This window comes from Kitasatospora sp. NPDC088160, from assembly GCF_044741445.1.
Taxonomy (GTDB): Bacteria; Actinomycetota; Actinomycetes; order Streptomycetales; family Streptomycetaceae; genus Kitasatospora.
In genome coordinates this window covers 110,294-338,373 of record NZ_JBIUSS010000005.1, presented here as the reverse complement: position 1 = coordinate 338,373, position 228,080 = coordinate 110,294, and the positions used below count along the sequence as shown (strand labels likewise).

Here is a 228,080-nt window from a genome sequence, read left to right as displayed (position 1 = left end):
CCCACCGGCGGCGGCGACGGGGACGGGCCCGAGGAGGGCGTCGCCGAGGAGCTCCCCGCCGAGCCGCTCTTCGAGTACGAGGAGGGGCCGGCGGGCGGCGGCCCGGTGCGCCGCAGCATCGTCGGCCGGTCGGCCGAGGAGGTGGACCACGCGCCGCCGCGCGGGCGGTACGCCCCGGCGCTGCCGGCCCGTAGTGCCCGGGCCCGGGCGGCGTCCCGCTGGGGCGGCGAGGCCGGCGGGATCGTGGTGCCGGGTTCGGGCGGCCGCAGCGCGGTGCCGTGGGTGATCGGCGGCGGGGTCGCGCTGCTGGGTGGCGCCGTGGTGCTGGTCAGGGCCTTGCGTCGGCGCTGACCGGCGGGAGAGGGCCTAGACTGGACGCTCATGAGCAACGACCGCGACGCCCTGCTGGCACAGATCAAGGACAAGGCCGTCGTACACGGCAAGGTCACCCTTTCCTCCGGCAAGGAGGCCGACTACTACGTCGACCTGCGCCGGATCACGCTGGACGGCCAGGCCGCCCCGCTGGTCGGCCGGGTGATGCTGGACGCGACCTCGCACCTGGAGTACGACGCCGTCGGCGGTCTGACCCTGGGCGCCGACCCGGTGGCCGCCGCGATGCTGCACGCCGCCGCCGCGCGCGGGCGTGAGCTGGACGCCTTCGTGGTCCGCAAGGCGGGCAAGGCGCACGGCCTCCAGCGCCGGATCGAGGGCCCGGAGGTCAAGGGCCGCCGGGTGCTGGCGGTCGAGGACACCTCCACCACCGGTGGCTCGGTGCTGACCGCCGTCGAGGCGCTGCGCGAGGCGGGTGCCGAGGTGGTCGGCGTCGCGGTGATCGTGGAGCGCGGCGGCGCGGCCGCGGTCGAGGCGCAGGGCCTGCCGTACGTGACCGCCTACACCCTGGACGACCTGGGCCTCTGAGCCCGGCCGGACCTGACAGCACGAGGGGCCGGGTCCTGTTTCACGTGAAACGTGAGACGGGACCCGGCCCCTTCGCGTGTCGTGCGCGAAGCCCCGGTGCTCAGCCGCGCCGGTGGCGGCCGCCGCTCTGCACGGCGTCGGCCTCGGCGTTCTCCACGGCGCCGCCGGCCTTCCGCTTCTTGCGCTCGCGCAGGACCTCGATCAGGATCGGCGAGATCGAGAGCAGGACGATCAGCAGCACCGCCGGGATCAGGTACTTGTCGATCACCGGGGCGAGCGCGTCGCCGAAGAAGTAGCCGATCAGCAGCATGGACTCGGTCCAGAGCACGCCGCCGATGACGTTCCACAGGAAGAACGTCCGGGCGGGCATCTCCAGGGTGCCCGCGACCGGGTTGAGGAAGGTCCGGACGATCGGCATGAAGCGGGCCAGCACCACGGCCTTGCCGGGCCCGAACTTGTTGAAGTACTCCTCCGCCTTCATCACGTACTCGCGGCGGAAGATCTTCGACTCGGGCTTGTCGAACATCTTCGGCCCGACCTTGACCCCGATCAGGTGCCCGAGCTGGGCCCCCGCGACCGCGGCCACCGGGGCGCCGACGAGCAGGACGGCGATCGGCAGCTTGGCGCCGTCGCCGAGCACCGACGAGGCGGCGTTCGACGCCGCGACGCCGGCGATGATCAGCAGTGAGTCACCCGGGAAGAAGAAGCCGACCAGCAGGCCGGTCTCCGCGAAGATGATCGCGATCAGCCCGATGGCGCCGAGGGACGAGATCAGTGATTTGGCGTCGAGCAGGTTGACGGCCAGCTGGTTGTAGTCCACGGCCGCAGGATAGCGGGCCGTCCTGTACGGAGGCTTCGCCCGGCAGGTGTATCCGGTGTCCGCCGAACGTCGCAGGAGCGGGCCGTCCGCGTCGGCGGCGGCGACGGTCCGACTGGCGGGCTCCTGCTGACCTGCGGGCACGAGTCTGGGAGGATGGCACGGGCGTCCGGTCCGCAGCGGCACACCACCCTCATTGCCGTACCGCGGAGGTCGCTCGAACCTTGGTGCCGGAGAGCCACACCGCAGCGCCGCGCGTCGGCGGCCGGCACGGAGTCGTACCGAAGGCGTACACAGCGTCGGACAGCACCGTCCGTACGCCGCAACCCGACAGGAGCGGATCGCATGCCCATCGCAACTCCCGAGGTCTACAACGAGATGCTGGACCGGGCCAAGGCGGGCAAGTTCGCCTACCCGGCCATCAACGTCACCTCGTCGCAGACCCTGCACGCCGCACTGCGTGGTTTCGCCGAGGCCGAGAGCGACGGCATCATCCAGATCTCGACCGGTGGCGCGGAGTTCCTGGGCGGCCAGCACAACAAGGACATGGTGACCGGCGCCGTGGCGCTGGCCGAGTTCGCGCACATCGTCGCCGCCAAGTACGACATCACCGTCGCGCTGCACACCGACCACTGCCCGAAGGACAAGCTGGACGGCTACGTCCGCCCGCTGCTGGCGGTCTCCGCCGAGCGCGTGGCCAAGGGCCAGAACCCGCTGTTCCAGTCGCACATGTGGGACGGCTCGGCCGAGACCCTCGCCGACAACCTGGCGATCGCCCAGGAGCTGCTGGCCCAGGCCGCCGCCGCCAAGATCATCCTTGAGGTCGAGATCACCCCGACCGGCGGCGAGGAGGACGGCGTCACCCACGAGATCAACGACGAGCTGTACACCACCGTCAACGACGCCGTGCGCACCGCCGAGGCGCTGGGCCTGGGCGAGAAGGGCCGCTACCTGCTGGCCGCCTCGTTCGGCAACGTGCACGGCGTCTACAAGCCGGGCAACGTCGTGCTGAAGCCGGAGCTGCTGCGCGAGCTGCAGGACGCGATCGGCAAGCAGTACGGCAAGACCGACCCGTTCGACTTCGTCTTCCACGGCGGTTCCGGCTCGACCGCGGCGGAGATCGCCACCGCGCTGGAGAACGGCGTCGTGAAGATGAACCTGGACACCGACACCCAGTACGCCTTCACCCGCCCGGTCGTGGACCACATGTTCCGCAACTACGACGGTGTGCTGAAGGTCGACGGCGAGGTCGGCAAGAAGAACACCTACGACCCGCGCACCTGGGGCAAGCTCGCCGAGGCGGGCATGGCCGCCCGTGTGCTGGAGGCCGCCCAGCAGCTGCGCTCGGCCGGCAACCGTCTGAAGTGAGCCCGGCGGCCGGGCTGAGCCCGGCCACGGCGTGAACGCGGGTGCGCCCCCGGTGGACTTCACCGGGGGCGCATCCGTGTGTGGGTCTGCTGCCTCAGCAGCCGTGCGGGTCTACTGCTTCAGCTCCGCGTACGCCTCCGCGCTGCTGTCCTTCAGGAACTGCCAGCAGCGGGCCTCCTCCTCGGTCTCCTTGATCGCGCCGGCCGCCCGTGCGAGCCCGGCCAGGCAGCGCAGGAAGCCGCGGTTGCCGCGGTGCTCCCACGGCACGGGGCCGTGGCCCTTCCAGCCGTTGCGGCGCAGCGCGTCCAGGCCGCGGTGGTAGCCGGTGCGGGCGTAGGCGTAGGACTCGACGTAGCGGCCGGCCGCGTAGGCGTCGTCGGCGAGCATCGCCCAGGCGAGGCAGAAGGTCGGGAAGTCGGCGGCCACCTGGGTGGGTGAGGCCGATTCCTCCGCCAGCATGCGGTAGGGCTGCTCGTCCTCCGGGAGAAGGGTCGGATCGGGGCCGTCGAGAAGATTCCGGTGAATCGCCATGCAGGCAGTCTGCCATCCGGGACGCCAGGGTCAACCGCCGTCCCGGGATCGGCGGCGGCCGCCGGGCGCCTGCATACCCGGTATGTGGACATTCACCCGTTCGCCATGTCAGGGTGTCGATCATGCCCGCAGCCAGATCCGCCGCCAGGAGCGGCAGTGCCCGCGGCCGCCGACGCCGACGGCCGCCGCGCCGGCTCGGGCCCGGCATGCTCGCGGCGCTGGTCACGGCGGTGGCGGTGCTGGGCGGTACGGCGGTCGTGCTGACCCGCTCCTCCGACGCGCCCGACGGCGGGCCGACCGCCCAGGCGCGGATCGCCCCGCCGACCGATCAGGCTCCCTCGCCCGCCGGCCCGACGCCGACCCCGACGCCGACCGACACCCCGAGCGAGCCCCCCGCCCCGTCCTCGACACCCACCCCCACCACGCCCACCACGCCCGACCCCGGCCCGGCCAAGGGCGCGGGCACCTTCAGCATCGCCGCCGCCACCGCCCAGCCGGTCGGACGCGGCACCGTGCGCCGCTACCGGGTGGAGGTCGAGGACGGCATAGGCATCGACGCCGGCGCCGCCGCCGCCCAGATCCACGGCTTCCTCGGCGACAGGCGCGGCTGGACCAACGACCGCAGGAACGGCTTCCAGCTGGTCGCCGGCGGCGGGTACGACTTCACCGTGAAGATCGCCTCGCCGGCCACCGTGGACCGGATCTGCGGCGCCTCCGGCCTGGACACCCACGGCGAGGTGAACTGCAACGTCGGCAACCAGGTGCTCGTCAACTCCAAGCGCTGGAACACCGGTTCACCGCAGTTCAGCGGCCCGCTCGACGAGTACCGGGCGCTGATCATCAACCACGAGGTCGGCCACCGGATAGGCCACGGGCACGAGACCTGCCCCGGCCCGGGCAAGCCGGCGCCCGCGATGATGCAGCAGATCTACGGACTCAAGGGCTGCGAGCCCAACGCCTGGCCGTACTCGGAGAACGGCACCTACCTCAGCGGGCCGTCGGTGCCGTAGGACGCCCCCCGAAGCGCGGCTACCCGAGCACCGGCAGGTACTCCCGCAGGTCGCTGCGCTCGCCGGAGGCGGAGACCGCCGCCGCGTCCACCGCGGCGGCCCAGTCGGCCCGGCCGGTGGCCAGCCGGATCCAGGTCAGCGGGTCGGTCTCGACCACGTTCGGCGGGGTGCCCCGGGTGTGCCGGGGGCCCTCGACGGCCTGCACGACGGCGTACGGCGGGATCCGCAGCTCGACCGCGCCGCCCGGCGCGCGGTCGGCGAAGGCGTCGGCCAGCAGCCGGGTGACGGCGGCGACGGCCTGGCGGTCGTGCGGGAAGCCGTCGAGGCCGAGCGCGGCGGCCAGGTCGTCGGCGTGCACGACGGTCTCCACCAGCCTGGTCACCAGCATGTCGGCGAGTGTCATCGAGCCCAGCCGGATCTCGAACCGCCGTACCGGGTCGGCGGCTTCGGGCCGGTCCAGCAGACCGGTCAGCGCGTCCGCCGCCCGGCTGAAGGCCTGCGCCACCGAGGCCGCGTCCCCGCCGAAGTCGCCCGCGGCCCTCGCCCGGGCCTGCTCGTCGAGCAGCGGCGCGACCGTGCCGACCGCGGCCACCCACCCCGGCAGGTCCAACGGTGCCCGCCCCTCCAGCGGATCGTCGAGGTGCTCGGGGACGAAGTCGAGCTGGACGGCGAGGTGCGCGATCAGCTCGCGGACCGTCCACTCCCCCAGCCTGGTCGGCCGGGCCAACCACTGCTCGGCGTCCGGGCGTTCACACAGCTGCCGGACGGCGTCGCGCAGCGCGCCGGTCTGCGCCGCGAGCGCGGTGCGCACCTTCTGCGGCTGGTAGGTACGGGGCTTGGGGGGCATGGCCCCCAACATACGCCGAGGGGCGGACAGCCCCGCACACGCCGAGGGGCGGACGGCCCCGTCGGACCGTCCGCCCCTCGAACCGCGCGGGTCAGGCGAGCAGAGCCTCGATGACGCCGGTGTGGGCGTCCTTCAGCTCGGCCAGCGAGACGGTGAACTGGCCCTGGACGTCCAGGGATTCGCCGTCCACGACACCGATGCGGGTGGCCGGCAGGCCGCGCGCGGTGCACATGTCGTTGAACCGGAGCTCCTCGCTGCGCGGCACCGCCACGACAGCGCGGCCGGCCGACTCGGAGAACAGGAACACGAACGGGTCCGCGCCCTCGGGCACGATGATCCGCGCGCCGTGGCCGCCCTTGAGGCAGCTCTCCACGAGCGCCTGGCCGAGGCCGCCGTCGGAGAGGTCGTGCGCGGCGTCGATCATGCCGTCGCGCGAGGCGGCGATCAGGATGTCGCCGAGCAGCCGCTCGCGCTCCAGGTCGACCTTGGGCGGCAGACCGCCGAGGTGGTCGTGGACCACCTGCGACCAGGCCGAGCCGCCGAGCTCGTCCGCGGTGTCGCCGAGCAGGTAGAGCAGCTGCCCCTCCTCGGCGAAGGCGACCGGGGTGCGCCGGGTGACGTCGTCGATGACGCCGAGCACCGCGACCACCGGGGTCGGGTGGATGGCGACCTCGCCGGTCTGGTTGTACAGCGAGACGTTGCCGCCGGTGACCGGGGTGCCGAGCACCAGGCAGGCGTCGGCCAGGCCGCGGGTGGCCTCGGCGAACTGCCACATCACGTCCGGGTCCTCGGGGGAGCCGAAGTTGAGGCAGTCGGAGATCGCGAGCGGCTTGGCGCCGCCGGCCGCGACGTTGCGGTAGGCCTCGGCGAGGGCCAGCTGGGCGCCGGTGTACGGGTCCAGCTTGGTGTAGCGGCCGTTGCCGTCGGTGGCGACCGAGACGCCGAGGTTGGTCTCCTCGTCGATCCGGATCATGCCCGAGTCCTCGCCGACCGAGAGCACGGTGTTGCCGAGCACGTAGCGGTCGTACTGGTCGGTGATCCAGGACTTGGAGGCCTGGTTCGGGGAGCCGGCGACCTTCAGCAGGTCGGCCTTGAGGCCCTCGCCGGTGGTCGGGCGGGCCAGCCGCTCGCCGGTGGGGGCGTCGGCCTGCAGCGCGTCCTGCCAGCTCGGGCGGGCGTACGGGCGCTGGTAGGTCGGGCCCTCGTGGGCGACGGTGCGCGGCGGCACGTCGACGACGAGTTCGCCGTGCCAGAAGATCTCCAGGCGCTCGCCGTCGGTCACCTCACCGATGACGGTGGCGATGACGTCCCACTTCTCGCAGATCTCCAGGAAGCGGTCGACCTTGCCGGGCTCGACGATGGCGCACATGCGCTCCTGCGACTCGCTCATGAGGATCTCCTCGGGCGAGAGCGTGTTGTCGCGCAGCGGCACGGTGTCCAGCTCGACCCGCATGCCGCCGGAGCCGGCGCTCGCCAGCTCCGAGGTCGCGCAGGACAGGCCCGCGCCGCCCAGGTCCTGGATGCCCTTGACGAGCTTCTCCCGGAAGATCTCCAGGGTGCACTCGATCAGGAGCTTCTCCTGGAACGGGTCGCCGACCTGGACGGCCGGACGCTTGGTCGGCTTGGTGTCGTCGAAGGTCTCGGAGGCGAGCACGGAGACGCCGCCGATGCCGTCGCCGCCGGTGCGGGCTCCGTACAGGATGACCTTGTTGCCGGCGCCGGAGGCCTGCGCGAGGTGGATGTCCTCGTGCTTCATGACGCCCACGCACAGCGCGTTGACCAGCGGGTTGCCCTGGTAGCAGGAGTCGAAGACGACCTCGCCGCCGATGTTCGGCAGGCCCAGGCAGTTGCCGTAGCCGCCGATGCCCGCGACGATCCCGGGCAGCACGCGCCGGGTGTCCGGGTGGTCGGCCGCGCCGAACCGCAGCGGGTCCATCACGGCGACCGGGCGGGCGCCCATCGCCAGGATGTCGCGCACGATGCCGCCGATGCCGGTGGCCGCGCCCTGGTAGGGCTCGATGTACGACGGGTGGTTGTGCGACTCGACCTTGAAGGTCACGGCGTAGCCCTGGCCGACGTCGACCACACCGGCGTTCTCGCCGATGCCGACGAGCATCGCGTCCGAGTCGGGCTTCTTGTCGCCGAACTGCTTCAGGTGGACCTTGCTGCTCTTGTACGAACAGTGCTCCGACCACATGACCGAGTACATCGCGAGTTCGGCGCCGGTCGGGCGGCGGCCGAGAATCTCGCGGATGCGCGCGTACTCGTCCTCCTTGAGCCCGAGTTCGGCCCAGGGCTGGGCGACGTCCGGGGTCTGCTCGGCGTTCTTGACGGTGTCGAGGCTCATCAGGCGTTCACCAGCTGCTTCAGGACGGAAGTGAAGAAGCCCAGGCCCTCGACGGTCGGACCGGTGAGCGGCTCCACGGCGTGCTCCGGGTGCGGCATCAGGCCGACGACATTGCCGGCGGCGTTGGTGATGCCGGCGATGTCGCGGTACGAACCGTTCGGGTTACCGCATCCGTCAGCGGCATCGCCGCGGGCCACGTAACGTGCCACCACCCGGCCCTCCGCCTCCAGTTGGTCCAGGACGCGCTCCTCGGCGACGAACCGGCCCTCGCCGTTCTTCAGCGGAACGACGATTTCCTGGCCCGCCGAGTAATCCCGGGTCCAGGCGGTACCGGTGTTCTCGATGCGCAGCTTCTGGTCGCGGCAGACGAAGTGCAGCGAGTCGTTGCGGGTGAGCGCGCCGGGCAGCAGGTGCGATTCGCAGAGCACCTGGAAGCCGTTGCAGATACCGAGGACCGGCATTCCCAGCTTCGCCTGCTCGATGACGGTGTCCATCACGGGCGAGAAGCGGGAGATCGCGCCGCAGCGCAGATAGTCGCCGTAACTGAATCCGCCCGGCAGGACGACGGCGTCGACCTGGTGGAGATCCTTGTCACGGTGCCAGAGCGCGACCGGCTCGGCGCCGGCCAGGCGGACCGCGCGCTGGGCGTCACGGTCGTCGAGGGAGCCGGGGAAAGTGACGACGCCGACGCGGGTGGTCACTTCGCCGCCTCCTCGACGCGGACGGTGAAGTCCTCGATCACGGTGTTGGCGAGAAAGGTCTCGGCGGCTTCGCGGATACGGGCGAGCGCGGCGTCGTCGACCGGGCCCTCCACTTCCAGCTCGAAACGCTTGCCCTGGCGGACGTCGGCGATCCCGGTGAATCCGAGACGGGGCAGTGCACGCTGCACCGCCTGGCCCTGGGGGTCGAGGATCTCCGGCTTGAGCATGACGTCGACTACGACGCGTGCCACTGGCACTCCCGGTGGTGTCTTCGGTGAGGCGGGGGAACTCCAGACTACCGGGGGTTTCGGGCGGGATTGCTGGCCGGGGCAGGCGACGCGCGTAGACTCGAGACCCTTACGCGGCAAGGGATCCAAGCCCGTGAACCCCCGGCGGGGCCGCGCGGTTTCCACGGATTCGACCCCCGGAACGAGAACACCCGAAGAACACCCGAATACGGCACTCCGGGACAGATCGACCCGTCCCGCACTCCGGTATCCGGCACTCCGGCGAAGACACGTGAATATCCGGAAAAGAATGCCGGACTCTTCGATTTCGACCCCCTTCGGGTGCAGAATAGGGCCACCTGTCGCGGCAAGTGCTGCGTATCCGGCGGGCCACCAGGCCTGCCCGTATGCGCTTGCGCGAGTGGGTGCACATCAGGCCCCCGGACGCACCCCGCGGACCGGCGGCCGAATTGCCCGAGAGGATTGACACCCATGGCTCAGCGTGTAGTTGTCACGCTCTCCGACGACCTGGACGGCGGCGCCGCGGCGGAAACCGTCCACTTCGGCGTCGACGGGAAGTCGTACGAGATCGACCTGTCCGTGGACAACGCGGAAAAGCTGCGGGAGGCCCTCGCTCCGTTCGTCGCGGCCGGCCGCCGCCAGAGCCGCACCGGAAAGTCCTTCCGCCGCACCGCGCTCACCCCGGACCCGGCCGCGGTGCGCGCCTGGGCCCTGTCGCGCGGCATGGAGCTGCCGGCCCGCGGACGCATCCCCAAGCACGTGTACGAGCAGTTCGCCGAGGCGAACTGACCGCCCCGGGCACCCCGGTCGCCCCGCCCGCCTGGACCGAAAGGGTGGGGCGACCACCCCGAACGATGCTGTAGAGTAATCCTCGTCGCCGCAACGGAGAGATCCGGAGAGGCGGCGGGTGCCCCACCAGGCACCGTGCGGACGTGGCTCAGTTGGTAGAGCATCACCTTGCCAAGGTGAGGGTCGCGAGTTCGAATCTCGTCGTCCGCTCGCAGTGCGCGAGCACAGCACAACTCCATAGTAAGACCTGCGGACGTGGCTCAGTTGGTAGAGCATCACCTTGCCAAGGTGAGGGTCGCGAGTTCGAATCTCGTCGTCCGCTCCAGAACGAAAGGCTCCCTCGATCGAGGGGGCCTTTCGGCATTCCCGTTCCACGCCGATCCCGGCCCATGACATTTGTCATCGCCGACCCGTGGATCTCCACCGCCGGCTCATGACGGCGCGCACTGCCCGCCCGGCCGGGGAGGCGGAAGGCTTGAGCCATGGAAACGAGCCAGCCCCTCCGCCCCGGCGACAGCGTGATCGAGGTCACCGACCTGCACCGCCACTACGGCACCGGCACCACCGGCTACCACGCCGTCCGCGGCGTCGACCTGACCGTCGGCCGCGGTGAGCTGTTCGCCCTGCTCGGCACCAACGGGGCGGGCAAGACCTCCGCCATGGAGCTCATCGAGGGCCTGGCCGCCCCCACCGGCGGCACCGTCCGGGTGCTCGGCCACGACCCCCACCGGGAGCGCGCCGCCGTCCGCCCGCGGATCGGCATCATGCTCCAGGAGGGCGGCTTCCCCGGCGACCTCACCATCGCCGAGACCGGCCGCAGCTGGGCCGGCATGACCAGCGGCGCCCGCCCGGTCGACGAGGCCCTGGAGCTGGTCGGCCTCGGCCACCGCCGCGACGTCCGGGTCAAGCAGCTGTCCGGCGGCGAGCGGCGCCGGCTCGACCTCGCGATGGCCCTGCTCGGCCGCCCCGAGGTGCTCTTCCTGGACGAGCCCAGCACCGGCCTCGACCCCGAGGCGCGCGCCGCCGTCTGGCGGCTGGTCCGCGAACTGCGCGCCCAGGGCACCACCGTGCTGCTCACCACGCACTACCTGGAGGAGGCCGAGGAGCTCGCCGACCGGCTGGCCATCATGCACGGCGGCCGGGTCGTCACCACCGGAACCGTCGCCGAGGTGATCGCCGGCCGGCCCTCCCGGATCAGCTTCGAACTCCCCGAGTTCACCGGGACGGCGCTGCCGGTCCTCGCCGGGGCCGAGATCACCGTCGACGGCCGCAAGGTCACCGTGCAGACCGGCGGCCTCCAGCGCACCCTCTTCGAACTGCTCGGCTGGGCCCAGCAGCACGGGATCGCGCTCGGCTCCCTGGACGCCCGCAGCGCCTCACTGGAGGAGGCCTTCCTCGCCATCGCCTCCGAGGCCGCCCACCAGGCCCCGCCCCAGTCGCCCGCCGCCCCCACCGCCCGCCGCCGCCTGATCGGATCCGCCCGATGACCACCGCCACCGCCGCCAAGACCGCCGCCGGCCCGCAGAGCACCACCGCCCGCCGGCTGCTCTCCCTCGGCCGCGCCGAGGCCACCCTGCTGCTGCGCAACCGGGCCGCCCTGTTCACCGCGCTGCTGCTGCCGCTGCTGCTGATCGCCGGCCGGCACAACATGCTCAAGCAGCAGGCCGAGTCCCACCCCGGACTGGACGTCGACACGCTGCTGATCACCGGCACCATCGGCGGCGTCCTCGCCTTCGTCGTCTACTACAACCTGACCGCCGCGTACGTCGCCCGCCGCAACGAGCTGGTGCTCAAGCGGCTGCGCACCGGCGAGGCCCGGGACATCGAGATCCTGGCCGGCACGGCGGTGCCCTCGGTGAGCCTCGCCCTGATGATGTGCGCCGTGGTCGGCGTCGGCGCCGCCGTCCTTCTCAAGCTCAGCACGCCGGTGAACCCGCTGCTGCTGGCCGTCGGGCTGGTCCTGAGCATCGCCGTCTTCATCGCACTGGCCGCCGTCTCCAGCGCCTTCACCAAGACCGTCGAGACCGCCGGCATCACCACCCTCCCGGTGCTGCTGGTCTCCCAGTTCGGCTCCGGCCTGCTCATCCCGCTGGAGATCATGCCCCCCGGGCTGGCCGACTTCTGCCGCCTGCTGCCCACCACCCCGGCCTTCCAGCTGATCCGGATCGGCTGGACCGGCAGCGACGGCTCGGCCGCCGCCACCGGCTTCGCCGGCACCTGGTCCACCGCCGCCCCGCACCTGGTGACCGGCGCCGTCTGGCTCGGCCTGGCGGTCTGGGGCGCGGTGCGCTACTTCCGCTGGGAGTCGCGCCGCTGACGCCCCCGGCGGGCACCCTCTCCGGAAGTGCGAAGGTCAGACCCCCGTTCCGCCTCTGATATGAAGGTAGCGACACGATCTTGATCGAAACGGGGAGCGATTCGATGGCCGTCCAGGGGCCGGTCCGCAGATGGAAGGGCTTCGGCAAGCCCCAACGCGCCGAGCTGTACTTCCGCTGGTCGCTCTACATGGTGGCCTGGTGCATCGTTCCGGTGAACCTGGTGCTCAGCGCCTCCTCCGTCACGAACATCGACCGGTCGGTCGACGCCGTCCGGGTCACCGTGGTCGTCTCGCTCGCCTCCACCCTGCTCTGCCTCCGGGCGTTCCGCACCTCGCTCGACCACTACCTGCACCGCCCCACCGAGCACCTGCGCTGGCTGATCGTCAACAGCGCACTCTCGGTCGCCGGTTCCTGGGCCGTCCTGCTGCTGGGCCCGTCCTCCGCCGAACCCGGGCGGCCCGGAGGGACGCCGTTCACCGCGGCGATCGCCATCGCCATGCTGTGCGCCGCCATCGGCCCGATCAGCGTGGGCCTGCCCCTGCGCCAGGTCTTCGCCGCCGGACTCGGCCTGATCCTGCTGATCGCCCCGGCGATGCTGCTGGCCGGGATGAGCCCCGCCACCACGGCCGGACTGGCGGTCGGGGCGGCGATCAGCCTGACCTTCCTCGTCGGCACCTGCCGCAGCTTCGCCTGGGTGACCGCGATCATCTGGGAGCTGGAGACCGCCCGCGAGGCCCAGTCCCGGCTGGCCGTCGCCGAGGAGCGGCTGCGGTTCTCCCGCGACCTGCACGACGTGATGGGCCGCAACCTCACCACCATCGCGCTCAAGAGCGAACTCGCCGTCCAGTTCGCCCGCCGCGGGCGCCCGGAGGCCGCCGACCAGATGGCCGAGGTGCAGCGGATCGCCCAGGAGTCGCAACGCGAGGTCCGGGACGTCATCCGCGGCTACCGCACCGCCGACCTGCACGCCGAGGCGATCGGCGCCCGCGCGGTGCTGCGCAGCGCCGACGTCGCCTGCGAGATCGACCTCGGCGAGAACGCCGACCAACTGCCGCCGCCGATCCAGTCGGTGCTCGGCTGGGTGATCCGCGAGGCCACCACCAACGTGCTGCGGCACAGCGAGGCCGCCCACTGCCTGATCCGGCTGAACCTCCAGGACGGCCGCGCCGTCCTGGAGCTGGAGAATGACGGGGTGCCCGCCGTCCCGCTCCCCTCGCTGGGCGGCGGCACCGGACTGCGCGGCCTGCGCGAACGGCTGGCCGCCCACGACGGCGAGCTGACCATCCCCGAGGCCGCCCAGGGCACCTTCCGGATGCTCGCCGCCGTCCCGCTCTGACCCGCACCCACCGACGGAGGACCGCCCGATGACCGACCCCGCACCCGTGCGCGTCCTGCTCGCCGACGACGAGCACCTGATCCGGGGCGCGCTGGCCGCGCTGCTCTCCCTGGAGGAGGACATCACCGTGGTCGCCGAGGCCGGCTCCGGCCCGGAGGCGCTGGCGATGGCGCAGGCCCACCGCCCGGACGTCGCGGTGCTGGACCTCCAGATGCCCGGCAAGGACGGCATCGAGGTGGCCACCGAACTGCGCCGGCTGCTGCCGGACTGCCGCTGCATGATCGTCACCGGCCACGGCCGCCCCGGCTACCTCAAGCGGGCGCTGGAGGTCGGGGTGCGCGGCTTCCTGCCGAAGACCGTCTCGGCGGCCGACCTGGCCGGCATCATCCGGACCGTCCGGGCCGGCGGCCGGTACGTGGACCCGGAGCTGGCCGCGGACGCGATCAGCGCGGGCGAGACCCCGCTCACCCCGCGCGAGACGGACGTCCTGGAGCTGGCCGCCGACGGCACCTCGATCACCGAGATCGCCGAACGGGCGGCGCTGTCCCCCGGCACCGTCCGCAACTACCTGTCCTCGGCGGCCGGGAAGCTGGGCGCCGAGAACCGGCACGCGGCGGTGCGGATCGCCCGCGAGCACGGCTGGATCTAGGTCCGAACACGGGCACGGCTCGCGGGCGGCCGGGCGTCAGGCCCAGGCGGTGCCGGTCAGCCGCTCGTACACCTCGATGTACTTGGCGCGGGTCTGCTCGACCAGCTCGGCCGGCAGCTCCGGCGGCGGCTGCTCGCTGTAGCGGTCCCAGCCGGAGGCCGGGGAGACCAGCCAGTCGCGGATCAGCTGCTTGTCGAAGGACGGCTGCGAGCGGCCGGGCCGCCACTCGTCGGCCGGCCAGTACCGGGAGGAGTCCGGGGTGAGCACCTCGTCGCCGATCAGCAGCTCGCCGTCCAGCAGGCCGAACTCGAACTTGGTGTCGGCCAGGATGATGCCGCGGTCGCGGGCGATGTCCCGGGCCCGGCCGTAGACGTCCAGGGTGGTGCGGCGCAGCTGGGCGGCCAGGTCGGCGCCGATCCGGCGGGCGGTCTCCTCGTAGGAGACGTTCTCGTCGTGCTCGCCGACCTCGGCCTTGAGCGCCGGGGTGTAGATCGGGGCGGGCAGCTCGGAGCTGTTCTCCAGGCCCTCCGGCAGGGCGATGCCGCAGACCGTGCGGTTCTCCTGGTACTCGGCCAGGCCGGAGCCGGCCAGGTAGCCGCGGGCGACCGCCTCGACCGGGACCATGTCCAGGCTGCGGCAGATCAGCGTGCGGCCCTTCCAGTCGGCGGGGGCGCCGGACGGGACCTCGGTGGAGATCACGTGGTTGGGGACGATGTCGGCGATCCGCTCGAACCACCACAGGGACAGCTGGGTGAGGACGCGACCCTTGTCGGGGATCTCGTTCGGCAGCACCCAGTCGTGGGCGGACATCCGGTCGCTGGCGACCATGACCAGCTCGCCCGACTCGGTCCGGTAGAGGTCGCGCACCTTGCCGGTGTGCAGGTGGACCAGGCCGGGCACCTGGACCGGCTCGGGCTTGGTGACAAATCCGCTCAAGGTGTCTCAGTCCTCAGGGGTCGTTCGCGGGCGTGGGGCGCGCGAAAGGGGAGGTCACTGCCCCCGCAGTCTTTCACGAACCCCCGAGGCCCCGTTTCTGGCCGAGGGCGGCCCCGTTCCGGGTGAGGGAGGCCCGGCCGAAGGAGGCCTCGTTCTTGCCGAGGCGGTCGAGCAGGTTGGCGGTGGCCCGCTGGATCCGCTCGTCGGTGAGGCCGGGGCGGCCCAGTGCGGGCGACCAGGCGAAGGTGCCGGCCGCGAACACGTACGCGCCGCTGGGCGCCCGGTACAGCGAGGTCTCCTGGTAGCGGGTCCGGCCGGCGAGGTCCTGGTACGGCGAGTGTGCGAGCAGCACCCGCTCGGTGTGCTCGGGCAGCGCCACCTTGGGGTAGTAGCGGTCGGCTTCGCCGGCGACCAGGCCGGGCAGTTCGTCGCCCTCCTGCAGGCCGGTGCCGTCCCAGAGCCAGTGCGCGGTGTGCCGGGCGATCAGCGGGACGGGCGCGGCGACCCGGCCCGAGTACTGCAGGCCGAGCACCTGCTGCTCGGGCTCGCCGGCGTCCCGCCACAGCGCGCTGGCCGAACCGGGCACCCCGGCGGCCGGGCTGCCCGGCTGGACCTTCTGCCGTTTGCGGCAGTTGAGCAGCCGGTTGGGTTCGCCGGAGGCGGCGGCGGTCAGCTCGACCCGCCAGTACATGGTGTTGGCGGACAGGAACACCAGCGAGGTGCCGTCGTCCCTGGCCTGCTCGACGGCCCGGCGCATCGGCTCGGACCAGTACTCGTCGTGGCCCGGGAAGATCAGCGCCCGGTGCCGCCCCGGGTCGACCAGGCCCGCGTGCAGGTCGGTGGCGGTGGCGTAGGAGAGGTCGTAGCCGTAGCGCTCGGCCCAGCGGATGAAGTCGTACGCGTGGCCGACGTGCAGCGGCAGCCCGGCGGTGGCGTGCGGGCGGTCGAAGGAGACCGTGACGGCCGCCTCCGGTTCGCCGACCAGGCCGCCCCGGCCGTCCCAGGCGTGGTAGAGGCTGGCGCCGCTGCGGCCGTCCTCGGGGAACAGGTTGTAGGCCTGCCAGGTCACGTCCGGGACCACCAGGAGCAGTTCGGCGGCGTGCTCCCGGTCCTCGAAGTCCCGGACGGTGAACGGGATGTGGCTGCGGTGCAGCATGTCCGCGGTGGTCAGCACGGCGACGTACGCGCCGGGCTTCCAGTGCACCGGGATCTGCAACCGCCAGGAGTGCCACCAGTGGTGGCAGGAGACCGTCCGCTCGACCACCAGCGGGGCGGGCTGGGCCAGCCCGGCGATCAGCGGGCTGGACGTCATGTGGCGGGCGCCGTCGCCGCCGTAGTGGCCGATCCGCCAGACGTCCACGGTGAACTCGCGGGGCGGGTTGACGGTGACCCGGAAGTCCACCGAACCGCCGGGGCGGATCACCCCGGCCGAGGCGAAGCCCTTGATCTGCTGGTCCACGTCGTTGGCGCTCTGCGGGGTACCGACCGGCGGCTTGGGCCGGGCGCCGGCCGCCAGCGGCCGCTGGCCGGGCGCGTCCACCGAGACGTACCAGGGGACAGCGCCCTCGGCGCCGGCCAGGTACTGGTCCGGGCTGCGCAGCCAGGGCAGTGGGCCCTGGCCGAAGGGGTCGGAGACGCTGTAAGCGTGCGTTCCGGACTCCCAGCGGCGGTTGAGTTCCGTGCCCACGCGCCCCTCCCAGGTGCACTTCCGCCCGGTTGGCACGTGCCCCCCGGATGTGCGTGCGGTCTAATACACCACAGAGTGCTGGCGCTCCGTCACCCTGCGGTCGCAATTGGTGCCGGGAATCTCACGCCCTCCCCCGGCCGGGCCTCCGGCCTGCGGAGACGGCCGCCCGCCGGTCGGTTTGGGGGCGCGCGCCGGAGCGCCGAGCGCCGCCTGTCCGGCTCACAACCGGACGGGTTTCTCCAGACGGACGTCGGCGGCGTCCAGCCAGGCCCGCAGCGGGCCGTCCTGGCCCTGTTCGACGGCCTGGGCGACCGGCCCGGCCAGGTCGGTGCGGCGGATCCCGCCCAGCAGCAGCACCGGACCGTCCAGCCAGTCCAGGCCGGGCGCGCCGCCCGCGGTGTCGACGGCGGCGCAGCAGACCATCGCGGTGACGTGGTCGACCAGCAGGTCACGGCCGCTGCGGGCGGTTTCGAGCAGCGGGGCCGGGGCGGTGGTGCGGGCCAGCTGGGCGGCCAGCGCGGCGGCCAGCTGCTCCCCCTCGCCCTCGGCGAGCCGGACCAGCAGCCGGGTGAGCGTCGGGGAGCCGGGGCGGGCCTGGGGGGCGAGCCGGTCCAGGGCGGTCTGGAGGGCGGCGGCGCGGGCCCGCCAGCCGGCGTCCACCACGTCGGCCGGGTAGTCGGTCCACTCCAGCTCGTGCCAGCCTCCGGCGGCCGGGCTGCCGAAGAACAGCTCGGCGGCGAGCCGGGAGACCGCCCGGTCGACGGTGCCGGGCTCCTCCAGCAGGTCGCAGGCGGGACGGTCGCCGAGCCGGGTGCCGTAGCCGTCGGCCAGGCGGTCGCGCCGGGACAGCTCGGTGAGGGCGGAGACGACACCGGCGTTGAGGTGGGCGGGGTGGCGGCCGAGCCGCCAGGCGGGCAGCGCGACCCGGGTGAGCAGCCGGTCCCAGCCCGCGTAGGCCAGGCCGACCTGCTCCTGGGCGGCGATCCGCAGGCCGTAGTCGACCGTCCTGGCCTGCTCGGAGGCCCAGCTCGCCACGGAGCGCTCCAACTCGGCGGCGTGGCCTCGGCAGGCGCCGAGCAGCCGGCGGGTGATCCCGCGGGTGATCCGCTCGGCGAGCGCGGCCGGACCGCGGCGGGGCGGCCGGGGCGGGCCCGCCAGGGTGCCGCCGCCGAGGCCGGGGGCGGCACCCTCGCCGGAGTCCAGGCTGGCGTCCAGGCTGCGCAGGAAGCGGCGGGCGGCGGCGATCTCCGGGTCGGCGGAGGCGGCGGTGCCGGCCACCACGGGGGCGAGCAGGGCGCGCAGTTCGCCGGCCCGCATCCACCACAGGAACGGCGAGCCGATCACCAGGACCGGGCCCGGCGGCTCGGGGTGCGCCCGGAACGGGCGGGCCCGCCGCACCGGGGGCACGTCCTCCAGCCAGCTGTCGCAGTCCGGGGTGAGGGCCACGGTGGAGGGCGCGGGCACGTCCAGCCGGTCGGCGAGTTCGTCGATCAGCCGGTACAGCTCGGGTGCCTCGGCGCGTTTCAGCGGAACGGCCGGGGTCCGGGGCGGGACGGCCCGGTGGTAGGCGCGGGCGGTCAGCCCGGCCACCAGGAGCGTCAGCGCGGCCACCGCGCAGACCACCCAGCGGGCGGCGTCCCACCCGACGGCGTCGGAGGAGCCGGGTGCGCCGATCCGCCCGGTGAACCGGCCCGCGAGCAGGACCACCGCGACGGCGGCGGGCATGGCGGCGGCGGCCAGGGCGAGACCACGGACCCGCAGGACCGCCTGGGCGTGAGCGCGCGCGGTGTCGACTGCGGCCATACGGTGCGGCACCCCCTTCGGAGCCCTCGGGCGCCCGGCGACGGGCCCTGAGCCGACTCGAAACGATCAGTTCCGACCGGGAAGCGGAGGCGTCCGATCCCCGGTAGTGCATGCTGTGTGGCGCTTCTGCCATGTTCGACGCACCGGCCCGAGTGGGTGTTCCGGATCGCCCCGATTTCCACTCGTCCCGGTGACACCGCCCGGATTCCGGACGGTCACGACCGGTCCGGTGCGAAGCACCCGGGCACCCGCCCGGCCGGACGCCGTCCAGCATCCCCCCGTGGGAACACCGCTACCCGGCGGCGACCCCGGCGCACGGCCACGTCGCACTGCGATCCAGCGCACCATAAGGCCGGGCGCCCGGCTACGTCAGCCGGATGCGGGTGCTGTCACCCGATGGGCTGGAATCCGGCCGCCGAACGGTGCGCCGGCCCCCGGAGTCACTCCCGCCCCGGAAACGCCGCAGGGCGCTGCGTCCATGGGGGGAAATCCCACGGCGCGCGGCGCCCTGCGGGCGGAGGCGGGGCAGGCCCTACTCGGTGGCTGCCTTCAGGGCGATGTCGGTGCGGTGCTGGCCGCCCTTGAGGGCGATCCGGTCCACGGCGGCGTACGCGCGGTCGCGCGCCTCCACCAGGTCGGCGCCGGTCGCGGTGACCGACAGGACGCGGCCGCCGGCGCTCAGCACCCGGCCGTCCTCGTCGGCCCTGGTACCGGCGTGCAGGACGAACGCGGTGCCGTCGGCCTCGGCCTCGGCCAGGCCCTCGATCGGGTCACCGGTGCGCGGCGCGGCCGGGTAGCCCTCGGAGGCGACGACCACGGTGACGGCCGCGCCCTCGTCCCAGCGCAGCGGCTCCAGCTGGTCCAGGGTGCCGGTGGCGGCGGCCAGCAGGACGGCGGCCAGCGGGGTGCGCAGCCGGGCCAGCACGACCTGGGTCTCCGGGTCGCCGAAGCGGGCGTTGAACTCGATCACCCGGGTACCGCGCGAGGTGAGCGCGAGGCCCGCGTAGAGCAGGCCGGAGAACTCGGTGCCCCGGCGGCGCAGCTCGTCGACGGTCGGCTGCAGGACGCTCCGCTGGACCTCCTCGACCAGCCCGGCGGGCGCCCACGGCAGCGGCGAGTAGGCACCCATGCCACCGGTGTTGGGGCCCTCGTCGCCGTCCAGCGCGCGCTTGAAGTCCTGCGCGGGCTGGAGCGGGACGACGGTGGTGCCGTCGGTGATCGCGAACAGCGACACCTCGGGGCCGTCCAGGTACTCCTCGATGACCACGCGCTCGCAGGAGGCGGCGTGCGCCAGCGCGGCCGCGCGGTCGGAGGTGACCACCACACCCTTGCCGGCGGCCAGGCCGTCGTCCTTGACCACGTACGGCGCGCCGAAGGCGTCCAGCGCCTCGGCGGCCTCGGCCGGGGTGGTGCAGACGTAGGAGCGGGCGGTGGGCACGCCGGCCCCGGCCATCACGTCCTTGGCGAAGGCCTTGGAGCCTTCCAGTCGGGCGGCTTCGGCGGACGGGCCGAACACCGGGATGCCGGCCGCGCGCACGGCGTCGGAGACGCCCGCGACCAGCGGGGCCTCCGGGCCGACGACGACCAGGGCGGCGCCGAGCCGCACGGCCAGGTCGGCGACCTGCGCGCCGTTCAGCTGGTCGACCGGGTGGACCGTCGCCACCTGTGCGATCCCGGCGTTGCCCGGGGCACAGTGCAGCTCGGAGACGGCGGGATCTTGGGACAGAGAGCGGCACAGGGCGTGTTCGCGGGCGCCGCCGCCGATGACGAGGACCTTCACGCTTGGCAAGGGTAGTCGGTGGCCAGTTCCGGCCGCTCTCCGGTCCCGTCCGATCCTCCAGTCGGGGCGGTCCGTACGCCGAGGATGTCGGAGAAACCTCCAACTCGGACCGGCTCGGTGCGCACCGGGTGCCCGAGTCAGGACGGCGGGTCACCGGCCCCTCCCTCGGACGGGTGAAATCTCGCCGACCCCCGCATCCCTTCCACCCCGGGTTCCGGTGGCCGAATCCGGTAACGATCACCGGGGAAGCGACCCCATGGTCAGCCATTTGGCGGTAAGAAGTGCTGTTGGACAACCAACGGCAGACGTCGCGTCAGCCGATGGACCGCCAGACCCAGCAGTCCGCCCGCCACAGGGAGCCCCACAGGTGAGCCAGCCGGAAATGCAGCCCGAGGAGAGTGCCTGGGGCAAGGAGATCGGCGAGGAGGACCCGCCCGCCGCGACCATCGCCCGCCAGGCGTCCACCCGCCGACGGACCGATCTGAGCACTCGACAGTTCCCGCTCGGGGACTGGGGCGAGCCGGCCGAGCGCCTGGAGGAGCTGTACCGCTGGTCCGAGGAGCGGGCGGTCGAGGCGATCGAGTGGTACCGCAAGGACCGGATCTGGAAGCGCCGCTGGGCGCGCCTGCTGCGGTTCGGCACGGCCGGCTTCGCGGTGGGCGGGGTGACCGCGCCGCTGGTCGACCTGACCGGCGCAGTCTCACACGGCACCAGCTGGGGCTACGTCGGCCTGGCGCTCGCCGCCGCCTGCCACGGCACCGACCGGGTGTTCGGCCTCACCTCCGGCTGGATGCGTGACGTCAGCACCGCGCAGGCGCTGCAACGCCGGCTGGAGGCCTTCCAGTTCGACTGGGCGTCGGAGTGCGTGCGCGAGGTGCTCGGCCCGACCGAGGGCACCGCGGGCGAAGCCGCCGAGCGCTGCCTCGGCGTGCTGCGCCGGTTCTGCGAGGACGTCTCGGACATGGTCCGCACCGAGACCTCGGAGTGGATGCTGGAGTTCCGCGCGTCCATGACCCAGCTGCCCACCCAGGCCCCGGGCACCTGGGGCGGGCGCAGCGAGAGCGGGGTGGGCGCCCAGGTGCGGGTGCTGCCGCCGCCGGGCACCCGGCCCACCATGCCGCGCCAGCGGCCGCCGGAGGGGCCGCTGCGGTAGCGGGCGGGAAGGCGGGCCGCCTGCCGTGGCGGGCGGGCCGGTGCGGCGGGCGGACGCGGCGGGAGGGTACGGCGCCCGGGCAGACGCGGCGCCCGGGCGGATGCGGCGGGCGACGCCTCGGGCAAAAGGCTGCCGGACGCCTCAGGCGAAGACCACCATCGAGCCCTGGGCGAGGCTGCGGGTCGCCGCCGCGTACAGGCCCGCCCAGGCGTGCCGCTCGCGGGCGAAGGGGTGCAGGTCGTCCAGCGGCGGCCCGAACGGCTGCTCCAGGCCGGTCGGGCCGAGCGGCCGGGTCGGGTCCGGCGGGTTGAGCGGGTCGAGGCCCAGCGCCGGGGCGACGGCCTGCAGTTCGCGCAGCAGCCCGTGGCTGGAGCCGAGCGGACCGCCGGAGGCGAGCAGCGCGTCGTCCACCAGCGGCGCCGGGAACTCTATCGGCACGTAGGCGCCCGCGTGGTCGAAGTGCCAGACCAGGTGCGACTGTTCGGCACTGCTCTCGAACATCTCCAGCAGCTGCTCGTAGTCGCCGCCGAGCGAGTCCACCGGCGTGATGTCCAGCCCGGTGAGGCCCAGCAGGTAGGCACGGCGCAGGAAGTGCAGCGAGTCGTAGTCGAAGGCGGCTATCGGCTCGACCGCCCCGCTCAGCCCCGGGACGTACTGGTAGACCGGCACCTCTGGCAGCCCGCGGGAGGCCAACACCGCGTTGTAGAGGGCGAGATCGTCCCTGAAGGGATTGTCGGGGCTGTGGCTCAGCACGTCCACGAGCGGGACGAGCCAGAGGTCGCAGGCCATGGCCGGCAGTTCCTCTCCGGGCGACGGGGTCGCCCGCAGGGCGGGACGACGACGGGGGCGGGGTCGGTACCCGGACGGCCGTTGTGCGGGACGCCCGGTTCGACGACCGCCCACCCTACCGGCCCGGGGCCGGGCGCGGGTCGGGCCGTCCCTGCGGTGCGTCCGGGGGCGGTTCGGGCAGCCGCCGGCCGAACCGGCCGTACGGCACCGAGCGCGGCTGCGGCACCAGGCCGAGGCCCAGCCCGAGTTCGCGGCCGAGCTCCCGGCCGACCTCCTCGCCCGGCCGGCGCCGGCCCCTCCCGACCTGGTCGAACGCCTGGCCAGGGGCCAGTTCGGCCGCCACCGGCGGGGCTTCGGCGGACGGGGCCGGCGGCACGGGCGCGCCGTCCAGGAGCCCGCCGCCACCGGGCTCGCCGTCCAGGGGTTCGCTATTCAGGGGATCGCTATTCAGAGGATCGCCGTCCAGGGGTTCGGTGAGCAGCCCCAGCACCGTCACCGACTCCAGCGGCCGCCCGGCCAGCCCGGCCAGCAGCCGGGCGGTGTACAGGTTGTACTCGCAGATGATCCGGTGCGCGCCGACCAGGTCCCGCGCGCCGATGGCGTCGACCAGGTCGAGGTGGCGGTCCCAGCAGACCTCGGCCAGAACGGGCAGCTCCCGCAGGTAGGGCGCGGCGAACATCCACGACTGCACCCGCAGCCAGTCCAGGTAGTCGCCGATCCGGCGGTTGCCGATCAGCGCGGCGACCTCCTGCCAGAACCGGCGGTCGCAGCCCACCATCACGTCCAGGTTCCCGGCCCGGGCGGCCCGGACCGCCGCGTCGGCCCGGCGGCGCAGCGAGGGCAGCCTGGCGAGGTCCGGCAGCGCCCTGCGTGCGGAGAACTGGCGGTAGTAGCTGTCGGTGACCAGCACCCGGGACTCGAAGATCTCCAGGAAGTCGTCCCAGCCCAGCTCGGGCACGGTGAACCCGCGGTGGTGCTCGGCCCGCAACAGCCCCTGCGCACCGAGGTCGACCAGCGCCTCACGGGCCGGGGTCGCCGAGACGCCGTACAGCTCGGCGATCTCCTTGACGGTGAAGTTGCGGCCGGCCGCCAACCGGCCGGCCATCATCTCCTCGCGCAGCGCACCGGCGATCTGCTCGCGCAGGCTGTTGCGCTGGATGACGGGACGGGTGTCGCCTGCGCCGTTGCCGGGCATGCGCGCAACCTCCTGGGGCGGGCCGATCAGGCCGCCCCTCGGCGGACCGGCCAACGAGCGGCGGGGAACACGACGAGTGCTCATCTTCTCAAACCCGCCCCGAGAAGGTACAAACCAACCCCCCGGAGGCCCCGGCGCCCCCGGACTCCCCCGCCCGGACCGGGCCGGGGCGGGCCAGGATCAGCGCTGGACCGGCGCGGGGATCCCCAGCAGGCGGTCCCGCAGCACCGGGAACTCCTCGCGGGCCTTGCCCACCTCGGCCGGATCGAACTCGACGGTCAGCACCTGCTCCTCCGTGCCGGCCTCGGCCAGCACCCGGCCCCACGGGTCCACCACGATGCTGTGCCCGGCCTGCTCGACCCCGGCGTGCGTCCCGGCCGTGTTGCAGGCCAGCACGAACGCCTGCTCCTCCACCGCGCGCGCCCGCGCCAGCAGCGTCCAGTGCTCGCGCCGCCGGGCCGGCCAGGCCGCCGGAACCACCAGCAGCTGCGCGCCGGCGTCCAGCAGCGCCCGGAACAGCTCCGGGAAGCGCAGGTCGTAGCAGGTGGCCAGGCCCAGGGTGGCGAAGTCGGTGGCCGCGGTGACGATCTCCTGCCCGGCGCCCATCACCACCGCCTCGCCGCTGTCGAAACCGAAGCGGTGGATCTTGCGGTAGGTGTGCACCAGCTCGCCGTCCGGGGCGAACAGCAGCGAGGTGTTGTAGATCGGCCCGTCCGGGTCGCGCTCGACGATCGAACCGGCGTGCAGCCAGACCCCGGCCGCCCGCGCGGCCGCCGCCATCGCGTCCGAAGTGGGACCGTCCAGCGTCTCGGCGCCGTCCGACCACAGGTCGTAGGCGAAGCCGCCGAGCGGCCACAGCTCCGGCAGGACCACCAGGTCCGCGCCCTGCTGTGCCCGGACCAGCGCGGCGGCCCGGGCCCGCCGTTCGGCGGGCGGCTCGGCGTCGGAGACCCCGAGTTGGATCAATGAAGCGCGCACAGTACCACCGTCCACGGCAAGAGACCTACGATCGTCACCCGAAAGCGCTGCCCAGCTGTCTCCCGGCAGCGTAACGTGCGGTTAGCGTGTGCGCCTGGAAGCCGGACCATCCCGGCCGACCGGGGAGGCCGGGCGCAGAGGGCAAGGAAGCTGACGGAGGGCCGGAGATTCCCGTGACGGACAACCAGACCGTGCAGGCTTACACGGAGGCGTGGGCCCAGAGCATCGAGTCCATATCGGAGCTGGTCGCCCCCCTCCCCGAGGGCTCCTGGAACCGGGCCACCGAATGCCCCGGCTGGTCGGTCCGGGACGTCGTCTCGCACATCATCGCGGTCGAGTCCGAACTCCTCGGCGACCCCCGCCCGATCCACTCCCTGCCGCGTGACCTTCGCCACGTCACCACCGACTTCGCCCGCTACATCGAACTGCCGGTCGACAAGCGCCGCTGCCACACCGCTCTGGAGATGACCAGCGAGCTGGAGTACACGATCATCCGCCGCTCCCGGGCACTGCGGAACGCCAAGCAGACACCCCTGGAGCCGGTGCGCTGGCCGGCCGGCCCGAACAGCCGCGACGTGCCGTACCACGAGCTGCTGCGCCTGCGGGCCTTCGACGTCTGGGTGCACGAGCAGGACCTGCGCCGGGCCCTGGACACCCCCGGCAACCTCGACTCCCCGGCCGCCCTGATCGCCCGGGACGTCCTGCTCGGGCTGCTGCCCAAGGCCGTCGCCCACCGGGCCGGCGCCCCGGCCGGAACGGCCATGGTCCTGGACGTCACCGGCCGCGTGGAGTTCCTGCGCACCGTCCGGGTCGACTCGACCGGCCGCGGCACCGTCGACGAGTCGATCAGCCTGGCCCCCGACGTCCAGCTCACCATGGACTGGGAGACCTACCTCCGACTCGCCTGCGGCCGCGGCCGCCCCGGCCCGGTCACCATCGACGGCGACAAGGAACTCGCCGAACGCGTCCTGTCCGCCTTCGCGGTCACCATCTGACCCCAGCCACCCCACAGCGCACGCCACCCGGCGTACACGCACGAGTGCGCGCCGGGTGCCGAGTCATGGGCCGGCGTAATCCGCCCGACGCCGTCAAGAGGTTGGAGACCCACCAGCACCGCACCGTCGACCTGTGGTCGGTAACCATCGCCAAAAGCGATGGTTACGACGTTTCAGCAGGTCAGAAACCCTACGCCCCCGCCGCCTCAACCTTCCGGCACAGGTCCAGGAACTCGCCGACCACGTCCTGCCCGCCTTCGCGGTCACCATCTGACCCCAGCCACCCCGCAGCGCACGCCACCCGGCGTACACGCACGAGTGCGCGCCGGGTCGGCACCACTCGTGCATCCATCCGTCAATCCAGCACCAGCACCTCACCCGTTCGACCTCGTTGTTCTGGGCGCTCCCGCCACCACCCGGAAGAAGGAGGGGCGTCCCCATGGACGACGAACAGCAACAGATGGTCCTGGTCCGGTCGAGCTTCCCGGTCACGGGGCAACCGATCAGAGTCGTGATGATCGACGGACAACCGTGGTTCGTCACGGCGGACGTGTGCCGAGTCCTGGGTCGAGGAAACCCGACAGATACCGTCAAGGTGCTGGAACACCATCAGCACCGTGTCGTCGACCTACGGTCGGTAACCCTTGTTCGGAACAAGGGTTACCGGATTCCTACAGGTCAGAAAGCCTATCGTCGAGGGAATCCACTACTCGGCGTGGTGAGCGAGGCAGGTCTATACGGCCTCCTCATGCGGTCGGACAAAGGCACGGCCCGACCGTTCCGAGAATGGGTTACCGACGAGCTGATCCCCTCCATCCGCCGTGGGGACACCGACATCCCCACCCAACAGCGGCGGATGGCTGAGACCCTGGCAGAGGCGATCGGACAACAGGTACGGATCGTCGCCGAGATCGACCACGAGGACTGGCCCGGCCTGACCGTCCACTCGGACGGAACGGTCCACTGCCAGCACGGCGAGATGGTCCTCCACCTGCCGAGCCGGGAAGAGGACAGCGGACCACCGTTCGGCGCCTACTTCGCCTGCCCGGGCGAAGAACGAGTCGGAATCCGGGCCAGCCGAATCGTCCCCGGCTGCCCCAAACTGAAGCTCGTGGACCTGATCCGCATGCGGCGCGAAGCCGCCGAGCAGCCGACCCGACCAGGGGCACATCCGACTCGCACACCGATGATGCCGCCGGAGGGCACGGTGCTCTGTGTGATCGACCGGGTCCAGCTCTACGGACGGCCGCCAGAGATCACCGAGGTGCTCCGGGGCATCGGGCTGTAGCGGCGGGAAACCATCACCCAAAGCAATAGTTTCGACGCCCTTCGCAGGTCAGAGCCCCTTATCCTCCGCCGCGACCTTGCGGCGCAGGCGCAGGATCATCACGGTGCCGACCGCCAGCGGGACGTACTGCCAGCAGAACGCCCAGCGGAAGGCGTCGGCCGAGTAGGAGTCGGTGCCGGCCGGGGAGAGGCCGTCCAGGAGGACGCCGATGCCGAAGAGGGTGATCATCGTGCCGATGAAGCCGCCCATGTTGACGATCCCGGAGGCGGTGCCGAGGCGCTCCACCGGGTTGCTGGCGCGGGCGTAGTCGAGGCCGACCAGTGAGGCCGGGCCGTTGCTGCCCATCACCACGATGATGGCGGACAGCAGCCAGATCGGCGGGTGTCCGCCGGGCCAGGCCAGGACCAGCGCCCAGCCGAGGGCGGTGGCCGTGATGACGGTGAGGACGATCGGCATCCGGGCCCGCGCCGAGACGGAGAGCACCCGGCCGAACAGGAAGCCGAAGGCCATGTTGCTGAGCACCAGCAGGGTCAGCAGTCCGCCGGCCGCGGCCCGGGAGAGGCCCTGCGCCTCCACCAGGTAGGGCAGGCCCCAGAGCAGGCCGAAGGCGTTGCCGGGGAACTGGGTGGTGAAGTGCACCCAGAGCCCGAGCCGGGTGCCCGGTTCGCGCCAGCACGCGCGGACCTGCCGGCCGACGTTCGGCCGCGGCGCGGGCGGGTGTTCGACCGGCCGTACGGCCGCCGCCGGCGCCTCCTTGAGGAAGAGCGCGACCAGCGCGAAGACCGCGACGCCGAGCAGGGCGATCGCGGTGAAGGTGGGCGTCCAGCCCTCGCGGTGCAGGGCCTGTGCGAGCACCACGGTGGTGATCAGGTTGCCGCCCATTCCGGCGAGGCCGGTCAGCTGGGCCACGAACGGGTTCCGGGCGGCGGGGAACCACCGGGCGGCGAGCCGCAGCACGCTGATGAAGGTCATCGCGTCGCCGCAGCCGAGCACCGCCCGGGAGGCCAGCGCCGGGGCGAAGGAGGAGCTGAACGCGAAGGCCAGTTGGCCGAAGCTCAGCAGGACGACGCCGAGCAGCAGCACCCGGCGCGGCCCGATCCGGTCGACGAGCAGGCCGACCGGTATCTGCATGGCCGCGTAGACCAGCACCTGGAGGATCGAGAAGGTGGAGAGCGCGGAGGCGCCGATGCCGAAGCGGTCGGCGGCGTCCAGTCCGGCCACGCCGAGGCTGGTGCGGTGGATCACCGCGAGGATGTAGACGCTGACGCCGATGGACCAGGCCAGCCAGGCCGCGCGCCCGCCGGGCGGGGACGGTGCGGGGGCGGCGGACGGCGTCGGGGCGACCGGCGGCGTCGGGTCGGCGGTTCGGGGAGCGGGGACGGACAGGGGTGCGGCTGAGCGGGCGGGCTCCACGGTCATAGTGCGACCAGACTAGTCATCCCATGATGGGACGCCCAGTGCGGGGTGCGGTCGATCGTCCACGGACCACGGACTCCACGGACCACGGACTCCACGGGGCGCGGACTCCACGGATTCCGCGGACCGGGCGTCAGCCGGTCACCGTCCAGGACACCGACCGGGTCATGTAGCGGTCCCGGAAGGCCTCGTCCCGCACCCAGTCGGTGGTGTCCCGGACGGTCGCCGTGACGGTGGCCGTCCGGCCCGGGGCCAGGTTCAGCTGGTCGGTGTCCAGCCAGGAGCCGTCGGCGGCCTGCGGCGTCACCGCGACGCCGTCCACCTTCCACTCGACCTTCAGCTGTCGCGGGCCGGTCAGCGGCACCGGCCGGACGTTCAGCCGGGGCCGCCCGCTCACCTCGCCGGGCGGCGGCGACGGGGTGTCGGTGGGCCGGATCCTGCGGTACAGCTCCTCCATGATCGCCTCGCGCGACGGCAGGTTGTAGGCGCTGCCCAGGGTGCGCATCACCGAGTCGGGGGTGGGCCGGTAGAGGCCGTTGGCGCTGCGGTAGGCGCCGACCGTCCCGGCGCCGTCCGGGGACTCCGCGCCCAGCCAGCGCCACCACTTGGTCTGCTTCTTGCGCATGTCGTCGGCGTCGAGGGTGGCGAGGTTCGGGTACTCGGCGTCGTCCGGGGCGCTGTCGTACTCGTCGCCGAGGTCCCCCACGGTGTGGCCGATCTCGTGCTGGATGATCCGCCCGGCGTCCGGGCTGCCGCCGGCCAGGGTGGTCACCCCGGTACCACCGGCGCCGCCGTACTCGGTGGAGTTGGCCAGGGCTATCAGGTACTGCGGCCCGGAGCTGTCGCCCGCGTACCGGGCGGTGGCGGCCTCGTCGGCGCAGAGCAGCCGGGCGGTGCCCTCGCACCAGAAGTGCATGCCGAGCGGGGTGGCGGGGTTGCGGCCGCGGCTCTCGGTCTCGGCTATCCCGGAGACCGGGGAGACCACTTCGACCCGCCGTATGTTGAAGAACCCCTGGTAGGTGCGGAACGGCTCGATGGCCATCAGCGCGTGCCAGGCCCGGTCGACCTGCTGTCGGAACAGGTCCTGTTCGGCGGCCGTGTAGCCGTCGCCGAGCAGGACCAGGGTGATCCGGTTGGCCGGGTCCCCGGTGCGGCGTATGTCGACGGTGGGCGCGGCCGTGACGGGCCGGCGGTCGGCGCGCTGTGCGCTGTGCGGCGGGACCGCCCGGTCGGCGGGGGCGCCCGGCCCGATCACGCCGAACGGCGAGGGGCCGACCAGCTCCAGGGCGGCGGGGAGTACGGCGGTGGACACCAGCACGAGCGCGGCCAGACTCCGAACGAGACGGCCAGGGTTGCCAGGTGGCATGCGGGTGCGTCCTCGGGGTTCCGGTCACCCGGCGTAGCCCGGGTGGTGGAGCGAAGACGTACCCGGACGGGTGTGTCACCCCTACCGCGCGCCGAAAAAGTCACCGACCTGGCCGAATGACCCTCACCACACCAGTCATCCCAATGACTGGAATCTGGCCGATGACAGGCCCCTCGTCAGCGCCTGCGGAGGTTCAGCACCAGGTGGGTGCCGAGGCCGAACAGCAGGCCCCAGAAGGCCGAGCCGATCCCGAACAGGCTCATCCCCGAGGCGCTGGCCAGGAAGGTCACCACCGCCGCGTCCCGCCCCCGCTCGTCCGCCACCGCCGCCGCCAGGCTGCCCTGCAGCGAGGCCAGCAGGGCGACCCCGGCGATCACCGCGATCAGTTCCTTCGGCAGGCCGGTGAACAGGCTCACCAGCACCCCGCCGAAGCTGCCCACCAGCACGTACAGCACGCCCGAGGACATCCCCGCGACGTAGCGGCGGCGCGGGTCGGGGTGGCTCTCCGGGCCGGAGCAGATCGCCGCCGTGATCGCCGCCAGGTTCACCCCCGGCGAGCCGAACGGCGCCAGCAGCAGCGACACCACACCGGTCGACCCGATCAGCAGCCGGTCGTCCGCCCGGTAGCCGAAGGCTCGCATCACCCCGAGGCCCGGTGCGTTCTGCGAGGCCAGCACCACGATCGTGAGTGGCAGCGCCAGCCCCACCGTGGCCGCCCAGGAGAACGCCGGCACGGTGAACACCGGCCGGGTCGGCCCGCCCGAGCCCAGGTGCAGCGGGAGTCCGACGGTCAGCGCCGCCAGCGCCCCGCCCACCAGCAGCGCCACCGGGACGGCGTACCGCGGGGCCAGCCGCTTGGCCAGCAGGAAGGCCGCGAGGCTGCCCACCACCAGCACCGGCGCGCCGTGCACGGCGCCGAAGATCCCGGCGCCGAAGGAGAACAGGATGCCCGCCAGCATCGCGTTGACGATCCCGGTCGGCACCGCCGCGATCAGCCGGCCGAACCAGCCGGTGACCCCGAAGAGCGTCACCACCACCGCGCTCACCAGGAACGCCCCCACCGCCTCCCGGTACGGGTACGCGCCCAGGCTGGTCACCAGCAGCGCGGCGCCCGGGGTGGACCAGGCGGTGATCACCGGGGTCCTGGTCCACCAGCTCAGCGCGAAGCCGCTCAGCCCGCTGCCGATGGCCACCGCCCAGATCCAGGACGCCGTGTGCGCCGCGTCCAGCCGCCCGGCGGACGCCGCCGCGAGCACCACCACCAGCGGACCCGAGAACGACACCGCGATGCAGACCAACCCCGCCAGCAGCGCCGGCCCCGACACGTCCCGCCGCAGCGACCGGCGCTCCCCGCCCCCGCCCGGCACCGTCTCCGGTCGGACCGTCAGCTCTTCAGTCATTCCGGAAGTATCCCGAACGCCGCGCCGGGGGCTCACGGAAAAGTCTTTGAAACCACCTGCAACCCCCGGCGAGGATGCACGTCTGTACGGATGAAGGCACGGGGGCGCGACCGGCGGGGCCGGGGCGCTTCCGCCCCACCCGGAGCGGGCCCGTCGTCCTCGCCCAGCCACGCCGTCAGACCCATGACCCCGGGGAGTCACGTCATGCGCGCGTCCGTCATCGGCTGGTCCTGATCGCCGCCCGCCGGCCTCGCCCCCAGCGACGGCCGACGGGCGGGCAGAAGCGGAGGGGCCTTCCCCCACACGGCGGTGTGGGGGAAGGCCCCTCCGTGGCTTCCCGTTCGTGACGTCCCGGGCCGTCAGCCCCAGGTGATCAGGCGCTTCGGGCGCTCCAGCAGCGCGGCCACGTCGGCCAGCACCTTGGAGCCCAACTCCCCGTCCACCAGGCGGTGGTCGAAGGAGAGCGCCAGCGCGGTCACCTGACGCGGGACGACCTTGCCCTTGTGCACCCACGGCATGTCCCGGATCGCGCCGACGGCGAGGATCGCGGCCTCGCCGGGGTTGAGGATCGGGGTGCCGGTGTCGACGCCGAAGACGCCGACGTTGGTGATGGTGATGGTCCCGCCCTGCATGTCGCCCGGCGAGGTCTTGCCCTGGCGGGCGGTGTCGATCAGCTCGCCCAGCGAGACGGCGAGGCCCGTGAGGGTCTTGCCGCCGGCGTCCTTGATGTTGGGGACGATCAGGCCGCGCGGGGTGGCCGCGGCGATGCCGAGGTTCACCTGGCCCTTGATGACGATCTCCTGGGCCGCCTCGTCCCACTGCGCGTTGATCTCGGGGTGCCGCTTGACCGCGGTGAGCAGCGCCTTGGCGACCAGCAGCAGCGGGCTGATCCGGACGTCCCGGCCCAACTCGCCGCTCTCCTTGAGCCGGCGGACGAACTTCATCGTGCGGGTCACGTCGACCTGGACGAACTCGGTGACGTGCGGGGCGGTGAAGGCCGAGGCCACCATCGCCTGCGCGGTCGCCTTGCGGACGCCCTTGATCGGCACCCGGACGTCGCCCGCCACGGTGACCGGCGCCGGCACCGCCGCCGCGACCGGCCCGGCCTCGACCGGCGCCGCCGGGGCGGCCTGCGCGGTGGCCAGGGCGGACGCGTGGGCGTGCACGTCCTCGCGGGTGATCACGCCGTCCCGGCCGGTCGGGACGACCGCGCGCAGGTCGATGCCGAGGTCCTTGGCCAGTTTGCGCACCGGCGGCTTGGCCAACGGCCGCTCCCCGGCGGGCTGTTCGGCCAGGACGGACGAGGCGGGCGCGGCCGACACGACCGGAGCGGCCGGCACGACGGGCGCGGCCGGCACGACGGGCGCGGCCGGAGCCGGCGTCGCGGTGACGGTCTTCGTGGTCGTGCGCCGGGCCCGGCGCTGGGCGGTGCCGGTGCGCGGGCCGTAGCCGACCAGCACCTCGCGCCGCTCGGGCTCGGCCGGTTCGGCCGGCGCGGCGGCGGCGACGGGTGCAACAGCAGCAGCGGCGACAGGAGCCGCGGCCCCGGCCTCCCCGGCGACCGCGACCGAGATGATCACGGTGCCGACGTCGACCGTCGCGCCCGCGGGGAAGAAGAGCTGATCGACGACCCCGTTGAACGGGATCGGCAGCTCCACCGCCGCCTTGGCGGTCTCCACCTCGCACACGACCTGCCCGTCGGTGACGGTGTCACCCGGCTTGACGTACCAGCTGAGGATTTCGGCCTCGGTCAGGCCCTCGCCCACATCGGGCATCTTGAACTCGCGGAGCGAGCGAACTTCGGTGGTCATCTTCGCTCCCCCGGATCAGTACGCGAGTGCGCGGTCGACGGCGTCGAGCACGCGGTCCAGGTCGGGGAGGAAGGCCTCCTCGACGCGGGACGGCGGATACGGCGCGTGGTAGCCGCCGACCCGCAGGACGGGCGCCTCCAGGTGGTAGAAGCACCGTTCGGTGAGCCGGGCGGCCAGTTCGGCACCCATGCCCAGGAAGACCGGCGCCTCGTGCACCACGACGGCCCGCCCGGTGCGCTTGACCGACTCCTCCAGGGTGGTGAAGTCCACCGGGGAGAGCGAGCGCAGGTCGACGACCTCCAGTCGGCGGCCGTCCTCCTCGGCGGCCGCGGCGGCCTCCAGGCAGACCTTGACCATCGGGCCGTAGGCGAGCAGCGTGGCATCGGTGCCGGAGCGCACGATCCGGGCGTCGTGCAGTCCGAGGTCGGCGGCGTCGCCGACCTCGCCCTTGTCCCAGTACCGGCGCTTGGGCTCCAGGAAGACCACCGGGTCGTCCGAGGCGATGGCCTGCCGCAGCATCCAGTGCGCGTCGTGCGCGTTGGACGGGCTGACCACGCGCAGGCCCGCGGTGTGCGCGAAGTACGCCTCGTGCGACTCGCTGTGGTGCTCGACCGCGCCGATGCCGCCCGCGAAGGGGATGCGGATGGTGACCGGGAGCTTGATGTTCCCGAGCGCGCGGGCGTGCATCTTGGCCAGCTGGGAGACGATCTGGTCGAAGGCCGGGTAGACGAAGCCGTCGAACTGGATCTCCACCACCGGGCGGTAGCCGCGCAGCGCCAGGCCGATCGCGGTGCCGACGATGCCGGACTCGGCGAGCGGGGTGTCGATCACCCGTCCCTCGCCGAAGTCCTTCTGCAGGCCGTCGGTGATCCGGAAGACGCCGCCGAGCTTGCCGATGTCCTCGCCCATCAGGACGGTCTTCGGGTCGCTCTCCAGCGACTTGCGCAGCGCGCCGTTGAGCGCCTTGGCAATGCTGAGCTGACCGGCCATCAGAGGTTCTCCCCCGCCTCGAAGGAGGCCGCGTACTGGACGTACTCGGCCCGTTCCTCATCGACCAGCGCGTGCGGCTCGCTGTACACGTGGTCGAAGATCAGGGTCGGGTCCGGGTCGGGCATGCCGCGCACGCCCTCGCGCACCCGCAGCCCCAGCCGCTCGCTCTCGGCGTCGATCGCGGTGAAGAACTCCTCGTCGGCCAGGCCCTCCTTCTCCAGGAGGGCGCGGAGCCGGGCGATCGGGTCCTTGGCCTTCCAGGCCTCGGTCTCCTCGGTGGGCCGGTAGCGGGTGGGGTCGTCGGAGGTGGTGTGCGCGCCCATCCGGTAGGTGAACGCCTCGATCAGCACCGGGCCGTTGCCGCTGCGGGCGTGGTCGAGCGCCCAGCGGGTGACGGCCAGGCAGGCCAGCACGTCGTTGCCGTCGACCCGGACGCCGGGGAAGCCGAAGCCGGAGGCGCGGCGGTACAGCGGGATCTTGGTCTGGGTGGTGGTGGGCTCTGAGATCGCCCACTGGTTGTTCTGGCAGAAGAACACCACGGGCGCGTTGTAGACCGAGGCGAAGGTGAAGGCCTCGTTGACGTCGCCCTGGCTGGAGGCGCCGTCGCCGAAGTAGGCGATGACCGCGTCGTCGGTGCCGTCCTTGCTGATGCCCATCGCGTAGCCGGTGGCGTGCAGGGCCTGCGCGCCGATCACGATGGTGTACAGGTGGAAGTTCTTCTCGTTCGGGTCCCAGCCGCCGTGGTTCACGCCCCGGAACATGCCGAGCAGGTTGAGCGGGTCGACGTCGCGGCACCAGGCGACACCGTGCTCGCGGTAGGTGGGGAAGGCGTAGTCGCCGGTGCGCATGGCACGGCCGGAGCCGACCTGGGCGGCCTCCTGGCCGAGCAGCGAGGCCCACAGGCCCAGCTCGCCCTGGCGCTGGAGTGCGGTGGCCTCGCCGTCGAACCGGCGGACCAGCACCAGGTCGCGGTAGAGGGCGCGCAGCTCCTCCGGGGTGGTGGTGAGCGGGTAGTCCGGGTGCTCGACCCGTTCGCCTTCCGGGGTGAGCAGCTGTACGAGCTCCGGCTGGGCGTCCTTCCCCGTGGCGCGGAGGGTGTCAGGGACGCCGGGGGCCGCCTTCTTGCGGGCCCTCGCCGTGCTTTTGACGGTCACGTTCACTCCTCGGTCTGTCCGGCCGCCCGGGGTCGCCGGTGACCGGTCCGGTCACCGCCTCGCGGGGCGCGCGTGGGTGTGCGCTCCTACTGCGGGGCAGGTGGTGATCCTGTTCCGACGGCGTCCCTCACGAGAACGTTACCCAGCGTCCGCCCTTGGCGCGCTTGCGCTAGGACGTCCTACTTGTTCAGGGCTTACAACCCCGAGGGTGCCGCGGGCAGCGCGCCGTCGGAAGGGTGGGGGTGACGGACCGCGTGACGCAGCTCTCAATTCGGGCGCCTTCAGGACACCAGCGCACGTTATCCGGGCGCGAGCCCGTACGTAAGGGGGTTCTCGGTATCGGTTTCGGACCGCCCCGGCCGGACCGCCTGACTGCGGCACCAGGGACGATAGGTCTTCCGTACGGTGATATGGGAGGCTTTGGACGTGACTGATAACGGACAAATCAGGGTTTTCCTGCTCGACGATCACGAGGTTGTCCGGCGGGGCGTGCACGACCTGCTCTCGGTCGAGGACGACATCGAGGTGGTCGGCGAGGCCGGCACCGCCGCCGAGGCGCTCACCCGGATCCCGGCGGTCCACCCCGACGTCGCGGTGCTCGACGTCCGGCTGCCGGACGGCAACGGGGTCGAGGTCTGCCGGGAGATCCGGTCCCGGCTGCCGGAGATCAAGTGCCTGATGCTGACCTCGTTCTCGGACGACGAGGCGCTGTTCGACTCGATCATGGCGGGCGCGTCCGGCTACGTCCTGAAGGCGATCCGCGGCACCGACCTGATCACCGCCGTCCGGGACGTCGCGGCCGGCAAGTCGCTGCTCGACCAGGTCGCCACCAGCCGGGTGCTGGCCCGGCTGCGCGACGGCGGCGAGAAGGAGGACGAGCGGCTGGCGCAACTCACCAAGCAGGAGCGCCGGATCCTCGATCTGATCGGCGAGGGGATGACCAACCGTCAGATCGGCAACGAGTTGCATCTGGCCGAGAAGACGGTGAAGAACTACGTCTCCAGTCTGCTCGCCAAGATGGGAATGGAGCGACGCACCCAGGCGGCGGCCTTCGTGGCGCGGCACCAGGCGGACCAGCAGCACTGATCAGAACAGCAATCACAGAACTGACGACTTGTCAAGGGCCCCCGCACGGGGGCCCTAACCTCTGGCTGTGACTTTCAGCCAGACCCTCTCCTGTTCCCCGGCCCGCCCCGACCTCTCCGCGCCGCCGATAGGGACCCTCAGTCCGCCCGTCCCGCGCGCCGCACTCGCCGAGGTCCTGGGCCGCTATCGGGTGGGGGGACTGCTGACCGCCGAACCGGTCGCCGAAGGCCTGCTGAACCGCGGGTACCGGGTCACCACCGAGACCGGCGCGTACTTCCTGAAGTGCTACGTCGACGCCGCCACCGCCAGCCGCCCGAAGATCGTCGCCCACCACCGGGCGATGGCCGGGCTCCAGGCCCTCGGACTGCCCGTCGCACCCCCGCTGACCTGCGCCGAACGAGCCGGCACGGTGGCCGGCTACGGCGGCCGGCTGTTCGCGCTGTTCCCCTGGGTGGATGGCCGACACCGGCACGGTACCGACCTCTCCCCGCCGCAGTGCGACGCGCTCGGCGCGCTGCTCGGCCGACTGCACGGCGCGCTCGACGACGTGTGCGCCCCCTTCGAACAGCCCCCCGGCTACCGCACCGCCGACCCCCTCGACAGCGCCGACCTCGCCCGCGACCTGCGGCGCCACGCCCGCGCCCACCGCCCGTACGGCGACCTGGACGCGCTGGTCGAACGGAGGCTCACCGAAAGGCTGGAACTGCTCGCCGAACACGCCCACCGCCGCCCCGCCCCGCAGACCGCCCCGCCCACCGGCTGGACCCACGGCGACTTCCACGGACTCAACCTGCTGTACGGCGACGGCCCCGACGGCGGCCCGGTCGCGGCCGTCCTGGACTGGGACAAGCTCGGCCCACAGCCGCGCGCCGAGGAGGCCGTCCGCGCCGCCACGTTGCTCTTCAACGACCGGGCGTCCGGCACCCTCGACCTGGTGCGGGTCCGCCACTACTCGCAGTCCTACCGGGCCACCGGAGCCGCCACCGCCGAACACCTGGCCGCCGCCGTCCACCGGGTCTGGTGGGAGCGGCTGAACGACTTCTGGATGCTCCAGTGGCGCTACCAGCGGGCCGACCACCGGGCCGACCCGCTCTACCCCGCCTCGGCCGGCCAGTTGACGTGGTGGTGCCAGGAGTACGAACAGGTCCTGGACGCCTTCGCCAACTGACCGGTGTCAGCGCGGCCCGATCAGGGCGTCGCCGGCGGCTGGGTCGCGGGCGGCTGGGTCGCCGGCGGGTTCGACTTGGTCGCCGGCGGCTGCGTGGCCGCCCCCGTGCTGCCGCCGCTTCCCGTGCTCGGGGTGGTCGGCGCCGTGCTGGGCGTGCCGGGCGCCGTGGTGGGCGGCTGCGTGTGGCTGGGGGTCTGGCTGGGCGACGCGGGCGTCGAGTGCTTGCCCGAACCCGGCGACGGCGACATGTTGTTGTTGCCGTTGTTGTTGCCGTTGTTGTTGCCGCCGCTGCCGCCGTTGTTGTAGCCGCCGCCGTTGCTGCCGTTCTCGGTCGGCTGCGTCGGGCGCCGGCTGCCGGTGTTGGACGCGGGCGGGCTCTGCGAGCCGCTCTGGGGCGGCGTGCTGGGCTCGGTCGTGCTGACCGCCGGGAGCGGCGTCGGCGGCACGGTGTGCGAGTTCCCGGGTTCGTTGCCGCTGAACGCGAACGCCATGCCGACCCCGGCCGCGAGCAGCACGGCCGCGGCGCCGGCCACCCAGGCCCACGGCCCGCGCCGGCGGCCGGAGCCGCCGTCGTCGTCGCCGCCACCGCCGCCGTAGGGGCCGCCGGCCCCCGGGTAGGGCGTCGACGGGGTGTGCGGGCCGCCCGGGCCCCCCATCCCCTGGTAGGGCAGCACCGAGGTCTGGTCGCCGGGGCCGATCGCGCCGAAGGCCGCGGTGGCCGCGGTCTGGTCGGGCCGGATCACCTGGGTGGCGTCGGTGTTCCCCTGCCCCGCAGCGGCCAGCCCGGCCGTGGTGCCGGCCCAGCCCGCGCCGCCCGCGCCGTGCATCTCGCGCAGCGCGTGCTGGACGTGCGCGCGGAACTCGTCGGCGTCCTGGAAGCGGTCGTCCGGGTTCTTGGCCAGCGAGCGCAGCACCAGCTGGTCCAGCCCGACCGGCACCCGGCCGTTGGCCTGCGAGGGCGGCACCGGCATGTCCTGGACGTGCTGGTAGACCACCGAGAGCGGGGTGTCGCCGGTGAACGGCGGGCGCAGCGCCAGCAGTTCGTACAGCATGCAGCCGGCCGCGTACAGGTCGGAGCGGTGGTCGACGGGCTTGCCGAGGGCCTGCTCGGGCGAGAGGTACTGCGGGGTGCCCATGACCATGCCGGTCTGGGTCATGGTGCTGGCCGTGCCGGTCAGCGCCCGGGCGATACCGAAGTCCATCACCTTGACGGCGCCCGCGGTCGTGATGATCACGTTGGCGGGCTTGATGTCCCGGTGGACGATGCCGTTGCGGTGGCTGTACGCCAGCGCCTCCAGCACCCCGGCGATGATGATCAGTGCCTGGTCGACCGGCGGCGCGTCCTCGTCCACCAGCAGCTCGCGGACGGTCCGGCCCTCGACCAGCTCCATCACGATGTACGGCGTGGACTCGTCCCCGGCGTACTCCTCGCCGGTGTCGTAGACCGCGACGATCGAGTGGTGGTTGAGCCCCGCGACGGCGTGTGCCTCGCGGGTGAACCGCAGCCGGGCGATGTCGTCCTGGGCCAGCTCGCCGCGGAGCAGCTTGACCGCGACCGTCCGTCCCAGCCGTACGTCCTCGGCCGCGAACACCTCGGCCATGCCGCCGCGGCCGAGCCGGTAGGTCAGCCGGTAGCGGCCGTCGCCGACCGTGCCCAGCGGCGCGGCCGTACCGCGGCCGGGGGTCTGCGGGCCGCCGGGCCCGACCGGGGGAAACGCGCTGGTCGCGGCGTCGCTGCCGGGTCCGGGCATCCTCGGCGTCCCGCCGGTCCGGCCGTCAGCTCCGGCACCCGTTCCGTCATCCGGCTGCTGCGTCTGTGCCATCGCTCCTCGCCCCGGGCGTTCGCTCGGATCGCGGTGCCCTGTCGCTTCGTATCCCCGAACGCTACCGCCTCCGGCGCGGGCCCGTGGCACGCCCGAACCGGCCGGAAAGCGTCAGAGCAGGCCATTCCGGTCGACCGGAAGGTCAACCACCAGCACCACTGCGGGCCGCTCACCGGTGGTGTGCCCGGTCTTGGTCTTCGACTTGTTGTCCTGCGCCTTGTTGACCACGATCGCGATGATGATGCCGGCCAGCACGAGCACGCCGACGATGATCACGATGACGACCGCGGCCGTCGAGCAGCCGCCGCCGCTGGGCGCCTTCGGCTGCTGGTACGGCGGCATCGGCTGCGGCGGCGGGGTGTGCGCCCGCTGCGGCGGGGCCTGCTGGAGGTACTGGGGGTGCGGCGTGTGCGGCCCTTGTGGACGCGGCGGCTGGAAGGCCGGCGGCGGGGTCCGGTACTGCGGCTGCTGCGGCGGCGGAGGCTGCTGGAGGTACTGGGGGTGCGGGGTCTGCGGCCCCTGTGGACGCGGCGGCTGGAAGGCCGGCGGCGGGGTCCGGTACTGCGGCTGCTGCGGCGGCGGAGGCTGCTGCGGAGACTGCTGGAGGTACTGGGGGTGCGGGGTCTGCGGGGTCTGCGGCGCCGCGTGCACCGAGCGCGGGCCCTCGTTGATCACCAGCGGCGTACTGGCCTGCAACGGGTGCCCGCTGCCGCCGCCCTTCGCGGCCGCGATCAGCCGCTCCGCCTCGTCCCGCATCGCCGCCGCGCTCTGGAACCGGTGCGCCGGGTCCTTGCGCAGCGCCTGGGCGACGAAGGCGTCCACCGCCGGGGTGACCGACCGGTTGAGGGTGGACGGCGCCGGCGGCTCCTCCTGGACGTGCTTGTAGGCGATCGAGAACGCCGAGTCGCCGTCGAAGACCAGCTGCCCGGTGAGCATCTCGAAGAGCATCACGCCGACCGAGTAGAGGTCGGAGCGGGCGTCCACCGGCTTGCCGAGCGCCTGCTCGGGCGACAGGTACTGCGGGGTGCCGACCACCATGCCGGTCTGCGTCATCGACGTGGCGCCCGGTTCCAGCGCCCGGGCGATGCCGAAGTCCATGACCTTGACGTTGCCCTTGCGATCGAACATGACGTTGCCGGGCTTGATGTCGCGGTGCACCAGGGACATGTCGTGCGAGGCCTCCAGCGCGTTCAGCACGCCGACGACGACCCGCAGGGCCTCCTCGGTCGGCATCGCGCCGTACTGGGCGACCGCCTCGTTGATCGCCTCGCGCAGGCCCTTGCCGTCGACCAGCTGCATGACGATGTACGGGGTGCTGGAGCCGTCCGGCGCGACGTCCTCGCCGCTGTCGTACACCGTGACGATGTTCGGGTGCTCCAGCCGGGCCACCGCCTGCGCCTCGCGGCGGAACCGCTCCTTGAACGAGGCGTCCCGGCCCAGCTCGTTGTGCATGCTCTTCAGCGCGACCTGCCGGTCCAGCACGCTGTCGTACGCGAGGTGCACCGAGGCCATGCCGCCCTCGCCCAGCAGCCGCTGCAGCACATAGCGGCCGTTGCCCAGGGAGGAGCCCCCGACCGCCGCGTTGCCGTGCTCGCTCATGGTCCTCTGCTCCCCCTCGGCGCGGCCGTGGCGCCGCGACCGTGACGTTCGGTCTCGTCCGTGCGTGGTGGGCCGGGCCCGCGGGCCTGGCGGACCCCTGCCGCGGCGGTGCGACCGGCCTGCGACAGGGGTCAGGGTACCGGCTGACGCCGACGGTGATCGGTCCAGGGCCGGTCCTGCCCCCGGACCGCCGGGGCGCCCTCCGGCGGCGCCCCGGCCCGGGGCGGACCGTCGTGGTACGTCCGGTGTCGGCGGCCCGTTACAGGTACGGGCCGGAGCGGATGCCGCGGCCCTGGCCCGGCTCGTCCTCGTCCGGCTCGCCGCCGTGCAGACCGGGCGGCAGCGCCCGCCGCATCTGCTCCAGCTGGGCCCGCGCCGCCATCTGCTGGGCGAACAGCGCGGTCTGGATCCCGTGGAACAGGCCCTCCAGCCAGCCGACCAGCTGGGCCTGGGCGATCCGCAGCTCCGCCTCGGTCGGAATGCTGTCCTCGGTGAAGGGCAGCGACAGCCGTTCCAGCTCGGCGACCAGCTCGGGGGCCAGACCGAGCTCCAGCTCCTTGATCGAGCTGGCGTGGATGTCCTTCAGCCGGGCCCGGCTGGCCTCGTCGAGGGGCGCCGCCCGGACCTCCTCCAGCAGCTGCTTGATCATGCTGCCGATGCGCATGACCTTCGCGGGCTGCTCGACCATCTCGGTCACCGGGAGCTCCCGCGGCAGGTCGCCCTCGTCCTCGTCCCCCGCCGAGCCGGCGAACCCCTGGCCCACGGGCAGCCCGTCCGGTCCGACGATCAGCACCTTCTGGCCGTCCTGCGACTGCCCGCCCGCGGCCTGGAATGGCTGCTGAAACGAGCGCTCGTTCATCGGATTCGTCATGAACAACATTCTCTCTCACTGGGGTTGGTCGGGCGGAAGCCCCCGTACAACCGCCGTCCTGAGCCACCGCTGACGACGGTACGCCCCCGGGCGCCGCCCCGGAATCCGTACGGATACTCAGCTCCCGGCCCGCCCCGGCCCCCCTGGGGCGTGCACACACCCCTCACGGAACCTACCCCGCCGCCGCCCCCACCCCGCGGCTCACCCCCGGCGCAGCCGCAACCCGATCAACCCCAGGCCGCAGCCGATCAACCCCAGCCCCGCGCCCAGCGGGAACTGGACGGTCGAGGCGTCCCGCCAGCGGGCGGGCAGGACGGCGGGGACGGCGGCGGCGACGGCTTGGGCGGCCGCGGTGGCGGCGTCCGGTGCGGCGTCGGCGCCGGGAGCCGCCGCGTCCGGGGTGCCCTGGTCGGCCTCGGGCTGGTCCCCCGCACCGGCCTGCCCGGTGCTCCGGTCAGGAACCTGGTCGGGGTTCTGCTCGGGAACCTGCGCAGGGTTCTGCTCGGGGTTCTGCTCGGGAGCCCGCTCCGGCGCCCGCTCCGGGGCGCTGTCGGCGCGCTCGGGCGCCCACACCGCCCAGCGCCGGTAGACCCCGTCGCCCCGGCCGGGGCGCGGGTGCCGCGGCGGCCCGACCGCCGGAACGGCCGCTGGCTCCGGCCTGCCCACGGCGGCGGGCTCAGCGGTGAACGGGGACGGCGACGCCGCCGCCGGCCCGACGGCGGCGGCCGCCGAAGCGGCGGCCAGCGGGAGCGTGAGCCCGAGCACGGCCGCCGCGATCAGTCGCTGGGCCCGGCCCGGGCCGGTACGGCGGGTACGGCGGGTACGACGGTGGTGCGGCGCGGCGGGCAGCGGCCCGAGGAGGTGCGTTGGTGCGGCCACGGTCGGAGGTCCTTCCGACGGCCGACCGCGCGCGGCGGGGTCGGCGGCGGGACAGCTCCGAACCAGCCTCACACAATCCGACGATCAGGGCATTTCGGACGTCCCGCCTCGGGCCGCAGGCCCTCGGACCAGGATCAGGCCCGCAGCACGACCTTGCCGACCTGCTCCCCCGCCTCCAGCACCCGGTGCCCGTCGCCGGCGTCGGTCAGCGGCAGCACCCGGTCGATCACCGGCTTCACCACCCCGGACTCCACCAGCGGCCACACGTGCTCGCGCACCGCCGCCACGATCGCCGCCTTCTCCGCCAACGGGCGCCCGCGCAGATTGGTGGCGATCACCGCGGCGCGCTTGCGCAGCAGCGCGTTGAGGTCGAGCTCGCCCTTCACGCCGCCCTGCAGCCCGATGATCACCAGCCGCCCGTTGACGGCCAGCGCGTCCACGTTCCGCTGCAGGTACTTGGCGCCCATGATGTCCAGGATCACGTCCACCCCGGCCCCGCCGGTGGCCTCCTTGAGCACCTCGACGAAGTCCTGCTCGCGGTAGTCGATCGCGATGTCGGCACCGAGTTCGACGCACCGGGCCAGCTTCCCGGCGCTGCCCGCGGTCACCGCGACCCGCGCGCCCACCGCCTTGGCCAGCTGGATCGCCATGGTCCCGATGCCGCTCGCGCCGCCGTGCAGCAGCACCGTCTCGCCGGGCCGCAGGTGGGCGGTGAGGAACACGTTGGACCACACCGTGCAGGCGACCTCGGGCAGCGCGGCGGCCTCCTCGAAGCCCAGGCCCTTGGGCAGCGGCAGCAGCTGCCCGGTCGGCACCGCGACGAGCTGCGCGTACCCGCCGCCGGACAGCAGCGCGCACACCTCGTCGCCGACCGCCCAGCCGGACACGCCCGGGCCGAGGGCGACGATCCGCCCGGCGCACTCCAGCCCGGGGTAGGGCGAGGCGCCGGGCGGCGGGTTGTAGTTGCCCTGCCGCTGGAGCAGGTCGGCGCGGTTGACGGCGGTGGCCGCCACCTCGACCAGGACCTCGCCCTCGCCGGGCACCGGGTCGGGCACCTCCGCCCACACGAGTGCCTCGGGACCACCGGGTACGGGAATCGTCATCGCATGCATGCCCCGAACCTACTGCGCGTCATGGCGAGGAGCGGGCAAGGCCCGCGTCAGCCGGTCGACTTGATCACGATCACCCGGTCGGTGAGCTGGAGCACGGCGGCCTCGGGCTCGGTGTAGTTGAGCACCCGCCGGCCGCGGACCACCGCGACCACCAGGTCCTCGCACGCGCGCGGGCTGTGCCCGGCCTCGGCCCGGGTGACGGGGCGCTCGACCACGTCCAGGCCGTTGCCGTAGGTGAGCAGGTCCTCCATCACCGCGCCGGCGTGCGGGCTGAGCATCGACAGGCCGAGCAGCCGCCCGGCCGAACTGGAGCTGGTCACGACGACGTCGGCGCCGCTCTGCCGCAGCAGCGGGGCGTTCTCGTCCTCCCGGACGGCCGCGACCACGGTGGCGCCCTTGTTCAGCTGGCGCGCCGTCAGCGTGACCAGGACGGCGGTGTCGTCCCGTTCCGGCGCGACCACGACCCGGGCGGCGGTGGGCACCTCGGCCCGCAGCAGCGTGTCGGTGCGGGTGGCGTCGCCGACCACGCCGACCAGCCCGTGCCGGGCGGCCTGGTCGATCACCTTGCGCTGCGGGTCGACGACGACGATCTCGTCCTTCTTCACGCCCTGCCCGAGCAGGGTGTCGACGGCGCTGCGGCCCTTGGTGCCGTACCCGATGACGACGGTGTGCTCGCGCACGGTGGACCTCCAGCGGTTCAACCGCCACTGCTGGCGGGTTCGTTCGGTGAGCACCTCCAGCGTGGTCCCGACCAGGATGATCAGGAACACCACGCGCAGCGGGGTGATCACGAAGATGTTGGTGAGCCGGGCGCCGTCGCTGTACGGGGTGATGTCGCCGTACCCGGTGGTGGACAGCGTCACGGTGGCGTAGTACGCCGCGTCCAGGAAGCTGACCCCGTCGCCCGCGTTGTCGTTGTAACCGTCCCGGTCGACGTAGACGATCAGCGTCGTGGCGACCAGGACGGCGAGCGCCAGCAGCAGCCGGGAGCCGACCTGCCGGAGGGCCGGCGCGCTCCGCCGGGCGGGCAGCACGATCCCGGCGTCCGACCACGGCTCGGTCCCCGGGGCGGGCGCACCCCGCAGCCTGCTCATGCGGCCACCTCCCCGCTGTCGTGGGGCGCGCACGCCCCGGTGGGCCCGTTCACGGCGCCTCCAGCAGTTCGACGGGTTCGCCGGCCGCCGCGCCGCCGGGCGGGACCACGGCCAGCGCCTCGGCCCGGGCGAGGCCGCGCAGCATCGCGGGCCCGTCGAAGGCGAGCGGGACGACGCCGTCGGCGGTGTGCCGGACGGGCAGCAGCCGGGTGTCCACCGGGTGCCCGGGCAGGCCGACGGCGGTGGGTGCGAGGGCCGGGGTGACGGCGGACCGCCCGCTGCGGGCGTGCAGCAGCGGCAGGGCGAGGGTGACCGTCCCGGCGACGGCGGCCAGCGGGTTGCCGGGCAGGCCCACCAGGTGCCGCCCGCCCGGAAGCCCACCCGGAAGCCCACCCGGAAGCCCGGCTGGGTCCCCGCCCGGAAGCCCGCTCCGGGCGGGGCCGGCCGACGGGCATGCGGCCGACGGGAGTTCGGCCAGCAGCATCGGGTGTCCGGGGCGGACGGCCACGCCGTCCACCAGCAGCCGGGCCCCGGCCTCGGCGAGGGCCCGGTGCAGGAAGTCGACCGGGCCGGCCGCCGTTCCGCCGGTGGTGACCACGATGTCGGCGGTGGAGTGCCGCAGCGCGTCCCGGAGCAGCCCGAAGTCGTCCCGGACGGACCGCACTTCGGCCACCTCGGCACCGGCCGCCCGCAGCCAGGGCGGCAGCAGCGGCCCGAGCGCGTCCCGGACCAGGCCCGGACCTGGGACGCCCGAGGCGAGCAACTCATCGCCGAGGACGAGCAGTTCGACCACGGGGCGACGGCGCACGGCGAGCCGGTCGTGACCGCAGGCGGCGGCCAGGCCGAGCACGGCCGGGCCGACCAGGGCGCCACCGGGCAGCAACGCCTCGCCGCGGCGGCACTCCTGGCCGCGCGGACGGACGTCCTGACCGGTGGTCAGCGATTGGTGGCCGCAGTCGTACAGCAGCGTGCCGTCCGCGCGGCCGTGCTCACGGCGCAGGACGGCGGTGGCGCCGGGCGGCAGTTGGGCGCCGGTGGCGATCTCGACGGCGGCGCCGTCGGCCAGCGGCGCGGACGCGGCCCGGCCGGCCAGCACCCGCCCGGCGACCCGCCAGGGGCCCGGCCCGGCGACCGCCCAGCCGTCCATCGCGGAGGTGTCGAAGGCGGGCAGGTCGGTCAGCGCGGTGAGCGGCTCGGCGAGGGTGCGGCCGAGCGCCTCGGCGAGCGGCAGCCCGACCGCCGGCAGCGGACGCAGCCCGGCCCGGCGGGCGGCCTCGCGGGCCTGCGCCCAGCTCAGCACGCCGGGGCCGGTCGGCGGGGCGGCCACGGTGGTCTGGCCGACGGCGCTCACGGCTCGCCCGGCCCGGCGTCGGCGCTCCAGCGCTCGGCGAGCGCGGCGGTCCGCCGGGCGGCCTCGGCCACGGCCTCCGGCCCGCCGCCCTGCTGGGCGGCCGCGTAGCCGATCAGAAAGGCGGTCAGCGGCGCGGCCGGGCGGGCCACCCCGTGCGCCACCACCCGGGCGAGGTCGAGCAGTCCCCGGACGTCGACGTCCAGGTCGATGCCCAGGTCGGCCCTGACCTCGGCGATCCAGTCTTCCAGCGTGCGCTCCATGCGCCCATGCTGCCTGATCGGCGGTTTCCCCGGAGTGTTCGCCCCGTGTGCGGCGCGCGTCGTTTCCCGCACGGACACCCGCGCGGGCCGTGAACACGGACCCGGAGGGCGCCCCTACGACCGGTCGCGCTCCCGGGCCTGTTCGAGGTCCTCCCAGGTGTCGCAGTCGTAGGCGACGTTGTCGGTGTCGGCCACCAACTGCCGGGCGAGACCGCCGGTGAGGCGGCGCAGCGGGAGACCGGCCGGATCGCCGAGGGCGGCCAGCGCGGTGCGCAGCGGGGCGGTGCGGTAGGCGGCGGCGAGCGGCTGGTCGCGCCCGCCGGCGTCGACCAGGACGGCGGCGTCGACGGCCGGGCCTGCCTCGGCGAGGGCGGTGACCAGCCGGTCGACGGTCCGCCGGTCCAGGAACGGCAGGTCGGCGGCGAGCAGCAGCACGGTCGGCGCGGTGACCAGGTCGAGTCCGGCGGCGACGGCGGCGACCGGCCCACCGCCCGGCGGCTGCTCCCTGGTCCAGCGGACGCCGGTGCGCGCGGTCGGCCGGCCGGGGCCGACCACGACGGTGGTGCGGGCGCCCGCGCAGGCCGCGAGCACCCGGTCGAGCAGGGTGGTCTCGCCCACGGTCAGCCCGGGTTTGTCGGCCCCGCCGAGGCGACGGGCGCCCCCGCCGGCCGGGACGATCACGTCGTAGGGCGTCATGCGGCCAGTATCCGCCCTACTCGGCTCCGCCCGTCCCGCGCTCCGGGGACTCCGTGGACTCCTCGGGCTCCTCGACGAGCTCGTCCTCGACGATCTCCGCCTCGATGATGTCGTCCTCGACGATCTCCGCCTCGACGATCTCGCCCCCTCGCGCCGCCCGGGCGGTGTTGGCGGCGGCACCCAGTTCCAGGATGGCCGGCAGCGTCAGCTCCCCGTACCGCTCGTTCATCGCGGTGACCAGTGCCTCCGGGTCGTGCGGGTGCTCGGCCAGCAGCCGGTCGAAGTCCTGGAGGTACTCGCCGGTGAAGGCGAGCACCCGGGCGGCGTCGTCGCCCTGGTCGGGGGCGCGGTGGCCGGCGATGACCCGGTCCACGCCGAGGTCGGCGATCCGGCCGAGGTTGTGGCCCCAGGTGGTGCGCTGGGCCGGGGTGGTGTCGGCGGTCCAGACGTGGGTGCCGTTGTAGGCGAAGTCCCCGGCGATCACCGTCCGGATGCTCGGCACGTGGACGACCGTCGAGTCGCCGCAGTCGGCCTGGCCGAGCAGCAGCACGGGGATGACCTGGCGGTCGAGCATGAGCGGCTGCGGCAGCAGCGGGGCGGGGATCAGCGGGTGGTCCGGGATGTCGTCGCCGTAGACCGGCTTCCACTGGGCGACCTTGGCGGCGGCGGTGCGCCGGATGCCGTCGACCACGGCGGGCGCGGCCAGCAGCCGGGCGTCGGGGAAGAGCCTCAGCACCTCCTCGGCGCCGAAGTAGTGGTCGGGGTGGTGGTGGGTGACGACGATGGCGAGCAGTCGGCGGCCCTTGCCGGCGACCCATTCGGCGAGTTCGCGGCCGGCGCTGCGGGTGAGCTGGGCGTCGACCAGGATCGCGGTCCGCTCGCCGAGGATCAGGGTGGAGGTGGCGAAGAAGGCCGATTCGGGGCCGGTGAAGACGGCGATCTCCAGCGGGCGGGCGGGCCGCTCGGGGTCCGGGGCGGCGGCCTCGGCGGCCGTGCGCTCCGCGCCGGCGCCCTCCTCGGGCGGGGACGACGTCACTGGCTGCTCCCTCTGGTCGGCGGTCGGACTTCCTGCGCCCTACAGCATGGGAGTACCGGTGTCGGATTGCGCGGAAGGCGCGCCCGGCGGGGCGCGCCTTCCGGCTCAGGTCACACCGCGGTTCAAACGGCCGGCGCCTCGGCGTTGTGGGCGGCCTGCCCCAGGGCACGTAACCGCCCGGGGCCCGTCCGTCGTGACGACGGACGGGCCCCGGGCGGTTACGTCGTGGAGGTCAGCGCTTGACCGCGCCGCGCAGGCGGGCCAGCCGGTCGGAGACGCCCCAGGCGGTCACCCGCCACAGCGCCTCGACCACGATGTTGCGGCTCATCTTGGACGCGCCCAGCTCGCGCTCGACGAAGGTGATCGGCACCTCGGCCACCTTGAACCCGGCCTTCACCGTGCGCCAGGCCAGGTCGACCTGGAAGCAGTACCCGGCCGAGGCCACCTCGTCCATGCCCAGACCCAGCAGGGTCTCCTTGCGGAACGCCCGGTAGCCGCCGGTGACGTCCCGGATCGGCACGCCCAGCGCCAGCCGCGAGTAGGTCGAGCCACCGCGGGAGAGCAGCAGGCGCGACTTCGGCCAGTTCACCACCCGGCCGCCCGGCACCCAGCGCGAGCCCAGCACCAGGTCGGCGCCGCGCAGCGCGCCCAGCAGCCGGTCCAGCTCCTCGGGCTGGTGCGAGCCGTCCGCGTCCATCTCGACCAGGACGTCGTAGCCGTGGTCGATGCCCCAGCGGAAGCCCGCGAGGTAGGCGGCGCCCAGGCCCTCCTTGCCCTTGCGGTGCATGACGTGCACGTTCGGGTCCTCGGCGGACAGCTTGTCGGCCAGTTCGCCGGTGCCGTCGGGGCTGTTGTCGTCGGCGACCAGCACGTGGGCCTCGGGGACCGCCGCCCGCACCCGGCCGACGATCCGCTCGACGTTCTCCGCCTCGTTGTAGGTCGGAATGATCACCAGGACCCTGCCGAGATCAGCAAAACTCTGCTGGTTCACGGTCACGTACAAACCTCTCGGCCGATGGCGGGGAGTGTCAGAACACCATCGCCCGCACTCTGGAACGCGGCTCCGCCGGCAGCCCGCCGACGGGGTGACCACGGTGGAAACTGCTGTGCAGGGCGGAGACTACTGCGTCCTGGCATCCTACTACCGCGCCCGGGAACCACCGGTCCGGCCAGGGCACTCCCCTCCGGTACCCGTCGTTTCCTCGCGGGCGACACCGGTCGGCTAGGGTCGATGACCTTGCCCGTGCCCGGCCCCCCGCACCGCCGGGCCCGTTGCCCCGACGATCCGGCACACCCGCCACCCAGCGAAGGAGTAGGACCGCGCGCATGGACAGGCTCATCAACACCGTCCGCCCGTACGCCTGGGGGTCGCTGACCGCCCTGCCCGAACTGCTCGGGCAGGAGCCGACCGGCGAACCGCAGGCCGAGCTGTGGATGGGCGCCCACCCCGGCGACCCTTCCCGGGCCGACCGGGGCGAGGGGCCCCGCCGGCTGGACGAGCTGATCGCGGCCGACCCCGAGGGCGAGCTCGGCGCCGCGACCGTCGCCAGGTTCGGTCCGACCCTGCCGTTCCTGTTCAAGATCCTGACCGCGGGCATCCCGCTGTCCATCCAGGCCCACCCCACGATCGCGCAGGCCCGCGCCGGGTTCGCCGCCGAGAACGCCCTCGGCGTCCCGCTGGACGCCCCCGAGCGGAGCTACCGCGACGCCAACCACAAGCCCGAGATGGTCTGCGCGCTGGGCGCCTTCGAGGGGCTCTGCGGCTTCCGGCGGCCCGCCGAGGCGGCCGGGCTGATGGCCGGGCTCGCGGTGCCCGGGCTCGGCCCGCTGATCGACCTGCTGGCCGTCGAGGACGAGGCCGAGGCGCTGCGCGGCACGCTGGCCGCCATCCTCACCATGGACGGGAAGGCCGCCGAGGAGACCGTCCGGGAGACGGCCGAGGCCCTGGCCCGCACCGACCCGGCCGGCGACTACGGGCCGTACGCCCGGATCGCCGAGGACTTCCCGGAGGACCGCGGCCTGATCGCCGCCCTGCTGCTCAACCACTTCCGGCTCCGGGCCGGCGAGGCGCTCTACCTGGACGCCGGCGTGCCGCACGCCTACCTGGCGGGTGCCTGCGTCGAACTCCAGGCCAACTCCGACAACGTGCTGCGGGCCGGCCTCACCCCCAAGCACATCGACCTGCCCGAGCTGCTGAAGGTCCTGGTCTTCGAGGCCGGCGCCCCCGAGCTGCTGCACCCCCGCCCGGTCGACGGCACCGCCGGCGAGGAGCTCTACCCCGTCCCGATCGACGAGTTCCGGCTCTCCCGCTTCGTCCTGGACGGCCGGGACCGCGAGATCGACGGCCGCGCCCCGCAGATCCTGCTCTGCACCGAGGGCACCGCCCGGCTCACCGCCGCCGACGGCAGCACCCTGGACCTCGCCCGCGGCCGGTCGGCCTTCCTCCCCGCCACCGGCACCCCCACCCGGCTGTCCGGCACCGCCACGACCCTCTTCCGCGCCACCGTCACCGTCTGACGGCGCCCGGGGGCCACGCGCCGAGGGCTCGCCTCCCCAGTGGGAGGCGAGCCCTCGGTGTGTCCGTGCGGCGGTCAGCCGACCCGTTGCCCCGGGCCGCCGGCTCCGACCTCGACCGGCACCTGTTCCTGATCCTGGCCCCCGCCCTGGCCCTTCTCCCCGGACTGAGCCGGAACAGCCCCGGCGGCCTCGCCGGTCGCGGGCACCCCGATCGACGCGGCGACCGCCGGCTGCGGGGCACCGCCCGGCCAGCGGCGCTCGACCGCCTTGGCCACCTTGCGGCCCAGCTTCTGCACGGGCAGCTCCACCAGCCGGTACATCACCCAGCTCGCCAGCATGATCACGACGAGGTACTCGGCCGTCCAGATCAGCTTGCCGCCGGTCGTCGGCGGCACCTTGGGCACGTGCAGCAGCGGCTGGATGGTGTGCACCAGCGGGACGTGCAGCAGGTAGAGCGAGAAGCTGATCCCGCCGAGCCAGGTGAGCGGCTTCGGGAAGCGGCGCTTGCGCAGCGCCATGCCGATGCCGAACGTGATCCAGGCCCCGAGGTAGGAGCCGGCCCAGGCCATCCAGCCGGCCGTCCAGGTGTTCTGCTCCATGCCGTCACGGTTGTACATCCAGGCGACGGCCACCCCCGCGACGACCACGAAGCCGCAGCACAGGATCGCCTGGAGGCGGTCGATCTGGCGGTTCTCGGCCCGGTAGATCGCGGTGCCCGCGAACATCGTCGCGAAGATCATCAGGGTCTCGAACATCGGGGCCCGGCTGTTGTTGTACATCAGCACGAAGCCCAGCAGACCGAGCGTGATCGCCCCGACCCGGGTCAGGTTCGGCCGGCCGCTCAGCACGCAGGCGAAGCCGAACAGCACGATCAGGACGGAGCCCCAGACCAGGTTGCGGGTCGAGGTGATGTCGCTGGTCAGCGTGTGGGAGGCGATGGAGGTGCCGAAGAGCAGCGCCACGCCGGCGAAGCCGACCGCGATCGGGCCGCTGCGGCGGTGCTGGCCGACCGTGAAGAGCGCGGTGACCATGTAGTAGAAGACCATCTCGTAGCTGAGGGTCCACATGACGCCCAGGCCGTTCCAGACGCCCATGAAGTCCTGCAGCATGGTCGAGTTGGCGGCCACGTAGATCAGGTCGTGATCGGTGGCGAAGAGCGCGACCGAGCCGTCGCCCTTCGGGATGATGGCCAGCGCCACCGTGATACCGATGATCACCGGCGGCCAGAGCCGGAAGATCCGTCCGATCCAGAACGCCCGCACGTCCCCGCGGCGCTCCAGCGAGGCCGGGATGATGTAACCGCTGACCAGGAAGAACAGCATGACGCCGTAGAGGCCCAGGTCCGCGTGCCACCAGATGAAGGACGCCACCCCGTCCGGCAGCATCTTCAGGACGTCGAAGTGGTGGAGCGCCACCACCAGGGCGGCCACGCCGCGAAGCGCGTCGAGCCAGCCCAGCCGACTGGCCGACCCGCCCACCCGAGCCTGCTTGCTTCCCCCGGCCCGGCGGGCGGACAGCTGTCGTATCGTTTTCACCGCACGGACAGTAGCTCATCACACTGATGCGTTCGCCTCGGTGACGGTCGGACGAGGCCCCCCGATGCCCCCCGGCCGCTCCTAGTCCCGGGTCATGTCGACGAAGCGCGAGTAGTGGCCCTGGAAGGCCACCGTGATGGTGGCGGTGGGGCCGTTACGGTGCTTGGCGACGATCAGGTCGGCCTCACCGGCGCGCGGGGACTCCTTCTCGTAGGCGTCCTCACGGTGGAGCAGGATGACCATGTCGGCGTCCTGCTCGATCGAGCCGGACTCGCGCAGGTCGGAGACCATCGGCCGCTTGTCGGTGCGCTGCTCGGGGCCACGGTTCAGCTGGGAGAGCGCGATGACCGGGACTTCCAGCTCCTTGGCCAGCAGCTTCAGGTTTCGCGACATGTCGGAGACCTCCTGCTGGCGGTTCTCCGCCCGGCGGGAGCCGCCGGACTGCATCAGCTGGAGGTAGTCGATGACGACCAGCTTGATGTCGTTGCGCTGCTTGAGCCGGCGGCACTTGGCCCGGATCTCCATCATCGACAGGTTCGGGGAGTCGTCGATGAACAGCGGTGCCTCGCTGACGTCGGGCATCCGGCGGGCGACGCGGGTCCAGTCGTCGTCCGTCATGTTCCCGGAGCGCATGTGGTGCAGCGCGACCCGGGCCTCGGCGGACAGCAGGCGCATGGCGATCTCGTTGCGGCCCATTTCGAGCGAGAAGATCACGCTCGGCAGCTTGTTCTGGATCGAGCAGGCGCGGGCGAAGTCCAGCGCCAGGGTCGACTTGCCCATCGCGGGGCGGGCCGCGATGACGATCATCTGGCCGGGGTGGAGGCCGTTGGTGAGCGCGTCGAAGTCGGCGAAGCCGGTCGGGACGCCGGACATCTGGCCGTTGCGGGAGCCGATCGCCTCGATCTCGTCGAGGGCGCCCTCCATGATGTCGGCGAGCGGCGCGTAGTCCTCGTTGGTGCGCTGCTCGGTGACGGCGTAGATCTCCGCCTGGGCGGCGTTGACGATCTCGTCGACGTCGCCCTCGGCCGCGTAGCCCATGCCGGCGATCCGGGTGCCGGCCTCGACCAGACGGCGCAGGACGGCGCGCTCGTGGACGATCTGGGCGTAGTACTCGGCGTTGGCGGCGGTCGGGACGGAGTTGACCAGGGTGTGCAGGTAGGAGGCGCCGCCGACGCGCTGGAGCTCGCCACGCTTGGTGAGCTCGCCGGCCACGGTGATCGGGTCGGCCGGCTCGCCGCGGGCGTACAGGTCGAGGATCGCACCGTGGACCATCTCGTGCGCGGGCCGGTAGTAGTCGGCCGGCTTGAGCACCTCGACCACGTCGGCGATGGCGTCCTTGGAGAGCAGCATGCCGCCGAGGACGGACTGCTCGGCCGCGAGGTCCTGCGGGGGAACGCGCTCGAAGCCGTCCACGCCGCCCTGGCCCTCGTCGTCGCGGCGCTGCCAGCCGCCGCCACCGCTCTGCGAACCGTCGCGCTGGGAGCCGCTCCGGCCGCCCTTGCCGCCCTTCTGGAAGCCGCCCTCGCGACCGCCGCCGTCCCGGTTGCCCTCCCGGCCGCCGCCCTGGCCGGAGCGGCTGCGGGAGACCGGGAGCCGGTCGCCGGGCCCGTCGGGGAAGGACGCGTCGTCGAAGGCGCCGGCCGGGAAGGGGTCCTCGGCGGGCTGCCAGTCCTCCTCCGGCGGCGGGGCGTCGTGGTCGTCGTACTGGGGGCCGGTCACGCGTGTTCCCCGATCAGCGAGTGGTGCGAGTTGGAGCGGGCCTTGCCGGTGGCTGGGTGGAGCGGAGCCGCTCCTCTTTGTACGCCACGGCACCGACAAATCGGACGCCGGGGCGGGCGGGAGTGTCGGGCGGAGGGCCCACGCTAAGGCGCCGGGAGCCGTTCAGCCAAGGCGGTTATCCACAGGGGGTGTGGACGAGCGGCCCTGGGCTGTGGAGAAGTGCCGCAAAGCTGTGGACGCCCCTGTGGAAGGCCCTGTGGATAACCAGACCATCTGTCCACCGTCAACCTGTTGACCAGGTATTACCTCTTACCGGGCCTGTGCATGAGAAATTCTTCACACGCAGCCGGACGCCCGCGGGCGCGAAGCGGGCCGAGCGCCTCGCTCAAGAATTCGAGTAATGGCCAACTGCCACTAGCAGTCATTACCTGTGGATGAGTAGCCTGGAGCCCATGACCGCCCCTCCCGCAGCCCCGACCCCCTCCAGACGCCGGCACGACCGGGAGATCCTCGCACTGGCCGTCCCGGCCTTCGGCGCGCTGGTCGCCGAACCACTGTTCCTGATGGCCGACTCGGCGATCGTCGGCCACCTCGGCACCCCGCAGCTGGCCGGGGTCGGCGTCGCCGCCGCCGCACTGTCCACCGCGACCGGCGTGTTCGTCTTCCTCGCCTACGCCACCACCGCGGCGGTGGCCCGCCGGATCGGTGCCGGGGACCGCCGCGGCGCCGTCCAGCAGGGCGTCGACGGCATCTGGCTCGCCCTCGGCCTGGCCGTCCCGGTGGTGCTGCTCACCGTGCTGCTGGCCCCCTGGGCGGCCGACGTCCTGGGGGCCTCGGAGACCGCCGCCCCCTACGCCGTGACGTACCTGCGGATCAGCGCCCTGGGCATCCCCGCGATGCTCATGGTGATGGCCGCCACCGGCGTGCTGCGCGGCCTCCAGGACACCCGCACGCCGCTGCTGGTGGCGATCGCGGGCTTCACCGCCAACATCGGCCTGAACGCCGGCCTGGTGTACGGCGCCGGGCTCGGGGTGGCCGGCTCGGCCTGGGGCACCGTGCTCGCGCAGACCGGGATGGCCGCCGTCTACCTGGTCGTGGTGGTGCGCGGGGCGCGGCGCGAGCACGCCTCGCTGCGGCCGGACGCGGCCGGCATCCGGGCCAGTGCGAGGGCGGGCGGTCCGCTGCTGGTCCGGACGGTCAGCCTGCGCGCGGTGCTGATGATCGCCACTGCGGTGGCCGCCCGGCTGGGCGACGACCAGGTGGCCGCGCACCAGATCACCATGACGCTGTTCAGCTTCCTGGCCTTCGCCCTGGACGCCATCGCGATCGCCGGCCAGGCGATCATCGGCCGCTACCTGGGCGCCGAGGACGTCCCGGGCGCCAGGGCCGCCACCCGCCGGATGGTCGAGTGGGGCATCGGCTCGGGCGTGCTGCTGGGACTGCTGGTGGTGGCCGCCCGCCCGCTGTACGTCCCGCTGTTCACGCCCGATCCGGCGGTGCAGGGGCAGTTGGACACCGCCCTGCTGCTGCTCGCGCTCAGCCAGCCGGTCGCCGGCCTGGTCTTCGTGCTGGACGGGGTGCTGATGGGCGCCGGGGACGGCCCCTACCTGGCCTGGGCGGCGATCGCGACCCTGGCGGTGTTCACCCCGGCGGCGATCGCGGTGCCGGCCACCGGCACCGGGCTGGCCGGACTGTGGTGGGCGATGAACCTGTTCATGCTGGTCCGCGCGGCCTTCCTGGTCGGGCGGGCGCGCGGCGGCCGCTGGCTGGTCACCGGGGCCGTCCGGGGCTGACGGCGCCGGGGCCGAGGGCGCCGGCAGCGAATGCTCCAGCACCGAACGCGCCGGAACACGACCGAGGGCCGGACTCCCGGAGGAGTCCGGCCCTCAGGCCACTGCTACGGAACTCAGGCAGCGACGACGGCGACGTCGAGGTTGGCCTGGACGTCGGCGTGCAGCTTGACCGAGACCTTGTGGGTGCCCACGGTCTTGATCGGCGAGGCGATCGCGACGGCGCGCTTGTCCACGGCCGGGCCGCCGGCGGCCTTGATGGCCTCCACGACGTCGGCCTGGGTCACCGAACCGAACAGACGGCCGGCGTCGCCCGAGCGAACGGCCAGCTTGACCTGGACGCCCTCGAGCTTGCCCTTGACCTCGTTGGCGGCCTCAAGGGTCTGGATCTCGTGGATCTTGCGGGCGCGACGGATCGCGTCGACGTCCTTCTGGCCGCCCTTGGTCCAGCGGATGGCGTAGCCACGCGGAACCAGGTAGTTGCGGGCGTAGCCGTCCTTGACCTCGACGACCTCGCCGGCGGAGCCGAGACCCGGCACCTCGTGCGTGAGGATGATCTTCATTACTTGGTCACCCTCTCTTAGCGCGCGGTGCTGGTGTAGGGCAGCAGCGCCATCTCACGGCTGTTCTTCACGGCCGTGGCGACGTCACGCTGGTGCTGGGTGCAGTTGCCGGTGACCCGGCGGGCACGGATCTTGCCACGGTCGGAGATGAACTTCCGCAGCAGGTTCGTGTCCTTGTAGTCAACGTAGTTGACCTTGTCCTTGCAGAAGACGCAAACCTTCTTCTTCGGCTTGCGAGCAGGCGGCTTCGCCATTGTGTGCTCCATTTGGGGTTCACGGCCCGGCCGGCGTCCTCAGGACGCCGGCGGCCGGGCCGCACGAAATCTGTCAGCTCTTAGAACGGGGGCTCTTCCGAGAAGCCGCCACCGGACGGGGCGCCCCAGCTGCCGCCGCCCTGCTGGCCGCCGGACGGAGTGCTGGACGCCCACGGGTCGTCGGAGGGGCCGGACTGGCCGCCGCCGCCGGAGTTTCCACCCCAGCTGCCGCCGCCCTGCTGGCCGCCACCGCCGCCCCAGCCGCCCTGCTGGCCACCGGCGCCGCCCTGCTGGCCGCCGAAGCCGCCACCGGAGCCGCCGGGGCCACCGGACCGGTTGGCCCGGGTGACCTTCGCGGTCGCCGAGCGCAGGCTCGGGCCGACCTCGTCGACCTCGACCTCGAAGACCGTCCGCTTCTCGCCTTCCTTGGTCTCGTAAGACCGCTGGCGCAGTCGGCCCTGCACGATGACGCGCATGCCGCGCTGCAGCGACTCGGCCACGTTCTCCGCCGGCTGCCGCCAGACGTTGCACGTGAGGAAGAGGCTCTCGCCGTCCTTCCACTCGTTCGTCTGACGGTCGAAGGTGCGGGGGGTGGACGCGATACGGAACTTCGCGACCGCCGCACCCGACGGGGTGAAGCGCAGCTCGGGGTCGTCGACGAGATTGCCGACGAGGGTGATGACGGTCTCGCCTGCCATGGTGGTGATGACCTCTCGGGAAGATGTCCGTTCACCGCTGTTTCACGTGAAACAGCGGACGCGAGCTACCCGAGACCCGAAGGCCTCAGAGGTGGCTCAGTGGGTGTCCGGGCGCAGGACCTTGGTCCGCAGAACCGACTCGCTCAGGCCCATCTGGCGGTCGAGCTCCTTGACGACCTCAGGCGTGGCCTTCAGGTCGATGACCGAGTAGATGCCCTCGGACTGCTTGTTGATCTCGTAAGCCAGACGGCGACGACCCCAGGTGTCGACCTTCTCCACCTTGCCGCCGGCGTTCCGGACGACGGTGAGGAAGTTCTCGATCAGGGGGGAGACAGCGCGCTCCTCGACCGAGGGGTCGAGGATGACCATCACCTCGTAGTGACGCATGGGTAACCCACCTCCTTTGGACTCAACGGCCACGGTCTCTCCGTGGCAGGAGGGTTGTGCAGCGTCGGCACCGGAGCAGTGACGACACCGGCCACCGTAGCGGCCGGGTCCGACAATCGGGCCCCGCTCACCCGACGGGGCGGTCGCCCGGAAGAGGGCGCAAGGGGGCACAACTACACCAGTGCAGACGGCACAGCCTACCCGCACCCGGACGGCCGAACAAAACGCATAGGGGTTGTGAGACCGGCCCAACCGCCGCAATCTGGACGGAACGGGATTCCTGCCCGTTCGTCTCCACGCCAGGAGGTGGGACTCATGGCCCAGTCCGTCCACCGCATGCCCGCGCTCACACTGAACACCGACGGCCACCCGCACCCCCGCGAGAACGCCCTGGTGGGCCTCACCGCCGTGCTGGGCGTGATCGCCTTCACCACCTCGTTCTTCCACAACCTGCACCTGCTGACCTCGTGGACCGGTCTGTTCGGGATCATCACGGGGCTGCTCGGCATGTTCGTCTCGGTCACCACGGCCGAGCGCTTCGTGCTGATGATCACGCTCGGCGCCTCCGCCATCGGCTTCTACCTCGGCATCGCCCGGGGCGGCCTCTGGGGCTGAGCCGCCCCGGTCGCACCGTTCCGGAACCCTCGGCGCCCCCGTGGCGTATCTGCAAGGAGACAGGTACGCGACGGGGGCGCCGTCGCGCCCGCAGCGGCGGGCGCCCGGGCCCCGGACGATAGGGTCAGCCCGAGAACCTGGGCCCACCGCAGCCCGACCGACGAGGAGCACCGAGCAATGAGCCTGCGCCTGAGGACGATCACCCGCGAGGAGCACCTCGCCTTCATCAGGAGCCGCGCCTCGGCCAGCCACATGCAGGTGCCGTCGTGGGGCGACGTGAAGGCCGAGTGGCGTTCGGAGTCGATCGGCTGGTTCGACGAGGCCAACCAGCTCGTCGGCGCCGGCCTGGTGCTCTACCGGCAGCTGCCCAAGCTCAAGCGCTACCTCGCCTACCTGCCCGAGGGCCCGGTCATCGACTGGTTCGACCGGGACCTCGACCGCTGGCTCTCCCCGATGCTCGCCCACCTCAAGTCGCAGGGCGCGTTCTCGGTCAAGATGGGCCCGCCGATCGTCATCCGCCGCTGGAACGCCCCCACCATCAAGGAGGCCATCGCCGGCAAGCAGGCCAAGCGCCTGCGCGACGTCGAGGCCGACTGGTACGAGGCGCGCGCCTTCGAGGTGGCCGACCGGCTGCGCAAGGCCGGCTGGCTGCAGGGCGAGGACGGCGGCGCCGGCTTCGGCGACGTCCAGCCGCGCTACGTGTTCCAGGTGCCGCTGGCCAACCGCTCGCTGGACGACATCCACAAGAACTTCAACCAGCTCTGGCGCCGCAACATCAAGAAGGCCGAGAAGAGCGGCGTCGAGGTGTACCAGGGCGGCTACGACGAGCTGCCGATCTTCCACCAGCTCTACCTGGTGACCGCCGAGCGCGACAAGTTCACCCCGCGCCCGCTGTCCTACTTCCAGCGGATGTGGAAGGCCCTCACCGCCGAGGACCAGAACCGGATGCGGCTCTACATCGCCTACCACGACGGCGAGCCGCTGGCCGCGACCACGATGCTGGTGGTCGGCGAGCACGTCTGGTACTCCTACGGCGCCTCGGCCAACCACAAGCGCGAGGTCAAGCCGTCCAACGCGATCCAGTGGCGGATGATGCGCGACTCCTACGCGCTCGGCGGCGGCGTCTACGACCTGCGCGGTATCAGCGACACCCTGGACGAGAACGACCACCTGTTCGGCCTGATCCAGTTCAAGGTCGGCACCGGCGGCCAGGCCGCCGAGTACCTCGGCGAGTGGGACTTCCCGCTCAACAAGCTGCTGCACAAGGCCCTCGACCTCTACATGTCCCGCCGCTGAGGAGGCTGACCCGATGACGCTGTCGCTCTACCTCGACACCGAACGCTGGCGCACCCACCAGCGCTCCGTCCTCGCCGAGTTCCCCGGCCTGGTGCCGGTCGCCAAGGGGAACGGCTACGGCCTGGGCAACCACCGGCTGGCCGAGGAGGCGACGCTGCTGGGCACCGGTGTGCTGGCCGTCGGCACCGCGTACGAGGCGGCCGACGCCGCCGAGTGGTACGGCGGCGAGCTGCTGGTGCTCACCCCGTACCGGGTCGGCGAGGAGGTCCTGCCGCTGCCGCACGCCCGGGTGATCCGGACGGTGGCGAACCTGGACGCGCTGCGGGCGCTGCGCGGCGCCCGGGTGGTGGTGGAGTGCATGACCTCCATGCGCCGCCACGGGGTGAGCGCCGCCGACCTCACGGCCGTCGCCGCCGAGCTGGACGGCGTCGCCTTCGAGGGCCTGGCGCTACACCTGCCGATGGACCGGCCGGACGGCTCCAGCCCGACCGAGGAGGTCGTCCACTGGGTGGACACCGCCCGGGCGGCCGGGGTGCCGGTGCACACCGTGTACGTCAGCCACCTCGGCGCGGCCGGCATGGAGCAGCTGGCCCAGCGCTACCCGGACATCGTCTTCCGGGCCCGGATCGGCACCCGGCTCTGGCTGGGCGACCACGGTGCGCTGGAGGTCCGGGCCACGGTGCTGGACGTCACCCCGGTGAAGAAGGGCGACCGCTACGGCTACCGCCAGCACCCGGCGCCGGCCGACGGCCACATCGTGGTGGTGGCCGGCGGCACCGCGCACGGCATCGGCCTGGAGGCGCCCAAGTACGTGCAGACCATGGCCTCCCGGGCCAAGGGCATCGCCCGGGCCGGCCTGGCGACCGTCAACAAGACCAAGTCGCCGTTCCACTGGGCCGGCAAGCAGCTCTGGTTCGCCGAGCCGCCGCACATGCAGGTCTCACTACTGTTCCTGGACGGCGAGACCAAGCCCCCCGCGATCGGCGAGGAGCTCGGCCTCCAGGTCCGGCACACCACCACGCACTTCGACCGCGTGGTGGACCGCTAGAGCGACCGAAGCGCCCGTGAGCGCCTACGCCTTCTCGGCCGGTTCCGGCAGTCCTGGCTCGTCCAGCCACTGCTCGGAGCCGGCCGGCGCGTATCCGGCGTAGCTCTCCTCCTCGCGCAGCGTCCGGGCGGTGCCGAGCACGAACACGTCCGGGGCCCGGTCGAGCACCCCGCCCGACGGGTCGTCGCTGCCGTCCCAGCGCACCGGGTCGCGGTCCGGCTGCAGGGCGTCGCGGACCACCATGACCACCAGGTAGAGCGTGCCCAGCAGGTGCAGCACGACCGCGAAGTGGTACCAGGCCTCGCCGATCCCGTGCTGCTTGGGCCCGGTGACGAAGCCCAGGTGGGACCAGATGCCCAGGGTGTACAGCACCTCGCAGGCCTGCCAGATCAGGAAGTCCCGCCAGCGCGGCCGGGCCAGCACCGCGAGCGGCAGCAGCCAGAGCGCGTACTGCGGCGAGTACACCTTGTTGACCAGCACGAACAGGGCGACCACCAGGAAGGCCAGCTGCGCGAAGCGCGGGCGGCGGGGCGCCGAGAAGCCGAGCCACGCTATGGCCAGGCAGCCGAGGACCATCAGCACACCGATGTAGAGGTCGAGGTCGGCCAGCCCCGTGCCCCGGCTCTGCATCAGGATCAGCCAGAACGAGCCGTAGTCCTCGGCGCGGTGCTTGCTGAACACGTAGAAGGTCGACCAGCCCTGCCAGTTGGCCGCCATGATCGGCAGGTTGACCAGCAGCCAGGAGCCGGCCGCGCCGGCCAGCATCACCCGGAACTCGCGCCACTTCCCGGCCCGCCAGCAGAGCACCAGCAGCGGGCCGATCAGCAGCACCGGGTAGAGCTTGGCCGCGGTGGCCAGGCCGATGAAGACACCCGCCCAGCCGGGCCGGGAGCCGGACCACCAGGCCATCGCCACGGCGGCCAGCGCGACCGCGAGGAGGTCCCAGTTGACCGTGCCGTTCAGCAGCAGGACGGGCGCGAGCGCGAACAGCAGGGCGTCCCAGGGGCGGCGGCGGTGGGTGCGCGAGAGCGCCACCACGGCGACCACCGCGCAGGCCATCAGCAGCCCCGCGTTGATCGCCCAGAACCACCGCTCCTGGTCCTGCGCGGTGCCGGCGCCGGGCGTCAGCCAGGCCGCGACCTGCATGAACAGGCCGGTCAGCACCGGGTATTCGAGGTACTGCAGATCCCCCGAGGTGCCCGGGACGCGGTCCACGTACGGGTGCAGCCCGGCCGAGAAGCCGCGGCCGGAGAACAGGTGCGGGATGTCGCTGTAGCAGGCGTGGATGTACTGCGGCGAACCCGGCTGGAACCAGGCCTGGTTGTAGCAGGGCGCCTTCTGCACCATGCCGAGCACCGAGATCACGATCACCGCCAGCGCCAGGAAGCGCGCCGGGATCCACCAGGAGACGCCCAGCAGCGCCCGGCGGCCGGGCGGGCCGCCGATCACCTCGCTGCCGGCCGCCGCCACCGGGTCCTCGTCGGCCGGGACGACCACGGTGTTGACCGGCGGCGCGGCCGTGGCGACGGCCGGCCCGACCGGTCCTGCGGCGTCGCCGGGCCCGGCCGGCCCTGCGGATTCGTCACGATCGCTCGACGTCATGCCGGACATCCTGCCGCACCGGCCCCACCGGGACGAGGAGGACCCCGCAACGGGCCCGGCCTCCGTCGCCCGGCGGCACGGCGAATCATGACGAAACGGCGGTGGCGGCCCTCCGGAGAGGGCCGCCACCGCCGTTCGGTTCATCCGCTCAGCGGGTGGTGGTCAGGGCAACAGCCCGTTCTGTCCACCGCCCCCGCCGGTCGAGGACGGTGTCGGCGGCCTGCCGCTCGGCTTGGTGGTCGTCGGCGGGGGGTCCGTCGGCGGCGCCGTGGGCGGGGGCGTGCTGCAGCCGAGGAGGCCGCAGCTGCTCGTCGGACCGGGGTTGGTCGTCTTGTGCGTCGACGTCTGGCTCGGCTGCGTGCCTGGGCAGTCCACGCCCGGGACACAGCCCGGGCCCTGGCTGGACACGGGCGGCTGCGGCTGGTTGTTGTTGGTCGGCGGCGGCTGGTTGTTGGCCGGCTGGGTCGCGGGCGGGGCCGACGGGGTGTCGCTCGTCGTCGGCGTGGGCGTCATGCTCGGCGAGACCGGGGCGCCGGAGGAGTCCACCTCGGTGCCGACCGGCTGCGGGGTCGGGAAGTCCATCTTCTTCTCGTTGGCCAGCGCGGCCTTCATGTACCGGGTGAAGACGTCGGTCGGGATGTCACCACCGTGGATGGACTCCTTGCCGCCGGTGCCGTTGAGCGACAGCCGCTCGTGCTTGCTCGGGTCCTCGCGCCACATCGCGACGCTGGTCACCAGCTGCGGGGTGTAGCCGACCCACCAGGCCGACTTGTTCTGGTCGGTGGTACCGGTCTTGCCGGCCACCGGGCGGCCCAGCTCCTTGGCCTTGAAACCGGTACCGTTCTTCACCACGTTCACCAGCACGTCGGTGACGTTGTCCGCGACGGCCGGCTCCAGGGCGACCCGGGGGTCCTTCTTGCCGAAGCCCGGGCGCTCGATGCCGTTCACCTCGACCTTGGTGACCGAGTAGGGCTCGGCCTCCTTGCCGCTGGCCGCCAGGGTGCCGTAGGCGGTGGCCATCCGGATCGGGCTGATGGTGGAGGTGCCGAGGGCGAAGGTCGGGGTCTTCGGGTCGGCGAAGCTCTCCTTCCTGACGCCCATCTGCTCGGCGATGTTGGCCACGTTCTGACCGCCGACGTCCTGGTTGAGCTGGACGAAGGGCACGTTGAACGAGTTCTGCATGGCCGCCCGCAGCGAGACGTAACCGCGCTTGCCGGAGTCCTCGTTCTTCTGCCGGTAGGGCTTGCCGTCGTCGCCGATCACCAGCGAGCCGTCCGGCTTGCGGATCTCGGACATGTCGTCGGACAGGTAGCGGCTGTCGGCGTTGATCCGCTTCGGCTTGCCCTTGTCGTCGGTGGCCGTCTGGACGCCGATCTGCATGGCGGTCGCCAGCACGAAGGGCTTGAAGGTCGAGCCGACCTGGACGCCGATGGCGTCGGCGTTGTTGTCGAAGTGGCCGTTCTCCACGCCGTCGCCGCCGTAGAGGGCGACGATCGCGCCGTCGCCGGGGCGGATGCTGGCGGAGCCGAACTGGATGAAGGTGTCGTTGTTGGGGCGCTTCTGGGCGTTGAGGTTCTCGCCCTTGACGTCGTCGACGGCCTTCTTCAGGGCGTCGACCTTGTCCTTCTCGAAGGTGGTGTAGACCTTCAGACCGCCCTTGTCGATCATCTGCTGGGTGATCGTCTTGTCGGTGGCCATCAGGTACTTGTTGGCGGTGTCGACCAGGTAGCTGACCTCACCGTTCATGTTGGAGCTGGGCTTCTGCGGGATCGGGTCGGGGAAGGTGGCGCACTTCGCCCGCTCCTCCGGGGTGATGGCCTTGGTCTTCACCATGTTCTCGAGGATCCAGGCCCACCGCCCCTGGGCCCGCTCCTTGTTGGCCGGGTTGCTGGGGTCGTAGTACGACGCGCCCTTCAACAGGCCGGCCAGCATGGCGCTCTGACAGAGGTCGAGGTCCTTGGCGTCGACCCCGTAGTAGGCCTGCGCCGCGGCCTGGGCGCCGTTCGAGCCTCGACCGAACCAGCTGGTGTTCAGGTACCCCTTGAGGATGTCCGGTTTCTGCATCTTCTGATTGATCTTCAGCGTGATGAAGAACTCCTTCAGCTTGCGGCTGAGGGTCTGCTCCTGGCTGAGGTACGCGTTCTTCACGTACTGCTGGGTGATCGTCGAGGCGCCCTGGGTCTCGCCGCCCTTGGCCATGTTGTAGACGGCGCGGAGCATGCCCTTGGGGTCGATGCCGCTGTCCTCGCGGAAGGTCTGGTTCTCCGCCGCGATCACGGCGTTCTGCAGGTTGGGGCTGATGTCGGAGAGCTCGACGATCTGACGGTTGGTCTCACCCTTGCGGGTCATCTCCGAGCCGTCGGCCCAGTAGTAGATCGTGTTCTGGTCCTTCATCAGATCCTTGAGCTGCGGGATCTCAGTGGTCTGGTAGAGGTAGAACACCCCGCCCACGCAGGTGGCGAAGAAGATCAGGAAGCCGCTCAGCCACTGCCGCCAGGACGGCAGCCAGCGCCGGACGCCGGTCTTGCCGAACCGCGGGTAGTCGATGAACCGCTTCTTGCCGGGGCCTGCGGCGGCGGCCGCGGACGCGGAGGCGGAGGCGGCGGCAACACCGCGCCGGCCGCCCTTGCCGCCCTTCTGGGCGGCCTTGCGCATCTCGGCGCGGCCCATCCGGGGCTGCTGAGCGGTCTCCCGTTCGCCCGGGGGGCGCCGGCGGCCGATGCCGTCCGAGCTCACCTCGTCCCGGCCGGGTCCGCCCTGACGGCCACCACCACCCGGGGGCTGCTGCCCGTCACCGCCCGGGCTGGGCGTCCTTCGCCGTCGTTCACTCATGTTGCAGCCACTCCTCGCCAGGCGGTTCCAGCCTGAAGGCAGGGTTCACGTCCGATGCCCGCCAACCGCCCTAACCCCGGAGGTGGTCCTCGTGCACACGCGACAGCGTACGCAGCCGGGAATCCCAACTAATCGGGCATCAGTCCCCAATGACCGCAAAACGGCAGCAGATCATTACACGCCCGTTGCCAATCACTCCTGCGCGTCGGCTTGTGATCACCTTCACGCGTGCCCCCCTTGCCCGTTCCGAGGGCCCGGTTTACTGTTCTCGATATATCGAGCCGATACATCGACGCGGCATACCGCCCGATGCAGCGGCCGGACGACGGCCGAGAGGAAGGAGGACGACGGCAATGGGCAGGCGCTCAGGAGTGCTGGAGTTCGCCGTTCTCGGTCTGCTCCACGACGCCCCGATGCACGGCTACGAGCTGCGCAAGCGGCTCAACGTCCTGCTCGGAACGTTGCGGGCGTTCTCGTACGGAACGCTCTACCCGTGCCTGAAGAGCCTGGTCGCCCAGGGTTTCCTGGTCGAGGACAACCCGGACGTCGAGTACGTCCCGGCCACCGCGCTCAACGGCAAGCGGTCCAAGACCGTCTACCGGCTCTCCCCCGAAGGCAAGCAGCGCTTCGAGGAACTGCTCGCCGACTCCGGGCCCGACGCCTGGGAGGACGAGCACTTCGGCGTCCACTTCGCGTTCTTCGGCCAGACCGACCGGGCCGTGCGGATGCGCGTCCTGGAAGGGCGCCGCAGCCGGCTGGAGGAGCGACTGGAGAAGATGCGCAACTCGCTGGCCCGGGCCCGCGAGCGGTTCGACGACTACACCGTCGAGCTGCAGCGGCACGGACTGGAGTCGGTGGAGCGCGAGGTCCGGTGGCTCAACGAGCTGATCGAGACCGAGCGGGCCAACCGCACCGGCCGGACCGGGCCCGCCACCGGCGGCAACACCACCGCCGTACCCCACAAGACTTCGGACGGCCGTGGCCAGGAGGAAGGGTCCCAGGACCCGCCCGGGCCACCGTACGACCGCCCGGGGCGCTCCGCCCAGGAGCGCTGACACCGCGTCAGCCCTGTGCCGCGCGGCAGGAGTGGGCGCCTCGCGCCCGTACAAGCAGTCATCGAAGAAGCAGGACGAGTGCCGTCGACCCCGGCGGCCCTCATGAGATCACAGGGAGCAACCGGAATGGGTTCGGTTCGCGTAGCCATCGTGGGCGTGGGCAACTGCGCCGCGTCGCTGGTGCAGGGTGTCGAGTACTACAAGGACGCCGACCCGGCCGGCAAGGTCCCCGGGCTGATGCACGTCCAGTTCGGTGAGTACCACGTCCGCGACGTGGAGTTCGTCGCCGCGTTCGACGTCGACGCCAAGAAGGTCGGCTTCGACCTGGCCGACGCCATCGGCAGCAGCGAGAACAACACCATCAAGATCTGCGACGTGCCGCCGACCGGCGTCACCGTCCAGCGCGGCCACACCCTCGACGGCCTGGGCAAGTACTACCGGGAGACCATCGAGGAGTCCGACGAGACCCCGGTCGACGTCGTCCAGGTCCTCAAGGACCAGCAGGTCGACGTCCTGGTCTGCTACCTGCCCGTCGGTTCCGAGGCCGCCGCCAAGTTCTACGCCCAGTGCGCCATCGACGCCAAGGTCGCCTTCGTGAACGCCCTGCCGGTGTTCATCGCGGGCACCAAGGAGTGGGCGGACAAGTTCACCGAGGCCGGCGTGCCGATCGTCGGTGACGACATCAAGTCCCAGGTCGGCGCCACCATCACGCACCGCGTGATGGCCAAGCTGTTCGAGGACCGCGGTGTCATCCTCGAGCGCACCATGCAGCTGAACGTCGGCGGCAACATGGACTTCAAGAACATGCTCGAGCGCGAGCGCCTGGAGTCCAAGAAGATCTCCAAGACCCAGGCCGTCACCTCGCAGATCCGCGACCGCGAGCTGGGCGCCAACAACGTCCACATCGGCCCGTCGGACTACGTGGCCTGGCTGGACGACCGCAAGTGGGCGTACGTCCGCCTGGAGGGTCGCGCGTTCGGCAACGTCCCGCTGAACCTGGAGTACAAGCTCGAGGTCTGGGACTCCCCGAACTCCGCCGGTGTCATCATCGACGCCGTGCGCGCCGCGAAGATCGCCAAGGACCGCGGCATCGGCGGCCCGATCCTGTCGGCCTCCTCGTACTTCATGAAGTCCCCGCCGGTGCAGTACTTCGACGACGAGGCCAAGGAGAACGTCGAGAAGTTCATCCGCGGCGAGGTCGAGCGCTGAGGTCGAGCGCCGGAGCCGGCGGCGGGTGACCGCCGCCGGCCGCGCCGAAGGGCCCACGATCATCGGATCGTGGGCCCTTCACCGTTTCTCGGCGAATGTTTCACGTGAAACGGCGGCCGGTTCCATGGCACTCTGGGCGGGTGGCGATCACCGAGAACGGCAGCACCCACCAGTCCGCACACCGTGCCACGCTTTTCGGTCTGCTCCGCGGCCGGGACTTCCGGCGGCTGCTGACCGCCCGGGTGCTCTCCCAGCTCTCGGACGGCGTCTTCCAGGTCTCGCTCGCCGCCTACGTCGTGTTCTCCCCGGAGAAGCAGTCCTCCCCCGCCGACATCGCCTCGGTGCTCGCCGTGATGCTGCTGCCGTTCTCGGTGATCGGCCCGTTCGCCGGGGTGCTGCTGGACCGCTGGCGCCGCCGCCAGGTGCTCTACTACGGCAACCTGGCCCGCTTCGGGCTCGGCCTGGGCACCGGCGCCCTGCTCCTGGCGGAGGCGCCGACCTGGCTGTTCTTCGCCTCGGCGCTGCTGGTCACCGCGCTCAACCGGTTCATCCTGGCCGGCCTGTCCGCCGCGCTGCCCCGGGTGGTCGAGCAGGACCAGCTGGTCACCGCCAACGCGCTCTCCCCCACGCTGGGCACGGTCGCCGCCGCCTCCGGCGGAGGGGTCGGCTTCCTGCTGCACCAGGTGATGACCCCCGGGCCGAAGGCCGACGCCGCGCTGGTCACGGTGGCCGCGCTGCTCTACCTGTCGGCCGCACTGGCCGCCCGCCGGATGGACCGCGACCTGCTCGGCCCGGAGAAGCACGGCGACCGCCCGGCGCTCGGCCAGGCGCTGGTCCGGGCCGCCGTCGAACTCGGCGCCGCCGTACGCCACTTGGTGCGGGACTGCCGGCCCGCCGTGCACGCGCTGGCCGCCGTCACCGCGGCCCGGTTCTGCTACGGCGTGCTGATCGTGGTCGTGGTGATGCTCGCCCGGTACACCTTCAACGACCCGGCCGACAGCGCGGCCGGACTGGTCACGCTCGGCCAGGCGGTCGGCCTGTCCGCCGCCGGGTTCTTCGTCGCCGCGGTGATCAGCCCCTGGTGCACCCGGCGGCTCGGCCTGGCCGGCTGGATGACGGTCTGCCTGGCGGCCCCGGTGCTCTTCGTCCCGGCGCTCGGCCTGAGCTTCACCCTGCTGCCCTGCCTGCTCGCGGCGCTGCTGCTCGGGGTGGTCACCCAGGGCACCAAGATCTGCGCCGACACCGTGGTCCAGGAGTCGGTCGAGGACGAGTACCGCGGCCGGGTCTTCGCGATCTACGACGTGCTGTTCAACGTCGCCTTCGTGACCGCCGCCCTGGTCACGGCGCTGGTGCTGCCGCTCTCCGGCCGCTCGGTCGTGGTGGTCGTCGGGGTCGCCGCGGTGTACGGGCTCTCGGCGCTCCTCTACCTGCGCTCCGCCCGGCGGTACGGGCCGCTCCCCGGCGACCAGGCCTCCTGAAGGCCCTCGGCCCCTCGGGACGGGGGCGTCCGACCGAGTCGCTAAGGTACGTCAGACCTGTCGGAGCGACAGCACTCGGCCTCGGGGGACGAACTGATGAGCACACCGCCCGGCCCGTACGGGCCACCTCCGCCGTACGGGCCGCCCCCGCAGCCGGCCCCGCCGTACGGGCAGGTGCCGTACATCCCGTCGCAGCCCCAACCCGCACCGCCCGGCTTCGGACCGCCGCAACCCGGACCGCCCCAGCCCGCACCGCCCGGCTTCGGACCGCCCCCGGCCTACGGCCAGCAGCCGCCCGGCTACGGCACCCAACCGCCGTACGGCCAACAGCCGCCCGTCGGCCCGTACGGCTACCCGCCGCCCGCCCCGGCCGACGCGGCGCCCGCCGCGAAGCGCGGCGTCAAGGCGAAGCTGCGGATCGTCGGCGTGGTCGGCGGCTGCCTCGCGCTGGCCGTCGGCTACTTCGTCAGCGGGCCGAGCATCAGCAGCGCCAAGCCCGGCGACTGCGTCCGGGTGAGCGGCACGCGCGATGTCGAGATCGTCAAGTGCACTGACACCAAAGCGAATTACCGGGTCCTTTCGACGTTCGGCGACACCACCGACGTGAACCGCTGCCGGCAGACACCGCAGACCACCAGCGCCGTCTCGGGCAAGAGCGGACGCCGCTGGAACAAGAAGCGGTACGTGCTCTGCCTCGGCCCGATGACCCCGGCCGGCGCCCCGCTGCCGGGGAAGGTCTGACCTCTCCACCACCACCGCATCCCCGGGGGATCTCTTGTCCGTTCCGCCGCCCCAGCTGCCGTACGGTGCCCCGTCGCCCGACGACGGCAACCCCTACGCCACCGGAAACCCCTACGGCCGGCCGACCCCGCCACCGCCGCCCGGCCCGCCGCCCGGCTACGGCTACCCGGCCGCCCCGCCACCGCCCGACCAGCCGTACGGCTACCCCCCGCAGCCCGCGCCCGGCTACGGGTACGGATACCCGCCGCCGGCGCCGCAGGACGGTCCCGCCTGCCGCTTCTGCGGCGGCTTCCCGGCCGTGGACGCCACCGTCCGCGGCCACCAGGGCCTGGTCCTGGCCTACCGGATGCTGCGGATGCCGGGCCCGTTCTGCCGCACCTGCGGAACGGCGACGGTGCGCGACCTGTCCGCCCGCACCCTGCTCCAGGGCTGGTGGAGCCCGGCGTCGGTGCTGCTGGCGCCGATCACCCTGCTGCTGAACCTCGCCGCCAACGGCAAGGTCAAGCGGCTGCCGCCGCCCGTCCCGGGCAGCCACGGCCCCCAGCTCGACCCCGGCGTCCCGCTGGGCCGGCGTCCGCACGCGCTGATGCTGCTGCTGCCGCTCTCGGTGGTCGTCACGCTCGTCCTGGCCGCCACCGGGGTGCTCGGCCCGAAGGACGACGGCCCGGCCGCGCCGATCGCGGTACCGACGGTGGCGGTGCCCCCGGTGACCACCTTCTCGGCGCCACCGCTGCCGACCCACGCGCCGCGGCCGTTCCCCTCGCCGACGTTCAGCATGCCGCCGGTGCCCACCATCACGCTGCCGCCGCCGACCGCCCCCAGCACCGCGGCCGACAGCATCGACCGGGCCAACCCCGGCGATTGCCTGCGCAACGAGAACGGCACCGGCGCGACCCACGACGCCAACCCGAAGATCACCATGCTGCCCTGCGGCGACTCCCGCGCCCAGTACAAGGTGGTCTTCAAGTACCTGGCCACGTCCGACGAGAAGGTCTGCGAGAAGCAGCCGAAGTCGGACAGCACCTACACCCGCACCTACTCCAACCTGCCGGCCCTCAACTACGTGCTCTGCCTGCAGAGCCTCCACGGCTGACCCGGCACGCCCGAGGGGTGGTCCCGGCCGACGCCGGGACCACCCCTCGCAGCGTCGCTCAGCCCTGCTGCTCGGCCCACCAGGCCCGCAGCGCGGCCACCGCCTCGTCGTGCTCCAGCGGGCCGTGCTCCAGCCGGAGTTCGAGCATGTGCTTGTACGCCTTGCCGACCTGCGGGCCGGGCTTGAGCCCGAGCAGCTCCATGATCTGGTTGCCGTCCAGCGCCGGGCGGACGGCGTCCAGCTCCTCCTGGGCCTTCAGCTCGGTGATCCGCTGCTCCAGGCCGTCGTAGGTGCGCGACAGCGCCGCCGCCTTCTTGCGGTTGCGGGTGGTGCAGTCGGAGCGGGTGAGCTTGTGCAGGCGCTCCAGCAACGGTCCGGCGTCGGTGACGTAGCGGCGCACCGCGGAGTCCGTCCACTCGCCGCCGCCGTAGCCGTGGAAGCGCAGGTGCAGTTCGACCAGGTGCGAGACGTCCTCGGTGAGCTCCTTGGAGTACTTGAGCTCGCGCATCCGCTTGCGGGTCATCTTGGCGCCGACCACCTCGTGGTGGTGGAAGGAGACCCGGCCGTCCGACTCGAAGCGGCGGGTGCGCGGCTTGCCGATGTCGTGCAGCAGCGCGGCCAGCCGCAGGGTGAGGTCCGGGCCGTCCTGCTCCAGGTCGACGGCCTGTTCCAGGACGGTCAGCGAGTGCTCGTAGACGTCCTTGTGCCGGTGGTGCTCGTCCCGCTCCAGCCGCAGTGCGGGCAGCTCGGGCAGCACGTGGTCGGCCAGGCCGGTGTCGACCAGCAGCCGCAGGCCCTTCACCGGGTGCTTGGCCAGCAGCAGCTTGTTCAGCTCGGCCTGGACGCGTTCGGCGGACACGATGGTGATCCGCTCGGCCATCGCGGTCATCGCGGCGACGACCTCGGGGGCCGGCTCGAAGTCGAGCTGGGCGGCGAAGCGGGCGGCGCGCATCATCCGCAGCGGGTCGTCGGAGAAGGACTCCTCGGGGGTCGCGGGGGTGCGCAGCACCCGGGCCTCCAGGTCCTCCAGGCCGTGGTGCGGGTCGATGAAGCCGCGGCCGGGCAGGTCGACGGCCATCGCGTTGACGGTGAAGTCCCGGCGGACCAGGTCCTGCTCGATGGTGTCGCCGTAGGTGACCTCGGGCTTGCGGGAGGTCCGGTCGTACGCCTCGGAGCGGTAGGTGGTGATCTCGATCAGGAAGGAGCCCTCGGGGGTGTCCTTGCGGGCGCCGACCGTGCCGAACGCGATGCCGACGTCCCAGACCGCGTCCGCCCAGCCCTTGACCAGCCTGAGCACCTGCTGCGGGCGGGCGTCGGTGGTGAAGTCCAGGTCGTTGCCGAGCCTGCCGAGCAGGGCGTCCCGCACCGAGCCGCCGACCAGGGCCAGCCGGTGGCCGGCCGCCTCGAACCGACGGGCGATCTCGTCGGCCACCGGCGACACCCGCAGCAGCTCTTGCAGCCCCAGGGTCTGGGCCTCGCTCAGGCCTGGGACGGCCTGGACGGCGGTGCTGGAACGGTCGAGGTGCGCGGTGGACTCATTGGCAGTGGACACGGCTCACAAGAGTACGTGGCCCGGCAGGTCAACCGCCCGCGCGTTTTGGGCGTCTCACCCCAAGGCCCGCAACACTGCACCACGGGCTGCATCGTTACCATGCCGGTGGACGAGTCTCGGGCACCGGACAGGGGATGCGGTGTCGCGTGCCGCCGTGGACGGCGGAGCTCCCGCGGCACCAGCGCGGCGAACAGCGTCAAGCGAAGAACGTCAAGCGAACAGCATCAGCAGCGAGCGATCGAGAACGGCGAGGGCGGAACGAGTGAGTGAGCCGGCACGGCACTCGGGCCTGGGGGCGGACCGACGGCCCGGAAGGACCGAACGCCCCGTCGAAGGGCACGGTACGGGGCGGCGCGCGGGGCGGGCGGCCCGCCGCGCCCGCCGCCTCGCCGCCGTCTGCGGGGCCGCCCTGGCCCTGTTCTCGGCGGTCGCCCCGGCCGCGGCGCTACCCGCCGGGGGCGGCATCCGGCCGACCGCCGACAACGGCGTCTCGGCCGAGTACCCGGTGGAGATGACCATCGAGACGGTGGCACCGCAGGTGGCCAGCCCGAACGGCATCGTGAAGATCACCGGGCACGTCACCAACACCGGCAAGGCGGCGGTCAAGAACGCCCACGCGGCCGTCCGCAAGCCGCTGTCCAGCAAGCCGCTGCAGCGGCGCAGCGACCTGTCCCTGGTGACCACCCGCAGCGGCCCGAGCAACTCCGACGGCGTGGAGCTGGACAGCCCGCAGTACGCCCTGCCGGAGCTGGGCCCGGGCCAGAACCAGCCCTACACCCTGAGCGTCTCGGTGAGCGACCTCGGACTGTCCGACAGCGGCGTCTACGAGCTCGCGGTGGACGCCTGGGGCTCGACCGCCGACAACCAGCGCGACCGGCCGCTGGGCATCGCCCGGACCTTCCTGCCGTACAACCCGGGCGGCGCCGAGGCGCAGCCCAGCAAGGTCACCACGCTCTGGCCGCTGGTGCACGCGCCGGTGCTGGCCGCGCAGACCTACTCCGACAACGACCAGCCCGTCCCCGTCCTGCGCGACGACAGCCTGACCGCCGAGTTCTCCCCGGGCGGCCGGCTGTACGAGCTGGTGGACACCGGAGCCAAGATGACCGGGCTGACCTGGGTGGTCGACCCGGACCTGCTGGACACCGCGTTCGCGATGACCAAGCAGTACCGGGTGCAGAAGCCGGGCCAGGACGTCGTCGGCAAGCCGGCCAAGGACGACAACACCGTCCCCGGCACCGGCCAGGCCGCCGCCGCGGCCTGGCTGGACAAGCTGCGGACCGCCGTCGCCAAGCCGGGCGGCCAGGTGGTGTCGCTGCCCTACGCCGACCCGGACCTCGCCTCGATCGCGCACAACGGCGCCGACCTGACCGGGATGGGCACCGCCCTGGGCAAGGCGGCCACCGCCGGCCGGCTCACCGTCGAGGGCCGGCTGTCCGTCGACACCCGCTCGGACGTGGCCTGGCCGTACCAGGGCTACCTGGACCAGCAGATCGCCGGCGTCGCCCAGCAGGCCGGCAACGGCCTGGTCCTGGTCAACGGCGCGAGCATGCCGGAGCCGGACGCGATGAACTACACCCCGACCGCGGTGCGCCCGATCGGCAACGGGCAGAACGCGGTGGTCGCCGACGAGACCGTCTCCTCGCTGTTCCAGACCGACCTCGCCTCCCCGCAGGCGCAGTCCAGGGCGAACCAGCGCTTCCTCGCCGAGACCTACACGATCACCCACGAGCAGCCGCAGAACCAGCGCGGCCTGCTGGTGATGCCGCCGCGCGACCTGACCGCGAGCACCGCCAAGGTGCTGGCGGACGCCCTGCAGACGGCCTCCGACAACAAGTGGCTCGCCCCGGTCAAGCTGGACGCCCTGGCCCAGGCCGCGCCCGACCCGAAGGCCAACACCACCGTCCCGGCGGCCGCCGACTACCCGGCCCAGGCCCGCGCCTCGGAGCTGTCCGCGGCCGAGCTGAGCAGCACCGACGAGATCCAGCAGAACCTGGACACGCTGATGCGGGTGCTCACCCTGCCGCAGCGGGTGCGCGGCCCGTTCAGCGCCGCGATGGTCCGCTCGCTGTCCACCGAGTGGCGCACCAACACGGCGGTCGGCAGCACCTACCGCGAGGACGTCGCCAAGTACCTGGACGAACTGACCGGGGCCGTCCGGGTGACGAAGAAGAACGTGGTCACCCTCGCCGGCGACACCGGCCTGGTGCCGGTCAGCGTCCGCAACGACCTCACCCAGACCGTCACCAACCTCAAGCTGGTGCTCACCTCGACCCAGCCGAACCGGCTGCGGGTGGGCAAGGAGGAGGAACTGGTCATCCCCGCCGCCCAGAGCGCCACCCTCCGGTTCCAGGCCGAGGCGCGCAACAACGGCCCGGTCACCATGACCGCCCAGCTCTGGACCACCGGCCCCAACCCGCAGAAGTACGGCGAACCGCAGCAGTTCACGGTGGAGGTCACCTCGGTGACCAACGGCGTGCTGTACGTCTTCGCGGCCGCCGCCGCCCTGCTGCTGCTGGCCGCGCTGCGCTTCGTGCGCCAGCGCAAGCGGCGGGCCGGGCAGCCGCACGCCGACGGCGACCAGCCGGTCGACGGCCCGGCGGCGGGCGGCGCACCGGCCCCGGCGGCGGACGGGGCCCGGGACGGGGCGCAGGACGCGGGCGGGGACGCGAGCGGGGACGCGAGCGGGGAGAAGCCCGACGGCGAGGCCGGGGGCGGTGCCGGCGAACCCGCCGGGAACGGCCCCGAAGACGGCTCCGACGGCGGATCCGCCGAGGCCGGCCCCGCGCAGACACCGCGCGGCAGCAACGCGGATGGCCGGGATCGGACCGCCAGTGATGAGAAGGTTGGTCCTTGATACCGCCGACCCCCCGCAACGCCGGGCCGGCCTCCCCCACGACAGCGAAGAGGTGACATGACCGGGCGCAGCGAGGAGCGGCCGCCGGGCCGCGGTGAGAACCGGCCGGGCGCCGAGTCGCCGTCCGGCGACTGGTACGTGGCCGACACCTACGCCCAGGACCCGTACGCGGCCGACGCGTACGGGAACCCGCAGGCCGGCCAGGACCCGTACGGTCTGCGGGCCGACCGGCCCGCGGCACCTCAGCCGCCGGCCACCGCGTACGACGTGCCGCCGCAGCTGCCGCCGCAGGGCGGCGGCTACCCGACGCCGGTGCCGCCGGCGCAGTACTCGGCGCCGACGCCGTTCGCGGCCCCGGTGCCGCCCGTGCAGCCCGGCTGGGACACCCCGGTGCAGGCCGCCTGGCAGGAGGCCCCGGCTCCGGCCGGCGGCGGCCAGTGGGGCGGCCCTGAGCAGCCCCGGCCGCAGTGGGAGCCGGGCCCGGCGCACTCGACCTGGGACAGCGAGACCACCGAGTACGTCGGGGTGGACGCGCTGTTCGGCGGCCACCAGGCGCAGGCCGCGGCCCAGCCGCCGGTGCCCCCGCCCGCCCCGGCGCACCCGGCGGCACCGCCGGTCGCGCCCCCGCCCCCCGCCACCGCCGTGCCGCCGGTCGCCCCCGCGCCGTACCCGCCGATGGGCGGCTACCCGGGGCAGCAGCAGTACGCCGGCCCGGACGGGCACCGCCCCTTCGTCCCCCCGATCGAGTTCGACCCGCCGCTCTCCGAGGACGAGGCCACCATGCAGGTGGCCGCCGTGGCGGTGCCGCCGGCGGTGGAGCCGCTGGCGGACCTCGTCGCCGAGGAGCGCGCCGCACAGCTGGCGCCCGCGGCCGAGCCCGCCCCGGCGGCCGGCGGCGGCAAGGTCGCGAGCCTGCTGAACTCCAGCGCGATCATGGCGGCGGGCACGCTGGTCTCCCGCGGCACCGGCTTCGTCCGGACCATGGTGATCACCGCGGCCATCGGCGTCGCCGTCATGGGCGACTCGTACAACGCCGCGTACACCCTGCCGACCCTGCTGTACATCCTGATCGGCGGCGGCGCGCTGAACGCCGTCTTCGTGCCGCAGCTGGTGCGCAGCATGAAGAACGACGAGGACGGCGGCACCGCGTACGCCAGCCGGCTGCTCACCCTGGTGATGGTCGGGCTCGGTGGCGTGGTGTTCCTCGCGGTGCTCGGGGCACCGCTGCTGGTGCAGCTGATCTCGCACTCGATGATGGAGAACGCGGACCGCGCCGAGACCACGGTCGCGCTGGCCCGGTACTGCCTGCCGACCATCTTCTTCATGGGCGTCCACGTGGTGATGGGGCAGATCCTCAACGCCCGCGGCCGGTTCGGCGCCATGATGTGGACCCCGGTCCTCAACAACATCGTGGTGATCTTCACCTTCGGCGCCTACATCTGGGTGTTCGGCGGCTACAGCGGCACTCAGGTGACCCCCGAGGGCATCTCGCCCGAGGGCGTCCGGCTGCTCGGCCTCGGCACCCTGCTCGGCCTGGTCGTCCAGTCGCTGGCGATGATCCCGTACCTGCGGTCGGCCGGCTTCCGCTACCGGCCGCGCTTCGACTGGCGCGGCCACGGCCTGGGCAAGGCCGCCCGGCTGGCCAAGTGGACCTTCTTCTTCGTGCTCGCCAACCAGGCCGGCTACCTGGTCATCACCCAGCTGGCCACCGCCGCCGGCAGCGCCGCCGAGAAGGGCGGCCACGAGGGCGTCGGCCTCGCGGCGTTCTCCAACGCCCTGCTGATCTGGCAGCTCCCGCAGGCCGTGATCACCGTCTCGATCATGAGCGCGGTGCTCCCCCGGCTCTCCCGGGCGGCGGCCGACGAGGACGCCGGCGCCGTCCGCGACGACCTGTCGTACGGGCTGCGCACCACCGCGGTGGCGGTCGTCCCGGGCGCCTTCCTGTTCCTGTCGCTCGGCCCGGTGATCGCCCGCTCGATCTACGGGATCGGCGGCGGTGACCGGGCCCTGGACAACGCCACCAACGTCGGCCTGATGCTGTCGGCCTTCGCGCTCGGGCTGATCCCGTACTCGGCCCAGTACGTGATGCTGCGCGGCTTCTACGCCTACGAGGACACCCGGACGCCGTTCTCCAACACCGTCTGGGTCGCGGTCTGCCAGGCCGGGTTCTCGGTGCTCTGCTGGTTCACGCTGCCCGCCCAGTGGGCCGTGATCGGGATGTCCTTCGGCTATGGTCTGGCCTACGCCGTCGGGGTGGCGGTCGCACTGCCGAAGCTGAAGAAGAAGATCGGCGGGCTGGACAGCAAGCGGATCGGCAAGACGTACAGCCGGCTGGCCACCGCCGGCGTGCCGTCCGCGCTGGTCGGCCTCGGCGTCAGCCTGGCGGTCCAGCAGGTGCTCGACGGCTGGATGGGCAGCGTGCTGTCCCTCGTCGCGGGCGGCGGCCTCCAGCTGGCCGTGTTCGTGCTGATCGCGAAGCGCCTGCGGATCGAGGAGCTCAACGCCATGCTCGGCATGGTGCGCGGCCGGCTGGGCCGCTGATCCACCACACCGACCGACCGGACGAGCGGGCGCCCTGACCGGGTGTCAACGGGAGCCACCGGCTCCTCCGCCCGTCCGGCCGGGTGCCGGGCCGCCGCCCGCGCCCGGCTCCGCCCGGGCCGCGAGATGGCGGCCCGGTGTCGGATCTGCACCACATCTCTCCACCAGCACGCAACCGAGCGCGCCCCTCAGCGGTCGTACTCGGTGGAGAAGAGTGGGCACAATTGTCCTGGAGCACGTGGCCGCCAACCCGCGGGCTCCAGCGACTCTCTCAAGCCGGGGCGACACAAGGGGAGGCAGGACCACGGTGGCTGATGGCACCAAGGCGGTCGTCGACACGTCAGCAGCTGACGCGGCGGCGGACGAGGCCGCACTGGCCGCGGCGATCGACGAGCTCACGGCGGGGAAGGCCGCCCCGGCGGGCGCCGCCGACACCTCCTCCAAGGACCCGTCCGAGGACGCGCCCGAGGACCGGGGCGCCGCCCCGGACACCCCGGTGGCCGCCGACGCGGGCACCGACGCCTCCGACGCCGGCCAGGACACCCCCCACGGCGAGGAGACCTCGGAGATCACCGCTCCGCTCTCGGCCCACGAGATCGCCGCCGAGCTGGCCGCGGGCACCGCCCGGCGCAAGCCCGCCGCCCCGGAGCCCGCGGCCGCCAAGCGCCGCCCCACCGACCCGCAGCCCACCGTCGACCCGCGCGACACCGCCACCCTGCCCCGCACCCTCCCCGCCCCGCTGCGGCACAGCGGCGACATGATCGGCCACCGGTACCGGCTGGAGGAGTGCATCTCCCAGACCGAGACCTTCAGCAGCTGGCGCGCGGTCGACGAGAAGCTGCGCCGGGCCGTCGGCGTCCACCTGATGGCCTCCGGCCACCAGCGCGCCCGCAAGGTGCTCGCCGCCGCGAAGTCCGCCGCCCTGCTCGGCGACCCGCGCTTCGTCCAGGTCCTGGACGCCGTCCAGGAGGGCGAGCTGGTCTACGTCGTGCGGGAGTGGCTGCCGCACGCCTCCGACCTCGCCAAGCTGCTCGCCGACGGCCCGATGGAGCCGCACGAGGCGTACCAGATGGTCCGCCAGGTGACCGACGCGGTCGCCGCCGCCCACCGGCGCGGCCAGGCCCACCTGCGGCTCACCCCGCGCTGCGTGCTGCGCACCGACAGCGGCCAGTACCGGATCAACGGCATCGCGGTGGACGCCGCCCTGCGCGGGCTGCCCGACGAGGACGGCACCGACGGCTCCGAGCGCACCGACACCCGCGCGATCGGCGCCCTGCTGTTCGCCGCGCTCACCCACCGCTGGCCCTACCCGGAGGACCGCTACGACCTCCAGGGCCTGCCCAAGGGCCTCCAGAACGCCGCGCCGGACCAGGTCCGCGCGGGCGTCCACAAGGGCCTGTCCGAGCTGGCCGCGCGGGCCCTGTTCGACCACCCGCCGCACCACGCCGAGCCGATCACCACCCCGGAGGAGCTGACCCGGGCGATCGCGCAGATGCCCCGGATCCGCCAGCCCGAACCGGAGCTGCCCGCCTTCCCGGCCCCGCCCCGGCACAACACCCACGCGCTGCCGACCGCGCCCAACCCGACCCGGGTGGCCGACCCGGCCGTCGCCCCGCTGCCCGCCTCGTCCCGGCCGACCTCGAACCGGCGCACCCGGCGGCGGCTGCGCCGAGTCGTCAAGGCGACGGCCTGGACGGTCGCCCTGGGCGCCATCGGCGTCGCCTCCTGGCAGTTCGTGGACAACCTGCGCAACACCGGACCGGGCACCCCCCCGCGGGCCTCGGCCACCAGCGACGCGCCGACCCCGCAGGCCAGCACCCACAATCCGACGCCGATCGCGCCCAAGGCCGCCCTCTCGTACAACCCGAAGGGCGACTCGGCGGAATCCGCCTGGGCCCTCCCCAAGGCCATCGACGGCGACCCCAGCACGAGCTGGCCGACCTTCGGCTACGACGACCAGTTCGTCCCGGGCGGCTACAAGGAGGGCACCGGTCTGCTGATCGACCTCGGCTCGCCGCACGCCGTCAGCTCGGTGAGCGTCCAGTTCGTCGGCACCACCACGGCCGAGCTGCGGATCCCGAACGGCCAGGCGGCGGACAACCCGCAGAAGGCGCCGCTGACCTCCTTCACGACCGTGGGGAAGAAGAGCGGCAGCAGCGTCGACTTCGCTCTCAACGCCCCGACGAACACCCGCTTCCTCTTGATCTGGCTGACCAGCCTGCCGAAGGATACGGATGGCAAGTTCCGCGGGCAGGTCGCCGAGGTCAAGGTCTCCGGCTGACCGGAGGTCCGGCCTGCGGAACGACGGCGAGGGGGGCGAGGGGTGACGGTGGCGGAGGACGACGCGGCGCTGCTCGCCCGGCACGTCGCCGGCGACCCGGACGCCTTCGGCCTCCTGGTGAACCGCCACCGCGACCGGCTCTGGGCGGTCGCCCTGCGCACCCTGGGCGACCGCGAGGAGGCCGCCGACGCCCTCCAGGACGCCCTGGTCTCCGCCTTCCGCGCCGCCCCCGGCTTCCAGGGCCGCTCGGCGGTCACCACCTGGCTGCACCGGATCGTGGTCAACGCCTGTCTGGACCGCGCCCGGCGCAGCGCCACCCGCCGCACCACCCCGCTCGACGAGGACCCGCGGCGCCTGGACACCCTGGTCGGCGCCGCGGAACCGGCCGACTCCCCGGTGGTCCGGGCCGAGGTGCAGCGCGAGCTGGCCGCCGCGCTCGCCGAGCTGCCCGCCGAGCAGCGGGCCGCGCTGGTCCTGGTCGACATGCAGGGCTACCCCGTCGCCGAGGCCGCCGAGCTGCTGGGCGTCCCGGTGGGCACGGTGAAGAGCCGCTGCGCCCGGGGCCGGGCCCGGCTGCTCCCGCTGGTCCGCCACCTGCGCGAGAGCGGCGGCGGGCCGGATGTTTCACGTGAAACACCGAACGCCCCCGGCACGGCCCCGCCACCTCGGCGGAACGCGCCGGGGAACCCGACGGGCACCGGCACCGTCACAGGGGCAGGCCCGAACACCGGTCGGACGGTTCTGGAAGGAGACGCGAGCACGCGATGACGGCCCACCTCTCCTCCCCCGGCCCCGCCGAGGACCACCCCTCCGTCGAGGAGCTCGCCGACCTCGCCGAGGGGCTGGTCGAGTCCGCCGACGCCGCCCGGACGCTGCGTCGGCACCTGGACGACTGCGCCGAGTGCCGCGAGACCGCCGACGCACTCGGTGAGGTCCAGGCACTGCTCGGCGCCGTCGAAGCCCCGCCGATGCCCGCCGACGTCGCCGCCCGGCTGGACGCCGCCCTCGCCTCGGCCGCCGCCTCCGCAGCGGCGGAGGAGGCCGAGAACGCCCCCCTCGGAGCCTCCCGGGCCGCCGTCCCTGCCCCGGCCGCCCGGGCCGCCGCGGCGCCCGCCGCACCCCCTTCCCGGCCCGCCGCGCCCACCGGCCCGGGCCGGCCCCGCCCCCGCCCCCGGCGGCGGCGCGCCGGCCTGCTGCTCGGCGCGGCCGCCGCCCTGGCCGCGATCGCCCTCGGCGCAGCCCTGCTGCTGCACCCGGCCGGCCAGGACGACCAGCACCCGGCCCTGTCCGCCGGCGCCCCCGCCTCCGCCTCCCTCGGCACCGGCGCGAGCCCCGGCACGGCGCAGAGCTCCCGCGCCGACCACGCCGCGGGAGCCGGCCCGACCTACCAGGACGATCAGCTCGCCACCCAGATCCAGCAGCTGCTGGCCCGGTCGGGCACCGCCCCCGGACTGCGCCCGACCGGGCCCGCCAAGCCCTCCGCCGCGATGCCCGCCGACGGCCGCCAGGAGCTCACCGCCCAGGCCTCCCCGCCGTCCTGCCCGGCCCCCGCCGAGGGCGTGCCGCTCGCCACCGACCACGGCAGCTACGCGGGCGCCCCGGTCGAGGTCCTGGTCTACCCGGCGCCCGGCCGGCCCGGGTTCGCGGACGTCTACCTGCGCTCCCCCGGCTGCGGCCCGGTCGTGCTGCAGCGCACCGTCCCCACCCGTTGACGTCCCGGGGATCGGAGGTCCCGGGGATCGGGGCCCCGTTCCCATGCGATCGACGAGCGGGGCGCCGCGCCGCTCCCACAGTGCGGCCGCCTGGTACTGATCCGCCTGGGAATGCGAGACACTGGTCAGTCGTTGTCCCGGGCGGCGGAGCAGAACCGCCCTCCCCGCACCTAGCGCGGGTCGCGATGCGAACCAGGAGATGCAGTGAGCGACGTCCGTAACGTGATCATCATCGGTTCCGGCCCGGCCGGCTACACGGCCGCGCTCTACACGGCGCGGGCCTCCCTCAAGCCGCTGGTGTTCGAGGGGGCCGTCACCGCCGGCGGCGCCCTGATGAACACCACCGAGGTCGAGAACTTCCCGGGCTTCCGGGACGGCATCATGGGCCCCGAGCTGATGGACAACATGCGGGCGCAGGCCGAGCGCTTCGGCGCCGAGCTGATCCCGGACGACATCGTCTCGGTCGACCTCACCGGTGACATCAAGACCGTCACCGACTCCGAGGGCAACGTGCACCGGGCGCGCGCCGTGATCGTCACCACCGGCTCCCAGCACCGCAAGCTCGGCCTGCCGAACGAGGACAAGCTCTCCGGTCGCGGTGTCTCCTGGTGCGCCACCTGCGACGGCTTCTTCTTCCGCGACCAGGACATCGCGGTGGTCGGCGGCGGCGACACCGCCCTGGAGGAGGCGACCTTCCTCTCCCGCTTCGCCAAGAGCGTCACGATCATCCACCGCCGGGACAGCCTGCGCGCCTCCAAGGCGATGCAGGAGCGCGCCTTCGCCGACGAGAAGATCCGCTTCGAGTGGGACAGCGCGGTCGAGGCCATCCACGGCGACCCGAAGCTGAGCGGCGTCACCCTGCGCGACACCACCACCGGCGAGACCCGCGAGCTGGCCGTCACCGGCCTGTTCATCGCGATCGGCCACGACCCGCGCACCGACCTGTTCAAGGGCCAGCTGGACCTCGACGCGGAGGGCTACCTCAAGGTCGAGGCGCCCTCGACCCGGACCAACATCCCGGGCGTGTTCGGCGCCGGCGACGTCGTGGACCACACCTACCGCCAGGCCATCACGGCCTCCGGCACCGGCTGCTCCGCCGCGCTGGACGCCGAGCGCCACCTCGCCGCCCTGGACGACCTGGAGGCCAAGGCCACCGCCGCCGTGGCGGTCTGACCCCCTCGCCACCGACCGACCCCCGCGGGGGTGTGACACCCGTTTCACGTGAAACACCCCCGCCCCGGCCAGGGCGAAACAGAACGGGCCCGCCCGTTGTTCACCTGGCAGCAGCCCCCTCCGTCCGAACCCGAGGAGTTCCCGTGGCCGGCGCCACCACCACCGTCACCGACGCGACGTTCAAGGCCGACGTCCTGGACAGCGACAAGCCCGTGCTCGTCGACTTCTGGGCCACCTGGTGCGGCCCGTGCCGCCAGGTCGCCCCGATCCTGGACGAGATCGCGTCCGAGCACGGCGACAAGCTGACCATCGCCAAGCTGGACGTGGACGCCAACCAGGCGACCGCCGCCCAGTACGGCGTCATCTCGATCCCGACCCTGATCCTCTACAAGGGCGGCGAGCCGGTGAAGTCCATCACCGGTGCCCGTCCGAAGGCCGCGCTGCTGCGCGAGCTGGACGGCTTCATCTAGGTCGACCGGTCGTCGACCGTACGACGGCGGCGGGGCTCCCCACACCGGGGAGCCCCGCCGCCGTCGTTTCCACCCGCCTCAGAACGGCCGCAGCGCCGGCTCCTTGCGCGCCCCGCCGAGCAGCCGCTCCAGCGCCACCTCCACATCGCCCCGCCAGGACAGCGTGGTGCGCGCCTCCAGCCGCAGTCGCGGGTAACGGTGATGCGAGCGGACGGTCTTGAAGCCGACCGCGAGCAGGTGGTCGGCCGGCAGCACGCAGCTGACCGGCTCGGGACCGGCCGAGCCGAAGGCCTCGATCGCCCGCACCCCGCGCCCGAGCAGGTCCTTGGCCACGGTCTGCACCAGCACCCGGCCGAGCCCCTGCCGCTGGTAGCCCGGAACCACCCGGCTGACCATCAGCTGGACGGCGTCCGGCGAGACCGGACTGGTCGGGAAGGACTGCGACCGGGGGACGTAGGCGGGCGGCGCGTACAGCACGAAGCCGGCCGGCTGGTCGTCCACGTAGACGATCCGACCGCAGGACCCCCACTCCAGCAGCACCGCGGAGATCCACCCCTCCTTCTCCAGCTCCGGCTTCCCGGACTCCACCGCCGCCTTCCCGCTGACCGGGTCCAGCTCCCAGAACACGCAGGAGCGGCAGGTCGTCGGCAGATCGGCGAGGTTGTCCAGGGTCAGCGGAGCGATCCGGCGTCCCATGCCCCGCACCTCCTCCTCCACTTCACGGTCGAGCATGCCCCCACAGACGCCGACGGGTGCATGTTTCACGTGAAACAGTGCTCACGCGGAACATGCACCCATCGGGTGTCGTCCCCGGCCCGGCTCAGCCCTGCGACAGCCGCAGACCGTCCTCGCCCGGGGCCAGGCTGTCCAGGATCCGGTTCAGGTCCTCCACCGAACCGAACTCCAGCACCACCTTGCCCTTGCCCAGCTTGCCGCCGCGCTGCGACACCTCGACCTTGACCCGGGTGTCGAAGCGGTCCGACAGCCGGCTCGCCAGATCGTTGAAGGCCGGGGAGATCAGCTTGCCCGCCTTCGGCGCCTGGCGCTTCGGCTTCCGGTCCTCCTCCTCGGCCATCAGCGCGACGATCTCCTCGGTGGTCCGCACCGAGAGGCCCTCCGCGACGATCCGCTTGGCCAGCAGCTCCCGCCGCTCGTCGTCCGGCACCCCGAGCAGCGCCCGGGCGTGGCCGGCGGTCAGCACTCCGGCGGCGACCCGGCTCTGCACGGTGGGCGAGAGCTTCAGCAGCCGCAGCGTGTTGGAGACGTGCGAACGCGAGCGGCCGATCCGGTCGGCCAGCTCGTCGTGGGTGCAGGAGAAGTCCCGCAGCAACTGGTCGTAGGCGGCCGCCTCCTCCAACGGGTTCAGCTCGGCCCGGTGCAAGTTCTCCAGCAGGGCGTCCAGCAGCAGCTTGTCGTCCTCGGTGGCGCGGACGATCGCCGGAATCTGCTTCAGCCCGGCCTCCTTGGAGGCGCGCCAGCGGCGCTCGCCCATGATCAGCTCGAAGCGATCGGGCGCGACCTGGCGCACCACGATCGGCTGGAGCAGACCGACCTCCTTGATCGAGACGACCAGCTCGGCCAGCTTGTCGTCGTCGAAGACCTCACGCGGCTGACGCGGGTTGGACGTGATCGCGTCCAGCGGCAGCTCCGCGAAGAAGGCACCGGCCGCCGGCGCCGGCTGCGCCTGCTCGGCCCGCTTCTCCGCGGCCGCCCGGGCCGCCACCGTGCCGCGGCCGGTCGGCAGCGTCGGTACCGAGGTCGGGGACGTCGCGCCGGTCGCCCCCACCGGGGCCGGTGCGGGCGCGGCCCCGCCGTCCACCGGCACGGCGGGGCGGATCAGCGCCTCCAGCCCTCGTCCCAAACCCCTGCGACCGCTCACCGATGACCCTCCGTCGTACCGTGCTGTGCCACCGGGGCTCCGTGCCCCGTACCGCTGCCGTGCCGCTGCTGCCCCAGGAGCGGGCCGCCGCCCGTCCCCGCCGCGCGCAGCCCGAGCTCGCGGGCGGCCTCCAGGTAGGAGAGCGCCCCGGTCGAGCCCGGGTCGTAGGTGAGGACCGTCTGACCGTAGCTGGGCGCCTCCGAGATGCGCACCGAGCGCGGGATCGCGGTGCTCAGCACCTCCTGCGGGAAGTGCGTCCGGACCTCCTCGGCGACCTGGGCGGCCAGCCTCGTCCGGGCGTCGTACATGGTGAGCAGGATGGTCGAGACGTGCAGCGCGGGGTTGAGGTGCGCGCGCACCAGTTCGACGTTGCGCAGCAGCTGGCCCAGGCCCTCCAGCGCGTAGTACTCGCACTGGATCGGGATCAGCACCTCCCGCCCGGCCACCAGGGCGTTGACCGTCAGCAGGCCCAGCGAGGGCGGACAGTCGATCAGGACGTAGTCCAGCGGCTGCTCGTAGGCGGCGATGGCGCGCTGGAGCCGGCTCTCCCGGGCCACCAGCGACACCAGCTCGATCTCGGCGCCGGCCAGGTCGATGGTCGCGGGGACGCAGAACAGCCCCTCGACGTCCACCACCGGCTGCACCACGTCGGCGAGCGGCTTGCCCTCGACCAGGACGTCGTAGACGGAGGGCACCTCGGCGTGGTGGTCGATGCCGAGGGCGGTGGAGGCGTTGCCCTGCGGGTCGAGGTCGACAACCAGGACGCGCAGTCCGTGCATGGCGAGCGAGGCGGCCAGGTTGACGGTGGTGGTGGTCTTGCCGACCCCGCCCTTCTGGTTGGCAACCACGATCACCCGGGTGGCGCCGGGGCGGGGAAGACCCTCACCCGCTCGGCCGATCGCCTGAACCGCAGCCTGGGCAGCCCTCGCGATGGGCGTGTCATCGATCTGGTCGATGGTCTCCGAGTCCTGCATGAGGGTCAGTGTTTCACGTGAAACCGGAGCGGCAACAGTCGCCGCCCGGCTGCGGCCGAGGATTCCCGAGAGCAAGGAGCGACGTTTCACGTGAAACACCATGCCCGCTATGTCGGGAATCTGACGTTGCGACACTCCGGTGTCCTCCCGTCGACCGGCCGTCACCCCGACGGCCACCGGAACGCCGACGGGCGGGCGGCTCCCCCCTCAGGAGGAACCACCCGCCCGTCGTCGAGCGTGTCCGGCGTCACCCGCCTCAGCGGCTGCGGCGTCACCCGCCTCAGCGGCTGCGGCGCCGCCCGCCCCGGCTGCGCTCGCCGGTCCGGGCGCCCGCGTTCCGTCCGGCCCGGGCCGCCTTCGCCCGCCGGGTCGCGGCCTTCACCCCGCCGGGGCTCTCCCCCGCCTTGACCTGGACCACCCGGGTCGAGGTCTCCAGGGTGCCCTCGCCGACCGAGATCACGCTCCACTCGACCGCACCCAGCTTGGTCAGCCCGGCCCGCGAGTCGGCCAGCTCCTGCTCGGCGCTGTCGCCCTTGAGCGCCAGCATCTGCCCGTGCGGACGGAGCAGCGGCATCCCCCAGCCGGCCAGCCGGTCCAGCGGCGCCACCGCCCGGGCGGTCACCACGTCCACCGCGAGCTTGCCGACCATCTCCTCGGCGCGGCCGCGCAGCACCGTGACGTTCTCCAGCCCCAGCTCCCGGACGACCTCCTCCAGGAAGGTGGTCCGCCGCAGCAGCGGCTCCAGCAGCGTCACCGAGACGTCCGGACGGGCCAGCGCCACCGGGATGCCCGGCAGGCCGGCACCGGAGCCGACGTCGCACAGGGTGGAGCCGGCCGGCAGCAGCTCCGCGAGCACCGCGCAGTTGAGGACGTGCCGGTCCCAGAGCCGGGGCACCTCGCGCGGCCCGATCAGCCCGCGCCGCACGCCCGCGGTGGCCAGCAGCTCGGTGTAGCGGACCGCGGCGTCGAAACGATCACCGAAGACCTCCCGGGCGACGGCCGGGGCCTCGGCCAGCTCGGGCACCTCGGTCGCCTCGACCGCCTCGGCGGCCGGCCCCGCAGCGGCCGGATTCACGTCGTCCGCCCCCGGCCGGCCAGCGGCCGCGTTCTCCGTGTCCATCTCGACCTCTCCGATCCCCGGATCCACCGACCCGCTCTCCGCACAGTTTCACGTGAAACATCTCGCGCCGGGCCCACGCCCCGCGAAGGGACGACGACCCCGCCCGCACGAGGCGGACGGGGTCGCGTCCGGTGAAGCCCACCGGCCGCCTCGGCGGCCGGTCGTCGTACCGCCGGCCTCAGACCGGCAGCACGACCACGCACCGCTCGGGCTCCTCGCCCTCCGACTCGCTGCGCAGACCGGCGGCCGCGACCGCGTCGTGGACGACCTTGCGCTCGAAGGGCGTCATCGGCCGCAGCTTGACCTGCTCGCCGCTGCTCTTCGCCTGCTCGGCGGCCTCGGCACCGAGCGCGGCCAGCTCGGAACGCTTGCGGGCCCGGAAGCCGGCAATGTCCAGCATGAGGCGGCTGCGCTCCCCGGTCTCCCGGTGGACAGCCAACCGGGTCAGCTCCTGCAGCGCCTCCAGCACCTCGCCGTCCTGGCCGACCAGGCGCTGCAGCGCGCGGTCGTTGCCCTCACCGACGATGGAGACCAGGGCGCGGTCGCCCTCGACGTCCATGTCGATGTCACCGTCGAGGTCGGCGATGTCGAGCAGACCCTCCAGGTAGTCCGCCGCGATGTCGCCCTCCTGCTCCAGTCGGGCGATGACGATCTCGTCGGTGCTGGCGGCGGCCTCGGCCTCGACGGCGGAGGTGGTGCCTTCCGTCACTGATGGACTCCTTCGGAGATGGGCCCAGATTGGTGGGCCGGGAACGAAGCTCTGCGCGCTGTCACAACGGGTCCAGGGCCGGTCAGGACTTCTTCTTCGGCCGCTGGCCGCCACGCTTGGGCTGCTGCCGAGCGGTGCCCGGCTTGGCCGCGCCGGGCTTGGCCGGGCCCTGCTGGGCGGCCGCCGGCTTGGCACCGGAGTCGGCCGGGACGGTGTCGGCGGGCTCCTCGGCCGGGGCCTCGGTGTCCTTGGTCAGGTCGGCGGTCTGCTGACCGGCACCGCTCTGCTGGCGCTGCGCCTTGGTCTGCTTGCGGGGCTGCTGGCGGCGCGCCTGCGCCGACTCCTCGACCACGGCGGCCGCCGCCGAGGCGGCGTCGAGGGTCGACTTGGACGGGGGCAGCAGGCCCCAGAGCGCGCCCTTGATCTCCGAACCGTCCGGGTTCAGCCGGCCGGCCTTCTTCAGACGGACCTGCCGCTCGTCCCACGCCTTGCTGCCCGGGGTCGGGTTGTTGTGGATGACGATCAGCTGCTGGCCCATCGACCAGACGTTGGTGGTCAGCCAGTAGACCAGGACACCGACGGGGAAGTTGATGCCCATCACGGCGAACATCACCGGGAAGACGTACATCAGCATCTTCTGCTGCTGCATGAACGGCGTCTTGACCGTGAGGTCGACGTTCTTGGTCATCAGCTGGCGCTGGGTGATGAACTGCGACAGCGACATCATGATGATCATCACCGCGGTGACGATCTTGACGCTGGTCTCGTGGCTGCTGACGAAGGTCGCGGAGAGCGGGGCACCGAAGATGTGCGCCTTGCCGGCGCTCAGCAGCAGGTCGCCGTGGATGACGCCGATCGGCTCGCTCTTGGCGACCTTGGCGAGCACGCCGTAGAGGGCGGTGAAGAACGGCGCCTGCACGATGATGGGAAGGCAGCTGGAGAACGGGTTGGTACCCGCCTCCTTGTACAGCTTCATCATCTCTTCGGACTGGCGCTGCTTGTCGTTCTTGTAGCGCTCCTGGATGGCCTTCATCTTCGGCTGGATCGCCTGCATGGCCCGGGTCGCCTTGATCTGCTTCACGAAGAGCGGGATCAGGCAGATCCGGATGACGACCACCATCGAGGCGATGGCCAGACCCCAGGCCCAGCCACCGTCCGGGTCGAAGATGTTGCTGTACAGCGAGTGGAACTGGACGATGATCCAGGACACCGCTGTGTACAGGGGATTCAGGAAGGAGAAGGTCACCGGTCAGGCTCCTTGGACATGTGGATTGGCCCCTCGGGGCCAATGGTCGCCGGGCCCTCGGGGTCCGGACCGGCGGGGGTCGTGGTCACCGGCTGTCCGGTGGCGGACCGGCTGCTCAGCCAGTCTCGCAGCCGCCGGTGCCACACCGGATGCTTACGCGGCGGAACGTGATCGACCCCGCCGGGCGTCCACGGATTGCAGCGCAGGATGCGCCACACGGTCAGTCCGCCGCCCTTGACCGCCCCGTGCACCTTCACGGCCTCGTAGCCGTAGTGCGAGCAGGAGGGGTAGTAGCGGCAGACCGGACCGAGCAGTGGGCTGATGGTCCACTGGTAGACCCTGATCAGACCCATCAGCAGGAACTTCATCGTCCTGCTCCCGTCGGCGCCGTCGTGGCGGACTCCACCTTCAGCAACCGTTTCAGCGCCGCGTCCAGGTCACGTTCGAGGTCCTGGTACGAGGCGGTCGCGGCCTGGGGCAGCGCACGCACCACTATCAGGCTACCGGCGGGCAGCCTGGACAGACGATCACGAACGAGGTGCCGCAACCGGCGCTTGACCAGGTTGCGAACGACCGCCGGGCCGACGGCCTTGCTCACGACGAAACCCGCACGCGCCGAAGGAGTCCCCTCGGCGACGTGCGGGCGGGAGTCGCTGGTCCGGTCGGTCTGCCCCTTGGGGTCGCCTTCTCTGCTGAGATGGACGACCAGAAGGGGCCGGCCGGCCCGGCGACCGCGTTTCACCGCGGTCGCGAAGTCCTGGCGCCGCCGCAGCCGATTCTCGGAGGGCAGCACAACAGACTCTGTCGTGGATCAGGCGGACAGGCTGGTGCGGCCCTTGCCACGGCGGGCAGCCAGGATGGCGCGGCCGGCGCGGGTACGCATACGCAGCCGGAAGCCGTGGGTCTTCGCGCGACGACGGTTGTTCGGCTGGAAGGTGCGCTTGCTCACTCGGGGGCTCCTGAGGTGAATCGTAGGATGACGGGGGATCGCTTGGCCGTCACCGTGCGTCCGCGTGATCTCCCCTGATTCGGAAATCCGACCCATCGCCCCAGTTCGGCTGGGGTTCAGGGCAATCCACGGCGCCCGTGCTGCGCGCCTTATGGAGCGGGTGGACCCGCGGACATGCGGCAGCGGCCATCGACAACTCGACCTGGTTACGGTACGCGGGACGGGGCACGAGGGTCAAACCAGCTTTTTCGAGCGGCCCCCCCAGAGGGTGCCCGGAGTCCCCTTCGCCCACAGCCTGTGGACAACGACTTGATCCGGCTCTGTTCGCTGACTACCGTTGCAGGACTTGTCTGGTTTGTTCTTCGTGTTCTTCCTCGTGGGGTCGGTCCGCCGGAGACGGACCCGCCGATCCACAGTCTCCTGATCCACCACCCCCTGCTGGAGCCGCGGGGAACCGAGAAAGCGTGCACCAGTGGCTGATGTCAACAGCGACCTCGTCCCGGTCTGGGCGAGAGTCGTCGAGCGGCTGGTCAGCGACCCGGACGTCGGGGAGATGGACAAGCAGTGGGTGCAGCGCACCCAGCCGATGTGGATGATGCACGACACCGCCCTGCTGGCGACCCCCAACGAGCGGGCCAAGCAGGTGCTGGAGGGCCGGCTGCTGCCGCAGCTCACCGAGGCCCTCAGCCGCGAGCTCAGCCGCCCGGTGCGGATCGCCGTGATGGTCGACGCCAACGCCGTCCCGACCACCCCCGCACCCGCCGCCCAGGCCCCGGCCGAGCCGTACCCCGGCCCGACCGGGGAGGATGCCGGCGGCTACGGCGGCCAGGACTACCAGCAGCCGTACGAGCAGGACTACGACCGGCCCCGCTACGACACCGGCGGCTACGAGCAGCGCCCCGCGCCGTACGGCGGCCCGGCGGCCGGCCCGGCCTGGCCCGGCTACCCCGAGCAGGGTGGCTACCCGGAGCAGGGCGGCGGCTACCCCGACCAGAACGGGTACCAGGAACAGGGCGGCTACCCCGAGCAGGGCGGCGGCTACCAGGAGCAGCCCCCCGGCTACCGCGAGGCCGACGAGCCGTCCCGGCCGGCGCCGCGCCCGATGCCCGGCCCGCCCGCGACCACCCAGGGCGACCTGTTCGGCGGCGCCTACGGCCCCGGCCCGAACGAGCAGCCCCGCGCCGGCGCCGGCCGCCGCGCCCCCGGCTCACGCCCGGCCGGCGGCCGTCCCGCGGACAAGAACGCGCCGGAGCGCGCCACCGAACGCCCGGCCGTCCCCGGCGTGCCCGCCCCGCCCGGCGCCCCGCCGGGCGGCGGCTCCCGCAAGGACGAGCCGGCCGCCCGGCTGAACCCCAAGTACCTCTTCGACACCTTCGTCATCGGCGCCAGCAACCGCTTCGCGCACGCGGCGGCGGTGGCGGTCGCCGAGGCCCCGGCCAAGGCGTACAACCCGCTCTTCATCTACGGCGAGTCCGGGCTGGGCAAGACCCACCTGCTGCACGCCATCGGGCACTACTCGCGCAGCCTCTTCCCGGGCACCCGGGTGCGCTACGTGTCCTCGGAGGAGTTCACCAACGAGTTCATCAACTCGATCCGGGACGGCAAGGCGGACACCTTCCGCCGGCGCTACCGGGACATGGACATCCTGCTCGTGGACGACATCCAGTTCCTCGCGAGCAAGGAGTCCACGCAGGAGGAGTTCTTCCACACCTTCAACACCCTGCACAACGCGAACAAGCAGATCGTGCTCTCCTCGGACCGGCCGCCCAAGCTGCTGACCACGCTGGAGGACCGGCTGCGCAACCGCTTCGAGTGGGGCCTGATCACCGACGTCACCCCGCCGGAGCTGGAGACCCGGATCGCGATCCTGCGCAAGAAGGCGATCCAGGAGCAACTCAACGCCCCGGCCGACGTGTTGGAGTTCATCGCGTCCCGGATCACCCGCAACATCCGGGAGTTGGAGGGCGCCCTGATCCGGGTCACCGCCTTCGCCAACCTCAACCGGGCGCCGGTGGACCTGGAGTTGGCCGGGATCGTCCTCAAGGACCTGATCCCGGGCGGGGACGAGGACGCCGGGCCGGAGATCACCGCGCAGGTCATCATGCAGCAGACCGCCGCGTACTTCGGGCTGGGTGTGGACGACCTCTGCGGATCCTCGCGCAGCCGCGTCCTGGTGACGGCCCGTCAGATCGCCATGTACCTCTGCCGGGAGCTGACCGACCTCTCGCTGCCGAAGATCGGCGCGCAGTTCGGCGGCCGCGACCACACCACGGTGATGCACGCGGACCGCAAGATCCGCTCGCTGATGGCCGAGCGCCGGTCGATCTACAACCAGGTCACCGAGCTGACCAACCGCATCAAGAGCTAGCCGCAGGGCCGGTGGCGGGCCGGGGCCGGATCCGGCGCCGAGGTGGCCGGAAAGGGCGTCAGGAGCGATCCTGACGCCCTTTTCTCATGTCCGCAGGTGTGCCTCGGGCGCCGGCTGGGCAGAGATGCCGTCGACGGACGTTGCGCCAGTCCACAGCCCGCGCCGAACATCTGACCGGTGATTCGAAAACCGGGGCCGCGCAGGGCAGTTGTCCACAGGGCGGGCACCTTCCCCGTAGTCCACAGGCCGGGGCGTCCGAAGTTATCCAGAATTCGTCCACAGGCGTGTCGCCGCTACGCTCTTCCGCGCAGGTCAGGTGCCTGTGGACTTGTGCACAACCGTTATCCACAGGGTGTGGACAATTGACGGGTCGCCAATGGGCCATCCGGGTTGTCCACCGGTTGTCCCCAGGGGAGGGGCGGTTATCCCCAGGTTGTCCACAGCATGATCCACAGTTCGACAAGCGTGGGGCGGCGTTCATGCCCTGGTGTGAAAGGCGTCACGTAAAGTTGACCGACACCCGTGGATAACCGGGCCCGGATCTGGGGACAGCCCTGGGGATAACCTGTGGATACCCAGCGTGCCCTGTGGGTAACGCTCCGCTGTCCACAGCACCGCGTGTTCGTCCACAGCCGCCGTCCACACCCGCTGTGGACAAAAAAGTGGGTCTGACCTGGGGAAACGGGGTTATCCACGGTTTCCACAGGCCCTACTACTACCACTACACATTTAGACCCATCGACTCGCTTGAAAGTGGGTGGGCCCCGAATCTGTGGACAACCGCGCCCCGACATCTGTTCGGCTTGCTTCCGCCCGTCTGCCCCGTCTGTCGGCGGAGTACGTCAGACTGTCCTCGGCGACTGGAAGCGGAGTGGCACAGCTCGGTGGACAGCCCGACCGACGATCATGATCAGACGAACCAGAGTGCGAGCGGGAGCGCTCGATCCAGGAGGCGGTTACCGGTGAAGTTCCGGGTGGAGCGTGACGTCCTCGCGGAGGCGGTGGCCTGGGCTGCCCGCAGCCTCCCGGCACGGCCGCCGGTGCCGGTGCTGGCCGGCCTGCTGCTGACGGCACAGGACGGCAGCCTGGCGCTGTCCGGCTTCGACTACGAGGTCTCGGCCCGGGTCGAGCTGGAGGCCGACATCGAGGAGGCCGGCACCGTCCTGGTCTCCGGTCGGCTGCTGAACGACATCTCGCGCAACCTGCCGAACCGGCCGGTGGAGATCTCCACCGACGGCCAGCGGGTCAGCGTGGTCTGCGGCAGTTCCCGATTCACCCTCCCCACCCTCCCGGTGGACGAGTACCCGGCGCTGCCCCAGATGCCGACCGCCACGGGCACCGTCTCGGGCGACGTGTTCGCCTCCGCGGTCAGCCAGGCCGCGGTGGCCGCCGGCCGCGACGACACCCTCCCGGTGCTCACCGGTGTCCGGGTCGAGATCGAGGGCGACCGGATCACCCTGGCCGCCACCGACCGCTACCGCTTCGCGGTCCGCGACCTGCTGTGGAAGCCCGAGCAGTCGGACATCTCGGCCGTCGCCCTGGTGCCCGCCAAGACGCTGCAGGACATCGCCAAGTCCCTGGGCAGCGGCGACAACGTCTCGATCGCGCTCTCCTCGGGCGGCGCGGGCGAGGGCCTGATCGGCTTCGAGGGCGCCGGCCGCCGGACGACCACGCGGCTGCTGGAGGGCGAGTTCCCCAAGTTCCGCAGCCTGTTCCCGACGGAGTTCAGCGCCGTCGCCGCGATCCAGACCCAGCCCTTCCTGGAGGCGCTCAAGCGCGTCTCGCTGGTCGCCGAGCGCAACACCCCGGTCCGGCTCAGCTTCGAGCAGGGCGTGCTGACCCTGGAGGCGGGCTCGGGCGACGACGCCCAGGCCACCGAGCGGATCGACGCCGACCTGGAGGGCGACGACATCTCGATCGCCTTCAACCCGGGCTACCTGGAGGAGGGCCTCAAGGCCATCGACTCCGCCTACGCCCAGCTGAGCTTCACCACGCCGACCAAGCCCGCGCTGCTCAGCGGCAAGGCCTCGGTGGACGCCGAGGAGGACAAGGCGTACCAGTACCTGATCATGCCGGTCCGCCTCTCCGGCTGACCTCGAGGCCGCTGCCCGCAGGCCGTCACCCACAGGCTGTGCACACCGGCTGTGCACAGCCTGTGGGCGTCCTCCCCCGGTCGGCCCGACCACAGGGAGCCGCCACCGCCGCAGCGCGTAGGCTCGGGGCGTGCGGCAACGGCGCCGCCGGCAGGCACGTCACCACAGGTAAGGACTTGGTCATGGAGCTCGGCCTCATCGGTCTCGGCAAGATGGGCGGCAACATGCGCGAGCGGATCCGCCGCGCCGGCCACACCGTCATCGGCTACGACCGCAACCCGGACATCTCCGACGTCGAGAGCCTCCAGGAGCTCGTCGCCAAGCTTCAGGGCCCGCGGGTGATCTGGGTGATGGTCCCGGCCGGCGCCGCCACCCAGGCGACCGTCGACGAACTCGCCGAGCTGCTCTCCCCCGGCGACGTGGTGGTCGACGGCGGCAACTCCCGCTGGACCGACGACATCAAGCACGCCGAGGCGCTGGCCGCCAAGGGCATCGGCTTCGTCGACTGCGGCGTCTCCGGCGGCGTCTGGGGCCTGGAGAACGGCTACGCCCTGATGTACGGCGGCGACGCCGAGCACGTGGCCCGCGTCCAGCCGGTGTTCGACTCGCTCAAGCCCGAGGGCGACTTCGGCTCGGTGCACGCGGGTGCCGTGGGCGCCGGCCACTTCGCCAAGATGGTCCACAACGGCATCGAGTACGCGATGATGCAGGCGTTCGCCGAGGGCTGGGAGCTGCTGGAGGCCGCCCCCGAGGTCACCGACGTGCGCGAGGTCTTCCGCAGCTGGCAGGAGGGCACCGTCATCCGCTCCTGGCTGCTGGACCTGGCCGTCCGCGCGCTGGACGACGACGAGCACCTGGCGAAGCTGCGCGGCTGGGCCGCCGACTCCGGTGAGGGCCGCTGGACCGTCGAGGCCGCGATCGACCACGCGGTGCCGCTGCCGGCGATCACCGCCTCGCTGTTCGCCCGCTTCGCCTCCCGCCAGGACGACTCGCCGCAGATGAAGATGATCGCCGCGCTGCGCAACCAGTTCGGCGGCCACGCGGTCGAGTCCAAGTAACCCGCACCTCCCCAGAAGGCGAGCGCAGTCCACAGCCATGCACGTCGCGCATCTGTCGCTCGCCGACTTCCGGTCGTACGCCCGGGTCGAGGTTCCCCTCGACCCGGGCGTGACGGCCTTCGTCGGGCCCAACGGCCAGGGCAAGACCAACCTGGTCGAGGCGGTCGGCTACGTCGCCACGCTGGGCAGCCACCGGGTCGCCACCGACGCCCCACTGATCCGGCTGGGCGCCGAGCGGGCGGTGGTCCGCACCTCGGTGGTGGACCGCGGCCGCACCACCCTGGTCGAGCTGGAGCTGACCCCGGGCAAGGCCAACCGGGCCCGGATCAACCGCTCCGACAACGTCCGCCCGCGCGACGTGCTGGGCCTGCTGCGGACCGTCCTGTTCGCGCCCGAGGACCTCAGCCTGGTCAAGGGCGACCCGGGTGAGCGCCGCCGTTTCCTGGACGAGCTGCTGACCGCCCGGGCCCCCCGGCTGGCCGGGGTCCGACAGGACTACGAGAGGGTCCTCAAGCAGCGCAACGCCCTGCTGAAGACCGCCGCGATGGCCCGCCGGGCCGGTGGCGGCAAGGGCGCCGACCTCTCCACCCTGGAGGTCTGGGACGGCCATCTGGCAAGGGCCGGAGCCGAGTTGACGGCCTTCCGGATCCAGCTGGTGGCTTCCCTCCAGCCGTTGGTGGCGGCCGCGTACGGGCAGCTGGCCCCGGGCGGTGGCGACACCGTCCTGGAGTACCGCAGCTCCTTCGAGGGCGGGCTGCCGACCAGCCGCGAGCAGGCCGAGGAGCAGCTGCTGAACGCGTTGCAGGCGGTCCGCAAGCAGGAGGTGGACCGGGGCATCACCCTGGTCGGCCCGCACCGCGACGAGCTGGTGCTCAGCCTCGGCCCGCTGCCCGCCAAGGGCTACGCGAGCCACGGCGAGTCCTGGTCGTTCGCGCTGGCGCTGCGGCTGGCCTCGTACGAGCTGCTGCGCGCCGACGGCGGCGAGCCGGTGCTGATCCTGGACGACGTGTTCGCCGAGCTGGACGCGGCCCGCCGGGACCGGCTGGCCGAACTGGTGGCCGGCGGCGAGCAGGTGCTGGTCACCGCGGCGGTCGCCGAGGACGTGCCGAAGACGCTGGCCGGCGCCCGGTTCGCGGTCGCCGACGGCGCCGTCCGCCGGATCGACGCCTGACTCCCCCCGCACCTTCGCAATCGCCGTCCGGGCACTCCCGTAGGCTGGACGGCTCACCGGCGCGCGTCCGCGACCGTTGTCCACAGGCTGGGGAAAGGAGATCGCCGTGAGCGAGCCGGCGGAGCACTCCCCCCGGCCGGGCGACCCGGCGCCGACCGGCGCCGACCTCGCCCGCTCCGCGCTGCGGGCGGCCCGGGCCCAGGCGCGGCAGCGCGGCGAGCAGGTCCGGGAGAAGCGCGAGGCGAAGCGGCACGGCCTGCGCAGCGGAGCCCGGTCGGACGGCCGTGACCCGGTCCCGCTGGGGGCGGCGCTGAACCGGCTGCTGACCGAACGGGGCTGGGAGTCCTCGGCCGCGGTCGGCGGGGTGATGGGCCGTTGGCCCCAGATCGTCGGCCCGGACATCGCCGCGCACTGCCACCCCTCCTCCTACGACGACACCGCCGCGGTGCTCACCGTGCAGTGCGACTCCACCGCATGGGCCACCCAACTGCGGTGGCTGGCAAGACAGTTGGTAGCCCGTCTGAACCACGAGCTGGGCCACGGCACGGTCCGCACCATCAAGGTGCTGGGCCCGGCGGCGCCCGCCCGCGGCTACGGCCGGCTGCGCGCTCCGGGGAGCAAGGGGCCGGGCGACACCTGGGGCTGACCGGGTTGCCGGCCCGTCGCCGGGGGCGCGGAGCGGACCGCGATCTTCCGGAATCCCTGACAGCCCTTCCAGGCGCTCTGGGCCCCCGGGGCGAGTATCGGGACATGTCCAGAGGGGATTCAGGGCGGCATATCTGCCTTCAAGGGCTGCCAAACGCCCATCTCTGTCAGTCGTACCGGTAGACTGAGAGCCAAACACTGTTGCTAGTGGCAACCGAGTCGAAACGCCGTGGTCGCACGCCCGCCCACACGGGGCGGGAATGCGGCCCGTGCTGTGCCAGAGAGGGCGCTTCGTGGCCGATTCCGGCAACCCCAGCCAGATCCCAGACCAGACCGACCAGGCTTCCTACACCGGTAGCAACATCCAGGTGCTGGAAGGCCTCGACGCCGTCCGTAAGCGCCCCGGCATGTACATCGGCTCCACCGGCGAGCGAGGCCTGCACCACCTGGTGCAGGAAGTGGTGGACAACTCCGTCGACGAGGCGATGGCGGGGTACGCCGACACCATCGACGTCACGATCATGGCCGACGGCGCCATCCGCTGCGTCGACAACGGCCGCGGCATCCCGGTGGACATCGTCCCCGGCCAGGAGAAGCCGGCCGTCGAGGTCGTGCTCACCGTCCTGCACGCCGGCGGCAAGTTCGGCGGCGGCGGCTACGCCGTCTCCGGCGGTCTGCACGGTGTCGGCGTCTCGGTCGTGAACGCGCTGTCCACCCGCCTGTCGGTGGAGATCCACCGCGACGGCTCGCGCTTCACCCAGGACTACAAGGCCGGTGCGCCGACCGCTCCGCTGGCCACGCACGAGGGCTCCGAGCAGACCGGCACGACCGTCACCTTCTGGGCCGACCCGGAGATCTTCGAGACCACGGTCTACTCCTTCGAGACGCTGTCCCGGCGCTTCCAGGAGATGGCCTTCCTCAACAAGGGCCTCTCCATCTCGCTCACCGACGAGCGCCCCGAGCACGTGGACGAGGAGGGCAAGCCGCTCACCGTCACGTACAAGTACGACGGCGGCATCGCCGACTTCGTCGCCCACCTCAACTCCCGCAAGGGCGAGGTGATCCACCCCTCGGTGATCGACTTCGAGGCGGAGGACAAGGACAGGGCGATCTCGGTGGAGATCGCGATGCAGTGGAACTCCTCCTACACCGAGGGGGTCTACAGCTTCGCCAACACCATCCACACGCACGGCGGCGGTACCCACGAGGAGGGCTTCCGCGCGGCGCTGACCGGCCTGGTCAACCGCTACGCGCGGGACAAGAAGCTGCTCCGGGAGAAGGACGACAACCTCTCCGGCGAGGACATCCGCGAGGGTCTGACCGCGATCATCTCGGTCAAGCTCGGCGAGCCGCAGTTCGAGGGCCAGACCAAGGACAAGCTCGGCAACACCGAGGCGAAGACCTTCGTCCAGAAGGTCGTCCACGAGCACCTCAACGACTGGTTGGACCGCAACCCCAACGAGGCCTCGGACATCATCCGCAAGTCCATCCAGGCCGCCACCGCGCGCGTCGCCGCCCGCAAGGCCCGCGACCTCACCCGCCGCAAGGGCCTGCTGGAGTCCGCCTCGCTGCCGGGCAAGCTCTCCGACTGCCAGTCCAAGGACCCGGCCGAGTGCGAGATCTTCATCGTCGAGGGTGACTCCGCCGGCGGCTCGGCCAAGCAGGGCCGCGACCCGCGCACCCAGGCCATCCTGCCGATCCGCGGCAAGATCCTGAACGTCGAGAAGGCCCGGATCGACAAGGTGCTGCAGAACACCGAGGTCCAGGCGCTCATCTCGGCCTTCGGCTGCGGCATCCAGGAGGACTACGACGAGTCCAAGCTCCGCTATCACAAGATCGTCCTGATGGCGGACGCCGACGTCGACGGTCAGCACATCCGCACCCTGCTGCTCACCCTGCTGTTCCGCTTCATGCGGCCGCTGGTCGAGTCCGGGTACGTCTACCTCGCCATGCCGCCGCTGTACAAGATCAAGTGGGGCAAGGACGACTTCGAGTACGCCTACTCCGACCGCGAGCGCGACGCGCTGATCGCGGCCGGGGTCGAGGCCGGGCGCCGGCTCCCCAAGGACGACGCGATCCAGCGCTTCAAGGGTCTCGGCGAGATGAACGCCGAGGAGCTCCGGGTCACCACCATGGACGCCGAGCACCGGCTGCTCCTCCAGGTCACCCTGGAGGACGCCGCCCGCGCCGACGAGCTGTTCTCCGTGCTGATGGGCGAGGACGTCGAGGCACGCCGCTCCTTCATCCAGCGCAACGCCAAGGACGTCCGCTTCCTGGACGTGTGACGCCGCCCGACCGGCAGCGAAGCACGTACCAGTCCGCGTGAAAGGAAACTGACCACCAGTGGTCGACGACAACCGTCCCGAAGGCGAACAGCCCGAGACCCCCACAGCCGCCGAGGCCACCGCCCAGGTGACCATGCGGATCGAGCCGGTCGAGCTCGAGACCGAGATGCAGCGCTCGTACCTCGACTACGCGATGAGCGTGATCGTCAGCCGGGCGCTCCCCGAGGTCCGCGACGGGCTCAAGCCGGTGCACCGGCGCGTGCTCTACGCGATGTACGACGGCGGGTATCGCCCCGAGAAGGGCTACTACAAGTGCGCCCGCGTCGTCGGCGACGTCATGGGCAACTACCACCCGCACGGTGACACCTCCATCTACGACACCGTCGTCCGCCTGGCCCAGCCGTGGTCGCTGCGGATGCCGCTGGTGGACGGCAACGGCAACTTCGGCTCCCCGGGCAACGACCCGGCCGCGGCCATGCGCTACACCGAGTGCAAGATGATGCCGCTCGCCATGGAGATGATGCGCGACATCGACGAGGGCACCGTCGACTTCGCGTCCAACTACGACGGCCGCTCGCAGGAGCCGACCGTCCTGCCGGCGCGCATCCCCAACCTGCTGGTCAACGGTGCCACCGGCATCGCGGTCGGCATGGCCACCAACATCCCGCCGCACAACCTGCGCGAGGTCGCCTCCGGCGCGCTCTGGGCGCTTGAGCACCCGGACGCCTCCAACGAGGAGCTGCTCGAAGCCCTGATCGAGCGGATCAAGGGCCCCGACTTCCCCACCGGCGCGCTGATCGTCGGCCACCGCGGGATCGACGACGCCTACCGCACCGGCCGCGGCTCGATCACCATGCGCGCCGTGGTCGAGGTCGAGGAGATCCAGGGCCGCCAGTGCCTGGTGATCACCGAGCTGCCGTACCAGGTCAACCCGGACAACCTCGCGCTGAAGATCGCCGACCTGGTCAAGGACGGCAGGGTCGCCGGCATCGCCGACGTCCGCGACGAGTCCTCGTCCCGCACCGGTACCCGCCTGGTGGTCGTGCTCAAGCGCGACGCCGTCGCCAAGGTCGTGCTGAACAACCTCTACAAGCACACCGAGCTGCAGACCAACTTCGGCGCCAACATGCTGGCCCTGGTCGACGGCGTGCCGCGCACGCTGTCGCTGGACGCCTTCATCCGGCACTGGGTCAACCACCAGGTCGAGGTCATCGTCCGGCGCACCACCTTCCGGCTGCGCAAGGCCGAGGAGCGCGCCCACATCCTGCGCGCCCTGCTGCGCGCCCTGGACATGATCGACGAGGTCATCGCGCTGATCCGGGCCTCGGCGAGCGCCGACGCGGCCCGCACCGGCCTGATGGGGCTGCTCTCCATCGACGAGCTCCAGGCCAACGCCATCCTGGAGATGCAGCTGCGCCGCCTGGCCGCCCTGGAGCGCCAGCGGATCATGGACGAGCACGACGAGCTGCAGCGCAAGATCGACGAGTACAACGCGATCCTGGCCTCGCCGACCCGCCAGCGGGAGATCATCTCCGAGGAGCTCACCGCGATCGTCGAGAAGTACGGCGACGAGCGGCGCTCCACCCTCATCCCGTCCGACGGCGACCTCTCGATCGAGGACCTCATCGCCGAGGAGGACATCGTCGTCACGATCACCCGTGGCGGCTACGTCAAGCGGACCCGCTCCGACCTCTACCGCTCGCAGAAGCGCGGCGGCAAGGGCGTGCGCGGAGCGCAGCTCAAGCAGGACGACATCGTCGACCACTTCTTCGTGACGACGACGCACAACTGGATCCTGTTCTTCACCAACAAGGGCCGGGTCTACCGCGCCAAGGGCTACGAGCTCCCGGACGCCGGGCGCGACGCCCGCGGCCAGCACGTGGCCAACCTGCTGGCCTTCCAGCCGGAGGAGCACATCGCCCAGGTGATGGCCGTGCGCACCTACGAGGACAAGCCCTACCTGGTCCTCGCCACCCGGGCCGGCCTGGTGAAGAAGTCCGCGCTGAAGGACTACGACTCCCCGCGCTCCGGCGGCCTGATCGCGATCAACCTGCGCCAGGACGAGGAGGGCCAGGACGACGAGCTGATCGGCGCCGAGCTGGTCTCCGCCGAGGACGACCTGCTGCTGGTCTCCAAGAAGGCCCAGTCGATCCGCTTCACCGCGACCGACGACGCGCTGCGGCCCACCGGCCGCGCGACCTCCGGCGTCAAGGGCATGGCCTTCCGCGAGGACGACGAAATGCTCTCGATGAACGTCGTCCGCCCGGGAACGTACGTGTTCACCGCCACCGACGGCGGGTACGCCAAGCGCACGGCCGTGGACGAGTACCGTGTCCAGGGGCGTGGCGGCTACGGCACCAAGGCGGCGAAGATCGTCGAGGGCCGGGGCTCGCTGGTCGGCGCGCTCGTGGTCGACGACACCGACGAGATCATGGCGATCACCCTGTCGGGTGGGGTGATCCGCACAAGGGTTTCCGAAGTTCGTGAAACCGGACGTGACACCATGGGCGTCCAACTGATCAACCTCGGTAAGCGCGACGCGGTCGTGGGCATGGCCCGCAACGCGGAAGCCGAGGACGAGGAGACGGTGGAGGACGAGGTCGCGGACACCGCTTCCACCGAAACGGCTGAGGGTGCGGAGACGACGGCCGGCGGCGACGCCGAGGTCTGAACCGAACCACGGGCCGGTGCCGTCGCGTCCTGATAGAGGGGCGTGGCGGCACCGGCCGCCCACCAGTTCCGGGCAATCCCGCCGGGCGCTGGATGACGAGTGACGAAGCAGGGCGGTGCCGCCGTCCTGGTGGGAAGTGCGGGAGGACCAGGTGAGTGGAGCCACGGGTGCTGCGGGAGGACCCTCCGGCGGCCGTCCGGGCGCGCAGGGCGGGGGTGGGTACGGCGCGCCGCAGCCGCCGGCCGAGCACTCGGCCGCGTCCACCTCGCTGATGCCACCGGTCGGCGGAGCGGGACAGGGCGGCGCGACCTACGGCGGACAGACGCCCCCGCCGCCGGGGGCCCCGGCGCCGGGCGCGAGCGGATTCTCGCAGCCGACCACCTATGCCAAGGGGCAGCCGACCCCGGCCCGGGGGACCCGGACCAGCGGCAACACCCCGCCCGGCGGCACGCCCGTCCCGGGCACGGCGCGCCGGCCGGCCCCGGCCGCCCCACCGGCGGCCGCCGGTGTCGGCCTCGGCCGGACCCGCAAGGCCCGGCTGCGGGTGACCAAGGTGGACCCGTGGTCGGTGATGAAGGTCAGCTTCCTGCTGTCGCTGGCCGTCGGGATCATCATCATCGTGGCCGCGGCGGTGCTGTGGATGACGCTGGACTCGCTCGGCGTCTTCGACTCGCTGACCAAGACCCTCAAGGACGTCACCGGCTCGGACAGCACCGGCGGCCTCAACCTGATGGACTACGTGGGCTTCGGCAAGGTGATGACCTTCACCTCGCTGATCGCCGTGGTCGACGTCGTCCTGCTGACGGCGCTGTCCACGCTCTCGGCGTTCATCTACAACGCGGCGGCCGGCTTCACCGGCGGCGTCGAGCTGACCCTGGCCGAGGAGGACTGACCCCGGTCGGATCCTGACCCCTGGTCAGTTCGCCGTCCACGGACGGAATGGACGGGCCCCGCAGGCTGTTGCAGCCTGCGGGGCCCGTCGGCATTTCGGGTGACAGCCGGCCGCCCGCGGCGTGCCGCCCGGGAGCGGGCCGGCCGCGGTGGGATTAGCTGGGTGGCGCCCGGTCCACGCCTGGGAGTGCCGCAGGCCGCCCCCGGTCCGCCCGACCGGGTCAGGAAACGTTCCGCAGGACGGCTGGACGGAGGCGCGCGGTGGCGAAGCTCGCAGGTCAACTGGTCGAGGCCCTGGACGGGCTGTTGGGGGTTCCGGTACCGCTGCGGGTCCAGGCCTGGGACGGCAGCGTCGCCGGGCCGCCGGGAGCCCCCACGGTCGTCCTGCGCAACCGGCGGGCCCTGCGCCGCCTGCTCTGGCAGCCGGGCGAGCTGGGCCTGGCCCGGGCGTACGTCGCGGGGGACCTGGAGATCACCCCCGGCACCGACCTCTACGAGGTGCTCTCGGCCGTCGCCCGGTTCGTCGAGCGGCCGGAGATCCGCCGCCTCGACCTCGGCCCGCGGGACGTGCTCGGCGCCGGCGGGCGCCGCGTCCTCGCGGCCGCGCTGCGGGCCGGGGCGCTCGGCCCCGAGCCCACGCCGCCCCAGGAGGAGGTCCGCAGGGCCCGCGGGCGGCTGCACAGCCGCAGCCGGGACCGCGCGGCCATCAGCCACCACTACGACGTCGGAAACGACTTCTACGGGCTCGTCCTGGGCTCCTCCATGGTCTACTCGTGCGCCTACTGGACCCCGGAGGCCAAGAGCCTGGAGGCCGCCCAGGAGGCCAAGCTCGACCTGATCTGCCGCAAGCTCGGCCTCCGGCCCGGGATGCGCCTGCTGGACGTCGGCTGCGGCTGGGGCTCGCTGCTGCTGCACGCGGCCGAGCACTACGGCGTCACCGCGGTCGGTGTCTCCATCTCGCGGGAGCAGGTCGCGCTGGCCCGCCGGCGGGTCGAGGAGGCCGGCCTGGCCGGGCGGGTGGAGGTCCGGCTCCAGGACTACCGGGAGATCGTCGACGGCCCGTTCGACGCGATCTCCAGCGTCGGGATGGCCGAGCACGTCGGCTCCGAGCAGTACCGGGTCTACGCCGAGGGCCTGCACCGGCTGCTGGTGCCCGGCGGCCGGCTGCTCAACCACCAGATCGCCCGCCGCCCCGACCGCCCCGGTGAGCCGCACCGCACCAGCCCCTTCATCGACCGCTACGTCTTCCCCGACGGCGAGCTCTCCCCCGTCGGTTCCACCGTGGCCCGGCTGGAGGAGGCCGGCTTCGAGGTCCGGGACGTCGAGTCGCTGCGCGAGCACTACGGGCTGACCCTGCGCGAATGGGTGGCCAACCTGGAGGCGCACTGGAGCGAGGCGGTCCGGCTGGTCGGCCGCGGCCGGGCCCGGGTCTGGCGGCTGTACATGGCCGCCAGCGCGCTCGCCTTCGAGGAGAACCGGATCGGGATCAACCAGATCCTCGCCGTCCGCAGCACCGAGGAGGGCTCGGCCGGCCTCCCGGCGACCCGCGAGGAATGGCTGCTGCGCCCGGCCGCCGGAGCGCCGCCGCTGGTCGGCGGGGTGCCCGCCGGGAACCCCGTCGGCCCGGATTTGGGAGATCGGCCATCGGTCCGCTAATCTTTCAGTGCGGCAAGGGCCTATAGCTCAGACGGTTAGAGCGCTTCCCTGATAAGGAAGAGGCCACAGGTTCAAGTCCTGTTAGGCCCACCACCGCGAAGGGCCCGGAGTGATTCACTCCGGGCCCTTCGACGTTTCCCCCGCCGTTGCGGGAACCGCGCGTCCCGCCGGGCTGTTCTCCGGGGAGGGAACGTGTGGAGGGATGGTGACGACATGGCGGTCTTCTGGGCGATGAGCATCCCCGGACTGGTCTGCGCCCTGGTGGTGCTCGCGGTGGTCGACCAGCTCGCGCTGCGGGCGCGCCGGTCACGCTGGGTGCCGTGGCGGGGGACCGGCCGGGAGGGGCAGATCTCGGCCACCGGCTTCGAGCAGCTGCACGCGCAGTTCGCCGCCGGCAAGCAGCACGAGCTGGACGAACGCGGCACGACCCTGATGCTGCGCGACGAGGAGGGCGAGGGGGCGCCGCCCCGGACGAAGGTCGACCTGGCGGGCGGGAAGGCCGTGGTGGTGACGCCGTCGAACCGCCCGTCCGACCGCTCGTCGGACCACCCGTCCTGCGCCCCGCCGGGCACGCCGTAGGGCCCGGCCGGGGAGGGTCGGCCGTACGGCAGGAGGTGCGGCGTCAATCCTCGGCCCGGACCGCCGGGTTGGCCGCAGCGGTGGCTGGTCACGATTGGGACACTGGTGTGTATCATCGGCCGCAAGGGCAGTCTGGCACCCGGCAGCCCGTTCGCGATCGAAACACATCTGGACTCGTCGGCCCGGTCAGTCCGGCCGGAGCACCGGCTCTTGAGTCCGCCAACGCAAGAAGGACGAGGTCCCGCGGTGAAGAAGCTTCTCCTGGTCGCCCTGGTCGCCCTCGGCGGCTTCTTTGTCTACCGTCAGGTCCAGGCGGACCGCGCCGAGCAGGACCTGTGGACCGAGGCCACCGACCCGGTTCCGGCCGGTCGCTGAGCCCGGACGATCCGACGATCAACGATCTTCGGAGGCGCTTCACCGCGCCTCCAGGGCCGGCCGGCCCGGTCACCCGACCGGATCGGCCGGATCCCAGGCACCGCCCGGACGCCGCCTCGGCGGCAGGTCCGGTCGGCCCGGGGGGAGGGCGCCGGGAACGGCGCCGGAACCCGGTACGCTAGTGCCCGTCGGCACCCGCGGTGCCGTCGAGGGGCATTAGCTCAGTTGGTAGAGCGCTGCCTTTGCAAGGCAGATGTCAGGAGTTCGAATCTCCTATGCTCCACAGCTCATCGCAGTCGTGACGCCGATCGGCCGCTGACCTGAATCCCGGTCAGCGGCCGATCGGCGTTTCCGCGTCCTCAGGGCGTGTCCGACACGCCCTGAGGGCCGGGCGACGGGTCAGTGCGGCCCGCGCGGGTCGTGCGGCCTGGGGTGGTCGCCGTCGCCGTCGCCGTCGCCGTCGCCGTCGTTGTCGGGCCGGCCGGGCGGCGGAGCGGGCTCGGTGGCCGCGTCCCCGGCCCGGGGCCCGGCGGGAGCGGCCGGGGCGCTCTGCGGGGCGCCGGCCGCGTCGACCGGCCCGGGGGTCGTCGCGCCGGCGGCGTGCGCCCCGGCGGGTTGGTCGGCCCGGTCGGTCGGGGGTTCGACCAGCCACTCCGGGTTGCTGTGCCGGCGCCACCACTGCCAGGCCACGATCCCGCCGCCGATCGCCAGCGCACCGGCCACGGCGAGGCCGGTGGCCAGGCCGTTGCACCGCTTCCTCCGGGCGTTGCGGGCGGCGAGGTGGCTGATCTCGGCCGAGGTGACGTTACCGTGCAGCGCGGTCAGCGCGGCGGCGCCCCGGGTCTGGGCCTCCTGGGCGACCGGGGTGACGGCGGCGCGGGCCTCCTCGACGGCCTGGGCGACCCTGGGGCCGACCGTGGAGCGGGCCTGGTCGGCGGCGCGGGCGGCGGAGAGCCGGGCCGCCAGAGCGGCCTCCTGGGCGCGGTGGAAGGCCTTCAGGGCGTTCTGCTGGGCTTCGGGCGGCAGACTGGCGAAGGCGTGACCGAACTGCGGGGCGATGTGCCGGTCGTACTGGACGCGGAGGCTCTGGGCGGCCTGGGCGGCTTTCGGCCCGAAGGTGTCCAGGGCCGGGCCGAGGCGCTGCTTGGCGCCGTCCGCGAGGTGCGCGGCGGTGTCCCGGGTCTTGGTGGCCGTCTCACGAGCCGAGTCCGAAAAGGTCACGAGTCTCTCCTCCTGGGTGGCGTCCTTTATGCACATATCCACCTGAATGCTGATCATGCATGCTGATTTGTCCACCGGCATGTCGGAGTGGGCCGTACGCGGGGTGCGGAAGGAGTCGGGGAGCGGGCCCGATGTCGGATCCGCCGCAGTAGGCTGGCGATTTCGGCGTCCCGTACGGGAGGGGAAGAACCTCATGCTGACCGGCTGCTACCGGCATCCGCAGACGGCCACCGGCGTCTCCTGCACCCGCTGCGAGCGGGCGATCTGCCCGCAGTGCATGGTGACCGCCTCGGTGGGCTTCCAGTGCCCGGAGTGCGTCGGCGGCGGGCACGCCGGGACGCGGCGGGCGACCACCCGGTTCGGCGGGGCGATCGCCCAGGACGGCGGGCTGGTCACCAGGGTGCTGATCGGCATCAACGTGGTCGTCTTCGTGCTGGCCGCCTACGTGCTCACGCCGCGGCTGGGCCAGGTCTGGGAGCTGTACAGCGCCGGGCGGGCCATCCTGGGCGGTCCGGACGGTGTCGCCGCCGGGCCCTCCCAGTGGTACCGGCTGCTGACCTCGGTGTTCCTGCACCTGCAGTGGTGGCACATCGGGATGAACATGGTGGTCCTGTACTGGCTCGGTCCCGCACTGGAGACGGCGCTCGGCCGGCTGCGCTTCCTGGCCCTCTACCTGCTCTCCGGCCTGGGAGGCAGCACCCTGGCCTTCCTGATCGACGGCAACGCGCTGCGGTCGGTGGGGGCCTCGGGCGCGATCTTCGGGCTGATCGGCGCCACGGTGGTGATGCAGCTGCGGAACCGGGGCCCGCTCGGCCCGGTGATGGCGTTCCTGGTCTTCAACCTGGTCGTCACCTTCTCGCGGACGAACATCGACTGGCGGGCGCACATCGGCGGCCTGGTGGTGGGCGCGCTGACGGCGGCCGGTCTGATGTACGCCCCGCGCGAGCGCCGCGGCCTGGTCCAGGGGCTGGCGTTGGCGGGGTCGCTGGCCGTGGTGGCGGCGATGCTGATGATCGGGATGGCCCGCTACGGCGCGTGACGCCGAGGGCGTTTGTCCACAGCGGGTGCGGGGTTGTGCACAGGCTGTGTGCCGCCCGGGGTGTGGACTGCTGTTCTACGCGTGTCCTGCTGTGCGGTTTTCCCACTTTCGGGAAGTTGTGCACAGCTGTGGAAAGCCCGCGGCCGAAAAGTTATCCACAGGCTGGGGAGACTTTTCCCCAGTGTGGATAACCATGTGGATAAGCAGGACAGTCTGATGATGGGGATAACCGACCGGTTTCCCGCCCGTGTCCGGGCATGCCTGACCGCCGCCCGGCACCAGCGGTCCGAAGCGGCGGAGGTGGCTCGACCGGAGCCTCAGGAGGAGCGGGAGGTCACTTCCACTGGGTGGAGACGCCGAACCCCGCGGCGATGAAGCCGAAACCGACCAGGATGTTCCAGTTCCGCCAGCTCTCGACCGGGTAGCTGCCGCTGGTCACGTAATAGGTGACGATCCAGACCAGGCCGATCAGGAACAGTGCCAGCATCAGCGGTGCGACCCAACTGCGGCCCGAACTGATCTTCACCGCGGCCGTGGTCGGCGGGGTGTAGTCGGACTTCTTGCGGAGTCGAGACTTCGGCACGAGGAGCTCTCCTGTCGATGCGCTGTGAGACCGCGCAGAGGTGCAGCGGGGGTCGGTCGGCCGGTGACGGGCGGTGCGGAACGCACGGGACCGTTCCCGCACGCGCCACCGGCGTCCGTTAGCGTAGTGGCTCGGTGGGTCTTAAGGAGATAAGGGTACGGTGCCTAATTTGTCGATTCCCCCTCGGCCGACCACTACCCGCCGCTCCGGCACCCGAATTGTCGGGCGTGCCCTGACCTGTGCGGTCTTCGCGCTCGCCGGACTGCTCTTCTACATCAGCGCGCAGACCGCCCGCGGCACCGACCTGCGGACGGACAACTCGCTGCTGAGCCTCGGCGACGTGATACGCCAGCGCAGCTCGCAGAACCAGCAGGCCCAGGCCCAGCTGGCCGACCTCCAGGCCCGCGCGCAGGAGCTCACCGGGCAGCAGGGCGGCAACCCCGCCGACGCCGCCCGGCTGGACGGCCTGCGGCTCGGCGCGGCCCTGGAGCCGCTGCAGGGCGGCGGCCTGACCGTCACCCTCAACGACGCCCCGCCGAACGCCACCGCCCGCATCCCGGGCGTCCCCGAGCCCGGCGTCAACGACCTGGTCATCCACCAGCAGGACATCCAGGCCGTGGTCAACGCGCTGTGGCGGGGCGGCGCCGAGGGCGTGCAGGTGATGGACCAGCGGCTGATCTCCACCAGCGCCGTCCGCTGCGTCGGCAACACCCTGCTGCTCCAGGGCCGGGTCTACTCGCCGCCGTACGTGGTCCGGGCGGTCGGCCGCACCGATGCGCTGAAGACCGCCGTCGACGGCGACCCGACGATCCGCAACTACCTCCAGTACGTCCAGGCGTACGGGCTCGGCTGGAAGGTCCAGGAGAGCGGTGATCTGACCCTCCCCGGATACTCCGGCACCACCGAGCTGCGGTCGGCGGGCGGGCAGCAGTAGCGGACCGGCCCCGCGGTCGTTGATCCCGGGTCTACTCTTGACCCCAGTCCGCTACGTCGAGGGAGCACCATGTACGGCTGGATCTGGCGTCACCTCCCGGGAAACACCCTGGTCCGCGCCGTCATCTCGCTGCTCCTCATCGTGGGGATCGTCTATCTCCTCTTCACCTACGTCTTCCCGTGGGCGGAACCGTTGCTCCCCTTCGGTGACGTCACAGTGGACGGCGGCGAAGGTGCCGCGGCCGGCTGAACCGGCGGCCCTGCTCCTCCACCCTGCCGACCCCGCCCCGCATCCCACGGAGACCACGCGAGAATGACCACCCAGCCGACCGCGCCCCGCATCCTGGTCGTGGACAACTACGACAGCTTCGTCTTCAACCTGGTCCAGTACCTGTACCAGCTCGGTGCCACCTGCGAGGTGGTGCGCAACGACGAGGTGACCGTCGAGCACGCCGTCCGCCGGTCCGGCGGCGAGGACGACCAGGGCTTCGACGGGGTGCTGCTCTCCCCCGGGCCCGGGGCGCCGGAGGAGGCCGGGGTCTGCATCGGGATGGTGCACCACTGCGCGGGGATCGGGCTGCCGGTGTTCGGCGTCTGCCTGGGCCTGCAGTCGATCGCGGTCGCGTACGGCGCGGTGGTCGACCGGGCACCGGAACTGCTGCACGGCAAGACCTCGCCGGTCGAGCACGAGGACGGCGGGGTGTTCGAGGGACTGCCCTCGCCGCTGACCGCCACCCGGTACCACTCGCTGGCGGTCGAGCCGGCCACCGTGCCGGACGAACTGGTGGTCACCGCGCGCACCGACAGCGGCGTGATCATGGGCCTGCGGCACCGCGAACTGCCCGTCGAGGGCGTGCAGTTCCACCCCGAGTCGGTGCTCACCGAGGGCGGGCACCGGATGCTCGCCAACTGGCTGGCGGAGTGCGGCTACCCGCAGGCCGTGGACCGGTCGGCCGGGCTCGCCCCGGTGATCGGCCGGGGCTGAGCGGCGTGACCGCGCTGCGTCCGGAGGGGCGTTACCAGCCGGAGGCGGGCCCGGGCGACGGACAGCCGTACGGCGGCGCGCAGTACGGCGGCGGTCCGTACGGGGACGGCCGGTACGGCGACGGACAGCACCACGGTGACGCGGCGTACCCGCAGCCGTACCCGGCGCAGCCCGGACAGGGCGCCGCCGAGGACGCCTGGGGCGTGTACGAGCAGGCCGAGCAGCCCGCCGCGTCCGGCCCCGAGTACCCGTGGCTGCCCGACCAGACGCTCCAGCTGCGCCTGCCCCTCGACATCGGCGGGCCGGCCGTGGAACCGGCCCCGCCCACCGGTGGCCGGGCCGAGCGCCGCAGGGCCGCCCAGGGCCGGACCTCCGTGCGCGCGGGCGTCGGTCGGCGCCGGGCGAGCGGCCGGGGCGCCGGGGCGAAGGCGCGGCCCAAGGAGTCCGCGGTCGTGGTGGCCGCGCGGCTCGTCGGGGAGCTGTGCATCACGCTCGGCGTGGTGATGCTGCTCTTCGTCTCGTACCAGCTCTGGTGGACCAACGTGCAGGCCGACGCGGCCGCCGACGGCGCCCGCAACCGGCTGGAGCAGCAGTTCGACGCCGCCCTGGCGCCGCCGAAGCCCGGGCAGCCGGCTCCGGACCCGGCCAAGCCGGAGTCGTTCGAGCCCGGCAAGGGCTTCGCCATCATCTACCTGCCCAAGCTGGGGCTGAAGTTCCCGATCGCCGAGGGCACCTCCAAGCCGGCGGTGCTCGACAAGGGCCTGGTCGGCCACTACACCGGCACCGGGATGCCGGCCGACAAGGCGGGCAACTTCGCGCTGGCCGCGCACCGCAACACCCACGGCGAGCCGTTCCGGTACATCAACCAGCTCGGCAAGGGCGACAAGATCGTGGTGGAGACCGCCACCTCGTACTACACGTACGAGGTCACCAGCAGCATCCCGGAGACCTCTCCCAACAACGTGAGCGTGATCAAGCCCGTCCCCAACGGCGCCGGTTACGCGGGCGCCGGCCGGTACATCACGCTGACCACCTGCACCCCGGAGTTCACCTCCAAGTTCCGCCTCATCGTCTTTGGCAAGATGACCGAGGAACGGCCGCGCAGCCAAGGCAAGCCGGCCGCGATCACGGGCGGGTGACCGCCCGGGCACCCGGCACGAAGGGGAGCACCGGAGATGACGGACGAGACCGCGCAGTCGGCCGAGCCGCGGGAGGAGGCCTTCCCGCCGCCCGAGGCCGGCCCCGCGCCCGCCCGGCGCGGTCGCAGTCGGGCGCTGGCCGCGCTCGGCGTCTTCGGCGAGCTGCTGATCACCCTGGGACTGGTGCTCGGCCTGTTCGTGGCCTACTCGCTGTGGTGGACCAACGTCGAGGCCGACCGCTCGGCGGCTGCGGCCTCCGACCGGCTGCGCGACACCTGGGCCGCGAGCCCGACCGGTACCCCCTCGGCGGCCCCCGGCGGGACGTCCGCCCCCGCCCCCGCCGCGCCGTTCGCGGCCGGGGACGCGGTCGGCTTCCTGCACGTCCCGGCGATGGGCCGGGACTACCAGGTGCTGATCCGGATGGGCACCGACAGCGACACCCTGGCCGAGGGCGTGGCGGGGGTGTACGAGCAGCCCTACCGCGCCGCGATGCCCTGGGACCAGGCCGGCAACTTCGCGCTGGCCGCCCACCGGGACGGCCACGGCGCCAAGTTCCACGACCTGGACGCGGTGCACAAGGGCGCCGCGGTCGTCGTCGAGACCAAGGACAAGTGGTACGTCTACCGGGTCGACAGCACCCTGCCGGAGACGTCCAAGTACGACACCGGCATCGTCGCGCCCGTCCCGGTCGGCTCCGGCTACACCGGCCCCGGCCGGTACATCACGCTGACCACCTGCACGCCGGTGTACACCTCGCGCTACCGGATGGCGGTCTGGGGGAGCCTGGTGCGGGTGGACGACGTGGACGCCAAGCGCACCCCGCCGCCGGAGCTGCGTCAGCCCTGAGCCCGCCGGCCGCTGCTGAGGTCCGGCTGCTGCGGCCTGGAACCCGCGGTCCGGTTGCGGTAGCCCGGCATCGAGAACGCCCGGCACCGAGAACGCCCGAGGGCCCGTCGCAACCGCTGCGACGGGCCCTCGGGCGTACGGCCGGACAACTCCCACCAAGCCTCAGATCCAGGGGAACCAGGGCTTAGTTGTTGTTCCCCCCTTTGGTGTTGGAGGGTGAGGGGGAGAGGGGGTCACCCCCTTTGGGCGGATCGGCCGGCTTCGTGATGAGCATCACCTGGGTGTTCGGGTCCAGCTGGGTGCCGGCGGCCGGGTTGGTGCTCACCACGATGGCGTTCGGGTCCGACGGACCGGACACCACCGTGTAGAGCAGCCCGACCTTGCTCAGCTGCGAGATGGCGTCCGACAGCTTGACGTTCTGCAGCGGCGGGACCTGGGGCTTGTCCTGCATCTTGAAGATCGTCAGCGTGATCTTCGTGTTGGCCGGAACCTTGGTGTTGGCCTGGACCGACTGCGCGGCGACGGTGTTCGCCTTGCTCTGGTCGGTGGTCTGCACCGTCTTCGAGGCGTCGACCTGGAAGCCCAGGCCCTCCAGCTGGGCCTGCGCCACCTCCTTCTGCGCGCCGCCCACGTTCGGCACGGTCACCTTCGACTTGCCCTGCGAGACGGTCAGCTTGACCGGCGCGGTCGGGTCGCCGGCGGTGCCCGCCGCCGGGTCCTGGGCGGTGACGTTCTCCTGCGGAGCGGTGTCGTCGTCCTTGTACTCGGTGGTGACGTTGGTGAAGCCGGCGTCGCCGAGCGCCTTGGTCGCCTGGTCCTTGGTCTTGCCGACCACGTTCGGCAGGGGGGCCTTGGCCGGGCCGGAGGAGAGCTGCACGGTGATGGTGCTGTTCTCCGCGACCTGGCCGCCGACGGCCGGGTTCTGGGTGCAGACCTGGTCCTTCTTGATGTTGGCGTCCGGGCAGGCGAGCTTGTCGCCCTCGGCCACCACGAGCTTGGGACCGGCCGCGGCCGCGGCCGTCTTGGCGTCCGCCAGGCTCTTGCCGACCAGGTTCGGCACGGCGACCTTCGGGGTCTCCGTGGTGCCGCCGCCGTTGCCGTTGAACATGGCCTGGGCCACGAAGAAGGTGCCGACCAGGACCAGCACGGCGGCGACCGCCAGCACGATCCAGGAGGTGTTGCTCTTCTTCGGCGGCTGCTCGCCGCGCCGGCCGCCGTCCCGGCCGTAGCCGTCGTCGTGGCCGCCGCCCGCCGGGCCGTCGGCGTAGGCCTGGCCGTAGCCGTCGTCCTGGTAGCCGCCCTGCGGGCCGTAGCCGGGCTGCGCGCCGGCCTGCGGCAGGACGGTGGTCGGGCCGCCGCCGGGCTGCTGCGGCAGCACGTTGGTCTGGCCGTACGGGTCGTGCTGCTGCGGGTAGCCGTTCTGGTCGTAGCCGTACCCGGCGCCCATGCCGTACGCGGCGGCCTGCTGGGCGGCGGCCACCGGCAGGCCGTCGAGGAAGCGCTCGATGTCGTCGCGCATCTCGTCGGCGCTCTGGTAGCGGTAGTCGCGCTCCTTGGCGAGCGCCTTCAGCACGATCGCGTCGATCTCGGGGCGGACCTCGGGATCGAAGACGGACGGCGGTTGCGCCTCCTCCCGGACGTGCTGGTAGGCCACCGCGACCGGGGAGTCGCCGACGAACGGCGGGCGGACGGTCAGCAGTTCGTAGAGCAGGCAGCCGGTGGAGTAGAGGTCGGAGCGGGCGTCGACCTGCTCGCCCTTGGCCTGCTCGGGGGAGAGGTACTGGGCGGTGCCGATGACGGCCGAGGTCTGGGTCATGGTCATCCCGGCGTCGCCCATCGCGCGGGCGATGCCGAAGTCCATGACCTTGACGTTGCCCTGCCGGGTCAGCATCACGTTGGCCGGCTTGATGTCGCGGTGCACGATGCCGGCGCGGTGCGAGTACTCCAGCGCTTGCAGGATGCCGATGGTCATCTCCAGCGCGCGCTCGGGCAGTAGCCGTCGGCCGGAGTGCAGCAGCTCGCGCAGGGTGGACCCCTCGACGTACTCCATCACGATGTACGGGATGGAGATGTTGTCGATGTAGTCCTCGCCGGTGTCGTACACGGCGACGATCGCGGGGTGGTTCAGGGACGCCGCGGACTGCGCCTCGCGGCGGAAGCGGGCCTGGAACGACGGATCCCGGGCCATGTCGGCCCGGAGCGTCTTCACTGCGACGGAACGGCCGAGCCGGGTGTCATGGGCGAGGTACACCTCGGCCATGCCGCCGCGTCCGAGGACGCCGCCGAGCTCGTACCTGCCGCCTAGGCGACGAGGCTCTTCCATAGTTCCGACCCTCTCCCTCACCTGCCGGCGAGGTTGTGACGTAGGTGTCCCCGCACGCTCTGGGTGACGCCGAGCGGGTCTCGACCGGTTCTCCGGCCGGGCCGTGCGCCGTCTCGCGGGCGGCAACGGGCACACCCGCTGCTGGCGGATACGCTACCGGTCGCACCGCATCGGACCGGAGTCGGCCGTCGGCCGATATCAGACCGGTATACCGGACGGGGTGTCGATCGTGACTTTCCACTCACGGCCGGGCCTCCTCCTCACTTGCCGAGGACGGCCTGCATCACCGCCTTGGCGATCGGGGCGGCCAGCCGGCCGCCGCTGATGCCGTCGCGATTGTTGGAGCCGTCCTCGACCACGACCGCGACCGCGACGGACTGGCCGTCGGTGGTCTTGGCCCAGGAGGTGAACCAGGCGAACGGCAGCCCGGCGTTGTCCTCGCCGTGCTGCGCGGTACCGGTCTTGCCGCCGACCTGGAGGCCGGGGATCTTGGCGTTCTTGCCGGTGCCGTTCTCCACCACCGAGACCATCAGGTCCTGCATCTTCTGCGCGGTGGCCGGGCTCATCGCCTGGGAGAACTGCTTCTCGGTGTGCTTGGAGATGGTGGTCAGCGAGGCCGAGCGCTCCTGGTCGACCAGGTACGGCTGCATCAGGCTGCCGTTGTTGGCGATCGCGGCGGACACCATGGCCATCTGCAGCGGGGTGGCGCGGGTGTCGTGCTGGCCGATCGAGTCCTGCGCGGTGCCGTCCAGGCTCGCGCTGTTCGGGAAGATGCTCTTCTCGGAACGGACCGGGGTGTCGATGGTGCTGTTGAAGCCGAACTTCTCGGCCTGCGCCCGCATCTTGTCCTTGCCGAGGTCCGCGCCCATCTTGGCGTAGACCGTGTTGCAGGACTGGTCCATCCCCGACTTGACCGTGGCGTTCCCGCACTTCTCGAGCGGCGACTCGTTGTTCAGCACCGTCTGGGTGCCCGGCAGGGTGTACGGGTCCGGCGTCGCGGTCTGGTCGTCGATGTTCTGGTACAGGCCGTTCTCGAACGCGGCGGTCGCGGTCACCAGCTTGAACGTGGAGCCGGGCGGATAGGTCTCCTTCAGCGCCCGGTTGAGCATCGGCTTGTTGGGGTCGGCGTTGAGGTCCGTCCAGGCCTTGGAGTCGCCGCTCTCGCTGCCGGCGATGGTGCCCGGGTCGTAGGACGGGGTGGAGACCAGCGCCAGGATCGCGCCGGTCTTCGGGTCGATCGCGACGGCGGCGCCCTTCTTGTCCCCCAGGCCGTCCCAGGCGGCCTTCTGGGCCTTCGCGTTGATCGTGGTGACGACGTCGCCGCCGCGCTGCTGCTCGCCGGTCAGCATGTCCAGGGTGTTGCGGAAGAACAGCCGGTCGTCGGTGCCGGAGAGGATGCCGTCCTCCAGGTTCTCCAGCTGGCTGGAGCCGAAGACCTGGGAGGAGTAGCCGGTGACCGGGGCGTACATCGGGCCGTCGACCCAGGATCGCTTGTACTTGTAGCGCAGGCCGTTGACGAAGTCGGACTTCGTGACCGGCTGGCCGCCGACGATGATGTTGCCGCGCGGGTGCGCGTACCGGTCGTACTGCTGGCGCTTGTTGTTCTTGTTGGTGGCCCAGGCATCGGCCTGGACACCCTGCACCCAGTTGGTGCGCACCATCAGGGCCAGGATCAGGACGAGGCAGAAGATCGAGACCCGGCGGATCGGCTTGTTCATCGAGCGGGTCCTCCCTGGCCCTCGGTGGCCGGGGTCGCTTCGACCCCGGGTCGGCGGGCGCTGTCGCTGATCTTCAGCAGGATCGCGACCAGCGCCCAGTTGGCGACCACGGACGACCCGCCCTGTGCGAGGAACGGCATGGTCATACCGGTGAGCGGGATCAGCCCGGTGACCCCGCCGGCCACGACGAAGACCTGCAGCGCCATCGCCGACGAGAGCCCGACGGCGAACAGCTTGCCGAACGGGTCGCGGGCCGCGAGGGCGGTGCGCAGGCCGCGCTGCACCAGCAGGGCGTACAGCAGGAAGATCGCCATCAGGCCGGTCAGCCCGAGTTCCTCGCCGAACGAGCCCAGGATGAAGTCGCTCTTCGCGGCGAAGTTGATCAGCCAGGAGCGGCCCTGGCCGAGGCCCGAGCCGGTCACCCCGCCGGAGCCGAGCGCCATCAGCGACTGGCCGATCTGCTCGGTGGCGCCCTTGGGCGGGTGTGCTCCGAAGGCGGCCATCGGGTCGAGCCAGGCGTCGATGCGGACCTTGACGTGGCTGGTGGTCATGGCGACCGCGACCGCGCCGCCGATCGACATCAGCAGGCCGAACAGGATCCAGCTGGTCCGCTCGGTGGCGACGTAGAGCATCACCACGAACAGGCCGAAGAACAGGAAGGACGTGCCGAGGTCGTTCTCGAAGACCAGGATCAGCAGGCTGAGCAGCCAGATCACGATGATCGGGCCGAGGTCGCGCCCGCGTGGCAGGTACAGGCCCATGAAGCGGCGGCTGGCCAGTGCGAGGGCGTCGCGCTTGACCATCAGGTAGCCGGCGAAGAACACCGTCAGGATGATCTTGGCGAACTCGCCGGGCTGGATGGAGAAGCCGCCCATCCGGATCCAGATCTTGGCGCCGAAGTCCTCCGCCCGGGCCGGGAAGAAGGCCGGCGCGGCGAGCAGGACCAGCGCCGCCACCATCGAGATGTAGGTGTAGCGCTGGAGCACCCGGTGATCCTTCAGGAACACCATCACGGCGATGAACAGCCCGATCCCGAGGGCCGACCACATCAGCTGGTTCCGGGCCGCCGGGAAGTTGGCGCTCAGCAGCTTTCCGGCCTTGTCGAGCCGCCAGATCATCACCACGCCGAGACCGTTCAGCAGGGTGGCGATCGGCAGCATCAGCGGGTCCGCGTACGGCGCGAAGCGGCGCACCAGCAGGTGCGCGACCAGCGCCAGCGCGCCCATGCCGAGTCCGTAGCCGACCATGCCGCTCGGCAGCGTGGAGTCCATCGCGAGCCCCACGTTGGCGTACGCGAGGATCGGCAGCACGACGGCGAAGGCCAGCAGGGCCAGCTCGGTGTTGCGCCGGTTCGGCGCGCCCTGGAGGGAGATGGTGGTGTTGGCCCGGCGCCGGGTGGCGGCGCGGTCGGTGGCCGTCCGGCGCCTGCCGGCCCGGCCGGTGTCGTCGCTCAGGTCGTAGGTGCTCACGTGGTGACCGCTCCCTGACGGCCGGCTGCCCCGCTCGGGGCGGGCCTATGTCGGATCACGGAGGTCACTGCTTCGGGCAGGAGTCGGCCCGGCTGCGCTCCTCCTCGGTCAGCCCGGACAGGTCGCCCGACGGGCCGGTGTTCGGCGCGGCGGCGTTCGGCGCCGGGGCGGACGTGCTCGGGGCGGTCGGGGTCGGGGTCGCCGGGGTCGGGGACGTGGGAGCCGCCGGGGGGCGGGTCTTCTCCCCCGGGGTGGGCGTGACGGCCAGGAACGCGGCGTGGGTGGCCTGCGCCGCCTGGGTGGCCGGAACGGTCCGGGCGTCGGCGACCTTCTTGCAGAGCTTGACCCAGCCGTCGAGCTCCTGGACGGTCGCGGTGGCGGCGCCCAGGCTGTCGGCCGCGATGGTCTTGTTGAGGTGCTCGGCCTGGTCCTGCGGCAGGTACTTGAGCTCGACGTCCTTGTACGCGGTGTGCACCGAGGACAGGCTCAGGCCGGCCAGGTTCTGGTTGATGCCCTGGTAGACCGCGACGTGGTCGCCCTGCTTGCCGACGTAGTACTGGTCCTGGGTCCACTGGTAGCCGAAGAACCCGGCACCACCGAGCAGACCGAGGGTGACCAGGACGGCCACCGAGACGGTGAGGCCCTTGCGCTTGCGCTTCGCGGGCGGTTCCTCGTCGAACTCCTCGGCGCCGTACACCGAGGGCTCGCCGGAGCCGTAGCCGTACTCGCCCTCGTAGCCCTCGGCGGGGCCGAAGCCGCCCTGGGCGGCGTCGTAGCCCTCGGCCGGGCCGAAGGCGCCCTGCGGGGCGCGGCCGAGGCCGGCGGCGCGGCCGGCCGGGGTGTCGGCGATCGAGCGGTCCGCGGCGGCCGAGGACGGCGGGGTGTCGGCGACCGCGCCGACCACCACCGGCACGTCGTTGTACTGGCCGCTCGTGGTGTCCGTGGCACCGACGTCGATGACGTCCGCCACGATGCAGGTGATGTTGTCCGGACCGCCGCCGCGCAGCGCGAGCTGGATCAGCTCCTGCACGGTCTGCTCGGGCGAGTAGTAGCTGCCGAGGGTGTCCTGGAGGGTCTGGTGGCTGACCGGGCCGGAGAGGCCGTCGGAGCAGATCAGGTAGCGGTCGCCGGCGCGGACCTCGCGGATCGACAGGTCGGGCTCGACCTGGCCGCGGCCGTCGAGCGCCCGCATCAGCAGCGAGCGCTGCGGGTGGGTCTCGGCCTCCTCCGGCGTGATCCGGCCCTCGTCGACCAGGCGCTGCACCCAGGTGTGGTCCTGGGTGATCTGCACCAGCGAGCCGTCGCGCAGCAGGTAGGCGCGGGAGTCGCCGACGTGCACCATGCCCATCCGCTGGCCGGTCCAGAGCATGGCGGTCAGCGTGCAGCCCATGCCCTCCAGCTGCGGGTCCTCCTCGACCATCTGCCGGAGCCGGTCGTTGGCGCCCTGGACGGCGTCGCCCAGCAGGGTCAGCAGGTCGGCGCCCGGCACGTCCTCGTCCAGTCGGACGATCGAGCCGAGCACCTCGGAGGACGCGACCTCGCCGGCCGCGGCGCCGCCCATGCCGTCGGCCACGGCCAGCAGCCGCGGCCCGGCGTAGCCGGAGTCCTCGTTCCCCTCCCGGATCAGTCCCTTGTGGGAGCCGGCGGCGAAGCGCAGCACCAGGGTCATGCGACCTGTGCCCCCCTCTGGGTCATGGACGGGATGCTGTCCCTCATGCGCTACTACTTCCGCAGTTCGATGACGGTCCTGCCGATACGGATCGGCATGCCCGGCTGGAGCGGGGTGGGCGCGGTCAGGCGCTGCCGGTCCAGATAGGTGCCGTTGGTGGAGCCTAGATCCTCGACCGTCCACTGCCCAGTCTGATCCGGATAGATCCTGGCATGCCGGGAGGACGCGTAGTCGTCGTCCAGCACGATGGTGGAGTCGTGCGCGCGGCCCAGGGTGATGGTCTGGCCCTGGAGCGCCACGGTGGTGCCGGCCAGCGAGCCCTGCACCACCACGAGCTGGGTCGGGGCGCCGCGACGGCGGCCGCCGCCCTGGGTCTGGCCCGCCGCTCCGGCGGCCGGGGCCTGTGCGGCGCGCCCGGCGGCCGGAGCGGCGGCGGCGCCGCCCGGAGCGGCGTTGGCACCACGACGGGAGGAGCGGGGGTTCACCTTGGTCCCGAACAGGTCGCTGCGGATCACCTGGATCGCGACGATGACGAACAGCCACAGCACGGCCAGGAAGCCCAGCCGCATGACCGTGAGGGTCAGTTCTGACATGGCCGGCCCGCCTGTCGGTGAGCGAGGCGCGCGAACAACTCGGACACTACCCTTCGACCTGTCGGTAGACGATGGTGGTGGAGCCCACGACGATGCGGGAGCCGTCGCGGAGCGTAGCGCGCTGGGTGTGCTGTCCGTCCACCACGATGCCGTTGGTGGATCCCAGGTCGAGAACCATCGAAGGGGTGCCGGGGCGGATCTCGGCGTGCTTGCGGGAGACCCCGGGGTCGTCGATCCGCACGTCCGCCTCGGTCGAGCGGCCGAGCACGCAGGCCGCGCCGGTGATCTGGTGGCGGGCGCCGTTCACCTCGATCCAGCGGCGGACCGAGGCGCCGTGGCCGGCGCCGGGGAAGGCGCGGACGTTGCCGCCGGACGTCGCGGGCGGGCCCGGGGGCATCGCCGGGGGCGCGGCCGGCGGCGGGGGCGCGCCGTACTGGCCGGCGCCGGTCTGCTGCCACGGTGCGCCGGGGGCCGGCGCGGCCGGCTGGCGGTCGTAGCCGGACTGCTGCGGGGCGTACTGCTGGGGCTCCTCGGCCGCCAGGGTGCGGCTGCGCACCCGGTACAGGCCGGTGTCCAGGTCGTCGGCCTTCTCCAGGTTCACCTGGAGCGGGCCCATGAAGCTGTACCGCTGGGCCTCCGCGTACTCGCGGACCATGCCGGCCAGCTCGGCGCCCAGCTGCCCGGAGTAGGGGCTGAGCCGCTCGTGGTCGTGCGGGCTCAGCTCGACGATGAAGTCGTTCGGCACGACGGTGCGGTCGCGGTTCCAGATGCTCGCGTTGTTGTCGCACTCGCGCTGCAGCGCACCGGCGATCTCCACGGGCTGGACCTCGGACTTGAACACCTTGGCGAAGGTGCCGTTGACGAGACCCTCAAGCCGCTGTTCGAACTTCTTCAGCACTCCCATGGGACACCCCCTTCCAGGGTTCGTTCGCCTGCCTGCCGACCGGATCCCGCCGGGAGTCGGTCGTGCCTACTTGCGGTACTTCCGTACTGATCGTATCCACGCCGGGCCCTTCCGTACGGTTCCCGGACAGCGTGGTGCCCGGGGGTGGGCTCGGACACACAGGGTGACGCATGCCGGGTACGGCACGCCAGGTGTGCCCGCCCGGATGGGCTCCCGTCACTCGCTCGCCCGTTCGTCGTGCATCCGTTCGGATGCGCTTCGTCCCGCCGGAGAACGGATTCGGAGCGGCCCCCCGGGTCGTGCTACTGTTTTCCACGTCGGAAGGGCCGCCCACCAGGGAGGCCGGTCCAAGGGAACGCGAAGACCACATGGTACCGAGCGGTTCGGAAGATCGGTCGGCAACGAAGACGACACCCATGCGCGGGTGGCGGAATAGGCAGACGCGCTGGATTCAGGTTCCAGTGCCCGAAAGGGCGTGGGGGTTCAACTCCCCCCTCGCGCACAGCGAAGCCCCGCAGATCTACGGATCTGCGGGGCTTTCTCGTTGTCCCGGTCAGGAACGGGTGGCGGGCAGCTCGGCGCGGACCTCGAAGCCGCCGTCCTGGGTGGGGCCGGCGCTGAGCGAGCCGCCCAGCAACTGCGCGCGCTCGCGCAGGCCGACCAGGCCGTGGCCGCCGCCCGGCAGGATCTCGTCCGGGTGGACCGGGGGCGCGTCGTTGCGCACCTCGACCCGCAGTCGGCGCCCCTTCGCCCGGACCTTCACGTGCACCGCCGCCTCCGGGGCGTACTTGGTGATGTTGGTGAGCGCCTCCTGGACGGTGCGGTAGGCGGCCCGCTCGACCGCCTCCGGCCACGGGCGGTCACCGGGGTTCAGTTCGGTGTCGGCGGCCAGCCCGCTCTCCGCGATCAGCCGGGGCAGGTCGGCCAGCCGGGGCTGCGGGGCGAGCGGGGCGTCCGGGCGCGGGCTCGCGGTGCTGCGCAGCACCCCGACCATCTGGCGCAGCTCGTCGAGGGTGCGGACGGCCAGTTCGCGGATGGTGCGGGCGGTGGCCGCGGCGGCCGGGTCGCCGGTGCTCACCTGGAGCGCGCCGGCCTGGATGCTGATCAGGCTGACCTGGTGCGAGACCACGTCGTGCATCTCCCGGGCGAGCCGGCCGCGCTCGCTGATCAGCACCCGTTCGGCGAGCAGCCGGCTCTCCCGCTCCTGGCCGCGGGTCAGCTCGTCGAGCCGGGCGGCCAGCTCCCGCCGGGTGCGGGCGAGCAGCCCGGTGGCGGCCGGGCCGGCGGCCAGCATCACCGACTGGATGGCGTAGAGCGCGGTGTCCCGGCTGAGTTCGAGGGTCTGTTCGGACAGCGGCCAGTGGAAGAACTCGACCAGCGTGAACAGGGTCGCGCAGGGGATGACGATCCGCGGGCGGGGGCGCTCGGCGGCCACCGTGTAGACGGCGGTGATCGGGGCCAGCCAGATGTCGTCGACGTAGCTGCCGGGCATGGTGAGCAGCAGCGCCGCCACCGGGAAGCGGCGGCGCCAGAGCAGGGCGACGGCGGCCAGCGTGGAGAGCGCGATCTGCCACCACGGGGAGTTCCGGGCCACCAGGGCGGCGTCCAGGAGGGAGTAGAGGGCGGGCAGCAGCAGCATCAGCCAGGGGGCGGTGCACCAGGCCGGGAGCCGTCTGGACGGCAGCTGTTCGGTGGCCGTCATGCCCCGTCGCCGGGTTTCGGCCGGACCAGCCCGGCCCGGTGGGCGAGCACCGCCGCCTGGACCCGGTTGGCCGCGCCGAGCTTGCCGAGGATCGCGCTGATGTGGTCCTTGACGGTGCCGGTGCCGAGGAAGAGCCGGTCGGCGATCTCGGCGTTGGACAGTCCCTCGCCGAGCAGGGCCAGCACGTCGAGCTCCCGGCCGGTGAGGGTGCGGGCGAGCGAGGTGGCCTCGGCGTCCGGGCCGCCGCCGTCCACGTAGCCGCCGATCACGGTGCGGGTCACGGTCGGGGACAGGATGTTGCCGCCGGCCGCGAGCACCCGGACGGCGTGGACCAGCTGCTCGGGGGCGGTGTCCTTGAGCAGGAAGCCGGCGGCGCCGGCCCGCAGCGCGGTGCCGATGTACTCGTCGCTGTCGAAGGTGGTGAGCATCGCCACGGCGGGCGGGTCCGGCAGGGCGCGCAGCCGGCGCAGCACCGAGATGCCGTCGAGGTCCGGCATCCGGATGTCGAGGAGCACCACGTGCGGGCGCAGGCGCTGGACGTGCTCCTCGGCCTGGCCGCCGGAGCAGTCGCCGACGACGTCCAGGTCGGGGGCGGAGCCGACGATGAGGCCCAGGCCGGAGCGGACCAGGATCTCGTCGTCCACGATCAGCACGCGGGTGTCGGTGATGGTGCCTCCTCGGTTCTGGCGGCCGGGGTCGGGCGGTCCGCGCGGGTCGTTTCGAGGGTAGGGGTAGCCGGGGTGGGGCGCCGAACGGATGGCGGTCCTCACCCCCGCCACATGGCGGGGGTCGGAATCCGCTACCCGGTTCACGCAATTCTCAGGCCGGGTGGGGAACCATGGAGTTGGCTGCCCTTTGTCGGCCTGCTCCATTCAGTGGGCGCCCGGTCGAGGTGAGGGCCGCCGGTCAGTCCGTCGGGCCCCCTGCGGGCACCCGTCGCCGGGCCGTGTGCGGATGCGCCCCACCATCTGATCGTTTGGAATTGAGCTGTGTCGTCCACTGTGAAGTCGGAGCCTTCCGCCACGTCCACCGGGCCCCGGCCCGTCGGCGTGCTCGACCGCTGGCGCCCGCGGGCCGCCGCCGTCTCCGTGTGGTACCTCCGGCTGCTGGCGCTGCTGAACGTGGCGACGGTGCTGCTGGTGCCGTGGGGGAACCAGGTCAACGAGCACAACGAGGGTGAGTACTTCACCCCGTACCTGATGACCTCGGGTCTGGCCAGCGCGGTGCTGGCGGTCTTCCTGGCCATCGCGATGCGGCGGCGCAAGCGGGCCGCCTGGATCTTCAACGCGGCCCTGGCCAGCATGTTCGCGGTGCTGTACCTGCTGGCCATGGTGATGCCCGGCGAGCGGTTCAAGGACCACCCGCTCAACTACATCTCCACCGTGCTGACCTGCCTGTTCGTCCTGGCGCTGGTCATCGGGCGGAAGGACTTCACGTCCAAGGGCGACCGCTCCAACCCGAAGACCGCGGCGGCCACCTTCGTCGGCGGGCTGCTGTTCGGCGGGGTCGTCGGCGCGCTGCTGGTCTGGGCGACCAACGGGCTCGGCGGCGCGGGCTTCTGGGACCTCTTCCGCTACTCCGTCGGCCGGATGATCACGATCAACCCCTCGGAGCACCTGCGCTCGGTGATCTCCTCGCCGACCTGGGTCAACGCGGCGATCAACGCGATGGGCGCGGTGCTCTTCCTGCTGGTGCTCTACGTGGCCTTCCGCAGCCCGCGCGGCAAGGAGCTGCTGAACCCCGAGGACGAGGCGAAGCTGCGCTCGCTGCTGGACAAGCAGGGCGAGCGGGACTCGCTCGGCTACTTCGCGCTGCGCCGGGACAAGGCGGTGATCTTCTCCCCCAGCGGCAAGGCGGCGGTGACCTACCGGGTGATCGGCGGGGTCTCGCTGGCCTCGGGCGACCCGATCGGCGACCCGGAGGCCTGGCCGGGCGCGATCGACTCCTGGCTGGCCGAGGCCCGCGAGCACGCCTGGGCGCCGGCCGTGATGGGCGCCTCCGAGGAGGCCGGCGTGATCTACGCCCGGCACGGGCTGGACGCGCTGGAGCTGGGCGACGAGGCGATCGTCGAGCTGGACGAGTTCTCGCTGGACGGCCGGGCGATGCGGGTGGTCCGCCAGGCGTACAACCGGGTCAAGCGGGCCGGGTACACGGTGCGGATCCGCCGGCACGAGGACATCCCCGAGTGCGAGATGGCCGAACTGGTGGCCAAGGCCGACCAGTGGCGCGACGGGGCGACCGAGCGCGGCTTCTCGATGGCGCTCGGCCGGCTCGGCGACCCGGGCGACGGCCGCTGCGTGATGCTGGAGTGCCACGACGGCGACGGCGAGCTCAAGGCGCTGCTGAGCTTCGTCCCGTGGGGCCCGGACGGGCTCTCGCTGGACCTGATGCGCCGGGCCCGGGACACCGAGAACGGCCTGATGGAGTTCATGGTCATCGAGCTGCTGCAGCGTGCCGAGGAGGTCGGGCTGAAGCGGGTGTCGCTGAACTTCGCGATGTTCCGCTCGGTCTTCGAGCGCGGTTCGCGGCTCGGGGCCGGCCCGGTGCTGCGGTTGTGGCGTTCCGTCCTGGGCTTCTTCTCGCGCTGGTGGCAGATCGAGTCGCTGTACCGCGCGAACGCCAAGTACCGGCCGATCTGGGAGCCCCGCTACCTGCTGTTCGAGAAGAGCAGCGAGATCCCGCGGATCGGCATCGCCAGCGCGCGGGCCGAGGGCTTCATCGTCGCGCCGAGCCTGCCCGCCCTGTTCCGCCGCCGGCACTCCGGGGCCGCCGTGGTGGCGCCCCGGCTCCCGGTCGCGGCGCGGGACGGGAAGGGGTAGCCCTCCGCCGGGGGGCGGAGGGGACCGGGCGGTCGGATAGGGGGTGACGTCAGGGATATCCCTCCCCCCAGAGGATGACCCTGATCCGCATCTATGCCGATGTGGATTTGTTAAGAGGCTTCTAATGTGGGAGTAGCTCAGAAAGTTCGGGGATTCGGGAGTAACGGTTGTGATGGACAGGACCCACGCGGGGGGCGTGCGGGAGGGGTCGCTGGCACTGGCCAGATCGGCCGCTGTCGCCGAGTGGGGGACGTTGTACGCGACGGTGCGGGACGCGGTGGTGCGCAAGAAGTTCGCCGCCGTTCCGATGGCCACGGCGGCGACGTTTCTGATCCTCCTGTTCAGCATCACCCAGCACCTGCCGGGCGGTGAGCACTTCGTCAACCGCATCGGGGTGGTGAAGGCGGCGTTGCCGCTGGACGTCTCGCTGCTGCGGACCCCGCTCTCGCTGTACGTGCCGGCGCTGGACCTGCCGGTCTGGGGCGCGCTGGCCCAGGTGTTCGTGGTCTTCGGCGTCGCCGAGATCGTGCTCGGCCGGCGGATGACCCTGGTGGTGGCCTACACCTGCACCCTGGCGGGCACGCTGTTCGCCCGGATCGGCGTGGCGCTCGGCCCGGGCCACCTGTTCGGCTTCCCGAAGTGGGTCGCCTACGTGCGGGACACCGGGCCGTCGGCCGCGGTGGTGGCGCTGGCGATCTGCATCGCGTTCCGCTGCCGGGCCTGGTTCACCGCCGGCCTGGTGGTGGTCATGATGGTCGGCGAGGCGGTCGTGCTGCCGAACCTCGCCGGGCTGGAGCACGTGGTCGCGGTGACCACCGCGCTGCTGCTCGCCGTCTCGGTCGAGGTGTTCGGGGACTTCTGGCCGCGGGTGCTGGCCGGGGTCGGGGCCGCCACCTCGGTGGCCGCGGCCGCGTCGCGGGAGGTCGCGGTGGAGGCCCGGCGGCGCCCGGCGGGCGCGCTCGTCCCCTGATCCACACACCGTCTGACGGCCGTCGGGCAGCCGGCCGTCAGGCGTGCGGCAGGGGGAGTTCGAACCAGACCACCTTGCCGACCGCCTTGCGGGCGGTGCCCCAGCGTTCGGCGAGCTTGGTCACCAGGGTGAGACCGCGGCCGGTCTCGCCCAACTGTTCGGCCGGTTCCAGCGACGGCAGGTTGTGGTTGTCGTCGCTGACCTCCACCAGCAGCTTGTCCACCCGGATCAGCTGGAGCTGGACGCGGTCCCGGGCCACCCGGACGGCGTTCGTGACCAGCTCGCTGACCAGCAGCTCGGTGATGTCGCTGAGCGCCTCCAGGTGCCAGCCGGCCAACTGCTCGCGGACCAGCGAGCGGGCCCGGCGCACCTCGCGGTGGTCCACCCTGAGGTCCCAGGTGGCCACCTCGGACGGGGCGACCCCGTCGAAGCGGGCCACCAGCAGGGCGACGTCGTCCTTCCGGTCGTCCGAGTGCAGCCGCTTGAGCACCACGTCGCAGGCCTGCTCGGGGCTCTGCAGTGGGTCGATCAGATTGCCGCAGAGCGCTGCCAGGCCCGCTCCTATGTCGCCGCCCCGGACCTCGACCAGGCCGTCGGTGCACAGCACCAGCATCGAGCCGTCCGAGACGTCGATGGTCTTGGCGACGAACGGCACCCCGCCGACCCCGATCGGCGCGCCGGCCGGGATCTCCAGCAGCTCGCCGGAGCCGTCCGGGTGCACCAGCACCGGCGGGACGTGGCCGGCGCTGGCCAGCTCGCAGGTCCGGTTGATCGGGTCGTAGACCGCGTACAGGCAGGTGGCGAGGTGGTCGTCGCCGAGCTTGTGGGCCAGGTTGTCCAGGTGCCGCAGCAGTTGGCCGGGCGGCAGGTCGAGCGCGGCGAGGGTCTGCATGGCCGTCCGGAAGCGCCCCATCGCGGCCGCCGAGTGCAGGCCGTGGCCCATCACGTCGCCGACCACCAGGGCGACCCGGCTGCCGGGCAGCTGGATCGCGTCGAACCAGTCGCCGCCGACCTCGGCCTTCGGGTCGCCCGGCAGGTAGCGGTGGGCGATCTGGACGCCGGGGATCTGCGGCGGGCGGGTCGGGATCATCGAGCGCTGGAGGGTGGTGGCCACCCTGGCCTCGGCGCGGTGCAGCCGGGCGTTGTCCAGGGAGAGCGCGGCGCGGACGGCCAGCTCCTTGAGCGTGGCGGCGTCGCTCTCGTCGAAGGGGGCGCGGTCCGGCAGCCGGAGCAGCTTGAGGATGCCCAGCACGGTGCCCCGGGCGGACAGCGGCACCACCAGCATCGAGCGGCCGGAGACCACCGGGGCCAGCCGGGCTCCGCCGAGCGCGATCGCGTAGTCGACCGCGACGTCCGCGCTGATCACCGGGACCAGGACCGGCTGGTTCAGCTGCAGGGCCATCCCCGGCGGGGTGCGGCGCGGCATGCTGACCAGCGAGCCCTCGGACAGCACGTGGTCCCAGGCGCCGCCGGTCTCGTTGTAGACCAGGGCGACCCGGCGGAGCATGGTGTCGTCGTCCGGGCGGGCGGCCGGCAGCTCGGATTCGGAGATCAGCCCGTCCACCAGGTCCACGCAGGCGAAGTCGGCGACCCGGGGGACCAGCACCTGGCAGAGCTCGTGCGCGGTGAAGCCGAGGTCCAGGGTGGTGCCGACCTTGCCGCCGACCTCGTTCAGCAGCGCCAGCTGCTCGCCGGCCTGCCCGTTGGTCAGGAACGGGCTCAGCCGCCCGGACTGGGCGCCCTCGGCGCCGGCGGGGGCGGAAGGGGCCCGGTTGGCGCGGCGGGGTGGACGGCCGTGGGCGGACGGTTCGGCGGCGGCCGGCTCGATGGCGGCTCCTCCTCCGGTCGGGGACGGGGCGGTCGGGGACGGGGCGGTCGGGGCCGGGGTGGTCGGTGGGACGCCCGCCGGGGCGCCGGCGGCGCCGGACGGCTGGGCGGCCGCGGACCGCTCGGCGGTCTCGCGCTGGGCCGGCAGCGGGCCGGTCGGCCGCCCCCGGACCGTCCGGGCCGGGGGCGCGGACTGCTCGGGCTGCGGCGGCGGGCCGACCCGGGCGGCGCGCTGCTGGGCGGTCGGGTAGCGGCGGCCGAGTCCGGCGGCGGCGTGCGCGGCGGCGGCCTGCGGGTCGGCGGGCAGGACCGGCAGCACGGTGGCCGGGTCCAGCCGCAGAGCGGGCAGACCGGCCTGGTCCAGCACGTCGAGCAGCAGCGCCCGGCGGTCGGCCGAACCGGCCGGCAGCAGCCCGGCCAGCCGGTCGGCCGACAGCAGACCGGCGCGCAGCCGGCCGGGCGGGGTCAGGGCCGCGCCCAGCCGGTGGAAGCCGCCCCGGGCGGGCGGGGCGGCGGCGAACGGCAGCAGCCGCTCGCCGAGTGCGAGCCGGGGGCCGGCGGTGCGCAGCGGCCGGGCGTCGGCGGCGAGGGCGAGCAGGCCGCCGAACGGGTCGGGCAGCGGCCAGGCCCACCAGAGCACGTCGCGCAGGTGCTCCTCGCGGTCGATGACGGCCAGCTGGCCGGCCCAGGGGCGCCCGTCGGCGGTCAGCGCGGCCAGGGTGTCCAGGGCGTCGCAGCGGCGGCGCACGACGGACCCGGCGGCCTGGCCGGGGGCGGCGAGCGGTTCCACGGCGGGCAGCAGTCCGCTGGCCGGCCGGTCGTGGGCGACTTCGGCGCGGTGCCCGAACAGTTCCTCGGCGGCCCGGCTCCACTGGGCGATCCGTCCGGTCCGGTCGACCAGGACGAGGGCGAGCCGGACCAGGGCGGCCACGCCGGTCGGGTGGTCACCCGGTACGGCCTCGGCGCCCGCCGGACGCGGTGTGGAGTTGGACTCGGCCACCATGGATTCGGTCTGCTCCCGCCTGGCCGCCACGCCTGGAGGCGGCCGTCTCTCCGGAGGAAGGCACGCTGTGCGGAAACCCGGGGCGTGTCTTGTGGATCGTGCCGGGCTTGAGGGCGTGTCTGAACGAGTCCGCCGGGCGCCCGACGCCGCGTGCTGATCTGACGCGAATCATCAGACACGCCCTAGCGAAGCACGGACCGGCCCGGGCGTGATAGCGAAACGGGGAGATTCCTCAGGATCGGTTGCGTGCCGTGCGGCGCGCGCCGGTTCGCACTCCCCGTTCACCCGGACCGGGCCTTCGCGCGCGAGGGTAGGGTGGCAGGCCGGGCCACCCCGCGGGGCGGCTCCGCATGGACGCAGCCGGCCGGACGAGACAGAGGCGAGAAGTGACCGCGCAGAGCCCCGTCCGCTGGACGGACCCGCAGCAGCAGGAGCTGGAGGAGCGGGTCGCCGCCGCCGAACTCGCCTGGCTCAGCATGGACGTCGACGTGCAGACGCTGCGGGTCGAGATCGACAACTTCGCGCTGATCCACCATCAGCTGCTGGGCCCGCTCTACGCCCGGCTGGACGAGCTGGAGGCGCTGGTCGCCGAGGCGGTCGCGGCCAGGACCGGGCACCCCGAGGACCTCCGCCGGGCCGCCGAGGCCCGCCGGCAGGTCGACGAACTGCCCGACCTCGACGCGCTGTTCGACTCCGTCCGGGAGCAGGAGGCGGCCCCGCCGCCGCCCGCCGCGCCGGCCCGGGTGCGCCCCGGGCGGGACGCCCAGCGGATCTACCGCGAGCTGGTCCGCCGGGCCCACCCCGACCTCAGCACCGACCCGGCCGAGCAGCAGCGCCGGGCCGCATTCCTGGCCCGGGTGAACGAGGCCTACGCGGTCGGCGACGCCGCCGCGCTGGAGGGCCTGTCCGCCGAGTGGTCCACCGCGCCCGAGGCCGCGCCCGGCACCGACTCCCCCGACCGGCTGGAGTGGCTGCGCCGCCGGCTGGAGTGGCTGACCGGCAAGATCACCGAGACCGCCACCGAGCAGGTCCGGCTGGAACAGACCCCGATGGGTCAGCTGCTCGCGCTGGCCCCGCAGGACCCGGACCGGCTGCTGGAGCAGCTCGCCGAGGAACTGCTCGCCAAGGCCGCCGCCCAGCAGGCCGAACTGGAGCGGCTGCTCGGCGCCCCGGCCGCGGCGGGCGACGGCCACCGGCAGCCGGTGGGCGACAATGGCACCGACCCGACCCAGCCCCAGGAGAGCCACACGATGTTCGCCCAGATCCCCTCCACCACCGCCGCCGCAGTGCCCGCCGACGCAGCCCTGCTGGACGTGCGCGAGCAGGACGAGTGGGACGCCGGCCACGTGGACGGCGCGCTGCACATCCCGCTCGGCGAGGTGATCGCCCGGATCGGCGAGCTGCCGGACGGGAAGCTGTACGTGCTCTGCCGGGTCGGCGGACGCTCCGCGCAGGTCGTCCAGTACCTGGTGCAGCAGGGCCGGGACGCGGTGAACGTGGACGGCGGCATGTACGCCTGGGAGGGCGCGGGCCGTCCGATGGTCAGCAGCACCGACCAGGACGCCTTCGTCCTGTAGGCCTGTAGGCCTGTAGGACGGTGGCCCGGTGGCCCCGTCCGGCACCGTCGTGTTCGCCCGGTAGGGCAGGATGGGCGCGCGACCGCGCCGGGACGGGACCCGGGCGGCGCGCCGACCGGGCCGGGGAGGCCATGACGGAGACGACGGACCGCCCGGCCGCCGGACGGGTCTGGTCGACGCCCGCGCAGCTCGTGCTCGGCCTGACCGCGGCGGTGCTGGTGGTCGGCACCGGGCTCTTCCTCGCGGCGGTGTTCCTGCACGTCGCGCCGGCCAACTCGCTGTCCCGGCAGTACCGGGACGAGGTCGACGGCCTGGTGTACCCGGAGTTCGAGCAGAACTGGCGGCTGTTCGCGCCGAATCCGCTGCAGCAGAACGTCAGCCTGGACGCCCGGGTGCGCACCGCCGCCGCCGACGGCACCACCCGCACCCGCGACTGGACCGGGCTGACCGCGCGGGACGTCGCCGCGATCCGGCACAACCCCGCCCCCAGCCACGTCGACCAGAACGTGCTGCGCCGGGCCTGGGACTTCTACGACGGCTCGCACAACCCGCAGGACGAGGCGCTGACCAACACCCGCGGCAGGCTCGCCGAGCAGTACCTCAAGCGGATCGCCCTGCAACGGATCGGCCGGGAGGTGGACGGCGAGCGGATCCTGGAGGTCGAGTTCCGGGCCACCGCGGTGACCGTCCCGCCGCCGTCCTGGAGCGGCGAGGCCGCGCCACCGGCGCCGAAGGTGCGGGAGCTGCCCTGGTGGCCGGTGGACGACGAGGACTACCGGGAGCTCGGGTGAGCGAGGTGTCGCCGGAGGTGTCGTCCGACGTGGCGTCCGAGCTCTCGCCGGAGGTGTCGCCCGAGCGCTCGCCGGCGGCCGAGCCACGGTGGTCGGAGGGCATCCCGCGCCAGGCCGGGCAACCGCCCGCCGCCGGCTCGGCCCCCGGGCCCCGGCCCGACCCGGCGCCGCGCGGGCCCGGCCCGGCCGACCTGGCCGCCCGGGCGATGGCGGCCTTCACCGGGCGTGCGCTGGGCCGCCACCAGGCCGCCGTGGTGCGGATCGGCTTCGGGCTGGTCTGGCTCGCTTACCTGCTGCGCGAGTGGCCCAACCGGCGGGTGCTGTACGGGGACCGGTCGCCCTGGTCGATGGACCTGGCCGAGCGGCTGCTGACCGACAACGGGGCGTTCACGGTGCTGCCGTGGTTCGGCGGGCGGCCCTGGTTCGAGCTGGTCTACCACCTGGCGGTGCTGGCCGCCGTCGCGGTGGTGCTGGGCTGGCGGACCAGGGCGAGCACGGTGCTGTTCCTGGTCACCGTGCTGTCGCTGCAGAACCGCAACGTCTTCCTCGGCGACGGCGGCGACAACGTCGTCCACCTGATGGCGGTCTACCTGGTCTTCACCCGCTGCGCCGAGGTGTGGTCGCTGGACGCCCGGCGGGCCCGGCCGGGGCGGGCCGGGGTGGTGCTCTGGGTGCTGCTCGGCGCCGTCCTGGCGGCCTGCCAGGTCGGCGGCTTCTCCGGCGAGAGCCTCACCTGGACGGTCCGGACCTTCCCGTACGCCGGCTGGGCGCCGCTGTTCTGGGGGCTCTGGGCGGTGGCCGGGCTCTGGTGGACGCTGGGGCGGCTGCGGCCGGACGGCGAACCGCGCGCGGTGCTCGACGCGCTGGCGAACATGGTGCACAACTGCGCGATGCTGGTGATCGCCGTCGAGGTGGTGCTGATCTACGCGACGGCCGGCTGGTACAAGGTGCAGGGCTCGCGCTGGCAGGACGGCACCGCGCTGTACTACCCGCTGCACCTGGACTACTTCACGCCCTGGCCGTGGCTGTCCGGGCTGGTCGGCTCGGCGCTGCTGCCGGTCTTCCTGATCTCGTACGGCACGGTGGTCGTGCAGGTCGCGTTCCCGTTCACGCTGCTCAACCGGCGGGTCAAGAACGTGCTGCTGGCGGTGCTGCTGGCCGAGCACCTGGGGATCGCACTGCTGCTCGGGCTGCCGGTGTTCTCGCTCGCGATGATCGCGGCGGACGCGGTGTTCCTGCCGACCGGCGCGCTGCTCTGGGTGGCGGCGCGGCTGCGGCGGATCCGGCGGTCACGAGCGCCGGTCACGGAGGGCGTGCCCTAGGCTGACCCGTATGTCCTGGTTCGCCGCCCTTCGCGACACCGCGCGGACCGGACTCACCCTCGACCGGGCGCTCACCGACCCCAAGCGGGCCCTGCGCGGGGCCGTCGCGGTGGCGTTGGTGCTCTTCCCCACCCTCGCGCTCGGCGGGGTCGCGCTCGCCACCTCGGCCGCGATGGGCGCCTTCATCGCCGGCACGGCCACCTTCCAGCGCAGCTTCCGGCCCCGGGCCAGTCTCGCCGTCGCGGCCGGGGCCGGGCTCGGGATCAGCACCTTCCTCGGCTACCTGGCGGCCGGGGTCCCCGGGTTGTTCCCGGTGCTGCTCGCGGTGTGGGCCTTCGGCGCCGGGCTCGCCTGGGCGATCGGGCCGACCGCCGGGGTGGTCGCGACCAACACCGTCTCGGTGATGCTGATCGTCGTCCAACTGCCGGTCAGCGCGACCGCCGCGCTCGGACACGGGCTGGTCGCCGCCCTCGGCGGGGTCGTCCAAGCCGTCGTCATCACCCTGTGGCCGATCGGGAGCTGGAGTGCCCAGCGGGACGCCCTCGCCGACACCTACGCGGAACTCGCCGACTACGCGCGCAGGTTGAGGCAGGATCCGACCGCGCACGTCGACCCGGCGCCGTTCATGACGGCCCGGCACGCCGCCGCCCTGACCCCCTGGCAGGACCGCCACCGGCCGGCCGAACTGCGCGGCCTGCGCGGCCTCGCCGAGCGCATCCGGCCCACCCTGGCCGCGCTCGCCGATCCCAAGGTGGGCGCCCCGGAGGAGGGGCCCGAACGCGACCGGGCCCGTGAGGTGCTGGCGGCCGCCGCCGAGGTCATGGACGCCCTGGCCCGGGCCGTCCGCACCGGCGACCCCGTCCGGCTGCCCCGCTCGGCGCCCACGCTCACCCTGGTCCCGCCGGACGAGGGGCCGCGGTTGCAGGGGGCGGCCCGGCGGTCGGCCCGCCGACTGGGCGGGCTGCTGCGCAAGGCCGCGGACACGCTGGAGCGGGGCGACGCGGACACCATCACCACGCCCGTGATCGGCGCGGGCGGGGCGCTGCACAAGCCGTCGATCCTCCGGATGCTGCCGGTCGCGCTGCGGACGGTGCGCCGGCAGCTGCGGCCGCGCTCGGCGATCTTCCAGCACGCCGTCCGGCTCGCCGGGGTGGTCACCGTCGCCTACCTGCTGGCCCGGCTGGTCGGGTTCCACCACGGCTACTGGGCGCCGATGACCGCCGCGATGGTGATGCGGCCGGACTTCGCCCAGACCTACAGCCGGGGTGTCGCCCGGCTGGCCGGGACGGTCGTCGGGGTCGCCGTCTCGACGCTGGTGGTGCAGCTCACCCACCCCGGGGAGTGGGTGCTGGCCGCGCTGGCCGTGCTGTGCATCGGCGGCTCGTACCTCGCGTTCCGGACCGGGTACGCGCTGACGACGGTCGGGATCTCGACGTACGTGGTGTTCCTGCTCGGGCTCCAGGCCGGGAACCCGCTCACGACGGCCTTCGAACGGGTCGGGCTCACCCTGCTCGGCGGGTCGGTGGCGCTGGTGACGTACGCGCTCTTCCCGACCTGGCAGACCGCCCGGCTCGGGGAGCGGCTGGCCGAGTGGCTCGCCGCCGCCGGGCGGTACGCGGCCGCGGTGGTCGCCTGCTACGAGGACCCGGCCGCGCCGCGCGGGCGGGCGGTGCGGACCGCGCTGCTGGACTCCCGGGAGGCCCGCTCGGAACTGCTCCAGGCCATGCAGCGCGCCGACGCCGAACCGGGCCGGCACGCCTCCGGGCTGCCCGGGGTGTCCCGGCGCCAGGTCGACCGGGCCCGGGCGGCCGTCGGGCACCTCGGACGGGTCGCCGTCCTGCTGGAGGCGCACCTGCCGGCCGCCGACGCCGACCCGGTGCCGGGTACGGCGGAGTACGCGGAGGAGCTGCGGCTGGCCACCGCGCTCGCGGGGGCGGCGCTGCTCACCGGGCAGCCGGTGGAGTTCGGCGCCGTGCGGGAGGCGCAGGCGCGGCTGGAGGAACGGCTGGCGCAGGCGCCGGCGGGGGTGCAGCGGGACGTGGTGCGGGCGGGGACGCGGCTGCTGGGGCAGGCGCTGAAGGACCTGGAGCGGGCGCTGAGGGGGCGGGAGGACGTGCGGGGGCCGCAGTAGGCGACGTTCGCCCCTCCTGGAAGGGCGAACGTCGGGCGAACGTCGGGGCCGAACGGCGCCGGGGCGTCAGGCGGCGCGGGCCGCTGCCTCCAGCCAGTTGGCGAACTCGCAGGCGAAGTGCCACTGGTGGCCGGCGCCGAGGAGGGCGGGGGCGGCCTCGGGGAACTGGACGGTGAGGCGGATCCGCAGGCCGTCCGGGGTGTCGGCGAACTCGTGCATCACCCGCAGCACCTCGGTGCCGTCGGCGAGGGTGCCGGTGCCGCCGATGCGGACCGGGAAGGCCTGGTGGCCGGGCCCGGCGATCGGGACGTCGTCGTGGAAGCGCAGGAAGAAGCGGGCCGGGCCGGTGCCGAGGGTCTCGATGATCTCGACCCGTTCGCCGGTGGAGTCGGCCAGGTAGTGCTCGGGGTTGGCGGCGAGCAGGGCGTCCCGGTCGGGGGCGTGCAGGCGGCCCTGCCACCAGGTGAGGAAGCGGTCGGCGTCGATGCCGGCGGCGGTGAGCTCGGTGACGGCGGTGCTCCACCGGCCGCCGGAGGCGTGGGCCCAGGCGGCCAGGGCGGTGTCGGCGGCGGTGGTGTCGGGGGTGAGCAGTTCGCGCGTCCGGTCGTCGCCGAGGCGCTGCTTGAGCAGGCGCAGGGCGGCGCGGGCGCGGTCGAGCTCCCAGGCGAGGACGGCCTCGCGCGGGTGGCTGGTGCCGTCGATGTCGGTGTGGACGGTGAGCGCGGTGGTGTTCACGGCGTCACTCCTCGGCTCCTCAACGATGCGGAGAGATTTTCTCCGCTTCACTGGACGCTAGCATAGGGGGAGAGAATTTCTCCGGTTAGGGAGTTGCCGATGAGGGCCGACGCGGAACGCAGCCGGCGCAGGATCCTGGACGCCGCCTGCGAGGTGTTCCTGGAACGGGGCCCGGACGCCCCGCTGGACGCCGTGGTCCGGCGGGCCGGCGTCGGCCCGGCCACCCTCTACCGGCGCTTCCCCGACCGGGAGGCCCTGGTCCGCGCCCTGGTCACCGACCTGCTGGCCCGGCTCGCCGAGGCCGCCGAACGGGCCCGCCGCGACGAGACCGACCCGTACCGGGCGCTGCGCCGCTTCGTGCACGCCGCCGCCGACCTGCGGATGGGCGCGGCGATCGTGGTGCTGCTGGAGCGGCTGGTGGTGGACGAGGACCTGGTCGCCGTCCGCCGCGAAGCCGTCACCGCCGTCGAGGCGCTGCTGCGCGCCGCCCAGGATGCCGGGCGGCTGCGGGCCGACGTGGGGATGGGCGACCTGGTGCTGCTCTGCGTCCGGGTGTCCCGCCCGCTGCCGGGCGCGCTGGCCGCGCTCGACGCGGACGGCTCGCTGGTCCACCGGCACCTCGACCTCGCGCTCGCGGGGCTCGCCGCCGATCCGGACGGCCCGACCGGCCGGCCGCTCGGCTTCGACGAGGTGATCGCCGCTGCGGGCCGCCCCGGCGAGCCCGGCCCGGGCGGGGCCGCCCCAGGCGGGGTGGCCCTGGATCAGACGGTCCTGGATCAGGTGGCCTCGGATCAGACGGCCTCGGACGAGGTGGCAGAGTGAACGCCATGAACGCCATGAACGCCATGGACGACGAGGTGTTGCGGGCGTGGCGGGCGGCGGAGCGGGAGCCGGGGGCCGTCCTGCTGGACGGGTTCCACCCGCTGAAGCACGCGCTGCGCTTCGGCGGGGACGTCCGGCGGGTGCTGACTGCCGACCGGGCGGCGCTGCTGGCCCTGGCCGGGGAACTGGCGCCGGACGTCGCGCCGGCGCTGGACGCGCTGGCGGTGGAGCTGCCCGAGGAACGGCTGCGGACGCTGGCACCCCGGCTGCACCCGACCGGGGTGGTCGCCCTGGCCGCGCGGCCGTCCGTCGGGGCGAACCTGGCGGCCCTGGCCCGCCGCCCGCGCCCGGCCCCGGTGGTGCTGCTGGAGAACCCGCGCAACCTGGGCAACGTCGGGGCGGTGATCCGGCTGGCGGCCGGCTTCGGCGCCACCGGCGTGGTGACCACCGGAGATCTGGACCCCTGGCACCCGACCGTGCTGCGCGGCAGCGCGGGCCTGCACTTCGCCACCGCGGTGGAGCGGCTGGCCCTGCCGGAGCTGCCCGCCGGGCCGCTGTACGTGCTGGACCCCGAGGGCGCGGACATCCGGACGCTGCCGTTCCCGGACGACGCGCTGCTCGCCTTCGGCACCGAGCGGCACGGCGTCTCGGCGGAGCTCAAGGCGCGGGCGGACCACCTGGTCTCGGTGCCGATGCAGCCGGGGGTGTCCAGCTTCAACCTGGCCACCAGCGTGGCGATGGGCCTCTTCCACTGGATGTCGTCGAAGCCTCAGGGGTGAGGCGTGGCGCCCGCCGGGGCGGGCACCACGCCGTCGGCGTGCGTCAGGCGAAGAGCCGGCGCCAGGTGTCCGGGCCGGGGTAGCCGTCGGCCTCGGCGCCGCGCCAGCCCTGGGCCTGCTGGAAGGCCTGGACGGCCCGCCGGTCGCTCTCGCTCCAGCGCGGGCCGGGGCCGACGCCGTACGAGCCGCCGAAGCCCTTGCGCACCAGCTGCTCGCCCAGCAGGCGGACCTGGTCGTTGTTCTGACCCGGTCCGAAGTACTGCCGGCCGGGGAAGGCGGGCGCCCCGGTGCCGGGCCGGACCGGCGGCGGTAGCGGGGTGGTGCCGGCGCCGATGGCGCGGCCCTTGCCGTTGACCAGGTAGTCCCAGGTGTCCTTGCCGGGGATGCCGTCGGCCTCGGCGCCGCGCCAGCCCTGGGCCTCCTGGAAGGCCTGGGTGGCCCGCCGGTCGGCCTCGCCCCAGCGCGGGTCGGGGCCCTCGGAGTAGAACCGGGCGCCGCCGCGCTGCACCAGCAGCCGGCCGAGCTCGGTGACGTACGCGTTGTTCGCGCCGGGGCCGAACTTGTCCGCGCCCGGGAAGGCGGTGGCCGGGGTGCCGTCGTTGCTGCCGCCGGACAGGCCGGTGTAGCGGTACGGGACGTAGGCGCCGGAGTTGTTCCAGTAGGCGTACGGGGTGTCGCGCTTCTTGGTGCCGGGGGAGGTCTGCTCGTAGGCGAGGTAGCGGGTGAGGGAGGAGTCCGTCCAGCCGCCGAAGATCGTCACGTGCGACCCGGACTGCGGGCTGGCCGGGTTGTTGTAGATCAGCACGTCGCCGGGCTGGAGGTCGGCCTTGCCGATCCGCTCGGCGAAGTTCGGCAGGGTCCAGGTGGTCTGGCTGCTGCCGAGGCCCCAGGCCATCGAGACGAAGCCGGAGCAGTCCTGGCGGTAGCCGTCCGACCAGTAGCTGCCCATGCCGTACGGCACCTGCTGGTCGACCCAGCCCTGGGCGCGCTGGATGATCTGCGCCCGGGTGGGCGGCTGGGCGGCGGCGCGCGGGGCGGCGAAGGCGCGGGCGCCGGGTGCTTGGCCGTAGAGGCCGCTGACCTCGCCCTGCGGGGTCTGCGGGGGCTGGGCGGTGCTGCTGCCGCCCGGGGTGGGGCCGGGGGTGGGGGCCGCGGTGGCGTGCCCGGCGGCGGCCGTCCCGCCGCCCACCGCGGTGCCGACGGCGGCCATCAGCACGGCGGCCCGGCGGCGGATGCTGCGGGCCGCGGCGTGCCCGCCCTCGTGCACCGGTGCGGCGTGCCGCCGGGCGCGGCGGCGGGCGCTGCAGCCCCCGCATATGCAGTCCTCGTCCGGTTCGACCTCGTCGAATTCCAGCAGCGGGGACAGGTGGTCGGTACGGGTCATGCTCCGCCTCTTTCCTGCGGTCTTCCTGGTCGACGCCTGACGGCGTGACAGGACTGGCCTTCCCGGGCCGGCCCCGCGTGTTATCGGGACCAAAGTCCCAAAGCGGGCGGAAGGTGGCACGGCGGGTTGCGCCGGACGGGTGACAACCGTTCGGCGGCCCGGGCGTGGCGGGGGCGAGGAGGAGGCGCTAGTGCCGGTGCGGGGCCTGGCGGATGGTCAGGTGTGGCGGGGGTGCGCGGGCCGGTTCGAGGACGGCGGGGGCGGTCGGACGCCGGGGCGGCCGGATGTCGGGGACGACTGGACGCCGGGGGCGGCTACTGCCACTCCCAGCGGATGCCGATGTGCCCGGGCTGCTGGTCCGGCGCGAGCACGTGGGCACTCGCGGAGGCGCCGACCCAGAGCTGCTCGCGGCGGTGGTCGACGTCCGCGCCCGGCTCGCGGTCGTAGCGCTCGCAGTGCGCCGGGACGGCCGCCGGGTCGAAGTGCACCTGGAGCACGTACTCGCGCACCGGGGTGGCGAAGCGGCGGCTGTACTCCAGCGTCGGGCCGCCCGGCGGGATCTCCACCTCGTACTCGAAGACCGTGCTGTCGCCGAGCGCCAGCGGGCGGTCCAGCATCAGCTCGCCGACGGTCAGGCCGGCCTCCGGGCGGCGCCGGACCCGGCCCAGCCGGCCGTGCCGCACCGAGGTGATCTCCGGGCAGCCCGTCGCCTCCTCGTCGGCCTTGTGCACGACCAGGCAGCGGCCCACGCCGCCGACGGTGGCGCGCACCACCTGGCGCATCCGCAGCAGGTTGCCGCGCCGCTCGGCGTCCACGTAGTACGAGTCGTGGATGCTCAGCCGCTCCAGTTCGCCCTGCGGCGGGGCGTCCAGCTCGGCGAAGATGTCCGCGATCTGCCGTTCGCCCGGCCAGACGTCCTCCAGGCCGAGGTGGCAGGTGTTCGCGACGGCGGCCCAGCGGCCGCGCGGGCGGGGCGGGCCGAGCAGCGAGGTGAGCGCGCTGTGCGGCAGTCCGAGCAGTTCCTCCAGCAGGTGGACGGCTCTCAGCGAGCTGGCCCGTTCGGGCTGGCTGCGTCCGCGCCGCCAGTAACTCAGCGTCGTGACGCTGACTCTGACGCCGCGCTGGGTGAGGGCGGCTCTGATCCGGTCCAGGCTGAGGCCGCTGGCCTCGATGGCCAGGTGCAGGGTGTCCGCGAAGCCGCCGGGGGCGGTGGCCCGCCCGGCGTGCGCGGGTGCCGGAGGCGGTGCGGGTACGGACGGGCCGGGGCGCTCCGGGCGCAGTCCGACCAGCCGGAGTCGCGCGGAGTCCTGAGGCTGCTGTGCGGCCATGCGGTGACCCTCCCCGCCAGGTGAGTTCGGAGGGGCCTGGCCGGCGCCGAGGCTCGCCGCCGACGGCTTCACCGAGCTTTGGGGAACCCTATGCACGGTCGAGAGGCTACGTCATCAGTCGTGCGTATGACAGGGGTCACGGCAGGTGAACCGAAGGGTTGGTGATCTTGAAACAGTTCGGAAACACACGCCCTCGCCGCGCGCCCGCGCCGCCCGTCGCGACGGGCGGACGCACACCGCCGGGGCGGGCCCTGTCGGCGCCGCCCCGGCGGGGGTCAGGTGGTGCTACCCGCTGGTGGTCAGTTGACGTTCAGCGCGATGTCGTCGATCACGAAGCTGGTCTGGTTGGAGCCGTCCTCGGTGCCGGTGAACTTGACGGTCACGTTCTTGCCGGCGAAGGAGGAGAGGTCCAGGGTGCGCTTCACGTAGCCGGCGGCGGCGTTGACGTTGGAGTACGTCGCCAGCGTGGTGCCGTTGGCCTGGACGGTCAGCTTGTCGTACGCGGTGGAGCCGGTCTCCGCGGTGTCGATGTGCAGCCAGAAGGTGAGGCTGGCGGACTTGCAGCCGGCCGGCACCGAGATGGTCTGCGACAGGGTGTCGGTGTGGGCGCTGCCGTAGCCGTCCAGCCAGGCCTTCCAGCTGCCCGAGTGGGCCGCCTGCGAGGAGCTGTTGTCGACCACGCCGCTGGAGGTGGTCCACGGGGCGGCGGTGCCGGTCTCGAAGCCGCCGTTGCCGATCAGCTGGGCCGCGGTGCAGCCGCCGGTGGGCGGGGTGGTGGAGCCGCCGCCGAGCAGGGCGGTGGTCAGGCCGTCGGCGATCGGGGTGCCCCAGCCGGTGACCTGGTCGTAGCCCGTCCCGGCCGGGAAGTCCTGGTTGGAGCCGCTGGTCACGTCGTGGAAGGCGCCGGAGTAGTTGCTGCTGTTCGCGACCGCGTACAGCTTCGGGTTCGCCTCGCCCAGGACCGGCTGGCCGGCCGCCTTGGCTTTCTGGTTGAACTGGGCCGCGTAGCCGGCCCACAGCGGCGCCGCCGCGCTGGTGCCGCCGTAGACCTGCCAGGAGCCGGCCGTGTAGATCGCGAAGCCGCTCGCCGGGTCGGCGTTGGAGGAGACGTCCGGGACGGTGCGCATGGTGCCGGTGCCGGTGCCGGTGCCGGTCTGCCAGGTCGGCTTGCCGAACACGGTGGAGACGCCGCCGCCGGCGCTGCTCCAGGCGCTCTCCGAGGAGTACGAGGTGCCGGACACCTGGAGGTTGGTGCCGCCGACGCCGGTCTGGTGCGGGCTGGACGCCGGGAAGTCGACCGCCTTGACCGACGAGCCGCTGGTGGAGCGGGTGCAGTCGCGGGAGCCGTCGTCACCGGAGGCGGAGAAGATCGAGATGCCCTGGGCGGCGGCCTGCTTGAAGGCGTTGTCCACGGCCGTCATCGAGGCGGCGGTGGTGTCCGGCTCGCAGGAGCCCCACGAGATCGAGATGACCGAGACCTGGTTGTCGGCCACGATCTTGTTGGCCATGTCGATCTCGCCCTGGTCGCTGTTGGGCGCCTCGTAGACCAGCTGGGTCGCCTTCGGCGCCGCGCCGCGGACGATCTCGCTGTCCAGCTCGACCTCGCCCTGGCCCCCGCCGGGGGCGGAGTCGTAGTTGGCGCCGTCCACCGAGACCGTGGAGACGGCCGGGCCGGACAGGCCGTACTGCGAGTCGTAGGTGGTCAGGTTGGAGGACGAGTAGCCGTCGAACTCCCAGAGGGCGACCGTCGTGCCGGTGCCGTCGGCGCCGGTCTTGTTCAGGTTGTAGGCGCCGTCGTACTGCGACGGGCCGAAGCCGCTCGGGGTCGAGGAGGCCGTGTGCGGGGTGACCGAGTTCGGCTTGGCCAGGCGGTTCTTGCGGACCGCGTGGTTGTCCAGGCCGCTCACGCCCTGGACCACGTCGGCCAGGTCGGCCGGGACGGAGGCGGCGGCGTCGTTGGCGAAGAAGGCGCGCTGTAGCTGCGGGTCGACGTAGGAGCTCTCGTGGGTGCCGAAGGCCTGCGAGATCTGCGCGTTGGTGCCGTGGGCGCTGACCACCTGGCGGTTGGCGCTCACCTCGGTGACGGTCAGGCCCTGGGCGGCCAGGTAGGTCTTGACCTGGTCGACGGCGGCCTGGGTCGGCCCGAACCGGGCGGTGAACTGCTCCGGCGTCAGGTACTTGCCGAACTCGGGGGTGCCGGGGGTGGCGACCGCGGCGAGGAAGCGGTCGAGGGCGGCGGTGTCACGCAGCTTCAGGCTGACGGCCACCGAGATCTGCTGCTCGGCCGGGACGTCGCCCTTCTTCTCCGAGTGGGCCACTGCCGGGTTGACGGTGTTCGGGAGCGCGACACGGGGAGCGGGGGCGGCCTGCGCGGTGGAGACACCGAGCGAGACGGCGGTCAGCGGCAGCACGGCTATCGCCGCGGCGAGGGCAAGGGAGCGGGGGCGCAACGGATCCTCCTCTGGCCGGCTGTGGGGGCCGGCAAGGGGCCAGAGCGTTCCGGAGTCGAAAACGCTGTCTAGAACATGACAGAACCAGTGCGCAAAGTGGCTCATGGTCAAGCAATTCGTTGCTAAAAAACAGTCAACTGTGGACACCCGGAATGCGGGGATTCCATACAGTGAATAGCCCGGATTCCGGAACCGGTCCCTACCGGTGGGGGGCGGAAGGGACGGACGTGGAACCGGGTGGAGCCGCGCGGGAAGCATGACCGGCGTGGGCCGTACGGCGACGCGCGGGAATCGGGCGCGGGTGGCGCGGAACTATGTGAACGGCACGGCCCGGCGGCTGCTCTGACGGCTTCCCCGACGGTGGACCGGAAGGGGCTGAGGGCGGGCCGGGAGGGTCCGGCGGGGGTCAGGGGGTGCCGAGCCAGGCGGTCAGGGCGGTGCGGAGCTCGCCCTGACCGGGGTCGACGGCGCCCCAGGCGGCATAGCCGTCCGGGCGGATCAGCAGGACGGTGTCGCGCAGCTTGCCGTGCGGGTCGGCCGGGGCGGCGGTGACCATGCGGTCCGCCCAGGGTTCGGCGGCGGCCAGTTCGTCGTTGCTGACCAGGACGAACTTCCCCTCGCGCAGCGCCTCGTAGAGCCGCTCGGGGGCGGCCGGGGCGCCCTCGACGGGCTTGCGCAGCGCCGTCAGCCGCAGGTCCGGGACGCGCTTGCCGACCTGCGGGTGGGCGTCCTTCGGGGCCGGGTAGGAGATGTCGATGCCGGAGACCATCCGGGCGCCGCGCTCGGTGACCGGGTCGAGGTGGCCGCCGAGCGTGGTGAGCGCCCCGCGCAGGGCGCGGGTGGGGGCGGACTCGGCGAGGGCGAGCCGGATCAGCGCGCCGGAGGTGCGCAGCACCGTCCGGCCGACCGGGTGCCGTTCGCCCTGGTAGGTGTCGAGCAGGGCGTCGGTGGCGTGGCCCTGGAGGGCGGCGGCGAGCTTCCAGGACAGGTTGGCGGCGTCCTGGAGACCGGTGTTCATGCCCTGGCCGCCGGCCGGGGAGTGACAGTGCGCGGCGTCGCCGGCCAGGAAGACCCGGCCGGAGCGGTAGTTGGGGGCCTGGCGCTCGTCGCTGTGGAAGGTGGAGCTCCAGCGGACGTCGTGCAGGCCGTAGTCCTCGCCGAGGGTGGTCCGGGCGATGGCGGCGAGGCGCTCCGGCGAGGGGGTGGTGCCGTCGGGCTGCCGCTCCTTGCGGTCCCAGGCGATCAGCCGGTACCAGCCGTCGCCGAAGGGGGCGAGGAAGGAGAAGCCGGTCTCGTTGGCGCCGACGGTGATGGTGTCGGCGGGCTCGCGCTCCAGCCGGACGTCGGCGAGCATCACGGAGTCGACCACGGACTCGCCGGGGAACGGGATGCCGAGCAGGTCGCGCACGGTGGAGCGGACGCCGTCGGTGCCGACCGCGTACCGGGCGGTGAAGGCGTTCCCGTCGCGGGTCTCCAGGGTGACGCCCTCGGCGTCCTGGCGCAGGGCGGTGACCTCGGCGCCGCGCAGGATGGTCGCGCCGGCCTGCTCGGCGCGGTCCTGGAGCAGCCGTTCGACGTGGTACTGCGGCGTGATCAGGACGAACGGGAAGCGGGTGGGCAGCGAGCTCAGGTCGATGCCGAAGCGGTCGAACATCCTCAGGCCGGTGACCGGGCGGCCGGTGGCGATGAGGTCGTCGGCGAGGCCGCGGGCGTCCAGGAGCTCCAGAGTGCGGGCGTGCACGGCGAAGGCCCGGGTCAGGTTGGACTCGGCGCCGCGCTTCTCCAGGACGGTGACGCCGACCCCGGCCGCGGCGAGGTCGCCGGCCAGTAGCAGTCCGGTCGGTCCGGCACCGACGATCAGGATGTCGGTGGCGGTCGTCGGCTTCGCGGTCATGTGTCAGCTCCCGGTGTTCGGAGGGCGGTTGGACGCCGTGTCCGGCGTTCTCCCAGACTCCATCATCCCGGGCCCGCGGGGAGCTGTGAACCGCCGGGCCCCGGCGGTGGGTGACCGCCGGGGCCCGGAGCGGATCGGACGGGGCCGGGACGGCGCTCAGCCGTGCCGGCGGACCTCCACGGTGCGGAACCGGTTGGCGACGAACGCGCCGTCGCAGTAGGCCGAGTTGGCGGCCGGGTTGGCGCCGGTGCCGTGCAGGTCGGAGAAGGCGGCGGTCTGGTTGGGGTAGACGCCGCCGGTCAGGTTGAGCGAGAGCGAGACGCCGGCGTCGAGCGCGGCCGCCACCAGCAGGCCCTCCACCTCGGGCGAGGTGGTGTAGCCGGAGGCCGTCATGGCGCCCTTGTCGCGGACCGTGGTGCGCAGCAGCTCGACGGCGGCGGGGGTGGACTCGACGGCGACGGCGAAGGAGACCGGGCCGAAGCACTCGGTGCGGAAGACCGCGCGGTCGTCCGGCTTGTCGGCGTCCAGCTTGACCAGCGCGGGGGTGCGGACGGTCGCGCCGGGGAAGTCCGGCGAGGTCACCGCGCGCGGGGCGAGGGCGAGCTCGCCGTACTCGCCGCCGGCCGCGGCGGCCGAGCGCTGCAGCACGCCCGGGTTGACCACGGCGCCGAGGATGGCGGCGGCGCGGGCGTCGTCGGAGAGCAGGCCGTCGATGGCGGCGGCGAGGTCGGCGACGACCTGGTCGTAGGACTTGTCGCCCTGGTCGGTGGCGATGCCGCCGCGCGGGATCAGCAGGTTCTGCGGGGTGGTGCACATCTGGCCGCTGTAGAGCGAGAGGGCGAAGGCCAGGTTGCCGAGCATGCCCTTGTAGTCGTCGGTGGAGTCGATGACGACCGCGTTGACGCCGGCCTTCTCGGTGTACACCTCGGCCTGCTTGGCGTGCTCCTCCAGCCAGTCGCCGAAGGCGGTGGAGCCGGTGTAGTCGATCAGCCGGATCTCGGGGCGGACGGCGAGGGTCTGGGCGACGGTGCCGCCCTCGTGCTCGACGGCCAGGCAGACCAGGTTGGGGTCGTAGCCGGCCTCGGCGAGCACCTCGCGGGCGGTCCGGACGGTCAGCGCGAGCGGCAGCACGGCGCGCGGGTGCGGCTTGACCAGCACCGGGTTGCCGGTGGCCAGCGAGGCGAACAGGCCGGGGTAGCCGTTCCAGGTGGGGAAGGTGTTGCAGCCGACCAGCAGCGCGAGGCCGCGCGGGACGACGGTGAACTCCTTGGTCATCACCAGCGGTTCGCGCTTGCCCTGGGGCTTGGTCCAGCCGGCCCGGCGGGGCAGCCGGGTCTGCTCGGCGTAGGCGTAGGTGACCGCCTCCAGGCCGCGGTCCTGGGCGTGCGGGCCGCCGGCCTGGAAGGCCATGCCGTAGGCCTGGCCGGTGGTGTGCATGACGGCCTGGCCGAACTCGTGGGAGCGGGCGTTGATCCGGTGCAGGATCTCCAGGCAGACGGCGGCGCGCTCCAGCGGGGTGGCGGCGGCCCAGCCGGGCCGGGCGGCGCTCAGCGCGGCGATCAGCGCGTCCGGCTCGGCGTGCGGGTAGCCGATGCCCAGCTCGATGCCGTACGGGGAGGCCTCGCCGCCGACCAGGTCGCCGTCGGCGGGGTGGCCGTCGAGGGTGAACGGCTGGCCGAGCAGGGCGTCGAAGGCGGCCTTGCCGTCCGCCGGGCCGCTCTCGCCGTACGCCTTCGGGAACTCGGGGTAGGGCGACCAGTAGTCGCGCTTGGCGGCGGCGTCGAGGGCGGCGTCCAGGGTGGCCTGGTGGCGCTCGACCAGCTCGCCGACGAGGGGGTGGGTGACCGCTGCGGACATCTGTGCGCTCCTCAGGAGGGAGGACGGGACACGTCACAGGGTAACCGAACGATCGGTCGGCTCAAGAGGGTGCAGGGGACGGAATCCGGGAAGACGCGCGGGGCGGTGGCCGGAAAGCGCGCGGGGACGCGTCCGTGGCGGACGCGCCCCCGCGGGCCGGTGCGGGGCAGGGCCTACGGCACGCCCAGCTCGAAGATGACGTACCCCGCGTACCAGCCGGAGGCGACCGCGCCGAAACCCAGCACCGCGGCCAGCACCGGCCAACTGAGCTTGCGCATCGCCACCGCGAGCGCGATCAGCAGCGGGAACGCCGGCAGCAGGTAGCGCGAGACGTTGCCGAAGATGCCGAGGCTCCCCAGCACCGAGACGATCGTGGCCAGCGTGTAGGCGGTCAGCACCAGCGGCGGGCGCAGCCGGATCAGCAGCACGATCAGCACCGGCAGGGTGAGCACGATCAGGGTGGCGAAGAGGTCCGGCACCGGGAACGCGAACGGGTAGTCGTTGCGGCCGAGCAGCACGCCGCGGATCGCGTGCCAGGTGCCCTGGCCCCAGTCGAAGTAGTGCAGCCAGGCGTCGTGCTGGAGCCGGAAGTAGCCGCCCCACTCGCCCATCCGCCAGCCCACCCAGGCCACGTAGCCGAGCAGGCCGACCGGGGCCAGCAGCATCGCGGTCAGCGGGCGCAGGACGCCGTTCTCGCGCCGGTACAGCTCCACCAGCGCGGCCAGGCCGACCGCGCCTATCAGCGCCGCGGCGGTCGGCCGGTTGAGCCCGGTGACCAGGGTGATCACCCCGGCGGCGACCCACTGCTTGGTCATCACGCAGTAGCAGGCCCAGGCGGCCAGTGCGACGAAGGTGGAGTCCGAGTAGACCGCCCACTCGGCGCCCGAGCCCGGGGCGATCGCCCAGATCCCGGCCGCGATCACGCCCGCCCTGGGGCCGGCCATCCGGTCCACCACGGCGTAGATCCCGGCGGCGGCGAACAGCGAGGCCACCACCGACACCAGCATCCCGGCGCCGTACAGGCCGAGGCCGGTGACGTCCGAGGTCATCCGCATCAGGCCCGGGTAGAGCGGGAAGAACGCGGCGGAGTTCTGCTCGACGGAGAAGCCGACCGGGCCGTTGGGGATCGTGACCAGCGCCGGGTGGTAGCCGAACTGGGCCACCTGCTGGTACCACCAGCCGTCCCAGGTGGCCAGCACGTCCCAGGGGTTGGCGCCGCCGCCGAACCGGGCCGGCTTCTTGAGGTAGTCCCCGGAGAAGGAGAGCAGCTTCATGAAGACGGTGAAGCCGATCAGTTTCAGCACCGCGTAGCACCACACCGCCGGCCCGAACCGGACCACCAGGGCGCGGGCGCCTTCCCGCCAGCCGCCGCCGGGCACGCCCTCCGGATCATCGCTGCGCTGCTCGGGCACGTCGGAGGCGACGGCCGGTATTGCGTTCATTCGGACTGGACCCCACCCTGCTGGACGTGGACGATCGTCCGCCGAGTCTAGGGCCTGCGCATCGGGGCCTGGTGTGGACCAGTGCGCTGCCGCGGACCCGACCGGACCCGACCGGACCCGACCGCGTACGGCGCGGGGCGGCCGGGGATACTCGGAGGATGGCCGATCACAGCACGCGTACCGCCTACACCGTGGAGTCACTGCTCGCGGTGACCGTCGACGTGTTCAACGAGCGCGGCTACGACGGCACCTCGATGGAGGACCTGTCCCGGGCGGCCGGGATCTCCAAGTCGTCCATCTACCACCACGTCCGGGGCAAGGAGGAGCTGCTGCGGCTGGCCGTCGGGCGGGCGCTGGACGGGCTGTTCGCGATCCTGGCCGAGCCGGCGGCGGTGCGGGGCCCGGCGGTGGAGCGGCTGGAGCACGTGGTGCGCCGCACCGCCGAGGTGCTGCTCGCGGAACTGCCGTACGTGACGCTGCTGCTGCGGGTGCGCGGGAACACGGTCACCGAGCAGTGGGCGCTGGAGCGGCGCCGGGAGTTCGACCACCAGGTCGCCGAGCTGCTGCGGGCGGCGGTCGCGGACGGTGCGCTGCGCGCGGACGTCGAGCCGCGGCTGGCCACCCGGCTGCTGTTCGGGATGATCAACTCGATCGTGGAGTGGTACCGGCCGGGCCTCAAGGGCACCGACGGCCTCGCGGACGCGGTCGTCCACCTGGCCTTCGACGGGCTGCGCGCGCGGTAGCCGCCGCCGGCCGGTGGCCGGGGCCTGCCGGTCGGTCCGGGGGACCTGGTCAGTCCGGGGGGACCTGGTCGGTCTCCTCGAAGATCAGCATGGTCCGGGTGCCGAGCACCTGGGGGATGGACTGGATGCTGCCCAGCACCAGCTCCCGCAGCGCGTGGTTGTCCGCGGTGTGCACCAGCAGCAGGACGTCGAAGTCTCCGCCGACCAGGGCGATGTGGGCGACCCCGGGGAGCTCCAGCAGCTGCTCCCGGACCGTGCGCCAGGAGTTCTGGACGATCTTCAGGGTGATGTACGCGGACGCGCCCTGACCTGCCCGTTCGTGGTCGACGCGGGCGGTGAAGCCGCGAATGATGCCGTCCTCGACCATCCTGGATATCCGGGCGTAGGCGTTCGCCCGGGACACGTGCACCCGCTCGGCCACCGAGCGGATCGAGGCGCGGCCGTCCTGCTGCAGCAGCCGCAGGATCGAACGGTCGACCCGGTCGAGTCTGGACATCTGTTCAGCCGACATGACCCCCCACCCTCGCCGATTGGACGCACTGCCACCAGTCGACCGCCGCTCAGGCCGAATGTCCACCACCTTGTCACGCTTCTGGTCAAGATGAACAGACGACCGAACAATCGGTAGGGAGCCCCCGCCACCCCAGGAGGTGCCCCGAGATGACCGTTCTCGAGCACAGACACCACACGGCGGTGCCCGGCTGGACCCCCGGGGCCACCGCCCCGCGGACCGACCCGGCCCCCCTGCTCCCGGACGCCTCACCGGTCCGGGTGCTCGGCACCCCCGCGCTGGAGAAGTACGACCCCGCACTGCTGCGCGAGCTGTACCGCCGCCTGGTGGTCGGCCGCCGCTTCAACCAGCAGGCCACCACCCTGACCAAGCAGGGCCGGCTGGCCGTCTACCCGGCGTCCACCGGCCAGGAGGCCTGCCAGGTCGCCGCCGCGCTGGTGCTCGGCGAGGCCGACTGGCTGTTCCCCAGCTACCGCGACACCCTCGCGGTGGTCTCCCGGGGCGTCGACCCGCTGGAGGCGCTGACCCTGCTGCGCGGCACCGCCCACACCGGCTACGACCCGCGCGCCACCCGCACCGCCCCGCTCTGCACCCCGCTCGCCACCCAGGCCCCGCACGCCGTCGGGCTGGCGCACGCCGCCCGGCTGGCCGGCGAGCCGGTGGTCGCGCTGGCCATGCTCGGCGACGGCGGCACCAGCGAGGGCGACTTCCACGAGGCGCTGAACTTCGCCGCGGTGCTCCAGGCGCCGGTGGTCTTCCTGGTGCAGAACAACGGCTACGCGATATCCGTCCCGCTCAGCGCGCAGTCCGCCGCGCCCACCCTCGCCCACAAGGCCGTCGGCTACGGCATGCCGGGCCGGCTGGTGGACGGCAACGACGCGCCCGCCGTGCACGGCGTCCTGACCGAGGCGGTCGAGCGGGCCAGGACCGGCGGCGGCCCGACCCTGGTCGAGGCGCTCACCTACCGGGTCGAGGCGCACACCAACGCCGACGACGCCACCCGTTACCGCACCGACCCGGAGGTGGCCGCCTGGCGGGAGTACGACCCGATCCTGCTGATGGACCGCTCGCTGCGCGAACTCGGCGTCCTGGACGACGCGCTGGTGCAGTCGGCGGCCGACGAGGCGGAGGCGCTGGCGGCCCGGATGCGGGCCGAGTTCCACGCCGACCCCGAGCTGGACCCGATGGCCCTGTTCACCCATGTCTTCGCCGAGCCGACCCCGCAACTGCGGGAACAGGCCGCCCAGTTGTCCGCCGAGCTGGCCGCCGAGGCCGAGGTGCAGCACTGATGAACCAGACGGCCACACCGACCCGTACGGCGAGCATGGCGCAGGCGCTCAACGCGGCGCTGCGCGACGCCCTGCGCGAGGACCCCGCGGTGCACGTGCTCGGCGAGGACGTCGGCGCGCTCGGCGGCGTCTTCCGGATCACCGACGGGCTGACCGCCGAGTTCGGCCCCGACCGCTGCCTGGACACCCCGCTGGCCGAGGCCGGCATCCTCGGCACCGCGATCGGCATGGCGATGTACGGGCTGCGCCCGGTCGTCGAGATGCAGTTCGACGCCTTCGCCTACCCGGCGCTGGAGCAGCTGTTCTCGCACGTCGCCAAGATGCGCAACCGCACGGCCGGCCGGCTCCCGCTGCCGATCACCGTCCGCATCCCGTACGGCGGTGGCATCGGCGGGGTCGAGCACCACAGCGACGCCTCCGAGGCGTACTACGCGGCCACCCCCGGCCTGCACGTGGTCACCCCGGCGACGGTCGCCGACGCGTACGGGCTGCTGCGGGCCTCGATCGCCTCCGACGACCCGGTGGTCTTCCTGGAGCCCAAGCGGCTCTACTGGGGCAAGGACGGGTTCGACCCGGCCGCGCCGGTCGAGCCGATCGGCCGGGCCGTGCTGCGGCGGCCCGGCACCTCCGCCGTGCTGATCACCTACGGGCCCTCGCTGCCGGTCTGCCTGGAGGCGGCCGAGACGGCGAAGGCCGAGGGCTGGGACCTCGCGGTGCTGGACCTGCGCACCCTGGTTCCGTTCGACGACGAGACGGTCTGCCGGGTGGTGCGCTCGCTCGGCCGGGCCGTGGTGGTGCACGAGGCGAGCGGCTTCGGCGGCACCGGCGCGGAGATCGCGGCCCGGGTCACCGAGCGCTGCTTCCACCACCTGGCCGCGCCCGTGCTGCGGGTGACCGGCTTCGACATCCCGTACCCGCCGCCGATGCTGGAGCACCACCACCTGCCCGGGGTGGACCGGATCCTGGACGCGGTCGCCCGGTTGCAGTGGGAGGACCGAGGATGATGCCCGTCGTGCGCGAGTTCCGGCTGCCCGACCTCGGTGAGGGACTCACCGGGGCCGAGGTGGTGCGGTGGCTGGTCGAGGTCGGCGAGGTGATCGCGGTCGACCAGCCGGTGGTGGAGGTGGAGACCGCCAAGGCCGTGGTGGAGGTGCCCTGCCCGTACGGCGGGGTGGTCACCGCCCGGTACGGCGAGGAGGGCGAGGAGATCGCCGTGGGCGCGCCGCTGGTGACGGTCGCGGTGGCTCCGGCGGAAGGGGCTTCGCTGCTGGCCGAGGCGGCGGCCGGGATGCTGGTCGAGGCGGCGGCGGAGGTGGAGCGGCCGCTGGTCGGGTACGGGGTCGCCGAGCCGGGGAAGGGCGGGCGGCGGCGCCGGGTGGGGGGTGCGGCTGCTGTTCCTGCTGTTGTTGCTGCTGTTGATCCGGCTCCTGTTCCTGCTGCTGTTCCGGTTGTTGTTCCGGCTCCCGCGCTGGTGGTGCGGACCGTTCCGGGCGTGGTGCCGGTGATCTCGCCGCTGGTGCGGCGGCTGGCCCGGGAACAGGGGGTCGATCTGGCCGCGCTCTCCGGCAGCGGCCCGGACGGGCTGATCATGCGCGCGGACGTCGAACGGGCGGTCGCGGCGAAGGCGGCGGCACCGACGGCTCCGGCGCCGGTGGCGCGGGAGGGCGTCGTCCCGCTGCGCGGGCTGCGCAAGGCGGTGGCCGAGAAGCTCAGCCGCAGCCACCGGGAGATCCCCGCAGTGACCTGCTGGGTGGACACCGATGCCACCGAACTGATGGTGATGCGGCGGCAGTTGAATGCTACCCCGGGCCCGAAGGTGAGCGTGCTGGCGCTGCTCGCCCGGATCTGCACGGTCGCGCTGGCCCGTTTCCCGGAGCTCAACTCCAGTATGACGGAGGACGGTTCGGGCATCATCCGACACTCGGCGGTGCACCTGGGCTTCGCCGCGCAGGGCGAGCGAGGTCTGGTCGTCCCGGTGGTGCGGGACGCCCACGCCCGCACCACCGAGCAACTCGGCGAGGAGTTGGGCCGGTTGACCGAGGCGGCGCGCGACGGCTCGCTCACCCCGGCCGAACTGACCGGTGGCACCTTCACGTTGAACAACTACGGGGTGTTCGGCGTGGACGGCTCCACCCCGATCCTGAACCACCCCGAGGCGGCGATGCTCGGGGTCGGCCGGATCGTCGCCAAACCCTGGGTGCACGAGGGGGAGTTGGCGGTGCGCGAGGTCGTGCAGCTGTCGTTCACCTTCGACCACCGGGTCTGCGACGGCGGGACGGCGGGCGGTTTCCTGCGGTTCGTCGCGGACTGCGTGGAGCGGCCGGGGACGCTGCTGCGGCAGCTCTGAGCACGACTCGGTCGCCCTGGGTGGCGTGCTCCGCACCCAGGGCGACGGGGCGCGAATCGAGGGAGAGTAGCGCGTCCCGGGCCCGGGTGTCCGGGCTTCGCGTGATTTGTCGGATGAGCAGTTCGGGCGTGCCACGCTGCCTAGGCGTCAGCAGAGACAAGCCAGGTGGTGGCGCAGGGCGGCCGGAGGCGAAACGATTCTCTTGGGTACTCGAAACGTTGCGGTGAAGTCCCGCAGAACACTTCTGGTCCGCACCGGGCACGGCTCGGCGGGTGCCGCCTCCGTCCCGGGCCTGCCGGAGCTCCCGGCGGACGCGGCGGCGGACACGATGGCGCACGTGACGGCCGAGGTGACGGCGGCCGGGATGGCGGCCGGGGTGACAGCCGCGAGGGCGGCCGGGGCGGGGCCCGAACGGCCGCCGATGCCGCTGGACCCGCCGGACCTCCCGCCGCAGATCCCGGCCGAGGCGCCGACAGCCGTCCTCCCGGCGGTGCCCGCTCCGCCGGTGCGGCCGCCGGCCGTCCCCGCGCCCAACTACCCGGAGCCGCCGGCCGAGTCGCCCGCCGTGCCGTCTGCCGCCCCCGCGTTCCGGCCGCTGTTCACCGACGCTCCCGGCCTCAACTGGGCGGGCCCCGGCGACAGTTGGACCAGGGCTTGGGCCGTGCAGGAGCCCGCCGAGGGCCGTCCGGCCCAACTGTCGGCCCCGCTGCCCGCTCCCGACCGCAGCGCTCCCGACCGCAGCGCCTCCCCCGTCGAACAGCCGCTCACCGTACGGGACGTCGAGCTGATCCGGGCCAGCCTGGCGGTCGTCGAGCCGGTCGCCGACCGCGCCACCGCGCACTTCTACGCGCTGATCTTCCTGCACCACCCCGAGGTCCGGGCGCTCTTCCCGGCCGCCATGGACGTCCAGCGGGACCGCCTGTTCCGCGCGCTGCTGGCCGCCGCCCGCGCCGCCGACGACCCGGCCGGCCTGCGCGTCCACCTCGGCGCGCTCGGTCGCGGCCACCGCCGGTACGGCACGCTGACCGGCCACTACGGCCCGGTCGGCGAGTGCCTGGTACAGGCGCTGGCCAGGTACGCGGGCAGCCGGTGGGACGCCGAGACCGAGCTGGCCTGGCGCAGGGTCTACCGGCTGGTCTCCTCGATCATGATCGAGGCCGCCGAGGACGCCGCCCGCACCTCGCCGCCCTGGTGGCAGGGCGAGGTGGTCCGGCACGAGCGCCGCACCCGGGACGTCGCGGTGATCACCGTCCGGCCGGACCAGGCGTACCCGTACCGGGCCGGGCAGTACACCAGTCTGGAGACGCCCTGGTGGCCGCGGGTCTGGCGGCACTTCTCGTTCGCCTCGGCCCCCCGGCCGGACGGGCTGCTGACCTTCCACGTGAAGGCCGTCCAGGCGGGCTGGGTGAGCAACGCGCTCGTCCACCGGGCCGCGCCCGGGGACGTCCTGCGGCTGGGCCCGGCGGCCGGCACGATGACCGCCGACCACGTCGCCGGCGCGGACCTGCTCTGCCTCGGCGGCGGTACCGGCATCGCGCCGATCCGCGCGCTGGTCGAGGAGGTGGCCGAGCGCGGCACGCCGGTCGGCGCCGTCGACGTGTTCTACGGGGCCCGCCGCGCCGCCGACCTGTACGAGCTGGACGGGCTGGACGAGTTGGCCCGGCGGCTGCCGTGGCTCACGGTGCGGCCGGTGCTCTCCGGCACCGGGTCGGCCGAGGGTGCGCTGACCGGCGAACTCCCCGAGGTGGTGGGCCGGTTCGGGCCGTGGGCCGGGCGGGAGGCGTTCCTCAGCGGGCCGCCCGCGATGGTCCGCCGGGGCGTCGGGGTGCTGCTGCGCTCGGGCGTGGCGGCCGAGCGGATCCGGCACGACCTGGTGGGCGACCTCGCGGCGGGGTGATCGGGCGGCGGGGTGATCGGGCGGCGGGGTGATCGGGTGGCCCCGGCGGGAGAATCAGCCGGGATCGGGAGTGGCCAGCGGGTCGGCGGGTCAGCTGGTCAGCGGGTCGGCGGCTCAGCCGGTCAGCCGAGGTCCGGGGCGAGCAGCGCGCGGACGCCCTCGATGTTGGCCGCCAGGTACGCCCGCAGCCGGGGCGGGACGACGTTGACGGAGGTCACCCCCTCGCGGGTGAACGGCAGCCGGACCACCTGGTACTCGCCGTTGGGCTCGTCCACCTCGGGGCCGTGCCGCCGGCTGAGGTCCATCGAGGCGAGCCGGCAGGCGAAGAAGTGCTGCACCTTGACCCCGTGCGGGTGGAGCAGGGTGCCGTCGTCATGGTGCGTGTGGCTGATGGTGTCGACGAAGGCGGGCACCACGTCGACGATCTTGCCGCCGAGTTCCTCGTCCACCTCGCGGTGCAGCGCCTCGACCACGGTGCGGTCGCCGCGCTCGACCCCGCCGCCGGGAGTGATCCAGTACGGCTGGGGCGCGCCGGGCCGGACCCGCCGGATCAGCACGATCGAGGCCGGGCCGTACGGGTCGTCCGGGTCGAGCTCCAGCAGGATCGCCCGCGCGGTGCGCTTCACCACCGGGCGGGGCGGCGGGGTTCGGTTGTCGGGGCCCATGGCGACCTCCGGGGCTGGAGCGTTGTGCGGGAGTCTCCCGCGGGACGGTCCGGCCGAAACCCGCCCGAACCGGTGCGTCCGTTCGGGGGCGGGGAGTAACTGCGGATAGATCTTGGATAGCGAAGGTGAATCTTGAACTGATCTTCCAAATATTGGTCGATTCTGATTCTCGCCTTCGAATCGAAGGATTTTGCCGAGTGATCGGTGTAAGAGTGATTGCAGGGAGGTCATCCCTGTGCTGCAATGAGCCACTATCGGGCAGATCGGAGGGCTTCGCTCCGGATGCCCTTTCTGTGCATTGACTCGGGCTGGGGGATGGACGTGGCCATGGATCAGATCGCAGAGCCGTCCAGGACGGTCCGCACCGGGCGCGTCACCAGGTCGCCGACGCCCACCTCGCCGCCCGGCAGCCCGCCGCCGTCCACCTCGCCGTCCACCTCGCCGGGCAAGGGCCGCGGCCCCACCCTGATCGGCTCCGTCCAGCGGGCGCTGCGGCTGCTGGAGGCCGTCGGGGGATTCCGGCAGGGCGCCACCGCCAAACAACTGGCCCGCGCCGCCGGACTGCCGCTCGGCACCGCCTACCACCTGCTGCGCACCCTCACCCACGAGGGCTACCTCCGGCGCTCCGACGGCCGGTTCTTCTACGGGGAGTCGGTCAACGGCATAGGCCGGGCCGACGACCGGCAGTCCGACCGGCACGACCTGCGCACGCGGATGCAGCGGTTACGGGACGAACTCGGGGCCCCCGTCTACTTCGCGCTCTACCGGGACGGCGAGATCCACGTGGTGGACGTCGCCGACGACCCCGGCCGCCCCGCCGTCCAGCCCTGGGCCGACCTCCGCGCCACCGGCCACGCGCACGCCATCGGCCAGTGCCTGCTCGGCCAACTGTCCGAGGAGGAGCGCCGTGACCACCTCGCCCGCCACCCGCCGGTCGGGCTCACCCCCTCCACCGTCACCGGCGAGGCCGCCGTCCTGCGCCGGCTCGCCTCCCTGCGACCGACCATGCCCGTCCTGGAACGTCAGGAGTACGCGCTCGGCACCGTCTGCGCGGCCGTCCCCATCACCGTCGGGCCGATGGTCGCCACCATGGCCCTCTCGTTGCCCGTCGAACAGGCCGACCGGCTGACCGTCGTCGCCGGCCAACTGCGGCGCAGCGTGGGCGCGATGGGCCCGTCGTTCGTCCTCTGACGCTCCTCGCGCCGGCACGGATCCCGTTCGTTCACCATTTGAAAAAGCACACCTTGTCCACTACGTCCCCAAACATGGACGATGGTGACCTAACGGGGATTGGTTGCACAAAACCGTCAGAAAGCGCCCCGCACCCAGCAATTGACGATCCAGGCCCCGCGCCCGAAGCCCCCCAGCCCTGCCCCCACCCCCCCCACCCCACGGCCCACCCGGCCGGCCCCACGAGAGGTACTGGCGCCATGCAGCACAGCACAGTCCAGGGACACCTGGTGATGAACCTCGTGGTCTCGCACGAGCTCTCCTTCCGCATCGTGGTGGACCTGGAGTACGAGCCCGACGACCCGTACGCCGTCCGGTTCACCTTCCACCTGCCCGGCGACGAACCCGTCACCTGGGTGTTCGCGCGCGAGCTGCTGCTCGACGGCATCAGCCGGCCCTCCGGCGAGGGCGACGTGCACATCCACCCGGTCGGCGAGGAGCTCACCGAGGTCTGCATCGTGCTGCACTCCCCCGAGGGGGACGCCCTGCTGCGGGCCTCGGCGCCGCCGCTGGTCGCCTTCCTGGCACGCACCGACCGGCTGGTGCCGATGGGCCAGGAGATCACCGGGCAGGAACTCGACGCCGAGCTCGCGGACATCCTCCGGGGATGTGAGAACGCGGGGTGAGCGGTGGCCGCGCCGCTGCCACCGACGAAGGGGCCCGCGCCGGGTGAACCACCCGGGCGCGGGCCCCTCTCGTGTCGGCCTGACGGTGTTCGGCCTGATGGTGTCCGGCCGCCTCGTGACCGGCCGGGTCGGGTTCGGCCAGTCGGTGCCCGGCCACGGCCGAGGTCAGTCGTCGTCCAGGGCCAGGTGCAGCCCCCACGAGACCAGGCTGATGATCAGCGAGCCGAGCAGCGCCGGCACGAAGCCCGTGACGTTGAAGTCCAGGTGCAGCTTCCCCGCGGCCCAGGAGGTCAGCCACAGCATCAGGGCGTTGATCACGAAGGTGATCAGCCCCAGGGTGAGGATGAACAGCGGGAACGAGAACAGCTTGACCAGCGGCTTGATCAGGAAGTTGACCAGGCCGAAGACCAGGGCGACGGCGACCACCGTCAGGGCCTTGTGGCCCAGGTCGGCCTTGCCGCTCGCGAGTTGGATACCGTTGACGATCCAGGCGGCGACCCAGATGGCCACCGCGTTGATCACTGTCTTGATGAGGAAACCCTTCATGACGCCCAAGCCTGGCAGGCCCCGCCGTCCCGGGGGAAGCTCTCCTCGGACATGTTGGCGCTCCCGCCGGACATCCTGGCGCCCCCGGTCCGGTGCCCGTGGTGTTGAATGCCCCTGGCCCGCACGGTGGATGGACGAAGGAGGGGAGTAGCGGTGAAGCTGTTCCGGTTGGACGAACTGGACGTCGAACGCGCGGCGAACGACGGCGCGTACCTGCGCTTCCTGTGCGAACCGCGGATGTCCGCCGGGCTCTACGCGCTCTCCCCCGGCGACACCGACCCGCAGACCGCGCACGACCAGGACGAGATCTACCAGGTGATCAGCGGTCGCGCCGAACTGACCGTCGGCGCCGAGACCGCCACGGTCGGGCGCGGCACCGTCGTCTACGTCCCGGCCGGCACCCCGCACCGCTTCCACCACGTCACCGAGGAGCTGCGGGTCCTGGTGGTGTTCTCCCCGCCCGAGGGCTGACCGCCCGCGGACCGACCGTCTAGGGTCCTGGGCATGAGCAAGAGCCTGACGGAAGAACTCTGGGCGGCCATCGAGCCGGTGTACGCCGAGATCCTCGCCCACCCCTTCATCGGTGGCCTCACCGACGGCACCCTGCCGCGTGCGGCCTTCCGCCACTTCGTCGTCCAGGACTCGCACTACCTGCGCGACTACGCCCGCGCGCTCGCCGTCTGCGCCGCCAAGGCGCCCGGCGAGGAGGACGTGCGGGCCTTCGCCGACGACGCGGTCGGCGCGCTGGCCGCGGAACAGGGCATGCACGCCGAGTTCCTGACCGCCTTCGGCGGCAGCGCCGAGCAGGCCGCCGCCGAACCGGTGCTGCCCACCACCCGGGCCTACACCAGCTACCTGCTGGCCACCGTCTACGGCGGCTCCTTCGCCGAGGCCGTCGGCGCGGTGCTGCCCTGCTACTGGATCTACGCCCGGGTCGGCGAGGCGCTGCTCGCCCAGGGCTCCCCCGACCCGCTGTACGCCAAGTGGATCGCCACCTACGGCGACGAGGCGTTCCAGTCCGTCGTCCGCCGGGTGCTGGCGCTCACCGACCGCCTCGGCGAGGAGATCTCCCCGGCCGAACGGCGCCGGGTCGTCGAGCACTTCACGACCACCTCGCGCTACGAGTGGATGTTCTGGGACGCCGCCTGGCGCGGCGAGCGCTGGCCGGTCTGACCGCTGGTCGCAGGGGGTGCGGGGCCCTTGCCGGGGGTCGTCCCCGAGGTCCGCACCCGGGTCTCCCCGGGGCCCCGGGTCGGGGTGATCTAGGGGTTCTCTCCGGGCCGACGGGCCTCGTTCCGGCACTCGTGTCCCCGTACGATCGAAGTACCGAAAGCAAGCGGGATGCGGCACCGGACGGCAGCCGACCCCACGGGGAGAGAAGGAACGGTCATGGCTGAGCTCTGGAAGTCGCTGCCCTCCTGGGTGCGGAACATCGTCATCCCGGTGCTGGTCCTGGTGCTGCTCTGGAACATCGTGGGATTCGTCTTCGGTGTCGTCGGCGCCCTGCTGAGCATCATGATCAAGGTGCTGGTCGTCGCCGGCATCGCCGCCGCCGTGGTGGTCCTGGTGAAGAAGGCCGCCAAGGGCTGAGCAACCGCCCGAGGCCCGGCCCCCGTCCAGGGGGCCGGGCCTTCGGCGTTCCTGGCGCGGGGTCCGGCCGGCCGGAGGCGTGCTGGACCTGCGGCGATCGGCTCGCTACGGTGTTGGGCGTCATGTGCAGGCAACACCGCCTGCCGACGCGGGAGCTCGGAGCACCGGGCTGAGAGGGCGCTGACCGGGACGTCGACGGACGGACCGACGGCTGCGTCGACCGCAGGAACCTGACCGGGTAATGCCGGCGTAGGGAGTATGAGGTCAGATGACCACGTTCGAAGCACAGCCGCAGCCTGCCCGCAGCACCGGGAACAGCGGCACCGAGGCCGGCAGCACCGAGGCCGCCACCGCCACCGCCACCGCCACCGCCACGGCCACCGTCACCGCCACCGTCACCAGCGCCGGCACCGGCTACCCCACCCCGGCCTGGCGCAAGGCCTACCGCGAAGGGTCCCGGCCCGACCTGCGGGTCCCGTACCGCGAGGTGCAGCTCACCAACGGCAGGACCGTCCCGCTGTACGACACCTCCGGCCCGTACACCGACCAGGCCTACGAACCCGACGTGCGGCGCGGCCTGCCCGCCCTGCGCGACGCCTGGATCCGCCAGCGCGGCGACGTCGAGGAGTACGACGGCCGCGAGGCGCGCCCCGAGGACGACGGGATCAAGCACACCTCGCCGCGCGGCGGAAACCTGCGCAACCTGGACGCCGTCTTCCCGGGCCGCCCGCGTCGCCCGCTGCGCGGCCGCGGCGGTGCCGCCGTCACCCAACTCGCCTACGCCAAGCGGGGCGTGGTCACCCCCGAGATGGAGTTCGTGGCGCTGCGCGAGGGCCTCGCCCCCGAGTACGTGCGGGCCGAGGTGGCCCGCGGCCGGGCCGTCATCCCGGTCAACGTGAACCACCCCGAGGTGGAGCCGGCGATCATCGGCACCAACTTCCTGGTGAAGATCAACGCCAACATCGGCAACTCCGCCGTCACCTCCTCGATCGAGGAGGAGGTGGAGAAGATGACCTGGGCCACCCGTTGGGGCGCCGACACCGTCATGGACCTCTCCACCGGCCGCAACATCCACACCACCCGCGAGTGGATCCTGCGCAACTCCCCCGTGCCGATCGGCACCGTGCCGCTCTACCAGGCCCTGGAGAAGGTCGACGGCAAGGCCGAGGACCTGAGCTGGGAGGTGTACCGGGACACCGTCGTCGAGCAGTGCGAGCAGGGCGTCGACTACATGACCGTCCACGCCGGCGTCCTGCTCCGGTACGTCCCGCTGACCGCCCGCCGCAAGACCGGCATCGTCTCGCGCGGCGGCTCGATCATGGCCGCCTGGTGCCTGGCGCACCACCAGGAGAACTTCCTCTACACCAACTTCGAGGAACTCTGCGACATCCTCGCGCGCTACGACGTCACCTTCTCGCTCGGCGACGGCCTGCGCCCCGGCTCCATCGCGGACGCCAACGACGAGGCGCAGTTCGCCGAACTGCAGACCCTCGGCGAACTCGGCCGGATCGCCCGCGAGCGCGACGTCCAGGTGATGATCGAGGGCCCGGGCCACGTCCCGATGCACAAGATCAAGGAGAACATGGATCTCCAGAAGGAGATCTGCGACGAGGCGCCGTTCTACACCCTCGGCCCGCTCACCACCGACGTCGCCCCCGGCTACGACCACATCACCTCGGGCATCGGCGCCGCGATGATCGCCTGGTGGGGCACCGCGATGCTCTGCTACGTCACGCCCAAGGAGCACTTGGGCCTGCCCAACCGCGACGACGTCAAGACCGGCGTGATCACCTACAAGATCGCCGCCCACGCCGCCGACCTCGCCAAGGGCCACCCCGGCGCCCAGGACTGGGACGACGCCCTCTCCGATGCCCGCTTCGAGTTCCGCTGGGAGGACCAGTTCAACCTGGCCCTCGACCCGGAGACCGCCCGCGCCTTCCACGACGAGACCCTCCCCGCCGAACCCGCCAAGACGGCCCACTTCTGCTCCATGTGCGGCCCGAAGTTCTGCTCGATGAAGATCAGCAAAAGCATCAATGAGAAGTTCGGCAACGGTGCGGCCTCGCCCGAGTACGACGAGGAAGCCGTCGAGGGCATGAAGGCCATGTCCGAGGAGTTCAAGGCCCAGGGCAACAAGGTCTACCTCCCGCTGGCCGACTGACGAGGGTCTGACGATGGCGCTGTCCCTTGACACCGAAGAGGCTGTCCTGGGGCAGCGTCTCCTCATCAGCCGGTAGCGTGGTGCTGGGCCATACCCCAGGAGGACAGATGAACCCTGAGCACCTCGCCCTGATCGAGGAGTTCCGCAGGTCCGCCCCGGCGAACTTCAAGATCGAGTTCTCTGGTGACATCGTCATCATGCAGGCGTCGCCCTCGGCCATCCACGAGCGGAACCTCTCCGTTGTCCGCCGACAGTTCGAGGCCCGTGCTCCGGCTGGATACCTCTCCACGGGAAACATGGACCTGACCTCTCCTCAGGTGTCGAAGCTGCGAAACCCAGACCTCACGTATCTCCCCGAAGACGCCATGACGACCACGGAGAACAGGGTTCCGGCCGAGCTGGCTCTCATCGCAGTCGAGATCGTCTCGCCGTCGAACCCGGAGAACGACTGGGTCGGCAAGCTCCGTGACTACCCGCTGATGCAGATCCCGCTCTACCTCTTGGTGGACGCCGCGCAGAAGACCGTCACGCTCTTCAGGGAGCCCGAGGCCGGTCGCTATCGGATGAGGGAAGACGCCGATTTCGGGGAGGTCATCCACATCCCCGAGCCGTTCGGCTTCACCCTCGACACCACGGTTCTGCTCCCGTACTGACGGTCTCGTCCGGTCCGGGCGGTGCGCCAGTGTGGTTGGCCAGCGTGAATGTGCTGGTTCTGGGTTGAAGCTCTGCTCGATGAAGATCAGCCACAAGATCCGCGCCGAGCACGGTGACGGTTCCAGTGCCGTGGAGACCGAGTTCGACGCCGAGGCGCTGGCCGGGATGGCGGAGAAGTCCGCCGAGTTCGCCGCCCAGGGCAACCGGGTCTATCTCCCGCTGGCCGACTGACGTCCAGCTGCACCTCGCTGCCGCCCCGGTGAGCTTCGACGCTTGCCGGGGCGGCACCGTGTCTGCGCACGGAAGGCGGACAGCAACACACTTGTCCGGACTTCGGACGCGGGCACATCCGGCGTACTACGCTGAGCGCCGTCCCAATCACCCTCAGTGAGGAGCTGGTATGCCGTACTCGCCGCTGCTGATCAAGCCCATGAAAGAGGCGTGATCCGGCCGGATGGAGTTCTGCATTTTGCAGCTAGTGGTGCTAGAGTGCAGATATGACGGCACTCACCATCCGAGATGTCCCGGACGACCAGATCCAGACCCTGAAGGTCCGCGCGGCCCAGGCCGGCAAGTCGCTCCAGGCATTCATGCAGGACCTGATCGCAAGAGAAACGTCCAAGCCCACGATGGCGGAGATGATGGAGCGGCTGAACCGGGAGACCACCGCTCGCGTCAGCGCCGCCGACATCGTTTCTGCCATTGACGAGGGGCGAGCCGGGCGTTGATCGTCATCGACTGCTCCGCTCTGGTTCTGGTCCTCACGGCCCACAGCTCGAACGGAGAGCTCATCCGGAGCCGTGTGGCCGAGGCGGGGGACGTCTACGCCCCCACCCTCCTGGACTACGAGATCCAGTCGGCCCTGCTCGGCATGCAGCGTGGCGGCAAGTTGACCGAGAAGGAGGTGGAAAGAGCGGTCGTCGCCTACCGGATGCTTCCCATCGCCAAACGGGAGACGCTGCCGTTCTGGGACAGGGTGAAGAAGCTGCACGCCAACCTCAGCTCCTACGATGCCCAGTACGTGGCCCTGGCGGAAGCCCTCGGCGCACCGCTGGTCACGAGCGACGCGAGGATCAAACGCAGCGGTGCGGCAAAGTGCGAGGTTGAGGTCTTCGCCGCGAGCCATCCCTGACTGACGCAACTCTTCGTAGTGGCGCGGCGTCCCGGCGTCCGGCGGGGCGGGGCGGGGCGGGGCGGGTCAGGCGAGGGCGGGGGCGGGGGCGGGTTCGAGGAGGACGGTGGCGCGGTCGGCGGTGAGGATGCCGAGGATGTAGCCGTCGTCGTCGACGACGGGCCAGACCGCCATGCGCTTGACCCGCATCGCGATCGCGGCCAGGGCCAGGCCCAGGCCCGGCCAGGCGAACGGGCCGCGCTGGTGCGCCGTGGCGCTGATCGAGGTCCGCTCGGTGGTCCGGGGGTGCTCCAGGAAGGTGTGGAGCCCGGTGCGGGTGACCAGCCCCTCGCACCGGCCGTCGTGGCCGCGGACGAGCAGGTATTCGACGTGGGCGCCGCGCAGGATGTCGTTGGCCTGGTCGACGGTGCTGTCGTCGGCTATCTGGTACTCGCAGGGCTCCATCGCGTCGGCGACCGTGAGGCCGTGGCCGGTGCGTGCCGCCTGCGGGGTGTGAGTGGTCACGGTGGTCACCGCTTCCCGTCCCCGGGTGTCCGGCCGGAACGGCCCGGACGACCCTTCACCCAGAACGAAGCCGGAACGGGTACCGGGATGCGGAATGCCCTGGATGTCTTCGAGCCTACTCCTGTGACGGCAGGCCCGCCGGGGGGTGCCGCGGAGTACCGTTGGGAGACAACCGAGGACATTCCGTATACCGGTACCGGCGCTGGTGTCGCCCTGGGTCATGACAGGTCCTTGCGGACCGGACGGGCGGCTTCTGATGCTGCCGATCCCCCTCCCCGTTCCCACCACTCCCGGGCCGTGGTCCGTGCCCGGAGTCCCGCTGCTGCCACGTCTGGTGCTGGAGCCGACGATGGCGCGGGGCGGGGTGTTCGACGGTGCCTGGTGGCCGCGTTCGAACCGGGTGCTGGCCGAACTGCCGGACCTGGTCACCGCGCTCGGCGCCCACCTGGGGCGCATCATCCGGGTGGGCCTGGACACCTCGGCCTGGGACGGCGTGCCCCGTTCCGTCGTGGTGAACGGCCTCCTGATCAGGATCAACTGGCTCACCAGCAGCAGCGCGACGATCAGCGTCACCCGAGGCTTCCAGGACCACTTCCTCCTCCTGGTCGTGCCGCCCCGCACCGACCCGGAGACGGCCTCCACGGCCATGGCGGCGGCGTCGGCGACCGGCAACCGCACCCCGGCGGCCGAACTCCTGCTGGACTGGCCGGGGTTCGGGTGTCAGGTGACGTCGTCGGGGCTGGTGAAGGCGGGGCTGGTGTAGCCGGGGGCGGTGAAGTCGGGGGCCGGGGTGGGGACGGCGCCGGGGCTGGTGAAGTCGGGTGAGGTGTAGTCGGCGGTGGGGACGGGGCCCGGGCTGGAGAAGTCGGGTGAGGTGTACCCCGGGCTGGTGAACTCGGGGGCGCCGGCGGGGACGGCGGGCAGGTGGGTGTGCAGGTAGGGGAGCAGGCCGCGGTCGCGCAGCGCGGTGCGCCATTCGCGGCGGGCGTCGGCGAGTTCGGCGGCGAGTTCCGGGTCGGTGCCGGCCGGGGCGGCGGCGCCGCCGTCGCGTATGGCGGTGAGGACGAGTCCGATGATGCCGATGGCCATTGCGGCGACTCCGGCGGCGAGGGCGACCCAGCCGGCGGTGACGAGGCTGCGGGCGAGGGTGAGGTCGGGGTTGGCGGCGCGCAGCAGGTAGCCGATGAGCAGCAGGACCAGGGCGGCGGTCCAGGCGAGGACCGGGGTGAGCACGGTGAGGACGGGGAAGAGCCCGGCGCCGCCGTTGGCGGAGCGCAGTTGGGTGAGCAGTCCGGGGGCGATGGGTTCGGCGCCCGGGGGCGGCGGGGGTGTGGTGCGCAGGGTCTCGCGCAGTCGGGTGTAGTGCGTGTACTCGGTGGCGGCCGCGGCGGCGATGGCGTCGGCGTCGCGCAGGGCGCGGACGCGCAGCTGGTCGGTGGTGAGCGCGCCGGGGGCGCGCAGGGCGGTGAGGACGGTGTGGTCGCGCAGGGCTTCGGCGAGGAGGCGCTCGTATTCCGGGCGGTCCTCGGCGAGCAGCGGCGGGGGGTTGGTCATGGGGACCCCGTTCATGCGGACCCCGGTTCGCTCCGCCCCAGGGGCCGCGGGACCCTCAGGGGCGCCGAAACGGGCGCGGAGGCGGGCCGCCGGACGGGCGGCCGGGTGTGGTGTGCCTCATGTTAGGGGCGGGCGCGGCCGTGCTGACAGTCGGTTTCCGGAATTTCGCGCCCCGGCCCGCGCGCGTGCGGTGGCCCGGGCGCCGGGAACGCCCGTTCGACCGGCCCCGGTCCGCGGGCCTCAGCTGACGGGGAGTCGGGCGACGAGCAGGCGCCCTTCCATGGTGACGCCGCCGTCCATGGCCACCGCGAGGTCGTCGGCGTAGACGTAGGGGCCGGGGATGTGCGGCGGCTGGCCGTCGTCGGCGTGCACCGCGCCGGTGAGGTACGGGATGGGGCTGTGCCCGTGCACGATGCGGGTGCCGCCGTAGGTGTCGAGGAGTTCGTGGACGGCCGTCGGGCCGGCGTCGCCGCGGAAGGCGAAGCGCTTGGTGAAGCGGCGGAAGCAGTCCCACCACTCGTCGACGCCCTCGTCGGCGAGCAGGCTGTGGACGGCGTCGTTGACGTCGGGGATGGACTCGCCGTACTCCAGGTACGCGGTGGTGTCGGAGTGCAGCAGCAGGTGGCCGTCCTCCAGCGCGATGGCGGGCAGCCGGGAGAGCCAGCTGATGTGGTGGCCCTCCAGCCGGTCCAGGTCGTGCTGCTGGCCGCCGTTGAGCCGCCAGGCGGCGAGGAAGGAGGCGGTGCCGGCGGTGGACTGGACGGGTTCGTCGCCGTACCGGGCGGCGCCGAGGAAGAGCAGCTCGTGATTGCCCATCAGGGCGCGGCAGTAGCCGCCGGCGGCGGCGGCTTCGGCGGCGAGCTGCATCACGAGGTCGATGACGCCGATGCCGTCGGGGCCGCGGTCGGTGAAGTCGCCGAGGAACCAGATCCGGGAGCGGCCGGCGGACCAGTGGCCTTCGGCGTCGATCAGGCCCTGGTGGCGCAGCTCGGCGCGCAGCTCCTCCAGGTAGCCGTGCACGTCGCCGACGACGTAGAGCGGGCCGGGGGGCTCGCCGGGGCCGGGGGCGGGGTACGGGTAGCTGGGCGCGGAGGGGTCGGGCAGCGGCGGGCCGAGTTCGATGGTCGGCGGGTCGTCGCGGCCGGGGGTCTGGTGGGCGTGGTCCTGGTGGGCGTGGTCCTGGTGGGCGGGGGACTGCTGGTCGGGCAGGGCCGGTTCGTAGCCGGGGTGGTCCTGGTGGGAACCAGCGTGGTCCTGGTGGGAGAAGAGCGGGGCGTTCTCCGGGGCGTGCACGGTGTGGTCCTGCCCGTCGGCGGGCCAGTGCTGCTCCAGGTAGCGGGCTCCGCCGTAGCCGCTGTAGGTCTCCGCTTCGTACGGCGTGCCGGGGTAGCCGGTGGCGGGCTCCGGTTCGTAGTAGGTGCCGTACGGCAGCACGTCGAGGTCCGGCTGGTGGCGGGGGCCTGAGTCGGGGTGTTCAGGCCCGGGGAAGCGGTCCTCGGGTGTCATTCGCCCATCATAGGAAGACCACTCTCCCGGCGTCGTCACCTGGTGGGTATCCAATCCTCCGGAGCGTCAGCCGGGCCGTCCCGCAAGGTCCGTTTTGTCCCGGCTCGGTATGGTCTAGACCTCGCCCGGGAGTCGGGGAGGGCTGACGGTGGTGCGCGGGCTCCGGCGCTGGGAGGACGCGCGAACGATCAGCTCGGTCGGCATCAGGGTGCCCGGTGGCGGGCCGGTGCCGGCGGTGCGGAAGCGCGGCGGGAAGAGCCGGGCGATGTCGACGCCCGTCCCGGAGTCGACGCCCTCGATGGCGTCGATGAGCAGGTTGACCACGGTGGTGCCGATCCGGCGGGGCTTGAGGGAGAGCGTGGTGATCGGCGGTTCGGTGGTGGCGTAGACGTCGCTCTCGCTGCAGCAGACCAGCAGCAGGTCGTCGGGGACCCGCAGGCCGTAGCGGCGGGCGGCGGCGAGCAGGTCGGTGCCGTTGGGGTCGAACAGGCCGTAGACGGCGTCGGGCCGGTCGGGGCGGGCGAGCAGCCGGTCGGCGGCGACGGCGCCGGCGGCCGGGTCGTGCGCGGGGTAGGCCTCGTAGACGGGCTCCTGGCCGACCTTGGCGCACCAGCCGAGGTAGGCCTCGGTGGAGAGCCGGGTGTAGGTGTCGGTGCTGGTGCCGGTGAGCAGGCCGATGCGGCGGGCACCGGCCTCGGAGAGGTGGTCGAGGATGCCGAGCACGGCGGCCTCGTGGTCGTTGTCGACCCAGGCGGTGACCGGGCAGTTGCCGGGCTTGCCGTCGCTGACGACCGGGACGCCGGACCGGTACAGCTCGCTGACCAGGGGGTCCTGGTCGGGCGGGTCGATCACCACGGTGCCGTCCAGGGCGATGTTGCCCCAGACGTCGTGGCGGGAGGAGGCGGGCAGCACCACCAGCGCGTAGCCGCGGCCGAGGGCGGCGCTGGTGGCGGCCCGGGCCATCTCGGCGAAGTACGCGAACTCCGTGAAGGTGAACGGTTCTTCACCGTAGGTCGTGACGGTCAGCCCGATCAGGCCGGACCGTCCGGTGCGCAGGGTGCGGGCGGCCGCGGAGGGCCGGTAGCCGAGGCGCTCGGCGACCTCGCGCACCCGGCTGCGGGTCTCGTCGGGCAGGCGGCCCTTTCCGTTCAGCGCGTCGGAGACGGTGGTGATCGACACTCCGGCGGCTGCTGCCACATCCCGGATGCCGGCCCGTTCCAGACGCCGTGAGGTGGTGGGACGCCGACCGCTCTGGTTGGCTGCTGCTGTCATGGCGGACCGATCGTATGGCTCCTGACAAGGGTCTGTGACCGGCGCATCGGGAGCCCTCGGAGATACGTTTCTCCAAGAGTGAGCCGGGGTGCGCTCCTTCGATACCCGCACGAAACCAGCCGTCTTACCTCTGACATGTGCCAAAGGAACCCGGCAGAATGGCTGATCTGCGCCTGTCACCCGACCGGGCATCTCACCCCTACGGGTGAGCGCGGTCGGTATCGTTCAAGGCACCCGACCGGGGTGCCCCGGACGCGTTCCGAGATTCCGGGCACGGTGGCGATCCCACAGGTGGCGGGGGCGACCGCACCGGAGAACACGCGCCGAACACGCGCCGAACGCGTGCCGAACGCGCGCGGACAGCATCGAGAAGGAGTAGGACCGTGACGAGTACGTCAGCGCAGGGCCCGCGGCTGCGGCCGACCCTGGACGGCATCCCCACCTACAAGCCCGGCAAGCCGGCCGGCGCCGACGCGTACAAGCTGTCCTCCAACGAGAACCCGTACGACCCGCTGCCCGGCGTGCTGGAGGCGGCGGTCGCGGCGGCCGGCTCGCTCAACCGCTACCCCGACATGGCCGTCGGCGAGCTCAGCGAGGTGCTGGCCGAGCGCTTCGGCGTGCCCGTCGAGCACATCGCCACCGGCACCGGCTCGGTCGGCGTCGCCCAGTCGCTGATCCTCGCCACGGCGGGCCCCGGCGACGAGGTGGTCTTCGCCTGGCGCTCCTTCGAGGCGTACCCGATCATCACCCAGGTCGCCGGCGCGACCCCCGTCCCGGTGCCGATCACCGAGGCCGGCGACCACGACCTGGACGCGATGCTCGCCGCGATCACCCCGAAGACCCGGCTGGTGTTCGTCTGCAACCCCAACAACCCCACCGGCAACGTGATCCACCGCGCCGAGCTGGAGCGCTTCCTGGACGCCGTCCCGTCCGACGTCCTGGTGGTCGTCGACGAGGCGTACATCGAGTTCATCCGCGACCCCGAGGTGCCCAACGGCATCGACCTCTACCGGGACCGCCCCAACGTCTGCGTGCTGCGCACCTTCTCCAAGGCGTACGGCCTCGCGGGCATGCGGGTCGGCTTCGCGATCGCGCACGAGCCGGTGGCCAACGCGCTGCGCAAGACCGCCGTCCCGTTCGGCGTCAGCCAGCTCGCCCAGAACGCCGCCGTCGCCTCGGTGCGCGCCGAGCAGGCGCTGCTGGAACGGGTGGACGCGCTGGTCGAGGAGCGCACCCGGGTGGTGGCCGGGCTGCGCGCCCAGGGCTGGGAGATCCCGGACTCGCAGGCCAACTTCGTCTGGCTGGGCCTCGGCGAGCGCTCGCAGGAGTTCGCCGTCGCGTGCGCCGAGGCCGGGGTGATCGTCCGGCCGTTCCCGGAGGGCGTCCGGATCTCGATCGGCGAGACCGAGGGCAACTCGATCTTCCTCTCGGTGGCCGAGGCGTTCCGCAAGACGCTCTGATCCCTCCCTTCTCCGTAGGGGCGCGCCGTTCGCGGTGCGCCCCTACGGCGTTCCCGGGGGTCTGGGGCCGGTCGGCGGTGGGACCCGGGGCGCTGCCGGACGGCTGGAGATCACCGGAACTCACCGGAACTCACCGGAACTCACTGGGAGCCCGCTGGGAGTTCGGCCAACGACGGCCCACGGCACGGCCAAGGCGCCCGCGCGAACCGGGCGGTGTGACCGGAATGCCCGGATCCGCCCGGTCAGTCTTCTCCCAGCCCGCGCCCAGGGCTCCGCAAGAGCGCCCAGGAAAGCTGTCCGGCATGAAGGTGCTCCCGCGACGGCGAGGCGTCGTCCTCGTCAACTCCGCGCTCGGCGTGGCGCTCCTGGGCGGTGCCGCCCTGGTGTACGCCACAGTGAACAGCGGCACCAGTGCCGCCGCCGGCAAGACCCAGATCCGTACGGCGACCGTGGCCAAGGGAACGGTCCTGGCCACCGTGTCCGGAACCGGCACCCTGGTCTCACCGACCGACGCGGCCCAGGACTTCGCGACCGGCGGCCGGCTCACCTCGGTCAAGGTCGCGGTGGGGGACGCCGTCAAGAAGGGCCAGGTGCTCGCCACCGTCGACACCACGGCCGCCCAGCAGCAGGTGGACGCCGCCCAGGCGTCCCTCACCACGGCCAACGCCAACCTCACCAAGGCGCAGGCCGGTGTCACCACCACGACCACCCAGCCGCTGCCGGGTGCGACCTCCGGCGCCGGCGGCAACGGCGGCGGTGGTGGGGACCGCGGAGCGGGCGCGAACAGCACGCCCGCTCCGCAGACCACCACCATCACCACCACCAAGGTCGACGACGCGGCCGTCGCCCAGGCCCAGCAGCAGGTCGCCACCGCGCAGACCACCCTCGCCAACGCCCAGGCGGCGCTGACCGGCACCACCCTGACCGCCTCGGTGGACGGGACGGTCGCGTCCGTCTCGGCGAAGGTCGGCGACACCGTGGGCGCGAGCTCCGGCGGCTCGTCCGGCTCGTCGGGCTCCACCGGATCGACCGGGTCGACCGGCAAGTCGTCCACCGGCAGCACCGCCTCGGGCGGCGCGCCGAGCGGCTTCATCGTGCTGACCAACCCGACCGGGATGCAGGTCACCGCCAACTTCTCCGAACTGGACTCGCTCAAGCTCAAGAAGGGCGAGGCGGCCACCGTCACCCTGAACGCGCAGTCCGACACCAAGCTCAACGCCAGTGTCCTGTCCGTCAGTTCGCTGCCCAGCAGCAGCGGCGGCAGCGCCGGCTCGACGGCCGTCCAGTACGCCGCCACGCTCCAGCTCAGCGGTGACACCAGCGCGCTGCGCACCGGCCTCAGCGCCACCGTCCAGGTGATCACCGGCGAGGCGGACAGCGCGCTGTCGCTGCCCACCTCCGCGCTCTCCGGCACCGGCACCAGCCGCACCGCGACCGTGGTGCACCCGGACGGCTCCAGCGAGCGGGTCAGCGTCGGGGTCGGCGTCGAGGGCGACAGCACGGTGCAGGTGGTCTCCGGGCTGAAGGAGGGCGACAAGGTCGAACTCCCCACCACCAGCGGCGGCAACGGCTTCCCGAACGCCTCCTTCCCGGGGATCGGCGGCGGCCAGGGCCGTGGCGGCCAGGGCGGCGGCGCCGGCCTGGCGGGCGTCGGCGGTGCCGCCGGCGGCGGGGCCGGCCGGGGCGGTAAGGGCTGAGCATGCGTCACGTCATCGACAAGCGCGTCCCGGCGGCGCCCCCGCCCGTCATCCAGCTGCGCCGGATCACCAAGGCGTACGGGCACGGCGACGCCGTCGTGCACGCGCTGCACGGCCCGGAGGACCCGGACACCGGCGGCCCGCTCGGCGTCAGCCTGAACATCCACCAGGGCGACTACGTCGCGGTGATGGGCAGCTCCGGCTCCGGCAAGTCCACCATGATGAACATCCTCGGCTGCCTGGACGTCCCGACCGCCGGCCGCTACCTGCTGGACGGCATCGACGTCGGCCACCTCGACGAGGGGCAGCTCGCGCTGGTCCGCAACCGCAAGATCGGCTTCGTCTTCCAGTCCTTCAACCTGATCCCGCGCACCACCGCGCTCGCCCAGGTCGAGCTGCCGCTCGCCTACGCGGGCGTCCGGGCCTCGGAGCGGCGCCGCCGAGCCCTGGCCGCGCTCTCCCTGGTCGGCCTCGCCGAACGCGCCGGGCACCGGCCCAACCAGCTCTCCGGCGGCCAGCAGCAGCGCGTCGCGGTCGCCCGGGCACTGGTCACCGCACCGGCGATGCTGCTCGCCGACGAGCCCACCGGCAACCTGGACAGCCGCTCCACCGAGGAGGTCCTCGACCTCGTCGACGCGCTCAACGCCACCGGCCGCACCGTCGTCCTGATCACCCACGAGGACGAAGTCGCGCGGCACGCCAAGCGGGTGCTCCGGCTGGTCGACGGCCGGATCGTCAGCGACGTCCGGCAGGCCCCGGTGGACGGGCCGCCGCCGCTGCTGCGCGAGCTGGGGGTGTCGGCGTGATCCTCTGGCAGATGCTCCGCTTCGCGGTCGGCGGCCTGGCCGCCAACAAGGTGCGCTCGGCGCTCACCATGCTCGGGGTGCTGATCGGCGTCGCCTCGGTGATCCTGCTGCTGGCCGTCGGCAACGGTTCGTCGGTGGCGGTGAAGGAGTCGATCACCTCGCTCGGCACCAACTCGCTCACGGTCAGCTCCGGTTCGGCCAGCGGCGGCGCCCGTGCCACCTCCTCGGTGAAGAAGCTGACGGTCGCCGACGCCAAGGCACTGGCCGCCGACACCGACTCGACCGCGATCAGGTCGGTCGCCCCGGTGGTCACCACCAGCGGGACGGCGCTGTACGGGGACATCTCGTACAGCCCCGGCTCGATCGTCGGCACCTACCCGGCGTACTTCGAGACCGCCAACCAGAAGGTCGCGCACGGCGAGTACTTCACCGACGACGACGTGCTCGGCTCGCGCAAGGTCGCGGTGCTCGGCGCCACGACGGCCAAGCAGCTGTTCGACACCGTGGACCCGGTCGGCAAGAAGATCGTCCTCGGCGGCACCCCGTTCACCGTGGTCGGCGTGCTCCAGGCCAAGGGCGGCAGCGGCTTCACCGACCCGGACGACGTGGTGATCGCCCCGCTGCCGACCGTGCAGAACGCCTTCACCGGCTTCGGGGCCGTCAACCAGATCCTGGTGCAGGCCAGTTCGGCCGACAGCACGACCGCGGCCCAGGCCGAGATCACCCGGGTGCTGCTCGGCACCCACGCGATCGCCGACCCGACCAAGGCCGACTTCCGGATCACCAGCCAGTCCTCGCTGCTCACGGCGAGGGAGAGCACCACGAAGACCTTCACCGTGCTGCTCGGCGCGGTGGCGGCGATCTCGCTGCTCGTCGGCGGGATCGGGATCACCAACATCATGCTGGTGACGGTCACCGAGCGGACCAGGGAGATCGGCATCCGCAAGGCGCTCGGCGCCCCGCGCGCGGTGATCCTCGGGCAGTTCCTGACCGAGTCGACCCTGCTCTCGGTGCTCGGCGCCGGTCTCGGGGTGGCCGCCGGGATCGCCGGCTCGCACTTCAGCATCGTCGGCATCAAACCGGTGGTGATCCCCGAATCCGTGATCGGCGCGTTCGGCATCGCCGTCGCCATCGGGCTGTTCTTCGGCAGCTACCCCGCCAACCGGGCCGCCTCGCTGCGGCCGATCGACGCCCTCCGGCACGAGTAGGACTCCCATGAGCAACGAGATCGCCACGGTCAGCAGCAGCACGCCGGCCGAGCAGGTCGCCCTGCTCGCCACCCCGCCGGACGCCCGCGACGTCACCGCCGAGCTCGCCGCCCCGCCGCGGCGCAAGCTGCCCTGGCTCAGCCTGGTGCTGGCGGGGGGCGTCATCGCCAGCGGGGCCTTCGCGGGCGGGGTCTGGTACCAGCAGAACCACGGGACGAAGAGCGGCTCCTCGCACGCGACGGCCTCTGGCGCTGTGCCGCAGCAGCGGGCGGCCGGGGCGGCCGGGGCGAGCGGTGGCGGGTACGGGCAGGGCGGCTCCCGCCGGGGTGGTCAGGGTGGTGGTCAGGGCCAGGGCACTGGTCAGAGCCAGGGCGGGCAGGCCGGGCTCACCCGGGGCACGGTCAAGGCCGTCGACGGCACCACCGTCTACCTGACAGACGCCAACGGCAACACCGTCAAGGTCACCACCGGCGACGCGACGAAGGTCCAGCTCAACAAGGAGGGCAAGGTCGCCGACCTCCAGCCCGGCCAGAGCGTGACCGTCGTCGGCACCCCCGACGCCAACGGCGGCTACGCGGCCAGCCAGCTCGTCGAAGGCGCGGCCGCCGGTGCGGGTGGCGCGGGTGGCTTCGGCGGCGGTGGCTTCGGCGGTGGCGGTGCTCCCAGGAACCCGTCCGGGGGCTGACCCCGTAGCTCCCGGACGCCGCGAGGCCCTCGCCCATCCCTGGGGCGAGGGCCTTCGCATGTGGTCAGCGCTGGTTGTCGCGTTCGTCGCCGGGGTGTGGCGTTTTGAGGGTCGCGATGGCACCGAGGGCCACGATGACGATCGCGGGCGCGAGGAGGAAGACCAGGGCCGCGCCGACGAAGAAGCTCATCACCCCCACGCCTCGTCCCGTTCCACGTCGCGGAGGAGGTGGAGGAGGTTGAGCAGAGTGCTCACGGGGGCGTTGCCGAAGTCGACGAGGATCCGGCCGTCGAGGGTGGTCTCGTGGGGGAAGGCGGAGCCCCAGAGGAGACCGTAGGAGCGTCCGCGCTGGTGCACCTCGCCGAGCAGGGCGACGATCTGGGGCGGGGTGTAGTCGCGCATCCGGGGGTCGTCCGGCGCGACGGGTTCGCGGGCGGCGCTCACGCGGCGAAGTCCAGCTCGTACCAGACCGTTTTGCCGCGCTCCTGGGTGTCCACGCCCCAGCGGTGCGTGAGCCCCTCGATGAGCTGGAGCCCCCGGCCGGCGGTGGCCAGGTCGGGGAGCTGGTGTCGCTCGGGGAGGACGTCGCTCTCGTCCGAGACGGAGACCCGGAGGGTGCCGCCGAGGAGGGAGAGGAGGACGACGGGGGAGGCGGTCTTACCGTGTCGCCACGCGTTGACGACCAGTTCGGCCAGGGCGAGTTCGGCGAAGAAGATGGTCTCGGCGTCCCACCCGGAGCGGGTCAGGGCGTCCCGCAGGGACTGCCGGGCGAGCGCGAGCGAGGGGGTGTTGAGGGTGCACACGGGAACCTCCGCGAGGCTGCTGGTGTGGGGAGGGGGGATGCCTTCAGCGTGCGGGCAGCAGGCGCCTACTACCCGGCGAACAGGCATTGCTGACGATCCGTCGGATCGATCTGGGGTTGACGATAGCGCATCGGAACTTAAATTTAGGTAGTTGCGAGGAAGATCCCTCTCCCGGGGGACGGATGGTCCTTGCCGTAGCCGACGCGGCACACTGATCCCACAGGATGTTGAGAGGACGCCATGCCAGGTCGCCACAACCCAACCCTTCGTCAGCGTCGCCTGGGCGCTGAACTGAGAAAGATGAGAGAGCAAGCGGGCCTCGGGGGCAGCCAACTTGCTCGCGTGCTCGGAGTGAGCCCTGCCCAGGTGACGCAGATGGAGAGCGGGAAGACCAGCGTCAGTGTGGACCGGCTCCGTACAGTCGCCGATGCCTGCGAGTGCTACAACCAGCCGCTCATCGACGCCCTCAACGGCATCATCACAGTGCGAGACAAGGGTTGGTGGGAGCAGTACCGCAACCACATCCCCGACGTCTTCCTCGAATCCGCCGAGCACGAGGACTTCGCGGCAACGACGATCAGGGTTTGCGCGTCGACGTTCCTTCCGGGACTTCTGCAGACAGACGACTACACACGAGGAATCTTCAGTCGACGGATCCCTCGACTTCCTGCCGACGAACTCGATCTGCATGTCGCGTTCCGTTCGGAGCGCAGAACAAGGGTCCTTCAGGGCCCTCGGAAGAAGCTCGAAGCCTATCTACATGAGTCCAGTCTGCTCACACGCTTCGGTGGCACCGACGTGCTGCGAGGGCAGCTTCACAGCCTGATCGATGACTCCCTCAGGGATGACATAAGCATCCGCGTCATCCCCTTCACCGCCCACACCTATCCCGGACCGGTCGAGAGCCTCATCTACACCTCCGGGGAGGTACCCGAGCTTGATACGGCCGAGGTGGAGTCATCGCAGGGCCCGATTTTCTTCGACGCCCCGAGCGAGCTTGAGTCCTATCGTGAAGTCTTCAACCGCATCGAGAAGGCTGCTCTCAATGGCGAGGATTCGCGAGATCTGATCCATCGCACGGCCAAGAACCTGAAAGGCTGAGATGTCTCAAGACCAATGGCAGAAGTCGTCCTTCAGTAGCTCCAGCGACAACTGTGTGGAGGTCCGCGCGGTCGCCGGACTGATCGAACTCCGGGAGTCCGACGAGGGCGAGGTCATCGTCCGCACCACCGCCCTCAAGTTCGCCGCGTTCCTCCGGGGCGCGAAGGCCGGGGAGTTCGACCACTTCACCGGTGACGCCTGAGCGAAACGATCCGGCGGCCCCTTGTTGCTCTCGCAAGGGGCCGCCGGTGTGACTGCTGTCAGTGCTGCGGGCCGGGCGGGGTGGTGGCGGGGGCGCCCGTGCCGGTGCCGGTGTTGTTCGGGTCGGACTTGGGTGCCGGGTCGGGGATGTCGGCCATCGGCAGGGACTTCTTGGGCGTGCCGCGCAGGGCCTGGTTCATGGCGTCCTGCCAGATCGGGCCGGGGCCGTCGGCGCCGAACACCTCGCTGTGGTACTTCCCGTTGATGGTGATGTTGCGCATCTCGACGCCGCCGTTGGGGCCGCCGAGCCAGACGGCGGTGGCGAGCTGCGGGGTGTAGCCGTTGAACCAGGCGGCCCGCTTGCGGTCCGAGGTGCCGGTCTTGCCAGCGATCTGCCGGTTGTCGTCCAGGTTGAGCGCCGCGCCGGTGCCCTTGTTCTCGGTCACGCCGTTCAGGACGGTGTTCATCGCCCGCGCCGTGTCATCGGAGAACGCCTTCTCGCACTGGCCGGCCGGGACGGGGACGTCCTTGCCGTCCACGGTGGTGATCTTGTTGATGGCGATCGGGGCGCAGTGCGTGCCCTGGGCGGCGAAGGTCGCGTAGATGTTGGCCATGGTCAGCGGGCTCATCTCCTCCACTCCCAGCGCCATGGCGGGGACCTCCTCCAGCGGCTTGCCGCTGGCCTTGCCGGTGACGCCCAGCTTGTTGGCCATCTGCTTGACCGCGCAGAGGCCGATCTCCTGCTCCATCTGTACGAAGTAGGTGTTGACCGAGAGCGCCATCGCCTGCTTCAGCTGGTAGGGGCCCTTCTCGTTCTCGCTTTCGTTGGGCACCACCGTCTTGGGCCGGCCCTGGTTCTTCCAGGTGCCCTCGCAGGTCTTCATCGTCGGGTATTCGAGCTTGTTCGGGGCCGAGTACTCCTGGGTCGCCGGCAGGCCCGCCTCCAGGGCGGCGGCCGCGACGACCGGCTTGAACGTGGAGCCGGGCTGGAAGCCGTTGCCGCCGCCCATCGCCGCGTCGACGTTGAGGTTGACGACGGTCTGGTTCTTGTTGGCGTCCAGGCCGTACGGGCGGGTCTGGGCCATGGCCAGGATCTTGCCGGTGCCCGGCTCGACCATGGTGGCGGCGGCCGAGACGCTGTCGGTGATCTTCACGTTGGAGGTCACGGCGTTCTGGGCGGCGGCCTGCTTGTCCGGGTCCAGCGTGGTGTAGATGTTGAGGCCGCCGGTGTCCCAGAACTTCTTGCGGTCGGCGGCGCTCTGGCCGAACGCCGGGTCCTGCTTGACCACGTGCCGGACGTAGTCGCAGAAGAAGCCCATGCCGCCCTGGGCGGTGGCGGTGATGCAACCGTTCTGCGGGTCCTTGAAGTTGAGACCCAGCGGGGCGGCCTTGGCCTCCTTGGCCTGGTCCGCGGTGATGTGCTTGTTCTCCAGCATCTTGTCGATGACCGTGTCCCGGCGCTTCTGCGCGGCCACCGGGTGCAGCTTCGGGTCGTACTGGGAGGGGTTCTGCACCAGCCCGGCCAGCATGGCGGCCTCGGCGATGGTCAGGTCCTTGTTGCTCTTGCTGAAGTAGCGCTGGGAGGCGGCCTCCACGCCGTAGGCGCCGTTCCCGTAGTACGTGATGTTGAGGTAGTTGGTGAGGATCTGGTCCTTCGACAGGTCCTCCTCCAGCTTGATCGCGACCTTGAGCTCCTGGATCTTGCGACCCAGGGTCTTGCGCTGCGCTTCCTGTACCGCGGCCTGGTCCTCGCCCGCCTTCTCGACGTTGACGTTCTTCACGTACTGCTGGGTCAGCGTCGAGGCACCCTGCGAGGCGGTGCCGCTCTCGGCGTTCTTGCTGATCGCGCGGAGCACGCCCTTGAGGTCGACGGCGCCGTGCTCGTAGAACCGGGCGTCCTCGATGTCGACTTGAGCCTGTCGCATGAACGGCGACATCTGCTCAGGGGTGATGACCGTGCGGTCGCGCTCGTACACCTTGGCGATCAGGCCGCCCTTGGCGTCGAAGATCTGCGTCGCCTGGGTGAGCGGCGGAGTCTTGAAGTCACTGGGGATGTCCTCGAAGCCCTCCGCCGTGCCCTTGGCGGTCAGTCCGAAACCGCCGGCGGCGGGCAGGGCGAGGCCAGCCAGCAGCACACCGGACACCACGCTCGCCGCCAGGAAGATCGCACCGAAGCGGGCCAGCCGGAGCGGCGTCCTGCGGGGCGGGGGGAGAGCCGCACTGTCGGAGGAATTCAATATCGGAGGGAGATTCGATTCCATCCCGGAATGCTAGTCCTCACGCACTCTGCGGATCGAACGTTTTTTCGCTCAAGGCTGTCACGGCTGTGCAACAGCTAGCGGAAGTCGACCGCGGCGCGTCAAATCGCATACGCACCAAATTGGCGCAATAGAAATACAGGCCGCCTTTAACTAATCCAGCCCCCCAGCGACACACCACGGACCACGCCTGCGGCACCCGTGGCTCCCGCCTACCGCGCCCTCCCCTCTCGCGGCCCTGACACCACTTAGATGCCGCGAACGGGCCGAAAGGTTGCCTACGCCCGGTGAGCCCCGACGCCGACTCGTGCGATCCGCCCCCACCCAGCCCCACCGACGGCACCCCTGCGCGCCCCGCACCCAGTCGCCGGCGGTACGTCACGGCGCTGCCCGCGCCCCGGCGCAGGAAGTCGGCCAAGCCGACTTCCTGCGCCGAAGCCGCCTCCCCCTCGCGCCCACCCGCGCGAGGGGCTGCCGCCGGACAGGCGTGCGGTCGATGAACTTCTGATCACCTGTTCGAAGTTGGGCGGTTTCCAGTATCGGAAACGCGAACCTCTTGCCGTGTCGTGGTTGCCTCGGGAGCATCGTGGGGGTGGCGAGCGATCGAGGGGGCAATGGTGGAGCTGACAAGGCTTGCGGGTTCCTGTGACGAGGGTGATTGTCCAACTCTGGACCTGACTGATCAGGGGAACCCGGTCCCGGAGGCTCCGGACTTCTGGCTGTTCGATGACGAGACCGTGGCTGCGATGAGCTATGACGGGAACGGCAAGTATCTCGGAAGTGAATTCCTCGACGGCGGTCGGATCGATGAGTTCAGGGCGTACCGTGACACGGTGATGGCGCGGTCCGTGCCGTTCGCGGAATGGTGGGACCAGTACGGCGAGTGAACAGAACACGGCTCGGGTCGGCGCTGCGGGAACTTCGGCAGGCTTCAGGCAAAGAAGCCAAGGCCGTGGCCCGCAGCGCTGTCATGTCTGCGAGCAAGTTGAGCAAGATCGAGACCGGCAAGGTGTCACCCACCGTCGTGGACGTGGACCGCATCCTCACGGCTATAGGCGTGTCCGATGACGTCAAGGCCGAGTACATGGGTGCTGCGCGGGCGGAGGCCACGGAGGCGACAGCGTGGCGTCTGATCCGGCGTCTGGGCTACCACCGCAAGCAGCAGCAGATCAAAGCGTTGGACGACTCGACCAAGCTTCTTCGCCTGTTCCAGCCTTCCCTGGTTCCCGGGCTGCTGCAAACCCCGGAGTACGTGCGTGCCGTGTTCGCGAGAAGGGGCCTCACCGAAGAGCAGTTGTCGAGGGTGGTCGCAGCACGCCTTGCAAGGCAGCAATCCCTCTACGACACCACCAAGACGCTGCGATTCGTCATCACCGAGCCTGTTCTCCGGTGGCGACTGGTCCCGCCCGCAATGATGGCCGGACAGTTGGACCGTATCGTCTCCGTATCCCGCCTGCCGCATGTGGATATTCGAATTGTGCCTCTCGCTGCACCGCAGTCCGACGTGCCGGCACACTCCTTCGTCATCCGGGATGACCGCATGGTCACGGTCGAAACCGTCCATGCCGAGGTGGTAGTCACTGACCCTCGCGACGTTGAGGTCTATGTTCGAAAGTTCGACGGGTTCGTGGGCGTGGCCTTGCCCGGTGACGAGATGCGCAGCCTGATCGAGAGCATCAGGGACGAGTTCTTGAGGGAACAGGAAATCGCCTTCTAGCGCGCCTTGCCGCCCTATATGTTGGTGCTCGCCCGCCACGGGTGAGGCGGCAGCCCCGATGCGCGATGTCCTCGAATTAATCTGACAAATCGCAGAGTTGGCGTCGATGGCGTGGCGTGCGGGATCGTGGGTCGACTGCGCGAGAAGCGTGAGAGTGGCCCGACCGATGAAGGGGCGAACCCATGAAGAAGATCGGTGCGCGGCTCTGGCGGATCATTCGGGGGCCGATGCAGTGGCGGGTGCTGTGGTTGTGGCACTCGAAGTTCATGGTCGGCGTGACGGGCATCGTCCGTGACCAGGACGGCCGGGTGCTGCTGCTGAAGCACCGCATGTGGCCGGAGGGCCGGCAGTGGGGGCTGCCGACTGGCTACGCGAACGCGAAGGAGACCTTCGAGGACACCGTCGTGCGCGAGGTCCGGGAGGAGACCGGGCTCACGGTGAAGGTCTGCGAGCTGGCGCACCTGAAGAGCGGTTACCAACTGCGGGTCGAAGTCGCCTACGAGGCACTGTACGTCAGTGGCCGGATCGAGGTGGCCTCGTTCGAGATTCTGGAGGCTCGATGGTTCTCGCCGGACGATCTTCCCGAGGGACTGCAGGAGTCACACCGACAACTGATCGACCGTCAGCGCTTTTGACCCTTGGTCGCTCGCTCACGGTTGAGTGGATCGCCGTCGCTGAATCGGTGCCTTTCGAGGAGTACGTCAAGGGCATTGACGCTTGATCCGAAGCAGCCGGGCCTCATGGGTGACGGCAGGTCATCTCGGCTTCACCAGGCCGATGTCGGAGACCGGGCCTAGGTGGGTGAGCTTGTCGGGGTTGGAGACGGCGTGGACGGCCTGGATGGTGCCGTCGGCGATGTCGAGTTCGAGGACGCTGGCGACGCGGCCGGCGGCGTCGTGGAGGACGGCGCCCGGGCGGCCGTTGACGGTGGCGGGCGTCAGCGTGACGCCGAGTTTGCGGTTGCGGCGGAGGCCGCCTATGAGGAGCTGGGCGACGCGGCGCAGGCCGGTGAGGGCCTTGCCGAGGGCGCGGGCCTTGCCGCCGCCGTCGCCGTGGAAGACGACGTCGGGGGAGAGGAGTCGGAGCAGGGCGTCCAGGTCGCCGCCTTCGGTGGCTTCGAAGAACCTGCGGGCGAGTTCGTCGGCCTCCGCCTTGCGCGCCCGGGTGTCGACGGCCTGGGCGGAGGGGGCGAGGCGCTTGCGGGCGCGGGTGAGGATCTGGCGGCAGTTGGCCTCGGACTTGCCGACGGCGTCGGCGATCTCCGGGTAGCCGTACCCGAAGGCCTCGCGGAGCATGAACACCGCCCGCTCGGTCGGGGAGAGGGCCTCCAGCAGGACGAGGAACGCCATCGACAACGCGTCGGCCAGCTCGGCGTGTTCGGCCGGCCCCGGGCGGTCGGCGGTGACCACGACGGGCTCGGGCAGCCACTCGCCCACGTACGTCTCCCGGCGGACCCGGGCCGACGTCAGGTGGTTGATGCCCAGCCTGGTCACCGACGTGGTCAGGTACGCCTTGAGGTTGGTGATCGTGGTCCCGGCCTGGTCGGCCCGGGTCAGACCGAGGAAGGCGTCCTGGACGATGTCCTCGGCGTCGCCCACGGAGCCCGTCATCCCGTAGGCGATGGAGAACAGCAGCGGCCGGTATCCGGTCGCGTCCGTGGTGATGGCTGATTCCGGCACTGGAACCCCTCCCTCGGTTCGCCGAGCAGGGTATCCAACGGCGCCCAGGTGGCAGTGGCGCAGATCACATCCGTACCTGTCACGGCCCGCCGGGGCGCCCTGTCTCAGAGGGCACCAGCGGACAACGACAAGGGAGCACACGATGGAAGCCCGCCTGAACCCCTTCGCCAGCCAGACCATGTCCAAGTTCCTCAAGCACCTCATCGCGGCCAACAAGGTGATCGTGGAATCGACTCTGCCGTTCGCGACCCAGGAGTTGGTGAAGCTGCGCGCCAGCCAGATCAACGGCTGCGGCTTCTGCGTCGACATGCACTTCAAGGACGCCGTGCACGGCGGGGAGGAGGCGACCCGCCTCAACCTGGTCGCGGCCTGGCGGGAGGCGACGGTGTTCACCGACGCCGAGCGCGCCGCCCTGGAGCTGGCGGAGCAGGGCACCCGCCTGGCCGACGCGGCCGGCGGGGTCACGGACGAGGCCTGGGCGAACGCCGCGCAGCACTACGACGAGGAGCAGCTCGCGGCCCTGGTGTCCCTCATCGCGATCATCAACGCCTTCAACCGCGGCAACGTCATCACCCGGATGCCCGCCGGCGGCTACCGGCCCGGCCAGCACGCCTGACCGGAGCCCCTTCCGCGGCCGGGGAGTGGTCTCCCCGGCCGCGGGCGTCGGGTTCTCGGCCGTCGGTGCTTCCGGGGCGTTACCGTCCGTGCGCATACCACCCAGCCTGCGCTGGGGGCCTTGTGCTTCAAAAACCGACCGATAAGGTGTTAATCCAACATTCATCGATGCCGCATAGCCTCCGGGGGCTAGCCTCATGCCGAATGCCATCGTCCGACCAGGAGGCGAAAGCCCCGTGCAAGGCACAGTCACCACACCAGGCGGGTCCGCGGTGGCCGGCGGCCCTGGCGAGGCCTTCCTCCTCGTCGTCGACGACGAACCCAACATCCGCGAGCTGCTCGCCGCCTCGCTGCGCTTCTCCGGTTTCCGGGTCGCCTCCGCCGCCAGCGGCACCGAGGCCCTCGACCTGATAGCCGTCGAACGCCCCGACCTCGTCGTCCTCGACGTGATGCTCCCGGACCTCGACGGCTTCACCGTCGTCGAGAAGCTGCGTGAGCGGACCAACCGCGGCCAGATCGCCGGGCCCGTGCACGGCCACCCCGGCGACCACCTCCCGGTGCTCTTCCTCACCGCCAAGGACGGCGTCGGCGACAAGGTCCAGGGCCTCGCCGCGGGCGCCGACGACTACGTCACCAAGCCGTTCAGCCTGGAGGAGCTGATCGCCCGGATCCGCGCCATCCTGCGCCGCTCCGGCGGGCCCGCCGAGGACGGCCGGCTCATCGTCGCCGACCTCAGCCTCGACCCGGTCGCCCACGAGGTCACCCGGGCCGGCACCCCCGTCGCGCTCTCCCCGACCGAGTTCAAGCTGCTGCACTACCTGATGGCCAACGTCGGCCGGGTGGTCTCCAAGGCGCAGATCCTCGACCACGTCTGGGCCTACGACTTCGGCGGCGACCTCTCCATCGTCGAGTCGTACATCTCCTACCTGCGCCGCAAGCTCGACTCCGGCCCGGCCCACGGCCCCAAGCTGATCCACACCGTGCGCGGCATCGGCTACGCGCTGCGCCGCCCCCCGCAGGGCTGACCGGTCCGCTCCGTGCCCGCCCGGCTCTCCACCCGGCTGTCGGTGTTCCGGCGGCGGCTCTCCCGGCTGCCCCTGCTCCGGCGGCCGTTCTCCCGGCTGTTCTCCCGGCTGTCGAGGCTGACCGGGCTGTCCCGGCTGTCCCTGCGCGCCCGGCTGCTGGTGCTCGCGCTGGTGCTGGTCACCACCGGGCTGGCGGTCAGCGACGCCGTCGTGCTCGGCACCGTCCGGGTGCAGCTGGTCGATCAACTCGACGAGCAGCTCCAGCGGTACGGGCTGCCGCTGTCCCACAAGGGCCCGGTACGGGTCGGCACCCCGGAGGCCGGGCGCCCCGCCGTCACCGGCAAACGCAGCACCCTGCCCAGCCAGTACCTGGTCCAGTACCTCTCCTCGGACGGCAAGGTGCAGGCCGTCATGCGCCAGCCCGTCTCCGACAGCGACCCGGCGCCCCAACTCGCCGGCCTCGACCCGACCCGCACCGAGCCCGACGTCCCCTTCGACCTGCCCGACCAGCGCGGCCACTACAACTGGCGGGTCCTCGTGCTGCCGATCCAGACCCCCCGGGCCCCGGCCGCCGCCAGCCCCAGCGACTACGCCTCGCCCGCCGTCACCGCGACCTACGTCATGGTGGCCGTCTCCCGCGCGGACATCGACGCCACCGTCGGCAAGCTGCGCAGCTCCTTCCTCGCGATCGGCGGCGCCGTCCTGCTGCTGATCGCCGGGCTCGGCTTCTTCGCCGTCCGGGCCGGGTTGCGGCCACTGCGCCGGATCGAGGCCGGCGCCGCCCGGATCGCCGACGGCGAACTCTCCCACCGGATGCCGGAACTCTCCCCCGGCACCGAGGTCGGGCGGCTCTCCATCGCGCTCAACGGCATGCTCACCCAGATCGAGGCCGCCTTCGCCGCCCGCGCCGAATCCGAGGCCCGGATGCGCCGGTTCGTCGCCGACGCCTCGCACGAACTGCGCACCCCGCTCGCCGGGATCCGCGGCTTCACCGAGCTCTACCGGATGGGCGCGCTGCCCACCGACGGGGACGTCAAGCGGACCATGACCCGGATCGAGAGCGAGGCCGTCCGGATGGGCGCCCTGGTCGAGGACCTGCTGGTGCTCGCCCGGCTCGACGAGGAACGCCCGCTCGACCTCGCCCCGATGGACCTGCGCACCCTCGCCGCGGACGCGCTGCACGACCTCACCGCCCTCGACCCGACCCGGCCCGTCTCCCTCACCGGCCCGTCCGGCACAGGCGCCCCCGGCGCGGCCCCCGTCCTCGGCGACGAGGCCCGGCTGCGCCAGGTGGTCACCAACCTGGTCGGCAACGCGGTCAAGCACACCCCGCCCGGCACCCCGGTGCGGATCGGGGTCGGCGGCGCGGGCGGCGTCTGCCTGCTGGAGGTCGCCGACGCCGGGCCGGGGCTCACCGACGGCCAGGCCCAGCGGGTCTTCGACCGCTTCTACCGGGTCGACGCCTCCCGCAGCCGGCACGGCGGCGGCGGCGCCGGACTCGGCCTCGCCATCGCCACCGCGCTCACCCACGCGCACGGCGGCACCCTCACCCTGGACACCGCCCCCGGCGCCGGCGCCACGTTCCGGGTCGAACTGCCCACCAACGGTGACCGGACTTCCTGACGGCATTGTCGACACGTCAATTCCCTTGCCGACCAAGCAATGGCGGGCCGTTTTCATTGCCGGAACGCGGCATGGAGCGTAAAGAATCCGTGTGCCTATGATCAACGCCGTCGGGTCGTCAAGAACGGTCCGGCACACGGCTTTTGCTTTCTTTCCGACCCGAAAGGGGTCATTGTGAAACTCCGCCGTACGCTGGTCTCGGCCGCCCTCGTCGCCGCCGTGATCTCGCCCGCAGCCATGCTCTCCGCGGCACCCGCCTTCGCGGAGTCGGCTTCGACGGCGCAGACCCGGAACGACACCGGCTCGATCGCGGAGCTGGAGAAGGCCGCCGCCGCCGCGGCCAAGGCCCACCAGGCCGCCGTCGCCGCCGAGGCCGCCGGGCAGGCCGAGACCACGGCCTTCATGAACAACCCGCAGCCCTACCTCGGCAAGCTCCAGGAGGCCCAGGCCGCCGCCAAGACGGCCGCCGCGGCCCACGAGAAGACCTACAACGAAGCCGTGGAGGCCTCGGCCGCGTACCGCTCCGCGAAGCCGGAGGAACTGGAAGCGGCCAGGGTACGGATGCTGGCGGCGTTCGACGCCGCCAACGCCGCCACCGACGCGGACACCAAGGCCAAGGCCGCCGTGACCGCCGCCGGCACGGCGCTGGACGACGCCAAGGTCGCGGCGATGCGCAAGCTCGGCGTGCTGCAGGAGGCCACCAAGACCGCGGCCGCCGCCCAGGCCACCGCGGACAAGGCCCTCGCCGAGGCCAAGGCCGCCGCCGAGAAGCCGGTCGACAAGCCGGTCGACAAGCCGGCCGACAAGCCCGCCGACAAGCCGAGCGAGAAGCCGGTCGAGCAGCCCGCCCCGGCCCCGGCGGAGCAGCCGGCCCAGCAGCCCGCCGCCGTCACCCCGGTCTCGGACACCACCGCGACCACCACCACCAACAACGGCACCGGTGCCGGCACCAAGGCGACCACCGCGAGCAGCCAGGCCAGGTCGACGACCGCCGCCCCGGCCAAGGCGACCACCGGTTCGACCACCGAGCTCGCCGAGACCGGTTCCAACCCGGCCACCCCGTACCTGGCGCTGGGTTCCGGCCTGGCCCTCAGCCTGGGTGCCGCGGCCCTCTACGTCTCCCGCCGCAAGCCGGCCCGCTCCTCCTCCTGATCCACCCGGTTCGCGCCCGCTCGGGAGGAGGGCGCGAACCCCACAGCACCCCCGAACCGCAGGGCAGGCCCCCTCCCGGCCCGCCCTGCGGTCTCGCGTTTCCGGGCCCGAAACGCCCCGATCGGGTGAACCCCGGCCGTTCACCCGACCGGCCCCCCGGTCCTGTGCGACGGTCCAGGTGCTCACTCACGCACCGGGAGATCGCTATGGACCCTGATCAGAGGTTATGGAAGGCCTGGAAGGCCATGGCCGTCCCGAAGATCGCGCGCGCAGAGATCGGAGATGACAGCATCACCATCTCGGTCATCGGTGACCTCCGCCATGCGGCGGTGGGAGGTGGCCTCAGGAAGGCGCTGACGAAGCACCTGCGCGGGACGGGGTACACGGCGACGCAGGGCCGTTATGTGATCGCCGGTTTGAAGGCGATGAAACCTGACTTCGCCGTGGCACCGGACGACACGAAGGCGATCGAACACCCGGAGGGTGTGGGGCTTCTGGCGTCCGGGATCCCCCTTGTCGCCGAGGTCGTGTGGCCCGACTGCTACGAACGCCGTGACCAGGAATTCAAGCCGCGCGCCTACGCTTCCGCGGACATTCCGGTGTACGTGGTCATCGATGACTACGATCACGGCGGTACCGTGACCGTACTTTCCCGCCCCGACCCCGAACGCCGTGCGTACGCGTCCTCGACCCGGATCCCGTACGGGGAGGAGGCCGTGATCCCCGAGGGCCCCGCCAAGGGGTTCGTGATCGGGCCGGAGATCACCGGTGAGCGCCGTGGCTGATTCCGTGGCTGATCCCGTGGTTGATCCCGGGGTGTCGTTCCGGCGGGACCTGTCCGAGTGGCGGATCGCGCTGGTCGCGTGGCGGCTGCTGGTGCTGCAGGCGGCGGATCCGGTGGTGGGGGCCGGGATGGCCGAGCACTCGACGTACCAGGCGCATCCGTGGCGGCGGGTGGAGCACACGCTGGGGAGCGGGCGGCGGCTGTTCTACCAGGACGGGGAGGCGCTGCGGCGGGAGGTCGCGCGGCTGGACCGGGCGCACAAGCGGATCCGTGGGACGGCGCCGGACGGGCGGGCGTACGACGCCGAGGACGCGGCGACCCGGGCGTGGGTGCTGCTGACGCTGTTCGAGTGCGTGGTCGCGATGCGGCGGCTGGGCGGGGATCCGTACGACGCCGGTCAACTGGAGGCGGCGTACCAGGAGTTCACCGGGTCGGTGGCGGCCTTCGGGCTGCCTGAAGGCGAACTTCCCCGCAGTGCAGCCGAGTTGCCCGCGTACTTCGCCCGGGCGGCGCGCGAGCGGCTGGAGCTCACCGAGGCGGCCCGCTACCTGCTGGAGGACATGCTGCGCGGGGCGCCGCGGCCGCGTCGGCTGTGGTTCCTCGGCGACGCCGGGTGGCGGGTGCTGCGGGCGGTGGTGGCGCGGGCGATCACGGCGCTGACGGTGGCGGATCTGCCGCCGGCGGTGCGGGAGCGGTTCGGGCTGGTGCGGACGCGGCGGGCCGCGCTGCTGTCCTGGCTGCTGCACCGGGGCGCCGGCGCGGTCGTCCCGCTGCTGCCGGACCGGCTGCGCTACCGCTCCCCGGGGCAGGGCGGTGCCCCGTCCCGGTGGCGTCCGCCGCGCCGGGACGCGCGCGGGTCCCGGGTGGACCGGTTCTTCCGCGAGGTGCTGGACCAGACCGGCGACGGCTTCCTCACCGTCCACGACCTGCGGGCGATGGCGCACAACGTGTGCTGGCAGCTGGAGTTGGACGAGGCCGCCGAGGCGCGGGTGTATCAGGCCTTCGACGGCTGGTGGGAGCAGCTGCGCGCGGCGATGGACGCGAACGGCGACGGCAAGGTGAGCCGGGAGGAGTTCGTGGCGGCCACCGTCGCGGGCTGCGACCGGGATCCGGCCTATCTGGAGCAGGGGCTGCTGCCCGCGCTGCGGGCCGTGTTCACCGCCGCCGACACCGACGGCAGCGGCTTCCTGGAGGCGGACGAGTACCGGGCGGTGTTCGGTGGACCGCGCGTCCATCCGGCCGAACTCTCGCACGGGTTCCGCCAGTTGGACGTGGACGGGGACGGCCGGATCACCGTGGAGGAGTTCCTGCACGGTTTCACCGAGTTCTTCACCGCCCGCGCCGACTCCACCCCCGGCACCCAGCTCCTCGGCCGGGCGTAATGGCCGGGCGTAATGGCCGGACGTAGCCGAAGGGCGTAGCGGAGAAACGAGGACAGGACCAGGGGCCGCTGGTCCCTTCAGGCGCCCACGCCGTCCGCGACGGCGTGGGCGCCGTCGTGTCAAGCGACGGATCGGCCAAGACCGCTCCGCCGGCTGCCCGGCCGTTCGTTGTCAGGGCCGTGGACGGCTCCACAGACTGTCCCCACCGCCACTGCGTTCACCACTGCACCGCCGCCGCACGGCCACACACGGCCACGCCCCGCTACGTACGGCTACACACCGTTCCGAAGGTGTCAACCACACCCCGCCTGCGATTCCTTCGTAAGGATGATGGATACTGCTCCTTGTGAACGTGTTCACGTTCACAAGCGGACAAGCTTGCGTGGTTGGGCAGCGGTCTACAGCTATAGATGAAGTTTGTCCGAAACATGCCCTTCAACAGGGCCGGTCGGTTGGAGAGAGGGCGACGTGGAGCTGGCAATCGCTCACGAGACCATCGCGCGATGGCAATTCGGCATCACCACCGTTTACCACTTCCTCTTCGTCCCGCTCACCATCAGCCTCGCCGCCATCGTGGCCGGGCTGGAGACCGCCTGGGTGAGGACGAACAAGGAGAAGTACTTCCACGCCACCAAGTTCTGGGGGAAGCTCTTCCTGATCAACATCGCGATGGGCGTGGTCACCGGCATCGTCCAGGAATTCCAGTTCGGCATGAACTGGTCCGACTACTCCCGTTTCGTCGGCGACGTCTTCGGCGCCCCGCTCGCGATGGAGGCGCTGATCGCCTTCTTCTTCGAGTCCACCTTCATCGGCCTGTGGATCTTCGGCTGGGACAAGCTGCCGAAGAAGATCCACTGCGCCTGCATGTGGATGGTCGCCCTGGGCACCGTGCTCTCCGCCTACTTCATCCTGGCGGCCAACTCCTGGATGCAGCACCCGGTCGGCTACTCGATCGACCCGGCCACTGGCAAGGCCCAGCTCACCGACATCGCCAAGGTGCTGTTCCAGAACACCACCCTCACCGTGGTGGCGCACACCCTGACCGCCGCCTTCCTCACCGGCGCGGCCTTCATGGTCGGCATCGCCTCCTTCCACCTCTGGAAGGCCAAGCGCAAGCCGGAGAGCGCCGACCCCAAGAAGACCGCCGTGATGCGCACTTCGCTGCGGCTCGGCCTGGTCCTCGCCGTGGTCTTCGGCGCCGGCACCGCGCTCAGCGGCGACTCGCTCGCCAAGGTCATGTTCGAGCAGCAGCCGATGAAGATGGCCGCCGCCGAGGCCCTGTGGGACACCCAGTCGCCCGCGCCGTTCTCGATCTTCGCGGTCGGCGACGTCAGCAAGGGCCACAACTCGGTCGAGCTGGAGATCCCCGGGATACTCTCCTTCCTCGCCCACAGCGACTTCAACTCCTCCGTCCCCGGCATCAACGACACCGCGGCCGCCGAGGCCGCCAAGTACGGCGGCGACCCCAAGGACTACATCCCGAGCATCTTCGTCACCTACTGGGGTTTCCGCCTCATGATCGGTTTCGGGATGACCTCCTTCGTGGCCGGCCTGATCGGGCTCTGGACCACCCGGCGCAAGAAGTTCCTGCGCCCCGAGTTCCGCACCGGCGAGACCGAGGTGCCCCGGCTGATGCTCACCCCGGGACGGGAGATGGGTCCGTTCCTCACCAAGTGGAGCTGGCGGATCGGCATCCTGACCATGGGCTTCCCGCTGATCGCCAACAGCTTCGGCTGGATCTTCACCGAGATGGGCCGCCAGCCGTGGGCCGTCTTCGGCCTGATGACCACGGCGAACGCGGTCTCCCCCAACGTGAGCGTCGGCACCCAGATCGGCGCCCTCACCACCTTCACCCTGCTGTACGCGATCCTCGCCGTCGTCGAGGTGCGGCTGCTGGTGAAGTACGCCAAGGCCGGCCCGGTGGTGACCGAGCAGCCCCCCGCCAAGGACCCGACCCTGCGCGGACCGTCCTCGGACGACGACGCCGACAAGCCTCTCGCCTTCGCCTACTGAGGACCACAGGGGATCTGACATGCAACTCCACGACGTCTGGTTCGTACTGATCGCGGTCCTGTGGATCGGCTACTTCTTCCTGGAGGGCTTCGACTTCGGGATCGGCATCCTCACCAAGCCGCTCGCCCGCAACACCGCCGAACGGCGCGTCCTGATCAACACCATCGGCCCGGTCTGGGACGGCAACGAGGTCTGGCTGCTGACCGCCGGCGGCGCCACCTTCGCGGCCTTCCCGGACTGGTACGCGACCCTGTTCAGCGGCTTCTACATCCCGCTGCTGATCATCCTGGTCTGCCTCATCGTGCGCGGCGTGGCCTTCGAGTACCGGGCCAAGCGCGACGACGCGCGCTGGCAGCGCAACTGGGAGGAGGCCATCTTCTGGACCTCGCTGCTCCCGGCCTTCCTGTGGGGCGTGGCCTTCGCCAACATCGTGCGCGGCGTCGACATCGACGCGCAGAAGAACTACGTCGGCACCTTCTGGGACCTGCTCAACCCGTACGCCATCCTCGGCGGCCTGGTGACGCTCAGCCTGTTCACCTTCCACGGCGCGGTGTTCGCGGCGCTCAAGACGGTCGGCGACATCCGCGACCGGGCGCGGGCCACCGCCCTGCGGGTGGGCGTGGTGGCGGCGGTGCTGGCGCTGGCCTTCCTGCTCTGGACGCAGGCCGACAACGGCAACGGCCGCAGCCTGGCCGCCCTGGTCATCGCGGTGCTGGCGCTGGTCGGAGCGCTGGCGGCCAACCAACTCGGCCGCGAGGGCTGGGCGTTCATCCTCTCCGGGGCGACCATCGTGGCCGCCGTCGCGATGCTCTTCCTGGCGCTCTTCCCGGACGTCATGCCCTCCACCCTGAACGACGGCTGGAGCCTGACCGTCGCCAACGCGGCCTCCTCGCCGTACACGCTGAAGCTGATGACCATCGTGGCCGCGGTGTTCACCCCGCTCGTGCTGCTCTACCAGGGCTGGACGTACTGGGTGTTCCGCAAGCGCATCGGCGTCCAGCACATCCCCGGGCACGACCCGGCCGCCGCGCTCGACCAGGCCTGACGCCGTGAAGCCGGTCGACCCCCGACTCCTCGGGTACGCCCGCACCACCCGTGCCTTCCTCGCCGGATCCGTGCTCCTCGGCGGGGTGGGCGCGGCCCTGGTGGTCGCCCAGGCGAGTCTGATCGCCGAGATCGTCGTCCGCGCCTTCCAGCGCCAGGCGACCCTCGGCGAACTGACCACGCCGCTGCTGCTGCTCGCCCTGACGGCCGTCGGGCGCGGGCTGGTCGGCTGGCTCACCGAACTCACCGCGCACCGGTCCGTCGCCCGGGTGAAGTCCACCCTGCGGCGCCGGCTGCTCGACCACGCCACCGCGCTCGGCCCGGCCTACCTGGCGGGCCGGCGCACCGGCGAACTCACCACCCTCGCCACCCGCGGCGTCGACGCGCTGGACGACTACTTCGCCCGCTACCTGCCGCAGCTGGCGCTCGCCGTCGTCGTCCCGGTGATCGTGCTGCTGCGGATCGTCGGCGCCGACTTCACCTCGGCCGCGATCATCGCCGGGACGCTCCCGCTGATCCCGCTGTTCATGGTGCTGATCGGGATGGCCACCCAGAGCCGGATGGACCGGCAGTGGAGCACCCTGGCCCGGCTCTCGCACCACTTCCTCGACGTGGTGGCCGGACTGCCCACCCTCAAGGTGTTCAACCGGGCCCGCGCCCAGGCCGCCACCATCGCCCGGATCACCGCCGACTACCGCCGCGCCACCCTGCGCACCCTGCGGATCGCCTTCATCTCCTCCTTCGCGCTGGAACTGCTCTCCACCCTGTCGGTCGCGCTGGTCGCGGTCACCGTCGGCTTCCGGCTGGTGGACGGCACGCTCGACCTGGAGACCGGGCTGCTGATCCTGATCCTCGCCCCCGAGGTGTACTTCCCGATCCGCCAGGTCGGCGCGCTCTACCACTCCAGCGTGGAGGGCCTGACCGCCGCCGACGAGATCTTCCAGGTGCTGGAGACCCCGCTGCCCGCCGCCGGCACGGTGCCCGCACCCGCCCTCACCGGGGCCGCCGTCGCCGTCTCCGACCTGGTCGTACGCCACCCCGGGCGGACCGAGCCCGCGCTGGACGGCGCCGCGCTGACCCTGCGCCCGGGCACCACCACCGCCCTCACCGGCCCGAGCGGGGCCGGCAAGTCCACCCTGCTCGCCGTCCTGCTCGGCCTCGTCGCCCCGGACGCCGGCACCGTCCGGATCACCGCCGACGGGCGGACCCACGACCTGGCCGCACTGGAACCGGCGAGCTGGCGGCGGCAGATCGCCTGGGTGCCGCAGCACCCGCACCTGTTCGCCGGGACGGTCGCCGACAACCTGCGGCTCTACCGCCCGGAGGCCACCGACGAGCAGCTGTGGACGGCGCTGCGGGCCGCGCACGCGCTCGACTTCGTGACCAGGCTGGACGCCCCGCTCGGCGAGGACGGCGCCGGGCTCTCCGCCGGGCAGCGCCAGCGGCTCGCGCTCGCCCGGGTCCTGCTCGCCGACGACCGGCCGCTGGTCCTCCTCGACGAGCCGACCGCCAACCTGGACGGCGCTTCCGAGGCCGCCGTCGTGGACGCCGTCCGGACGCTCGCCGAGGACCCGGCACGCACCGTGCTGATCGTCGCCCACCGGCCGGCGCTGCTGGCCGTCGCCGACCACCGGGTCCGGCTGGCGGGGGCGCCCGCCCCGGCCGCCGGCCCGGCCGCGGCTACGTCCTCCGCTGCGGTCGAGCGGCCCGCGCACAGCGGGCGGCCGACGCCCGCCCCCGCCACGGCACAGGACGAGCCCGAAGCCGCCGCCACCCCGAGGCTGGCGCTGTCCGTCCTGCTCGGAGCGCTCGCCCTCGGCTGCGCCGTCGCGCTGATGGCCACCTCCGGCTACCTGATCTCCCGGGCCTCCGAGATGCCGCCGGTGCTCTACCTGATGATGGCCGTCACCTCGGTACGGGCCTTCGGCATCGGCCGCAGCGTCTTCCGCTACGCCGAGCGGCTGGTCTCGCACGACGCCGTGCTGCGCACCCTCGGCACCCTGCGGGCCGCCGTCTACCGGCGGCTCACCGCGCTCGCCCCGGCCGGGCTGCCCGCCTTCCGGCGCGGCGACCTGCTCTCCCGGCTGGTCGCCGACGTCGACGCGATCCAGGACCACCACCTGCGCTGGCGGCTGCCGGCCGCCGTGGCGGGCGTGGTCTCGCTGGCCGCGGCGGCGGCGATGGGCGCCTTCCTGCCCGCCGCCGGGGTCGTGCTCGGGGTCGGGCTGCTGCTCGCGGGCGCGGTGGTGCCCGCCCTGGCCGCCCGCTGGTCGGCCGGTGCCGAACGGCGGCAGGCCCCGGAGCGCGGGCGGCTCGCCACCACCGTCGTCGACGCCTTCACCGGCACCGCCGAACTCACCGTGGCCGGCGCGCTGCCCGGCCGGCTCGCGGCCGTCCACGGCGCCGATGCCGCGCTCACCCGGCTGGCCGCCCGCTCGGCGGCCACCACCGCGCTCGGCACCGGGCTGATCGCGCTGCTCACCGGGCTGACCGTGACCGCCGCGGCGGCCGTCGGCGTCCAGGGGGTGCACGGCGGCGCGCTGGCGCCGGTCTGCCTGGCCGTGGTCGTGCTCACCCCGCTGGCCGCGTTCGAGGCCGTCACCGGGATGCCGCTGGCCGTCCAGGCGCGCCAGCGCAGCCGGGCCGCGCGGGCCCGGCTGGACGAGGTGCTGGAGGCCGAGGCCGCCGTCCCGGAGCCGGCCGCGCCCGCCGCGCTGCCCGAACAGCCGCTGCCGGTCGCCGTGCGCGGACTGACCGTCCGGCACCCCGGGCAGGCCGTGGACGCGCTCACCGGCGTCAACCTCGACCTCGGGGCCGGCCGCCGGATCGCCGTGGTCGGCCCGTCCGGCTCCGGCAAGACCACGCTGGCCCAGGCGCTGCTGCGGTTCCTGGAGCCGAGCGCGGGCGGCGTCACCTTCGCCGACGGCTGTCCACAGGCTGTGGACAGCCGTGCGCTCGCGGGTGAGGACGTCCGCCGGGTGATCGGACTGTGCGCCCAGGACGCCCACGTCTTCGACAGCTCGCTGCGGGAGAACCTGCGGCTGGCCCGGCCGGGCGCCACCGAGGACGACCTGCGCGCCGCGCTCGCCGCCGCCCGGTTGCTGGACTGGACGCTGACCCTGCCCGACGGCCTGGACACCATGGTCGGCGAGCACGGCGCCCGGCTCTCCGGCGGCCAGCGGCAGCGGCTCGCACTGGCCCGGGCCCTGCTCGCCGACTTCCCGGTGCTCGTCCTGGACGAGCCCGCCGAACACCTCGACCTGCCCACCGCCGACGCGCTCACCACCGACCTGCTGGCCGCCACCGAGGGCCGCACCACCGTGCTGATCACCCACCGGCTGGCCGGACTGGACGACACCACCGTCGACGAGGTGCTGGTGCTGGACGGCGGCCGGGTCGCCGAGCGCGGCCGCTGGTCGGAGCTGATCGCGGACCGGGACGGGCGGCTGCACACCATGTGGCGGCGGGAGCGGGAGGCGGACGGGCTGCTGGAACCGGTCGGGGCCACCCGTTAGGCCCGGTCGGGGCCGCCCGTTCAGCCTGGTCGGGGCCGCTCGTCGGGCCCGGGCAGGGCGCGGTTCCCGAGTCGCGCCGTCCTTCGGATGAAAAGCGTACAAACTAGGCTTTCTGCATGGACCCCACGCCAGAGCCCTCCGCCGCCGCGCCCGAGCCGACACCCCATCGGGTGCCGGAGATCGCCTCGCTCGGGCTGGACACCCTGGTCACCGAGGTCGCGGAGCGCCTGCAGTCGGCCGCCGCGGTCACCGACCGGATGCAGCGGCTGCTGGAGGCGGTGGTCTCCATCGGCGCCGGGCTCGACCTGCACGCCACCCTGCACCGGATCGCCACCGGCGCCGCCGAACTCGTCGACGCCCGGTACGCGGCCCTCGGCGTGATCGCCCCCGGCCGCACCGGCCTGGCCGACTTCATCCACGTCGGCGTCGACGACGAGACCGCCGCCGAGATCGGCGACCTGCCCGCCGGCCGCGGCGTCCTCGGCGCGCTGATCGACCGCCCCGAGCCGCTGCGGCTCGCCGACCTCGGCGCCGACCCGCGCTCCTCCGGATTCCCGCCGCACCACCCGGAGATGAAGACCTTCCTCGGCGAGCCGATCCGGGTCCGCGACGAGGTCTTCGGCAACCTCTACCTCACCGAGAAGAAGGGCGGCGGCGCCTTCACCCCCGAGGACGAACAGGTGGTGCACGCGCTCGCCGCGGCGGCCGGCGTCGCCATCGAGAACTCCCGGCTGTACGAGGAGGGGCGGCGCCGGGAACGCTGGATCGCCGGCGCCTCCGCCGTCACCACGGCGCTGCTCTCCACCGACCAGGCCGAGACCGCGCTCACCGTCGCGGCCGAGCAGGTCCGGGAGCTGGCGGACGCCGCGCTCGGCATGATCCTGCTCCCGACCGAACCGACGGAGGACGGCGACGGGCAGATGCGGGTCGCCCACGCCTCCGGCGAGGCCGCCGAGTTCGTCCGGGGCGAGCTGCTGCCCAGGGAGAGCTTCGCGGCCCGGCTGCTCGCCGGGGAGAGCGTCCACCTGGACGACATGTCCAGCGACCCGACCGTGGAGATCCGGCTCGCCCGCGCCTTCGGCCCGTCGATGGCCGTCCCGATGGTCGCCGCCGGGCGGGTGCTCGGCGGACTCTGCGTCTGGCGCCCGCGCGGCGCCCTGCCGTTCACCGACACCGAGAAGCAGCTCGCCGAGACCTTCGCCTCGCAGGCCGCGCTGGCCCTGCGGCTCGCCGAGGGCCAGCGCGACCAGCAGCGCCTGGCCGTCTTCCAGGACCGCGACCGGATCGCCCGCGACCTGCACGACCTGGTGATCCAGCGGCTGTTCGCCACCGGGATGATGCTGGAGAGCGCGGCCCGGCGGTCCGTGGTGCCCGAGGTGAAGGTCGGCATCGGCAAGGCGGTGGACGAGCTGGACGCCACCATCCAGGAGGTCCGCACCACCATCTACGCCCTCCAGCACGACAACCACGGCGACGCGCCGGACACCCTGCGCACCCGGGTGCTGCGGGAGGCCAGCCAGGCCGCGGCGGCGCTCGGCTTCAAACCCTCGGTGAGCTTCGTCGGGCCGGTGGAGAGCCTGGTCGAGGAGAAGAACGGCCGTCAACTGCTCGCCGCGCTCAGGGAGATGCTCTCCAACACGGCCCGGCACGCGCGGGCCTCCCGGGTCGGCGTCGAGATCGACGCGACCGCCCACCTGGACGACACCGGCCGGCCGGTGAGCGGCGACCCGGAGTCGCTGGACCGGGGCGGGCGCCCGGGCGTGCTGCTGACGGTGACCGACGACGGCGTCGGCATCCCGGCGGGCGGGCGCCGCAGCGGCCTGCTCAACCTGACCCGGCGGGCCGAGGCGCTCGGCGGCGCCGCCTGGCACGAGACCGGACCGTACGGGAAGGGCACCATGGTCCGCTGGACGGCCCGGCTCTGAGCCCGGCCCGATCCTCCTCGGCGGTTGGCCGGTGAAAGTTAAACGAGGGAGAACTTCCCGACCAACACCGCAAGTTGTGAACGTTCTGGGCTTTCCGTGGGTCCGTGTGCACACATAGCTTTGCACCGGTCTCGGAGGGGTAACCGGACGGGGGGAGCAGTGGACGCGTCTGGCCGCGGGAACACCGCAGCAGGGGCAAGTCGAGGCGGGTTCAGGACGGAGCGCGCCCCGGACGGGCGGTACCGCTGGCAGCTGAAGGCGCCGAACGGCCGGGTGGTGGCCATCACCGCCGCCATGTTCGAGACGCCCGGCGAGGCCGAGCGCGGCTTCGACGGATTACGCGTCGGGGCCGCCGAACTCACCGCGCGGATCACCCACGTCCGGGACGGCATCGGCTGGATCTGGGTCGTCCCCGGGTCGCGCAGCCTGCCCGAGGTGCGCTCCAGCCGCGCGTACGAGCGGTACGCGACCTGCCAGAACGCCTTCCGGCGCTTCGTCGTGCTGCTGGCCAAACAGCCCGCGCGGGACCTGCCCGTGCGGGAGCTGCCCGCGCGTGACCGGCCCGCGCGTGACCGGCCCGTTCGCGACCAGTCCGTTCGCGACCAGTCCGTTCGCGACCAAGCCGTTCGTGAGCGGCCTGCCAGGGAGCGGCCGGTTCGTGATCTTCCGGGCCGTGAACTTCCCCGGAACACCGTCTCGTTGAGACGCCCCGATGGCCGCTGAGGGGCGCGGCCCCCGTCTGCTGATCGTCCCCGCACCCGAACGCTGCCTGGGCTGGGCGCTGCGCGCCGCCAACGGGCGGCCGCTCGGCGTGGGCGTGCGCACCTACCGCAGCGAGGAGGAACTCGCCGAGGCGGTCCGGGTGTTGCTGATCGAGCGGGCGGCCCTTCGATGTTCGGTGGCCCAGTCCGAGGGCCGGCAGTGGGTGTGGTCCGCCTACCTGCCGGCGCGCAGCACCCGGCGGGCAGCGGTCGAGCCCGCGCCGGTGGCACGCAGCGCCCGCGGCTACCTGCGGCGCGACCAGTGCCAGGCCGGCGCCGAGGGCTTCCTGTCCGGACTCCAGTGGGTGGGGCAGGAGTTGCGGCGGGGCGGTCGGGACGGCCGCTGGCCGCTGTGAGGCGGCCGGGGCCCACGTGCAGTTCCGGTGAAGCGCAGGTTTCCGGCAACACCCCGAGTCGCCACCTGGAGAAGAACGTCACCGGCCTCCGACCACCCCCTTTCCCCTCCGCCGCGCCCGCGCTGACCAGTCGCTAAACCTCGTCGAACCGATGAGTCGACAATCCCGACCCGCCCTCGACCTCCCTTCCGGCGGAACCTCCGGGCCGGACAGGATCTGCACTGCCGGAGCGGCCGCAGCGGACGCGGCCACCGGCCCCGGGCTCCCAACCAGAGCACGGGTTCACGCGATGGACGTCTCTCCCACCGGAGGAAGAGAAACATGCGTAAGACCGCTGCCAAGCTGCTCACCGTTGCCGCCCTGGCGACCTCCCTCGCCACCGTCGCCTCGGGCTCGGCCATCGCCGACCCGGCCGCCGGTGTCACCCCGGCCGCCCAGGACATCGTGGGTGTCGGCTCGGACACCATCCAGGTCCTGCTGAACCAGTTCTCGGCCGACTACAACGCCTCCCTGGGCGCCGGTTCCACCGCGCCGCGCCTGTACAGCTGGGACGCGACCGGCACCTCGCCGATCACCACCAAGACCGGCGCCACCTCGATCGCCCGCCCGAACGGCTCCGGCGCCGGCATCAAGGCCCTGGTCGCCAACACCGGCGCGACCGTGGACTTCGCCCGCTCCTCGCGCGGCCCGGCGGCCACCGACGCCCACGGCCTGGACTTCGTCGCGCTCGCCAAGGATGCCGTCACCTGGTCCGCCCCGAGCACCGGCAACGCCCCGGCGCAGCTGACCTCCGCGCAGCTGACCGCGATCTACAACTGCACCACCACCAACTGGAACCAGATCAGCGCGAGCCTGCCGAACGCCACCATCAAGCCGTTCCTGCCGCAGGCCGACTCCGGCACGCGCTCCTTCTTCCTGGGTGCGATCGGCGTGACCACCCCCGGCGCCTGCGTCACCACCGGCCCGGAGGAGAACGAGGGCACCGACGCCAACCTGACCGACCCGAACGTCGTCTTCCCCTACTCCGTCGCCCACTACCTCGGCCAGACCGTCGGCGGCCACGGCACGGCGACCGACGCCCCCGGCAGCCTGACCCTGCGCAACATCGTGGTCAACGGCGCCACCCTGACCCCGGTCACCAACAACGTGATCAACACCAAGTTCGCCAACTCCTCCTTCGGCCGCGTGGTCTACAACGTGATCCGCGACACCGAGTGGACGGCGACCGACGCGCACGGCCAGGCGCTCCAGGCCATCTTCGGCTCCAACGGCTGGATCTGCACCGACCCGGTCGCCGCCGCCGACCTGGCGAGCTACGGCTTCCTGGCCACCCCGGCCTGCGGTGTCGCCACCCTCACCTGATCCACCCTCACCTGACTCACCCCGCACCTGATCCACCCCGCACCATCCGGCGGCCACGGGCTTCGCGCCCGTGGCCGCCGGCCCACCGGCGGGACGTCTCGAAGGGAACGGGCCGGCTCCGGTCGGACCCGTCGGCCGGCCCTCGGACCGGTTCTCCACCCTCAGCGCGAAACCTTCCTCTCCCAAGGAGCCCAGCATGTCCCGTACCACCGGTCGGTTCCTCGCCGGCGGCGTCGCGGTCGTCCTCGCCGTCACCGCCTTCGGCGGCGTGGCCGCGGCCGACGCCGCTCCCGTCCCCACCGGCAGCGCCGTGGTGACCGAGAACAACACCTTCCTCCAGGCCGCGGCGAGAAACGGTGTGTTCATCGTTCCGCTGCCGAACGCCAGCGTCTCCTACAACACCACCGCGGGCCTGGCGACGAGCCTCCCGGTGACCGGCGGCAGCGTGAACCTGCGCGGCTACTACGGCAACGCGACGCTCGGTGGCAGCCTGCTGTTCGTCGACGTCTTCACCGGCAAGAGCGTGCTCTTCAAGCAGCTCGCGTTCAGCGCCGACGACTGGCGCCTCACCGGTGTGCCGGACGGCGCCACCGACCCGGTCCTGCTGTTCAAGCCGGCCGGCCTCCAGCGGACCGAGCAGAGCGGTACCACGCAGTCGCTGACCGCCTCCGCCCTCACCGTGGACGCCGCGGGTGCGCAGTTCCTCGACAGCAAGCTGAACACCGCCTTCTTCACGAACGGTCAGGCGGTCGGTTCCTTCGCGCTGACCGTCAACGGCTGAGCATCGCCCACCGGTTGGTCCAGGCCCGTGCCGACAGGCGCGGGCCTGTTTTTCCGTGGAGGCGTCAACTCCGCTACCGAGGTGCCGCGTTGTGGTCTCGTACACGCGCGCGACCGGATCCGGCCATCTGCGGCTGGCCGAATGGACGGGTACCGGAATCGTTGGCCGCTCGATGCCTGATCCCCTGCGCCGCGTCTCCCGGCGGCGCGCAATCGCACGGAGGTACCCGCCATGAGAGTCCGACCGCCCGACCGGAGACCTTTGGGCCGGTGGCGCCGCCGACTGCCCGCTCTCGCGATGGTGTGGTCGTCGGTGGTCGCTGTCGGCGTGCTGCCGATCGGCCTGGGGGCGCTGCCGCAGGCCGTGGCGGAGGACTCCGCCGTCACGGTGCCGGGGCCCAAGGTGTGGCAGCCGAACGAGGGCGTGTACGGCCCCGAGGGCAGTGTGAGCGTCGTGCAGACCAGGAACCTGGTCAACCAGGTGGTCCACGTCGGCTGGAAGGGGTTCACCCCGACCTCGGACGCCAACGGCGATCCCTGGCTGAACGGGCCGGCACCGCGCAGCGAGCAGCCCTTCTACCAGGTGCGGGTGTACCAGTGCCGGGGCACCGACCCCAAGGTCACCGACTGCTACGACAGCACCCTGTACAACGCCGACGCGGCGGCGGGCTTCCAGCAGAAGACGCCCGCGCCGGGGACGACCTTCCCCGACTACCCGTCGAACATGGTCGTCTCGGTCACGGGCCCGGACGGTTCGGGCTTCGCGGACATCGAGCTCTACACGGCCGACCAGAGCCCCACCCTGGGCTGTGACGACAAGCACCCGTGTTCGCTGGTCGTCGAGCCCAACTACGGTGGCGACTCGATCGCCTGGGCGGACAAGACCCGCAAGGGCGTCCTCGGCTGCGACAACCACAGCCTGGACCTGGACTTCGGCATGGCGTCCGACCTGAAGCTCAACGGCACCATCAACCGCTACACGAACATGAAGACGTCCGAGCAGTGCTCCTGGGAGCGCCGCACGGTGGTGCCGTTGGAGTTCGCCCCCACGGCGGCGGCCTGTCCGGACCAGCACGCGGCCTTCAGGGTGGCCGGACTCGAACCGGCCAAGCGGGCGATGGCGCAGTGGCAGGCCGGGCTGTGCCAGGGCACCGAGCCGATGTCGCTCACGTACGGCTTCGCGAACGGCGACGCCCAGGCCCGCACGGACTTCCTGTCGGGCGGCGGCGACATGGCGCTGGCGTCCCGGCCGGACACCCAGGCGCCGCCACCGCGCCCGTACGTGTACTCGCCGATCGCGACCTCGGGGATCTCCGTGGTGTTCGTCGTGGACGACCCGAACACCGGTCGGCAGATCAGGAGCATGAAGCTCAACGCGCGGTTGCTGGCCAAGCTGCTCACGCAGTCCTACGCCTCGCCCGGCGCCGCGATCCCGTCGGTGAAGGGCAACCCGATCTGCATCTTCGACGACCCGGAGTTCCAGAAGCTGAACCCGCTGCCCTCGGACGGCACGGTCTCCTGGCCCACGGGGTGCCTCTCGAACAACACCACCCCGACGGTGTTCGGCGGGACGGCGGACATGACGTACCAGCTGACGTCGTGGATCGCCTCGGACCCCGACGCGGTGCGCTTCCTGGACGGCGAGTCCGACCCGTGGGGCATGCACGTGGACAGCTTCTACCTGCGCCCGGCCTTCTCCGGCTACCCGACCGACTCCCTCGTCCGGCAGGACTCCTCGGGGATCCCGGACGCGAAGGAGGACGCCAAGCGCAACTGGAAGCAGTTCGAGTGGAACCCGATCTCGACCGGGCTGAACGACGTGGTGCGCAAGGTGCTGTGGAACCAGCCCAACTGCGTCAACGGGGACACGAAGTCGGACGGCTCGCACGACCTGTGCCCGCCGCTCAAGATCGGGAAGCGGACCCTGTTCGCGATCATGGACACCGGTGAGGCGAAGGCCTACTCGCTGCCCGAGGCCCAACTGCTCAACCCGGCCGGCGGTTTCGTCTCACCGGACGGCCCGGGCTTCCAGGCGGCCGTCGCCGACATGACCGTCGACCAGGCCACCGGCGTGCAGTCCCTGCCGTACGGCGCGTCCGACTCGGCCCTCTCGCGTGACCAGAAGGCCTACCCGCTGACCGCCGTGCAGTACGCGATGCTCCCGACCAAGGACGTCGCGGCCGGCAAGGTGGCCGCGATGACCAAGTTCATGCGCGCGGTGACCACCACCGGCCAGGTCTACGGGTACGAGCCCGGCCACCTCGCCCCCGGCTTCCTCGCCCTGACCGCCGCCCAGCGGACCCAGGCCGGGGACGCGATCAGCCACCTGGAGGCGCAGGACGCCAAGCTGCCCGGCAACCAGGCCGCGCCGCCGAACCCGCCCGCGACCGGCGGCGACGGTTCGACGCCGGCCTCCGGTACGGGGGGTGGGCAGGGCGTCGCCCCGGTCACCCAGGTCGGTGAGGGCGGAGCGTCCGGCGGGAGCGGGGCCGCGGCCTCCGGCGAGACCGGGGACCAGGCGTCCGGCGGGTCCGGCGGGTCCTCCACCGGTGGCCTGTCCGGCACCGGTGCGGGCTCCGCGTCCGGTGGAGCGGGAACGGCGGCCGGTGGAACTGCGGCGGGCGGAGCGGCGGCGGGTGCCGGTGCCGGTGCCAAGCCCGGCGCGACGCCCAGCACGCCCGGCAAGCCGCTGTCCGCCGCGCCCGTCGCGGCCGGTACTCCGGCGCCCGACCGCTCCGGCGCCGCGCGGCTGCTCCTGCCCGTCGCGCTGATCGGCGGCCTGGTGCTGCTGGTCGGCGGTCCGGCGGTCCTCTTCCTGGGCGGGACGCCCGCCGGGGCGCGGGCGCTGGCGGAGGTGCGGAAGGGCTGGTCGCGGTTGCGCCGCCGCCCGTGACGGTCTGACGCGGGGACACAACAGAATCACCGAAGCACGACTCGGCGGGGCCGCCGTTTCGGCCCCGCCGAGTCGTTTTCGCATGGCTGAAGTCGCTTGGAGTCAACGCGCGTTGCGTCTGGGGTGGAATCGGCCAATGGTCCGGCCGCGCGTGATCGAAGGCAAATACCTTTCACATCAGAGGACTTGGGTGAGAAGCCCCAGCACGGACATGTCATTCGCCGGTCCGGTCCGGCCATTCGGAGTTCCCAACTCCGCCACCGAGTTGCCGCGTTGGGCCCTCGTACACACGCACGACCCGATCCAGCCACCTGTGGCTGGCCGAATGGGTACGCACCGGATCCGTCCCCCGCACCCGAGCACGGAGAGCAGACCATGACATCCGCCGCCGAGCCCGCGGCACCGTACGCCGGGGTGCCAGGCCAACCGGGCCACGGGCCCGACCGGGACGTCCCGCGCACCATCACCGCCCCCGCGACCCCGGGCGACCGGGTGTTCCGCGGGGTGCTGCGGGTCGCCGGGCTCTCAGTCTTCGCGATCATGGGGATGATCGCGTTCTTCCTGGTCCTGCGGGGCACGGACGCGCTGCGCGCGGTCGGCTGGTCCTTCCTGACCGAGCAGAAGTGGCAGACCGCCGCGCACAACTTCGGCATCGCGGCCGTCCTGCCGAACGGCCTGCTGATCGCCGTCATCGCCCTGGTGATCGCCGTCCCGGTCGCCCTCTTCACCGCGATCTTCATCTCCGAGTACGCGCCGGTCCGGTTGCGGGCGGCGCTGATCTCGCTGATCGACCTGATGGCGGCGATCCCCAGCATCATCTACGGCCTGTGGGGGCTGTTCTTCCTCCAGCCGCGCATCATCGGCTTCGTCCGCTGGCTGACCAACCACCTCGGCGACACGATCCCCTTCCTCAAGGTGCGCACCGGCGACATCGGCACCTCCTACACCTCCTCCACCTTCATCGCGGGCGTGGTCGTCGCGTTGATGATCATCCCGATCGTGACCTCGCTCAGCCGGGAGGTGTTCTCCCAGGCCCCGCAGGGCGAGCGGGAGGGCGCGTACGCGCTGGGCTCGACCCGTTGGGGGATGGTGCGCGCGGTGGTCCTGCCGTTCGGCAAGGGCGGGGTGATCGGCGCGATCATGCTGGGCTTCGGCCGGGCGATGGGGGAGACGATCGCGGTCGCGCTGATCGTCTCGCCGAGCTTCAAGACCATCACGCACATCCTGGAGAACGGCGCCAACTCGATCTCGGCGCTCATCGCGCTGCGCTTCGGCGAGTCGGACGCGCTCTCGCTCTCCGCGCTGATGGCAGCCGGCCTGGTGCTGTTCGCGCTGACCCTGCTGGTCAACGTGGCAGCCGGCTTCGTGATCAACCGGTCCCGCTCCGGGGCCTCCACCGCGGACTGAGGCGGCGTACCGACATGACCCACCGCGTCGAAGGGACGACCCGATGACCACGCTCGACCTGCCACCGGTCGCCGCGTCCGGGCCCGGAGGTCCGACGCCCTCCGGCTCCGCCGAGGCACCTGCCGAGGCCGCGCCACCGCGCTCCCAGACCAAGGTGCGGCTCGGCGGTGTGACCCGCGAGGACGTGTTCACCGTGGCCGGCTCACTGGTCGGCTCGCTGGCGCTGAACTGGGCGCTGTACGAGCGGGTGCTGCCGTTCAGTGGCGCGTTCGGCTTCCTGGTCTGCTGGTACCTCCTGTTCCTGGCGGGCTACTTCGCGCTCGGCCGGCTCCAGTGGGGCAGGCTGATGGTGCGCGACCGGCTGGTGTCGGTGGCCTCCTGGAGCTCCGGGCTGCTGGTGGTCGCGCTGATCGTCGACCAGATCGGCTACGTGGCCAGCCGCGGCTTCGAGGCGGCTCAGCACCTCAACTTCTTCACCGAGTCGATGGAGCGGACCGCCGCGCTCTCCCCGATCACCTCCGGCGGCGCGCTCAACGCGATCGTCGGCTCGCTCGAACAGCTGGGCCTGGCAACGCTGTTCGCGGTGCCACTGGGCATCGCGGCGGCGATCTTCATGTCCGAGGTCGGCGGCCGGCTGGCGCGCCCGGTGCGGACGCTGGTCGAGGCGATGACCGCGCTGCCCTCCATCGTGGCCGGCCTGTTCATCCTCGGCGTCTTCATCATCACCTTCGGTTTCGAGAAGAGCGGCTTCGCGGCCTCGCTGGCGCTGACCGTGATGATGATGCCGATCGTCACCCGGGCCGCCGAGGTGGTCATCCGGCTGGTGCCCGGCACCCTGCGGGAGGCCTCGTACGCGCTCGGCGGCAGCCAGTGGCGCACGGTGTGGAACGTGGTCCTTCCCACCGCCCGGCCCGGTCTGGTGACGGCGGTGGTGCTCGGCATGGCGCGCGGCGTCGGCGAGACCTCGCCGGTGCTGCTGACCTCGGGCTTCACCTCGCAGTTCAACGCCGACCCGCTCCACGAGCACCAGGTGTCGCTGCCGCTGTACATCTGGAACTACGTCAAGCAGCCCTACCCCGAGATGGTCGCCCGCGCCTTCGCGGCCGGACTGACCCTGATGGTCCTGGTGCTGATCCTCTTCGTCACCGCGCGCGTGCTCGGCGGCCGCAAGCCGGGCGAGCTGACCAGGCGGCAGAAGCGCCGGATCGACCTGGAGGCGCGGCGCGCCGAGGCCGCCGCACGAGCCGCCCGGCCGTCCGACACCGTCCGTCCGGCGCTGGCGCGGACCGCGTCCTCCCATGCGTCGGCCACCGCCCTCCCACTCCCCGGGAACAGCTGATGACCCACCCAACCACCCTCCGTCCCAGAGGAGTCCCCATGTCGTGGGAGGCTGCCGGCCGCCCCGTGGCCCGCGCGCTCGCCCTGCTGATGTCCCTGTTGCTGCTCGCGGCCGCGCCGATGCTGGGGCCGGGCTCCCGGGCCTTCGCGGCGAGCGTCGCGCTGAGCGCGGACGGGTCCAGCTGGGCCGGTCCGGCCATCGACCAGTGGCGCCAGGACGTCGGGTCGCAGGGCATCCAGATCAGCTTCAACCCGGTCGGCTCGGCGGCCGGCCGCAACTCCTGGACCCTCGGGCAGAACGACTTCACCGCCTCCGACGTGCCGTTCCGCACCACGCCCGACGCCGGCGTGAACGACGCGGGCCGCCGCAACGGCCAGGGCAGCGCGGAGCAGCCGACCTACGGCTTCTCGTACGTGCCGATCACCGCCGGCGGCACCACCTTCATGTACAACCTGGTGGTCGGCGGCAAGCAGGTCCGCGACCTGCGGCTCTCGCCGCAGACCGTCGTCGACATCTTCACCAACAAGATCACCAACTGGAACGACCCGAAGATCACCGCCGACTACGGCAAGACGCTGCCCAACCTGCCGATCACCCCGGTGGTCCGCTCGGACGGCTCCGGCGCCACCGCGCAGTTCACCCGCTGGATGGAGCACACCCACAAGGACCAGTGGGACGCGTACTGCTCCTCCGTCAACGGCGTCTCCTGCGGTGACTACACCGAGTTCTTCCCGCCGTCCGGCCGGATGGTCGCCCAGAACGGCTCGGACGTCGTCGCCGGCTACATCAAGGCCTCCTCCGGCCTCGGCACCATCGGCTACGACGAGTACGCCTTCGCCAAGCGCAGCAACTGGCCGGTCGTGAAGGTGCTCAACCAGGCCGGCTACTACTCGCTGCCGACCGCCTCCAACGTCGCCGTGGCGCTCACCGCGGCGAAGATCCGCGGCGTCGACGACAACACCCCGGTGTCCGACCCGAACTACCTGCAGCAGAACCTCGACGGCGTCTACACCATGGACGACCCGCGCTCCTACCCGATCTCCAGCTACAGCTACGTGATCGTGCCGCGCTCCGGGGCCGCGCTGCCCCCGCCGCCCCGCTTCAACAACGACAAGGGCAGTGCCCTCAGCCGCTTCCTCGCCTACGTGCTGTGCGAGGGCCAGGGCGAGGCGGACGGCCTCGGCTACTCGCCGATCCCGCGCGGCCTGGTCAAGGGCGGCCTGCTGCAGACCAGGAGCATCCCCGGCAACGCCAGCCCGGTCGACCCGGACACCCTGTCCAACTGCGCCAACCCGACCTTCAACTCCACCGGTGAGCTGACCGTCCTCAAGAACGCGCCGCAGCCCAGCCCCTGCGACAAGCAGGGCGCTCCGCTGGACTGCACCGTGCAGGGCGGCCAGGCGGTCAAGACCGGCTCGGGCGCCGGCGGTTCCAGCAGCGGCGGCAGTGGCGGCGGCGCGGCCGGCGGTACCGGTGGCGGCGGCGGTACGGGTGGCACGGGCGGCGGCAGCGGCGGCGGCACGGGCCGGACCGGCAGCGGAACGAGCGGTGGTGCGGCCGGCGGCGCCGGCGGCACGGGCGGTGGCGCCGCGGGCACCGGCGGCACCGGGGACGGCGCCGCGGCGGCCGACGGCGCGGCCGGCACGGACCCGAACGCGGACGGCGCCGCACCGGGCGACCCGGGCACCGAGGACGTGGTCGACCCGCAGACCGGCCAGGTGGTCGCCCGCGGCCGCGGCGGCAGCACCGAGGTCGCGGCGAACGTGGTCGAGGTGGCCGGCAAGCCCGAGGACTGGACGCTGAGCACGCTCACCGCCCTCGAACTGCTCGCCGTGGTGCTCGTCCCGCCGCTGCTCGGCCGACGGCTGCTGCGCCGGCGCAAGTCCTCGGACGGCGCCTCGTGACCGCCCCGGTGCTGGAGAAGCCGGCCGCCCCCGCGCGGCCGGCCACGCCCGCGGGCCCGCCCGCCGCGACCCCCGCGACCGGGCCCGCCGCCGCCCCCGCGCGGCGCCGCCTCCTCCAGGGCGCCCGGGTGGCCAGCCTGCTGGCCGCGCTGGTGCTGGGCTTCGTCGGCTACCTGTTCACGCTCTCGCACGTCCAGGAACGGCACTTCCAGTCCACCGCGTACAAGACCTTCCGGGACCAGCTCGCCCGGGCCGTCGCCCCCACCGGGGCCGCCGCCGACGGCGCCCCGGTGGCCCTGCTGGACATCCCGGCGATCGGCCTGCACCAGGCCGTCGTGGTCGAGGGCACCACCGGCCGGGACCTCATGCGCGGGCCCGGCCACCGCCGGGACACCGCCCTGCCCGGCCAGGGCGGCGTCGCGGTGCTGTTCGGCCGCGGCGCCACCTTCGGCGCGCCCTTCGCCGAACTGTCCGGGCTCCGGGTCGGCGACAAGATCGAGGCCACCACCGGGCAGGGCAAGTTCACCTACACCGTCAACGTGTACGGCGACGGCGACCACCCGATCACCGACCCGGCCCGCAACCGGCTCGTCCTGGTCACCGGGGACTCGGACTGGATCCCCGGCTCGACCGTGATGGTCGGCGCCCGGCTGGACGGCGACCCCGAGCAGAACCCCGGCGGCCGGCCCAGGACCGTCCCGTACGACAAGGCGCTGGCCGCCGACAAGGGCGCGCTGGCCACGCTGCAGCTGTGGTCGCTCGGGCTGCTGGGCGCGGTGCTCGGCGCGCTCCTGCTGGCCCGGTACTGGCGGGCCTCGGCGGCCTACCTGAGCCTCGCGCCGGTGCTCGGCGCGCTGCTCTGGGCGGTCTACGAGAACGCCGCGGCCCTGCTGCCCAACCTCTACTGAAGCGCGCCCGGAAGGCCGTACCGATGACGGATGCACCGATGACCGACACCCCGACCACCGGCCTGGGCACGGCGGACGCCCCGGCGACCGACCCGGCCGCCGACACCCTCACCCTCCCGCCGCTGCCGCCGGCCCCGCACCCGGGCAGCGAGCCGCTGGCCGGGCTGGAGACCAGGGAGGTCTCCGCGTGGTTCGGCGCCCGCAAGGTGCTGGAGCGGGTCTCGCTGGCGATGCCGGCCGGCGAGGTCACCGCGCTGATCGGCCCGTCCGGCTGCGGCAAGTCCACCTACCTGCGGATCCTCAACCGGATGCACGAGATGGTGCGCGGCGCCGCGCTCGCCGGCGAGGTGCTGCTGGAGGGCGACGACGTCTACCGTCCCGGCCGGCGCCCCGCCGAGGTGCGGCGCCGGATCGGCATGGTGTTCCAGCGGCCCAACCCGTTCCCGGCGATGTCCATCCAGGACAACGTCGCCAGCGGCCTGAAGCTGGCCGGGATCAAGGTCTCCAAGGAGGAGCGCCGGGACCTGGTGGAGACCAGCCTGCGCCGCGCCGGGCTCTGGGACGAGGTCTCCACCCGGCTGCACACCCCGGGCGGCGCGCTCTCCGGCGGGCAGCAGCAACGCCTGTGCATCGCACGGTCGTTGGCGGTCTCGCCGGACATCCTGCTGATGGACGAGCCGTGCTCCGCGCTCGACCCGACCTCCACCCGGAGGGTCGAGGAGACCATCGCCGAACTGCGCGGGCGGCTCACCATCGTGATCGTCACCCACAACATGCAGCAGGCCCAGCGCGTCTCGCAGACCTGCGCCTTCTTCCTGGCCACCCACGACACCCCGGGCCGGATCGTGGAGGCCGGGCCGACCGCTCAGGTCTTCGGCAACCCGCGCGACCAGCGGACCTCCGACTACGTGAACGGCCGCTTCGGCTAGGTCCTGTTGTCCAGGGCCCGGGCGGCACGCCTTCAGGGGAGCCGCAGCAGCTCCTCCAGCACCGCCGCGACGCCGTCCTGCTCGTTGCTCACGGTGTGCAGCGGCACCGCCGCCAGCACCTGCGGGTGCGCGTTGGCGACGGCGTACGCGGTGCCGGCCCAGTCCAGCATCTCCAGGTCGTTCGGCATGTCGCCGAAGGCCACCACCTCGCTCCGGTCGATCCCGTGCCCGGCGCACCAACGGGCCAGCGTGCTGGCCTTGGTGACGCCGGGCGCGCTGATCTCCAGCAGCGGGATCGGCGCCGAGCGGGTGATCTCGGCCAGGTGCCCGGCCGCCTCCCGGGCCCGGGTGAGGAACGCGTCCGGGTCGAGGTCGGGGTGCTTGGCCAGCAGCTTGAACAGGCCCCGGACCGGCCCGCCGGCGCCCAGCAGCTTCTCCGCCGGGCCGACCGCGTGCTCCAGGTCGTCGCCCCACATCGGCACCGCGTACTCGGGCTCGCGGGCCCACCCGTCCGGGTACTCGAAGGCGAACGCGGTGCCGGGCAGCTTGGCGCGCAGCACCTCGACCACCGCCAGGGTGGTCTCCACCGGCAGCGGGAACGACTCCAGCAGCTCGCCGCGCCGCACGTCCACCACCGCGCCGCCGTTCGAGCAGATCGCCACCCCGTGGCCGCCGATGTGCGCGCTCACCTGCTGCATCCAGCGCGGCGGACGCCCGGTGACGAACACCACCTGCACCCCGGCCGCCTCCGCGGCCGCCAGGGCCGCGGCGGTGCGTTCGCTGACGGTGCCGCCGGCGCACAGCAGGGTGCCGTCCAGGTCGGTGGCGATGAGGCGGGGGGCGGTACGGGCTTCGGTCACCGGTCCATCTTCGCCCATCGGTGCCGCACCGGTCACCGGCGAGGACGGACCTCGTCGCGGACCCGCAGGACGGCGCCGCCGACCCGCCGGACCTGTGGCTTTCGGCCCCCTTTCGGCCCCCGAGGCTCCGTTTCCGGCCTATTCGCCCGCCGGCCGGGGTGTCCCCGGGGCGCGACGGGCAGGAGTGTGCACGGCCACCCCGTCGGCAGGAAGAGCCATGCCCACTCGCCAGCTCCGAGACGAGCCTCCCCCGACCATCCCGCCCGCCGCCTCCCCGGACGCCTCCCCGGACGCCTCCCCGGACGTCTCCTCGGGCGCTTCCCCGGACGCCTCCCGCGAGCCGGTCCTGCTCGGCGACGTCCTCTTCCACACCCTCGCCGAGATCGCCCGCCGCGCCCCCGAGCCCCGCCTCCCGGCCCAGCGCACCCGCCCGCACCCGTAGCTGCGGCACCGCCCGTTCGGGGCAAGGAATTTGATGCCGTCTCACCCCTGGTCGAGGCTTGTTCGATTCCCTAAACTGCACTCCCCACCCGCCGGCACCGGAGCACGTCATCGGGGCGTGCTCGGCCGCGCCGGCCAGCCCCACCAGGAGGTCTTGACATGGTCAAGCACTACTTCAAGTACGCCCTGAGCACCCTCACCGCCGCCATGTTCGCGCACATGGCCTGACCGAGTCGTCCCGGCCTGGGCCGGGGTGAGCATCCCCGGCCCAGGTTCCAGGAGGTCTCGTGTTCGGCACTGCGGTGAGTCAACTCCGGTACGGCGCATCGATCCTGCTCAACCGCAGGATCCGCCCCAAGGACCTCGGGCGGATCGCCGACGACATGGTCCGCACGCTCGCCGAGTTCGGCGAACCGGGCGCGGACTCGGCGCTGCTGCCGGGGCAGGCCGGTCAGGTCGACCCGGAGGTGCGGCGCACGGTCACCCGGCGGAGCCTGCGGGCCACCGCGCGCGCCGCCGTCCGCCACACGGCCTACTACCGGCGGACCTTCGACGACCTCGAGATCGACCCCGAGACGCTCGACACGGAGACCTGGTCGCGGGTGCCCGTCACCCCGAAGGCGGCCCTGCGCGGCCTGCCCGCCGCGTTCGTCTCCGCCGCCGCCACGCCCGCCCTGATGGCGCTGACCACCGGCACCAGCGGCACCCCGACCGCGGTCTGGTACTCCCGGGCCGAGTTGGAGACCACGATCGCCCTCAGCACCATCTCGGCGGCCCTGACCCTTGGGCTGCGCCCCCGGCACACCGTGGCCTACGCGGGCTGCTCCAGGGCCACCCTGCCACTGGTCGTCGCCGAGGAGTCCACCACCCGGGTCGGCGCCTCGTTCGTCCAGTTCGGGACGATCGACCCCGCGCTCGCCCTGGAACGCCTCGCCGCACCGCTCGGCCTGCCCGGCAAGGCCCCGCAGATCACCCACCTCACCGCCTCCGCGTCGTACCTCTCCGCGCTCGTGCAGGAGGCCGAACAGGGCGGGTGGCGGTCCGCGGACTTCGGGCTGGAGAGCATCGGGGTGGGCGGCGAGGTGCTGTCGGCCCCCCTGCGGGAGCGGGCCGAAGCGGCGTTCGGGGCACCGTTGTCCACGTCCTACCTGATGACGGAGACGCTCCCCTCGGGCGGCACGCCGTGCTCCCAGGGGCATCTGCACCACACCACCGAGTTCGGGCACCTGGAGGTGCTCGACCCGCAGACCTGGGAGCCGACCGCGCCGGGGGAGGTCGGGATGCTGGTGCACACCCCCTTCGTGCCCTACCGGGAGTGCACCCTGCTGCTGCGGTACGCCACCGGCGACCTGGTCCGGCTGCCCGTCGGCGGGACGGGGTGCGAGTGGGCGCACCTGCCGGCCACGTCCGCCGTCCTGGGCCGCTGGTCGGGGCCGCTCAGCGCCTCCGTGCCGACCAGGGACGTCCTCGACCTGGTCGAGGGGGAGCCGGACGTGCCGCTGCCGGCCAGGTACACGCTGACCGAGGAGCCGGACGGCGGTGCGCTGCTGCACCTCCTGGTCCGGGCGCTGCCCGCGGCGACACTGCGCCGCAGGCTGGAGGAGCGGGCGTCGGCGGCGGGGCTGCCGCTGGCCGGCATCGTGCTCCACGACGACCGGTCGAAACTGCCGCCGTCCAGTCCGGTCCGCGCGGACCTGCGGGAACACACCTTCGAGTCGGCCCGTCCGGTCGGCGTCCGGGCCGGGAGCGGCGCATGAACGCGATCCCCCTCATCGCCCTGAGCTGCTGCGTGGCCCTGCTGATGGCCGCGGCCGGGGGGTACCTGGTCCGCGTGCGGATGCCCAGGCCTCCGGTGGGCGTCTACACCTCCGGCGACATCGCCGTCCTGTGCGTCGGCGTCGTGCTGGCCCCGCTGCTCTACCTCGAGCTGCCGGGCGTGGTCGTCTCGGCGCTGTTCGGCCTGGTGCTCTGCCTGGCGGTGCAGTTCACCCTGGCGCCGGTCTGCTCCGGCCGCTGGGCCTGGGGCCTCGCGCTCGTGGCCGCCGGAGCCACGGCGGCGTGCAGCGGCCACCCCGTCGCGGTGCGCGCCTGCACCGACGTGATGCTCGCCGTCGCGGTGGTGGGCGTGGCCAACCTGTGGACGCAGAGCGGAATGCGATCGGCGCACGCGGCCGGCCTGGCCGCCGTCCTGTCCTGCTACGACCTGGTCGCGACCACCCTGACGCAGGTCACCGCGAACTTCGTCACCCAGGTCCAGGGAAGGCCGTTCGCCCCGATGCTCGTCCTGACGGGCGGCAGCCCGCCGGTCGCCGTGGGCCTCGGCGACCTGCTGCTCCTCGTGCTGTTCCCCCTGGTCGCCGCCAAGGCGTTCGGGCGGACGGCCGCGTTGCTGGCGGCGGTCGTCGGAGTGGTCGTGACCAGCGCGGTCAGCGCGCTGTTCGCCCTGGGCGCGCTGACGGCGGGCTTCCCCCTGCTGACCGTGCTCGGCCCCCTGATCGTGGTGCAGCACGTGGTGTGGTCGCGCCGGCTGGGCGGCGAGCGGACGACGGCCCGCTGGCGCGCCGGCACCGCGTCGCCGGCCCCACGCCCCGACCGCCTCCAGCCGGACCACGCCGTGACGTCGGCCCTGTCCCTCACCCCGCCCACCGGGCTGGCACCGGGCACCTGGATCGCGATCGCCGACGGCCGGATCCTCGGCACCGGCAACTCCCCCGGCCTCGCCCGCCGCGACGCCCGCCAGCGCGGCACGGCCACCCTCCCCGTCGTGCGCCAGCTCTGACCGGGCGTCGGCCTTCTGACGGCGGCGGCCACGGCGGCCACGGCGGCCACGGCGTTCTCGGCGTTCGTGGCTAGGGGCGATGGGGTTGGCCCGGCACGCGCCGTGCGCTGGTGAACCGCTGCCGTCGCCCGCCGGCCGCCAGTTCGCCGAGGCGCTCGCCGACGACGGAGACGCCGGGCCGGGGCTCCTGCGCGTAGTACCAGGGCTTGCGTCGGCGCAACAGTTCCTCGCCGTGCTCGCTCCAGGCGAACCCGGGTTTCCGCAGCAGCTTCCGGAACACCGAGTCGGCGGTCTCCGGGTGGGCGGCGGCCAGTCGCCGGATCGGCAGTGGCGTGATCGACTGCTCGCGCAGGTACGTGCGCAGCAGGTCCTGGTGCGGTTTGCGACCCGTGAGGGAGGGGTCGGCGAAGAGCTCCCGCAACAGCCCGTAGTCCGCGTAGAAGTTGAGCCCGTCGACCTCGTCGTAGATGACTCCGATGGTGTCCGCGTCCGCAAGGTCCCGCGGCAGCTCGAAAGCCGGAAAGTCGAGGCCCGGGAGCCGCCTGCCCCGGGCGCGGTCGGGACGCCCGGCGGCGGTGTCCTCCTGCCGGTGCCGGTAGTAGGCGTTGAGCCGTTCCTCGGTTTCGGCGGGCGGAAGGACCAGTTCGTCGCCGCCGAAGAACTCGACGAACGCGTCCCGGTCCGCCCGCATCGACTCCCATCCCTGCTCGATCTTCTCGGGGTTGCGGAAGACCAGTTCGGGGTGGCTGGTGGCCAGTTGGAGTGCGGCCCGGGCGATCTCGGTGGCGCTGGACCTGGGGTAGAACGACATCGCCCCGGAGATCAGCCACGTCCCGTCGGCCGAGAAGACCGGCACCAGGCAGGCGTGGAGGAACCCTCCCTTCGTCACTCCCCGGAAAGCAGCCCGTCCGGCGTTCGAGTACGTGCGGTACTCCAGGTCGTCGATCAGGTTCAGCAGGACGAGGGCATCCCCGTCCTTGCGGCGGATCTCGAAGATCCCCTCGACCGGGTCCCGCCAGCCGAGCAGCATCTCCCGGTCGATCCCGTCCAGGTCCCGCCGCCCACCGACGAACCGGTCCACCACCGTCGAACCGTCCGGCAGGCGGAAGCGCAGGATGAAGTGGTCGGTGATCCGGACCGCCTCACCCTCGTCCAGCAGCCGTTCGGGCCCGGCCGCCTCCAGCAGCAGGGGAGTCAACCACCGGTCGAAGCGCGCACTCTGCGCGAAGGCGACCAGCTCCCCCTTCAACTCGGCACAGCGCTCGATCAGGTCGGTGAGCGAGCGCTCGCCGTGATCCGCGCCTCGAACGGCGATCGCCATGTCCTGCTCTCCCCACAAGCCGGTTCCGAAGTAGTGATGTGCGAGTTGCTCGGCTCTCGCCGTGGGCATCGACGGTGGCCCTCATCCAGCACGGCCAAAAGCTCGGCCCGCCCGGCCCGCTGCACCCATGGCGCCACGGTAGCGGTCGTGAGGGCGCCGTCGCCGAGGGTCGCTCGAAACCTCACCTGCCGGAGTGAACACGCAGGGTCGACGGCACGCGTCTGGGTACCGTGATCCCGGCAACAAGAAGGCCGACCGAGTGGGCCGAGCCGGGCGTCGGCGCGACGCCCGACGGAACGGAGTTCGTGGTCACCCAGGGCCGAGACGGCTGAGCGTCGCCGCTAGTCCGCCAACGGCCCGTCGGCCGCCGGCGGACTGGTTGCTTCGCGTGGGTCGGCGGCGCGAACCACGGGAAGCGAATCCTTGATCAGGCCAGCTGGGCGAGGCCCTCGGTGGCGATCCTCTCGAAGACGGCGAGGTCGTTCTCGAAGATCGAGTCCGGGACGGGCCAGTGGATCACCAACTCGGTGATGCCCAGGTCGCGGTAGGTGCCGGCCCAGTCCACGAAGGCGTCCAGCGACTGCAGAGGCTTCTCGGCGGTCGAGCCCTGGAGCAGCACCTTCTCCAGCTCGCCGGCGTCCCGGCCCCGTGCCTCGCAGGCGGCCGTCAGCTTCGCGATCTGCGCGGCGATCACGCCGGGCGCCTGCTCGACCGGCACGTCCGCGGGGCCCTTCGGGTCGCCGTACGTCACCCAGCCCTGCCCGTACTCGGCCGCCAGCCGCAGCCCGCGCGGCCCGGTCGCGGCGACGTAGAACGGCACCCGGGGGGTCTGCACGCAGCCGGGGACGTTCCGCGCCTCGACCGCCGAGTAGTACGTGCCCTCGCGCGTCGTGGCGTCGGTGCGCAGCAGCTCGTCCAGCAGCGGCAGGAACTCGCCGAAGCGGTCCGCCCGCTCCTTCGGCGACCACGCCTCCTGCCCCATCGCCGTCGCGTCGAAGCCGGTACCGCCGGCGCCGATGCCCAGTGTGACCCGCCCGCCGGACACGTCGTCCAGCGTGATCAGCTCCTTCGCCAGTGTCACGGGGTGGCGGAAGTTCGGCGATGTCACGAGCGTCCCGAGCCGCAGGCGCTCGGTCGCGGTGGCCGCCGCGGTCAGTGTCGGGATCGATCCGAACCACGGCTCGTCGCGGAGCGACCGCCACGACAGGTGGTCATAGGTGTACGCGGCATGGAACCCGAGCTCCTCGGCCCGCCGCCAGATCTTCTGCCCCTCGCTCCACCGGTGGATGGGGAGGATCACGGTACTCAAGCGCATGCCCTCGACCCTACGCGTGTGCTCCGGCAGGTGAGGTTGCGAGCAACCCGCAGTGACGACACATGCGTAGCCGCTAGCGTAGTGCCATGGGTGCATTGGGCAGGACCGAGCTTGAGGCCATGATCGATGAGGCCACCGTCGACGCCTACGGCGAGGACGAGCAGCTGACCGGTCTGTTCACCATGCTGGAGGAGAACCTCGCGGTGCCGTTCGGCACGACGGTTCTCGGAGTGGAGGTGACTGTGCGCGGCGTCGACCTCACTCAGGATGGCCGGATCGTCGCACTGTGCTTTCGCGGCCGTGTTCGACAGGAGATCGGGATCCTGGAGCTGCCGATGCCGACACCTGCCCCGGACGGCGCCGAGTGGATCGAGGCTTACCGCCACTGGACCGGCTGACGCCAAGCAGCTCACACATCACTTCGGAACTCACCTGCAGAGAAAGCAGGACATGGCGATCGCCGTTCGGGATACGGATCACGGCGAGTGCTCGCTCACCGATCTCATCGAGCGCAGTGCCGAGTTGAAGGGGGAGTCGGTCGCCTTCGCGCAGAGCGCGCGCTTCGATCGGTGGTTGACTCCCGCCCTTCTGGAGGCGGCGGGCCCTGAGCGGCGGCTGGACGAGGGCGCGGCGCCTCTCGGTGGCCTCATCCGGGTGAAATGCTGGCGAGCCCGATGCCCGTACGGGACGATGAAGTAGCGTCGGATTGTCGTCTGGAGCCAAGGAGGTGCCGCATGTCGTACGAGCCCAAACTGGCTGCCGCGTTGTCCGGTGCGACTCTGCGGCAGCTGTCGCACTGGCGGCGGGCCACCGGCGAGCGCGGCGCTGTCCTGGTGCCGGAGATCTCGACGTCTCGTCCGATCCTCTACTCCTTTCGCGACGTGGTCGCTCTCCGAGTCTGTGTCCGTCTTCGCGAGGAGGCATCCCTCCAGAAGATCAGGCGGGCGCTGAGCACGTTGCGCGAGGGCCTCGACGAAGGGGAACACCTCTTGGCCTACCGGCTGGTCGCGGGCGGTGACACGATCTACCTGGCAGACCCGGACCACGCAGTGGACCTTGTGCGGAGCAAGGGCAATGTCGTCATTCACGACATGGTGGACGTGCTTGCGCCTTTCTACCGTGGTGGTCGGCGAATCCCGGACCTCCTTGAACCCCGGCCGCACGTGTCTATTGACCCTGCTGTGCGAGGCGGCGAGCCGGTCGTCGAGGGGACACGTATCCCGGCGACAGAGGTTGCTGCTCTCCTACGGGACGGCGTGCCACCTGAGCAGATCGGCGACTACTACCCGGGCGTCACAGCAGAGGCAGCGCGCGACGCAGCGGACTTCGCCGACTATGTCGACAGTTACGAGGATGCGGAAATCCGGCAGGCAGCGTCTTGAAGCTGCTGCTCGACGAGAATGTGCCGCTTCCCATGGCACGGATCGTGCGGCTGCTCCTGAAGCACCACGTTGTCGAGCACGTGGCCGAACTCAGCGGGTGGGCGGGAACCAGGGACGTCGACCTCTATGCGCGTGCGGCAGCGGACGGCTTTCAGATCGTTGTCACGAATGACACGAAGCAACTGAGCCGTCCACTCGAGGTAGTCGCCATCGCCGAGTCGGGCCTGCATCGCATCGAGTACCGCCAGAATCACAAGCACGGCGGGTTGGTGGGTCTCGGTGCAGCTATCGCCACCGTGTGCGCCGGCCTGCCCCATGCCTTGGCTGAACTCGACCAGGCAGACAGTCAGCGCCTGATCTCGCTGAATGCGGTCGACCCGTCCCAGCAGAGCCGCTTGCGGATCGTGGATCCTGCCAGCGCCCCGCCCAAGTTCTGGCCCGCCGACTCACAGGGGTAGTGGCATCAGGGGCTGAACCAGCGGAACATCGCAGGTCAGCGTGTGATGCATGAAGAAGGATTGACTGATGTCACGGCGTCCCGAGCCGCAGGCGCTCGGTCGCGGTGGCCGCCGCGGTCAGTGTCGGGATCGATCCGAACCACGGCTCGTCGCGGAACGACCGCCACGACAGGTGGTCATAGGTGTACGCGGCATGGAACCCGAGCTCCTCGGCCCGCCGCCAGATCTTCTGCCCCTCGCTCCACCGGTGGATGGGGAGGATCACGGTACTCAGTCGCATGGTGTCGACCCTATGGGTCGGAACGGCCGCGTGGTCTTCGCGTCTCCCGGCCGGGTCGTCGAGGGCCGTCGACCCGGAGAGCATCGGAAGCGGCCGGTACCGCGGGCACGGCGACTCCGGTGGCGTTTCCGAGGCGGACCTCGCGCCGGATTCCCCGTTGCCGGCCTCGCACGGGCGACGAGGACGTCCTGACCCTGAGGGGGAGGTGCTCCGCCCCTTAGGGGAGATCCTCCGCGGCGTCATACCGCAGCAGCAGACGGGCTCGTCATTCCAGCTCATAGCCCTTGGCGCGTAGGCCCGTTACGTTGAGCAGGTGTCCACTGCTGTCATCAAGACGGACGGCCTCACCAAGAGGTTCCCCCGGGTCACCGCCCTCGACCAGCTCACCGTCGAGGTGCGGCCCGGGGTGGTCGGGCTGGTCGGGGCCAACGGGGCGGGCAAGTCCACCCTCATCAAGATCCTGCTCGGCCTCGCCCCGGCGACGTCCGGCCGCGGCGAGGTCCTCGGCCTGGACGTCGCCACCCGGGGCCCGGAGATCCGCGAACGGGTCGGCTACATGCCCGAACACGACTGCCTGCCACCCGACGTGTCGGCGACCGAGTTCGTGGTGCACATGGCGCGGATGGCGGGGCTGCCGGCCACCGCCGCCCGCGAGCGCACCGCGGACACCCTGCGGCACGTCGGCCTGTACGAGGAGCGGTACCGGCCGATGGGCGGGTACTCGACCGGCATGAAGCAGCGGGTCAAGCTCGCCCAGGCGCTGGTGCACGACCCGAAGCTGGTGCTGCTGGACGAGCCGACCAACGGCCTCGACCCGGCCGGCCGGGACGAGATGCTGGGCCTGATCCGCCGGGTGCACACCGACTTCGGGATCTCGGTGCTGGTCACCACCCACCTGCTCGGCGAGCTGGAGCGCACCTGCGACCACCTGGTCGTGATCGACGGCGGCAAGCTGCTGCGCTCCTCCTCCACCGCCTCCTTCACCGAGGCGACGGCCGTCCTGGCGGTCGAGGTGACGGACCACCCGCAGGACGCCGTCCCGGAGCCGGGCGACGCCGTCCGCGAACGGCTGGCCGCCGCCGGGCTGTCCGTCCAGCCGGAGGGCTCGCACCTGCTGCTGGTCCGGCTGGCCGGCGACGACACCTACGACACCATCCGCGACACCGTCGCCGGCCTGGGTCTCGGCCTGGTCCGGCTGGAGCAGCGCCGCCACCGGGTCGCCGAACTCTTCACCGACGAGAACAGGGGAGGGACGGACGATGTCGCTGCCTCCTGACACCAGGTCCGCCGACACCGGCGTCATCCACGACATCGGCTACCGCGGCTACACCGGGCCCCGGCTCGGCCGGGCCTACGCCACCCGCTCGCTGTTCACCCAGAGCCTGCGCGCCGCGTACGGGCTCGGGCGCTCCGGCAAGTCCAAGGTGCTGCCGATGCTGGTGCTCGGCGTGGTCACGATGCCGGCCGTGGTCATGGTGGCGATCGCGCTCGCCACCAGCGCGAAGGAGCTGCCGCTGGACTACCCGCGGTACCTGTCCTCGTTCGTGCTGGTCGTGTCGATCTTCCTGGCCTCGCAGGCGCCGGTGCTGTTCTCCCGGGATCTCCGGCACCACACCGTCCCGCTGTACTTCTCCCGCCCGATCACCCGCGCCGACTACGTCCGGGCCAAGTTCGCCGCCATGGTCAGCGCCCAGTTCCTGCTGATGGCGGCGCCGTTGCTGGTCCTCTACATCGGGGCGCTGCTCGGCGGGCTGGACTTCGGGCACAACACCGGGCACTTCCTGTCCGGCCTGGTCGCCGCCCTGCTGTACTCCCTGGTGCCGACCTCGGTGGCGCTGGTGGTCGCCGCCGCGACCCCGCGCCGCGGCTTCGGGGTGGCCGGGATCATGGGCTACCTGGCGATCAGCACGGCCGTGGTGGCGATCCTGACCCGGATCGGCACCGCCACCGAGCTCACCGTCCCGGACTCCGCCCAGTGGATCGCGCTGCTGTCGCCGAACGACCTGGTGGAGAGCCTGACCAACCAGCTCTTCGACGTCGGCGGGATGGACGGCCGGATGCACGCGCCCGGCGGGCTCGGCGTGGTCGTCTTCACCGCCGCCGTCCTCGCGATGGTGTCCGGCTCGTACGGGCTGCTGCTGCGCCGCTACCGCAGCGTCTGATGAACCGAGGAGTTTGAGAGGGCGTCATGGCCACCATCACCATCGACAAGGTCTCCCGCTGGTTCGGGAACGTGGTCGCCGTCAACGACATCAGTATGACGATCGGCCCAGGCATCACCGGCCTGCTCGGTCCGAACGGCGCGGGCAAGTCGACCCTCATCCACATGATGAGCGGCTTCCTCTCGCCCTCCAGCGGGGCGGTCACCCTGGACGGCGCGCCGATCTGGCGCAACCAGCAGGTGTACCGGCAGATCGGCCTGGTCCCGGAGCGGGAGTCGATGTACGACTACCTGACCGGCTGGGAGTTCGTGCTCGCCAACGCCGAACTGCACGGTCTCGCCGACCCGGGCGCCGCCGCCCGGCGCGCCCTGGACCTGGTGGAGATGGCCTACGCCAAGGACCGCCGCACCGGGACGTACTCAAAGGGCATGAAGCAGCGGGTCAAGATGGCCTCCGCGCTGGTCCACGACCCGGCCGTGCTGCTGCTCGACGAGCCGTTCAACGGCATGGACCCGCGCCAGCGGCTCCAGCTGATGGAGCTGCTGCGCCGGTTCGGCGCGGACGGCCGGACGGTGCTGTTCTCCTCCCACATCCTGGAGGAGGTCGAGCAACTGGCCCGGCACATCGAGGTCGTGGTGGCCGGCCGGCACGCCGCCTCGGGCGACTTCCGGAAGATCCGCCGGCTGATGACCGACCGGCCGCACCGCTACCTGGTCCGCTCCAGCGACGACCGCCGGCTGGCCGCCGCGCTGATCGCCGACGGCTCCACGACCGGTGTCGAGGTGGACGCGCGGGAACGGGCGCTGCGGATCGAGGCGGTGAACTTCCAGGGCTTCACCACCCTGCTGCCCCGGGTCGCCCGGGAGGCGGACATCCGGCTGTACACCGTCTCGCCGGCGGACGAGTCGCTGGAGAGCGTCTTCGCCTACCTGGTGTCCGCGTGAGGCCCGGCGTCCGCGTGAGGCCCGGCGTCCGCGTGAGGCCCGGCGTCCGAGCCACCGAACTCCCGTACCGGACCCAGGAAAGGGCCGACCGACCATGAACCCGACCGTCGCCAGGCTGACCCTGCGCGGCCTGCTGGGCCGCCGCCGCGGCCTCCTGCTGCTGGTGGTCCCCGCCCTGCTGCTGGTCATCTCGGCCGTCGCGAGCGGCACCGCCAGCGGGAACGAGCACGACCTCACCGTCAAGATCCTCGGGCAGCTCGGCCTCGGCACCCTGGTGCCGATCCTCGGCCTGGTCGTCGGCACCGGCGTGATCGCCACCGAGATCGACGACGGCTCGATCGTCTACCTGCTGGCCAAGCCGCTGCCGCGGTGGAAGATCGTCACCACCAAGCTGGTCGTCGCGATCGGCACCACCTGGGTGTTCGCCGCCCTCCCGACGCTGCTCTGCGGCCTGCTGCTGATCGGCACCAGGGACGGCATCGCGCTCGGCTACACCGTGGCCGTGCTGGTCGCCGGGGCGGCGTACAGCGCGCTGTTCCTGCTGCTCGGCGTGGTCACCCGGCACGCGGTGGTGGCCGGACTGGGGTACGCGCTGGTCTGGGAGTCGCTGATCGGCAACTTCGTGTCGGGCGCCCGGACGCTGAGCGTCCAGCAGTGGGGCCGGTCGGTGGCCGAGGCGGTCGCCGGGGACGCCGCGATCGGCGCCGACGTCTCGCTCGGGGTGGCCGTCCCGCTGCTGCTGGCGGTCACCGTGGCGGCGACGGTGCTGGCCTCGGTGAAGCTGGCCGGACTGACCCTGGCCGCCGAGGAGTAGCCGGACGGGGCCGACCCGGGGCAGTCGGGGTCGGCCCGAGCGGAGGTGCTAGCCGAGCGTCCGGTTGCGGCCCGCGCCCCAGCCGGCCGCGCCGACCACGGTGGCCAGCACCAGCATCAGCACCAGGGTGGCCGTCCAGCCGCCGGTGAGCTGGTGCAGCGCGCCGGCGCCGACCGGGCCCGCCGCCGCGACCAGGTAGCCGACCGCCTGCGACATCCCGCCCAGCTGGGCGGCGCCGGCCGCGCTGCCGGTGCGCAGCACGATGAAGGCCAGGCCCAGGCCCAGCGAACCGCCCTGGGCGACGCCCAGGATGGTCGCCGACACCCAGGCGCCGGACACCGGCGCGATCAGCAGCAGGGCGATGCCGAGGCCGTTCAGCCCGGCCATGACCACCGCCAGCCCGCGCTGGCGGGTCATCCGGCCGGCCAGCAGCGGCACCAGGAAGGCGCCCGCGACCTGCACCAGGTTGGAGAAGGCGAAGACCAGACCGGCCTCGCCGCGGTCCATGCCGTGGTCGGCCAGGATGGTCGGCATCCAGGCGACCAGGGTGTACACCAGCAGCGACGAGATGCCCATGAAGAGGCTGATCTGCCAGGCCATCGGCGAGCGCCAGATGCCCTCGATCGGCTTCTCGGCCACACGACCGGCCACACGACCGGCCGCAGGACCGGCAGGGGCCGCTGCCCCGGACGCCGCCGCCCCGGACGCCGCCGCCCGCTCCTGCCGGGAGCGCAGCACCTGCGGCAGCCAGGCCACCGCGGCGATCAGCGCGAGCAGCGACCAGGTGCCCAGCGAGGCCTGCCAGCCGCCGCCGAGGGCGTGCTCCAGCGGCACCGACAGACCGGCCGCCAGGGTCGCGCCGACCAGCATGGTGGTCGAGTAGACGCCGGTCATCGCCGCCGCCCGGTCCGGGAACTCCCGCTTCACCAGGCCCGGCATCGACACGTTCAGCACCGCGATGGCCACGCCGATCACCACGCAGCCCGCGTACAGCGCCGCCACCGAGGGCAGCACCCGCAGCAGCACGCCCGCGCCCAGCACCAGGACCGCGCCCAGCACCACCCGTTCGGTGCCGAACCGCCGGGTCAGCCGGGGCGTGAGCGGGGCGCCGACGCCCTGGAACAGCACCGGCACGGTGGTGATCAGTCCGCTCGCGGTGGCGGAGAGTCCGAAGGTCCGCTGGATCTCGCCGACCATCGGCGACACCGCCGCCAGGCAGGCGCGCATGTTCAGCGCGACCAGCAGGATGCCGGTCAGCAGCAGCGCGGGGTGGGCCAGCCGGGTGCGGACGGGAAGCGGGAGGGACGTGGTGGCAACCGGCTGCTGGGCACGGGTGACGGCCATGGGTGTGCTGTTCTTTCGTGAATGTGCGAGAGGGCGCGGAGGACGGAAGGGAGGCGGGTGCCTACGTCACTTCCGGGCCGCGATGGCCGCGAGGAGCTGCTCGACGGCCGCGGTCGGCTCGGCGAGCAGCGCACGACACGCGGCCTCGGCACGGTCCGGGTCGCCGCTCTCGATCGCGTCGACCAGCGCCGCGTGGGTGGCCACGGCCACCTCGGGCATGTCGTGGTCGCCGAAGGCCGAGGTCATCGACTCGCGCACGGAGGCACCGAAGTAGCGGTAGACCTCGGTGAGCGCCGGGTTGTGCGCGGCCTCGACGATGGCGGTGTGGAACTCCAGGTCGTGCTCGACGGTGGCCTCGCGGTCGGTCCGCTCGGCGTGCGAGGCGATCACCTCGGCCTCGCGGGCCAGCGCGGCCCGCATCCGCTCGACGTCCTCGCGGGTGTGCCGCAGCGCGGCCAGTCGGGCGGCCTCGGTCTCCAGCGCGGCCCGGACCTCCAGGACGTCCCGGATGCCCGAGCGCTGGACGCCGCGCAGGACGGCGGCCGGGTCGCTGGTGGAGCGGACGAACGTCCCCTCGCCCTGGCGGGAGACCAGCATGCCGGCGTGCACCAGCACCCGGATCGCCTCCCGGACGGTGTTCCGGCCGACCTGGAGCCGCTCGGCGAGTTCGTGCTCGGTGGGGATCTGCGATCCCACCGGCCAGACGCCGCCGGCCAGTTGTTCGCGCAGCTGGTCGATCGCGGTGTCCACCAGGGAGCGCCGTCCGGCCGCCTGGAGGCTGTTGCCGTCGTTGGTCATGCCGGTACTCCCTTCGTTGTCGGTCACCGCGCCGCTGGTCAACGCCGGTCATCGGTCATCCTACAACCGCTTGCCCGGTCATCCTACAACTGGAGGTGAACCCCCGCCGAACACTACGGCGAGGTCGGGAGGAGGAGGGCCTAGACGCCCGGGTAGAGCTGTTCCAGGACGACGGCGACGCCGTCCTCGTCGTTGCTCGCGGTGACCTCGTCGGCGACGGCGAGCAGTTCCTCGTGGGCGTTGGCCATCGCCACGCCGCGGGCCGCCCAGCCGAACATCGGCACGTCGTTGGGCATGTCGCCGAAGGCGATGGTGTCGGCCCCGCGGACGCCCAGGCGGCGGGCGGCGACGGCCAGCCCGGTGGCCTTGGACAGGCCCAGCGGCAGCAGTTCGACCACTCCGGCGCCGGCCATCACGACGCCGACCAGGTCCCCGGCGACGCGGCGGGCGGCCTCGGCGAGCGCGTCGTCGGTCAGGCCGGGGTGCTGGATGTAGAGCTTGCTCACCGGGGCGTCGAGCAGCTGGTCGCGGTCGACCCGGACGACCGGGAGGTCGGAGCCGATCAGCAGCTCGTAGCCGGGGCCGGCCAGCACCTGGCCGTCCAGGCCGTCCTGGTTGGCGGCGACGGCCAGCGGGCCGGTCTCGGCCTCGATCTTGGCGATGGCGAGCCCGGCGAGCCGGCGGTCCAGGGTGAGGGAGGTGAGCAGCCGGTGCGCGCCGGCGTCGTACACCTGGGCGCCCTGGCCGCAGACGGCTATCCCGGTGTAGCCGATCTCGTCGAAGACCGGGCGGGCCCAGGCGGCGGAGCGGCCGGTGACGACGATGTGCAGCGCGCCCGCGCCGGTGGCCGTGGCCAGGGCGGCGCGGGTGCGCTCGGAGACGGTTTCCGTGCTGGTCAGCAGGGTGCCGTCGAGGTCGGTGGCGACCAGCCGGTAGGGCAGGTCGCCACCGCTCGGGCGCTCACCGTTGGGGGAGACGGGGCTGGGGCTGGTGGTGCTCATGGGCCGTACGTCTCCCGGGAGTTGCGGGTGGTGCGGGTGGCGCGGTGCTACTTGACCGGTTCGAGGACGGTCCGCCCGCCGAGGAACGGCCGCAGTGCCTCGGGCACGACCACCGAGCCGTCGGCCTGCTGGTGGTTCTCCAGGATCGCCACGATGGTGCGCGGGACGGCGACCAGGGTGCCGTTCAGGGTGGCCAGCGGGCGGGTCTTGCCCTCCTCGCGCATCCGGATGGCGAGCCGGCGGGCCTGGTACTCGGTGGTGTTGGAGGTCGAGGTGACCTCGCGGTACTTGCCCTGGGTCGGGATCCAGGCCTCGATGTCGAACTTGCGCGCGGCCGAGGCGCCGAGGTCGCCGGAGGCGACGTCGATCACCCGGTAGGGCAGCTCCAGCGCGTTGAGGAAGTCCTTCTCCCACTGGAGCAGGCGGCGGTGCTCGTTCTCGGCGTCCTCGGGAGTGGTGTAGACGAACATCTCCACCTTCTCGAACTGGTGGACGCGGATGATGCCGCGGGTGTCCTTGCCGTAGGTGCCGGCCTCGCGGCGGAAGCAGGACGAGTAGCCGGCGTAGCGCAGCGGCAGCTTCTCGGCGTCGAGGATCTCGTCCATGTGGTACGCGGCGAGCGGGACCTCGCTGGTGCCGACCAGGTACCGGTCGTCCTCGGCGAGGTGGTACACGTTCTCGGCGGCCTGGCCGAGGAAGCCGGTGCCGTCCATGGCGGCGGGCCGGACCAGGGTCGGGGTGATCATCGGGATGAAGCCGGCCGCGGTGGCCTGGGCGATGGCCATGTTGACCAGGGCGAGCTCCAGCAGCGCGCCGACGCCGGTCAGGTAGTAGGAGCGGGCGCCGGCGACCTTGGCACCGCGCTCGGTGTCGATCGCGCCCAGGATCTGGCCGAGCTCGACGTGGTCGCGCGGCTCGAAGCCCTCGGCGGCGAAGTCGCGCGGGGTGCCGATCTCCTCCAGGGTGACGAAGTCCTCCTCGCCGCCGACCGGGGCGGCCGGGTCGATGAGGTTCGCCAGCGAGCGGAGCAGGCGATCGGCCTCCTCCTTGGCCGCGCCCTGCTCGGCGTCCGCGGCCTTGACCTCGGCGGCCAGCTCCTTGGTGCGCTGCAGCAGGGCGGCCTTCTCCTCGCCCTTGGCCTGGGCGACCTGCTTGCCGAGCGTCCGCTGCTCGCTGCGCAGTTCGTCGAAGCGACTGCCCGAGGACCGGCGCCGTTCGTCGGCGGAGAGGAGGGCGTCGACCAGGTCGACGTCCTCGCCACGGACGCGCTGCGAGGCGCGCACTCGGTCAGGGTCCTCACGAAGCAGGCGAAGGTCAATCACAGGCCCAAGCGTACCGGGCGGAGGCTCATCCACCGGTACGGGTTTTCCCCTGGGGATAACCGCCCGGATCCTGTGGATAACTTCTGTGGGGAACGGGCGGGGCCGGGGTTATCCACAGGATCCGGGCGGTGCCTGTGGATTGAAGGGGAGGTTGGCCCTCCGATCACCGAAGCCAGGGAATTGAGGTTTCAAACCTCATTTGACCTTCTCGGGTGAGGGAATTGAAGCACTCGGACGGGTGATTTGCTGGCACACGGGTGACTCTGGTCCGATTAGTCATCTCTACGCCGCTAACCAATGATCCGACCGAAACCTGCAGTGGCTATACCGGTTTGTCGACTCATCCCCAGGCCTGTGGATAACTTTCGGCTGTGGATAGTCCCCGCCCCTGTGGATGGCGGGTTCCGGCGCCGCGGGCCCCTGTGGACGACGGGTGCGGTCACCCGCCCCCTTCCGCCCGGCCGGGAGAAAGCGATCGGAAAAGGGCGGAAAGACAAAGGGCATCGATCAGATGTCGTCACGATGCCCTCGCGTGGATCAGATGTCGCCGCGCCCGTCGAGGCACCGGGAGAGCCAGTCGGCGGCGGCCGTGAAATCGTCGTCCGAGGTCCCCGGCCGCCGGTGCGTGGAGACCTGCCGGTCGGCGCGCGGATAGGAGCCGAGGAACCGCACCTGCGGGCTGATCCGCTTCAGCCCCATCAGGGCCTCCGCCACCCGGCGCTCGGACAGGTGCCCCTCGCAGTCGATCAGGAAGCAGTAGTTGCCGATGCCCTCGCCGGTCGGCCGCGACTCGATCCGCATCAGGTTGACCCCGCGCACCGCGAACTCCTGGAGCAGCTCCAGCAGCGCGCCCGGGTGGTCGTCCGGCAGCCAGACCACCATCGAGGTCTTGTCCGCGCCGGTCGGCGAGGAGACCCGGCCCGGGCGGCCGACCAGGACGAACCGGGTGGTCGCGGTCTGCGCGTCCGCGATGTCCTTGACCAGCGGGTCCAGGCCGTAGATCGGCGCCGCGAACTCGCCCGCGAACGCCCCGTCGTAGCGGCCCTCGGCGACCAGCCGGGCGCCGTCCGCGTTGGAGGCGGCCGACTCCCACTGCGCGTCCGGCAGGTTGGCCGCCAGCCAGCGGCGCACCTGCGCCTGGGCCACCGGGTGGCTGGTCACCGTCTTGACCCCCGCCAGGTCGGTGCCCGGCCGCACCAGCAGCGCGAAGGAGATCGGCAGCAGCACCTCACGGTAGATCATCAGCGGTGCACCGGCGGCGAGTTCGTCATTGGTCGCGGTGACGGCGCCCTCGACCGAGTTCTCGATCGGGACGAACGCCCCGGAGGCGTCCCCGCCGCGCACCGCGTCCAGCACCAGCGGTACCGAGGCCAGCGGCACCAGCTCCCGGGTCGCGGCCTCGGGCAGGGTGCGCAGCGCAGCCTCGGTGAAGGTGCCGGCCGGACCGAGGTAGGTGTAGCGGGTGGCCGACATGACGCCTCCGTGGGAAACAGGGGGGAACCGGGGCAGGGGTGTTGCCGAAGAAGTCACCATAACGACTCCGCCCGTCGGCCAGGAAAGCGTTTCGGTGGCCGGGACCGGAGACTGCCGGGACCGGAGACCGCCGGGGGCGTGCTACTCGAAGAGCTGCTGGCCGAGGTAGCCGCCGGCCGGGACGCCCGGCGGCACCGCGTACAGGCCGCTGGCCTCGTGCCGCAGGAAGCGGGAGAGGCCGTCCCCCCGGGCCAGCTTGCGCTGCACCGGGGTGAAGCCCTTGCGCGGGTCGG

At 72.4% G+C, this 228,080-nt stretch carries 197 protein-coding genes, 5 tRNA genes, 4 pseudogenes and 1 riboswitch (2 of these 207 running past the window's edge); of the genes and pseudogenes, 118 read left to right on the top strand and 88 right to left on the bottom strand.

Going from position 1 to position 228,080, the window contains the following annotated elements; translation table 11 throughout:
- Positions 1-351, top strand: partial view of an SRPBCC family protein gene (locus ACIOGZ_RS10310; protein ID WP_400985544.1) — the end only. The gene continues 669 nt to the left of window position 1, outside the view; the window shows 351 of its 1,020 coding nt (coding positions 670-1,020); the start codon falls outside the window, past its left edge; the stop codon is at positions 349-351.
- Positions 352-381: 30 nt separating this feature from the next.
- Entirely contained in the window at positions 382-918 is a 537-nt protein-coding gene (pyrE, locus tag ACIOGZ_RS10305; RefSeq protein ID WP_280673778.1) for an orotate phosphoribosyltransferase, read from the top strand.
- A 100-nt stretch (positions 919-1,018) separates the two neighbouring features.
- Here pyrE and ACIOGZ_RS10300 read toward each other — a convergent pair whose 3' ends face one another.
- Positions 1,019-1,738 carry a VTT domain-containing protein gene (locus tag ACIOGZ_RS10300; RefSeq protein WP_363627881.1) on the bottom strand — a complete coding sequence of 240 codons (720 nt, stop codon included), beginning with the start codon at positions 1,736-1,738 and terminating at the stop codon, positions 1,019-1,021.
- A gap of 342 nt (positions 1,739-2,080) precedes the next feature.
- Here ACIOGZ_RS10300 and fbaA point away from each other — a divergent pair, with 342 nt between their 5' ends.
- Positions 2,081-3,103: a class II fructose-bisphosphate aldolase gene (gene fbaA / locus ACIOGZ_RS10295; RefSeq protein WP_063348525.1), complete on the top strand. Its 1,023-nt coding sequence runs from the start codon at positions 2,081-2,083 to the stop codon at positions 3,101-3,103.
- A 111-nt stretch (positions 3,104-3,214) separates the two neighbouring features.
- On the opposite strand, the gene ACIOGZ_RS10290 is transcribed toward fbaA, so the two are convergent.
- Complete coding sequence (locus ACIOGZ_RS10290; RefSeq protein ID WP_350876615.1) at positions 3,215-3,634, bottom strand: DUF3151 domain-containing protein; 420 nt, start codon at positions 3,632-3,634, stop codon at positions 3,215-3,217.
- 122 nt (positions 3,635-3,756) lie between these two features.
- Between ACIOGZ_RS10290 and ACIOGZ_RS10285 the strand changes: the two genes are divergently transcribed.
- On the top strand, positions 3,757-4,644 hold the full coding sequence (locus ACIOGZ_RS10285) for a DUF3152 domain-containing protein (protein WP_363627882.1): 888 nt from the start codon (positions 3,757-3,759) through the stop codon (positions 4,642-4,644).
- 19 nt (positions 4,645-4,663) lie between these two features.
- Here the strand turns inward: ACIOGZ_RS10285 and ACIOGZ_RS10280 are convergent, their stop codons facing one another.
- From ACIOGZ_RS10280 to purS, 4 genes are all read right to left on the bottom strand, one after another.
- Entirely contained in the window at positions 4,664-5,491 is an 828-nt protein-coding gene (locus ACIOGZ_RS10280; protein WP_363627883.1) for a sterol carrier family protein, read from the bottom strand.
- Positions 5,492-5,582: 91 nt separating this feature from the next.
- A complete protein-coding gene (purL, locus tag ACIOGZ_RS10275) occupies positions 5,583-7,838 on the bottom strand; it encodes a phosphoribosylformylglycinamidine synthase subunit PurL (protein WP_363579826.1) in 2,256 nt (751 codons plus the stop codon).
- Entirely contained in the window at positions 7,838-8,539 is a 702-nt protein-coding gene (gene purQ / locus ACIOGZ_RS10270) for a phosphoribosylformylglycinamidine synthase subunit PurQ (RefSeq protein WP_363579827.1), read from the bottom strand. The genes purL and purQ overlap by 1 nt, the downstream gene beginning before the upstream one ends.
- On the bottom strand, positions 8,536-8,790 hold the full coding sequence (gene purS, locus ACIOGZ_RS10265) for a phosphoribosylformylglycinamidine synthase subunit PurS (RefSeq protein WP_045692676.1): 255 nt from the start codon (positions 8,788-8,790) through the stop codon (positions 8,536-8,538). The genes purQ and purS overlap by 4 nt, the downstream gene beginning before the upstream one ends.
- A 468-nt stretch (positions 8,791-9,258) precedes the next feature.
- Here purS and ACIOGZ_RS10260 point away from each other — a divergent pair, with 468 nt between their 5' ends.
- The 7 genes from ACIOGZ_RS10260 to ACIOGZ_RS10230 all read left to right on the top strand — a co-directional run bounded on the left by ACIOGZ_RS10260 (position 9,259) and on the right by ACIOGZ_RS10230 (position 13,879).
- Positions 9,259-9,576 carry an Lsr2 family protein gene (locus tag ACIOGZ_RS10260; protein ID WP_063348519.1) on the top strand — a complete coding sequence of 106 codons (318 nt, stop codon included), beginning with the start codon at positions 9,259-9,261 and terminating at the stop codon, positions 9,574-9,576.
- A gap of 137 nt (positions 9,577-9,713) precedes the next feature.
- A tRNA-Gly gene (locus ACIOGZ_RS10255) sits at positions 9,714-9,786 on the top strand.
- Positions 9,787-9,825: 39 nt separating this feature from the next.
- A tRNA-Gly gene (locus tag ACIOGZ_RS10250) sits at positions 9,826-9,901 on the top strand.
- A 157-nt stretch (positions 9,902-10,058) separates the two neighbouring features.
- Complete coding sequence (locus ACIOGZ_RS10245) at positions 10,059-11,063, top strand: ABC transporter ATP-binding protein (RefSeq protein WP_363627884.1); 1,005 nt, start codon at positions 10,059-10,061, stop codon at positions 11,061-11,063.
- On the top strand, positions 11,060-11,893 hold the full coding sequence (locus tag ACIOGZ_RS10240) for an ABC transporter permease (RefSeq protein ID WP_363627885.1): 834 nt from the start codon (positions 11,060-11,062) through the stop codon (positions 11,891-11,893). The genes ACIOGZ_RS10245 and ACIOGZ_RS10240 overlap by 4 nt, the downstream gene beginning before the upstream one ends.
- Positions 11,894-11,997: 104 nt before the next feature.
- The gene (locus ACIOGZ_RS10235; RefSeq protein ID WP_363627886.1) at positions 11,998-13,230 is read left to right on the top strand and encodes a histidine kinase; all 1,233 of its coding nucleotides are present in this window, start codon (positions 11,998-12,000) and stop codon (positions 13,228-13,230) included.
- A gap of 28 nt (positions 13,231-13,258) precedes the next feature.
- Positions 13,259-13,879 carry a response regulator transcription factor gene (locus ACIOGZ_RS10230; protein WP_350876631.1) on the top strand — a complete coding sequence of 207 codons (621 nt, stop codon included), beginning with the start codon at positions 13,259-13,261 and terminating at the stop codon, positions 13,877-13,879.
- A gap of 36 nt (positions 13,880-13,915) precedes the next feature.
- Here the strand turns inward: ACIOGZ_RS10230 and ACIOGZ_RS10225 are convergent, their stop codons facing one another.
- The 4 genes from ACIOGZ_RS10225 to purD form a co-directional block, all read right to left on the bottom strand.
- The gene (locus tag ACIOGZ_RS10225) at positions 13,916-14,815 is read right to left on the bottom strand and encodes a phosphoribosylaminoimidazolesuccinocarboxamide synthase (RefSeq protein WP_363579831.1); all 900 of its coding nucleotides are present in this window, start codon (positions 14,813-14,815) and stop codon (positions 13,916-13,918) included.
- 73 nt (positions 14,816-14,888) lie between these two features.
- Positions 14,889-16,502, bottom strand: a complete 1,614-nt coding sequence (locus tag ACIOGZ_RS10220) for a N,N-dimethylformamidase beta subunit family domain-containing protein (RefSeq protein ID WP_363627887.1) — start codon at positions 16,500-16,502, stop codon at positions 14,889-14,891.
- Between the two features lie 219 nt (positions 16,503-16,721).
- Entirely contained in the window at positions 16,722-18,305 is a 1,584-nt protein-coding gene (locus tag ACIOGZ_RS10215) for a hypothetical protein (protein ID WP_363627888.1), read from the bottom strand.
- 532 nt (positions 18,306-18,837) lie between these two features.
- Positions 18,838-20,085, bottom strand: coding sequence for a phosphoribosylamine--glycine ligase (gene purD / locus ACIOGZ_RS10210; protein ID WP_363579834.1), 1,248 nt, complete (start codon positions 20,083-20,085; stop codon positions 18,838-18,840).
- 367 nt (positions 20,086-20,452) lie between these two features.
- Between purD and ACIOGZ_RS10205 the strand changes: the two genes are divergently transcribed.
- The gene (locus ACIOGZ_RS10205; RefSeq protein WP_363579835.1) at positions 20,453-21,238 is read left to right on the top strand and encodes an SLATT domain-containing protein; all 786 of its coding nucleotides are present in this window, start codon (positions 20,453-20,455) and stop codon (positions 21,236-21,238) included.
- A 141-nt stretch (positions 21,239-21,379) separates the two neighbouring features.
- On the opposite strand, the gene ACIOGZ_RS10200 is transcribed toward ACIOGZ_RS10205, so the two are convergent.
- The 3 genes from ACIOGZ_RS10200 to ACIOGZ_RS10190 all read right to left on the bottom strand — a co-directional run bounded on the left by ACIOGZ_RS10200 (position 21,380) and on the right by ACIOGZ_RS10190 (position 24,200).
- Complete coding sequence (locus tag ACIOGZ_RS10200) at positions 21,380-22,027, bottom strand: hypothetical protein (protein ID WP_350876643.1); 648 nt, start codon at positions 22,025-22,027, stop codon at positions 21,380-21,382.
- Positions 22,028-22,142: 115 nt separating this feature from the next.
- A complete protein-coding gene (locus ACIOGZ_RS10195; RefSeq protein WP_400985541.1) occupies positions 22,143-23,222 on the bottom strand; it encodes a GntR family transcriptional regulator in 1,080 nt (359 codons plus the stop codon).
- Positions 23,223-23,402: 180 nt separating this feature from the next.
- Entirely contained in the window at positions 23,403-24,200 is a 798-nt protein-coding gene (locus tag ACIOGZ_RS10190; protein WP_063348508.1) for a carbon-nitrogen family hydrolase, read from the bottom strand.
- A 173-nt stretch (positions 24,201-24,373) separates the two neighbouring features.
- Here ACIOGZ_RS10190 and ACIOGZ_RS10185 point away from each other — a divergent pair, with 173 nt between their 5' ends.
- Positions 24,374-25,195 (top strand): maleylpyruvate isomerase family mycothiol-dependent enzyme, encoded by an 822-nt coding sequence (locus ACIOGZ_RS10185; protein WP_400985539.1) that lies wholly within the window; start codon positions 24,374-24,376, stop codon positions 25,193-25,195.
- Between the two features lie 439 nt (positions 25,196-25,634).
- Positions 25,635-26,483: a Bro-N domain-containing protein gene (locus tag ACIOGZ_RS10180; RefSeq protein ID WP_400985537.1), complete on the top strand. Its 849-nt coding sequence runs from the start codon at positions 25,635-25,637 to the stop codon at positions 26,481-26,483.
- A gap of 48 nt (positions 26,484-26,531) precedes the next feature.
- Here ACIOGZ_RS10180 and ACIOGZ_RS10175 read toward each other — a convergent pair whose 3' ends face one another.
- The 6 genes from ACIOGZ_RS10175 to pdhA (ACIOGZ_RS10150) all read right to left on the bottom strand — a co-directional run bounded on the left by ACIOGZ_RS10175 (position 26,532) and on the right by pdhA (ACIOGZ_RS10150) (position 34,620).
- Positions 26,532-27,902: a nitrate/nitrite transporter gene (locus ACIOGZ_RS10175; protein ID WP_400985536.1), complete on the bottom strand. Its 1,371-nt coding sequence runs from the start codon at positions 27,900-27,902 to the stop codon at positions 26,532-26,534.
- Positions 27,903-28,032: 130 nt separating this feature from the next.
- Entirely contained in the window at positions 28,033-29,265 is a 1,233-nt protein-coding gene (locus ACIOGZ_RS10170) for a M64 family metallopeptidase (protein ID WP_363579840.1), read from the bottom strand.
- 176 nt (positions 29,266-29,441) lie between these two features.
- Complete coding sequence (locus ACIOGZ_RS10165; RefSeq protein ID WP_400985535.1) at positions 29,442-30,665, bottom strand: benzoate/H(+) symporter BenE family transporter; 1,224 nt, start codon at positions 30,663-30,665, stop codon at positions 29,442-29,444.
- 359 nt (positions 30,666-31,024) lie between these two features.
- Positions 31,025-32,476, bottom strand: coding sequence for a dihydrolipoamide acetyltransferase family protein (locus ACIOGZ_RS10160; RefSeq protein WP_400985534.1), 1,452 nt, complete (start codon positions 32,474-32,476; stop codon positions 31,025-31,027).
- A 15-nt stretch (positions 32,477-32,491) separates the two neighbouring features.
- Complete coding sequence (locus tag ACIOGZ_RS10155) at positions 32,492-33,466, bottom strand: alpha-ketoacid dehydrogenase subunit beta (RefSeq protein ID WP_063348502.1); 975 nt, start codon at positions 33,464-33,466, stop codon at positions 32,492-32,494.
- Entirely contained in the window at positions 33,466-34,620 is a 1,155-nt protein-coding gene (gene pdhA / locus ACIOGZ_RS10150; RefSeq protein WP_400985533.1) for a pyruvate dehydrogenase (acetyl-transferring) E1 component subunit alpha, read from the bottom strand. The genes ACIOGZ_RS10155 and pdhA (ACIOGZ_RS10150) overlap by 1 nt, the downstream gene beginning before the upstream one ends.
- A gap of 426 nt (positions 34,621-35,046) precedes the next feature.
- Between pdhA (ACIOGZ_RS10150) and ACIOGZ_RS10145 the strand changes: the two genes are divergently transcribed.
- Together ACIOGZ_RS10145 and ACIOGZ_RS10140 are read left to right on the top strand one after the other, a co-directional pair.
- A complete protein-coding gene (locus tag ACIOGZ_RS10145; RefSeq protein WP_350876661.1) occupies positions 35,047-35,706 on the top strand; it encodes a response regulator transcription factor in 660 nt (219 codons plus the stop codon).
- Between the two features lie 67 nt (positions 35,707-35,773).
- Positions 35,774-36,874, top strand: coding sequence for a phosphotransferase (locus tag ACIOGZ_RS10140; protein WP_363579844.1), 1,101 nt, complete (start codon positions 35,774-35,776; stop codon positions 36,872-36,874).
- Positions 36,875-36,894: 20 nt separating this feature from the next.
- Here ACIOGZ_RS10140 and ACIOGZ_RS10135 read toward each other — a convergent pair whose 3' ends face one another.
- The 11 genes and pseudogenes from ACIOGZ_RS10135 to ACIOGZ_RS10085 form a co-directional block, all read right to left on the bottom strand.
- Complete coding sequence (locus tag ACIOGZ_RS10135) at positions 36,895-38,625, bottom strand: protein kinase domain-containing protein (RefSeq protein WP_363579845.1); 1,731 nt, start codon at positions 38,623-38,625, stop codon at positions 36,895-36,897.
- A 183-nt stretch (positions 38,626-38,808) separates the two neighbouring features.
- The gene (locus ACIOGZ_RS10130; protein ID WP_363627892.1) at positions 38,809-40,296 is read right to left on the bottom strand and encodes a protein kinase domain-containing protein; all 1,488 of its coding nucleotides are present in this window, start codon (positions 40,294-40,296) and stop codon (positions 38,809-38,811) included.
- 259 nt (positions 40,297-40,555) lie between these two features.
- Positions 40,556-41,167, bottom strand: a complete 612-nt coding sequence (locus tag ACIOGZ_RS10125) for a bacterial proteasome activator family protein (RefSeq protein WP_350876669.1) — start codon at positions 41,165-41,167, stop codon at positions 40,556-40,558.
- A gap of 201 nt (positions 41,168-41,368) precedes the next feature.
- Positions 41,369-42,046, bottom strand: a complete 678-nt coding sequence (locus ACIOGZ_RS10120) for a hypothetical protein (RefSeq protein WP_363579847.1) — start codon at positions 42,044-42,046, stop codon at positions 41,369-41,371.
- Positions 42,047-42,180: 134 nt separating this feature from the next.
- The gene (locus tag ACIOGZ_RS10115) at positions 42,181-43,158 is read right to left on the bottom strand and encodes an NAD(P)H-quinone oxidoreductase (RefSeq protein WP_363579848.1); all 978 of its coding nucleotides are present in this window, start codon (positions 43,156-43,158) and stop codon (positions 42,181-42,183) included.
- 47 nt (positions 43,159-43,205) lie between these two features.
- On the bottom strand, positions 43,206-44,252 hold the full coding sequence (locus tag ACIOGZ_RS10110; protein WP_363619419.1) for a potassium channel family protein: 1,047 nt from the start codon (positions 44,250-44,252) through the stop codon (positions 43,206-43,208).
- 49 nt (positions 44,253-44,301) lie between these two features.
- The gene (locus tag ACIOGZ_RS10105) at positions 44,302-45,603 is read right to left on the bottom strand and encodes a molybdopterin molybdotransferase MoeA (protein ID WP_400985531.1); all 1,302 of its coding nucleotides are present in this window, start codon (positions 45,601-45,603) and stop codon (positions 44,302-44,304) included.
- Positions 45,600-45,881: pseudogene (locus tag ACIOGZ_RS10100) on the bottom strand (DUF6457 domain-containing protein); the annotation flags it as partial. The gene ACIOGZ_RS10105 and the pseudogene ACIOGZ_RS10100, both read right to left, overlap by 4 nt.
- Positions 45,882-45,989: 108 nt before the next feature.
- A pseudogene (locus ACIOGZ_RS10095) lies at positions 45,990-46,559 on the bottom strand (molybdenum cofactor guanylyltransferase); the annotation flags it as partial.
- Between the two features lie 16 nt (positions 46,560-46,575).
- Positions 46,576-47,595, bottom strand: coding sequence for an MBL fold metallo-hydrolase (locus ACIOGZ_RS10090; RefSeq protein WP_363627895.1), 1,020 nt, complete (start codon positions 47,593-47,595; stop codon positions 46,576-46,578).
- Between the two features lie 232 nt (positions 47,596-47,827).
- Positions 47,828-48,592 carry a polyprenol monophosphomannose synthase gene (locus ACIOGZ_RS10085; protein WP_363579852.1) on the bottom strand — a complete coding sequence of 255 codons (765 nt, stop codon included), beginning with the start codon at positions 48,590-48,592 and terminating at the stop codon, positions 47,828-47,830.
- Between the two features lie 329 nt (positions 48,593-48,921).
- Here ACIOGZ_RS10085 and manA point away from each other — a divergent pair, with 329 nt between their 5' ends.
- Complete coding sequence (gene manA / locus ACIOGZ_RS10080) at positions 48,922-50,112, top strand: mannose-6-phosphate isomerase, class I (RefSeq protein ID WP_363579853.1); 1,191 nt, start codon at positions 48,922-48,924, stop codon at positions 50,110-50,112.
- Between the two features lie 74 nt (positions 50,113-50,186).
- Here manA and ACIOGZ_RS10075 read toward each other — a convergent pair whose 3' ends face one another.
- A complete protein-coding gene (locus ACIOGZ_RS10075) occupies positions 50,187-51,647 on the bottom strand; it encodes an acyltransferase family protein (protein WP_400985528.1) in 1,461 nt (486 codons plus the stop codon).
- Between the two features lie 81 nt (positions 51,648-51,728).
- The gene (gene dnaB, locus ACIOGZ_RS10070) at positions 51,729-53,366 is read right to left on the bottom strand and encodes a replicative DNA helicase (RefSeq protein WP_363579855.1); all 1,638 of its coding nucleotides are present in this window, start codon (positions 53,364-53,366) and stop codon (positions 51,729-51,731) included.
- A gap of 452 nt (positions 53,367-53,818) precedes the next feature.
- Here dnaB and ACIOGZ_RS10065 point away from each other — a divergent pair, with 452 nt between their 5' ends.
- The gene (locus ACIOGZ_RS10065; protein WP_363579856.1) at positions 53,819-55,159 is read left to right on the top strand and encodes an MATE family efflux transporter; all 1,341 of its coding nucleotides are present in this window, start codon (positions 53,819-53,821) and stop codon (positions 55,157-55,159) included.
- Positions 55,160-55,272: 113 nt separating this feature from the next.
- Here the strand turns inward: ACIOGZ_RS10065 and rplI are convergent, their stop codons facing one another.
- The 4 genes from rplI to rpsF all read right to left on the bottom strand — a co-directional run bounded on the left by rplI (position 55,273) and on the right by rpsF (position 57,058).
- Positions 55,273-55,719, bottom strand: a complete 447-nt coding sequence (gene rplI, locus ACIOGZ_RS10060) for a 50S ribosomal protein L9 (RefSeq protein WP_063348488.1) — start codon at positions 55,717-55,719, stop codon at positions 55,273-55,275.
- Between the two features lie 17 nt (positions 55,720-55,736).
- Positions 55,737-55,973: a 30S ribosomal protein S18 gene (rpsR, locus tag ACIOGZ_RS10055; protein ID WP_030304537.1), complete on the bottom strand. Its 237-nt coding sequence runs from the start codon at positions 55,971-55,973 to the stop codon at positions 55,737-55,739.
- Between the two features lie 80 nt (positions 55,974-56,053).
- On the bottom strand, positions 56,054-56,671 hold the full coding sequence (locus ACIOGZ_RS10050; protein ID WP_363579857.1) for a single-stranded DNA-binding protein: 618 nt from the start codon (positions 56,669-56,671) through the stop codon (positions 56,054-56,056).
- Positions 56,672-56,767: 96 nt separating this feature from the next.
- Positions 56,768-57,058, bottom strand: coding sequence for a 30S ribosomal protein S6 (gene rpsF / locus ACIOGZ_RS10045; protein ID WP_063348486.1), 291 nt, complete (start codon positions 57,056-57,058; stop codon positions 56,768-56,770).
- A 315-nt stretch (positions 57,059-57,373) separates the two neighbouring features.
- On the opposite strand from rpsF, the gene ACIOGZ_RS10040 reads away from it, so the two are divergent.
- The 3 genes from ACIOGZ_RS10040 to ACIOGZ_RS10030 all read left to right on the top strand — a co-directional run bounded on the left by ACIOGZ_RS10040 (position 57,374) and on the right by ACIOGZ_RS10030 (position 60,017).
- Complete coding sequence (locus tag ACIOGZ_RS10040) at positions 57,374-57,673, top strand: hypothetical protein (RefSeq protein WP_063348485.1); 300 nt, start codon at positions 57,374-57,376, stop codon at positions 57,671-57,673.
- A gap of 177 nt (positions 57,674-57,850) precedes the next feature.
- Positions 57,851-58,969, top strand: a complete 1,119-nt coding sequence (locus tag ACIOGZ_RS10035; RefSeq protein ID WP_063348484.1) for a peptidoglycan bridge formation glycyltransferase FemA/FemB family protein — start codon at positions 57,851-57,853, stop codon at positions 58,967-58,969.
- Between the two features lie 13 nt (positions 58,970-58,982).
- Positions 58,983-60,017, top strand: coding sequence for an alanine racemase (locus tag ACIOGZ_RS10030; RefSeq protein WP_363579858.1), 1,035 nt, complete (start codon positions 58,983-58,985; stop codon positions 60,015-60,017).
- 24 nt (positions 60,018-60,041) lie between these two features.
- On the opposite strand, the gene ACIOGZ_RS10025 is transcribed toward ACIOGZ_RS10030, so the two are convergent.
- Positions 60,042-61,619, bottom strand: a complete 1,578-nt coding sequence (locus ACIOGZ_RS10025) for a glycosyltransferase 87 family protein (protein WP_363579859.1) — start codon at positions 61,617-61,619, stop codon at positions 60,042-60,044.
- A 162-nt stretch (positions 61,620-61,781) separates the two neighbouring features.
- Positions 61,782-64,451, bottom strand: a complete 2,670-nt coding sequence (locus ACIOGZ_RS10020) for a transglycosylase domain-containing protein (protein WP_400985526.1) — start codon at positions 64,449-64,451, stop codon at positions 61,782-61,784.
- Positions 64,452-64,804: 353 nt separating this feature from the next.
- Between ACIOGZ_RS10020 and ACIOGZ_RS10015 the strand changes: the two genes are divergently transcribed.
- From ACIOGZ_RS10015 to ACIOGZ_RS09995, 5 genes are all read left to right on the top strand, one after another.
- A complete protein-coding gene (locus ACIOGZ_RS10015; protein ID WP_063348480.1) occupies positions 64,805-65,506 on the top strand; it encodes a PadR family transcriptional regulator in 702 nt (233 codons plus the stop codon).
- 126 nt (positions 65,507-65,632) lie between these two features.
- Positions 65,633-66,715 carry an inositol-3-phosphate synthase gene (locus ACIOGZ_RS10010; protein ID WP_363579861.1) on the top strand — a complete coding sequence of 361 codons (1,083 nt, stop codon included), beginning with the start codon at positions 65,633-65,635 and terminating at the stop codon, positions 66,713-66,715.
- Positions 66,716-66,855: 140 nt separating this feature from the next.
- The gene (locus tag ACIOGZ_RS10005) at positions 66,856-68,193 is read left to right on the top strand and encodes an MFS transporter (protein WP_363579862.1); all 1,338 of its coding nucleotides are present in this window, start codon (positions 66,856-66,858) and stop codon (positions 68,191-68,193) included.
- A gap of 96 nt (positions 68,194-68,289) precedes the next feature.
- On the top strand, positions 68,290-68,934 hold the full coding sequence (locus tag ACIOGZ_RS10000) for a hypothetical protein (protein ID WP_400985524.1): 645 nt from the start codon (positions 68,290-68,292) through the stop codon (positions 68,932-68,934).
- Between the two features lie 34 nt (positions 68,935-68,968).
- A complete protein-coding gene (locus ACIOGZ_RS09995; RefSeq protein WP_400985522.1) occupies positions 68,969-70,027 on the top strand; it encodes a hypothetical protein in 1,059 nt (352 codons plus the stop codon).
- A gap of 58 nt (positions 70,028-70,085) precedes the next feature.
- Here ACIOGZ_RS09995 and ACIOGZ_RS09990 read toward each other — a convergent pair whose 3' ends face one another.
- Positions 70,086-71,486 carry a CCA tRNA nucleotidyltransferase gene (locus ACIOGZ_RS09990; RefSeq protein ID WP_400327508.1) on the bottom strand — a complete coding sequence of 467 codons (1,401 nt, stop codon included), beginning with the start codon at positions 71,484-71,486 and terminating at the stop codon, positions 70,086-70,088.
- 355 nt (positions 71,487-71,841) lie between these two features.
- On the opposite strand from ACIOGZ_RS09990, the gene ACIOGZ_RS09985 reads away from it, so the two are divergent.
- The 7 genes from ACIOGZ_RS09985 (at position 71,842) to trxA (ending at position 82,610) form a co-directional block, all read left to right on the top strand.
- Positions 71,842-74,433 (top strand): DUF6049 family protein, encoded by a 2,592-nt coding sequence (locus tag ACIOGZ_RS09985; RefSeq protein ID WP_400985520.1) that lies wholly within the window; start codon positions 71,842-71,844, stop codon positions 74,431-74,433.
- A gap of 57 nt (positions 74,434-74,490) precedes the next feature.
- Complete coding sequence (gene murJ, locus ACIOGZ_RS09980; protein ID WP_400985518.1) at positions 74,491-76,974, top strand: murein biosynthesis integral membrane protein MurJ; 2,484 nt, start codon at positions 74,491-74,493, stop codon at positions 76,972-76,974.
- A 307-nt stretch (positions 76,975-77,281) separates the two neighbouring features.
- Positions 77,282-79,255 carry a serine/threonine protein kinase gene (locus tag ACIOGZ_RS09975; RefSeq protein ID WP_363579867.1) on the top strand — a complete coding sequence of 658 codons (1,974 nt, stop codon included), beginning with the start codon at positions 77,282-77,284 and terminating at the stop codon, positions 79,253-79,255.
- A 42-nt stretch (positions 79,256-79,297) separates the two neighbouring features.
- Positions 79,298-80,023: an RNA polymerase sigma factor SigM gene (gene sigM / locus ACIOGZ_RS09970; RefSeq protein ID WP_363579868.1), complete on the top strand. Its 726-nt coding sequence runs from the start codon at positions 79,298-79,300 to the stop codon at positions 80,021-80,023.
- Positions 80,020-80,967, top strand: a complete 948-nt coding sequence (locus ACIOGZ_RS09965; protein ID WP_363579869.1) for a hypothetical protein — start codon at positions 80,020-80,022, stop codon at positions 80,965-80,967. The genes sigM and ACIOGZ_RS09965 overlap by 4 nt, the downstream gene beginning before the upstream one ends.
- Positions 80,968-81,171: 204 nt before the next feature.
- On the top strand, positions 81,172-82,140 hold the full coding sequence (gene trxB, locus ACIOGZ_RS09960) for a thioredoxin-disulfide reductase (RefSeq protein ID WP_363579870.1): 969 nt from the start codon (positions 81,172-81,174) through the stop codon (positions 82,138-82,140).
- Between the two features lie 143 nt (positions 82,141-82,283).
- Positions 82,284-82,610 carry a thioredoxin gene (trxA, locus tag ACIOGZ_RS09955; protein WP_363579871.1) on the top strand — a complete coding sequence of 109 codons (327 nt, stop codon included), beginning with the start codon at positions 82,284-82,286 and terminating at the stop codon, positions 82,608-82,610.
- A gap of 78 nt (positions 82,611-82,688) precedes the next feature.
- Here the strand turns inward: trxA and ACIOGZ_RS09950 are convergent, their stop codons facing one another.
- The 9 genes from ACIOGZ_RS09950 to rpmH form a co-directional block, all read right to left on the bottom strand.
- Positions 82,689-83,306 carry a GNAT family N-acetyltransferase gene (locus tag ACIOGZ_RS09950; RefSeq protein WP_350876727.1) on the bottom strand — a complete coding sequence of 206 codons (618 nt, stop codon included), beginning with the start codon at positions 83,304-83,306 and terminating at the stop codon, positions 82,689-82,691.
- Between the two features lie 124 nt (positions 83,307-83,430).
- Complete coding sequence (locus ACIOGZ_RS09945) at positions 83,431-84,489, bottom strand: ParB/RepB/Spo0J family partition protein (protein ID WP_363579872.1); 1,059 nt, start codon at positions 84,487-84,489, stop codon at positions 83,431-83,433.
- On the bottom strand, positions 84,486-85,436 hold the full coding sequence (locus ACIOGZ_RS09940) for a ParA family protein (protein WP_350876943.1): 951 nt from the start codon (positions 85,434-85,436) through the stop codon (positions 84,486-84,488). Before ACIOGZ_RS09940 ends, ACIOGZ_RS09945 begins: the two co-directional genes overlap by 4 nt.
- Before the next feature lie 307 nt (positions 85,437-85,743).
- Complete coding sequence (gene rsmG / locus ACIOGZ_RS09935; RefSeq protein WP_363579873.1) at positions 85,744-86,583, bottom strand: 16S rRNA (guanine(527)-N(7))-methyltransferase RsmG; 840 nt, start codon at positions 86,581-86,583, stop codon at positions 85,744-85,746.
- Between the two features lie 178 nt (positions 86,584-86,761).
- Complete coding sequence (locus ACIOGZ_RS09930; protein WP_363579874.1) at positions 86,762-87,292, bottom strand: R3H domain-containing nucleic acid-binding protein; 531 nt, start codon at positions 87,290-87,292, stop codon at positions 86,762-86,764.
- 82 nt (positions 87,293-87,374) lie between these two features.
- Positions 87,375-88,538, bottom strand: coding sequence for a membrane protein insertase YidC (gene yidC, locus ACIOGZ_RS09925; RefSeq protein ID WP_363579875.1), 1,164 nt, complete (start codon positions 88,536-88,538; stop codon positions 87,375-87,377).
- Positions 88,535-88,906: a membrane protein insertion efficiency factor YidD gene (gene yidD / locus ACIOGZ_RS09920; protein WP_063348465.1), complete on the bottom strand. Its 372-nt coding sequence runs from the start codon at positions 88,904-88,906 to the stop codon at positions 88,535-88,537. The genes yidC and yidD overlap by 4 nt, the downstream gene beginning before the upstream one ends.
- Positions 88,903-89,331, bottom strand: coding sequence for a ribonuclease P protein component (gene rnpA / locus ACIOGZ_RS09915; RefSeq protein ID WP_350876735.1), 429 nt, complete (start codon positions 89,329-89,331; stop codon positions 88,903-88,905). Before rnpA ends, yidD begins: the two co-directional genes overlap by 4 nt.
- Before the next feature lie 18 nt (positions 89,332-89,349).
- Entirely contained in the window at positions 89,350-89,487 is a 138-nt protein-coding gene (rpmH, locus tag ACIOGZ_RS09910) for a 50S ribosomal protein L34 (protein WP_030392420.1), read from the bottom strand.
- 472 nt (positions 89,488-89,959) lie between these two features.
- On the opposite strand from rpmH, the gene dnaA reads away from it, so the two are divergent.
- From dnaA to ACIOGZ_RS09845, 13 genes are all read left to right on the top strand, one after another.
- Positions 89,960-91,855: a chromosomal replication initiator protein DnaA gene (dnaA, locus tag ACIOGZ_RS09905; RefSeq protein ID WP_363579876.1), complete on the top strand. Its 1,896-nt coding sequence runs from the start codon at positions 89,960-89,962 to the stop codon at positions 91,853-91,855.
- Between the two features lie 962 nt (positions 91,856-92,817).
- Positions 92,818-93,948, top strand: a complete 1,131-nt coding sequence (gene dnaN, locus ACIOGZ_RS09900; RefSeq protein ID WP_363579877.1) for a DNA polymerase III subunit beta — start codon at positions 92,818-92,820, stop codon at positions 93,946-93,948.
- Positions 93,949-94,130: 182 nt separating this feature from the next.
- The gene (gene gnd, locus ACIOGZ_RS09895; RefSeq protein ID WP_363579878.1) at positions 94,131-95,006 is read left to right on the top strand and encodes a phosphogluconate dehydrogenase (NAD(+)-dependent, decarboxylating); all 876 of its coding nucleotides are present in this window, start codon (positions 94,131-94,133) and stop codon (positions 95,004-95,006) included.
- Positions 95,007-95,043: 37 nt separating this feature from the next.
- Positions 95,044-96,177, top strand: a complete 1,134-nt coding sequence (gene recF, locus ACIOGZ_RS09890; RefSeq protein WP_363579879.1) for a DNA replication/repair protein RecF — start codon at positions 95,044-95,046, stop codon at positions 96,175-96,177.
- A gap of 106 nt (positions 96,178-96,283) precedes the next feature.
- Positions 96,284-96,823 (top strand): DciA family protein, encoded by a 540-nt coding sequence (locus ACIOGZ_RS09885; RefSeq protein ID WP_363579880.1) that lies wholly within the window; start codon positions 96,284-96,286, stop codon positions 96,821-96,823.
- 268 nt (positions 96,824-97,091) lie between these two features.
- Positions 97,092-99,107, top strand: coding sequence for a DNA topoisomerase (ATP-hydrolyzing) subunit B (gyrB, locus tag ACIOGZ_RS09880; RefSeq protein WP_363579881.1), 2,016 nt, complete (start codon positions 97,092-97,094; stop codon positions 99,105-99,107).
- 58 nt (positions 99,108-99,165) lie between these two features.
- On the top strand, positions 99,166-101,778 hold the full coding sequence (gene gyrA / locus ACIOGZ_RS09875; protein ID WP_363579882.1) for a DNA gyrase subunit A: 2,613 nt from the start codon (positions 99,166-99,168) through the stop codon (positions 101,776-101,778).
- Between the two features lie 151 nt (positions 101,779-101,929).
- The gene (locus tag ACIOGZ_RS09870) at positions 101,930-102,670 is read left to right on the top strand and encodes a DUF3566 domain-containing protein (RefSeq protein WP_363579883.1); all 741 of its coding nucleotides are present in this window, start codon (positions 101,930-101,932) and stop codon (positions 102,668-102,670) included.
- 260 nt (positions 102,671-102,930) lie between these two features.
- Positions 102,931-104,325, top strand: coding sequence for a class I SAM-dependent methyltransferase (locus tag ACIOGZ_RS09865; protein WP_400804310.1), 1,395 nt, complete (start codon positions 102,931-102,933; stop codon positions 104,323-104,325).
- A 16-nt stretch (positions 104,326-104,341) separates the two neighbouring features.
- Positions 104,342-104,418, top strand: a tRNA-Ile gene (locus ACIOGZ_RS09860).
- Between the two features lie 120 nt (positions 104,419-104,538).
- A complete protein-coding gene (locus tag ACIOGZ_RS09855; protein WP_363579885.1) occupies positions 104,539-104,904 on the top strand; it encodes a DUF6191 domain-containing protein in 366 nt (121 codons plus the stop codon).
- A 246-nt stretch (positions 104,905-105,150) separates the two neighbouring features.
- Positions 105,151-105,279 carry a DLW-39 family protein gene (locus ACIOGZ_RS09850; RefSeq protein WP_014137031.1) on the top strand — a complete coding sequence of 43 codons (129 nt, stop codon included), beginning with the start codon at positions 105,151-105,153 and terminating at the stop codon, positions 105,277-105,279.
- 210 nt (positions 105,280-105,489) lie between these two features.
- A tRNA-Ala gene (locus tag ACIOGZ_RS09845) sits at positions 105,490-105,562 on the top strand.
- A 116-nt stretch (positions 105,563-105,678) separates the two neighbouring features.
- Here the strand turns inward: ACIOGZ_RS09845 and ACIOGZ_RS09840 are convergent.
- Positions 105,679-106,500, bottom strand: coding sequence for a DUF5324 family protein (locus tag ACIOGZ_RS09840; RefSeq protein WP_400985515.1), 822 nt, complete (start codon positions 106,498-106,500; stop codon positions 105,679-105,681).
- Positions 106,501-106,693: 193 nt separating this feature from the next.
- Between ACIOGZ_RS09840 and ACIOGZ_RS09835 the strand changes: the two genes are divergently transcribed.
- Positions 106,694-107,539, top strand: coding sequence for a rhomboid family intramembrane serine protease (locus tag ACIOGZ_RS09835; RefSeq protein ID WP_363587972.1), 846 nt, complete (start codon positions 106,694-106,696; stop codon positions 107,537-107,539).
- A gap of 334 nt (positions 107,540-107,873) precedes the next feature.
- On the opposite strand, the gene crgA is transcribed toward ACIOGZ_RS09835, so the two are convergent.
- The gene (crgA, locus tag ACIOGZ_RS09830; RefSeq protein ID WP_350876761.1) at positions 107,874-108,122 is read right to left on the bottom strand and encodes a cell division protein CrgA; all 249 of its coding nucleotides are present in this window, start codon (positions 108,120-108,122) and stop codon (positions 107,874-107,876) included.
- A gap of 169 nt (positions 108,123-108,291) precedes the next feature.
- On the opposite strand from crgA, the gene ACIOGZ_RS09825 reads away from it, so the two are divergent.
- From ACIOGZ_RS09825 to ACIOGZ_RS09805, 5 genes are all read left to right on the top strand, one after another.
- A complete protein-coding gene (locus ACIOGZ_RS09825) occupies positions 108,292-109,056 on the top strand; it encodes a DUF881 domain-containing protein (RefSeq protein ID WP_400985513.1) in 765 nt (254 codons plus the stop codon).
- A gap of 69 nt (positions 109,057-109,125) precedes the next feature.
- A complete protein-coding gene (locus ACIOGZ_RS09820; RefSeq protein ID WP_363587974.1) occupies positions 109,126-109,305 on the top strand; it encodes a hypothetical protein in 180 nt (59 codons plus the stop codon).
- A 63-nt stretch (positions 109,306-109,368) separates the two neighbouring features.
- On the top strand, positions 109,369-110,040 hold the full coding sequence (locus ACIOGZ_RS09815; RefSeq protein WP_063348449.1) for an aminodeoxychorismate/anthranilate synthase component II: 672 nt from the start codon (positions 109,369-109,371) through the stop codon (positions 110,038-110,040).
- 5 nt (positions 110,041-110,045) lie between these two features.
- The gene (locus tag ACIOGZ_RS09810) at positions 110,046-111,179 is read left to right on the top strand and encodes a class E sortase (protein WP_400985511.1); all 1,134 of its coding nucleotides are present in this window, start codon (positions 110,046-110,048) and stop codon (positions 111,177-111,179) included.
- A 36-nt stretch (positions 111,180-111,215) separates the two neighbouring features.
- On the top strand, positions 111,216-112,025 hold the full coding sequence (locus ACIOGZ_RS09805; protein ID WP_400985509.1) for a class E sortase: 810 nt from the start codon (positions 111,216-111,218) through the stop codon (positions 112,023-112,025).
- A gap of 184 nt (positions 112,026-112,209) precedes the next feature.
- Here the strand turns inward: ACIOGZ_RS09805 and pknB are convergent, their stop codons facing one another.
- The 6 genes from pknB to ACIOGZ_RS09775 form a co-directional block, all read right to left on the bottom strand.
- On the bottom strand, positions 112,210-114,348 hold the full coding sequence (gene pknB / locus ACIOGZ_RS09800) for a Stk1 family PASTA domain-containing Ser/Thr kinase (RefSeq protein ID WP_363587980.1): 2,139 nt from the start codon (positions 114,346-114,348) through the stop codon (positions 112,210-112,212).
- A 260-nt stretch (positions 114,349-114,608) separates the two neighbouring features.
- Positions 114,609-116,066 (bottom strand): penicillin-binding transpeptidase domain-containing protein, encoded by a 1,458-nt coding sequence (locus tag ACIOGZ_RS09795; RefSeq protein WP_363587982.1) that lies wholly within the window; start codon positions 116,064-116,066, stop codon positions 114,609-114,611.
- The gene (locus ACIOGZ_RS09790; RefSeq protein ID WP_363588014.1) at positions 116,063-117,439 is read right to left on the bottom strand and encodes an FtsW/RodA/SpoVE family cell cycle protein; all 1,377 of its coding nucleotides are present in this window, start codon (positions 117,437-117,439) and stop codon (positions 116,063-116,065) included. The genes ACIOGZ_RS09795 and ACIOGZ_RS09790 overlap by 4 nt, the downstream gene beginning before the upstream one ends.
- A gap of 160 nt (positions 117,440-117,599) precedes the next feature.
- The gene (locus ACIOGZ_RS09785; RefSeq protein ID WP_363619390.1) at positions 117,600-119,204 is read right to left on the bottom strand and encodes a protein phosphatase 2C domain-containing protein; all 1,605 of its coding nucleotides are present in this window, start codon (positions 119,202-119,204) and stop codon (positions 117,600-117,602) included.
- A 53-nt stretch (positions 119,205-119,257) separates the two neighbouring features.
- Positions 119,258-119,797, bottom strand: a complete 540-nt coding sequence (locus ACIOGZ_RS09780) for an FHA domain-containing protein (RefSeq protein WP_363587986.1) — start codon at positions 119,795-119,797, stop codon at positions 119,258-119,260.
- Positions 119,798-119,843: 46 nt separating this feature from the next.
- Positions 119,844-120,701, bottom strand: coding sequence for a DUF3662 and FHA domain-containing protein (locus ACIOGZ_RS09775; RefSeq protein ID WP_363587988.1), 858 nt, complete (start codon positions 120,699-120,701; stop codon positions 119,844-119,846).
- Between the two features lie 418 nt (positions 120,702-121,119).
- On the opposite strand from ACIOGZ_RS09775, the gene ACIOGZ_RS09770 reads away from it, so the two are divergent.
- A tRNA-Leu gene (locus ACIOGZ_RS09770) sits at positions 121,120-121,203 on the top strand.
- 51 nt (positions 121,204-121,254) lie between these two features.
- Here ACIOGZ_RS09770 and ACIOGZ_RS09765 read toward each other — a convergent pair.
- A complete protein-coding gene (locus ACIOGZ_RS09765) occupies positions 121,255-122,403 on the bottom strand; it encodes a histidine kinase (RefSeq protein WP_363628010.1) in 1,149 nt (382 codons plus the stop codon).
- Positions 122,400-123,071: a response regulator transcription factor gene (locus ACIOGZ_RS09760; protein WP_363588016.1), complete on the bottom strand. Its 672-nt coding sequence runs from the start codon at positions 123,069-123,071 to the stop codon at positions 122,400-122,402. Before ACIOGZ_RS09760 ends, ACIOGZ_RS09765 begins: the two co-directional genes overlap by 4 nt.
- 321 nt (positions 123,072-123,392) lie before the next feature.
- Here ACIOGZ_RS09760 and ACIOGZ_RS09755 point away from each other — a divergent pair, with 321 nt between their 5' ends.
- On the top strand, positions 123,393-125,222 hold the full coding sequence (locus ACIOGZ_RS09755; protein WP_400327283.1) for a phosphatidylglycerol lysyltransferase domain-containing protein: 1,830 nt from the start codon (positions 123,393-123,395) through the stop codon (positions 125,220-125,222).
- 172 nt (positions 125,223-125,394) lie between these two features.
- Positions 125,395-126,192, top strand: coding sequence for a hypothetical protein (locus tag ACIOGZ_RS09750; RefSeq protein ID WP_363587992.1), 798 nt, complete (start codon positions 125,395-125,397; stop codon positions 126,190-126,192).
- Positions 126,193-126,229: 37 nt separating this feature from the next.
- Here ACIOGZ_RS09750 and ACIOGZ_RS09745 read toward each other — a convergent pair whose 3' ends face one another.
- Positions 126,230-129,052, bottom strand: a complete 2,823-nt coding sequence (locus ACIOGZ_RS09745) for a SpoIIE family protein phosphatase (RefSeq protein ID WP_400985506.1) — start codon at positions 129,050-129,052, stop codon at positions 126,230-126,232.
- Positions 129,053-129,408: 356 nt separating this feature from the next.
- Here ACIOGZ_RS09745 and ACIOGZ_RS09740 point away from each other — a divergent pair, with 356 nt between their 5' ends.
- From ACIOGZ_RS09740 to ACIOGZ_RS09725, 4 genes are all read left to right on the top strand, one after another.
- Positions 129,409-130,599: a rhodanese-like domain-containing protein gene (locus ACIOGZ_RS09740; RefSeq protein ID WP_363587996.1), complete on the top strand. Its 1,191-nt coding sequence runs from the start codon at positions 129,409-129,411 to the stop codon at positions 130,597-130,599.
- A 131-nt stretch (positions 130,600-130,730) separates the two neighbouring features.
- A complete protein-coding gene (locus tag ACIOGZ_RS09735; protein ID WP_400985504.1) occupies positions 130,731-131,390 on the top strand; it encodes a DUF5819 family protein in 660 nt (219 codons plus the stop codon).
- Positions 131,387-132,712 (top strand): HTTM domain-containing protein, encoded by a 1,326-nt coding sequence (locus ACIOGZ_RS09730; protein ID WP_400985502.1) that lies wholly within the window; start codon positions 131,387-131,389, stop codon positions 132,710-132,712. The genes ACIOGZ_RS09735 and ACIOGZ_RS09730 overlap by 4 nt, the downstream gene beginning before the upstream one ends.
- A gap of 10 nt (positions 132,713-132,722) precedes the next feature.
- Entirely contained in the window at positions 132,723-134,843 is a 2,121-nt protein-coding gene (locus ACIOGZ_RS09725) for an FUSC family protein (RefSeq protein WP_363588000.1), read from the top strand.
- Between the two features lie 66 nt (positions 134,844-134,909).
- On the opposite strand, the gene ACIOGZ_RS09720 is transcribed toward ACIOGZ_RS09725, so the two are convergent.
- Positions 134,910-135,578 (bottom strand): hypothetical protein, encoded by a 669-nt coding sequence (locus ACIOGZ_RS09720; RefSeq protein ID WP_400985500.1) that lies wholly within the window; start codon positions 135,576-135,578, stop codon positions 134,910-134,912.
- 99 nt (positions 135,579-135,677) lie between these two features.
- Between ACIOGZ_RS09720 and ACIOGZ_RS09715 the strand changes: the two genes are divergently transcribed.
- Entirely contained in the window at positions 135,678-136,400 is a 723-nt protein-coding gene (locus tag ACIOGZ_RS09715; protein ID WP_400804340.1) for a TetR/AcrR family transcriptional regulator, read from the top strand.
- Between the two features lie 23 nt (positions 136,401-136,423).
- The gene (locus tag ACIOGZ_RS09710) at positions 136,424-137,179 is read left to right on the top strand and encodes an RNA methyltransferase (protein ID WP_363588022.1); all 756 of its coding nucleotides are present in this window, start codon (positions 136,424-136,426) and stop codon (positions 137,177-137,179) included.
- A gap of 43 nt (positions 137,180-137,222) precedes the next feature.
- Here the strand turns inward: ACIOGZ_RS09710 and ACIOGZ_RS09705 are convergent, their stop codons facing one another.
- The 6 genes from ACIOGZ_RS09705 to ACIOGZ_RS09680 form a co-directional block, all read right to left on the bottom strand.
- Complete coding sequence (locus tag ACIOGZ_RS09705; RefSeq protein ID WP_400985498.1) at positions 137,223-138,563, bottom strand: peptidoglycan-binding protein; 1,341 nt, start codon at positions 138,561-138,563, stop codon at positions 137,223-137,225.
- Between the two features lie 314 nt (positions 138,564-138,877).
- Complete coding sequence (locus ACIOGZ_RS09700) at positions 138,878-139,891, bottom strand: XRE family transcriptional regulator (RefSeq protein ID WP_363588008.1); 1,014 nt, start codon at positions 139,889-139,891, stop codon at positions 138,878-138,880.
- A gap of 299 nt (positions 139,892-140,190) precedes the next feature.
- On the bottom strand, positions 140,191-142,341 hold the full coding sequence (locus ACIOGZ_RS09695; RefSeq protein ID WP_400985496.1) for a protease pro-enzyme activation domain-containing protein: 2,151 nt from the start codon (positions 142,339-142,341) through the stop codon (positions 140,191-140,193).
- A gap of 406 nt (positions 142,342-142,747) precedes the next feature.
- The gene (locus tag ACIOGZ_RS09690; protein WP_400804346.1) at positions 142,748-144,235 is read right to left on the bottom strand and encodes an FAD-dependent monooxygenase; all 1,488 of its coding nucleotides are present in this window, start codon (positions 144,233-144,235) and stop codon (positions 142,748-142,750) included.
- 156 nt (positions 144,236-144,391) lie between these two features.
- Complete coding sequence (gene paaN, locus ACIOGZ_RS09685) at positions 144,392-146,092, bottom strand: phenylacetic acid degradation protein PaaN (RefSeq protein ID WP_363626233.1); 1,701 nt, start codon at positions 146,090-146,092, stop codon at positions 144,392-144,394.
- Between the two features lie 173 nt (positions 146,093-146,265).
- The gene (locus ACIOGZ_RS09680) at positions 146,266-147,534 is read right to left on the bottom strand and encodes a hypothetical protein (protein ID WP_400985494.1); all 1,269 of its coding nucleotides are present in this window, start codon (positions 147,532-147,534) and stop codon (positions 146,266-146,268) included.
- A 158-nt stretch (positions 147,535-147,692) separates the two neighbouring features.
- Here ACIOGZ_RS09680 and ACIOGZ_RS09675 point away from each other — a divergent pair, with 158 nt between their 5' ends.
- Positions 147,693-148,277 carry a TetR/AcrR family transcriptional regulator gene (locus tag ACIOGZ_RS09675; RefSeq protein ID WP_363581608.1) on the top strand — a complete coding sequence of 195 codons (585 nt, stop codon included), beginning with the start codon at positions 147,693-147,695 and terminating at the stop codon, positions 148,275-148,277.
- 49 nt (positions 148,278-148,326) lie between these two features.
- Here ACIOGZ_RS09675 and ACIOGZ_RS09670 read toward each other — a convergent pair whose 3' ends face one another.
- Positions 148,327-148,773 carry an Lrp/AsnC family transcriptional regulator gene (locus tag ACIOGZ_RS09670; protein WP_363581606.1) on the bottom strand — a complete coding sequence of 149 codons (447 nt, stop codon included), beginning with the start codon at positions 148,771-148,773 and terminating at the stop codon, positions 148,327-148,329.
- 164 nt (positions 148,774-148,937) lie between these two features.
- On the opposite strand from ACIOGZ_RS09670, the gene pdhA (ACIOGZ_RS09665) reads away from it, so the two are divergent.
- The 4 genes from pdhA (ACIOGZ_RS09665) (at position 148,938) to ACIOGZ_RS09650 (ending at position 154,321) form a co-directional block, all read left to right on the top strand.
- Positions 148,938-150,077: a pyruvate dehydrogenase (acetyl-transferring) E1 component subunit alpha gene (gene pdhA, locus ACIOGZ_RS09665; RefSeq protein ID WP_400985492.1), complete on the top strand. Its 1,140-nt coding sequence runs from the start codon at positions 148,938-148,940 to the stop codon at positions 150,075-150,077.
- Positions 150,077-151,081 (top strand): alpha-ketoacid dehydrogenase subunit beta, encoded by a 1,005-nt coding sequence (locus tag ACIOGZ_RS09660; protein ID WP_350876812.1) that lies wholly within the window; start codon positions 150,077-150,079, stop codon positions 151,079-151,081. Before pdhA (ACIOGZ_RS09665) ends, ACIOGZ_RS09660 begins: the two co-directional genes overlap by 1 nt.
- Positions 151,081-152,424 carry a dihydrolipoamide acetyltransferase family protein gene (locus tag ACIOGZ_RS09655; RefSeq protein ID WP_400804585.1) on the top strand — a complete coding sequence of 448 codons (1,344 nt, stop codon included), beginning with the start codon at positions 151,081-151,083 and terminating at the stop codon, positions 152,422-152,424. The genes ACIOGZ_RS09660 and ACIOGZ_RS09655 overlap by 1 nt, the downstream gene beginning before the upstream one ends.
- A gap of 223 nt (positions 152,425-152,647) precedes the next feature.
- Positions 152,648-154,321 carry a globin domain-containing protein gene (locus ACIOGZ_RS09650; RefSeq protein WP_400985490.1) on the top strand — a complete coding sequence of 558 codons (1,674 nt, stop codon included), beginning with the start codon at positions 152,648-152,650 and terminating at the stop codon, positions 154,319-154,321.
- Between the two features lie 122 nt (positions 154,322-154,443).
- On the opposite strand, the gene ACIOGZ_RS09645 is transcribed toward ACIOGZ_RS09650, so the two are convergent.
- The gene (locus ACIOGZ_RS09645; RefSeq protein ID WP_363581602.1) at positions 154,444-154,986 is read right to left on the bottom strand and encodes an NUDIX domain-containing protein; all 543 of its coding nucleotides are present in this window, start codon (positions 154,984-154,986) and stop codon (positions 154,444-154,446) included.
- Positions 154,987-155,313: 327 nt separating this feature from the next.
- Between ACIOGZ_RS09645 and ACIOGZ_RS09640 the strand changes: the two genes are divergently transcribed.
- Together ACIOGZ_RS09640 and ACIOGZ_RS09635 are read left to right on the top strand one after the other, a co-directional pair.
- Positions 155,314-156,177 (top strand): helix-turn-helix domain-containing protein, encoded by an 864-nt coding sequence (locus ACIOGZ_RS09640; RefSeq protein WP_363628020.1) that lies wholly within the window; start codon positions 155,314-155,316, stop codon positions 156,175-156,177.
- 239 nt (positions 156,178-156,416) lie between these two features.
- Positions 156,417-156,842, top strand: coding sequence for an SsgA family sporulation/cell division regulator (locus ACIOGZ_RS09635; RefSeq protein WP_363581598.1), 426 nt, complete (start codon positions 156,417-156,419; stop codon positions 156,840-156,842).
- Positions 156,843-157,007: 165 nt separating this feature from the next.
- Here ACIOGZ_RS09635 and ACIOGZ_RS09630 read toward each other — a convergent pair whose 3' ends face one another.
- Entirely contained in the window at positions 157,008-157,388 is a 381-nt protein-coding gene (locus tag ACIOGZ_RS09630; protein WP_363581596.1) for a phage holin family protein, read from the bottom strand.
- 153 nt (positions 157,389-157,541) lie between these two features.
- Between ACIOGZ_RS09630 and ACIOGZ_RS09625 the strand changes: the two genes are divergently transcribed.
- The 8 genes and pseudogenes from ACIOGZ_RS09625 (at position 157,542) to ACIOGZ_RS09590 (ending at position 162,925) form a co-directional block, all read left to right on the top strand.
- Positions 157,542-157,859 carry a cupin domain-containing protein gene (locus ACIOGZ_RS09625; RefSeq protein WP_363581594.1) on the top strand — a complete coding sequence of 106 codons (318 nt, stop codon included), beginning with the start codon at positions 157,542-157,544 and terminating at the stop codon, positions 157,857-157,859.
- Between the two features lie 33 nt (positions 157,860-157,892).
- Positions 157,893-158,561 (top strand): thiaminase II, encoded by a 669-nt coding sequence (tenA, locus tag ACIOGZ_RS09620; RefSeq protein ID WP_063348422.1) that lies wholly within the window; start codon positions 157,893-157,895, stop codon positions 158,559-158,561.
- Between the two features lie 216 nt (positions 158,562-158,777).
- Positions 158,778-158,978, top strand: a complete 201-nt coding sequence (locus ACIOGZ_RS09615) for a DUF5326 family protein (protein ID WP_063348421.1) — start codon at positions 158,778-158,780, stop codon at positions 158,976-158,978.
- A gap of 138 nt (positions 158,979-159,116) precedes the next feature.
- Positions 159,117-159,251: riboswitch (TPP riboswitch) on the top strand.
- Positions 159,247-161,139, top strand: a complete 1,893-nt coding sequence (gene thiC, locus ACIOGZ_RS09610; RefSeq protein ID WP_400985488.1) for a phosphomethylpyrimidine synthase ThiC — start codon at positions 159,247-159,249, stop codon at positions 161,137-161,139. It overlaps the preceding riboswitch by 5 nt.
- A 107-nt stretch (positions 161,140-161,246) precedes the next feature.
- Complete coding sequence (locus tag ACIOGZ_RS09605) at positions 161,247-161,792, top strand: Uma2 family endonuclease (RefSeq protein WP_363581590.1); 546 nt, start codon at positions 161,247-161,249, stop codon at positions 161,790-161,792.
- A gap of 49 nt (positions 161,793-161,841) precedes the next feature.
- Positions 161,842-162,024, top strand: a pseudogene (locus ACIOGZ_RS09600) (phosphomethylpyrimidine synthase ThiC); the annotation flags it as partial.
- Between the two features lie 266 nt (positions 162,025-162,290).
- The gene (locus ACIOGZ_RS09595; protein ID WP_363581588.1) at positions 162,291-162,521 is read left to right on the top strand and encodes a FitA-like ribbon-helix-helix domain-containing protein; all 231 of its coding nucleotides are present in this window, start codon (positions 162,291-162,293) and stop codon (positions 162,519-162,521) included.
- Positions 162,518-162,925 carry a type II toxin-antitoxin system VapC family toxin gene (locus ACIOGZ_RS09590; protein ID WP_363581586.1) on the top strand — a complete coding sequence of 136 codons (408 nt, stop codon included), beginning with the start codon at positions 162,518-162,520 and terminating at the stop codon, positions 162,923-162,925. The genes ACIOGZ_RS09595 and ACIOGZ_RS09590 overlap by 4 nt, the downstream gene beginning before the upstream one ends.
- Before the next feature lie 66 nt (positions 162,926-162,991).
- On the opposite strand, the gene ACIOGZ_RS09585 is transcribed toward ACIOGZ_RS09590, so the two are convergent.
- On the bottom strand, positions 162,992-163,429 hold the full coding sequence (locus ACIOGZ_RS09585; RefSeq protein WP_400985486.1) for a CBS domain-containing protein: 438 nt from the start codon (positions 163,427-163,429) through the stop codon (positions 162,992-162,994).
- 256 nt (positions 163,430-163,685) lie between these two features.
- Here ACIOGZ_RS09585 and ACIOGZ_RS09580 point away from each other — a divergent pair, with 256 nt between their 5' ends.
- Positions 163,686-164,192: a DUF5994 family protein gene (locus ACIOGZ_RS09580; protein ID WP_363581582.1), complete on the top strand. Its 507-nt coding sequence runs from the start codon at positions 163,686-163,688 to the stop codon at positions 164,190-164,192.
- On the opposite strand, the gene ACIOGZ_RS09575 is transcribed toward ACIOGZ_RS09580, so the two are convergent.
- The 3 genes from ACIOGZ_RS09575 to ACIOGZ_RS09565 form a co-directional block, all read right to left on the bottom strand.
- Entirely contained in the window at positions 164,150-164,983 is an 834-nt protein-coding gene (locus ACIOGZ_RS09575) for a hypothetical protein (RefSeq protein ID WP_363581580.1), read from the bottom strand. The two genes, ACIOGZ_RS09580 and ACIOGZ_RS09575, sit on opposite strands and share 43 nt — an antisense overlap.
- Before the next feature lie 240 nt (positions 164,984-165,223).
- On the bottom strand, positions 165,224-166,489 hold the full coding sequence (locus ACIOGZ_RS09570; protein ID WP_400985484.1) for a metallophosphoesterase: 1,266 nt from the start codon (positions 166,487-166,489) through the stop codon (positions 165,224-165,226).
- Positions 166,490-166,603: 114 nt separating this feature from the next.
- Positions 166,604-167,761 carry a LacI family DNA-binding transcriptional regulator gene (locus ACIOGZ_RS09565; protein ID WP_387807453.1) on the bottom strand — a complete coding sequence of 386 codons (1,158 nt, stop codon included), beginning with the start codon at positions 167,759-167,761 and terminating at the stop codon, positions 166,604-166,606.
- Between the two features lie 383 nt (positions 167,762-168,144).
- Here ACIOGZ_RS09565 and hisC point away from each other — a divergent pair, with 383 nt between their 5' ends.
- The 5 genes from hisC to ACIOGZ_RS09540 all read left to right on the top strand — a co-directional run bounded on the left by hisC (position 168,145) and on the right by ACIOGZ_RS09540 (position 173,617).
- Positions 168,145-169,221: a histidinol-phosphate transaminase gene (hisC, locus tag ACIOGZ_RS09560; RefSeq protein ID WP_371517822.1), complete on the top strand. Its 1,077-nt coding sequence runs from the start codon at positions 168,145-168,147 to the stop codon at positions 169,219-169,221.
- 302 nt (positions 169,222-169,523) lie between these two features.
- Positions 169,524-170,918: an efflux RND transporter periplasmic adaptor subunit gene (locus tag ACIOGZ_RS09555; protein WP_400985482.1), complete on the top strand. Its 1,395-nt coding sequence runs from the start codon at positions 169,524-169,526 to the stop codon at positions 170,916-170,918.
- 2 nt (positions 170,919-170,920) lie between these two features.
- A complete protein-coding gene (locus ACIOGZ_RS09550) occupies positions 170,921-171,724 on the top strand; it encodes an ABC transporter ATP-binding protein (RefSeq protein ID WP_350876857.1) in 804 nt (267 codons plus the stop codon).
- The gene (locus ACIOGZ_RS09545) at positions 171,721-172,932 is read left to right on the top strand and encodes an ABC transporter permease (RefSeq protein ID WP_363581570.1); all 1,212 of its coding nucleotides are present in this window, start codon (positions 171,721-171,723) and stop codon (positions 172,930-172,932) included. Before ACIOGZ_RS09550 ends, ACIOGZ_RS09545 begins: the two co-directional genes overlap by 4 nt.
- Before the next feature lie 7 nt (positions 172,933-172,939).
- Entirely contained in the window at positions 172,940-173,617 is a 678-nt protein-coding gene (locus ACIOGZ_RS09540; protein ID WP_363581568.1) for a hypothetical protein, read from the top strand.
- 64 nt (positions 173,618-173,681) lie between these two features.
- Here the strand turns inward: ACIOGZ_RS09540 and ACIOGZ_RS09535 are convergent, their stop codons facing one another.
- The 3 genes from ACIOGZ_RS09535 to ACIOGZ_RS09525 are packed head-to-tail and all read right to left on the bottom strand — an operon-like array spanning position 173,682 to position 174,420.
- Positions 173,682-173,807 carry a hypothetical protein gene (locus ACIOGZ_RS09535; protein ID WP_363581566.1) on the bottom strand — a complete coding sequence of 42 codons (126 nt, stop codon included), beginning with the start codon at positions 173,805-173,807 and terminating at the stop codon, positions 173,682-173,684.
- Entirely contained in the window at positions 173,807-174,061 is a 255-nt protein-coding gene (locus ACIOGZ_RS09530; protein ID WP_363581564.1) for a hypothetical protein, read from the bottom strand. The genes ACIOGZ_RS09535 and ACIOGZ_RS09530 overlap by 1 nt, the downstream gene beginning before the upstream one ends.
- The gene (locus ACIOGZ_RS09525; RefSeq protein WP_363581562.1) at positions 174,058-174,420 is read right to left on the bottom strand and encodes an ATP-binding protein; all 363 of its coding nucleotides are present in this window, start codon (positions 174,418-174,420) and stop codon (positions 174,058-174,060) included. The genes ACIOGZ_RS09530 and ACIOGZ_RS09525 overlap by 4 nt, the downstream gene beginning before the upstream one ends.
- Before the next feature lie 240 nt (positions 174,421-174,660).
- Here ACIOGZ_RS09525 and ACIOGZ_RS09520 point away from each other — a divergent pair, with 240 nt between their 5' ends.
- Positions 174,661-175,521: a helix-turn-helix transcriptional regulator gene (locus ACIOGZ_RS09520; RefSeq protein ID WP_363581560.1), complete on the top strand. Its 861-nt coding sequence runs from the start codon at positions 174,661-174,663 to the stop codon at positions 175,519-175,521.
- Position 175,522: 1 nt separating this feature from the next.
- Positions 175,523-175,723, top strand: coding sequence for a DUF397 domain-containing protein (locus ACIOGZ_RS09515; RefSeq protein WP_363581558.1), 201 nt, complete (start codon positions 175,523-175,525; stop codon positions 175,721-175,723).
- Between the two features lie 58 nt (positions 175,724-175,781).
- On the opposite strand, the gene ACIOGZ_RS09510 is transcribed toward ACIOGZ_RS09515, so the two are convergent.
- A complete protein-coding gene (locus ACIOGZ_RS09510; protein ID WP_363628034.1) occupies positions 175,782-177,983 on the bottom strand; it encodes a transglycosylase domain-containing protein in 2,202 nt (733 codons plus the stop codon).
- Positions 177,984-178,594: 611 nt separating this feature from the next.
- On the opposite strand from ACIOGZ_RS09510, the gene ACIOGZ_RS09505 reads away from it, so the two are divergent.
- From ACIOGZ_RS09505 to ACIOGZ_RS09495, 3 genes are all read left to right on the top strand, one after another.
- Positions 178,595-178,867 carry a DUF6879 family protein gene (locus tag ACIOGZ_RS09505; protein WP_363581554.1) on the top strand — a complete coding sequence of 91 codons (273 nt, stop codon included), beginning with the start codon at positions 178,595-178,597 and terminating at the stop codon, positions 178,865-178,867.
- Positions 178,864-179,697, top strand: a complete 834-nt coding sequence (locus ACIOGZ_RS09500) for a helix-turn-helix domain-containing protein (RefSeq protein ID WP_400985479.1) — start codon at positions 178,864-178,866, stop codon at positions 179,695-179,697. Before ACIOGZ_RS09505 ends, ACIOGZ_RS09500 begins: the two co-directional genes overlap by 4 nt.
- 182 nt (positions 179,698-179,879) lie before the next feature.
- Entirely contained in the window at positions 179,880-180,332 is a 453-nt protein-coding gene (locus tag ACIOGZ_RS09495) for an NUDIX domain-containing protein (protein WP_363581550.1), read from the top strand.
- 120 nt (positions 180,333-180,452) lie between these two features.
- Here ACIOGZ_RS09495 and ACIOGZ_RS09490 read toward each other — a convergent pair whose 3' ends face one another.
- On the bottom strand, positions 180,453-181,376 hold the full coding sequence (locus ACIOGZ_RS09490) for an RNA polymerase sigma-70 factor (protein ID WP_400985477.1): 924 nt from the start codon (positions 181,374-181,376) through the stop codon (positions 180,453-180,455).
- Between the two features lie 142 nt (positions 181,377-181,518).
- Here ACIOGZ_RS09490 and ACIOGZ_RS09485 point away from each other — a divergent pair, with 142 nt between their 5' ends.
- From ACIOGZ_RS09485 to ACIOGZ_RS09390, 20 genes are all read left to right on the top strand, one after another.
- Positions 181,519-181,992 carry a carboxymuconolactone decarboxylase family protein gene (locus ACIOGZ_RS09485; RefSeq protein WP_363581546.1) on the top strand — a complete coding sequence of 158 codons (474 nt, stop codon included), beginning with the start codon at positions 181,519-181,521 and terminating at the stop codon, positions 181,990-181,992.
- Between the two features lie 235 nt (positions 181,993-182,227).
- Positions 182,228-183,016 carry a response regulator transcription factor gene (locus ACIOGZ_RS09480; protein ID WP_244293403.1) on the top strand — a complete coding sequence of 263 codons (789 nt, stop codon included), beginning with the start codon at positions 182,228-182,230 and terminating at the stop codon, positions 183,014-183,016.
- Between the two features lie 12 nt (positions 183,017-183,028).
- Positions 183,029-184,639, top strand: a complete 1,611-nt coding sequence (locus ACIOGZ_RS09475) for a HAMP domain-containing sensor histidine kinase (RefSeq protein ID WP_363581544.1) — start codon at positions 183,029-183,031, stop codon at positions 184,637-184,639.
- Between the two features lie 174 nt (positions 184,640-184,813).
- Complete coding sequence (locus tag ACIOGZ_RS09470; protein ID WP_400985475.1) at positions 184,814-185,791, top strand: LAETG motif-containing sortase-dependent surface protein; 978 nt, start codon at positions 184,814-184,816, stop codon at positions 185,789-185,791.
- Positions 185,792-185,997: 206 nt separating this feature from the next.
- The gene (locus ACIOGZ_RS09465) at positions 185,998-186,576 is read left to right on the top strand and encodes a Uma2 family endonuclease (protein ID WP_400985473.1); all 579 of its coding nucleotides are present in this window, start codon (positions 185,998-186,000) and stop codon (positions 186,574-186,576) included.
- 4 nt (positions 186,577-186,580) lie between these two features.
- A complete protein-coding gene (locus tag ACIOGZ_RS09460) occupies positions 186,581-187,957 on the top strand; it encodes an oxygenase MpaB family protein (RefSeq protein WP_400985471.1) in 1,377 nt (458 codons plus the stop codon).
- 468 nt (positions 187,958-188,425) lie between these two features.
- Positions 188,426-189,970 (top strand): cytochrome ubiquinol oxidase subunit I, encoded by a 1,545-nt coding sequence (locus ACIOGZ_RS09455; protein WP_363581536.1) that lies wholly within the window; start codon positions 188,426-188,428, stop codon positions 189,968-189,970.
- Positions 189,971-189,989: 19 nt separating this feature from the next.
- Positions 189,990-191,015, top strand: coding sequence for a cytochrome d ubiquinol oxidase subunit II (cydB, locus tag ACIOGZ_RS09450; RefSeq protein WP_363581534.1), 1,026 nt, complete (start codon positions 189,990-189,992; stop codon positions 191,013-191,015).
- A 4-nt stretch (positions 191,016-191,019) separates the two neighbouring features.
- Entirely contained in the window at positions 191,020-194,529 is a 3,510-nt protein-coding gene (gene cydD / locus ACIOGZ_RS09445) for a thiol reductant ABC exporter subunit CydD (protein WP_400985469.1), read from the top strand.
- A 116-nt stretch (positions 194,530-194,645) separates the two neighbouring features.
- Positions 194,646-196,454, top strand: coding sequence for a GAF domain-containing protein (locus tag ACIOGZ_RS09440; protein WP_400985467.1), 1,809 nt, complete (start codon positions 194,646-194,648; stop codon positions 196,452-196,454).
- Positions 196,455-196,730: 276 nt separating this feature from the next.
- Positions 196,731-197,177, top strand: a complete 447-nt coding sequence (locus tag ACIOGZ_RS09435; protein ID WP_363581530.1) for a hypothetical protein — start codon at positions 196,731-196,733, stop codon at positions 197,175-197,177.
- Positions 197,167-197,571, top strand: a complete 405-nt coding sequence (locus tag ACIOGZ_RS09430) for a hypothetical protein (RefSeq protein ID WP_363581528.1) — start codon at positions 197,167-197,169, stop codon at positions 197,569-197,571. Before ACIOGZ_RS09435 ends, ACIOGZ_RS09430 begins: the two co-directional genes overlap by 11 nt.
- 321 nt (positions 197,572-197,892) lie before the next feature.
- Positions 197,893-198,933: a substrate-binding domain-containing protein gene (locus ACIOGZ_RS09425; protein ID WP_363581526.1), complete on the top strand. Its 1,041-nt coding sequence runs from the start codon at positions 197,893-197,895 to the stop codon at positions 198,931-198,933.
- A gap of 196 nt (positions 198,934-199,129) precedes the next feature.
- Positions 199,130-199,714 (top strand): hypothetical protein, encoded by a 585-nt coding sequence (locus tag ACIOGZ_RS09420; RefSeq protein WP_363628043.1) that lies wholly within the window; start codon positions 199,130-199,132, stop codon positions 199,712-199,714.
- A 312-nt stretch (positions 199,715-200,026) separates the two neighbouring features.
- Entirely contained in the window at positions 200,027-202,606 is a 2,580-nt protein-coding gene (locus ACIOGZ_RS09415) for a hypothetical protein (RefSeq protein WP_400985464.1), read from the top strand.
- 375 nt (positions 202,607-202,981) lie between these two features.
- Positions 202,982-204,013, top strand: a complete 1,032-nt coding sequence (pstC, locus tag ACIOGZ_RS09410; RefSeq protein ID WP_363628045.1) for a phosphate ABC transporter permease subunit PstC — start codon at positions 202,982-202,984, stop codon at positions 204,011-204,013.
- A 43-nt stretch (positions 204,014-204,056) separates the two neighbouring features.
- Entirely contained in the window at positions 204,057-205,352 is a 1,296-nt protein-coding gene (gene pstA / locus ACIOGZ_RS09405; protein WP_400985462.1) for a phosphate ABC transporter permease PstA, read from the top strand.
- 38 nt (positions 205,353-205,390) lie between these two features.
- Positions 205,391-207,256, top strand: coding sequence for a substrate-binding domain-containing protein (locus tag ACIOGZ_RS09400; protein ID WP_363581520.1), 1,866 nt, complete (start codon positions 205,391-205,393; stop codon positions 207,254-207,256).
- Positions 207,253-208,164, top strand: a complete 912-nt coding sequence (locus ACIOGZ_RS09395; protein ID WP_400985461.1) for a class E sortase — start codon at positions 207,253-207,255, stop codon at positions 208,162-208,164. Before ACIOGZ_RS09400 ends, ACIOGZ_RS09395 begins: the two co-directional genes overlap by 4 nt.
- Before the next feature lie 38 nt (positions 208,165-208,202).
- The gene (locus tag ACIOGZ_RS09390; protein WP_400985460.1) at positions 208,203-209,093 is read left to right on the top strand and encodes a phosphate ABC transporter ATP-binding protein; all 891 of its coding nucleotides are present in this window, start codon (positions 208,203-208,205) and stop codon (positions 209,091-209,093) included.
- Between the two features lie 32 nt (positions 209,094-209,125).
- Here ACIOGZ_RS09390 and ACIOGZ_RS09385 read toward each other — a convergent pair whose 3' ends face one another.
- A complete protein-coding gene (locus ACIOGZ_RS09385) occupies positions 209,126-209,971 on the bottom strand; it encodes an HAD family hydrolase (protein WP_363581514.1) in 846 nt (281 codons plus the stop codon).
- A gap of 199 nt (positions 209,972-210,170) precedes the next feature.
- Between ACIOGZ_RS09385 and ACIOGZ_RS09380 the strand changes: the two genes are divergently transcribed.
- The 3 genes from ACIOGZ_RS09380 (at position 210,171) to ACIOGZ_RS09370 (ending at position 213,173) form a co-directional block, all read left to right on the top strand.
- Positions 210,171-210,395, top strand: a complete 225-nt coding sequence (locus tag ACIOGZ_RS09380) for a hypothetical protein (RefSeq protein WP_400985459.1) — start codon at positions 210,171-210,173, stop codon at positions 210,393-210,395.
- A 286-nt stretch (positions 210,396-210,681) separates the two neighbouring features.
- Entirely contained in the window at positions 210,682-212,151 is a 1,470-nt protein-coding gene (locus tag ACIOGZ_RS09375; RefSeq protein WP_400804428.1) for a phenylacetate--CoA ligase family protein, read from the top strand.
- Positions 212,148-213,173 (top strand): hypothetical protein, encoded by a 1,026-nt coding sequence (locus ACIOGZ_RS09370; RefSeq protein ID WP_363581508.1) that lies wholly within the window; start codon positions 212,148-212,150, stop codon positions 213,171-213,173. The genes ACIOGZ_RS09375 and ACIOGZ_RS09370 overlap by 4 nt, the downstream gene beginning before the upstream one ends.
- A gap of 70 nt (positions 213,174-213,243) precedes the next feature.
- Here ACIOGZ_RS09370 and ACIOGZ_RS09365 read toward each other — a convergent pair whose 3' ends face one another.
- Both ACIOGZ_RS09365 and ACIOGZ_RS09360 read right to left on the bottom strand, forming a co-directional pair.
- Complete coding sequence (locus tag ACIOGZ_RS09365) at positions 213,244-214,494, bottom strand: hypothetical protein (protein WP_363581506.1); 1,251 nt, start codon at positions 214,492-214,494, stop codon at positions 213,244-213,246.
- Between the two features lie 427 nt (positions 214,495-214,921).
- On the bottom strand, positions 214,922-215,809 hold the full coding sequence (locus ACIOGZ_RS09360) for an LLM class flavin-dependent oxidoreductase (RefSeq protein ID WP_400985457.1): 888 nt from the start codon (positions 215,807-215,809) through the stop codon (positions 214,922-214,924).
- Between the two features lie 86 nt (positions 215,810-215,895).
- On the opposite strand from ACIOGZ_RS09360, the gene ACIOGZ_RS09355 reads away from it, so the two are divergent.
- From ACIOGZ_RS09355 to ACIOGZ_RS09340, 4 genes are read left to right on the top strand one after another with little or no spacing between them, the layout of a single operon-like run.
- Positions 215,896-216,207 carry a hypothetical protein gene (locus ACIOGZ_RS09355; RefSeq protein WP_363581502.1) on the top strand — a complete coding sequence of 104 codons (312 nt, stop codon included), beginning with the start codon at positions 215,896-215,898 and terminating at the stop codon, positions 216,205-216,207.
- A 52-nt stretch (positions 216,208-216,259) separates the two neighbouring features.
- Positions 216,260-216,508 (top strand): hypothetical protein, encoded by a 249-nt coding sequence (locus tag ACIOGZ_RS09350; RefSeq protein WP_400985455.1) that lies wholly within the window; start codon positions 216,260-216,262, stop codon positions 216,506-216,508.
- A gap of 35 nt (positions 216,509-216,543) precedes the next feature.
- Positions 216,544-217,191 (top strand): DUF433 domain-containing protein, encoded by a 648-nt coding sequence (locus ACIOGZ_RS09345; protein WP_400985453.1) that lies wholly within the window; start codon positions 216,544-216,546, stop codon positions 217,189-217,191.
- A complete protein-coding gene (locus tag ACIOGZ_RS09340; protein ID WP_363581496.1) occupies positions 217,188-217,649 on the top strand; it encodes a DUF5615 family PIN-like protein in 462 nt (153 codons plus the stop codon). The genes ACIOGZ_RS09345 and ACIOGZ_RS09340 overlap by 4 nt, the downstream gene beginning before the upstream one ends.
- Before the next feature lie 76 nt (positions 217,650-217,725).
- On the opposite strand, the pseudogene ACIOGZ_RS09335 reads toward ACIOGZ_RS09340, so the two are convergent.
- A pseudogene (locus tag ACIOGZ_RS09335) lies at positions 217,726-217,929 on the bottom strand (LLM class flavin-dependent oxidoreductase); the annotation flags it as partial.
- 313 nt (positions 217,930-218,242) lie between these two features.
- Here ACIOGZ_RS09335 and ACIOGZ_RS09330 point away from each other — a divergent pair.
- The 4 genes from ACIOGZ_RS09330 (at position 218,243) to ACIOGZ_RS09315 (ending at position 221,849) form a co-directional block, all read left to right on the top strand.
- Positions 218,243-219,205, top strand: a complete 963-nt coding sequence (locus tag ACIOGZ_RS09330; protein ID WP_363581494.1) for an ABC transporter ATP-binding protein — start codon at positions 218,243-218,245, stop codon at positions 219,203-219,205.
- On the top strand, positions 219,189-220,091 hold the full coding sequence (locus ACIOGZ_RS09325; RefSeq protein WP_363581492.1) for an ABC-2 transporter permease: 903 nt from the start codon (positions 219,189-219,191) through the stop codon (positions 220,089-220,091). Before ACIOGZ_RS09330 ends, ACIOGZ_RS09325 begins: the two co-directional genes overlap by 17 nt.
- Positions 220,092-220,117: 26 nt before the next feature.
- Positions 220,118-221,035, top strand: a complete 918-nt coding sequence (locus ACIOGZ_RS09320) for an ABC transporter ATP-binding protein (RefSeq protein ID WP_400985451.1) — start codon at positions 220,118-220,120, stop codon at positions 221,033-221,035.
- 94 nt (positions 221,036-221,129) lie between these two features.
- Positions 221,130-221,849: an ABC transporter permease gene (locus ACIOGZ_RS09315; protein WP_063348377.1), complete on the top strand. Its 720-nt coding sequence runs from the start codon at positions 221,130-221,132 to the stop codon at positions 221,847-221,849.
- 48 nt (positions 221,850-221,897) lie between these two features.
- Here ACIOGZ_RS09315 and ACIOGZ_RS09310 read toward each other — a convergent pair whose 3' ends face one another.
- From ACIOGZ_RS09310 to efeB, 6 genes are all read right to left on the bottom strand, one after another.
- Positions 221,898-223,193: a CynX/NimT family MFS transporter gene (locus ACIOGZ_RS09310; RefSeq protein ID WP_400804442.1), complete on the bottom strand. Its 1,296-nt coding sequence runs from the start codon at positions 223,191-223,193 to the stop codon at positions 221,898-221,900.
- A gap of 66 nt (positions 223,194-223,259) precedes the next feature.
- Entirely contained in the window at positions 223,260-223,991 is a 732-nt protein-coding gene (locus ACIOGZ_RS09305; RefSeq protein ID WP_063351236.1) for a FadR/GntR family transcriptional regulator, read from the bottom strand.
- Positions 223,992-224,131: 140 nt separating this feature from the next.
- Positions 224,132-224,992 (bottom strand): HAD family hydrolase, encoded by an 861-nt coding sequence (locus tag ACIOGZ_RS09300; protein WP_400985449.1) that lies wholly within the window; start codon positions 224,990-224,992, stop codon positions 224,132-224,134.
- A gap of 47 nt (positions 224,993-225,039) precedes the next feature.
- The gene (gene serS, locus ACIOGZ_RS09295) at positions 225,040-226,314 is read right to left on the bottom strand and encodes a serine--tRNA ligase (protein ID WP_363581482.1); all 1,275 of its coding nucleotides are present in this window, start codon (positions 226,312-226,314) and stop codon (positions 225,040-225,042) included.
- A 537-nt stretch (positions 226,315-226,851) separates the two neighbouring features.
- Complete coding sequence (pheA, locus tag ACIOGZ_RS09290; RefSeq protein WP_363581480.1) at positions 226,852-227,787, bottom strand: prephenate dehydratase; 936 nt, start codon at positions 227,785-227,787, stop codon at positions 226,852-226,854.
- 141 nt (positions 227,788-227,928) lie between these two features.
- A protein-coding gene (efeB, locus tag ACIOGZ_RS09285; protein ID WP_400985447.1) for an iron uptake transporter deferrochelatase/peroxidase subunit crosses the window boundary here: on the bottom strand, positions 227,929-228,080 show its end. It continues 1,186 nt past the right edge of the window; only the last 152 of its 1,338 coding nucleotides appear in the window; its start codon lies beyond the right edge, outside the window; it ends in the stop codon at positions 227,929-227,931.

Coding starts and splice junctions, on each gene's coding strand:
- pyrE (WP_280673778.1), top strand. CDS start 382: ATGAGCAACGACCGCGACGCCCTGCTGGCACAGATCAAGGACAAGGCC.
- fbaA (WP_063348525.1), top strand. CDS start 2,081: ATGCCCATCGCAACTCCCGAGGTCTACAACGAGATGCTGGACCGGGCC.
- ACIOGZ_RS10290 (WP_350876615.1), bottom strand. CDS start 3,634: ATGGCGATTCACCGGAATCTTCTCGACGGCCCCGATCCGACCCTTCTC.
- ACIOGZ_RS10285 (WP_363627882.1), top strand. CDS start 3,757: ATGCCCGCAGCCAGATCCGCCGCCAGGAGCGGCAGTGCCCGCGGCCGC.
- ACIOGZ_RS10280 (WP_363627883.1), bottom strand. CDS start 5,491: ATGCCCCCCAAGCCCCGTACCTACCAGCCGCAGAAGGTGCGCACCGCG.
- purL (WP_363579826.1), bottom strand. CDS start 7,838: ATGAGCCTCGACACCGTCAAGAACGCCGAGCAGACCCCGGACGTCGCC.
- ACIOGZ_RS10260 (WP_063348519.1), top strand. CDS start 9,259: ATGGCTCAGCGTGTAGTTGTCACGCTCTCCGACGACCTGGACGGCGGC.
- ACIOGZ_RS10245 (WP_363627884.1), top strand. CDS start 10,059: ATGGAAACGAGCCAGCCCCTCCGCCCCGGCGACAGCGTGATCGAGGTC.
- ACIOGZ_RS10240 (WP_363627885.1), top strand. CDS start 11,060: ATGACCACCGCCACCGCCGCCAAGACCGCCGCCGGCCCGCAGAGCACC.
- ACIOGZ_RS10235 (WP_363627886.1), top strand. CDS start 11,998: ATGGCCGTCCAGGGGCCGGTCCGCAGATGGAAGGGCTTCGGCAAGCCC.
- ACIOGZ_RS10230 (WP_350876631.1), top strand. CDS start 13,259: ATGACCGACCCCGCACCCGTGCGCGTCCTGCTCGCCGACGACGAGCAC.
- ACIOGZ_RS10215 (WP_363627888.1), bottom strand. CDS start 18,305: ATGGCCGCAGTCGACACCGCGCGCGCTCACGCCCAGGCGGTCCTGCGG.
- ACIOGZ_RS10200 (WP_350876643.1), bottom strand. CDS start 22,027: ATGGCCTGCGACCTCTGGCTCGTCCCGCTCGTGGACGTGCTGAGCCAC.
- ACIOGZ_RS10195 (WP_400985541.1), bottom strand. CDS start 23,222: ATGCCCGGCAACGGCGCAGGCGACACCCGTCCCGTCATCCAGCGCAAC.
- ACIOGZ_RS10180 (WP_400985537.1), top strand. CDS start 25,635: ATGGACGACGAACAGCAACAGATGGTCCTGGTCCGGTCGAGCTTCCCG.
- ACIOGZ_RS10175 (WP_400985536.1), bottom strand. CDS start 27,902: ATGACCGTGGAGCCCGCCCGCTCAGCCGCACCCCTGTCCGTCCCCGCT.
- ACIOGZ_RS10170 (WP_363579840.1), bottom strand. CDS start 29,265: ATGCCACCTGGCAACCCTGGCCGTCTCGTTCGGAGTCTGGCCGCGCTC.
- ACIOGZ_RS10165 (WP_400985535.1), bottom strand. CDS start 30,665: ATGACTGAAGAGCTGACGGTCCGACCGGAGACGGTGCCGGGCGGGGGC.
- ACIOGZ_RS10160 (WP_400985534.1), bottom strand. CDS start 32,476: ATGACCACCGAAGTTCGCTCGCTCCGCGAGTTCAAGATGCCCGATGTG.
- ACIOGZ_RS10155 (WP_063348502.1), bottom strand. CDS start 33,466: ATGGCCGGTCAGCTCAGCATTGCCAAGGCGCTCAACGGCGCGCTGCGC.
- ACIOGZ_RS10135 (WP_363579845.1), bottom strand. CDS start 38,625: ATGCCCGGACCCGGCAGCGACGCCGCGACCAGCGCGTTTCCCCCGGTC.
- ACIOGZ_RS10130 (WP_363627892.1), bottom strand. CDS start 40,296: ATGAGCGAGCACGGCAACGCGGCGGTCGGGGGCTCCTCCCTGGGCAAC.
- ACIOGZ_RS10125 (WP_350876669.1), bottom strand. CDS start 41,167: ATGACGAATCCGATGAACGAGCGCTCGTTTCAGCAGCCATTCCAGGCC.
- ACIOGZ_RS10115 (WP_363579848.1), bottom strand. CDS start 43,158: ATGCATGCGATGACGATTCCCGTACCCGGTGGTCCCGAGGCACTCGTG.
- ACIOGZ_RS10110 (WP_363619419.1), bottom strand. CDS start 44,252: ATGAGCAGGCTGCGGGGTGCGCCCGCCCCGGGGACCGAGCCGTGGTCG.
- manA (WP_363579853.1), top strand. CDS start 48,922: ATGGACAGGCTCATCAACACCGTCCGCCCGTACGCCTGGGGGTCGCTG.
- ACIOGZ_RS10065 (WP_363579856.1), top strand. CDS start 53,819: ATGACCGCCCCTCCCGCAGCCCCGACCCCCTCCAGACGCCGGCACGAC.
- rplI (WP_063348488.1), bottom strand. CDS start 55,719: ATGAAGATCATCCTCACGCACGAGGTGCCGGGTCTCGGCTCCGCCGGC.
- rpsR (WP_030304537.1), bottom strand. CDS start 55,973: ATGGCGAAGCCGCCTGCTCGCAAGCCGAAGAAGAAGGTTTGCGTCTTC.
- ACIOGZ_RS10050 (WP_363579857.1), bottom strand. CDS start 56,671: ATGGCAGGCGAGACCGTCATCACCCTCGTCGGCAATCTCGTCGACGAC.
- rpsF (WP_063348486.1), bottom strand. CDS start 57,058: ATGCGTCACTACGAGGTGATGGTCATCCTCGACCCCTCGGTCGAGGAG.
- ACIOGZ_RS10040 (WP_063348485.1), top strand. CDS start 57,374: ATGGCCCAGTCCGTCCACCGCATGCCCGCGCTCACACTGAACACCGAC.
- ACIOGZ_RS10035 (WP_063348484.1), top strand. CDS start 57,851: ATGAGCCTGCGCCTGAGGACGATCACCCGCGAGGAGCACCTCGCCTTC.
- ACIOGZ_RS10030 (WP_363579858.1), top strand. CDS start 58,983: ATGACGCTGTCGCTCTACCTCGACACCGAACGCTGGCGCACCCACCAG.
- ACIOGZ_RS10025 (WP_363579859.1), bottom strand. CDS start 61,619: ATGACGTCGAGCGATCGTGACGAATCCGCAGGGCCGGCCGGGCCCGGC.
- ACIOGZ_RS10020 (WP_400985526.1), bottom strand. CDS start 64,451: ATGAGTGAACGACGGCGAAGGACGCCCAGCCCGGGCGGTGACGGGCAG.
- ACIOGZ_RS10015 (WP_063348480.1), top strand. CDS start 64,805: ATGGGCAGGCGCTCAGGAGTGCTGGAGTTCGCCGTTCTCGGTCTGCTC.
- ACIOGZ_RS10010 (WP_363579861.1), top strand. CDS start 65,633: ATGGGTTCGGTTCGCGTAGCCATCGTGGGCGTGGGCAACTGCGCCGCG.
- ACIOGZ_RS10000 (WP_400985524.1), top strand. CDS start 68,290: ATGAGCACACCGCCCGGCCCGTACGGGCCACCTCCGCCGTACGGGCCG.
- murJ (WP_400985518.1), top strand. CDS start 74,491: ATGACCGGGCGCAGCGAGGAGCGGCCGCCGGGCCGCGGTGAGAACCGG.
- ACIOGZ_RS09965 (WP_363579869.1), top strand. CDS start 80,020: ATGACGGCCCACCTCTCCTCCCCCGGCCCCGCCGAGGACCACCCCTCC.
- ACIOGZ_RS09950 (WP_350876727.1), bottom strand. CDS start 83,306: ATGGGACGCCGGATCGCTCCGCTGACCCTGGACAACCTCGCCGATCTG.
- rsmG (WP_363579873.1), bottom strand. CDS start 86,583: ATGGACACGGAGAACGCGGCCGCTGGCCGGCCGGGGGCGGACGACGTG.
- yidD (WP_063348465.1), bottom strand. CDS start 88,906: ATGAAGTTCCTGCTGATGGGTCTGATCAGGGTCTACCAGTGGACCATC.
- gnd (WP_363579878.1), top strand. CDS start 94,131: ATGGAGCTCGGCCTCATCGGTCTCGGCAAGATGGGCGGCAACATGCGC.
- recF (WP_363579879.1), top strand. CDS start 95,044: ATGCACGTCGCGCATCTGTCGCTCGCCGACTTCCGGTCGTACGCCCGG.
- ACIOGZ_RS09855 (WP_363579885.1), top strand. CDS start 104,539: ATGGCGGTCTTCTGGGCGATGAGCATCCCCGGACTGGTCTGCGCCCTG.
- ACIOGZ_RS09835 (WP_363587972.1), top strand. CDS start 106,694: ATGCTGACCGGCTGCTACCGGCATCCGCAGACGGCCACCGGCGTCTCC.
- ACIOGZ_RS09820 (WP_363587974.1), top strand. CDS start 109,126: ATGTACGGCTGGATCTGGCGTCACCTCCCGGGAAACACCCTGGTCCGC.
- ACIOGZ_RS09815 (WP_063348449.1), top strand. CDS start 109,369: ATGACCACCCAGCCGACCGCGCCCCGCATCCTGGTCGTGGACAACTAC.
- ACIOGZ_RS09805 (WP_400985509.1), top strand. CDS start 111,216: ATGACGGACGAGACCGCGCAGTCGGCCGAGCCGCGGGAGGAGGCCTTC.
- pknB (WP_363587980.1), bottom strand. CDS start 114,348: ATGGAAGAGCCTCGTCGCCTAGGCGGCAGGTACGAGCTCGGCGGCGTC.
- ACIOGZ_RS09795 (WP_363587982.1), bottom strand. CDS start 116,066: ATGAACAAGCCGATCCGCCGGGTCTCGATCTTCTGCCTCGTCCTGATC.
- ACIOGZ_RS09785 (WP_363619390.1), bottom strand. CDS start 119,204: ATGACCCTGGTGCTGCGCTTCGCCGCCGGCTCCCACAAGGGACTGATC.
- ACIOGZ_RS09780 (WP_363587986.1), bottom strand. CDS start 119,797: ATGTCAGAACTGACCCTCACGGTCATGCGGCTGGGCTTCCTGGCCGTG.
- ACIOGZ_RS09775 (WP_363587988.1), bottom strand. CDS start 120,701: ATGGGAGTGCTGAAGAAGTTCGAACAGCGGCTTGAGGGTCTCGTCAAC.
- ACIOGZ_RS09765 (WP_363628010.1), bottom strand. CDS start 122,403: ATGACGGCCACCGAACAGCTGCCGTCCAGACGGCTCCCGGCCTGGTGC.
- ACIOGZ_RS09750 (WP_363587992.1), top strand. CDS start 125,395: ATGGACAGGACCCACGCGGGGGGCGTGCGGGAGGGGTCGCTGGCACTG.
- ACIOGZ_RS09735 (WP_400985504.1), top strand. CDS start 130,731: ATGACGGAGACGACGGACCGCCCGGCCGCCGGACGGGTCTGGTCGACG.
- ACIOGZ_RS09725 (WP_363588000.1), top strand. CDS start 132,723: ATGTCCTGGTTCGCCGCCCTTCGCGACACCGCGCGGACCGGACTCACC.
- ACIOGZ_RS09715 (WP_400804340.1), top strand. CDS start 135,678: ATGAGGGCCGACGCGGAACGCAGCCGGCGCAGGATCCTGGACGCCGCC.
- ACIOGZ_RS09710 (WP_363588022.1), top strand. CDS start 136,424: ATGGACGACGAGGTGTTGCGGGCGTGGCGGGCGGCGGAGCGGGAGCCG.
- ACIOGZ_RS09705 (WP_400985498.1), bottom strand. CDS start 138,563: ATGACCCGTACCGACCACCTGTCCCCGCTGCTGGAATTCGACGAGGTC.
- ACIOGZ_RS09700 (WP_363588008.1), bottom strand. CDS start 139,891: ATGGCCGCACAGCAGCCTCAGGACTCCGCGCGACTCCGGCTGGTCGGA.
- ACIOGZ_RS09690 (WP_400804346.1), bottom strand. CDS start 144,235: ATGACCGCGAAGCCGACGACCGCCACCGACATCCTGATCGTCGGTGCC.
- paaN (WP_363626233.1), bottom strand. CDS start 146,092: ATGTCCGCAGCGGTCACCCACCCCCTCGTCGGCGAGCTGGTCGAGCGC.
- ACIOGZ_RS09680 (WP_400985494.1), bottom strand. CDS start 147,534: ATGAACGCAATACCGGCCGTCGCCTCCGACGTGCCCGAGCAGCGCAGC.
- ACIOGZ_RS09675 (WP_363581608.1), top strand. CDS start 147,693: ATGGCCGATCACAGCACGCGTACCGCCTACACCGTGGAGTCACTGCTC.
- ACIOGZ_RS09670 (WP_363581606.1), bottom strand. CDS start 148,773: ATGTCCAGACTCGACCGGGTCGACCGTTCGATCCTGCGGCTGCTGCAG.
- pdhA (WP_400985492.1), top strand. CDS start 148,938: ATGACCGTTCTCGAGCACAGACACCACACGGCGGTGCCCGGCTGGACC.
- ACIOGZ_RS09660 (WP_350876812.1), top strand. CDS start 150,077: ATGAACCAGACGGCCACACCGACCCGTACGGCGAGCATGGCGCAGGCG.
- ACIOGZ_RS09655 (WP_400804585.1), top strand. CDS start 151,081: ATGCCCGTCGTGCGCGAGTTCCGGCTGCCCGACCTCGGTGAGGGACTC.
- ACIOGZ_RS09645 (WP_363581602.1), bottom strand. CDS start 154,986: ATGGGCCCCGACAACCGAACCCCGCCGCCCCGCCCGGTGGTGAAGCGC.
- ACIOGZ_RS09640 (WP_363628020.1), top strand. CDS start 155,314: ATGGATCAGATCGCAGAGCCGTCCAGGACGGTCCGCACCGGGCGCGTC.
- ACIOGZ_RS09635 (WP_363581598.1), top strand. CDS start 156,417: ATGCAGCACAGCACAGTCCAGGGACACCTGGTGATGAACCTCGTGGTC.
- ACIOGZ_RS09630 (WP_363581596.1), bottom strand. CDS start 157,388: ATGAAGGGTTTCCTCATCAAGACAGTGATCAACGCGGTGGCCATCTGG.
- tenA (WP_063348422.1), top strand. CDS start 157,893: ATGAGCAAGAGCCTGACGGAAGAACTCTGGGCGGCCATCGAGCCGGTG.
- ACIOGZ_RS09615 (WP_063348421.1), top strand. CDS start 158,778: ATGGCTGAGCTCTGGAAGTCGCTGCCCTCCTGGGTGCGGAACATCGTC.
- thiC (WP_400985488.1), top strand. CDS start 159,247: ATGACCACGTTCGAAGCACAGCCGCAGCCTGCCCGCAGCACCGGGAAC.
- ACIOGZ_RS09605 (WP_363581590.1), top strand. CDS start 161,247: ATGAACCCTGAGCACCTCGCCCTGATCGAGGAGTTCCGCAGGTCCGCC.
- ACIOGZ_RS09595 (WP_363581588.1), top strand. CDS start 162,291: ATGACGGCACTCACCATCCGAGATGTCCCGGACGACCAGATCCAGACC.
- ACIOGZ_RS09580 (WP_363581582.1), top strand. CDS start 163,686: ATGCTGCCGATCCCCCTCCCCGTTCCCACCACTCCCGGGCCGTGGTCC.
- ACIOGZ_RS09575 (WP_363581580.1), bottom strand. CDS start 164,983: ATGACCAACCCCCCGCCGCTGCTCGCCGAGGACCGCCCGGAATACGAG.
- ACIOGZ_RS09570 (WP_400985484.1), bottom strand. CDS start 166,489: ATGACACCCGAGGACCGCTTCCCCGGGCCTGAACACCCCGACTCAGGC.
- ACIOGZ_RS09565 (WP_387807453.1), bottom strand. CDS start 167,761: ATGACAGCAGCAGCCAACCAGAGCGGTCGGCGTCCCACCACCTCACGG.
- ACIOGZ_RS09555 (WP_400985482.1), top strand. CDS start 169,524: ATGAAGGTGCTCCCGCGACGGCGAGGCGTCGTCCTCGTCAACTCCGCG.
- ACIOGZ_RS09550 (WP_350876857.1), top strand. CDS start 170,921: ATGCGTCACGTCATCGACAAGCGCGTCCCGGCGGCGCCCCCGCCCGTC.
- ACIOGZ_RS09540 (WP_363581568.1), top strand. CDS start 172,940: ATGAGCAACGAGATCGCCACGGTCAGCAGCAGCACGCCGGCCGAGCAG.
- ACIOGZ_RS09535 (WP_363581566.1), bottom strand. CDS start 173,807: ATGAGCTTCTTCGTCGGCGCGGCCCTGGTCTTCCTCCTCGCGCCCGCG.
- ACIOGZ_RS09520 (WP_363581560.1), top strand. CDS start 174,661: ATGCCAGGTCGCCACAACCCAACCCTTCGTCAGCGTCGCCTGGGCGCT.
- ACIOGZ_RS09515 (WP_363581558.1), top strand. CDS start 175,523: ATGTCTCAAGACCAATGGCAGAAGTCGTCCTTCAGTAGCTCCAGCGAC.
- ACIOGZ_RS09510 (WP_363628034.1), bottom strand. CDS start 177,983: ATGGAATCGAATCTCCCTCCGATATTGAATTCCTCCGACAGTGCGGCT.
- ACIOGZ_RS09505 (WP_363581554.1), top strand. CDS start 178,595: ATGGTGGAGCTGACAAGGCTTGCGGGTTCCTGTGACGAGGGTGATTGT.
- ACIOGZ_RS09495 (WP_363581550.1), top strand. CDS start 179,880: ATGAAGAAGATCGGTGCGCGGCTCTGGCGGATCATTCGGGGGCCGATG.
- ACIOGZ_RS09485 (WP_363581546.1), top strand. CDS start 181,519: ATGGAAGCCCGCCTGAACCCCTTCGCCAGCCAGACCATGTCCAAGTTC.
- ACIOGZ_RS09465 (WP_400985473.1), top strand. CDS start 185,998: ATGGACCCTGATCAGAGGTTATGGAAGGCCTGGAAGGCCATGGCCGTC.
- cydB (WP_363581534.1), top strand. CDS start 189,990: ATGCAACTCCACGACGTCTGGTTCGTACTGATCGCGGTCCTGTGGATC.
- ACIOGZ_RS09440 (WP_400985467.1), top strand. CDS start 194,646: ATGGACCCCACGCCAGAGCCCTCCGCCGCCGCGCCCGAGCCGACACCC.
- ACIOGZ_RS09430 (WP_363581528.1), top strand. CDS start 197,167: ATGGCCGCTGAGGGGCGCGGCCCCCGTCTGCTGATCGTCCCCGCACCC.
- ACIOGZ_RS09425 (WP_363581526.1), top strand. CDS start 197,893: ATGCGTAAGACCGCTGCCAAGCTGCTCACCGTTGCCGCCCTGGCGACC.
- ACIOGZ_RS09420 (WP_363628043.1), top strand. CDS start 199,130: ATGTCCCGTACCACCGGTCGGTTCCTCGCCGGCGGCGTCGCGGTCGTC.
- pstC (WP_363628045.1), top strand. CDS start 202,982: ATGACATCCGCCGCCGAGCCCGCGGCACCGTACGCCGGGGTGCCAGGC.
- pstA (WP_400985462.1), top strand. CDS start 204,057: ATGACCACGCTCGACCTGCCACCGGTCGCCGCGTCCGGGCCCGGAGGT.
- ACIOGZ_RS09400 (WP_363581520.1), top strand. CDS start 205,391: ATGTCGTGGGAGGCTGCCGGCCGCCCCGTGGCCCGCGCGCTCGCCCTG.
- ACIOGZ_RS09390 (WP_400985460.1), top strand. CDS start 208,203: ATGACCGACACCCCGACCACCGGCCTGGGCACGGCGGACGCCCCGGCG.
- ACIOGZ_RS09385 (WP_363581514.1), bottom strand. CDS start 209,971: ATGGGCGAAGATGGACCGGTGACCGAAGCCCGTACCGCCCCCCGCCTC.
- ACIOGZ_RS09380 (WP_400985459.1), top strand. CDS start 210,171: ATGCCCACTCGCCAGCTCCGAGACGAGCCTCCCCCGACCATCCCGCCC.
- ACIOGZ_RS09370 (WP_363581508.1), top strand. CDS start 212,148: ATGAACGCGATCCCCCTCATCGCCCTGAGCTGCTGCGTGGCCCTGCTG.
- ACIOGZ_RS09365 (WP_363581506.1), bottom strand. CDS start 214,494: ATGGCGATCGCCGTTCGAGGCGCGGATCACGGCGAGCGCTCGCTCACC.
- ACIOGZ_RS09360 (WP_400985457.1), bottom strand. CDS start 215,809: ATGCGCTTGAGTACCGTGATCCTCCCCATCCACCGGTGGAGCGAGGGG.
- ACIOGZ_RS09355 (WP_363581502.1), top strand. CDS start 215,896: ATGGGTGCATTGGGCAGGACCGAGCTTGAGGCCATGATCGATGAGGCC.
- ACIOGZ_RS09350 (WP_400985455.1), top strand. CDS start 216,260: ATGGCGATCGCCGTTCGGGATACGGATCACGGCGAGTGCTCGCTCACC.
- ACIOGZ_RS09345 (WP_400985453.1), top strand. CDS start 216,544: ATGTCGTACGAGCCCAAACTGGCTGCCGCGTTGTCCGGTGCGACTCTG.
- ACIOGZ_RS09325 (WP_363581492.1), top strand. CDS start 219,189: ATGTCGCTGCCTCCTGACACCAGGTCCGCCGACACCGGCGTCATCCAC.
- ACIOGZ_RS09320 (WP_400985451.1), top strand. CDS start 220,118: ATGGCCACCATCACCATCGACAAGGTCTCCCGCTGGTTCGGGAACGTG.
- ACIOGZ_RS09315 (WP_063348377.1), top strand. CDS start 221,130: ATGAACCCGACCGTCGCCAGGCTGACCCTGCGCGGCCTGCTGGGCCGC.
- ACIOGZ_RS09310 (WP_400804442.1), bottom strand. CDS start 223,193: ATGGCCGTCACCCGTGCCCAGCAGCCGGTTGCCACCACGTCCCTCCCG.
- ACIOGZ_RS09305 (WP_063351236.1), bottom strand. CDS start 223,991: ATGACCAACGACGGCAACAGCCTCCAGGCGGCCGGACGGCGCTCCCTG.
- ACIOGZ_RS09300 (WP_400985449.1), bottom strand. CDS start 224,992: ATGAGCACCACCAGCCCCAGCCCCGTCTCCCCCAACGGTGAGCGCCCG.
- pheA (WP_363581480.1), bottom strand. CDS start 227,787: ATGTCGGCCACCCGCTACACCTACCTCGGTCCGGCCGGCACCTTCACC.